This is a genomic window from Mesorhizobium sp. WSM4898 (genome assembly GCF_029625845.1).
Classification (GTDB): Bacteria; Pseudomonadota; Alphaproteobacteria; order Rhizobiales; family Rhizobiaceae; genus Mesorhizobium.
The window spans coordinates 1,071,528-1,289,540 of the sequence record NZ_JARTVQ010000001.1 but is presented as its reverse complement, the minus strand read 5'-3'; the positions used below and the strand labels follow the sequence as shown (position 1 = coordinate 1,289,540).

The 218,013-nt window shown below is 63.3% G+C and carries 246 protein-coding genes, 2 tRNA genes, 5 pseudogenes and 1 riboswitch (2 of these 254 running past the window's edge); of the genes and pseudogenes, 143 read left to right on the top strand and 110 right to left on the bottom strand.

Going from position 1 to position 218,013, the window contains the following annotated elements; all coding sequences use genetic code 11:
- Positions 1–272, bottom strand: the 5' portion of a protein-coding gene (locus P9228_RS30965) for a hemerythrin domain-containing protein (RefSeq protein WP_347404263.1). The gene continues 112 nt to the left of window position 1, outside the view; 272 of the gene's 384 nt are visible here — the first part of the coding sequence; the start codon lies at positions 270–272; the stop codon falls past the left edge of the window.
- Between P9228_RS30965 and P9228_RS06435 the strand changes: the two genes are divergently transcribed.
- The 10 genes from P9228_RS06435 (at position 201) to P9228_RS06390 (ending at position 9,352) form a co-directional block, all read left to right on the top strand.
- Complete coding sequence (locus tag P9228_RS06435) at positions 201–434, top strand: hypothetical protein (RefSeq protein ID WP_278052757.1); 234 nt, start codon at positions 201–203, stop codon at positions 432–434. The genes P9228_RS30965 and P9228_RS06435 overlap by 72 nt on opposite strands.
- A gap of 77 nt (positions 435–511) precedes the next feature.
- On the top strand, positions 512–2,122 hold the full coding sequence (gene ccoN, locus P9228_RS06430) for a cytochrome-c oxidase, cbb3-type subunit I (RefSeq protein WP_278052756.1): 1,611 nt from the start codon (positions 512–514) through the stop codon (positions 2,120–2,122).
- A gap of 10 nt (positions 2,123–2,132) precedes the next feature.
- The gene (gene ccoO / locus P9228_RS06425; RefSeq protein ID WP_127239747.1) at positions 2,133–2,864 is read left to right on the top strand and encodes a cytochrome-c oxidase, cbb3-type subunit II; all 732 of its coding nucleotides are present in this window, start codon (positions 2,133–2,135) and stop codon (positions 2,862–2,864) included.
- 12 nt (positions 2,865–2,876) lie between these two features.
- Positions 2,877–3,026 (top strand): cbb3-type cytochrome c oxidase subunit 3, encoded by a 150-nt coding sequence (locus tag P9228_RS06420; protein ID WP_278052755.1) that lies wholly within the window; start codon positions 2,877–2,879, stop codon positions 3,024–3,026.
- A gap of 2 nt (positions 3,027–3,028) precedes the next feature.
- Positions 3,029–3,892, top strand: coding sequence for a cytochrome-c oxidase, cbb3-type subunit III (gene ccoP, locus P9228_RS06415; RefSeq protein WP_127239745.1), 864 nt, complete (start codon positions 3,029–3,031; stop codon positions 3,890–3,892).
- Between the two features lie 172 nt (positions 3,893–4,064).
- Positions 4,065–5,624: a cytochrome c oxidase accessory protein CcoG gene (gene ccoG, locus P9228_RS06410; RefSeq protein WP_278052754.1), complete on the top strand. Its 1,560-nt coding sequence runs from the start codon at positions 4,065–4,067 to the stop codon at positions 5,622–5,624.
- Entirely contained in the window at positions 5,621–6,136 is a 516-nt protein-coding gene (locus P9228_RS06405) for a FixH family protein (RefSeq protein ID WP_278052753.1), read from the top strand. The genes ccoG and P9228_RS06405 overlap by 4 nt, the downstream gene beginning before the upstream one ends.
- Positions 6,133–8,421 carry a cation-translocating P-type ATPase gene (locus P9228_RS06400; protein WP_278052752.1) on the top strand — a complete coding sequence of 763 codons (2,289 nt, stop codon included), beginning with the start codon at positions 6,133–6,135 and terminating at the stop codon, positions 8,419–8,421. Before P9228_RS06405 ends, P9228_RS06400 begins: the two co-directional genes overlap by 4 nt.
- Positions 8,421–8,591, top strand: coding sequence for a cbb3-type cytochrome oxidase assembly protein CcoS (gene ccoS, locus P9228_RS06395; RefSeq protein WP_278052751.1), 171 nt, complete (start codon positions 8,421–8,423; stop codon positions 8,589–8,591). Before P9228_RS06400 ends, ccoS begins: the two co-directional genes overlap by 1 nt.
- A gap of 50 nt (positions 8,592–8,641) precedes the next feature.
- The gene (locus tag P9228_RS06390) at positions 8,642–9,352 is read left to right on the top strand and encodes a CBS domain-containing protein (protein WP_347404256.1); all 711 of its coding nucleotides are present in this window, start codon (positions 8,642–8,644) and stop codon (positions 9,350–9,352) included.
- Positions 9,353–9,397: 45 nt separating this feature from the next.
- On the opposite strand, the gene P9228_RS06385 is transcribed toward P9228_RS06390, so the two are convergent.
- Together P9228_RS06385 and P9228_RS06380 are read right to left on the bottom strand one after the other, a co-directional pair.
- Entirely contained in the window at positions 9,398–9,946 is a 549-nt protein-coding gene (locus tag P9228_RS06385) for a hypothetical protein (protein ID WP_278052750.1), read from the bottom strand.
- A gap of 137 nt (positions 9,947–10,083) precedes the next feature.
- A complete protein-coding gene (locus P9228_RS06380) occupies positions 10,084–10,893 on the bottom strand; it encodes a universal stress protein (RefSeq protein ID WP_278052749.1) in 810 nt (269 codons plus the stop codon).
- Between the two features lie 239 nt (positions 10,894–11,132).
- Between P9228_RS06380 and P9228_RS06375 the strand changes: the two genes are divergently transcribed.
- Positions 11,133–12,647: a PAS domain S-box protein gene (locus P9228_RS06375; RefSeq protein ID WP_128370965.1), complete on the top strand. Its 1,515-nt coding sequence runs from the start codon at positions 11,133–11,135 to the stop codon at positions 12,645–12,647.
- The gene (fixJ, locus tag P9228_RS06370) at positions 12,637–13,248 is read left to right on the top strand and encodes a response regulator FixJ (protein ID WP_128370959.1); all 612 of its coding nucleotides are present in this window, start codon (positions 12,637–12,639) and stop codon (positions 13,246–13,248) included. Before P9228_RS06375 ends, fixJ begins: the two co-directional genes overlap by 11 nt.
- A 76-nt stretch (positions 13,249–13,324) precedes the next feature.
- Here fixJ and P9228_RS06365 read toward each other — a convergent pair whose 3' ends face one another.
- On the bottom strand, positions 13,325–13,537 hold the full coding sequence (locus P9228_RS06365) for a hypothetical protein (protein WP_127239738.1): 213 nt from the start codon (positions 13,535–13,537) through the stop codon (positions 13,325–13,327).
- 207 nt (positions 13,538–13,744) lie between these two features.
- On the opposite strand from P9228_RS06365, the pseudogene P9228_RS06360 reads away from it, so the two are divergent.
- The 9 genes and pseudogenes from P9228_RS06360 to arcC form a co-directional block, all read left to right on the top strand.
- A pseudogene (locus P9228_RS06360) lies at positions 13,745–14,004 on the top strand (5-aminolevulinate synthase); the annotation flags it as partial.
- A gap of 150 nt (positions 14,005–14,154) precedes the next feature.
- Positions 14,155–14,583 (top strand): DUF2267 domain-containing protein, encoded by a 429-nt coding sequence (locus P9228_RS06355; protein WP_278052748.1) that lies wholly within the window; start codon positions 14,155–14,157, stop codon positions 14,581–14,583.
- Between the two features lie 3 nt (positions 14,584–14,586).
- On the top strand, positions 14,587–15,300 hold the full coding sequence (locus tag P9228_RS06350; protein WP_278052747.1) for a phosphoribosyltransferase: 714 nt from the start codon (positions 14,587–14,589) through the stop codon (positions 15,298–15,300).
- A gap of 11 nt (positions 15,301–15,311) precedes the next feature.
- On the top strand, positions 15,312–15,761 hold the full coding sequence (locus tag P9228_RS06345) for a pyridoxamine 5'-phosphate oxidase family protein (RefSeq protein ID WP_278052746.1): 450 nt from the start codon (positions 15,312–15,314) through the stop codon (positions 15,759–15,761).
- 84 nt (positions 15,762–15,845) lie between these two features.
- On the top strand, positions 15,846–17,090 hold the full coding sequence (locus P9228_RS06340) for an MgtC/SapB family protein (RefSeq protein WP_278052745.1): 1,245 nt from the start codon (positions 15,846–15,848) through the stop codon (positions 17,088–17,090).
- A gap of 101 nt (positions 17,091–17,191) precedes the next feature.
- Positions 17,192–18,658 carry an arginine-ornithine antiporter gene (gene arcD, locus P9228_RS06335; protein WP_278052744.1) on the top strand — a complete coding sequence of 489 codons (1,467 nt, stop codon included), beginning with the start codon at positions 17,192–17,194 and terminating at the stop codon, positions 18,656–18,658.
- 11 nt (positions 18,659–18,669) lie between these two features.
- Positions 18,670–19,884 carry an arginine deiminase gene (locus tag P9228_RS06330; protein ID WP_278052743.1) on the top strand — a complete coding sequence of 405 codons (1,215 nt, stop codon included), beginning with the start codon at positions 18,670–18,672 and terminating at the stop codon, positions 19,882–19,884.
- Between the two features lie 11 nt (positions 19,885–19,895).
- Complete coding sequence (argF, locus tag P9228_RS06325) at positions 19,896–20,897, top strand: ornithine carbamoyltransferase (protein ID WP_278052742.1); 1,002 nt, start codon at positions 19,896–19,898, stop codon at positions 20,895–20,897.
- 1 nt (position 20,898) lies between these two features.
- On the top strand, positions 20,899–21,801 hold the full coding sequence (arcC, locus tag P9228_RS06320; RefSeq protein ID WP_278052741.1) for a carbamate kinase: 903 nt from the start codon (positions 20,899–20,901) through the stop codon (positions 21,799–21,801).
- Positions 21,802–21,813: 12 nt separating this feature from the next.
- On the opposite strand, the gene P9228_RS06315 is transcribed toward arcC, so the two are convergent.
- Positions 21,814–22,323, bottom strand: coding sequence for a hydrolase (locus P9228_RS06315; RefSeq protein WP_278052740.1), 510 nt, complete (start codon positions 22,321–22,323; stop codon positions 21,814–21,816).
- 163 nt (positions 22,324–22,486) lie between these two features.
- On the opposite strand from P9228_RS06315, the pseudogene groEL reads away from it, so the two are divergent.
- Positions 22,487–22,665, top strand: a pseudogene (gene groEL, locus P9228_RS06310) (chaperonin GroEL); the annotation flags it as partial.
- Between the two features lie 127 nt (positions 22,666–22,792).
- Complete coding sequence (locus P9228_RS06305) at positions 22,793–23,245, top strand: pyridoxamine 5'-phosphate oxidase family protein (RefSeq protein WP_278052739.1); 453 nt, start codon at positions 22,793–22,795, stop codon at positions 23,243–23,245.
- A 102-nt stretch (positions 23,246–23,347) separates the two neighbouring features.
- Here the strand turns inward: P9228_RS06305 and P9228_RS06300 are convergent, their stop codons facing one another.
- The 19 genes from P9228_RS06300 to P9228_RS06210 form a co-directional block, all read right to left on the bottom strand.
- Positions 23,348–24,301: an alpha/beta hydrolase gene (locus tag P9228_RS06300; RefSeq protein ID WP_347404262.1), complete on the bottom strand. Its 954-nt coding sequence runs from the start codon at positions 24,299–24,301 to the stop codon at positions 23,348–23,350.
- A 63-nt stretch (positions 24,302–24,364) separates the two neighbouring features.
- Positions 24,365–25,021, bottom strand: a complete 657-nt coding sequence (locus P9228_RS06295) for a DUF6064 family protein (RefSeq protein WP_278052737.1) — start codon at positions 25,019–25,021, stop codon at positions 24,365–24,367.
- Between the two features lie 538 nt (positions 25,022–25,559).
- Positions 25,560–28,097 carry a cation-translocating P-type ATPase gene (locus P9228_RS06290; RefSeq protein ID WP_278052736.1) on the bottom strand — a complete coding sequence of 846 codons (2,538 nt, stop codon included), beginning with the start codon at positions 28,095–28,097 and terminating at the stop codon, positions 25,560–25,562.
- Between the two features lie 72 nt (positions 28,098–28,169).
- Positions 28,170–29,006, bottom strand: a complete 837-nt coding sequence (locus P9228_RS06285; protein ID WP_278052735.1) for a universal stress protein — start codon at positions 29,004–29,006, stop codon at positions 28,170–28,172.
- Between the two features lie 57 nt (positions 29,007–29,063).
- A complete protein-coding gene (locus P9228_RS06280; RefSeq protein WP_278052734.1) occupies positions 29,064–29,891 on the bottom strand; it encodes a universal stress protein in 828 nt (275 codons plus the stop codon).
- A 258-nt stretch (positions 29,892–30,149) separates the two neighbouring features.
- Entirely contained in the window at positions 30,150–31,406 is a 1,257-nt protein-coding gene (locus tag P9228_RS06275) for a Do family serine endopeptidase (RefSeq protein WP_278052733.1), read from the bottom strand.
- A 146-nt stretch (positions 31,407–31,552) separates the two neighbouring features.
- Positions 31,553–31,849: a cytochrome c gene (locus P9228_RS06270; RefSeq protein ID WP_278052892.1), complete on the bottom strand. Its 297-nt coding sequence runs from the start codon at positions 31,847–31,849 to the stop codon at positions 31,553–31,555.
- A 623-nt stretch (positions 31,850–32,472) separates the two neighbouring features.
- The gene (locus tag P9228_RS06265) at positions 32,473–32,781 is read right to left on the bottom strand and encodes a hypothetical protein (protein ID WP_278052732.1); all 309 of its coding nucleotides are present in this window, start codon (positions 32,779–32,781) and stop codon (positions 32,473–32,475) included.
- Positions 32,778–32,966: a hypothetical protein gene (locus P9228_RS06260; RefSeq protein ID WP_278052731.1), complete on the bottom strand. Its 189-nt coding sequence runs from the start codon at positions 32,964–32,966 to the stop codon at positions 32,778–32,780. The genes P9228_RS06265 and P9228_RS06260 overlap by 4 nt, the downstream gene beginning before the upstream one ends.
- 4 nt (positions 32,967–32,970) lie before the next feature.
- Positions 32,971–33,444, bottom strand: coding sequence for a hypothetical protein (locus tag P9228_RS06255; RefSeq protein ID WP_278052730.1), 474 nt, complete (start codon positions 33,442–33,444; stop codon positions 32,971–32,973).
- Entirely contained in the window at positions 33,441–34,208 is a 768-nt protein-coding gene (locus P9228_RS06250; RefSeq protein ID WP_278052729.1) for a lysozyme, read from the bottom strand. Before P9228_RS06250 ends, P9228_RS06255 begins: the two co-directional genes overlap by 4 nt.
- 81 nt (positions 34,209–34,289) lie before the next feature.
- On the bottom strand, positions 34,290–34,682 hold the full coding sequence (locus P9228_RS06245; protein WP_278052728.1) for a hypothetical protein: 393 nt from the start codon (positions 34,680–34,682) through the stop codon (positions 34,290–34,292).
- Positions 34,683–34,693: 11 nt separating this feature from the next.
- Positions 34,694–36,679 (bottom strand): hypothetical protein, encoded by a 1,986-nt coding sequence (locus tag P9228_RS06240; protein WP_278052727.1) that lies wholly within the window; start codon positions 36,677–36,679, stop codon positions 34,694–34,696.
- A 58-nt stretch (positions 36,680–36,737) separates the two neighbouring features.
- Complete coding sequence (locus tag P9228_RS06235; protein ID WP_278052726.1) at positions 36,738–38,042, bottom strand: hypothetical protein; 1,305 nt, start codon at positions 38,040–38,042, stop codon at positions 36,738–36,740.
- 181 nt (positions 38,043–38,223) lie between these two features.
- Positions 38,224–38,973, bottom strand: coding sequence for a DUF2612 domain-containing protein (locus P9228_RS06230; protein ID WP_278052725.1), 750 nt, complete (start codon positions 38,971–38,973; stop codon positions 38,224–38,226).
- Between the two features lie 6 nt (positions 38,974–38,979).
- Positions 38,980–40,416 (bottom strand): baseplate J/gp47 family protein, encoded by a 1,437-nt coding sequence (locus P9228_RS06225; protein WP_278052724.1) that lies wholly within the window; start codon positions 40,414–40,416, stop codon positions 38,980–38,982.
- Between the two features lie 3 nt (positions 40,417–40,419).
- Positions 40,420–40,770 carry a hypothetical protein gene (locus P9228_RS06220; protein ID WP_095783057.1) on the bottom strand — a complete coding sequence of 117 codons (351 nt, stop codon included), beginning with the start codon at positions 40,768–40,770 and terminating at the stop codon, positions 40,420–40,422.
- A complete protein-coding gene (locus P9228_RS06215) occupies positions 40,767–41,429 on the bottom strand; it encodes a hypothetical protein (RefSeq protein WP_278052723.1) in 663 nt (220 codons plus the stop codon). The genes P9228_RS06220 and P9228_RS06215 overlap by 4 nt, the downstream gene beginning before the upstream one ends.
- Positions 41,426–42,289: a hypothetical protein gene (locus P9228_RS06210; protein ID WP_278052722.1), complete on the bottom strand. Its 864-nt coding sequence runs from the start codon at positions 42,287–42,289 to the stop codon at positions 41,426–41,428. Before P9228_RS06210 ends, P9228_RS06215 begins: the two co-directional genes overlap by 4 nt.
- Positions 42,290–42,324: 35 nt before the next feature.
- Between P9228_RS06210 and P9228_RS06205 the strand changes: the two genes are divergently transcribed.
- Positions 42,325–42,567 carry a hypothetical protein gene (locus P9228_RS06205; RefSeq protein WP_278052721.1) on the top strand — a complete coding sequence of 81 codons (243 nt, stop codon included), beginning with the start codon at positions 42,325–42,327 and terminating at the stop codon, positions 42,565–42,567.
- On the opposite strand, the gene P9228_RS06200 is transcribed toward P9228_RS06205, so the two are convergent.
- From P9228_RS06200 to P9228_RS06180, 5 genes are all read right to left on the bottom strand, one after another.
- Positions 42,568–42,882 carry a hypothetical protein gene (locus P9228_RS06200; RefSeq protein WP_278052720.1) on the bottom strand — a complete coding sequence of 105 codons (315 nt, stop codon included), beginning with the start codon at positions 42,880–42,882 and terminating at the stop codon, positions 42,568–42,570.
- Entirely contained in the window at positions 42,882–43,457 is a 576-nt protein-coding gene (locus P9228_RS06195) for a phage baseplate protein (protein ID WP_278052719.1), read from the bottom strand. The genes P9228_RS06200 and P9228_RS06195 overlap by 1 nt, the downstream gene beginning before the upstream one ends.
- The gene (locus P9228_RS06190) at positions 43,457–45,577 is read right to left on the bottom strand and encodes a phage tail tip lysozyme (RefSeq protein WP_278052718.1); all 2,121 of its coding nucleotides are present in this window, start codon (positions 45,575–45,577) and stop codon (positions 43,457–43,459) included. Before P9228_RS06190 ends, P9228_RS06195 begins: the two co-directional genes overlap by 1 nt.
- A 93-nt stretch (positions 45,578–45,670) precedes the next feature.
- Entirely contained in the window at positions 45,671–46,180 is a 510-nt protein-coding gene (locus tag P9228_RS06185; protein WP_278052717.1) for a hypothetical protein, read from the bottom strand.
- An 8-nt stretch (positions 46,181–46,188) separates the two neighbouring features.
- On the bottom strand, positions 46,189–46,620 hold the full coding sequence (locus P9228_RS06180) for a hypothetical protein (RefSeq protein ID WP_278052716.1): 432 nt from the start codon (positions 46,618–46,620) through the stop codon (positions 46,189–46,191).
- A gap of 108 nt (positions 46,621–46,728) precedes the next feature.
- Between P9228_RS06180 and P9228_RS06175 the strand changes: the two genes are divergently transcribed.
- Positions 46,729–46,917 carry a DUF1059 domain-containing protein gene (locus P9228_RS06175; protein ID WP_278052715.1) on the top strand — a complete coding sequence of 63 codons (189 nt, stop codon included), beginning with the start codon at positions 46,729–46,731 and terminating at the stop codon, positions 46,915–46,917.
- A 67-nt stretch (positions 46,918–46,984) separates the two neighbouring features.
- Here P9228_RS06175 and P9228_RS06170 read toward each other — a convergent pair whose 3' ends face one another.
- The 11 genes from P9228_RS06170 to P9228_RS06120 form a co-directional block, all read right to left on the bottom strand.
- Positions 46,985–48,943, bottom strand: a complete 1,959-nt coding sequence (locus tag P9228_RS06170) for a DUF3383 family protein (RefSeq protein WP_278052714.1) — start codon at positions 48,941–48,943, stop codon at positions 46,985–46,987.
- 26 nt (positions 48,944–48,969) lie between these two features.
- Positions 48,970–49,701 carry a hypothetical protein gene (locus P9228_RS06165; protein WP_278052713.1) on the bottom strand — a complete coding sequence of 244 codons (732 nt, stop codon included), beginning with the start codon at positions 49,699–49,701 and terminating at the stop codon, positions 48,970–48,972.
- Positions 49,701–49,973, bottom strand: coding sequence for a hypothetical protein (locus tag P9228_RS06160; protein ID WP_278052712.1), 273 nt, complete (start codon positions 49,971–49,973; stop codon positions 49,701–49,703). Before P9228_RS06160 ends, P9228_RS06165 begins: the two co-directional genes overlap by 1 nt.
- Before the next feature lies 1 nt (position 49,974).
- Positions 49,975–50,367, bottom strand: a complete 393-nt coding sequence (locus tag P9228_RS06155) for a hypothetical protein (RefSeq protein ID WP_278052711.1) — start codon at positions 50,365–50,367, stop codon at positions 49,975–49,977.
- Between the two features lie 6 nt (positions 50,368–50,373).
- Positions 50,374–50,955, bottom strand: a complete 582-nt coding sequence (locus P9228_RS06150) for a hypothetical protein (protein ID WP_278052710.1) — start codon at positions 50,953–50,955, stop codon at positions 50,374–50,376.
- Positions 50,956–50,972: 17 nt separating this feature from the next.
- A complete protein-coding gene (locus P9228_RS06145) occupies positions 50,973–51,416 on the bottom strand; it encodes a hypothetical protein (RefSeq protein WP_278052709.1) in 444 nt (147 codons plus the stop codon).
- A gap of 4 nt (positions 51,417–51,420) precedes the next feature.
- Entirely contained in the window at positions 51,421–51,828 is a 408-nt protein-coding gene (locus tag P9228_RS06140) for a hypothetical protein (protein ID WP_278052708.1), read from the bottom strand.
- 12 nt (positions 51,829–51,840) lie between these two features.
- A complete protein-coding gene (locus P9228_RS06135) occupies positions 51,841–52,266 on the bottom strand; it encodes a DUF4054 domain-containing protein (protein WP_278052707.1) in 426 nt (141 codons plus the stop codon).
- Positions 52,267–52,292: 26 nt separating this feature from the next.
- Complete coding sequence (locus P9228_RS06130; protein ID WP_278052706.1) at positions 52,293–52,727, bottom strand: hypothetical protein; 435 nt, start codon at positions 52,725–52,727, stop codon at positions 52,293–52,295.
- 364 nt (positions 52,728–53,091) lie between these two features.
- Positions 53,092–54,813, bottom strand: coding sequence for a SulP family inorganic anion transporter (locus P9228_RS06125; RefSeq protein ID WP_278052705.1), 1,722 nt, complete (start codon positions 54,811–54,813; stop codon positions 53,092–53,094).
- 131 nt (positions 54,814–54,944) lie between these two features.
- On the bottom strand, positions 54,945–55,214 hold the full coding sequence (locus P9228_RS06120) for a helix-turn-helix transcriptional regulator (protein WP_095825883.1): 270 nt from the start codon (positions 55,212–55,214) through the stop codon (positions 54,945–54,947).
- Positions 55,215–55,473: 259 nt separating this feature from the next.
- On the opposite strand from P9228_RS06120, the gene P9228_RS06115 reads away from it, so the two are divergent.
- Positions 55,474–55,626 carry a hypothetical protein gene (locus P9228_RS06115; protein ID WP_278052704.1) on the top strand — a complete coding sequence of 51 codons (153 nt, stop codon included), beginning with the start codon at positions 55,474–55,476 and terminating at the stop codon, positions 55,624–55,626.
- Between the two features lie 273 nt (positions 55,627–55,899).
- Here the strand turns inward: P9228_RS06115 and P9228_RS06110 are convergent, their stop codons facing one another.
- The 3 genes from P9228_RS06110 to P9228_RS06100 all read right to left on the bottom strand — a co-directional run bounded on the left by P9228_RS06110 (position 55,900) and on the right by P9228_RS06100 (position 60,091).
- Positions 55,900–56,994: a hypothetical protein gene (locus P9228_RS06110; protein ID WP_278052703.1), complete on the bottom strand. Its 1,095-nt coding sequence runs from the start codon at positions 56,992–56,994 to the stop codon at positions 55,900–55,902.
- Positions 56,995–57,054: 60 nt separating this feature from the next.
- Entirely contained in the window at positions 57,055–58,005 is a 951-nt protein-coding gene (locus P9228_RS06105) for a hypothetical protein (RefSeq protein ID WP_278052702.1), read from the bottom strand.
- 73 nt (positions 58,006–58,078) lie between these two features.
- The gene (locus tag P9228_RS06100) at positions 58,079–60,091 is read right to left on the bottom strand and encodes a DUF2213 domain-containing protein (protein ID WP_278052701.1); all 2,013 of its coding nucleotides are present in this window, start codon (positions 60,089–60,091) and stop codon (positions 58,079–58,081) included.
- A gap of 77 nt (positions 60,092–60,168) precedes the next feature.
- Here P9228_RS06100 and P9228_RS06095 point away from each other — a divergent pair, with 77 nt between their 5' ends.
- Together P9228_RS06095 and P9228_RS06090 are read left to right on the top strand one after the other, a co-directional pair.
- Entirely contained in the window at positions 60,169–60,447 is a 279-nt protein-coding gene (locus P9228_RS06095; RefSeq protein WP_127239322.1) for a type II toxin-antitoxin system RelE/ParE family toxin, read from the top strand.
- Positions 60,447–60,758 (top strand): HigA family addiction module antitoxin, encoded by a 312-nt coding sequence (locus P9228_RS06090; protein WP_278052700.1) that lies wholly within the window; start codon positions 60,447–60,449, stop codon positions 60,756–60,758. Before P9228_RS06095 ends, P9228_RS06090 begins: the two co-directional genes overlap by 1 nt.
- Here P9228_RS06090 and P9228_RS06085 read toward each other — a convergent pair whose 3' ends face one another.
- From P9228_RS06085 to P9228_RS06050, 8 genes are all read right to left on the bottom strand, one after another.
- Positions 60,759–61,460 (bottom strand): phage minor head protein, encoded by a 702-nt coding sequence (locus P9228_RS06085; RefSeq protein WP_278052699.1) that lies wholly within the window; start codon positions 61,458–61,460, stop codon positions 60,759–60,761. It abuts the gene before it with no gap.
- A 198-nt stretch (positions 61,461–61,658) separates the two neighbouring features.
- Positions 61,659–61,853 (bottom strand): hypothetical protein, encoded by a 195-nt coding sequence (locus tag P9228_RS06080; protein ID WP_278052698.1) that lies wholly within the window; start codon positions 61,851–61,853, stop codon positions 61,659–61,661.
- Positions 61,850–63,298, bottom strand: a complete 1,449-nt coding sequence (locus tag P9228_RS06075) for a DUF1073 domain-containing protein (protein ID WP_278052697.1) — start codon at positions 63,296–63,298, stop codon at positions 61,850–61,852. Before P9228_RS06075 ends, P9228_RS06080 begins: the two co-directional genes overlap by 4 nt.
- Positions 63,299–63,423: 125 nt before the next feature.
- The gene (gene terL, locus P9228_RS06070) at positions 63,424–65,073 is read right to left on the bottom strand and encodes a phage terminase large subunit (protein WP_278052696.1); all 1,650 of its coding nucleotides are present in this window, start codon (positions 65,071–65,073) and stop codon (positions 63,424–63,426) included.
- A 5-nt stretch (positions 65,074–65,078) separates the two neighbouring features.
- Positions 65,079–65,714 carry a helix-turn-helix domain-containing protein gene (locus tag P9228_RS06065; RefSeq protein ID WP_278052695.1) on the bottom strand — a complete coding sequence of 212 codons (636 nt, stop codon included), beginning with the start codon at positions 65,712–65,714 and terminating at the stop codon, positions 65,079–65,081.
- A gap of 250 nt (positions 65,715–65,964) precedes the next feature.
- Positions 65,965–66,111 (bottom strand): hypothetical protein, encoded by a 147-nt coding sequence (locus P9228_RS06060; protein ID WP_278052694.1) that lies wholly within the window; start codon positions 66,109–66,111, stop codon positions 65,965–65,967.
- Positions 66,101–66,841, bottom strand: a complete 741-nt coding sequence (locus P9228_RS06055) for a ParB/RepB/Spo0J family partition protein (protein WP_278052693.1) — start codon at positions 66,839–66,841, stop codon at positions 66,101–66,103. The genes P9228_RS06060 and P9228_RS06055 overlap by 11 nt, the downstream gene beginning before the upstream one ends.
- Positions 66,819–68,084, bottom strand: coding sequence for a hypothetical protein (locus P9228_RS06050; protein ID WP_278052692.1), 1,266 nt, complete (start codon positions 68,082–68,084; stop codon positions 66,819–66,821). Before P9228_RS06050 ends, P9228_RS06055 begins: the two co-directional genes overlap by 23 nt.
- A 147-nt stretch (positions 68,085–68,231) precedes the next feature.
- On the opposite strand from P9228_RS06050, the gene P9228_RS06045 reads away from it, so the two are divergent.
- From P9228_RS06045 to P9228_RS06015, 7 genes are all read left to right on the top strand, one after another.
- On the top strand, positions 68,232–68,483 hold the full coding sequence (locus P9228_RS06045) for a hypothetical protein (protein WP_127403405.1): 252 nt from the start codon (positions 68,232–68,234) through the stop codon (positions 68,481–68,483).
- A gap of 129 nt (positions 68,484–68,612) precedes the next feature.
- Entirely contained in the window at positions 68,613–68,981 is a 369-nt protein-coding gene (locus tag P9228_RS06040) for a hypothetical protein (protein ID WP_127335453.1), read from the top strand.
- Positions 68,981–69,235 (top strand): hypothetical protein, encoded by a 255-nt coding sequence (locus P9228_RS06035; protein WP_127335454.1) that lies wholly within the window; start codon positions 68,981–68,983, stop codon positions 69,233–69,235. The genes P9228_RS06040 and P9228_RS06035 overlap by 1 nt, the downstream gene beginning before the upstream one ends.
- Positions 69,222–69,956: a DNA N-6-adenine-methyltransferase gene (locus P9228_RS06030; RefSeq protein WP_127335455.1), complete on the top strand. Its 735-nt coding sequence runs from the start codon at positions 69,222–69,224 to the stop codon at positions 69,954–69,956. Before P9228_RS06035 ends, P9228_RS06030 begins: the two co-directional genes overlap by 14 nt.
- A 491-nt stretch (positions 69,957–70,447) precedes the next feature.
- On the top strand, positions 70,448–71,311 hold the full coding sequence (locus P9228_RS06025) for a hypothetical protein (RefSeq protein WP_127403407.1): 864 nt from the start codon (positions 70,448–70,450) through the stop codon (positions 71,309–71,311).
- A 142-nt stretch (positions 71,312–71,453) separates the two neighbouring features.
- Complete coding sequence (locus P9228_RS06020; RefSeq protein WP_259979827.1) at positions 71,454–71,582, top strand: hypothetical protein; 129 nt, start codon at positions 71,454–71,456, stop codon at positions 71,580–71,582.
- A 1,071-nt stretch (positions 71,583–72,653) separates the two neighbouring features.
- Positions 72,654–72,794, top strand: coding sequence for a hypothetical protein (locus tag P9228_RS06015; protein WP_164757276.1), 141 nt, complete (start codon positions 72,654–72,656; stop codon positions 72,792–72,794).
- 84 nt (positions 72,795–72,878) lie between these two features.
- On the opposite strand, the gene P9228_RS06010 is transcribed toward P9228_RS06015, so the two are convergent.
- From P9228_RS06010 to P9228_RS06000, 3 genes are all read right to left on the bottom strand, one after another.
- Positions 72,879–74,033, bottom strand: coding sequence for an L-dopachrome tautomerase-related protein (locus tag P9228_RS06010; protein WP_164757277.1), 1,155 nt, complete (start codon positions 74,031–74,033; stop codon positions 72,879–72,881).
- A 139-nt stretch (positions 74,034–74,172) separates the two neighbouring features.
- Positions 74,173–75,210, bottom strand: coding sequence for an AraC family transcriptional regulator (locus P9228_RS06005; RefSeq protein WP_127403409.1), 1,038 nt, complete (start codon positions 75,208–75,210; stop codon positions 74,173–74,175).
- Between the two features lie 60 nt (positions 75,211–75,270).
- Positions 75,271–76,101 (bottom strand): oxidoreductase, encoded by an 831-nt coding sequence (locus P9228_RS06000; RefSeq protein WP_127403410.1) that lies wholly within the window; start codon positions 76,099–76,101, stop codon positions 75,271–75,273.
- 306 nt (positions 76,102–76,407) lie between these two features.
- Here P9228_RS06000 and P9228_RS05995 point away from each other — a divergent pair, with 306 nt between their 5' ends.
- The 14 genes from P9228_RS05995 to P9228_RS05930 all read left to right on the top strand — a co-directional run bounded on the left by P9228_RS05995 (position 76,408) and on the right by P9228_RS05930 (position 83,969).
- Entirely contained in the window at positions 76,408–76,584 is a 177-nt protein-coding gene (locus P9228_RS05995) for a hypothetical protein (RefSeq protein WP_164757278.1), read from the top strand.
- Between the two features lie 65 nt (positions 76,585–76,649).
- Complete coding sequence (locus tag P9228_RS05990) at positions 76,650–77,006, top strand: hypothetical protein (protein WP_127403411.1); 357 nt, start codon at positions 76,650–76,652, stop codon at positions 77,004–77,006.
- On the top strand, positions 76,991–77,440 hold the full coding sequence (locus P9228_RS05985) for a hypothetical protein (RefSeq protein WP_278052691.1): 450 nt from the start codon (positions 76,991–76,993) through the stop codon (positions 77,438–77,440). The genes P9228_RS05990 and P9228_RS05985 overlap by 16 nt, the downstream gene beginning before the upstream one ends.
- Positions 77,441–77,546: 106 nt before the next feature.
- Entirely contained in the window at positions 77,547–78,143 is a 597-nt protein-coding gene (locus tag P9228_RS05980) for a hypothetical protein (RefSeq protein WP_127403412.1), read from the top strand.
- Between the two features lie 293 nt (positions 78,144–78,436).
- Positions 78,437–79,039, top strand: coding sequence for a DUF6011 domain-containing protein (locus P9228_RS05975; RefSeq protein ID WP_127403413.1), 603 nt, complete (start codon positions 78,437–78,439; stop codon positions 79,037–79,039).
- A gap of 45 nt (positions 79,040–79,084) precedes the next feature.
- A complete protein-coding gene (locus P9228_RS05970) occupies positions 79,085–79,585 on the top strand; it encodes a hypothetical protein (protein WP_082980420.1) in 501 nt (166 codons plus the stop codon).
- Positions 79,585–79,797 carry a hypothetical protein gene (locus P9228_RS05965; RefSeq protein ID WP_278052690.1) on the top strand — a complete coding sequence of 71 codons (213 nt, stop codon included), beginning with the start codon at positions 79,585–79,587 and terminating at the stop codon, positions 79,795–79,797. The genes P9228_RS05970 and P9228_RS05965 overlap by 1 nt, the downstream gene beginning before the upstream one ends.
- Positions 79,798–79,871: 74 nt before the next feature.
- Positions 79,872–80,108 (top strand): hypothetical protein, encoded by a 237-nt coding sequence (locus tag P9228_RS05960; protein WP_278052689.1) that lies wholly within the window; start codon positions 79,872–79,874, stop codon positions 80,106–80,108.
- An 11-nt stretch (positions 80,109–80,119) separates the two neighbouring features.
- A complete protein-coding gene (locus P9228_RS05955) occupies positions 80,120–80,389 on the top strand; it encodes a hypothetical protein (protein ID WP_278052688.1) in 270 nt (89 codons plus the stop codon).
- A gap of 1 nt (position 80,390) precedes the next feature.
- Positions 80,391–80,783 carry a hypothetical protein gene (locus tag P9228_RS05950; RefSeq protein WP_278052687.1) on the top strand — a complete coding sequence of 131 codons (393 nt, stop codon included), beginning with the start codon at positions 80,391–80,393 and terminating at the stop codon, positions 80,781–80,783.
- On the top strand, positions 80,776–81,105 hold the full coding sequence (locus P9228_RS05945; protein WP_278052686.1) for a hypothetical protein: 330 nt from the start codon (positions 80,776–80,778) through the stop codon (positions 81,103–81,105). Before P9228_RS05950 ends, P9228_RS05945 begins: the two co-directional genes overlap by 8 nt.
- A gap of 78 nt (positions 81,106–81,183) precedes the next feature.
- Positions 81,184–82,062: a ParB/RepB/Spo0J family partition protein gene (locus P9228_RS05940; protein ID WP_278052685.1), complete on the top strand. Its 879-nt coding sequence runs from the start codon at positions 81,184–81,186 to the stop codon at positions 82,060–82,062.
- 215 nt (positions 82,063–82,277) lie between these two features.
- Positions 82,278–82,886, top strand: coding sequence for a hypothetical protein (locus tag P9228_RS05935; protein ID WP_278052684.1), 609 nt, complete (start codon positions 82,278–82,280; stop codon positions 82,884–82,886).
- A 3-nt stretch (positions 82,887–82,889) separates the two neighbouring features.
- Entirely contained in the window at positions 82,890–83,969 is a 1,080-nt protein-coding gene (locus tag P9228_RS05930; RefSeq protein ID WP_278052683.1) for an XRE family transcriptional regulator, read from the top strand.
- A 239-nt stretch (positions 83,970–84,208) separates the two neighbouring features.
- Here P9228_RS05930 and P9228_RS05925 read toward each other — a convergent pair whose 3' ends face one another.
- The 12 genes from P9228_RS05925 to P9228_RS05870 form a co-directional block, all read right to left on the bottom strand.
- Positions 84,209–84,361: a hypothetical protein gene (locus P9228_RS05925; RefSeq protein WP_278052682.1), complete on the bottom strand. Its 153-nt coding sequence runs from the start codon at positions 84,359–84,361 to the stop codon at positions 84,209–84,211.
- 124 nt (positions 84,362–84,485) lie between these two features.
- Positions 84,486–84,980, bottom strand: a complete 495-nt coding sequence (locus P9228_RS05920) for a hypothetical protein (RefSeq protein ID WP_278052681.1) — start codon at positions 84,978–84,980, stop codon at positions 84,486–84,488.
- A complete protein-coding gene (locus P9228_RS05915; RefSeq protein ID WP_278052680.1) occupies positions 84,977–86,062 on the bottom strand; it encodes an SAM-dependent methyltransferase in 1,086 nt (361 codons plus the stop codon). The genes P9228_RS05920 and P9228_RS05915 overlap by 4 nt, the downstream gene beginning before the upstream one ends.
- A gap of 3 nt (positions 86,063–86,065) precedes the next feature.
- Positions 86,066–86,416 (bottom strand): hypothetical protein, encoded by a 351-nt coding sequence (locus tag P9228_RS05910; protein ID WP_278052679.1) that lies wholly within the window; start codon positions 86,414–86,416, stop codon positions 86,066–86,068.
- Between the two features lie 90 nt (positions 86,417–86,506).
- Positions 86,507–86,815 (bottom strand): hypothetical protein, encoded by a 309-nt coding sequence (locus tag P9228_RS05905; protein WP_278052678.1) that lies wholly within the window; start codon positions 86,813–86,815, stop codon positions 86,507–86,509.
- The gene (locus tag P9228_RS05900; RefSeq protein ID WP_278052677.1) at positions 86,815–87,240 is read right to left on the bottom strand and encodes a hypothetical protein; all 426 of its coding nucleotides are present in this window, start codon (positions 87,238–87,240) and stop codon (positions 86,815–86,817) included. Before P9228_RS05900 ends, P9228_RS05905 begins: the two co-directional genes overlap by 1 nt.
- Complete coding sequence (locus tag P9228_RS05895; RefSeq protein ID WP_278052676.1) at positions 87,230–87,934, bottom strand: hypothetical protein; 705 nt, start codon at positions 87,932–87,934, stop codon at positions 87,230–87,232. The genes P9228_RS05900 and P9228_RS05895 overlap by 11 nt, the downstream gene beginning before the upstream one ends.
- Complete coding sequence (locus P9228_RS05890; RefSeq protein ID WP_278052675.1) at positions 87,931–88,833, bottom strand: helix-turn-helix domain-containing protein; 903 nt, start codon at positions 88,831–88,833, stop codon at positions 87,931–87,933. Before P9228_RS05890 ends, P9228_RS05895 begins: the two co-directional genes overlap by 4 nt.
- Positions 88,830–89,078 (bottom strand): GIY-YIG nuclease family protein, encoded by a 249-nt coding sequence (locus P9228_RS05885; protein WP_164746621.1) that lies wholly within the window; start codon positions 89,076–89,078, stop codon positions 88,830–88,832. The genes P9228_RS05890 and P9228_RS05885 overlap by 4 nt, the downstream gene beginning before the upstream one ends.
- Positions 89,079–89,209: 131 nt before the next feature.
- Positions 89,210–89,419 carry a hypothetical protein gene (locus P9228_RS05880; RefSeq protein ID WP_278052674.1) on the bottom strand — a complete coding sequence of 70 codons (210 nt, stop codon included), beginning with the start codon at positions 89,417–89,419 and terminating at the stop codon, positions 89,210–89,212.
- A gap of 95 nt (positions 89,420–89,514) precedes the next feature.
- Entirely contained in the window at positions 89,515–90,066 is a 552-nt protein-coding gene (locus tag P9228_RS05875; protein WP_127239295.1) for a hypothetical protein, read from the bottom strand.
- Positions 90,035–90,271, bottom strand: a complete 237-nt coding sequence (locus P9228_RS05870) for a helix-turn-helix transcriptional regulator (RefSeq protein WP_127214626.1) — start codon at positions 90,269–90,271, stop codon at positions 90,035–90,037. The genes P9228_RS05875 and P9228_RS05870 overlap by 32 nt, the downstream gene beginning before the upstream one ends.
- Before the next feature lie 75 nt (positions 90,272–90,346).
- Here P9228_RS05870 and P9228_RS05865 point away from each other — a divergent pair, with 75 nt between their 5' ends.
- The 31 genes from P9228_RS05865 to P9228_RS05715 all read left to right on the top strand — a co-directional run bounded on the left by P9228_RS05865 (position 90,347) and on the right by P9228_RS05715 (position 106,884).
- Positions 90,347–90,964: a helix-turn-helix domain-containing protein gene (locus P9228_RS05865; protein ID WP_278052673.1), complete on the top strand. Its 618-nt coding sequence runs from the start codon at positions 90,347–90,349 to the stop codon at positions 90,962–90,964.
- Positions 90,965–91,226: 262 nt separating this feature from the next.
- Positions 91,227–92,354 (top strand): hypothetical protein, encoded by a 1,128-nt coding sequence (locus P9228_RS05860; protein ID WP_278052672.1) that lies wholly within the window; start codon positions 91,227–91,229, stop codon positions 92,352–92,354.
- Positions 92,351–92,662, top strand: coding sequence for a hypothetical protein (locus P9228_RS05855; RefSeq protein WP_278052671.1), 312 nt, complete (start codon positions 92,351–92,353; stop codon positions 92,660–92,662). The genes P9228_RS05860 and P9228_RS05855 overlap by 4 nt, the downstream gene beginning before the upstream one ends.
- A gap of 2 nt (positions 92,663–92,664) precedes the next feature.
- The gene (locus P9228_RS05850) at positions 92,665–92,850 is read left to right on the top strand and encodes a hypothetical protein (RefSeq protein WP_278052670.1); all 186 of its coding nucleotides are present in this window, start codon (positions 92,665–92,667) and stop codon (positions 92,848–92,850) included.
- The gene (locus tag P9228_RS05845) at positions 92,847–93,953 is read left to right on the top strand and encodes a hypothetical protein (RefSeq protein ID WP_278052669.1); all 1,107 of its coding nucleotides are present in this window, start codon (positions 92,847–92,849) and stop codon (positions 93,951–93,953) included. The genes P9228_RS05850 and P9228_RS05845 overlap by 4 nt, the downstream gene beginning before the upstream one ends.
- A 2-nt stretch (positions 93,954–93,955) precedes the next feature.
- The gene (locus P9228_RS05840) at positions 93,956–94,366 is read left to right on the top strand and encodes a hypothetical protein (protein WP_278052668.1); all 411 of its coding nucleotides are present in this window, start codon (positions 93,956–93,958) and stop codon (positions 94,364–94,366) included.
- Positions 94,363–94,617, top strand: coding sequence for a hypothetical protein (locus tag P9228_RS05835; protein WP_278052667.1), 255 nt, complete (start codon positions 94,363–94,365; stop codon positions 94,615–94,617). Before P9228_RS05840 ends, P9228_RS05835 begins: the two co-directional genes overlap by 4 nt.
- Positions 94,614–94,817, top strand: coding sequence for a hypothetical protein (locus tag P9228_RS05830; RefSeq protein WP_095782998.1), 204 nt, complete (start codon positions 94,614–94,616; stop codon positions 94,815–94,817). Before P9228_RS05835 ends, P9228_RS05830 begins: the two co-directional genes overlap by 4 nt.
- On the top strand, positions 94,814–95,041 hold the full coding sequence (locus P9228_RS05825; RefSeq protein ID WP_278052666.1) for a hypothetical protein: 228 nt from the start codon (positions 94,814–94,816) through the stop codon (positions 95,039–95,041). Before P9228_RS05830 ends, P9228_RS05825 begins: the two co-directional genes overlap by 4 nt.
- Before the next feature lie 46 nt (positions 95,042–95,087).
- Positions 95,088–95,327 carry a hypothetical protein gene (locus tag P9228_RS05820; RefSeq protein ID WP_067328594.1) on the top strand — a complete coding sequence of 80 codons (240 nt, stop codon included), beginning with the start codon at positions 95,088–95,090 and terminating at the stop codon, positions 95,325–95,327.
- Positions 95,327–95,542 (top strand): hypothetical protein, encoded by a 216-nt coding sequence (locus P9228_RS05815; RefSeq protein ID WP_095782996.1) that lies wholly within the window; start codon positions 95,327–95,329, stop codon positions 95,540–95,542. Before P9228_RS05820 ends, P9228_RS05815 begins: the two co-directional genes overlap by 1 nt.
- A complete protein-coding gene (locus tag P9228_RS05810) occupies positions 95,542–95,721 on the top strand; it encodes a hypothetical protein (protein WP_278052665.1) in 180 nt (59 codons plus the stop codon). The genes P9228_RS05815 and P9228_RS05810 overlap by 1 nt, the downstream gene beginning before the upstream one ends.
- A complete protein-coding gene (locus P9228_RS05805) occupies positions 95,721–96,113 on the top strand; it encodes a hypothetical protein (RefSeq protein ID WP_095813965.1) in 393 nt (130 codons plus the stop codon). The genes P9228_RS05810 and P9228_RS05805 overlap by 1 nt, the downstream gene beginning before the upstream one ends.
- Positions 96,113–96,616 carry a hypothetical protein gene (locus tag P9228_RS05800; RefSeq protein ID WP_278052664.1) on the top strand — a complete coding sequence of 168 codons (504 nt, stop codon included), beginning with the start codon at positions 96,113–96,115 and terminating at the stop codon, positions 96,614–96,616. Before P9228_RS05805 ends, P9228_RS05800 begins: the two co-directional genes overlap by 1 nt.
- On the top strand, positions 96,613–96,828 hold the full coding sequence (locus P9228_RS05795; protein WP_278052663.1) for a helix-turn-helix domain-containing protein: 216 nt from the start codon (positions 96,613–96,615) through the stop codon (positions 96,826–96,828). The genes P9228_RS05800 and P9228_RS05795 overlap by 4 nt, the downstream gene beginning before the upstream one ends.
- A gap of 102 nt (positions 96,829–96,930) precedes the next feature.
- The gene (locus tag P9228_RS05790; protein WP_278052662.1) at positions 96,931–97,749 is read left to right on the top strand and encodes a glycosyltransferase family 25 protein; all 819 of its coding nucleotides are present in this window, start codon (positions 96,931–96,933) and stop codon (positions 97,747–97,749) included.
- Positions 97,750–97,846: 97 nt separating this feature from the next.
- Entirely contained in the window at positions 97,847–98,323 is a 477-nt protein-coding gene (locus P9228_RS05785) for a hypothetical protein (protein ID WP_278052661.1), read from the top strand.
- Positions 98,324–98,380: 57 nt separating this feature from the next.
- Complete coding sequence (locus tag P9228_RS05780; protein ID WP_278052660.1) at positions 98,381–98,827, top strand: MucR family transcriptional regulator; 447 nt, start codon at positions 98,381–98,383, stop codon at positions 98,825–98,827.
- 7 nt (positions 98,828–98,834) lie between these two features.
- Positions 98,835–99,071, top strand: a complete 237-nt coding sequence (locus P9228_RS05775) for a hypothetical protein (RefSeq protein ID WP_278052659.1) — start codon at positions 98,835–98,837, stop codon at positions 99,069–99,071.
- A gap of 4 nt (positions 99,072–99,075) precedes the next feature.
- Positions 99,076–99,333: a hypothetical protein gene (locus P9228_RS05770; protein ID WP_278052658.1), complete on the top strand. Its 258-nt coding sequence runs from the start codon at positions 99,076–99,078 to the stop codon at positions 99,331–99,333.
- Between the two features lie 195 nt (positions 99,334–99,528).
- Entirely contained in the window at positions 99,529–100,695 is a 1,167-nt protein-coding gene (locus tag P9228_RS05765; RefSeq protein ID WP_278052657.1) for a tyrosine-type recombinase/integrase, read from the top strand.
- Positions 100,696–101,008: 313 nt separating this feature from the next.
- On the top strand, positions 101,009–101,185 hold the full coding sequence (locus P9228_RS05760) for a hypothetical protein (RefSeq protein WP_095802509.1): 177 nt from the start codon (positions 101,009–101,011) through the stop codon (positions 101,183–101,185).
- A 142-nt stretch (positions 101,186–101,327) separates the two neighbouring features.
- Positions 101,328–102,620 carry a UDP-N-acetylglucosamine 1-carboxyvinyltransferase gene (gene murA, locus P9228_RS05755; protein WP_095802510.1) on the top strand — a complete coding sequence of 431 codons (1,293 nt, stop codon included), beginning with the start codon at positions 101,328–101,330 and terminating at the stop codon, positions 102,618–102,620.
- A 78-nt stretch (positions 102,621–102,698) separates the two neighbouring features.
- On the top strand, positions 102,699–103,130 hold the full coding sequence (locus P9228_RS05750) for a DUF2948 family protein (protein WP_066993786.1): 432 nt from the start codon (positions 102,699–102,701) through the stop codon (positions 103,128–103,130).
- Positions 103,131–103,139: 9 nt separating this feature from the next.
- Complete coding sequence (hisD, locus tag P9228_RS05745) at positions 103,140–104,432, top strand: histidinol dehydrogenase (RefSeq protein ID WP_127248492.1); 1,293 nt, start codon at positions 103,140–103,142, stop codon at positions 104,430–104,432.
- Between the two features lie 2 nt (positions 104,433–104,434).
- Positions 104,435–104,920, top strand: coding sequence for a UPF0262 family protein (locus P9228_RS05740; RefSeq protein ID WP_066993793.1), 486 nt, complete (start codon positions 104,435–104,437; stop codon positions 104,918–104,920).
- Complete coding sequence (locus tag P9228_RS05735; RefSeq protein ID WP_082954052.1) at positions 104,908–105,372, top strand: low molecular weight phosphatase family protein; 465 nt, start codon at positions 104,908–104,910, stop codon at positions 105,370–105,372. The genes P9228_RS05740 and P9228_RS05735 overlap by 13 nt, the downstream gene beginning before the upstream one ends.
- Positions 105,373–105,568: 196 nt before the next feature.
- Complete coding sequence (gene infA, locus P9228_RS05730) at positions 105,569–105,787, top strand: translation initiation factor IF-1 (RefSeq protein ID WP_006200926.1); 219 nt, start codon at positions 105,569–105,571, stop codon at positions 105,785–105,787.
- 19 nt (positions 105,788–105,806) lie between these two features.
- On the top strand, positions 105,807–106,433 hold the full coding sequence (locus P9228_RS05725; RefSeq protein ID WP_066993800.1) for a Maf-like protein: 627 nt from the start codon (positions 105,807–105,809) through the stop codon (positions 106,431–106,433).
- Positions 106,430–106,651: a DNA gyrase inhibitor YacG gene (gene yacG, locus P9228_RS05720; RefSeq protein WP_067328558.1), complete on the top strand. Its 222-nt coding sequence runs from the start codon at positions 106,430–106,432 to the stop codon at positions 106,649–106,651. Before P9228_RS05725 ends, yacG begins: the two co-directional genes overlap by 4 nt.
- Positions 106,652–106,808: 157 nt before the next feature.
- Positions 106,809–106,884: transfer RNA gene (locus tag P9228_RS05715), tRNA-Phe, on the top strand.
- Between the two features lie 150 nt (positions 106,885–107,034).
- On the opposite strand, the gene P9228_RS05710 is transcribed toward P9228_RS05715, so the two are convergent.
- Complete coding sequence (locus P9228_RS05710; protein WP_066993806.1) at positions 107,035–107,241, bottom strand: hypothetical protein; 207 nt, start codon at positions 107,239–107,241, stop codon at positions 107,035–107,037.
- 376 nt (positions 107,242–107,617) lie between these two features.
- Positions 107,618–108,492 (bottom strand): annotated as a pseudogene (locus P9228_RS05705) (hypothetical protein).
- Between the two features lie 153 nt (positions 108,493–108,645).
- Between P9228_RS05705 and P9228_RS05700 the strand changes: the two are divergent.
- Both P9228_RS05700 and xth read left to right on the top strand, forming a co-directional pair.
- Entirely contained in the window at positions 108,646–108,855 is a 210-nt protein-coding gene (locus P9228_RS05700; protein ID WP_066993812.1) for a hypothetical protein, read from the top strand.
- Positions 108,856–108,913: 58 nt separating this feature from the next.
- Positions 108,914–109,702: pseudogene (xth, locus tag P9228_RS05695) on the top strand (exodeoxyribonuclease III).
- Positions 109,703–109,730: 28 nt separating this feature from the next.
- On the opposite strand, the gene P9228_RS05690 reads toward xth, so the two are convergent.
- Both P9228_RS05690 and P9228_RS05685 read right to left on the bottom strand, forming a co-directional pair.
- Positions 109,731–110,018 (bottom strand): hypothetical protein, encoded by a 288-nt coding sequence (locus P9228_RS05690; protein WP_066993818.1) that lies wholly within the window; start codon positions 110,016–110,018, stop codon positions 109,731–109,733.
- Positions 109,999–110,292 carry a hypothetical protein gene (locus P9228_RS05685; protein WP_278052656.1) on the bottom strand — a complete coding sequence of 98 codons (294 nt, stop codon included), beginning with the start codon at positions 110,290–110,292 and terminating at the stop codon, positions 109,999–110,001. Before P9228_RS05685 ends, P9228_RS05690 begins: the two co-directional genes overlap by 20 nt.
- A 424-nt stretch (positions 110,293–110,716) precedes the next feature.
- Here P9228_RS05685 and P9228_RS05680 point away from each other — a divergent pair, with 424 nt between their 5' ends.
- From P9228_RS05680 to P9228_RS05625, 12 genes are all read left to right on the top strand, one after another.
- Positions 110,717–111,967, top strand: coding sequence for a phospholipase D-like domain-containing protein (locus tag P9228_RS05680; RefSeq protein ID WP_245322485.1), 1,251 nt, complete (start codon positions 110,717–110,719; stop codon positions 111,965–111,967).
- Positions 111,968–112,207: 240 nt separating this feature from the next.
- On the top strand, positions 112,208–112,612 hold the full coding sequence (locus P9228_RS05675; RefSeq protein ID WP_095782978.1) for a DUF982 domain-containing protein: 405 nt from the start codon (positions 112,208–112,210) through the stop codon (positions 112,610–112,612).
- A gap of 463 nt (positions 112,613–113,075) precedes the next feature.
- Positions 113,076–113,858, top strand: coding sequence for a heme-binding protein (locus P9228_RS05670; protein ID WP_245322486.1), 783 nt, complete (start codon positions 113,076–113,078; stop codon positions 113,856–113,858).
- Between the two features lie 125 nt (positions 113,859–113,983).
- On the top strand, positions 113,984–115,735 hold the full coding sequence (locus P9228_RS05665; RefSeq protein WP_278052655.1) for a methanol/ethanol family PQQ-dependent dehydrogenase: 1,752 nt from the start codon (positions 113,984–113,986) through the stop codon (positions 115,733–115,735).
- Positions 115,736–115,784: 49 nt separating this feature from the next.
- Complete coding sequence (locus tag P9228_RS05660) at positions 115,785–116,585, top strand: substrate-binding domain-containing protein (RefSeq protein WP_245322488.1); 801 nt, start codon at positions 115,785–115,787, stop codon at positions 116,583–116,585.
- Entirely contained in the window at positions 116,582–117,115 is a 534-nt protein-coding gene (locus tag P9228_RS05655) for a c-type cytochrome (RefSeq protein ID WP_278052654.1), read from the top strand. Before P9228_RS05660 ends, P9228_RS05655 begins: the two co-directional genes overlap by 4 nt.
- Positions 117,112–118,125: a cytochrome c oxidase subunit II gene (gene coxB / locus P9228_RS05650; protein WP_245475448.1), complete on the top strand. Its 1,014-nt coding sequence runs from the start codon at positions 117,112–117,114 to the stop codon at positions 118,123–118,125. Before P9228_RS05655 ends, coxB begins: the two co-directional genes overlap by 4 nt.
- Complete coding sequence (gene ctaD / locus P9228_RS05645; RefSeq protein ID WP_082954049.1) at positions 118,122–120,098, top strand: cytochrome c oxidase subunit I; 1,977 nt, start codon at positions 118,122–118,124, stop codon at positions 120,096–120,098. Before coxB ends, ctaD begins: the two co-directional genes overlap by 4 nt.
- Positions 120,095–120,700: a cytochrome c oxidase subunit 3 gene (locus P9228_RS05640; RefSeq protein ID WP_278052653.1), complete on the top strand. Its 606-nt coding sequence runs from the start codon at positions 120,095–120,097 to the stop codon at positions 120,698–120,700. The genes ctaD and P9228_RS05640 overlap by 4 nt, the downstream gene beginning before the upstream one ends.
- On the top strand, positions 120,700–121,041 hold the full coding sequence (locus P9228_RS05635; protein ID WP_067328538.1) for a hypothetical protein: 342 nt from the start codon (positions 120,700–120,702) through the stop codon (positions 121,039–121,041). Before P9228_RS05640 ends, P9228_RS05635 begins: the two co-directional genes overlap by 1 nt.
- Positions 121,038–121,916 carry a cytochrome c oxidase assembly protein gene (locus tag P9228_RS05630; protein ID WP_278052652.1) on the top strand — a complete coding sequence of 293 codons (879 nt, stop codon included), beginning with the start codon at positions 121,038–121,040 and terminating at the stop codon, positions 121,914–121,916. Before P9228_RS05635 ends, P9228_RS05630 begins: the two co-directional genes overlap by 4 nt.
- Positions 121,897–122,313 carry a c-type cytochrome gene (locus tag P9228_RS05625; RefSeq protein ID WP_278052651.1) on the top strand — a complete coding sequence of 139 codons (417 nt, stop codon included), beginning with the start codon at positions 121,897–121,899 and terminating at the stop codon, positions 122,311–122,313. Before P9228_RS05630 ends, P9228_RS05625 begins: the two co-directional genes overlap by 20 nt.
- 30 nt (positions 122,314–122,343) lie before the next feature.
- Here the strand turns inward: P9228_RS05625 and P9228_RS05620 are convergent, their stop codons facing one another.
- The gene (locus tag P9228_RS05620; RefSeq protein WP_278052650.1) at positions 122,344–123,261 is read right to left on the bottom strand and encodes a hypothetical protein; all 918 of its coding nucleotides are present in this window, start codon (positions 123,259–123,261) and stop codon (positions 122,344–122,346) included.
- 325 nt (positions 123,262–123,586) lie between these two features.
- Between P9228_RS05620 and P9228_RS05615 the strand changes: the two genes are divergently transcribed.
- A complete protein-coding gene (locus P9228_RS05615; RefSeq protein ID WP_278052649.1) occupies positions 123,587–124,759 on the top strand; it encodes a glycosyltransferase in 1,173 nt (390 codons plus the stop codon).
- A 2-nt stretch (positions 124,760–124,761) separates the two neighbouring features.
- Positions 124,762–125,898, top strand: coding sequence for a UDP-galactopyranose mutase (gene glf, locus P9228_RS05610; protein ID WP_066993849.1), 1,137 nt, complete (start codon positions 124,762–124,764; stop codon positions 125,896–125,898).
- 9 nt (positions 125,899–125,907) lie between these two features.
- Here glf and P9228_RS05605 read toward each other — a convergent pair whose 3' ends face one another.
- The 4 genes from P9228_RS05605 to ftsZ all read right to left on the bottom strand — a co-directional run bounded on the left by P9228_RS05605 (position 125,908) and on the right by ftsZ (position 130,950).
- Complete coding sequence (locus P9228_RS05605; protein WP_127213787.1) at positions 125,908–127,083, bottom strand: beta-glucosidase; 1,176 nt, start codon at positions 127,081–127,083, stop codon at positions 125,908–125,910.
- A 97-nt stretch (positions 127,084–127,180) separates the two neighbouring features.
- Entirely contained in the window at positions 127,181–128,011 is an 831-nt protein-coding gene (locus P9228_RS05600; RefSeq protein WP_095829150.1) for an SIR2 family protein, read from the bottom strand.
- A gap of 191 nt (positions 128,012–128,202) precedes the next feature.
- Positions 128,203–129,663 carry a hypothetical protein gene (locus P9228_RS05595; protein ID WP_278052648.1) on the bottom strand — a complete coding sequence of 487 codons (1,461 nt, stop codon included), beginning with the start codon at positions 129,661–129,663 and terminating at the stop codon, positions 128,203–128,205.
- Between the two features lie 294 nt (positions 129,664–129,957).
- Positions 129,958–130,950 carry a cell division protein FtsZ gene (gene ftsZ, locus P9228_RS05590; RefSeq protein ID WP_067328519.1) on the bottom strand — a complete coding sequence of 331 codons (993 nt, stop codon included), beginning with the start codon at positions 130,948–130,950 and terminating at the stop codon, positions 129,958–129,960.
- A 439-nt stretch (positions 130,951–131,389) separates the two neighbouring features.
- On the opposite strand from ftsZ, the gene P9228_RS05585 reads away from it, so the two are divergent.
- The 8 genes from P9228_RS05585 (at position 131,390) to pqqE (ending at position 139,057) form a co-directional block, all read left to right on the top strand.
- A complete protein-coding gene (locus tag P9228_RS05585) occupies positions 131,390–132,637 on the top strand; it encodes an ABC transporter substrate-binding protein (protein WP_278052647.1) in 1,248 nt (415 codons plus the stop codon).
- A 19-nt stretch (positions 132,638–132,656) separates the two neighbouring features.
- Entirely contained in the window at positions 132,657–133,628 is a 972-nt protein-coding gene (locus P9228_RS05580) for a YVTN family beta-propeller repeat protein (protein ID WP_278052646.1), read from the top strand.
- A 79-nt stretch (positions 133,629–133,707) separates the two neighbouring features.
- Complete coding sequence (locus P9228_RS05575) at positions 133,708–134,496, top strand: ATP-binding cassette domain-containing protein (RefSeq protein ID WP_278052645.1); 789 nt, start codon at positions 133,708–133,710, stop codon at positions 134,494–134,496.
- Positions 134,497–134,507: 11 nt separating this feature from the next.
- Positions 134,508–135,368, top strand: a complete 861-nt coding sequence (locus tag P9228_RS05570) for an ABC transporter permease (protein ID WP_164750343.1) — start codon at positions 134,508–134,510, stop codon at positions 135,366–135,368.
- Between the two features lie 584 nt (positions 135,369–135,952).
- On the top strand, positions 135,953–136,891 hold the full coding sequence (pqqB, locus tag P9228_RS05565) for a pyrroloquinoline quinone biosynthesis protein PqqB (protein ID WP_278052891.1): 939 nt from the start codon (positions 135,953–135,955) through the stop codon (positions 136,889–136,891).
- Positions 136,888–137,646 (top strand): pyrroloquinoline-quinone synthase PqqC, encoded by a 759-nt coding sequence (gene pqqC / locus P9228_RS05560; RefSeq protein WP_278052644.1) that lies wholly within the window; start codon positions 136,888–136,890, stop codon positions 137,644–137,646. The genes pqqB and pqqC overlap by 4 nt, the downstream gene beginning before the upstream one ends.
- The gene (gene pqqD / locus P9228_RS05555) at positions 137,643–137,939 is read left to right on the top strand and encodes a pyrroloquinoline quinone biosynthesis peptide chaperone PqqD (protein WP_127213794.1); all 297 of its coding nucleotides are present in this window, start codon (positions 137,643–137,645) and stop codon (positions 137,937–137,939) included. The genes pqqC and pqqD overlap by 4 nt, the downstream gene beginning before the upstream one ends.
- Entirely contained in the window at positions 137,936–139,057 is a 1,122-nt protein-coding gene (gene pqqE / locus P9228_RS05550) for a pyrroloquinoline quinone biosynthesis protein PqqE (RefSeq protein ID WP_278052643.1), read from the top strand. The genes pqqD and pqqE overlap by 4 nt, the downstream gene beginning before the upstream one ends.
- Positions 139,058–139,159: 102 nt before the next feature.
- Here the strand turns inward: pqqE and P9228_RS05545 are convergent, their stop codons facing one another.
- Entirely contained in the window at positions 139,160–139,837 is a 678-nt protein-coding gene (locus P9228_RS05545) for a GntR family transcriptional regulator (RefSeq protein ID WP_095777416.1), read from the bottom strand.
- Between the two features lie 135 nt (positions 139,838–139,972).
- Between P9228_RS05545 and P9228_RS05540 the strand changes: the two genes are divergently transcribed.
- The 8 genes from P9228_RS05540 (at position 139,973) to P9228_RS05505 (ending at position 148,745) form a co-directional block, all read left to right on the top strand.
- Positions 139,973–140,560, top strand: coding sequence for an amino acid synthesis family protein (locus P9228_RS05540; protein ID WP_067328500.1), 588 nt, complete (start codon positions 139,973–139,975; stop codon positions 140,558–140,560).
- On the top strand, positions 140,553–142,346 hold the full coding sequence (locus P9228_RS05535) for an alpha/beta fold hydrolase (RefSeq protein WP_278052642.1): 1,794 nt from the start codon (positions 140,553–140,555) through the stop codon (positions 142,344–142,346). Before P9228_RS05540 ends, P9228_RS05535 begins: the two co-directional genes overlap by 8 nt.
- Positions 142,343–143,380, top strand: coding sequence for an LLM class flavin-dependent oxidoreductase (locus P9228_RS05530; RefSeq protein ID WP_278052641.1), 1,038 nt, complete (start codon positions 142,343–142,345; stop codon positions 143,378–143,380). The genes P9228_RS05535 and P9228_RS05530 overlap by 4 nt, the downstream gene beginning before the upstream one ends.
- Before the next feature lie 22 nt (positions 143,381–143,402).
- A complete protein-coding gene (locus P9228_RS05525; protein WP_278052640.1) occupies positions 143,403–144,875 on the top strand; it encodes an aldehyde dehydrogenase in 1,473 nt (490 codons plus the stop codon).
- A gap of 65 nt (positions 144,876–144,940) precedes the next feature.
- On the top strand, positions 144,941–145,945 hold the full coding sequence (locus P9228_RS05520; protein WP_278052639.1) for an ABC transporter substrate-binding protein: 1,005 nt from the start codon (positions 144,941–144,943) through the stop codon (positions 145,943–145,945).
- Positions 145,946–146,006: 61 nt separating this feature from the next.
- Positions 146,007–146,867: an ABC transporter permease gene (locus P9228_RS05515; protein ID WP_278052638.1), complete on the top strand. Its 861-nt coding sequence runs from the start codon at positions 146,007–146,009 to the stop codon at positions 146,865–146,867.
- A gap of 1 nt (position 146,868) precedes the next feature.
- On the top strand, positions 146,869–147,669 hold the full coding sequence (locus tag P9228_RS05510; protein ID WP_278052637.1) for an ABC transporter permease: 801 nt from the start codon (positions 146,869–146,871) through the stop codon (positions 147,667–147,669).
- The gene (locus P9228_RS05505) at positions 147,666–148,745 is read left to right on the top strand and encodes an ABC transporter ATP-binding protein (protein WP_278052636.1); all 1,080 of its coding nucleotides are present in this window, start codon (positions 147,666–147,668) and stop codon (positions 148,743–148,745) included. The genes P9228_RS05510 and P9228_RS05505 overlap by 4 nt, the downstream gene beginning before the upstream one ends.
- A gap of 12 nt (positions 148,746–148,757) precedes the next feature.
- Here the strand turns inward: P9228_RS05505 and P9228_RS05500 are convergent, their stop codons facing one another.
- Both P9228_RS05500 and P9228_RS05495 read right to left on the bottom strand, forming a co-directional pair.
- A complete protein-coding gene (locus P9228_RS05500) occupies positions 148,758–148,931 on the bottom strand; it encodes a hypothetical protein (RefSeq protein WP_278052635.1) in 174 nt (57 codons plus the stop codon).
- 42 nt (positions 148,932–148,973) lie between these two features.
- On the bottom strand, positions 148,974–149,165 hold the full coding sequence (locus P9228_RS05495) for a hypothetical protein (protein WP_278052634.1): 192 nt from the start codon (positions 149,163–149,165) through the stop codon (positions 148,974–148,976).
- A 22-nt stretch (positions 149,166–149,187) separates the two neighbouring features.
- On the opposite strand from P9228_RS05495, the gene P9228_RS05490 reads away from it, so the two are divergent.
- Positions 149,188–149,499, top strand: a complete 312-nt coding sequence (locus P9228_RS05490; RefSeq protein WP_336618889.1) for a DAK2 domain-containing protein — start codon at positions 149,188–149,190, stop codon at positions 149,497–149,499.
- An 88-nt stretch (positions 149,500–149,587) separates the two neighbouring features.
- Here P9228_RS05490 and P9228_RS05485 read toward each other — a convergent pair whose 3' ends face one another.
- Positions 149,588–150,445 (bottom strand): LysR family transcriptional regulator, encoded by an 858-nt coding sequence (locus P9228_RS05485; protein WP_278052633.1) that lies wholly within the window; start codon positions 150,443–150,445, stop codon positions 149,588–149,590.
- Positions 150,446–150,573: 128 nt separating this feature from the next.
- Here P9228_RS05485 and P9228_RS05475 point away from each other — a divergent pair.
- The 3 genes and pseudogenes from P9228_RS05475 (at position 150,574) to P9228_RS05465 (ending at position 153,219) form a co-directional block, all read left to right on the top strand.
- Positions 150,574–151,655: pseudogene (locus P9228_RS05475) on the top strand (amidohydrolase family protein).
- A gap of 11 nt (positions 151,656–151,666) precedes the next feature.
- Entirely contained in the window at positions 151,667–152,020 is a 354-nt protein-coding gene (locus P9228_RS05470; protein WP_066994002.1) for a Rieske (2Fe-2S) protein, read from the top strand.
- Positions 152,021–152,319: 299 nt separating this feature from the next.
- Entirely contained in the window at positions 152,320–153,219 is a 900-nt protein-coding gene (locus tag P9228_RS05465) for a dihydrodipicolinate synthase family protein (RefSeq protein ID WP_278052888.1), read from the top strand.
- A 50-nt stretch (positions 153,220–153,269) separates the two neighbouring features.
- Here the strand turns inward: P9228_RS05465 and P9228_RS05460 are convergent, their stop codons facing one another.
- Genes P9228_RS05460 through P9228_RS05440 form a run of 5 tightly spaced genes read right to left on the bottom strand, consistent with a single transcriptional unit; the run spans position 153,270 to position 158,914 of the window.
- Positions 153,270–153,932: a TetR/AcrR family transcriptional regulator gene (locus tag P9228_RS05460; RefSeq protein WP_278052631.1), complete on the bottom strand. Its 663-nt coding sequence runs from the start codon at positions 153,930–153,932 to the stop codon at positions 153,270–153,272.
- A 52-nt stretch (positions 153,933–153,984) separates the two neighbouring features.
- Positions 153,985–154,509 carry a hypothetical protein gene (locus P9228_RS05455; protein ID WP_278052630.1) on the bottom strand — a complete coding sequence of 175 codons (525 nt, stop codon included), beginning with the start codon at positions 154,507–154,509 and terminating at the stop codon, positions 153,985–153,987.
- Positions 154,502–157,381 carry a sarcosine oxidase subunit alpha family protein gene (locus P9228_RS05450; RefSeq protein ID WP_278052629.1) on the bottom strand — a complete coding sequence of 960 codons (2,880 nt, stop codon included), beginning with the start codon at positions 157,379–157,381 and terminating at the stop codon, positions 154,502–154,504. The genes P9228_RS05455 and P9228_RS05450 overlap by 8 nt, the downstream gene beginning before the upstream one ends.
- Positions 157,378–157,647: a sarcosine oxidase subunit delta gene (locus tag P9228_RS05445; RefSeq protein ID WP_067322843.1), complete on the bottom strand. Its 270-nt coding sequence runs from the start codon at positions 157,645–157,647 to the stop codon at positions 157,378–157,380. Before P9228_RS05445 ends, P9228_RS05450 begins: the two co-directional genes overlap by 4 nt.
- 13 nt (positions 157,648–157,660) lie before the next feature.
- Positions 157,661–158,914 carry a sarcosine oxidase subunit beta family protein gene (locus P9228_RS05440; protein WP_278052628.1) on the bottom strand — a complete coding sequence of 418 codons (1,254 nt, stop codon included), beginning with the start codon at positions 158,912–158,914 and terminating at the stop codon, positions 157,661–157,663.
- Positions 158,915–159,270: 356 nt separating this feature from the next.
- On the opposite strand from P9228_RS05440, the gene P9228_RS05435 reads away from it, so the two are divergent.
- From P9228_RS05435 to P9228_RS05425, 3 genes are all read left to right on the top strand, one after another.
- Complete coding sequence (locus P9228_RS05435; protein WP_066993921.1) at positions 159,271–159,711, top strand: hypothetical protein; 441 nt, start codon at positions 159,271–159,273, stop codon at positions 159,709–159,711.
- 9 nt (positions 159,712–159,720) lie between these two features.
- Entirely contained in the window at positions 159,721–160,305 is a 585-nt protein-coding gene (locus P9228_RS05430) for a hypothetical protein (protein ID WP_245307477.1), read from the top strand.
- A 254-nt stretch (positions 160,306–160,559) separates the two neighbouring features.
- Positions 160,560–161,324: a pseudouridine synthase gene (locus tag P9228_RS05425; protein WP_278052627.1), complete on the top strand. Its 765-nt coding sequence runs from the start codon at positions 160,560–160,562 to the stop codon at positions 161,322–161,324.
- Positions 161,325–161,336: 12 nt separating this feature from the next.
- Here the strand turns inward: P9228_RS05425 and P9228_RS05420 are convergent, their stop codons facing one another.
- Together P9228_RS05420 and P9228_RS05415 are read right to left on the bottom strand one after the other, a co-directional pair.
- Positions 161,337–161,918, bottom strand: coding sequence for a histidine phosphatase family protein (locus P9228_RS05420; protein WP_278052626.1), 582 nt, complete (start codon positions 161,916–161,918; stop codon positions 161,337–161,339).
- A gap of 196 nt (positions 161,919–162,114) precedes the next feature.
- On the bottom strand, positions 162,115–163,449 hold the full coding sequence (locus tag P9228_RS05415) for a dicarboxylate/amino acid:cation symporter (protein ID WP_278052625.1): 1,335 nt from the start codon (positions 163,447–163,449) through the stop codon (positions 162,115–162,117).
- 234 nt (positions 163,450–163,683) lie between these two features.
- Here P9228_RS05415 and P9228_RS05410 point away from each other — a divergent pair, with 234 nt between their 5' ends.
- The 3 genes from P9228_RS05410 (at position 163,684) to P9228_RS05400 (ending at position 167,401) form a co-directional block, all read left to right on the top strand.
- Positions 163,684–165,549, top strand: a complete 1,866-nt coding sequence (locus P9228_RS05410) for a sensor histidine kinase (protein ID WP_127241452.1) — start codon at positions 163,684–163,686, stop codon at positions 165,547–165,549.
- Complete coding sequence (locus P9228_RS05405) at positions 165,546–166,934, top strand: sigma-54 dependent transcriptional regulator (RefSeq protein WP_127241451.1); 1,389 nt, start codon at positions 165,546–165,548, stop codon at positions 166,932–166,934. The genes P9228_RS05410 and P9228_RS05405 overlap by 4 nt, the downstream gene beginning before the upstream one ends.
- Before the next feature lie 212 nt (positions 166,935–167,146).
- Positions 167,147–167,401 carry a hypothetical protein gene (locus tag P9228_RS05400; RefSeq protein ID WP_170950361.1) on the top strand — a complete coding sequence of 85 codons (255 nt, stop codon included), beginning with the start codon at positions 167,147–167,149 and terminating at the stop codon, positions 167,399–167,401.
- Here the strand turns inward: P9228_RS05400 and ggt are convergent, their stop codons facing one another.
- The 3 genes from ggt to P9228_RS05385 all read right to left on the bottom strand — a co-directional run bounded on the left by ggt (position 167,402) and on the right by P9228_RS05385 (position 172,918).
- Positions 167,402–169,141: a gamma-glutamyltransferase gene (ggt, locus tag P9228_RS05395; protein WP_278052624.1), complete on the bottom strand. Its 1,740-nt coding sequence runs from the start codon at positions 169,139–169,141 to the stop codon at positions 167,402–167,404.
- 223 nt (positions 169,142–169,364) lie between these two features.
- Positions 169,365–170,657, bottom strand: a complete 1,293-nt coding sequence (gene rhaI, locus P9228_RS05390; protein WP_278052623.1) for an L-rhamnose catabolism isomerase — start codon at positions 170,655–170,657, stop codon at positions 169,365–169,367.
- A gap of 158 nt (positions 170,658–170,815) precedes the next feature.
- Positions 170,816–172,918, bottom strand: a complete 2,103-nt coding sequence (locus P9228_RS05385; RefSeq protein WP_278052622.1) for a bifunctional rhamnulose-1-phosphate aldolase/short-chain dehydrogenase — start codon at positions 172,916–172,918, stop codon at positions 170,816–170,818.
- 186 nt (positions 172,919–173,104) lie between these two features.
- On the opposite strand from P9228_RS05385, the gene P9228_RS05380 reads away from it, so the two are divergent.
- From P9228_RS05380 to P9228_RS05350, 7 genes are all read left to right on the top strand, one after another.
- Positions 173,105–173,914: a DeoR/GlpR family DNA-binding transcription regulator gene (locus P9228_RS05380; protein ID WP_095777439.1), complete on the top strand. Its 810-nt coding sequence runs from the start codon at positions 173,105–173,107 to the stop codon at positions 173,912–173,914.
- A gap of 56 nt (positions 173,915–173,970) precedes the next feature.
- Complete coding sequence (rhaS, locus tag P9228_RS05375; RefSeq protein ID WP_095782942.1) at positions 173,971–174,966, top strand: rhamnose ABC transporter substrate-binding protein; 996 nt, start codon at positions 173,971–173,973, stop codon at positions 174,964–174,966.
- A 119-nt stretch (positions 174,967–175,085) separates the two neighbouring features.
- Positions 175,086–176,642, top strand: coding sequence for a sugar ABC transporter ATP-binding protein (locus P9228_RS05370; RefSeq protein ID WP_278052621.1), 1,557 nt, complete (start codon positions 175,086–175,088; stop codon positions 176,640–176,642).
- A complete protein-coding gene (locus tag P9228_RS05365) occupies positions 176,639–177,616 on the top strand; it encodes an ABC transporter permease (protein ID WP_067322800.1) in 978 nt (325 codons plus the stop codon). Before P9228_RS05370 ends, P9228_RS05365 begins: the two co-directional genes overlap by 4 nt.
- Entirely contained in the window at positions 177,613–178,614 is a 1,002-nt protein-coding gene (locus P9228_RS05360; protein WP_095799395.1) for an ABC transporter permease, read from the top strand. Before P9228_RS05365 ends, P9228_RS05360 begins: the two co-directional genes overlap by 4 nt.
- Positions 178,614–178,928, top strand: coding sequence for an L-rhamnose mutarotase (gene rhaM / locus P9228_RS05355; protein ID WP_067322795.1), 315 nt, complete (start codon positions 178,614–178,616; stop codon positions 178,926–178,928). Before P9228_RS05360 ends, rhaM begins: the two co-directional genes overlap by 1 nt.
- Positions 178,925–180,289 (top strand): FGGY-family carbohydrate kinase, encoded by a 1,365-nt coding sequence (locus P9228_RS05350; protein WP_278052620.1) that lies wholly within the window; start codon positions 178,925–178,927, stop codon positions 180,287–180,289. Before rhaM ends, P9228_RS05350 begins: the two co-directional genes overlap by 4 nt.
- Positions 180,290–180,374: 85 nt before the next feature.
- Here P9228_RS05350 and P9228_RS05345 read toward each other — a convergent pair whose 3' ends face one another.
- The gene (locus P9228_RS05345) at positions 180,375–181,631 is read right to left on the bottom strand and encodes a D-amino acid dehydrogenase (protein ID WP_127241511.1); all 1,257 of its coding nucleotides are present in this window, start codon (positions 181,629–181,631) and stop codon (positions 180,375–180,377) included.
- 181 nt (positions 181,632–181,812) lie between these two features.
- Positions 181,813–182,808, bottom strand: coding sequence for a UDP-glucose 4-epimerase GalE (gene galE, locus P9228_RS05340; protein ID WP_278052619.1), 996 nt, complete (start codon positions 182,806–182,808; stop codon positions 181,813–181,815).
- 281 nt (positions 182,809–183,089) lie between these two features.
- Here galE and hemA point away from each other — a divergent pair, with 281 nt between their 5' ends.
- The gene (gene hemA, locus P9228_RS05335) at positions 183,090–184,367 is read left to right on the top strand and encodes a 5-aminolevulinate synthase (protein WP_278052618.1); all 1,278 of its coding nucleotides are present in this window, start codon (positions 183,090–183,092) and stop codon (positions 184,365–184,367) included.
- An 11-nt stretch (positions 184,368–184,378) separates the two neighbouring features.
- Here hemA and P9228_RS05330 read toward each other — a convergent pair whose 3' ends face one another.
- Both P9228_RS05330 and mscL read right to left on the bottom strand, forming a co-directional pair.
- Positions 184,379–185,545: a pyridoxal phosphate-dependent aminotransferase gene (locus P9228_RS05330; RefSeq protein WP_278052617.1), complete on the bottom strand. Its 1,167-nt coding sequence runs from the start codon at positions 185,543–185,545 to the stop codon at positions 184,379–184,381.
- Between the two features lie 104 nt (positions 185,546–185,649).
- Positions 185,650–186,072 carry a large conductance mechanosensitive channel protein MscL gene (gene mscL, locus P9228_RS05325; RefSeq protein ID WP_095777596.1) on the bottom strand — a complete coding sequence of 141 codons (423 nt, stop codon included), beginning with the start codon at positions 186,070–186,072 and terminating at the stop codon, positions 185,650–185,652.
- Between the two features lie 250 nt (positions 186,073–186,322).
- Between mscL and P9228_RS05320 the strand changes: the two genes are divergently transcribed.
- The gene (locus tag P9228_RS05320; RefSeq protein WP_278052616.1) at positions 186,323–189,808 is read left to right on the top strand and encodes a PAS-domain containing protein; all 3,486 of its coding nucleotides are present in this window, start codon (positions 186,323–186,325) and stop codon (positions 189,806–189,808) included.
- Here the strand turns inward: P9228_RS05320 and P9228_RS05315 are convergent, their stop codons facing one another.
- Together P9228_RS05315 and P9228_RS05310 are read right to left on the bottom strand one after the other, a co-directional pair.
- On the bottom strand, positions 189,809–190,468 hold the full coding sequence (locus tag P9228_RS05315) for a response regulator transcription factor (protein WP_066996819.1): 660 nt from the start codon (positions 190,466–190,468) through the stop codon (positions 189,809–189,811). It lies immediately after the preceding gene.
- A gap of 121 nt (positions 190,469–190,589) precedes the next feature.
- Complete coding sequence (locus P9228_RS05310; protein WP_066996874.1) at positions 190,590–191,027, bottom strand: hypothetical protein; 438 nt, start codon at positions 191,025–191,027, stop codon at positions 190,590–190,592.
- A 110-nt stretch (positions 191,028–191,137) separates the two neighbouring features.
- On the opposite strand from P9228_RS05310, the gene P9228_RS05305 reads away from it, so the two are divergent.
- The gene (locus P9228_RS05305) at positions 191,138–191,485 is read left to right on the top strand and encodes a DUF952 domain-containing protein (RefSeq protein ID WP_127242854.1); all 348 of its coding nucleotides are present in this window, start codon (positions 191,138–191,140) and stop codon (positions 191,483–191,485) included.
- Positions 191,482–192,561: a quinone-dependent dihydroorotate dehydrogenase gene (locus P9228_RS05300; RefSeq protein WP_278052615.1), complete on the top strand. Its 1,080-nt coding sequence runs from the start codon at positions 191,482–191,484 to the stop codon at positions 192,559–192,561. The genes P9228_RS05305 and P9228_RS05300 overlap by 4 nt, the downstream gene beginning before the upstream one ends.
- Here the strand turns inward: P9228_RS05300 and P9228_RS05295 are convergent.
- The gene (locus tag P9228_RS05295) at positions 192,554–193,894 is read right to left on the bottom strand and encodes an MATE family efflux transporter (RefSeq protein ID WP_278052614.1); all 1,341 of its coding nucleotides are present in this window, start codon (positions 193,892–193,894) and stop codon (positions 192,554–192,556) included. The two genes, P9228_RS05300 and P9228_RS05295, sit on opposite strands and share 8 nt — an antisense overlap.
- A 123-nt stretch (positions 193,895–194,017) precedes the next feature.
- Here P9228_RS05295 and P9228_RS05290 point away from each other — a divergent pair, with 123 nt between their 5' ends.
- Positions 194,018–194,920: a histone deacetylase gene (locus P9228_RS05290; protein ID WP_095777453.1), complete on the top strand. Its 903-nt coding sequence runs from the start codon at positions 194,018–194,020 to the stop codon at positions 194,918–194,920.
- A gap of 11 nt (positions 194,921–194,931) precedes the next feature.
- Here P9228_RS05290 and P9228_RS05285 read toward each other — a convergent pair whose 3' ends face one another.
- The 3 genes from P9228_RS05285 to P9228_RS05275 form a co-directional block, all read right to left on the bottom strand.
- The gene (locus P9228_RS05285) at positions 194,932–195,195 is read right to left on the bottom strand and encodes a DUF6460 domain-containing protein (RefSeq protein ID WP_095777454.1); all 264 of its coding nucleotides are present in this window, start codon (positions 195,193–195,195) and stop codon (positions 194,932–194,934) included.
- A gap of 149 nt (positions 195,196–195,344) precedes the next feature.
- Positions 195,345–196,100 carry a glycosyltransferase gene (locus P9228_RS05280; RefSeq protein ID WP_127214398.1) on the bottom strand — a complete coding sequence of 252 codons (756 nt, stop codon included), beginning with the start codon at positions 196,098–196,100 and terminating at the stop codon, positions 195,345–195,347.
- Positions 196,079–197,071 (bottom strand): hypothetical protein, encoded by a 993-nt coding sequence (locus P9228_RS05275; protein WP_127324735.1) that lies wholly within the window; start codon positions 197,069–197,071, stop codon positions 196,079–196,081. Before P9228_RS05275 ends, P9228_RS05280 begins: the two co-directional genes overlap by 22 nt.
- Before the next feature lie 135 nt (positions 197,072–197,206).
- Between P9228_RS05275 and P9228_RS05270 the strand changes: the two genes are divergently transcribed.
- Positions 197,207–197,280, top strand: a tRNA-Gly gene (locus tag P9228_RS05270).
- A gap of 88 nt (positions 197,281–197,368) precedes the next feature.
- On the opposite strand, the gene P9228_RS05265 is transcribed toward P9228_RS05270, so the two are convergent.
- A complete protein-coding gene (locus P9228_RS05265; RefSeq protein WP_095799372.1) occupies positions 197,369–197,842 on the bottom strand; it encodes a hypothetical protein in 474 nt (157 codons plus the stop codon).
- A 222-nt stretch (positions 197,843–198,064) separates the two neighbouring features.
- Here P9228_RS05265 and P9228_RS05260 point away from each other — a divergent pair, with 222 nt between their 5' ends.
- On the top strand, positions 198,065–198,727 hold the full coding sequence (locus P9228_RS05260) for a hypothetical protein (protein ID WP_278052613.1): 663 nt from the start codon (positions 198,065–198,067) through the stop codon (positions 198,725–198,727).
- Here the strand turns inward: P9228_RS05260 and P9228_RS05255 are convergent.
- Positions 198,643–199,632, bottom strand: coding sequence for a LysR substrate-binding domain-containing protein (locus P9228_RS05255; RefSeq protein WP_067322751.1), 990 nt, complete (start codon positions 199,630–199,632; stop codon positions 198,643–198,645). The two genes, P9228_RS05260 and P9228_RS05255, sit on opposite strands and share 85 nt — an antisense overlap.
- A gap of 293 nt (positions 199,633–199,925) precedes the next feature.
- Here P9228_RS05255 and chvE point away from each other — a divergent pair, with 293 nt between their 5' ends.
- The 4 genes from chvE to araD1 all read left to right on the top strand — a co-directional run bounded on the left by chvE (position 199,926) and on the right by araD1 (position 205,207).
- Positions 199,926–200,996: a multiple monosaccharide ABC transporter substrate-binding protein gene (gene chvE / locus P9228_RS05250; RefSeq protein WP_278052612.1), complete on the top strand. Its 1,071-nt coding sequence runs from the start codon at positions 199,926–199,928 to the stop codon at positions 200,994–200,996.
- A 188-nt stretch (positions 200,997–201,184) separates the two neighbouring features.
- Positions 201,185–202,720 carry a multiple monosaccharide ABC transporter ATP-binding protein gene (gene mmsA, locus P9228_RS05245; RefSeq protein ID WP_067322747.1) on the top strand — a complete coding sequence of 512 codons (1,536 nt, stop codon included), beginning with the start codon at positions 201,185–201,187 and terminating at the stop codon, positions 202,718–202,720.
- Entirely contained in the window at positions 202,717–204,009 is a 1,293-nt protein-coding gene (gene mmsB, locus P9228_RS05240) for a multiple monosaccharide ABC transporter permease (RefSeq protein ID WP_066996778.1), read from the top strand. Before mmsA ends, mmsB begins: the two co-directional genes overlap by 4 nt.
- Positions 204,010–204,217: 208 nt before the next feature.
- Entirely contained in the window at positions 204,218–205,207 is a 990-nt protein-coding gene (araD1, locus tag P9228_RS05235) for an AraD1 family protein (RefSeq protein WP_278052611.1), read from the top strand.
- Positions 205,208–205,254: 47 nt separating this feature from the next.
- On the opposite strand, the gene P9228_RS05230 is transcribed toward araD1, so the two are convergent.
- Together P9228_RS05230 and P9228_RS05225 are read right to left on the bottom strand one after the other, a co-directional pair.
- Positions 205,255–206,022, bottom strand: coding sequence for an ABC transporter substrate-binding protein (locus P9228_RS05230; protein ID WP_127239717.1), 768 nt, complete (start codon positions 206,020–206,022; stop codon positions 205,255–205,257).
- An 87-nt stretch (positions 206,023–206,109) separates the two neighbouring features.
- Positions 206,110–207,204, bottom strand: coding sequence for a 2'-deoxycytidine 5'-triphosphate deaminase (locus tag P9228_RS05225; RefSeq protein WP_278052610.1), 1,095 nt, complete (start codon positions 207,202–207,204; stop codon positions 206,110–206,112).
- A 135-nt stretch (positions 207,205–207,339) separates the two neighbouring features.
- Positions 207,340–207,417, top strand: a riboswitch (SAM riboswitch).
- Between the two features lie 56 nt (positions 207,418–207,473).
- Here P9228_RS05225 and P9228_RS05220 point away from each other — a divergent pair.
- Positions 207,474–208,664 carry an O-succinylhomoserine sulfhydrylase gene (locus P9228_RS05220; protein ID WP_278052609.1) on the top strand — a complete coding sequence of 397 codons (1,191 nt, stop codon included), beginning with the start codon at positions 207,474–207,476 and terminating at the stop codon, positions 208,662–208,664.
- Between the two features lie 41 nt (positions 208,665–208,705).
- On the opposite strand, the gene P9228_RS05215 is transcribed toward P9228_RS05220, so the two are convergent.
- Entirely contained in the window at positions 208,706–209,851 is a 1,146-nt protein-coding gene (locus P9228_RS05215; RefSeq protein ID WP_278052608.1) for a ceramide glucosyltransferase, read from the bottom strand.
- A 218-nt stretch (positions 209,852–210,069) separates the two neighbouring features.
- Between P9228_RS05215 and apaG the strand changes: the two genes are divergently transcribed.
- Positions 210,070–210,462, top strand: a complete 393-nt coding sequence (gene apaG / locus P9228_RS05210; RefSeq protein ID WP_066996767.1) for a Co2+/Mg2+ efflux protein ApaG — start codon at positions 210,070–210,072, stop codon at positions 210,460–210,462.
- Positions 210,463–210,514: 52 nt separating this feature from the next.
- Here apaG and P9228_RS05205 read toward each other — a convergent pair whose 3' ends face one another.
- The 3 genes from P9228_RS05205 to P9228_RS05195 all read right to left on the bottom strand — a co-directional run bounded on the left by P9228_RS05205 (position 210,515) and on the right by P9228_RS05195 (position 213,781).
- Positions 210,515–211,546 carry an Hsp33 family molecular chaperone gene (locus P9228_RS05205; RefSeq protein ID WP_127247677.1) on the bottom strand — a complete coding sequence of 344 codons (1,032 nt, stop codon included), beginning with the start codon at positions 211,544–211,546 and terminating at the stop codon, positions 210,515–210,517.
- Between the two features lie 108 nt (positions 211,547–211,654).
- On the bottom strand, positions 211,655–212,566 hold the full coding sequence (gene argF, locus P9228_RS05200; protein WP_278052607.1) for an ornithine carbamoyltransferase: 912 nt from the start codon (positions 212,564–212,566) through the stop codon (positions 211,655–211,657).
- A gap of 15 nt (positions 212,567–212,581) precedes the next feature.
- The gene (locus P9228_RS05195) at positions 212,582–213,781 is read right to left on the bottom strand and encodes an aspartate aminotransferase family protein (protein WP_278052606.1); all 1,200 of its coding nucleotides are present in this window, start codon (positions 213,779–213,781) and stop codon (positions 212,582–212,584) included.
- Between the two features lie 357 nt (positions 213,782–214,138).
- On the opposite strand from P9228_RS05195, the gene P9228_RS05190 reads away from it, so the two are divergent.
- Positions 214,139–214,657, top strand: a complete 519-nt coding sequence (locus P9228_RS05190) for a GcrA family cell cycle regulator (protein WP_066996757.1) — start codon at positions 214,139–214,141, stop codon at positions 214,655–214,657.
- A 151-nt stretch (positions 214,658–214,808) separates the two neighbouring features.
- Here the strand turns inward: P9228_RS05190 and P9228_RS05185 are convergent, their stop codons facing one another.
- The 3 genes from P9228_RS05185 to P9228_RS05175 form a co-directional block, all read right to left on the bottom strand.
- On the bottom strand, positions 214,809–215,819 hold the full coding sequence (locus tag P9228_RS05185; protein WP_127215491.1) for a magnesium and cobalt transport protein CorA: 1,011 nt from the start codon (positions 215,817–215,819) through the stop codon (positions 214,809–214,811).
- A 121-nt stretch (positions 215,820–215,940) separates the two neighbouring features.
- Positions 215,941–216,666: a phosphate signaling complex protein PhoU gene (gene phoU, locus P9228_RS05180; protein ID WP_127215490.1), complete on the bottom strand. Its 726-nt coding sequence runs from the start codon at positions 216,664–216,666 to the stop codon at positions 215,941–215,943.
- Between the two features lie 108 nt (positions 216,667–216,774).
- A protein-coding gene (locus P9228_RS05175) for an ATP-binding protein (RefSeq protein WP_278052605.1) crosses the window boundary here: on the bottom strand, positions 216,775–218,013 show its 3' portion. Its footprint extends 27 nt past the window's final position; 1,239 of the gene's 1,266 nt are visible here — the last part of the coding sequence; its start codon lies off the right edge, out of view — the gene reads right to left on this strand; it ends in the stop codon at positions 216,775–216,777.

Genomic DNA, 218,013 nt, shown 5'->3' with positions numbered 1-218,013 from the left:
TCTCGATCCTCGGTCAACTCCTCCGCGTAGCATTCGTCCTCGAGGTGCTCCGCCCGACCGTCTGATGGAGGCAAGATTGGACTCAGCCAGGGTGAGAGCCGCCTCATAGGCCGGAAGACGACCGTTTCCTCATAGCGGTGAATGGCGCGTAGCAGCGGAACGATGCTGTTGGCCACGCCAAGGCATTGCAGGCGATCGACATGCGGCAGGGCGTCGGCCAATTGCTCGAGCGTATCGCAGAGCCGCAGCTTTTCCCGATGTGCCCGTCTCATCATGGCGCCCGGCACTGCTTCATCGCCGAACCCAGCGGCTTGGGACAGATGGCCGCAGTCTTGCCAAGGCGCCGTGCCGGCGTGCCTTTCCTTCCCAACGACCGCCTGCTGACCGAACTGGCATCGAGGCTGCCCAAACCGAAACGACAGGCTTTGACCTAGATCAAGGCCGACAGTCCCCGATTGAGGAATTCATGCGGCCGTCGGCATCCGCCGGAATTCGAGATCGGGGACTTGCGATGAGATTTGGCACGGAGATCGTTCTTCTAAGCCTCTTTGCTTTTGCGGCGCTTGTGGCCGCCGGCTTCGGCGTGGACGAACCCTTTCGCCAGCATATGTGGGTCTTGTTCTTCGTCTTGGCTGGCTTCACCGCGATCCTGTTGCGCACGACGGACTTCAAGCCGGCGATCCCCGTTGACCCCGGCGCGTACATGGACGGGCCGATCCGCTACGGCGCCATCGCAACCATATTCTGGGGTGGTGTCGGGATGCTGGTCGGCGTGATTATCGCGCTGCAGCTCGCTTATCCCGACCTGAATGTCGCGCCATGGTTCAATTTCGGCCGTCTGCGCCCGCTGCACACCTCTGGTGTCGTCTTTGCCTTCGGCGGCAACGCGCTTCTGTGCACCTCCCTCTACGTGGTGCAACGGACCTGCCGCGCCCGCCTGTTCGGCGGCAATCTCGCCTGGTTCGTCTTCTGGGGTTACCAGCTCTTCATCGTCATGGCCGCGACCGGCTATCTGCTCGGCATCACCGAGAGCCGCGAATACGCCGAACCCGAATGGTATGTCGACATCTGGCTGACGATCGTCTGGGTCGCCTATCTGTTGCTCTTCCTCGGCACCGTCCTGAAGCGCAAGGAACCGCACATCTACGTCGCGAACTGGTTCTACCTGTCCTTCATCATCACCATCGCGATGCTGCACGTCGTCAACAATCTTTCGATGCCGGCCTCCTTCCTTGGATCGAAGAGCTATTCGGCTTTCTCCGGCGTCCAGGACGCGCTCACGCAATGGTGGTACGGCCACAACGCCGTCGGCTTCTTCCTCACCGCCGGCTTCCTCGGCATGATGTACTATTTCGTGCCGAAGCAGGTGAACCGGCCGGTCTACTCCTATCGCCTCTCGATCATCCACTTCTGGGCCCTGATCTTCCTCTACATCTGGGCGGGCCCCCATCACCTTCACTACACCGCCCTGCCCGACTGGGCTCAGACGCTCGGCATGGTGTTCTCGATCATGCTGTGGATGCCGTCCTGGGGCGGCATGATCAACGGCCTCATGACCCTGTCAGGCGCCTGGGACAAGATCCGCACCGATCCGATCGTGCGCATGATGGTCGCGGCCATCGCCTTCTATGGCATGTCGACCTTCGAAGGCCCAATGATGTCGATCAAGGCCGTCAACTCGCTGTCCCATTATACGGACTGGACAATCGGCCACGTCCATTCGGGCGCGCTTGGCTGGGTCGGGCTGATCTCGTTCGGCGCCATCTACTACATGGTGCCGAAGCTGTGGAACCGTCAGCGGCTCTATTCGCAGCGGCTCGTCACCTGGCACCTCTGGCTGGCGACGCTCGGAATCGTCGTCTACGCCGCGGTCATGTGGGTCTCCGGCATCATGCAGGGCCTGATGTGGCGCGAGTACGACGAGCAGGGTTTCCTCGTCTATTCCTTCGCTGAGACGGTCGCTGCCATGCACCCTTACTACGTCATGCGCGCCGCGGGCGGCGCTCTCTACCTCGCCGGCATGCTGATAATGGCATGGAACATCACCATGACCATTCTCGGCTACCAGCCCGAGGAGCAATCCCAGCCGGGCCCCACGCCCGCCCTCCAGCCTGCCGAATAGGGAGCCAGACATGGGCTTGATGGACAAACACGCGCTCATCGAGAGGAACGCCACGCTTCTTCTTGTCGGGTCTCTGCTGGTCGTGACCATTGGCGGCATCGTCGAGATCGCGCCGCTCTTCTACCTCGATAACACGATCGAGAAGGTCGAAGGCATGCGGCCTTACTCGCCGCTAGAGCTTGCGGGACGCGACATCTATGTCCGCGAAGGCTGCTACCTCTGCCACAGCCAGATGATCCGGCCGTTCAGGGACGAGGTCGAGCGCTACGGCCACTACAGCCTAGCCGCCGAGTCGATGTACGACCACCCGTTCCAATGGGGTTCCAAGCGCACCGGACCGGACCTTGCCCGCGTCGGCGACCGCTACTCCAACAGCTGGCACGTCCAGCACCTTGCCGACCCCCGCTCGGTGGTGCCGGAATCGATCATGCCCGGCTACGCCTTCCTGAAGGACACGCCGATCGACGTGAAGGACTTCTCCACGCATCTGGTCGCGAACCGGCGCGTCGGCGTTCCCTATACCGACGACATGATTGCCAACTCCAATGCGGACCTGATGGCGCAGGCCGATCCCAGCGCCGATACGTCGGGCCTGGAAGCGCGCTATCCCAAGGCCAAGATCGGCGACTTCGACGGCAATCCGCAGCAGGTTACCGAGATGGATGCGCTCGTCGCATATCTGCAAATGCTCGGCACGCTGGTCGACTTCAAGACCTATGACGAAGCCGCCGGCTATCGCTGAGGAGAGTGACCGATGGACTACAATTTGATGCGGGAGTTTGCCGACAGCTGGGGCCTGCTCGCCATGGCGCTGTTCTTCGTCGGCTGCGTTGCCTTCGCGCTCCGCCCCGGCGGCAAGGCGCGCGCCGACCAGGCCGCACAGATTCCACTCAAGGACGGCTGATCATGAGCAGCGAGCATATCGACGAAATCTCAGGCATCGCGACGACCGGTCACGAATGGGACGGGATCAGGGAACTCAACAATCCGCTGCCGCGCTGGTGGGTGATCACCTTCTACATTACCATCGCGTGGGCTCTCGCCTACACGATCGCCTATCCGGCGTGGCCGATGATCAGCTCTGCCACCCAAGGCGTTCTGGGCTTCTCCAGCCGCAACGACGTCAAGAACGAGATGGCCGCCGCCGAGACGGCCAAGGCTCAGTATGTCGCGGCGATCCAGGCCAAGAGCGTCTCCGAGATCGCCGCCGATAACGCGTTGCGCGAGTTCGCCGTCGCCGCGGGCGGCGCTGCGTTCAGGGTCAACTGCGTGCAATGCCACGGCTCCGGCGCGCAAGGGTCGACAGGGTTTCCGAACCTCAACGACGACGATTGGCTATGGGGTGGAAAGACCGACCAGATCCAGCAGACGATCACGCACGGCATTCGCTTCGCCACCGATGCCGATACTCGCCAGTCGGAGATGACCGCCTTCGCCGATGTGCTGAAGCCTGACCAGATCGCTGAGGTCAGCGCTTATGTCGCCAGCCTCTCGGGCCCTGTCCAGGACAAGAACCTGGTCGGCCCCGGCGCCAAGGTCTTCGCCGACAATTGCGCCGCGTGCCATGGCGAGAATGCAAAGGGCAACCGGGAGCTTGGAGCGCCCGACCTTACCGACGCCATCTGGCTTTATGGGTCCAGCGAGGCGGCGATCGCGGCGCAGGTCCGCACGCCCCATAACGGGGTGATGCCTGCCTGGGGCGGGCGCCTCGGCGAGACGACGGTCAAGGAACTGGCGGTCTATGTTCATTCACTTGGCGGCGGAGAATAGGAAGCGGGGCCTATTCTCGGCCCTCGGCCGTGCAAGCGACGAGGCCCGGCCGAGCCGGGCCTCGACCTGTTCCATCGGCGGTTTTTGACCTGGGTCAACGCGCTGCGATGAGACCTCCGGCAAGACTGCCCGATGAGAGCGGCTCCGTACTTTGCCGCCGTTGGAGATGCATGTGCTCGACCAGACGCAGGTAGAACGGCTCGAGGCCGAAGCGGTGAATTCCGCGAAGACCCGCCAGCCTCTCTACGCCGCGCGCAAGAAGATCTTTCCGAAGCGCGCCTCGGGCCGTTTCCGCCAGTTCAAGTGGCTGGTGATGGCGATCACGCTCGGCATCTATTACCTGACGCCGTGGCTGCGCTGGGATCGCGGCTCCTTCGCTCCTGATCAGGCTGTGCTTGTCGATCTGGCGAACCGCCGCTTCTACTTCTTCTTCATCGAGATCTGGCCGCAGGAATTCTACTACGTCGCCGGCCTCCTCATGATGGCGGGCGTCGGCCTGTTCCTGGTCACGTCCACGGTCGGGCGAGCCTGGTGCGGCTACGCCTGCCCGCAGACCGTCTGGGTTGACCTGTTCCTCGTCGTCGAGCGCGCGATCGAAGGCGACCGCAATGCCCGCATGAAAATGGACGCCGCTCCCTGGACGGCGCGCAAGCTGTTCCTGCGTTCCATCAAGCACGTCATCTGGCTGGCCATAGGCATGGCCACCGGCGGCGCTTGGATCTTCTACTTCGCCGATGCGCCGACATTGCTCATCGAAGTCGTGACCGGCACGGCGGCGCCCGTCGCCTATGTCACGATCGCCGTTCTGACAGGCACCACCTATGTGTTCGGCGGGCTGATGCGCGAGCAGGTTTGCACCTACATGTGCCCGTGGCCGCGCATACAGGCCGCCATGCTCGACGAGAACTCGTTGACCGTGACCTATAACGACTGGCGCGGCGAACCGCGCTCGCGTCACGCCAAGAAGGCACTGGCCGCCGGACAGCTGGTCGGTGATTGCGTCGACTGCAACTCCTGCGTCGCCGTCTGCCCGATGGGCATCGATATCCGCGACGGCCAGCAACTGGAATGCATCACCTGCGCGCTCTGCCTCGACGCTTGCGACGGTGTCATGGACAAGCTCGGCCGCGAACGCGGCTTGATCTCCTACGCGACGCTGGCGGACTACAATGCCAACATGGCGGTGGCGACCGCCGGCGGCACCAGTCCGGTCAATCCGGCGCTGGTGAGAACGCCGAGCGGCAGCTTCGCCGACGGATTGGCGCATTTCCACCTGAGCAAGATCTTCCGCCTGCGCACCTACATCTATCTGGGCGCCTGGTCGGCGATCGGGCTTGTCCTCGTCTATTCGCTGCTGACCCGCGGGCGGCTGGAGCTGAATGTCCTTCATGACCGAAATCCTCAGTTCGTGACGCTTTCGGACGGCTCGATCCGCAACGGCTACACCGTCAAGCTGCTCAACATGATCCCCGAGCCGAGAACGATCGAGGTCGCACTGCATGGGCTGGAAGGCGGCGAGATGAGCATCGTCGGCATCGACCGGCCGCCGGGCCGCTCGTTTGCCATCCCGGTCGAGCCCGACCGGCTCAAGATCCTCAAGGTCTTCGTCCGTCAGCCGGCGACCCTGGTCAAATCACCGGTGCAAAGCTTCGAATTCCGGATCGAGGACAAGTCGAGTTCCGAATCCGCCGCATACACCGCCAGTTTCAACGCATCCGAGAACCGCAAATGAGCACCGATACACGAAAGCCACGCGAGTTCACCGGCAGGCACATGCTGGTCTCCATTCTCGCTTTTTTTTCGGTCGTCATCGGCGTAAACCTCACCATGGCAACTCTCGCCCGCCGGAGTTGGACCGGTCTGGTCGTCGAGAACACCTATGTTGCCAGCCAGCAGTTCAACGAGCGGGCCAGGGAAGGACGCGCGCAAGCCGCGCTCGGCTGGAAAGGCAAGTTGACCATCGCCTCCGGCGAGGTCCGCTACAGCCTTGCCGATGCACAGGGAAATCCGGTGCCGCTTCACGGCGTCAGGGTCTTGTTCCGGCATCCGGCCTACGAGACCGAGGACGAGGCTTTGACGCTCGCCGCGGCCCCTGGTGGCGCTGCTTCCAAGACCGGGGAATTTGCCGCCCGGCACACACCGAGGGACGGCGTCTGGATCGTCGAGATCGATGCCGACGCCGGGCTGACATTGCCGTTTCGCGATGTTCGTCGCCTCATGATCTCGAAGGGAGCCCTGCAATGAGCTGCTGCGCACCGGGTGCCGAAATGGCGTTGGATATCGCCTTTGCGGCGTCTGCTTCGCCCTCGAGTGACGAGATCAGGCTTGCCAGCCGCAACCTCGGCGGCGACATTCACCAGACCGAGCTATCGGTGCCGGCGGTCCATTGCGGGGCCTGCATCCAGACGATTGAAGCCGCCCTTGCAAAGATCGAGAACGTCGACTCCGCGCGCGTCAACCTGTCGACGAAACGCGTAACGGTTCGCTGGCATGGCGGCAGGGTCCCACCTTTCTTTGCCGTGCTTGGCCGGCTCGGCTATCAGGCACATCTTTTCGACCCCGAGACGCACGAGAAGGACAAGGCCCTCTCGGAACTGATCCGAGCAGTCGCGGTCGCCGGCTTCGCCGCGGGCAACATCATGCTTTTGTCCGTCTCGGTCTGGTCCGGCGCCGAGGGCCCGACGCGGGACCTGTTCCACTGGCTGTCGGCCCTGATCGCCATCCCTGCCCTGGTCTTCGCCGGCGCTATCTACTTCCGCTCTGCGGCGAACGCCTTGCGTCACGGCCGCATGAACATGGACGTGCCGATAGCGGTGGGCGTGTCGCTTGCCTATGCGATGAGCCTCTACGAAACCGTAACCCACGGTGAGCACGCCTATTTCGATGCCTCGACATCGCTGCTCTTCTTCCTGCTGATCGGCCGCACGCTGGATCACGTCATGCGGGAACGGGCGCGGACGGCCGTCTGCGGCCTGTCGCGCCTTGCGGCACGGGGATCGGTGGTCCTGCGCGACGACGGCGCGCGCGACTACGTGCCGGTCGCCGAGCTGCAGCCGGGAATGCGCCTGCTTATCGCGGCTGGAGAGCGGATACCGGTGGACGGCGCCATAGTCAGCGGCAATTCCGACCTCGACTGCTCGCTCGTGTCGGGTGAAAGCAGGCCGAAATCCGTCAGCGCCGGAACCCGTGTCCAGGCCGGAACACTCAACCTCACCGGCCCGCTGACGATGCAGGCGACCGCCGCCGCGAAGAATTCCTTCCTGGCGGAAATGGTCCGGTTGATGGAAGCCGCGGAAGGCGGGCGCTCGCAATACCGAAGGATTGCCGACCGGGTATCGGCGCTTTACGCGCCGATGGTCCATATCGCGGCTTTCGCGACCTTCCTTGGCTGGATGGTGGCATCCGGTGATTGGCACCGAGCCATGACCATCGCCATCGCCGTGCTCATCATCACCTGCCCCTGCGCCCTCGGTCTCGCGGTGCCGATCGTGCAGGTCGTGGCGGCCCGGCGCCTTTTCGAGGCCGGGATCATGGTCAAGGACGGCTCCGCCATGGAGCGCCTGGCCGCAGTCGATGCGGCTGTCTTTGACAAGACCGGAACACTCACCCTGGGTCAGCCGCGCCTCACCAATGGATCATCGATCGATCCGACCATGCTGGCGATGGCGGCCGGCATGGCCGCGCAGTCGCGTCATCCGTTCTCAAAGGCCCTGGCGATCCACGCCGGCTTTTGCGGCCAACCCGAGCTTGTCTCGGTGCGGGAAGAACCCGGCTTCGGCATCGAGGCCGAAGCCGGCGGCGACATCTGGCGCCTTGGCCGGCGCGGCTGGGCCGGATGGAAGGCCCGGACCGGAGGTGAAGGCAAGCTCGGCGGTTATGGCGGAACTGTCCTGTCAAGAAACGGCACGATCGTCGCGTGCTTTGCCTTCGAGGACGCGCCTCGGTCCGATGCCAATGCGGCTATCGAGAGCTTGAAGCGCGCCGGCGTGTCGGTCGAAATGCTCTCCGGCGATACGGAGAGAGCCTGCGGCGAGGTTGCCAGCTCACTGGGCATCGACAGCTTTGTGCCGGCGCTGCTTCCTTCGGGCAAGGTCCATTGGATCGAGACGCTGGCCCGCGCCGGCCACAAGGTTTTGATGGTCGGTGACGGACTCAACGACACGCCCGCGCTTGGGGCGGCGCATGTGTCCATGGCGCCTGCCACCGCGGCCGACGTCGGCCGCAAGGCGGCCGACTTCGTCTTCCTGCGCGAAAGCCTACTGGCGGTGCCGCTTGCCTTGGACCTGTCGCGCAAGGCAGGCCGGCTCATCCGCGAAAACATCGCAATCGCGATCGTCTACAATGCCTTTGCCGTGCCGATCGCCATCCTGGGATATGTGACGCCGCTGATCGCAGCCATCGCAATGTCAGCGTCCTCGCTGATCGTGATCGCGAACGCGATGCGGCTGAGAGGAGCCGCGACGACGGCCGCTCCCCAGCAACGTGAGCGTCGTCAGCACCGCACCGACACCGTGGAAGCGGCCCGTTGATGACTACGCTCGCCTATCTCATTCCTGTGGCCCTCTTCCTGGGCGCGCTCGGCCTGTCGGGCTTCCTGTGGGCGCTACGCAGCGGACAGTACGAGGACCTTGATGGGGCTGCCGAGCGGATCCTGATCGACCCGGATGACATCGAGAACGAAATCGCGCACCGAAAATGAGGTAGATCAAGGCGCAGCCCGCCTGGAAGCCTCTAAACATGCGAGAAACGATGGAGGCGTACATGCAGGCCAGTGCCATAATGACAACCCCGGTGATCACGATCGACGCGGCAACCCCCGTCGCCGGCGCAGTCGAACTGATGCTGTCTAAGAAGATCAGCTGTCTGCCGGTCGTCGGCGCTGACGGAACGCTGGCCGGCATGGTCAGCAAAGGCGACTTCCTGCGTCGAGCGGAGCTTGGCACCCAGCGGGCCCGCGCACGCTGGCTGCAGTTCCTCCTGGGCCCCGGCAAGATCGCAGACGAATATGTTCGCGCCAACGGACGGCGGGTTGACGAGGTGATGACAACGGATGTCGTCTCGGCGTCGCCTCGTGCCTCGCTCGCCGAAATCGTTGAACTGATGACCCGCCACAACATCAAGAACGTTCCGATCGTCGCAGCTGGCGAGATTCTCGGCATCATCACGCGCTCGGACCTCTTGCGCGCTTTGGCTCGTGTCCTGCCGAAATCGGGCGCGACGACCACCGATGACGAGTTGATCCGCAGGAGCGTCGTCGCTGAGTTGCAGAGCCAATCCTGGTGTGGTGGCGACTTGATCGGCGTGACGGTGGACAACGGGGCTGTCGAATTGAATGGCGCGATCTTTGACGAGCGCCAGCGCAAGGCGGCGGTCGTGGCGGCCGAAAACGTCGCCGGCGTGAAGGCGGTCAAGGACAGCCTGTTCTGTGCGGAACCGTTTTCGGTGGTGCTTGTGTCCTAGAACGACGCCTGCCGGAGCCACAGCGCGGTTCCGGTTCTGCCGGGGCTAGGTGGCCGCCAACGGGACCAGTGGTCCGAGAAGCAAGACGGCGAATGCTATCAGCGCTGCGCCAGCAACCCGGTCAACCGTGGTTCGGCCCCCGCTGAACCTGCTGCCAAGCAGGATCCAAAAGGTTCCCGCGACAGCCGTGGTCGCCAGCAGCACGACCCAGTACACACCCAGCGCCTGGGGCTTGGCGTCCGCCGGCACCAATGCCAGGCAATAGATGAATCCCTTCGGATTGATGGCACTTGTCGCGAAAACTGTAATGGCGTCGGCCTTTTTGGATGTGTTGGCGCCAACGCCAGACATGAGACGCAGGCCAAGAACAACCAGCAATCCGGCTGCAACCAGCTCGATCATCGGGACGGCGCCGGGCGACACCAAAGGACGAAGCGAAAACCAGCAGGCGGATGCGACCCCATACCCGCACGCCTGGGCGATGAACAGGGCGATCGCTTTCTCTCGCTTGACCGCTCCCACCATCAAAAGTGCATTGGTCGGCCCCGGCGCGGCAAAAAGCAGAAATGCTTCAAGAAGATGGAGACTGGTCAAGCTGTTTCGTTCCGTGGATGTCGACCTATTGATCGCGGAGGTCTCGCTTGCGTTGACTCTCGTCAGACCATGATCGTCAATCCCAGTGCTCTGTGACGAGTTGGTTCCTGTCCAAGATTTTGCCCGATGGCCATCCGTCAGTTCGACAGGAGGCGGCTGATGCCGCTCTCGTCGATCAGCGAGCGCGTGACACCGCCAAAAGCCCATTCCCGCAGTCGGCTGTGACCATAGGCCCCTGAAACGATCAGGTCGGCATGGATCGAGAGCGCAAAAGTCACGAGCTTGCCGCCGTCCGTGTCGCCTATGATCACCTCGCTTCGTGCGGTGATGCCGTGCTGCTCCAAGAAAACAACGATGTCGGCGAGGCTGTTTCGAACATCCTCTCCGAAGCCGGATTCCATGGTGGCGACGACCACCTCGTTTGCTTTAGCCAGGAGGGGCAAGGCATCAGACAGGGCCCTACGTGCTTCCCGGCTGTCCTTCCAGGCGACAAGGGCAGTCTTGCTCAAAAAATGCTCGGCATTGGCCGCAGTGACCAGTACAGGCCGGCCTGCGCCGAGCACAACGCTCGCGATATCAACCTCCCGGTAGACATTCTCCCCGCCATCCGCTGTTACGATGAGATCGGCTGAACGAGCTGCCAAGCCCAGAGCGCGCGTCGGGCCGCATACGTGTTGTCTCCATTCGCTGCTGACCGAGGGCGGGACAAGCTTCTCGAATAGCTCGCGCAATTCGGCGAGACGTTTCTCGATCTCGAGGCGCTGGTTCTGCATCACCTTGCCTTCGTGGACCATGCCTTCCCCCGTTGCGACCAACGGCGGAACGTCGGCGGCAGCGAGGCCGATCAGGTGAGCATCGAAGCGCTGCGCGAGCTCTGTTGCCAGATTGAGGATCGCCGCCGGGTTTGCATCAACGGCTAGGTTGACGACCATCGTTTTGTAGGACATTCGGGCACCTCGCCTGGAAGCGGAATACATCGTCATTTGCATACTGCGAACGAACCGCGCCTTGATACCGATCAAATGCTCAAAGCAGCCTGTTTGGCGAGCAGGCGGATGAGTGCTACATCATCCATCATTGCTCTTCCCCGATCCGGAGTTCGCTTGTGAGCAAGAAGGGGCAAGCTTCGCCCGAAACTGTGGCAAAAGCGGCCCAGCTGGCAGGCAGTCGACTGCAACACGACAATATGCCGGAACATGAGCTTCTTGCGCTGATGTTCGATCAGGCTCCAGGTTTCATGACCTTGCTCAGCGAGCCTGGTCACGTTTTCCAGTTGACCAATGCGGCTTACCAGCGACTGATCGGTCAGCGGCAAGTTATCGGCAAGCCGGTGCGCGAGGCGTTGCCGGAGCTCGAGGGCCAGGGCTTCTTCGAATTGCTCGATCGTGTCAGCGAAACCGGCGAGCCTTATGTGGGCCGCAATGCCAAAATCGTCCTACGCAACGCCGAGACGGGTATGGCGGAAGAACGCATCCTGGACTTCGTCAACCAACCCATTAGAGCCAGGGATGGCCGCATCAGCGCTATCTTCGTACAGGGCACGGATGTCAGCGACCTGTCGTTTGCCAACGCTTCACTGCAATTACGCGAGGATCACCTGCGTTCGATCCTGGCGACGGTGCCCGATGCAATGATCGTCATCGACGAAAGCGCCCTGATCCAATCTTTCAGTACGGCGGCCGAGACGTTGTTCGGCTACAAGGCCAGCGAAGTCATCGGTCAAAACGTCAAGTTGCTGATGCCCCCGCCTTACCGGGAGGAGCATGACGGGTATATGCAGCGTTACCTGATGACGGGAGAGCGCCGCATCATCGGGCTGGGCCGTACGGTGACCGGGATGCGCAAGGACGGATCGACCTTTCCCATGGAGCTCTCCGTGGGCGAAATGCACCCCGGAACGGGTCGCTTCTTCACCGGTTTCTGCCGCGACCTGACGGAACGCCACAGAGCCGAAGCGAGGATTCAGGAGCAGCAGCAGGAACTGCTTCATATGGCGCGGTTCACGGCACTCGGGGAAATGGCTTCGACACTGGCGCACGAGATAAACCAGCCGCTGACGGCGATCACGAACTATCTCAAAGGCAGCCGCCGCCTGCTCGAAAAGAGCAAAGACGACAATGCCGTCATGTTGGAGGATGCTGTCGAAAAGGCCGCCGAGCAGGCCTTGCGCGCCGGGGATGTCATCCGTCGTCTCAGGGATTTTGTCGCTAGGGGCGAAAGCGAGCGTCAGGTCGAACGTCTGCCGGCGCTGATCGAGGATGCCTCGTCGCTGGCTTTGGTTGGTGCGAGAGAGGCGGACGTGCGCGTCACTTACGATCTCGATCCGGGGGCCGAGCTTGTTTTGACCGACCGTATCCAAATCCAGCAGGTGCTGCTGAATCTGATGAGAAATGCCGTGGAAGCCATGCAGGGGCAGCCGCGCCGCGAGCTGCGTATCGTCACCTTAGCGCGGCACGACGGCATGACGGAAGTTAGCGTTATCGACACTGGTCCGGGCTTGCCCCCTGAGGTCTCAGCTCAGCTCTTCCAGCCTTTCGTCACCACCAAGAAGCAGGGCATGGGCGTCGGCCTGTCCATTTGCCGTACTATCGTTGAGTCCCATGGTGGTCATATCTGGGCAGAGTCGGCAGCCGGCGGTGGGACCGCATTTCGGTTCACTTTGCGCGCCGTGGAAAGGGAAGAGGTCGCCAATGGCCAGTGATGTCGTGCATGTGGTCGATGATGACGTCGACGTCCGCAAGTCTCTGGGCTTCCTTCTTGCGACAGCCGACTTTGCGGTGCGCCTCTATGAATCGGCAACAGCATTCCTGGCAACAGACCCGAAGGAGGTCGACGGCTGCATCGTCACCGACGTGCGCATGCCGGGCATCGACGGCATAGAATTCCTGCGGCAGTTGAAGGCTCGCGGCCATGCCGTGCCGGTCATCGTCATGACCGGGCACGCGGACGTGGCGCTGGCAGTACAAGCGATGAAGGAAGGAGCGGCCGATTTCATCGAGAAGCCATTCGACGACCAGGTGCTGATCGGCGCAATTCGCTCGGCGGTCGATAACCGTAACCGCGGGGTGGCGTCACACCCGCAAGCCGCCGACATTCGGAAAAATCTGTCCACGCTCTCGGATCGGGAACGTCAGGTGCTGGACGGTCTCGTTTCGGGTTTGCCGAATAAGACGATAGCCTACGATCTTGGGATCAGTCCGCGCACGGTCGAAATCCATCGCGCGAACCTCATGAGCAAGATGGGCGCCGGCAGTCTTTCGCATCTGGTGCGTATGGCTTTGATCGCCGATCCCAAGGGCTGAAAAGGCGTTGCGCGAAGGCAAGCACTTTGGTTGCGGAAAGCCGAACTGAAAACCGTTCCATACCTTCGGAATTGCTCTACGAGGGGTTCTGACAATCCTCTTGGCCTCTTTCCAGATGCCAGGCGCGCCAATGTGTCGGCCGGATATCGACCCGGATGCCGGTAACGGCATGCCGCCATCCCTCGCGCCCTTTTTCGCACGGAAATACAAGCGCGTGTAGGCCTTCCTCGTCCAGAACGGCTAGTTCGAGGCTGCGGCCAAACGGAGCGCTTGCGATTGGATTCCACATCCGGTCAGCGTGGGCCGAAAGGTGGCCCGGCGCTTTGATTTGGATCAGTTTTGGCGCGGCCTACGCCTAGAATCTGCGCATCTCAGACGACCAGGCGCCCTGCAATTTGACACAGCTCAAAGCGGCGCCCTTTCCTCGTTCGTAGTTTGGGTCCAGCGGATCGAACCGTCGCACCCACGGCGCGCCTCCTGAACAGGAAACTTACACATGAACTACCAGCGGTTCTTCGAAGACCCGATCGACCAGCTCCACGCCGAGCGGCGCCACCGCGTTTTCGCCGACCTCGAGCGCATCGTGGGCAAGTTTCCACGCGCCATCTGGCGCTCCAACGGCCGCGCCCAGGAAATCAACGTCTGGTGCTCCAACGACTATCTCGGCATGGGCCAGAACGCCGATGTAATCGCCGCCTTCCAGACCGCGGCGGGCAAGATGGGCTCGGCGCCGGCGGCACCCGCAACATTTCCGGCACTCGAGCGGCCGCCCCGCCGTCGCCAAGAGCGACCGAATCACAACCGCTGCTGGTGAGCAACGCGTGCGGGTGAGGGCCAACTTGATCCGGCGCAATGCGTGCCGGTCCGGCCCAAGCGAAAATCGACGTGGATTGAAGGATGACAAAGATGACCCATTCAGTTTCGCACAACTCTCTTACCCATGCCGCCGAGCAGGCGCAGCAATGGGTCAAGGAACTTGCAAAGGATCTGGACTGGAATGAACAGAGCGCATTCCGGCTGCTCAAGTCGGTCCTCCACGCCCTACGCGACTGGCTGTCTCCCGAAGAGATGGCCGATCTTTCGGCCCAGTTGCCGACACTGATCAGAGGCATCTATTTCGACGGCTGGAACCCGGCCGAACCGGCTTGGGAACGCAAGAAGCGCGACTTCATCATTTGCGTGCGAAAAGGCTTTGGCTACGAGCCGGAGATCGACGTCGACAGGTCCATCGCGGCGGTATTCAGGCTCCTCGACCGACACATCTCCCATGGCGAAATCGTCCAGGTCCGCAACTCGATGAAGAAATCGCTACGCGAGCTCTGGCCGGAGGGATAAGCGATGTTTCGAGATCGTCAGGACGCCGGGCAGAAGCTGGGAGCCTCGCTGGAATTACTTCAGCTGAAAGATCCGATCGTGCTCGCCTTGCCACGCGGTGGCGTTCCCGTCGCCGCCGAAGTGGCCAAGGCCCTGCACGCACCGCTGGATCTGGTGATCGTCAGGAAGGTCGGAGCGCCAGGCAATCCGGAATTGGCCGTGGCTGCTATCGTTGACGGCGAACCTCCAGACGTTGTGCTCAACCGGGAGATTGTCGAGGCCTATTCTCTCGGCGATAGCGCGTTGCGCGTACTGATTGCGCAGGAGCGGCCCGAGTTGGAGCGGCGCCGGGCAGCATACCGTGGACGGGAGCTCCCCCTGTCAGTGGCCGGCAAGACAGTGATTGTCGTGGACGACGGGGCGGCGACCGGGACGACGATGAAGGTCGCCATCCGCGCATTGAAGCGACGCTCGCCGCGAAAGATCATCGTCGCTCTTCCCGTCGCGCCGCCGGAGACCGTGGACGAACTCGCGCAGGAAGCGGATTTGACGATCTGTCTCAACCAGCCCGCTCGTTTTCGCGCGCTCGGTTACTATTATGGCAACTTTCCGCAGCTCTCGGACGACGAGGTGATTGATATGCTGACCCTGGCTCGCGAGGACCGCCGCAGCGCTGCCCAAACCAGACGCTCCGGCGCGATGGCCATGGCCAAATCGCGGCACGATGCCCAAAGCTAGGAGTTCGAGCAATGCAGATCCGCACACTTTCCACCCTGGAGTGCACGAAGCTGTTGACAGCAAATCGCGTCGGCCGCCTGGCCTGCGCAAAAGAGGGCCAGCCCTATATCGTGCCATTCTACTATGCGCACGCCGACAACCACCTCTATGCCTTCTCTTTGCCGGGCAAAAAGATCACTTGGATGCGCGCCAATCCGCTCGTGTCTGTGCAGATCGAAGGACATGGCGACGGCCGGGGCTGGAAAAGTGTCATCGTCAATGGCCGGTATGAAGAACTGCCGGACCGGATCGGCCATAAGGTGCAGCTCGATCACGCCTGGTCCTTGCTCAGCAGGCACAACGACTGGTGGGAGCCGGGCGCGCTCAAGCCGGAAACATCGTCGGTCGCCGAGCACTTTCCGAATGTGTTCTTCAGGATATTCATCGCGGAAGTATCGGGGCGAGAGGCGCTAGCTGGTTAGTGTAACGCGGCGAAAGGGCAAAAAGCAGACCAGGCGCCCTTTGGTCGCAACCAATGGAATCGGCAACCCGGCCAAGGTATCACCATGGACACGCTCACCGTCCAGCTTGGCGTCGCCTTGGCGATAGGACTGCTTGTAGGTTTGGAACGGGGTTGGCAGGAGCGCGACGCGCCGGACCGCAGCCGCACCGCCGGCATTCGGACCTTCGGCATTGCGGGACTTCTTGGCGGCGTTGTCGCGGCACTAGCCGAAGTACTCAAAGCGATGCCGGTCCTGATCGCCGGGTTCCTCACCTTCGCCGCCATCTTCGCTTGGTATAAGGCCCGCGAGGCCGCGCATGATGAGGACTTCAGCGTCACGACCGTCGTCGCGGGACTGACGGTCTTCGCACTTGGCGCGCTCTGCGTGGCAGGCGATTTGCGAGTTGCGGCCGCGGCAGGCGCGGCGCTTGCGGCGCTTCTTGCGAGCCGAGATATGCTGCATGGGCTGCTGAAGCGCCTGACCTGGGTGGAACTTCGGTCAGCCTTGGTTCTAGCCGTCATGACTGCGGTCGTATTGCCGCTCCTGCCAGACCGCACTTTGGATCCCTGGGGCGGCTTCAACCCCTGGGAGATCTGGCTGCTGACGGTTCTGATGGCGGCGATCTCTTTCGCTGGCTACGTCGCCGTTCGCATGGTGGGGACCGCACGGGGCCTGATCGTCTCCGCGCTCGCCGGCGCGGTCGTCTCGTCTACTGCCGTCACCTTGTCGCTGGCTCGCTCGGCCAACGCGGCGCACAATCCGTTGCCTTTTGCCGGTGCGGCTTCGCTGGCGGCTATGGTTTCGATCCTGCGTGTCTGCCTCGTCATTCTTGTACTGGCACCAAGCGTGGCAGCGTTGATCGTGGCGCCGGCGCTGGTTGCTGCCCTGGCGTTCGCCGTTTGTGGAACGTTCGCGGTGGCACTCAAGCGCCAGAAGCTCGGTGAACCTGCCGCGGCGCGCAACCCGTTTGAGGTGGTGCCGTTGCTGATCTTTGCGTTGATGTTCGCGTTCGTCTCGACGGTGAGCGCCGCGTTGGCTTCACAATTCGCAGAACAGGGCCTGCTGGTCAGTTCTGCCATTTCGGCGGCGTTCGATGTCGACGCCTCGGTGCTCAGCGCATTGCGGCTGGTCGAGCATTCGATCCCGGTAGAAGCGGTAGGGGACGCGGTGCTGATGGCGCTGATCGCCAACGCGATCGGTCGCTTGTGCTTGGCCGGGTTTGCTGGCCCGACGAGATTCTGGCTGCCACTGGCCGGCATGACCTTGACCGCGGTGTTTGCTGGTTACTGCGCCACGCGTTTCGTTTAGTGCCCCACGCTCGGCACCGGAACCAGATTTGACCAACGTCAAGGCCGCAGTCCGACTTTCCTGCTGAAGTCCTCCCACTGTTCACTATTCGGGAGGGCATCATGTCCACGACAGAAATCAACATTCCAATCCGCGAGGCCGCGACCTCGGTTTCCACGAAGCTGCGGCTGGGAGCGTTGACCGCGCTTGTAATCGGCTCGATGGTCGGCTCAGGTGTCTTTAGTCTGCCCCAGAACATGGCGGCTGGCGCCGGGCCGCTGGCAATCCTGATCGGTTGGGCCATCACGGCCGTGGGAATGCTCGCGCTCGTGTTCGCATACCAGTCGCTGGCGGTTCGCCGGCCCGAGCTCGATGCCGGCCCCTACGCTTATGCCAAGGCCGGCTTCGGCCCCTTCATCGGCTTCAACAGTGCCTGGGGCTATTGGATCAGCGCATGGGTCGGCAATGTGTCCTACGCCGTAATCGTCTTCAGCGCGCTGTCGTACTTCGTTCCCGCCTTCGGTGATGGGAACACATGGCAGGCGGTGCTCGGCGCATCGATCCTGTTGTGGATCATTCATTTCCTCGTTCTTGCAGGCATTCGCCAGGCTACAATCGTCAATACCTTCGTGACCGTGGCCAAGATCGCTCCGGTGGTCCTTTTCGTCGGGGTTGTCGCGGTCGCCTTCAAGCTCAACGTCTGGTCGCTCGATTTCACCGGGCTCGGCAACGCTTCGCTCGGTTCGATCGCCGCTCAAGTGAAGAGCACGATGCTGGTGACGCTGTGGGTCTTCATCGGCATCGAAGGCGCCAGCGTCTTCTCAGCCCGTGCAGAGCGGCGCAAGGACATCGCGACCGCGACGGTGCTCGGCTTCTTCACGTGCCTGGCGCTTTACGCGCTGGTCTCGCTGCTTTCGCTCGGCATCCTCAGCCAACCCGAACTGGCCGCCCTGAAGAACCCATCCATGGCGGGCGTGCTGGAGGCGGTTGTCGGGCCTTGGGGCGCGGTGCTCATCAATCTTGCGCTCGTCGTCTCGGTCGTCGGCGCCTTCCTCAGCTGGACCCTGCTTGCCGCCGAGATCCCGCATGTCGCCGGCAAGGACGGAACGATGCCGAAGTTCTTCGGCCACGAGAGCGAGCGTGGCGTCCCCTCGACCTCGCTGCTCATCACCAATCTGCTTGTCCAAGCCTTCCTGGTGATCACCCTCTTTGCGCAAAGCACCTACCAGGCGCTTTTCTACATCGCCTCGGCGGCAATTCTCGTTCCCTACATCTTCTCGGGCGCCTTTGCCGCGAAGCTTGCACTGACCGGGGAGAGCTACGAGAGCGGCGAGCGGCGTTCGGGCCCTCTCTTCGCCGGCGTGCTGGCAACGATCTACGGGCTGTGGCTCGTCTATGCGGCGGGGCCTGCGTATCTGTTCATGTGCGCCATCCTTTATGCACCGGGCATCATCTTCTACATCTGGGCCCGCCGTGAGGCCAATCAGCGCGCCTTCCACCCGATGGAGGCCATCATCGCAGTCGCGCTCGTCGCCGTCGCAATCCTTGCCGTCTACGAGATGTGGACCGGCGCCGTCAGCGCGCTTTGAGAGGCGGTCCGATGGCAAACCTGGGGGTTTATTCGGAAGTCGGTCGCCTGCGCGAGGTGATGGTCCACAGGCCGGATCTCAGCCTGCGCAGGTTGACACCGGACAACTGCAAGTCGCTGCTGTTCGACGACGTGCTTTGGGTGAAGCGCGCGCGCCAGGAGCACGACGTTTTCGTCGATGCCTTGCGTGAGCGCGGCGTGGTGGCTCATTCGTTCGGCGATCTCCTCGCCGAGACCATGGAGATCGGCAAGGCTCGTGACTGGCTGCTCGATCGCCGGGTGCACGCCGGCGTGGTTGGCCTTGACATGGTCAACGAGATGCGAGGCTGGCTGAACGAAATGTCGGCCGGCCTGCTGGCAACGTGTCTGGTCGGCGGTATCGCTCGCGCCGAGCTGCCGTTCGAGCCCAAGGGTTTGACTGGAAGAACGCTTGCGCCTCAGGACTTCGTCCTGCCGCCATTGCCCAACCAGCTCTTCACTCGCGACAGCTCCTGCTGGATTTATCGCTCCATGTCGGTCAACCCGATGTATTGGCCCGCGAGACGACCCGAAGCCGCGAACGTCGAGGCAGTCTATCGCTTTCACCCGCACTTCCGCGACAGTGGTATTCCATTCGTATCGCCCCAGGCAGGAACAGGTATCAGCCTGGAAGGCGGCGACGTCATGCCGGTCGGCGGCGGCGTCGTTCTCGCCGGGATGGGAGAGCGCACCACGCCGCAAGCAGTCGGCGATCTCGCCCGCAGTCTGTTCGCAGCCGGCGAAGCCACACATGTCATCGCGGCGCTGATGCCCCGCGACCGCTCCTTCATGCATCTCGACACCGTCTTCACGTTCTGCGACCGGGATCTTGCCACCATGTATCCGCCCGTGGTCGACAGGCTGCGCACCTTCTCGATCCGGCCCGGAGACGGCGATGCCGCGGTCGAGGTCAGGGAAGAGAACACCGCCTTCACAAAGGTCGTGGCAGAAGCGGTCGGCCTGAAATCGCTGCGCATCATCGCCACCGGCGGCGACCGCTACGAGGCCGAGCGCGAGCAATGGGACGACGGCAACAACGTCGTCGCGGTCGAGCCGGGTGTCGTCATCGGCTACGACCGCAACGTCTACACCAACACGCTTCTGCGGCGCGCCGGTATAGAGGTGATCACCGTCGAGGGCGCCGAGCTAAGCCGCGGCCGCGGCGGCGGTCATTGCATGACCTGTCCCGTCGCACGCGACCCCATCTGAAAGGACACCCAATGTCGATCAACCTGCATGGCCGTTCGGTGCTCTCGCTGGATGACCTTTCTGCCGAGGAAATCCGCTTCCTCCTGAAGCTGGCCGCCGATCTGAAGGCTGCCAAGCAGGCGGGGCACGAGATACCGCGCCTAGTTCGCAAGAACATCGCCCTCATCTTCGAAAAGGATTCGACACGCACACGCACCGGCTTCGAGGTGGCGGCCTATGATCAGGGCGCCCACGTCACCTATTTCGGTCCTTCCGGCAGCCATATCGGGCACAAGGAGTCCATGAAGGACACCGCGCGCGTGCTCGGGCGGATGTACGACGCGATCGAGTATCGCGGCTTTGCCCAGCACCAGGCCGAAATGCTGGCGGCGCACGCCGGCGTGCCTGTGTACAACGGCCTGACGGATGAAGCGCACCCGACACAGATTCTCGCCGATTTCATGACGATGCGCGAGTTCACGCACAAGCATCTGTCTGACATGACCGTCGCATTCGTCGGCGAGGGACGCGACAATGTCGCCAAGTCGCTGGCATTGGGAGCCGCCAAGGTCGGCATCGACATGCGCATCGCATCGCCGAAGGAGCTGTGGCCAGACCAGGAGTTCTGCAACCATGTCAAGAAACTCGCTGAGCGCAGCGGGGGCCGCTTCCGGCTCGATCAAGACATGAAGGGCTGCGTCCAGGAGGCCGACTTCATCTACACCGACGTCTGGATGTCGATGGGGGAGGACAAGTCCGGCTGGCCGGAACGCATCCGTCTTTTGACGCCCTATCGGGTGACGAAGGAAGTGATGACGGCCAGCGGCAATGCGCATGTGAAATTCATGCACTGCCTGCCGGCATTCCACGATACCGACACCGAAGTCGGCGCCTATGTCGCGCGCGAATTCGGCATCGACTGCATGGAGGTGACCGACGAGGTGTTCGAGTCCGGCGCCTCGGTCGTCTTCGACCAGGCGGAGAACCGCATGCACACGATCAAGGCGCTGCTCGTCGCCACGATCGGCAACTGACATGCTGATCGTGACGGCCCTCGGCGGGAACGCGCTGTTGCGGCGCGGCGAACCCATGACCGCCGAAAACCAGCGCAACAACGTCAAGCGCGCCGCGTCCGCCCTCGCCGCGCTGATCGGCGAAGGCCATTCGCTCGTGATCACGCACGGCAACGGTCCGCAGGTCGGCCTGCTTGCGCTACAGTCGGCTGCTTCACCGGATGGGGCTTTCCCGCTCGACGTTCTGGGCGCCGAGAGTGCAGGCATGATCGGCTACATGATCGAACAGGAGCTCGCCAACCTCGCTTCCCAGAGACTATACGCCACACTGCTGACGCAGGTGAAAGTCGACCCGCACGATCCTGCATTTTCACATCCGACAAAGCCGATCGGGCCGTTCTATGATGAAGCGTCAGCAAGACGGCTTGCAGCAGAGCGCGGCTGGTCCATAGCGCCCGATGGCGAAAAGTGGCGCCGGGTCGTGCCCTCCCCCCGTCCGATCGAAATTCTGGAGGCGTCCGTCATTTCCTTCCTCGTCGAGCACGGCGTCATCGTCGTCTGCACCGGTGGCGGCGGCGTTCCCGTCATAGCGCGCGAAGATGGCGGTATGGTCGGCGTCGAAGCTGTCATCGACAAGGATCTGGCCAGTTCGCTGCTGGCGCGCCAGCTGAAAGCCGACATGTTGCTGATGCTCACGGATGTGGACGCAGTCTATGCGGGCTACGGCACGTCGGATGCCCGCGCGCTGCGCAATGTCGGAGCCACGGAGCTTTCAGGGAAGGATTTCCCTGCCGGCTCGATGGGACCCAAGATCAGTGCCGCGACCGAGTTCGTCCAGGCGACCGGCAATCCCGCGGCGATCGGCCGGCTGGAGGACGCGGTGGAGATCATAAAGCGGCGCCAGGGCAGTTGGTTCGAACCCTAACCGCTGCGTGGCTCAGGAAGTCTTGGCTACCCCGACAACGTAGTTCTTGCCGTAGGCGGCCGCACATTTTGGACAGGTCGTGTAGAAGAAATACACATCGCTTGCCTTGGTGTTGCGCTGGCGTGCGAGGTCGAGCATTTCGTCATGCCATTCTCGCGTCTGCTCGAACGCTCCCTCGAACACTTTAGTGACGAATTCGCCCCTCAGCGTGGTCATCTCTTCGTCTGGGACTGATTTCGCAACCGAGAAAAGATGCTCGCTGGTCCAGGGCGACAGATCGCGGCTGAGAACGATGTGCTGGCCATCGGCGGAGGCGCCGGCATTGTCGATGTGCTCGCTGACACGCGCGAAGACATTGCCCATGTTGACCGGAACGTGCAGCACGCTGTGCGTTGTCGCCCTCAAGAACGGCTTGTCGGCGAAGTGCAGTTGCTGATCGTCCCAGCCGCCCGGGTTGAATTTGGGGCAACAGCCCGTCGTGTTGATGCTGGCGTCATAGTGCGGTGTTTCGTTCGTCCGCATAGCTACCTCCTGAGGTGAGCAGACGGCAGCAGAGCAGCCAAAGACCTTGGCAGCATTGATCCCGGTCAACACGGCAGATGTGTCGCCACTACGCAATTGATGCGCATCAAAGCCGGTCGGCTACAGCGGAGCTATCTGAATCGGTTTGACACCTGGAAAGCCTATGGCTCACAAACAAACGCTCAGCGGCACGGCAAAACGATCCTGCGCGCGCACGACTCAGCTTGCCGACGCTTTGCGGGCCACGCTCGGTCCGCGATCGAAGTCCGTTCTGATTGAAAGGACGTGGGCGCGCTGATCGTCTGCAACGATGGGGTGACGATCGCCAAACTGTATCGATTGAACGGCTCCCGTCTTGCTCCCGACAGGGACGCTTTCTTCGCAACGGCTAAGTTGATGTGCATCAATGCCTGGGCTGGCCGGCACGCGCTATTGTTGCAGCAAATGATGGAGTCGGAGGCAAAGAAAAATGAATCAGGAGATTAGAAACAAGATCGAGACGCTGTTGGATCAGCATCGGATCATGACGATCGCAACTCTAAGGCAGGACGGTTGGCCACAGGCGACGACCGTCGGTTACGTCAACGAAGGCCTTACTCTTTACTTCCTCTGCGGTTTAGACAGTCAGAAGGCGCATAATCTGGCTGGAGATAATCGCGTATCTCTGACTATCGACCATGATACGCCGCAGGTGATGGAAATCACAGGACTTTCCATGGCGGCGCGCGCGCAGCCGGTCACAGATCGGAACGAAGCGGAAAGGGTTCTGAAGATGCTGCCGGACAAGTATCCGCCGCAAACCACCCTGCCCGGGCCGATGCCGACCCCGGAGCAGGTCCGCATTTTCCGCGTAATGCCAACGGTGATCTCCGTACTCGATTACTCAAAGGGTTTCGGCCACACCGACCTGGTCACCTGCTGAGTTCCATTGCGATAATGCCTGACGAGTGGGTAAATTGGCGTCATTGGCATCCGAAATTCCGATTGTGCAGCGGATCGGCTGGCCCGCGCGGCGGATGTTGCGTCACGGTTTCATGCGATTCGATGACGGGATCAGGCCCGCGCCGGCTAGAAACATGCGGATCGCTTTGCGAACTTGCTGCGCCTGTCCAACCAAAAGATGTCCACCGGTGTCATAGACGACCAGCCTTGCGCCCTGGATCTTAGCGGCTGCGAATTCGGCTGCAGGGAGCGTGTTGAACAGGTCGTCGCGCGCGGAGATGATTATCGTCGGTGCAGTGATGTGTTCCAACGGCAGCTCGTGCAATTCGGGGGCGCTGTCGATATTGATTCCAGGGAAGCGCAGCGACAGCGGTTCAATGTCCCTGATGAAGCTCATAACGCGGTCCTGCTCGGCCTGGGGCGCAGCCGCCACCAGCGCCGGTCGAACGCCGACAAAGCGAATGAGTATCGACGGTGCGATAGTCTCGGCTGCCCACCAGGCGAAATCGCCGCCCGCATTGACGGCCCAGAATGCGAACTTGTTGCCGCGGCCCACGTCAATCGACACTGGACTGGTCGGCGAATAAAGGGCTGGGACGACCAGAATGAGAGCGGCGACCCTGTCCGAGTGGCGGAGTGTCAGCTCGACCGCTGAACGGGCGCCTGCGGAAACGCCGACAACTACCGCTTTGGGAATGTTCAGTTCAGAAAGCAGCGCCCCGTGCGCATCGCCCTGCGCGGCTGCTGAGCGGTCTTGCGGAACGGGCGTGCGCAGATAACCGAAGCGCGAGGGCGCGACAACCCGAAAGCCCTCGCCCACAAGATCGGCAGCAAGGGCAAGGCCTTGGTCAAAGCCACCGCCGGCGCCATGGATAGAGAGCAGCGGAATGCCCGCACCGTTGTCGGCGTATTCGATCGGGCCGATGTCGAGGTTGGCCACTCGGCTGCCCCGGCCGACGGCGTCGCGCAATCGACCAAGTTCGTTCCTGTAGAGCAAGAAAGCCAAACCGGACGCTGTCGCCATAGCGATGAGCATGACCAGCAAGAAACGAACATTTCTACTCATTTGCAAAAACTTCACCAAGGATTTGGCGTGGGCCTACAGTTGGGACCACCCAATTCGGCTTTTGCGGCGGGAGGCCACGGTCAAGGAAAACGCGATGACACCGCTGACGAGAAGCAACCAGTCTTGCGGCATGCCGAGAAGGAACGCAGCACTTCCTCCTATCAAGGACCAGATCAGTGGAATTGCAAACAACCCCGGCGACACAGGCGGCTTCGCGAGGAGGAAGAATCCGAGCGTGAAGATCGTCACCGGACAGGGCGTGACACCGAACACTGGCATCTCAGGATATGCATGGCCCGTCCAAATGCCGAGAAGGGGGTAGAGGACGGCCGCATAGACGATCAAACTAATCCCCACGCTGGCGGCAGTTCCAGAATAAACCCGGAAACTCAGCTGACCCTTGCCGACGCCGGCATAGCCGAGCACTGCTGCCTGAGCGACGAACAGGGCTGCGAAGATATATGCCGCCGAGTTGATCTCGGCGAAATGAAGCCAATGATAGGCGGCGCCCGTCCATAGCCACATTACTGCCAAAATAGCGGCGATTAGGCGGTCCGCCATTCGCGGTCGCCAAATCAGCAGGACCACGGCGAGGATGCCAATCGCAAATGCTGCCAGTTGCACTGGCCAGATGGCTTCATTGTAAGCGACTAGGTTGCCAAGAAACTGACCGCGCGAGAAGGGTAACATCGGGTATGTCTCCGAGCTACCTCACCATAGCCTTGATAGCGGCCACTCCATTGATCTGGCTCAATTCAATGCCCTCGCAATTTGGTGGGCAGTTGGGGCTTGGGCAACCGCCGTCGTGTCCACACGTCATACCTGCTGATGTGAGAGCACAACGAATCAGCATGATTGCGGCAAATGCTGCTCTGGAGGGTATGAAATTAAGGCAAGCGCAGATTCGGAAGAACGCCTTCATTTGCTCCGCCCAGCGGACTCTTCCCACGCGCTATGGCAGCGCTGTTAGTTTGGCGGATCGGAGGCACGCATGGAGGCCCGCGAGCGACAGGCGGAAACCTTCACGGCGCTGCCGCGGGTCCGTCTTCGTGATGTCGGTGTCGAATTGCCAGGGCGCCTGTAGGCGCCATGGAAGCGTCTACCGCAAGGAACGCTTCGCCGACGTCTTGCCGGCATGACGCGCGCGCCGCTGGTCATAGCTGATGGTCACAGCGCGCAGGCGGTTTGATTGACGGTCCTTCACCGCGGCGCCTGCCCGGTCATCCAGTCAGGCACCCGAACGGAAGCGATATTTCAGAAGCTCGAGCGCACCGACCAGTCCGAATCCGGCTGCCAATACGAAGACAAGCTCGCGCAGACCTGGCTGCCGGAATTGGAAAAGTTCGCTGGCGGTCGGCCATAGAAGCACCAACCCAAGAACAAGCGCATCCATAGTGGCGACCGCAACTAGGGTGAGATTTGGCCGGCCAAGCGCTGCGATCAACGAGGCACCGAAAGCACGATTGACCAACACCAAACCAAGGATGCTGACCACCAAAGCACAAAAGGTCAGAGCGCGGATCTCGCTTTCTGGGATACCCGAACGAAGGCCTAGCAGAAAGATGGTGGCGACGATAGCCAATGCCAGCACACCCTGAGCCACACTCCAACCCATCAATGGACCTGTAAGCAGTGCCTCTTTCGGGTCCCGCGCTGGCCGCTTCATTATGTCTTCTTCCTCGGCCTCCGCTTCGAAGACGAGTGAGCAGACCGGGTCTACCACCATTTCCAGAAAAGCGATGTGGATTGGCCCGAACAGAATGGGCAGACCAAACAGCAAGGGCATCAAAGCGAGCCCTGCGATAGGTACGTGCACCGCGAAGATGAAGCTCATTGCCTTTCGCAAATTGTCGTAAATGCGCCGTCCGAGCCTAATTGTCTTGACGATCGAACCGAAGTCGTCGTCCAGAAGGACGATAGAGGAGGCTTCACGCGCAACGTCCGTGCCGCGCCCGCCCATGGCGATACCGATATCCGCAGCCTTCAGCGAGGGAGCATCGTTGACGCCGTCCCCAGTCATGGCGACAACTTCGCCGTTCGCTTTCAGCGCATTTACGATGGCCAGTTTCTGGTCGGGCATAATTCGCGCAAACACGGTCGTCGTCTTCACCGCTCTGCAAAGCTCTGCTGGGCTCAGCGTCCTCAGCTGTTCTCCGGTAACGACATTCGCGGCATCCAGTCCGGCCTCCTGCGCTATAGCCTTTGCGGTTGCAGGATAATCTCCGGTGATCATGAGCACACGGATACCCGCCGATCGGCAAGAGGCCACGGCGTCCCGAACCTCCGGCCGCAGCGGATCGGCGAGCCCGACCAGCCCTACAAATTCGAAATCAAAGCCAGTTTGCTCGTCGGCCAACCTGCTCTCGGCATGGCTCGCGCGCGCCACCCCCAGGACTCTTAGTCCCTCAGCCGCCATGGCATCAGCGTCATTTCGGATCGCGAAAGACCGTTCTGCGTCCAAGCGACAAAGCTTCAGGATCGCTTCCGGCGAGCCTTTGGCGGCGACGAGGCAATCCGGATCGCCGCTCCTTCGCCAGACGTTCGACATTGCCAGCAGCTCCGGTCGGAGTCCGTAGGAGCGAACCAGCTGCCGGTCGCTTACGCCGGTGCGCTTCGGCAGTCTTTCAGCCGCCAGCTCGTAAAACGCCTTTTCCATCGGATCGAACGGAACCTCGGCACTCGCAAGAACACCAAGTTCTACCAGGTCGCGGAATGCCTCGGGTACGACGTCTGAGGTCTTCAGAAGCGAGAAGACGCCGTTCGGCGTTCTCAACTCCGCAACGGCCATCTGGTTCTTGGTCAGCGTTCCAGTCTTGTCGGTGCACAGGACAGTCGCGGATCCAAGCGTTTCAATTGCCGCGGCTCGGCGGGTCAGCACTCGCACCTGGGATATGCGCCAGGCGCCCATGGCCATGAAAATCGTCAACACTATCGGAAATTCTTCCGGCAGCATCGACATGCCCAAAGCGATGCCCGCCAATATCCCGTCAAGCCATCCGCCTCGCAGCCAGCCATATAGCAGCACCGCCAAGACGCTGACGGCAGCGCCAGCCAAGGCGAACAATTTTACAAGATGCCTTGTCTGCATTTGCAGACGAGGCGCCTCACTTTCCAAGCTGCTCAGCGCCTGTCCGATTGCCCCGATTTCCGTTCGTGCTCCAGTCGCCGCCACCTCACCGACGCCCGAGCCGCGAACAACAAGCGACCCGGAAAATACGGCGGGCACGTCATCGCCGCCCGGCTGGTGTTTGGCCGTCCGGTCTAGCGGCATGGCGGCCACCTTTCTCACCGGGACGGACTCGCCGGTGAGCAAGGATTCGTCGACTTGAAGATCGCGGCTTTGGACAGGCAGGAGATCGGCCGGGACACGATCTCCCTCGGCAAGCATGACGATATCGCCTCGCACCACCTCGCGACCTGCAACGCGTAGGCGTTCACCGTCGCGCACGACCAGGGCGCGGGGGCTTGTGAGATCGCGAAGGGCCTCTAAGACGCGTTCCGTGCGCGCTTCCTGGACAATGGTTATTGCAATCGACAAAGTCGCGAAACACAGCAAGATCAATGCCTCATGCGGATCGCCAAGCAGGAGATAGACCGCGCCACCACCCAGCAGGAGCGCAAGCATCGGCTCGCGCACGATCTCGATGGCAATTCTCAACGGTGTGCGTCGTCCGGTTCTGGGTAGCTCGTTCGGCCCCTCAGCCAGTAGCCTGGTGCGCGCCTCGGCCTCGCTCAGGCCCCAAGAGGTAGCGGCGGCAGGTTTCATTTTACGTGCTCGATGCTTGGTTGCGGCCCTGGGCATTCGCTTAGGTCCAGATCTTCGAGGGTTGGGCTTCGCTTAGTGCGACATCAACACCGGCAAGCGCAGGTCCGAAAGTATTCCCTCGGTTGCTCCTCCGAGCACAAAGTCTCGGATACGAGAGTGGCCCCATCCGCCCATAACAAGGAGGCTGCCATTGATCCTTATGGCATGGTCCTCGAGCGCGGCGCCGATTTCGTTGTCGACGGCATGGATCGACTCGGCTTTGACCCGTAGGCCCCGCGCCGCCAGACCATGCGCCAGCCGATCGCCAATATCTTCGCTCGGCAGAACTTTCTCATCCGTCACAGTGATGATCGATATTGTCGATGCCCGTTCCAGAAACGGTTTGGCGTCGGCGACGGCCCTTGCGGCCACGCGGCTACCATCCCAAGCAATCACCACATGATCGAGGGCACCCACATCTTCGTCGCCCGGAAGAATCAAAGTCGGCCGACCGGAGCTGAACACGACCTCCTCCGCGGTCATGCGGCTGGACTCGGTATCCCGCGCCCATCCAACCATGCAGAGGTCAAAATAGCGCCCCTCTCCGGCGGCAGCTTCCCCGATGAAGGCCGGCTGCGCTCTCAACTCCTGACTGGTCAGTGTGATGTTGCATCGCGCTGCTTCCGCCGCGACCGTGCCAAGCAAAGCCTTGCCACGTTTCCTGCTGGCCGCGTTGACCTCGCGAATCTTTTCGGGGAGGTCGAGCAGCAAGCTGGACAAAGCGTTCGAAACGTCTGGAATGTCGACGTTGATTACGGCCGCATCCAGCTTGGCGCCGAGCTGGCTGGCCACCGCCACTGCGTTCGATACTACCTTCGGCCCAGGCGGATCTGGATACGTCGGCAAGAACAGGGATGCTAACAGCTGCATAACCTTATCCTCCTTCGATGTTACGCCCACTTCGTGGACGTAGAGTGTTGTGGCTGTTCAGTTCGACAGCAGTCTGTGGAATGATCCCGATCTGAGCAGGGATCGCGTCGCGCCTCCGAGTGCCCATTCACGGAACCGACTGTGTCCGTAGCCTCCGGCCACTATCAGGTCCGCCCCGAGGTAATCGGCAAAGACTGTAATGGCATCGCCTGCCGACAACTCTTCGCTCTCCATCACTTGGGCTCTGGCTTTCACACCGTGTTTCATCAGGAAACGCACGACGTCGGCCGCGCCGTCTCGGGCGGCGAGCGTCTCTTCCTCGGCAGTACTGAAAACGGTCACCTCCTTGGCATTGCGCAAGAAAGGCATCGCATCGACTACCGCCCGCCGCGATTCACGGCAGTCCTTCCAGGCGACCATCACCCTTTCGCCTTTGAGCGCTGCGAGGCCGTCGGCTGCAAACAGAACCGGCCGGCCCAGGGACAGCACCAACGCGCCAGGATCTACGGTCCTTTGGTAGTCGCCGGCGGCTGCCGCGGCCGGCGCCCCGGTGATCACCAGATCGGCCGCGCGTGCATGCAGGGCAACGGCGCTGGTGGGATCATCCAGTTCCGCGCGCCATGAAGCGCGCTCGTCGTTGCCGGCCACGGCGAGGAACTCGTCCCTTAGCCTTTTGATGCGCTCCTCGACTTCGTGGGATCGCTGACGCAGGACCTCTGCCACCAACGGCGAGGACTCGCTTGGCGATACCAAGGCGGAAGGCTCGGCCGCTGCCACAGCGATCAGATCCGCCTCGAACTTCTTCGCGATCTGCTGTGCAAAGAGCAGGCGTGGCGTGGCCGGAGCATCGATGTCGAGCTGAACAAGTATCGTCGTGTAGATCATGTCCGGACTCCTTCGAGGCCGGTAGCTCAGCATGAGCCAGAGCTCCATGCTTTGATGCACGTCAACTTCCTTCAGCGGAGCACGACGAGCCGGTGGCATCCAGGCCAAGATGATCCCTGAGAAGCGGATTAGGAAGAGGCCGACCAGGCGATCGGAAACGAACCGAGACGCGTTGGATCGCGCGAGTTGCCTATCCATAGAGGCTGGTGGCGCTGAAGGTGGCCGCAGCGGCTAACAATGTCCTAGCGTTACTACGGCTCACGGAATCACGACGTACTGGATACCGCCGGCATGGAAGATCCCGAGCAGCAGCAGCCTGTCGATCCTTTTGGAGGACTGCGCCACCTGCGTGGCCGAGTGCACCGCTTGCTGATCGACGCTGACGATGAAATCGCCGGCGATCAACCCGGCCTGAGCAGCGTGGCTCTCGGGGTCGACAGCGAGGATCTCCGCGCCGTCCGCCTGGCCATAAGCTGCAGAATCGGGCGAGATATCGGCCAAGGCTACCCCGGCAAGCAACCCCTCGCCCTTGACCAGCGCCGTGCTGACTGTGTTTGCTTCCTGGAGCTCCACCGGCAACTCGAGCACCTTGTTGTGCCGGTCGATGGTGAGCCTGGCTTTTGCGCCAGCGCCGAGCAGTCCAAGCGCTGTTCGAAGGTCAACGTCACTGCGTATCGGTTGACCGTCCACGGCAATGACCACATCGCCAGTAAGGATTCCGGCGCTGCTTGCCGCAGACCCTGTCATAACCCGGCTGACGAGCGCGCCAGCGGAAATCTTCAACCTGAAGGCCTGGGCCAGCAACGGCGTTAGATCCTGTATGAGCATGCCCAGTTCCCCGCGCCTGATCTTTCCGTGGGCGATCAACTCGCGCACCGCGTCCTTTGCCATATTGGATGGAATCGCAAAGCCTATCCCGACATTGCTCCCGGCCGGTCCGAAAATGGCGCTGTTGATACCCACCAGCTCGCCCTGAAGGTTCACGAGGGCACCCCCCGAATTACCGGGATTGATCGACGCATCGGTCTGGATGAAATTCTCCAGACCGTCGGAACCAAGGCCCGACCGCCCTAATGCGCTGACAATGCCCATGGTGACGGTCTGGCTGAGACCAAAAGGATTTCCGACAGCGGCAACGTAGTGGCCGACCCTGAGCTCGCTCGAGTCCCCCAGCCGCATTGAGGTGAGCCTGTCGGCCTTTATCTGCACGACAGCGACATCGGTCGGCTGATCCATGCCGATCACCTTGGCCGAAAACGATCGGTGATCCGGCAGGGTCACCGTGATCTCGTCGGCGTTTTCAAGCAGATGACTGTTGGTCAAGACATACCCGTTGTTTGCGTCGACGATCACGCCTGAACCGGCTACCTGAAACGAGCGTTCGCTTGCCGAGGGTTGCTCCGGAAGTCCGAAGAATTTTCGCAGGAAAGGATCGGACAACATCGGATCGGGTTCGGCGTTGCCCCTCCCCTGGATGGCAATGCTGACGACGCTGGGAACAACGCGTTCCAACATTGGAGCCAGCGATGGCATCTCGTTGCCAACGTGAGACGGGTCAGCCGCCCAACCGACGGAGAATGTAGGCAGGAGCCAGCTACCTGCAAGGATCAGCGCTGCGCTGAGAGCTCTGCATGCTGCGCCGGCCGAACGGTGACCTCTCTTCATCGGCTCAGACTCCTGATGTATGCGACAATCGCTCCGATCTGTTGAGGATCAGCGACAAATTCCGGCATGTCGGGATGACCTGTCGATATCCCTTCCGCCAACGCTTCTTCCAGATCCTCGATCGGATAACGCAGGTGCAACAGGCGAAAGGGCGGTGCGTCGGGATGCGTACTCTTGCCGGCCGGGCCAATTGCGTGGCAACGGGCGCAGTTTGCTTCCACGAGCTTCTTGCCATGGGCGATCTGCAGACCGTCTTGCGCCCAGGCGGATGACCCGCCAGCACAGGCGACCATAAGCGCGACAATTCTCGATACCGTCGGACGTTTCATGACTTCCTGAATAAGCGACGAATGGGCGCTCGACCTTGATTTGGCGCAAACCGGCGAAGCCGTCCCCGCTCGACCATGCGCAGCGCTGCCCAACCGTTCTCAAGTCGCCAGGTATGGCGAGACGATGGGCACATATTCAGGTCGCAAACGTTGCGGCGGCCATGTCGTCCATAGCTGCCTTCGCCTCATGGTGGACCTGGCCGGCGGTGTCCGAGGCAAGTTTGGCCCAATGTAGACGAATTTTCCCGCCTCGTTCGCTTAGTCGAATGACGCGTTCTGGATGGAGTCAACGACACGTCGAACGCATCGACGATTTCGTCACCGCCACTCAACGTCTCAAGAAGTCTCAGGTCATCGCCTCGGTGAGCGCCGAACATTTTATCGTGACGGAAGGCGATCCCCTCTAGACCTGGTCAGCGAACGCAAACAAGAACCCCACCGGCCGAAGCCGATGGGAAGACTGGAAATGATGGCAGGGGATTAGAGGGGGAGCGCCTGTGCTATCTGAAGGTAGAGCAGCACCCCGAGAGCTCCGGCCAATAGGAAAATCAGACCGGTCAGAACTTCGGAAGCGGTGCGCGGCAGCCTCACGGCTTCGGTCCTTTCAGCTGGTCCACTATCTGCATCAGTGCCAGTAACAACCCCGCAACGGTCAAAATGATCCACACCGATGTGGAGCCCAGCCAGCGCAGGCGCGTCCAGAGTTGAACGACGGCGAACCCAGCTTCGAAATGGTCCTCGTCCAGATCAAGAAATTTATCGAGCCGATCGCGCCGGACAGGATCCAGCCGGCCCGCCCAGATGAGGGCCTCGCGTTGCTTGCTGTCGAGGCGATCGAGCCAGAGGATCGTCTCCGGGTCGAGTTCGCGAAGACGCTGAGGAAACACTCCGCTCATTTCACGAGGGCCTGGATGGTATCGCCCTTGGCGTGGTTGAGCCGAACGCAGTCCCCGAGCCGGCGGCGATCTTCCGCATGCAGCCTAGTCTCCTCCTCCGTCGAGACGAAGCGATGGGGGATGTCGACCACGCCGACGCAATCCTGCATCGCGCTCGGATCGACGTGTGCGGTCGGCTTCGGCACCAGGCTATCGACCGATGGCGTCGAGGCGCTCTGACACCCCTGCAGAGATGCCATCAGGCTTGCAGCCAGAAGGATTGGTCGAAACGGGCGGTGCATTGTCTTGGTCCTTCTGCGCGCGCACCAGCTCGGCTATGCGGCCGGCGTCGCTATGCTGCTTGTCGATGTAGGCTTGTGCCGCGGCGTCGATGTCCTGCTGCCGCGTCTTGTTGTCGGCCGCCTGAGCGATGGCGGCGAGCTTGATCTTCTCCTGCCACAGCGCGTCCTCCGCCTTTTGGCCGGCGGCATATTGTCGATCGACGCGGCCGTCGACCAAGCCGGCCAGGGCCGGCCCGACATAAGGGATGTCGCGGAGCGGCCCAATCGGCACGCCTTCGTAGAAGAAGATGATGCCGCCGGCGACGATGATCGGCAGGCCAAAGCGCGACGTCGCGAAGACGAGGAACGGCCCGAGATATGGGATAGCGTAGAGCGGGTTCACTGTTGGCCCACCATGCACAGCGCCTTTTCACGCTTGCGACGTTCGAAGAGGCCGCGCAGGATTCTCCGGCCGGCCCTGTCGAACCACGTCAGGGCTTGGCAGCCGCCCGCGACATCACCAGCGTTGAGGCGGCGCGTTGCAGTGCTCTTGCCTGCCCCGGCGGGACCGACGTTGAAGGCAAGCGACGTGTAGGCCGCATCACGCGTCGCCGGCAGGCGAATGTCGATCGTCGACGGAGTGAAATAGCGGTGCAGGCCGGTGCGATGCTGGGCCACCTCGATCTTAAGAAGGTCGAGGCACTGCTGGTCGTTCAGCAGCATGTTGGCGTGGACGCCTCGCGTCGAGCCGTAGCAGATCGTCCAGATGCCGACGGCATCGCGGTAGGCGTGGTTGCTCTTGCCCTCTTCCTTAGCGATGAACGGCACCGCGATCGCAAGCGTCTGCGCCTCGGTTGCCGGACTGTCATTGAGCGAAGCGGCGCTGGATGGCCACGCGAGCAGCAGCGCCAATGCGAAGACGATCGCCGCGACGGCTACGATGCGGAGCCATTCCTTCCATGGCGACAGCCCCTGCTGGTAAACCCGCCCGACGATGCCGGCGAGCAGCAGCAGCACACCGAGCCACCAGGCGACATTCGGGTCATAGTCCTGCCCGGTCACGTGATACCAGAGCTCCGGCAGCACGAGCACTGCGAGGCCGAACACCTGCATCCAGAAACTCAGAGACAACAGCACCACGCGGCGCACGTCAGCGACGAGACGCATAACACTTCCTTTCCGCCCTAGAGGACAGCTTGATCAGATGAGAACGAGGACTCGAGTCGACGCCGGCGTGCGTGCCCGCCGTCAGAGCAGCGCGGCGGCCGTGAAGAACGCGTCGATCTGGGCCGACGTGTAGCCGAGCGCGGCGAAGCCGGTTTCCATCATCGGCTCATTGCGCACGAAGCTTCCACTGTATTCGAAGGCGTCTTGCACCTCGACAGGCTGCGTTCCGATCCAGGCGATGACCTGGGCGCGCAAACCGGCAACGCTTAGTTGGAAGTGGAATTGCCGAGCCGACACGCTTTCCGGGACAACGGCAGGCGGTGCCGGGGGAGCACTGAACACGCCATTGCTATAGGTGCCGCCGATATAGCCCGGCTCCGCGAGCGGGACGATCGCGAAGCCGTCGAGCGTGAAGGTCGGGTCGCCCTCGATGATGTTGACGACGTCGGTGCCTTGGATGACTGCCAGTTGCATGAATGCGGTCCTTATTTGAACTCGAGTATGAGAACGACGCCGGGCGCGCCAGCACCGCCAGCGCCAGCGCTGTACGAACCGCCGCCGCCGCCAGCGCCGTATGCCTGCGCGGCCGCGCCGGCATTGTGGCTGTTAGCGGTCTGGCCGCCCGCGCCGCCGCCGCCCCAAAAACTTGCGCCGCCCTCGCCGCCTTGAGAGTTGCCGGTCGCATTGGTGCCGGAGCCGCCGTCGCCGCCGCCGAGGTTGAGCGTGCCGTTGGCTGCCGTGCCGCCCCGGCCACCGAGGCTCTGAGAGGCTGCGGCAGAGCCACCGTTCGCAGTGACAGTGCCGAATGCGGATGATCCACCTGCGGCGCCGGCAGCGCCGCCCGAACCAATTGTAACGGTCTGTGCCGAGACACCGTTCATGAAGAAGATGGCCGTGGCGCCAGCGCCACCGCCGCTTTCACTGCCGCTGCCCGTGCCCGTCGTGCCGCCAGCGCCGCCGCCCGTCACGAAGACGATTGCACGGCTTGCGCCTGCGGTCGGCGTATAGGTGCCCGAGGCAGTCTTTACCTGGACGTTGACAAGCGAGCCGGCAGAAGCGGTCGCCGCAGCGGCCGCCGCAAATGCCGTGCTGGCGATCTGCGCGCTGCTCGTGCCTGCCGCTGCAGTCGGCGCGGTGGGCACGCCGGTGAGTGCAGGGCTCACCAGCGTCTTGTTGGAGAGCGACTGCGCCGACGACAGGTCAGTGACGATCGTCGTGTCGATCGCGAACTGCGTGCCCGCCAGGGTGAGGCCGTTCCCGGCGGTGTAGGAACCGACCCCCGCCGTCTGCGCGAACGTGATCGGGTCGGTGCCAATGACCGGGTTTTCCTTGGCATTCTGCGTCCAGGTCGTGGCGCCCTGCGTCGCTCCAGCCGTCACGAACGTCTGGTCGCCAAGATCGATGTCGGCGGAGAGATTGTAGTAGGTCGCACGCGTCAGGACGAATGGCGCGCCTGCGCTACCGGTCGCCGTCACCGTGTAGATGCCGTTCTGGAACGACGAGGCCTGGTTCTTGACCAGGATCACGTCGTTGAGGTTCGCGGCGACGCCATCGACCGTCAAAGCACCGTTGGCAGAGGCGGTGAGCGTGGCACCGACGCCGGATGCTCCGTTGGCATAGGTGACCGCCGGAAGCGCGGTGGTCGTGGCCAGCCTGGTCGCCGGCAGCGTCGTGGTGGCGAAGATCGCTGCCTGCACATAGGCCGTCGTCGCCAACTTGGTCGAGTTGTCGCCCGGCGTCTGCGTGACGGCGGTCGAGGCCGTTCCGAGAGCAACGGTCGGGTTCGTGGCGAAGACAAGCGGACCGCTACCGGTCTCGTCGACCATCGCCGCGGCGAGCTGCGCGCTCGTGCCGCCGGCAAGGAACGCCAGCATGTTCGCGGCAAAGCCCGAAACGTCGCCGATTGCCGGCTGAGCGAACGTCGGGTTGCCGCTGGTGTCGACTCCGGTCCCGAACTGATGGGGTGGAGCCGCCGCAGATTTTACGCCACCAAGGGCCACGGGCTGCGGCGTAGGTAGGTCAGCCCCGATCAGCGCTCGGAATGCGGGCACTCCGCTTCCGAAGGCTGGAGTAGCCAGGATGAGGTTGGGGAACTGCGATGCGAGTGAGATCCCGCTGTCCGCAAGGGCAGTGCCGCCGGTCGCCGAGAAAACGGGAATGTCGCCCACCACGGAGTTCGACGGCCCGACGATGGTGCCGTTGGCGATCGGTCCGATCGTTTGCCCGCCGATCTGGAAGAAGAGCCCAAAGATGGTCATCCAGATCTGGCCGTCGACCGGCACTCCCGGAGCAGCGCCAGGAGGGATGCTGAATCCAGCGCCGTTGGCCGTGGAAGCCTGGGTGTTGAGCGGCCCTTGCATCGTGTCGCCGCCCCGGTTCACCGGGGTATAACCGAGCGCGTCCTGCTTCTGCGAGAACAGGTAGCTCCACTGGCCAGCGGTCAGGACGTTGCCGTAGCTGAAGGGATTCATTTGCCCCAATCCGAATGTGTATGAGTGGTCGGCTTACGAGAGGGCGACGATGCGACGATCAGTCGAATTCGAAGATGACGACCACACCGTTGCCACCGGCCCCGCCTGCGCCGCCGCCGTCGCCACCACCGCCGCCGCCGCCGAGAGTGCCCGGACCGCCGGGCACCTGGACACCGGTCGAAGGAGTTGCGCCGCCGTAGCCGCCGCCACCCCAGAACGAGGTGCCACCGCAACCGCCTTCATGGCCGGAACCAGGCGATCCGCCGCCGCCGTGGATCAAGAGGGTCCCGGCGGTTCCGGTCCCCACCCCTTGGCCGCCCGCGCCAAATGAATTGGTGCCGCTGGAAGAACCGCCAATGCCGCCGGTAGCGACGGCAAGAGCGCCGAAAGAGGTTGTCCCGCCGGAACCGCCGATGAGATCGGAACCAGACGATGGATTGGGGACGCCGCCGGCGCCGATGGTGACGGTCTGCTGAGAGACGGCACCGAAATAGACCGCCGTTCCGCCCGCGCTTCCGCCGCCGCCAGTGAAGCCGTTTGCCGTGGCATTGCCGCCGCCTGCGCCACCTGCGCCGGTGGCAAAGACGAGCATGCTCTTGGCGCCAGCCGTCGGCGTGTAGGTTCCGCTCGCTGTCATGACGCGCATGGCCTTCATCGCGCCAGGGAGAATTGCGGCGAGCGCCGAGAGCGTGACCTCGCGGTCCGCACCGTCCGCCACCACATGCAGTGGAAGGCTGTCGTTCAAGGAAAGTGCGCCGGTGGGTGCCGGCAAAGTCGTGATGCTCAGCGAAAGGACCTGCTGATCGGTCGCGGCAAGGCCCGCGTTGGCCGCCACGGTCACCGCCGGGTTAAGCAGACGGAACGACGTCGTCGCGTTGTTGAACTCAAGGATTCCCATGGCGCTGGCTGGCCATTGCTTTGCCGTCAGCGCGGTCCCGTCCATGTTGACGATAGGATGGGTGCCCAGCCCGTCAATGTTGCCCGTCATGGCGCCGTTGTTGTCGAAAGCGGACTTCTGGACGACGAAGATCTGCCCGTCCACATAAGCGCTCGGCGCCGGCAGGACCGTGGCGGTGCAGACATTGGCCGAGCCCGCATCGGTACCGACCATGATGGGCGCGGATGCAGCTCCGAAGTTGACCCAATTCGCGCCGCCCGTATCGGGGTCGGACGTATTGTCGTCGGCGGTGCTCAGCCAAACGACGCCAGTCGCCGCGCCAGCCAGCAACGCGCTCTTGGGATACCCGCCGATCGCTGCCGAGAAGGCCGGATCGTAGGGGACCAGACCGCCTGCATTCTGCCACTGCGACCATTGCGTGATCTGCTGCAGAATGCCGTTCATGTCCTGGCCGAACGGCGGCACGCCGCCGGATCCGACCGGCAGGAAGTTGAGTGGCGGAAAGCCGTCGGTTAGTGAGGCCGCGCCATTCACAATCCCGATCTGCGAGCCGAGCGGGATGGAGCGGATGTAGCTCGGGCTCGCCGAAGCTCCCCAAGCTACGGGGAACTTGGCAGGCAAGGCGGAAAGCTTCATGGAGGGATCCTTAGATGATGACGACCGACGCCTTGACGCCGGTCGGCTTCGGCAAGACGCCGGAGTTCTGGACGATCGCGAGTTCGACAGGGGTCAGCTGGAAGGCGAAGGTGTAGGTCATCGTCATCGTCTCGATCGGCGAGCCCGCGTAGAACGATGCCTGGTTGAAGCCGACGGAGTTCAGCGATTCCTCGAAGCCGAACCATGTCCCGTAATTGCCGCCCTCGGTAATGTAGGCGTTGCCCCTGTTGGGGAAGAGGCTGAGCAGGATCTGGTTGATCGCCGGAATCGAGCCGTTGGTGATGTTGGCTGCAGCCTTGGCGAAGATGAGCCGGCGGTATGCCTCGTCCGACAGCGCGAAATTCGAGGTGAGCGGAGCGCCGGAATAGAACGCGCCTTGCCCGAACGGATCGGCACCCGGCTTAGCCTCATCGAAGCCGAACCAGTCCCCGGTCGTGACCTGCAAAACCCGGCTGACGCCGACGATGCGGCCCCAGACGTCGAGCCCGTAGCCCTGCGCCGTGTCGACGTTCCAGATGTAGTCGAAGAACGCATCGAAGTTGGCCGCCTGGTCGAGATACGAGAAGATGTTCCCAATCAGCTGCGTCAGCGTGGGCGCATTCGCATACTGGCTGATGACAGTGCGCCAAACGTCGAAAGGCGGGAAATCGCCGATCGGGCTGATGCCAATGGCGAATTGGCCAAAGCCGTTCGGTATCCCGGCCGGTGGCCTGGGATAGGGAGGTCCTGTGTCTTCCATGATCGATCAGGTCAGGGTGACGAAGATGTCGTTGGGGGAGATCGTCGGCACCTGGTCGATGTCGACGGCGATGTCGAAGCGATTGGGGATCGCGGCCGTCATGGTCTCGATTGACACGTTCTTGTTGTTCGAGACGACATAGGTACCGGTGCCGCCCGAGCCGGTGCCGAGCGCGGTGACGGTGGTGCCGACGGTCAGCGCGCCGGTGGTGTCGGAAATGATCTGCCCGACCGCCAGCTCCCCCGACGCAACGGCGGAGACCGTCAGTATCGTTCCGGCGATCTGGCCCGTGAAGACGGCGCTGGGGTTGTTGTTCGAGCCTACCTCGATCGAGATGATCTGCGCCCACGAGCCAAGGGCAGCCACGGGCGCGTAGAAGCGGCTCGCAAATAGCGTGGTGCCGATCTTCGCGCGCGGCCCACCATCGCCGCCAGCAAAGGCGCTGACGATGGCATTCTGGATTTGCGTCGCGGCATCGGCGGGGACGAGATGCGTGTTGACGATGTTGACCGCGAACAGGATCGCCAACGGATCGGGGATCTCGAAGCTTACCCGATAGGCAGGGTACGGCGGGACATAGCCGGGGCTCTGGTCGTAGACCGTGACCGTCGTATTGCCGTTGTATGCGCAGCCGGGCGCTTTGCGCGACCAGATCGCTTGCGCGACATCGTCAGCGTCGCCGCCGACCACCGCGACATAGAGCGAGTTCGGATAGATCGAGACGCCGCCGATGGTCTGGACGTCATTGCTGGCGTTCTCTGTTACGAACGCATCGATGACGTTCGGCACCGCCAGCACCGCGCCCAGGACCGAGGGAAGCGAGCCCTGCGAATTCAACGCGACGGAGGCAGCACGGCGCGCCTCGAAAGCCGACCGGCTCTCGACATTGTTTCCCAGCACGCCGTCATCAGGGTTCGTGATCGAATCCCAGCCGGGGATCGCTCGGTAAATCTGGTCGAGGCTTCCGGCAGGGCATGGGATCGGCCCGACCACCAGGCACTCGAACGGCAAGGTGACAGTGCCGTCGACGCCGATGACGCCATCCTCGGTGCACAGATACTGGTTGCCATCTTCGGCAAGGGCCAGCGAGCCCGTCGGGATGGCGACGCCCGGCAAGCCACTGCAGAGCGCCTGCACGACCGTCGGCTGGGCCGGGTTGCGCTCGATGAAGTAGATGCGCGCGATCGCATCCTGCATCCGGCCGGTCGCATAGGCGGGATCGACCTGGTTGGTGAAATAGAGGAACGTCGAGTTGACCTCGTCGATTACCGCCGTCTCGCTGCTGGCGAGCTGCCCCTGCGGCGTGTTCAGCGCGGGATTGAGGACGCCGCCGAACGCGCCGTTGATGTCCTCGGTCACGCCCGCCAGCACCTCCGCGCCCGACGGGATCAGGAACCCCGTGTCCGTCCATTGCGGCGGGGGAACGTTGGTGGTGTCGACCATGTGCTAGAAGCTCGCTGCGGTGGTGTTGCCGGCCGCGTCCGTCACCTGCACCTGGCCGGTGACAGTCCGATCGGTCCAGGACTGGATGAAGGTCTGCGCCGAGACCACGCCGGGCACCGTCAAGGCGGCACGATTGAAGTACGCCTTCATGAGCGAGACCGGCGGCGCCTTGCCCAGGATCTGGTCGAAGTAGGGAATGCCCTGCGTGGTGTCGTAGTAGAGCTCGCCCGCGAACAGCCTGATCGCGCTCGCCGCGTCCTGCGCCAGTGCGTAGGGCTCGTCGGCGACAGCGATGTTGCCCGACGCGTCCGCCACTAAGTCCCAGGTGTCGGTGTCGAGAAGGAGCGTCTTCATGTTCCGGGCTCCGGTGGGCCTGACGTGCCGCCGCCGGGCTGGACGTTGGTGTGAAGATGGTTGAGCACGCTGATGTTCTCGCCACCGGCGCCGGCGATGACGTCGCCCGTCACCCGCAGCTGCGCGGTGGTGATGGTGATGGAGCCGGCCGCGAACTCGATGATCTGCCCGTTCTTGTCGAAGAGCTTGATTCCGCCCTCGGTGAACTGGACGGCCTGGTCCTGGTTGGCCGGATTGGCGATGGCCCCCTGATAGATGCCGTCCGACATGTTGCCGCGCCGGAAGCTGCCCGGGTTTGACTGCGCTCCGCCGTTGGCTTTCAGCGCCGAGATGTCGCGGTCCGAGATCGTCATGTGGCCGATGTCGCCGACCTTCGGATCGTTGATGATGCCGTTGGTGCCGCCCTGGTTGCGCATCGTGGCGATGCCGTAGATGACGCCGTGGGGCGTCTGGTTGCCTTGCCCGTCCGTCTGATTGATCAGCGGCATCACATCCACCGTGGGCGGCGCGCCGACGCCGCCACCATGCACCGCGACGACCTTGACGGGGATGCCCGTGCGCGCCTGCGCCAGCTCCTGGCGAATGAGGAAGCGCAGCCGGTTGATCTCGGCGGTGTCGTCAGATGTGGTCTGCTGACCGAAATAGCCTTGGCCGCTCATGCCGGCGCCGAGGCATCAACGGCGATGCATTCGAGGAGCATGAACCACTTTCCGTGGGGCATCATTGCCTCCAACTGATACTCGAGGCGGTTGACCTTCCATGTGCCGTTGGCCGGCGTCAGGTCGCTCTGGATCTGCACCTTGCCCTGATACTTCACCGCCGGATTGTAGAGCGCGCGGACCAGCACGAAGGCCTGCTGGAAGAACGGGTAGCCGACCATGCCGGTGTCTTTCGAAATCAGCACCGTGTCACTGTTTCGCGCGTTGCCGGGCGGCGTGATGACCATCGTGCCGCGATCGATGCCGACGTCGAAGCCGCCGTCGCGCGCGATCGCCAGCATCTGCGTCCACGCCGTGCCCGGATAGTAGGGGTTGGCGAACTTGACCTTGACGCCGGCGTCTTCGAACGCCAGGCCCATCTGCCCCGCGAGAGATTTCATCATCTGCGAGGCGTCGCCGGAGCCCTCGATGCTCAGCGGCGGGATCGGCTTTGCGGCATGGAAGACGCCCGGGAGCGAGCTGATCCGGAAGCACACGTCTGGCATCGCCTGCGCGTCGACATAGGCGTAAACGATGGTGCCGGTCCACACGACGTTCTGGCCGGTCTCGTCATCTCCAGCGAGCACCGAAATGCCGTTCTTGTACATCTGAAGATACTGTGAACCGACGGTGGATAGCTGGTTCATCAGAGCCAGCGGCAGGCCCCAGATCGAAATTTCCGCTTGCCCCGAGCCTTGCCCGGCGTTGACGATGTTGCAGGCGACGCGCAGCCCGAATACCTCCGCGGTGTTGCCGCCGCCTTCAAACTGACCGTTTGCCAGCTCGAACTCGACGGAAATTCGCTTCTGGCTAAACGCCATCTCGATCACCGCCTCACATGAAGAAAGTCACGCCCATGCCGAAAGTCCTTGCCGCCGCGAGCGCCGCCCTTCTGCTTTTCACCGTCGCGCCGGCGCTGGCGAAGCCGAACAAGGCCGCGCTCGAAAAGACTTATCTCGACCTGAATGAGCAGTGCCGCGGCGGCTCGGGCGATGATCCCGACACCATCAAGGCGTGCCATCAGCGCGAGGCGGTAGCGGCGCAGCTGAAAGAACTGCACACCTGCTTTGCCGGCGACCGGTTCAAGCACTGCAAGTGATCAGCCGACGCCCGCCGGGAGCTCGCTCGCCGACACATAGGCGAGGCTGTAGCGCGTGCCGAGCCCGGTATAGTACGGGTCGGTGTCGCCCTGGTTGTCGATGAAGAGCAGATCGCCGGAGAAGCCAAGGTAAAGCGACCGGACGATCCGGTTGAGGTTCTGGCAGATCACGCCGCCGATCACGAGCACGTTGTCGACATAGAGGTCGACAAACAGGCCCGTGTTCTTCTGATAGAGGCTGATCTGCGAGACCTGCCCGTCCAGCGTCACGCCGACCGCCTGGTTCGGCACCGCCTGCAGAGGAATGATGACCATCAGAAGCCCCCGGCTGGCAGGCCAGACGATGTCTTGAATTGCTCGAGCTGCGCGCTGCTCGCCGGCGCGGTCTGCACAGTGCCGCCGTTGACCTGAGAAGCGCCGCTCGGATCCTGGGTGTTCGACATGGCGGCGCTGACGGCCTGCCGCACTTCGATCAGCCAGATATCGACCGAGAGAAGCCCCATCCCCTCATTCGAGCGCCGGCTGTAGTCGTAGTGGGTGATGTTGCAGGAGAGGTAGACAGCCTCCGGCGTCACCACGTCATAGAGGTTGGTGTCGCCGGCGACGGCCCCGATCGACGCCAGCATCGCGGCGCGGTTTGCGGCCGATCCGCCGGCGGTGAAGCGCAGCCGAGCATCATAGGGTATCTGAACCTTGTCGTAGCTCTGGAAGGCCCCCTGTTCGACCGGGAAGTCAGAGATCGACCATTGCTGGCGATACTGCACCTCCACGATGTTGTCGGCGATGATCACCGGCACTCCGCCGAAGTAGATGCCCCATGGCTGCAGGCCGAAGGCGCTCGACAGCAATCCGAAGGTGTCCTGCGTCAGAAGTTCAAGAATGCCGGCCATCACGCCAATCCACTATTTGCCTGCGCGGTGAACAGACGGCGGCTGAGCGCGTCGTTGATGTCGGCCGCAACGCCGTTGGCATCGGTGGCCTGGCTGTGAACTTCGACCTTGCCGATGTGGGCCTCCACCGAGCTGTTCGAGGTCGTGGCGGTGTGCGTGCTCGAGATGTTCGACAGCGCCGCCGAGGCAGCGCCAGTGTTGATGGCCTTCATGCCCCGATAGATTTTACCGGTGAAGGAGTCCATGCCGCTCCAGGCATTGTAGCCCTCAGCGCGCTCGAACATCGATGCACCGGTCGCGCCCTGCGCGTCGGTCTTGGCGTTGCGCAGCATGCTCCCGGCCCGGCTCTCGGAGCCGTTCAGTTCGGACAGGACGAACTGATACTGCGTCTCGGCATCGTTCCAGTCTTTGCCGCGCGCCTTGGCGAAGGCCATGAGGCGCGCCTTACGCGAACCCAGCCATTGCGCCACACCAGACGCGCCGATGCTGTTGACGGTCGAAGGGCCGCCGGCCGCCTCGACATTCATCCAGCGCGAGATAAGGCCGCGCGCGCCCGCATCCGACAGGCCGCCGGCCGTGAGGGTCTGGTAGGCCTGCGACTGCCGCTCGGGCGTCCACCAGCCTCGCGTGCCACCAGAGGCCCGCTGCGGGCCGCTAGGACCGGTGCTGCCCACAATGCCGCCGACGAGCCCGCCGAGCTTAGAGGAGGAACCGCCGCCGCCGCCGAACGCGGCGCCGATTCCGCTGAGGAGATTGCTCCAGAACCCGCCGCCCGAGTTGCTCTGCTCGGCCATCGTGACCGGTACGGGATTGCTCCTCGAGATCGGCTTGCCGTCGACGGCGATCTTGTCGTCGGCATCCTTGCCGGGATGGCTTCCCGGCGCCTTGCGCAGATGAGCCATGACCCAATTGCCTATGCTGCCATGGTCGCGGTTGTCGAGGTCGTGGCGCACATGCGCGCCGCCCCATTTGACGGCGGCCGCGCCGGCAAGAAGCATTCCAACGCCCGTTGAGATGGTGCCGAGAAAGCCCAGGCCCGCACGAGCACCGCCAGCGGCGACGCCGCCGGCACCTCCCGCAGCGAGCATGCGCATATTGGCGAGAACGCGCAGAAACTTCGCGCCGAGCCACAGGCCGAACAGGATCTCGGTGGCATGGACGATGCCGCCGACCCCGTCGACAACCTCTTTCGCGCCGTGCGCGAAATTTTGCATGCCGGTCTCGACGGCGTTCCAGTCGATCTTTTCGAGCCAGTCGATGAATTTCTTCACCGCGTCGACAATGCCGGTCCGGATCCAGTCCTGGTTCTTTTCGATCCAGGTCGTCATCCTGTCGGCCGCGTCGACCACGACCGGGCCGAGCTTGTCATAAATGGCGTTGGCGAGCGCGATGATGTGCTGGAGCAATTCGTTCCAGCTAGCCTGGAGCTTTTGCGCCGCCTCGATCGCCTGATTGCTGGGCGAAAGGCTCTTCTCCAGTTTCCCGAGATAGACGTCGATGCCTGAGCCCTTCTTGTACATGAGCTGCTCGGTCGCCGGGTCGATTCCCAGCGCCTGCGCGACATTGTGAGCCGCGCCGGCGTCGATCTGGTGCAACCTCTGCAAAGCCGCGGCGACATCGGAAAGGTAGCGATCGAGCCCATGGTTGGGGTCGATCCGCATGCCGGTCCAGGCCTGCAACTGCGAGAACTCGCGAGGCAGCGCCTCACCATTCTTGTTGAGGTTGTAGAGCTGCTTGTTGACGCGCTCCAAGGTCGACGCGGTGGCATGGGCCGAGCCGCCGAACCGCTCGGCCGCATTCTCCCAGGCCGCGATGCGCTGGGGCGATTCACCGAGACTCGAGGCGAAGCGGCCAAGCGAGGCGTCAGCATTGGTGAGCTTGCGCACAAACTCGCTGAGCGCCTGGCTGCCCGTGATGACCGCAAAGAGTTCGAGCACGCGCCGCGTGATGAGGTTGACGGTCTCGGCGGCCTTCTTCGAACTTTCCTCGACGTCCTTGCCGCCCTTGCGGAAAGCGTTGACGGTCTTGAGCCAGCTCTCCGACGTCTTTTTCTGCTGATCGGTAAAGTCCTTGGGATTGAGGCCGAGCGTGACGATCAGGCTGTCAATGACCGTTGGCATGCTCGTCCCTTTTCCTCAGCAGCATCAGGTTGTGGGCGTCGACCATCGCCACTTCGAGAAGGTCGTGGACGTCCTCGATCGACAGCCACTCGTCTAGCTCGCGGAGCGAGGTTTTGCCCTTTGAGAGAACCTGACCGATGGCTCGGGAGACATTGCCGTATTCGAGGAGGTGGACGCCGGCGACTGTGTCGAGATCGATTTCGACTGGCCGCCGGCTGTAAAAAAACCGACGTGAAGGTTGATCACCTCCTGCCGCAGTTGGATCAGCGTCGCGATCTCCTCGACGTCGCCCTCGATCAGCGGGCGCTGGATGGCGGGGTTACGGGGGTCGGGTTTGATGCCGACGCATTCCATCATCTCGTCGAGCAGCGGCTCGGCATCCTCGAAAGCGATCTTGGTGATTGCCCGGATGCCGACAATGGCGATGCCCTGCATGCCCATGCCGGCGAAGTCGTCGGGGAGTTCGACGCCGGAGCGCGCCACGGCGAGCAGCGCGCGCATCGCCCATTTCTCCGCGCGCGTCGCCGGCATCTCGCGGATGTGAAAGGTCTTGCCCTGGTCACGGCCGTCATCGGCGATCGTGACGTCGATCTCTTTACGCATGGATTACCTCAGTTCGGGACGCCTTGAACACTCTGCCAGCGGATCGCGAAACGGCGCGGCTGCAGGATCTTGGCCGCCGCCGGCATCGGCGGAAGGCTCACTAGGAAGCCCTTGGTGGAGATGTAGGAGCGCCCGAGCGACGGCAGCGTCGTCGAGCCGTTGCCCGTGTAGACGTCCTTGGCCTGGACCTGCGTCGCGGCCCAGGTTTCGAAGAAGGCGATCGACGGGGAATCGGCCTGCAACACGAACGTCTGGTTGATCGGGTTGTAGACGAAGCCGCCCGACAGGATGCCGTCGACGCCCATGGCGGTCTCCACCTGGTCGACACTGTCCATGTCGTAGATGTTGTCGGTGGCGAAGCCCTGCAGTTGAACCGGCGTCGGAAAGAGGTTCGGCACGGCAAGGGTAATGACCGCGTTCGCGGCGGTGAGGGTCGACATGGTCTGGCTCCTTGAAGGGTCGTGTCTGGTGTTTGAATTCTACGGGGCCGGTTGACAAAGCCCGCGCTCGGTCGCTCCATATTAGGTGTTCCTAAAATGGAGGCAGCGATGGCCTACACATATCGGTGCAAGGACTATCCGGGAATGGAAGCCTGTCCGGGGAGCTTTACGGCAGAAACCGCAGAAGAGGTCATGAAGCACGTCGAGCTTCATGCCAAGTCCGCGCATGGGGAAGACCCTAGGCAGTGGTCCAAAGACGATCGGCAACAGTTACAAGCGATGATGATCGCCAGCTAGACCCGCTTCGCAGCTTAGGCACAACGGCGTCCTTCTTCTCGCAAAGGTGCTCGAACCGGGTTGCCGCTTACTGGACGAGGGTCGAGGTCAGCTCGATCTGCTGCACGGACTCGCCGTCCATGTACCAGAAGTTGATCGGCGGGCTCTGGCGGGCCTGGCGCACCTGCGGGGTGGCGTCCTTGACCTGGAGATACCAGCCTTGCAGCTGGAGGGTGTCGCTGGCCTTGACGCCGGCGGCCGAGTTGATCTGCGCGATCTGAAGCGCCGACAGCGTCACGCCGGCGCGGATGGCACCGAAATTCAGGGCCTGGTTGATCGGGTCGAGGCAGGCCGCCTTGATCAGCTCATAGCCAGCCGCGTTGTAGGGCACCGAATTGATGTTCTGGAGCAGCTCCATGAGGGAAAGCTGGAGCTGGTTGTTCAGCCAAATCTGGTTGATGTAGCTGTCCAGCCATTCGAACTCGCCCGACACCGTGCCGTTCTGGAACTCCAGGAACTGCTGCGCGGCCGTCGCGTAGGCGCCGTAGAAATTATAGCCGTTGGCGATGAGGTTGCTCGCCACAGTCGCGGTGGTGACGCCTGCCACCAGGCCATCCTGCCCCCGGAATGCGAAGGTGATGCGGCCGTTGGTCTGCTGGAAGTCGATCGAGGCCGCCGCGCCGCAGATGAAGGCCGCGATCTGCGCGGGCGTCGTGATGCCGCCGGCGGGATGGTAGATGGCGCAGGTGCCGTCGAGATTGGCGCTCGAGATGATGTTGCCGAAGCTCGACGTCGCATCGTTGCCTTCGGTGGGCGTGATGTCCGTGTCCCAGGCGATGTAGGCATAGCGCTTGTTGGTGTTGTTGACCCATTCGGCAAAGGCCTGCTTCTGCGCACTGCCCGAGCCGCCATCGGGGTCGAAGATCGTCATGAACGTCGCCCAATTCTGGGTGAGCTGGGTGATCGCAGCCATGAAGGCGGCTGGCGTCGTTCCATCGGCGCCCTGAGAGAGCGTCGCGCCGGTCGCCTGCGTCAGGAAGAGGCCAGCCGCGACCGAGCCGGTGGAGAAGGCGGCGGACGACGCCGCACCGACAACGGCCGAGGTGATGACGAAGCCGCCGGAGACGGAGTCATAGGTGACGTCCAGCGCCGTGGCCGACGCCGTGATTGCGCCGCTCGCCACCGTTTGGGTCTCGTCGACGAAGTATGTACCCGTAAGGCCTTCACCGGTACCAAGCTGCACGATGCGCGTGCCGGCCGTCACCCCTGCACCGGCAATCGTCTGGCCGATCGCCAGGGTGCCGCTTGCGAGCGCAGTGACCGTGAGAGTGCCATAGGTTGCCGAAACCGCAGTGCTGGCGACCACCTGCTCGATCGACACCGCGTATTCGCCGATGCCGCCGGGCGTTCCCGACAGCTGGTCGGTGATCTGCGTGCCGGCCGAGACGCCAGCGCCGGAGAGCGCCGCGCCGGCGACAAGAACGCCCGACGTCCCGCCGGTCACATACATGACGTTGCCGGCAATGGAGGCGGTCACGGCTGCCGTCGCGGGGGCGATGGTGCCCGTCACGGCGGCCGCCTGCGGAGGAGCGGAGTTCAGGTCGGTCTGTATCAGCGCCGCGGCGGCCGAGAAGCTGTTCGCGCTCGACAGATCGATCGCGTTCGCGGTGCGCACATAGCCGTCGACGTTGACGCTGAGCGTGCCGCTCAAAGCCTGGAGTTGCGCCAGCGAGAGCTGGTCGGCCTTTCCGCCTTGCAGATAGGCCGCGACCGACGCGGACGCATACTGCGCGAACAGGATCGTGGCCGGCTTCTGGGTCGAGTTGTTGAAGCCGTTGAAATAAACCGCCGCGATCTCGGCCTCTTCCGAGGACGGGCCGAAGAAGTTCGCCACCGACACACCGTCGTTCGGAAACGAGAGCACCTGCCCGATCGGGACGCGGGTGTTTTGGGTCAGCACGAGGCCGTTCATCACGAGCGCGTTGCCGCCCGCGTTGAGAACGTTCGGAATGACGTTCACAAGCTGCGAGGCCGGGATGGTCGTCATGGACCAAGTCCTTTCTGTTGGAGGGGTCAGGCCGGGAAAGTCGCCTCGACGTTGACGACGTCGATCGCGGCTTGGTCGGCGAATTGCTGTGGCAGGCCGATTGCCTGGTTGGCCTGCAGATGCACGTCGACGACGTAGCGGGTCTCGTATTGCTGCTCGCCGTTGAAGAACGGCACCTGCTTGGGCTCGTCGGCATAGAGGGGCGCGCTATCGATGCCGGCATCGGCGAAGTACCGTGTCGCCCGCTCATCGCGGATCAGGGTGGTGATCGTCTGCGCCATGTCGGAAGCGCTGCCATCCGAGGCGCTATGCACGTCGAGCTGGATGACGACGTCGGTTGGCTGCACGATGGTCTCGGCACCGCTCGACAGGAACTGCGCCGCCACGGTCTGCGCCGGCGTGACCGTGTAGGTTCCGACGCCGCGCGGCGTGCCATCGGTCTGCGCGCTGATCAGCGTGCCGGCGGCCACCGGCGTTCCGAAGACGGTCGCCCCCACCAGGAGCGTGCCGAACGAGACCTGAGTGACGGTCATCACCGAATCGGCGATCGAGGCCTCAAAGGCGCAGTCTTGATAGGTGTCGACGTTCGTTGAGAGGCGACCGCGGCGGCTCACCGTCATGGTGACGAAATCGCCGGCCGGCTCCGGGACGCGGTTGTCTTGCGCCGAGATCACCTCGACGCCGGCAGGCAGGTATTGCAGCAGAAAGCATCGCAGGACCGTCTGGATGCCTGACTGGCTGGGGGCCGGGGCGCTCATCAGACGCCGGTGCCGATCCCGCGCACCATGGCTTCGCCGGCGCCGATCGGCTGGCACCACACCTGGTCGCCGGCCGCGAGCGGGAACGGAACGAAGCTCTGGGAGAGCAGGACCCAATTCGAGGCATCCGCCGCCGGCTGGCTGTCGGCGATCGCTGCCATCACGCCGCCTACGCTGGTCACCTGCAACAGCGCCGATGAATAGTTGGCGCCGTCGGCGACCTTAGTCCACTGGCCGGCGGGGCATGGTACCATGAAGGTTCCGTTTGCCATTTCAGGCTCCATCCATTTGTAGGGTCAAGGCGCACTTGCACCAGTCGGGCCAGGACTCGAGCACGTGTGCCACGAGCCAGGTGTTGCCTTCCGGGAAGGTACCGGCAGGGAAGACGAAAAGATCGCCGCCGGCTTGCAGCTCGCGCACCACGCCGAGCGCGGAACCGTTCAGGTACACGGCGCGGCGCACGCCCTGAATGTTGAGACCGTCGAGCAGCTGCAGGTCGTTGTAGCTCAGCGCCTGCGCCTGCAGAGGGACGCCAGGGACGTCCACAAAGCTCGGGGTGCGCGTGCCGTCAGCCGCCGTGGTGTAGCCGCTGGACCGTCTCAGCGTGGCGGTCACGAACGGGTTCACCGTGCCGATCGCCGCCGAGACGATCCCGTGCAGGTTCATGGTCGATCAGCCGACGCGGTAGACCGTGAAGGTGCCGGCGCCCGTGTTGCGGAAGCGCAGGATGCCGCTAGACGGGATCGTGGGGCTGCTATGCGCCGGGAAGTCCATCGAACCGACCAGCGTCATGCCGGCATTGGTGGTGATGGTCGCATCCTCGGCATCGACGATGGAGGTGTTGATCACCGAGACATCGAAGGAGTCGTTGACCTGGAAGTCGGCCGGCAGCGCCGCCTGGAGGTCGGCACCGGTCGGGAGCTGCTGCACGGAGGCCGCGCCGCCACCCTGGTCGATGGTGATGATGCGGGCGAGCAAATCGGCGGGCGTAAGCGTGCCGGAGACGGTGTGCGCCGCCGGATCGCCCTGCGTGCTGCCGACCTGCGCCGTGGCGGTCCAGATGGCAGCGCCAGGGGTCGCGTCGACGCAGACAAAGGCAGTGTCGGTCGCGGTGTTCACCCAGGCCGAGCCGACCTGATAACCCTCGCTCGAGTCGTCGGTGGCGGCCGGATCGGTCACGGCCGAGAAATTGTTCTTGAATGCCAGGTCGGCAGGAATGTCGCCGACGTTGCTCGAGAAAAGGATGGCCCTCATCGTAGTGGTCTCCGGGTTCAGGATTTCTTGACGGCATAGTCGACCGACGCCAGCATGTGGCCGGTGTCGACGAGCTGCTTGTCGTTGCCCTTGCGGGCGATGGTGGCGGGCTGCAGCGGCGGGCCGTCATAGGCGGTGATCGCCGCCTGCAGCTGGCCCTTGATGGCCTCGCCCGTCTGGCCCAGCGTCTTTTCGGCGTCGTAGCCGTTCGCGACCAGGAGATTGCCCACGGCGTCGGGCCATTCGGGGCTCTTGTCGTCGATCATGCCCCGGAAGAACGGGCGGGGCGGCGTGTCGCGGGTGCCAAATTCATTCAGCGCCGCAACCAGCGGGACGGAAGTGCCGTCGGGATAGGTCGCGCCCTCCAGGAAGCCGACCTCGACCGAAACGGCATTCTGGAGGTTCTTCGCGATCTCGGCCAGCTTCGCGGCGAGCTTGTCGCCGCCGGAGAGCTTCACCATCGCTTTACGCGCTGGGTGCGCTCTGGTCGCCGGGCTGATCGGCGGTTTTCGCCTTTGCCTTGCCCTTCGCGTCAACGGCGGAATCGGCGGGGCCGGTAGCTCCGGTGGCACCAGTTGCGGCGACCTCGGGCGCGGCGCCGGTCGCTCCGCTGTCGACGGCCGCGCCGGTGGCGCCGGTGGCACCAGTGGCACCAATTGTCCCAGTCGCGCCAGTCGCGCCAGTCGCGCCCGTCGCGCCGGTCGCCCCTGCCGCACCATCTGCGGCCGCCGTGGAGGTGGCGGGCGTCTCCGGCGCATCCACAAGCGGTGCCGGGGAAGCGAGGCGCAGGCTGCGCTCAAGGGTCTGGATGCGATCTTCCGCGTGCTTGCGGAAGGCGCGGAACTCGCGCTGCAATTGCTGGAGGAGGTCCATGGACGATGTCCTTTACTGATTGAGCCACGGGTTGAAGGCGCGGCGCGGCCCGGGCATGTAGCGCATGGTCCGGTAGGCGGCAGTGGCCTGCCAGAAGGCCGCGCCGAATGGGGTTTGCATGAACCAGGCGTTGTTTGGCGTCACGGGGAAGTCGGCCTGCACCGACACGCTGCCCTCGGCAGCATTCGAGACGCGTCCCACGATCCCGGCCGGCGCCTGACCGTTGGCGCCGTACATGAGCTGGCAGATGTGGGCGACCATGAGGTTGAGCAGCGTCGTCTGGGTCTCGGTATTGCTCACAGGGCCTCCGCCATCGTTACGGCAATAGAGCTGCGCGACGGGCAGCGCGCCCTGGAGGACCTGCGGCTGGCTCAGCATCGCGAACTGCGGGTAGATGGCCACGAAGTTCGCGAAGCTGAAAGCGACGATGACGCCCATGGCAGACCTCCCCGGGCGTTGTGGTTTTAAGCCGCCGCGTCCGCCTTGTAGGGCTGGATGCCGCGCGGCAGGTTGTTCGGATCGATCGGCTCGAGGCCCGACTTCTGCGCCTCATGCTCCTTGATGAAGCCCTCGACCATGTCAGTCTCGGTATGCGCCCAGACGAGGTTGTTCCTGACCGCGTCGAGGTCCTTGTTCTGCTCGAGCCACTTCTTGAAGAAATCGGCATCGACGCCATGTGTCAGGGCATAGCTGCTGTCCTGCGCCATCGGGGCGGGCTCCTTGCGTCGGTCGAAGCGGCGCAGATAGCCTTTGAGGACGACCGGCTGGCCGATCACCTGGGCGCGTTTCACCTTGCGGAAGCTGCCGCCGGCCGTCGGTTCGTTCTGCTCGACCATCTCGTGAAGGCGCAGGACGAGGCCATGCGGAAGCTTGCAGGCAACAGTGACAGTCGTGGACATTGATTTACTCCGGTTGGTGGAAAGGCGGTGGCCGTCGCCGATGGCGTCGGTGGAGCGGATGCTGGGATCGAACCCAGCTCACAGCCGTGGGGCGGCTGTTTCTCTCAGAGCATCCGCGAAGATGATGGTGCCCCTCGCCGAATCCAATCGCCGATTGCCGGAGAGTTCGTCTCGGTGATGATCGGGCGCTGTTTGCGCCTCGGGCATAGAAGAGTTGGGACGGCTCGACCGCTCGCTACCCACCTCAGTCCGGTTTAGTCAGAGTCCCGACCTCATGCGCCAAAGCCTTCCGTCGCCTGATGCCTGATCGCCGCGCGCGCCGAAGCTAGCCGAGCCGATCGAAGCACCGGTGTGAGCAGGGCGCCTACGCAGTCTCCGCTTTTTTGTCCAGCTGCGCCCGCGCGTCACGGATCGAGGCGGCATAGGTCACCAGCGGCCGCTTGACGCCATGGCTTATCAATGTGCGCCTCACCTGCGACGAGGCGCCCGCGATGATGAAGCGTCCTCCGGCCCGCCCTGCCTTGTGCACGGTGCTTTCAATCACGTTTGCCGCGGTCGAATCGAGAAAAGGCACTGCCGAGCAGTCGAGTATGAAGTTCTTGCTCTGGTCCGCGATGCGGTCGAGCACCGTGGCGACCGTTGCCGCCGCGCCGAAGAAGAAAGCACCGGATATGCGATAGATGACGGTGTCGGGATCCGTGGCTGAGCCAAGATCGTAGGCGAGGCGGCCGCCGTTCTCATCATCGGCGCGGTCGTCCGTCACCGGCGGGACATGCGCTTCTACCTCGACCGAACGTGCCATCCTACCGATGAACAGCAAGGCGCCCAGCGCAAAACCGATCACGATGCCGGTGGTGAGGTCGCGGAAGATGACAAGTCCGAAGGTTACCAGCAGCACCAGGGCATCGCCCCAGGACGATCGGATCAGCGCCAGGAAGGCGGGCTTCTCCACCATGTTCCAGGCCACGGTGGCCAGCACCCCGGCGAGCGCCGCCAGCGGGATGTAGCTGGCAAGCGGGGCAGCCGCCACCATGAACAGCAGCAGGAAGGCGGAATGGAATATCCCCGACAACGGTCCATGCGCGCCCGCGCGGATGTTGGTCGCCGTGCGCGCGATCAGTCCGGTCACGCAGATCCCGCCGAACAGCGCCGAGCCGATATTGGCGATGCCCTGCGCCACCAGTTCGCAGTTGGAGCGGTGCCGTCGGCCCGTCATGCCGTCCGCGACCACGGCCGACAGCAGCGATTCGATTGCTCCGAGCAGGGCAAAGGAAATTGCGTCGGGTACTGCAGAGACGAGCTTATGCGCGTCGAAGGCCGGCAGAGTCGGGTCGGGCAAGATCCGCGGAATGCCGCCGAACTGGGTGCCGATCGTTTCGACGGGAAGGCCGAGAAGCGTCGTGGCGAGCGAGGCCGCCGCCACCGCGACCAGGAGGCCCGGCCATGAAGGCCGCCAGCGCTTCATGCCCACGATGATCCCTATCGTCAGCGTGGCGACGGCAATGGCCGCTGGATTTACCGTTCCGGCCGCCTTGCCAAGCGCGATAAGCCTGGGCAACAGGTCGCCGGGCTCCTTCCCCGGCAGAGTCAGGCCGAACAGGTCATGCAACTGGCTGGACAGGATGATTACGGCAATGCCTGCGGTGAAACCAACGGTCACCGGATAGGGAATGAATTTCACATAGGCGCCGAGCCTCAGATAACCGGCCGCGAGCAGGAAGACGCCGGCCATGAGCATTGCCAGGATGAGTCCGTCAACGCCGTGATGATCGACAGCGGAGGCCACGACCACGATGAAGGCGCCGGCCGGTCCGCCGATCTGGAACCTGCTGCCGCCAAGCGCGCCGACGATGAAACCGCCGATGATCGCCGTAAACAGTCCGCGCTCGGGCTCCACATGCGAGGCGATCGCGATCGCCATCGACAGCGGCAGCGCCACGATGGCGACTGTCAGGCCGGCGATCACATCCGCCCTCAGCTGCTTGAGGTGGTAGCCCTCGCGCAGCACCGTCACCAGCTTTGGTGTGAACAGCTCGGCGAATGTCGGCCGTGCTTGATGGTGAATTGCAGGCCGAGCCTGATCCATGACCATATTCCGCTCCAAGGGCGGCGGGATCGTCGGCTGCATGTCGGCGGTCGCCGTCGCGATAACTGTTGCGACCCCGCATTGCGCTGCCCGAAACCGGCAAGGGTTTCCGGGGCGGATGCGGTTGCGGCTCAGCCTTGCGGGTTCTGCGCCACGGTGGCCTTGAGGCGTACGCCCCTGCCGCCGCGCTCGCTGGTCTGGTTCTCGCCGATCAATTCCACCCCAACCTCGTCAAGGGCCTGGATGACCTTCATCAACGTGTCGACAACGCCTCGCACGACACCCTCGCTCGCCTCCATGCGCTGTATCGTCGGAAGCGAAACTCCGGCGCGCTCGGCAAGAGTTCGCTGGTCGATACCGGCCAACGCCCTCGCGGCGCGCATCTGCGCAGCAGTGATCATCGGCCAGAACCTTTGTCTGAGTCTGCGGTATCAATGGATAATACAAATATCATGATGTTTCAAGCATCATTCATTTTGGATGAGACACTGGCCACTCGTTATCCGTAAACGGCCTTGCGCCACTGCAGCGTCGAGCCCCAAGCCAGCACCGCATGGCGCAGGCAAAGCCCCCGCGCCAGCCGGCAAGCAGGTAAAGGACAAGCTGCGGAGCCGGCAGCGGTCTTAATCCCAGGGAATCATCGGACCAGATGATATGGCCATGATGGAACGCGTCTTGAAAAAGGTTCTCGCGGCTAACGCACATGCTGCTGAGAGGGAATGGTTAGCTTCAATTCTGCTCGGCGCTTTCAGGCTGGAACCACCGGACGAGGCAGGATTGATCGCCCACGGTGCGGAGATCAAGCGCCGATAGGTGCTATGCCGACGGAAACACCAGTCGAGATGGCAGAGACCTTGAAGGCGAGCAAATCATTGCCCGCCAACAAGAACTGGTGAGCAGACTTGCGGCACAAGGGCGTACGTTGTTGCCGTATGACTCTGTAGTGTTCCTGCAATCCTTGAAGCCGTGCAGCGGGAGCGAGTCGCCTATCTGGAACGCCTTCGGCGCAAGCCTCCTTCGTCCCAGCCCCAAACCAATGCATGAATGCGGCTCGTATTGGGGCGCGCAATACTATCTCTACGCCATCTAAACGCCCACCATCTGCGAAATGCCCATCGGCTGGCGAATGATCGCGCCCCAGGTGCCGCTTGACATTTTCTTTTTCCACGAGGAGAGCGCGCGCACGATTGGATGAGCGCGGAGCTTTTCGTTGAACGCACAATAGCCGGTCGGCTGACCATCGATGCCGTCGGCAATGAACTGAACCACGTTGCCGGCTGAGATGCCCGTCGGGTTGATCGCTGTCTCCGCCCTATATTGCACCGCTGAAACGACGCGAAGGTTCGGGAAGTTTTTCTTGAGCAGGTCCTCGACATTGACGTTGAACGAGTTGGTCGCGGTCATGGCAAGCTGCGATTCCGGCGACATGGCCAGTGTCATCTTGGTGTTCTGGTCGACCAGGCCGGCTGTCTGGGTAACGAGCTGCAGCCACAGTGACTGGAGGTCGGAATAGATCTCATTCGCGGTGGCGACGATCTGGCCGTTGTTGATCCATTTCACGCCGCCGTAGGCCTTCGGCGCCGGGGTGATCGGAGCCGCCAGGTTCGGGTCGTTGAGAAGCCCATAGTTCTGCAAGCCCTGCACGCCCTTGAAGTAGGTCGTGTTGAGGAATCGTGCGAGCACGGTGACGCCGGCGCCATCCACCTCGCCGACCCAATTGACGCGCCCAAGGCCGGCGCGCTCGATCTCTAGCTCGCCATATTCGGAAATCGTCTGGAAAAGATAAGACTGGCGCTGCGGCCAGTTCATGTTGGCGCCGGCTCGGCCGTTGTCGTTGTAGTCGCCATAGCTCGAGACTTCGCCGGTCTGCTCAACGACGGGGAACATTGCGGTCTGGTCAATCCAGGTACCCTTGCGGATCTCGCCGAAGATTTCGGCAGCTTTGGTTGGGGCGAAAAGGATGCGGTAGACCTCAGGATCCACAAGCGTGGTGAGGAACGCCGGGATGCCGGCGTTCGGTGCTGTCGCTAGCTGAGGCTGTGCATCCATCGCGAGGTGATTGGTGCGGAACGCCTCGACGATGTAGGCGCGTGCATCGGGAAGGTAGATACCGGCCTGCTCGAACATCGAGCGATGCTGAGCCCACGCCGCAGCGGCCTGATCGAAGTGGTGAAATTTCATGGTGGTTATCCTCACAGATCGCCGACTTGCGGCGCATGGTTTCGAGATTGACGGGCGGGTTTAGCCCTGAGGCCAAGAGCTGACCTTCATCAGCTCGCCGGGCTGCGCGAAGGAACGCACGGTCCACTTGGTCTCGACATTGGTGGCCGCGGTGAGCGCCGCAGCGTTGACTATGGTGTTGACATCGACCGCATAGGTGCCAGCGCCACCGGCTGGGCCAGTGAGCTGCTGGGTGATAGTGGTGACGGCGGTGATGCCAGCGCCGGTCAGCGTGTCGCCGACGCCGAAGACGCCGACGATCGTGCCGCCCGCCGTGAACACGCCATAGGTGCCGGAAATCACTGTACCGGGGTCGACGTCCTGGTCGGGGATGTTAACTGCATACGTGCCCACACCGCCGGGGGTGCCAGTGAGTTGCTGTACGATCTTGGTGCCGGAGACGACGTCGGTGCCCGAGATCGTTGTGCCGGGGTAGATCGTGCCGGAATTGAGCGCGGTGACCGTCAGCACGTTGCCGACGATGGAGCCCAGGAAGCCGCTGGTCTCGGCTGCGATGGAGCCGGCCGAAGTGGTCGCGCCATTCGGCGAGCCGGACGGAGCAGCGGTCGCCGTGCCATCAGCATAGTTGGCGTAGACCTTCTGGCCGACCAGGGCAGGCGTCGCGCCGGCGTTCTTCACCCAGAAATCGCCTCCATCGAAGACGGTGATGGGGAAGCCGGCCGGGACCAGCATCGTCGATTCCTGCAGGTATTGCTCGATCAGGCCCTGCTGCTCGCGATGGACGAAGCCTGCGACTGGGCCGGTGCCGAAGGTGTTGACCACGGTCGGCGCATTGTCGCTGTCGGCTTCAACATAACTCAGCCAGGCGAAGCGGCCGATGACAGCACCTAGCGCGCCGCAGACCAGCGCGCCAGCGGCGGCAAGGACTGTAGAGCGGGGATTGGTGGAAGCGAAATCGCCCTCGACAGCGGGGGCGGGATTGTAGGCAACCTGCGTCTGAAACCCAGACATGGGCGATCTCCTAATATGAAAAGAGCCGGCTCGCTGGCCGGCTCGACGGGCTTGGAAAGGGAAGCCGCTCGCCTTAGAGCGACTTGACGATGTGGGTCTTGGCGGCCGGGAAAAGCTCGTAGAACGAGTTCACCCCGGCAGCGTCCATGGCGACCACCGGCTTCTGGGGTGCTCCAGCGCCGGGCAGCGGTTGCGCCTTGAGGATCGCCGGCAGCGCCGAGGGATGGACGCCATCGATGTTGACGCCAAGCGAGGTGAGCGCGGTGCGATAGACTGCATCAGCACTGTCGTGAGCCAGGGCGAGCTTTCCGATATAGGGCCGAACCGCCTCCTCGGCGGCGCGGATTTCGGCGGCCGACTTCAACATCTCAGCGCGTACCTCGGTCTTGGCCTGCGCTACAGCTGCGGCGATCGCCGCGTCCATAGCCTTCTTGTCGACTTTGTCCTCCTCGTCGTCATCTTCCGCTTTTTTCTTCTTCTCGTCCTCGTCTTCCTTTTCGGCGTCCTCGGCGGCTTTCTTGCGCTTCTCCTCCTCGGCGACGTCCTCGGCGGCCTTCTTCTTCTTGGCCTCCTCGTCGTCGTCCTCGTCCATGGCTTCCTGAGCGTCGGCCTCTTCGTCGAGTGCAAGCAGAAGCCCATCGAGGCCGTCGAGCTTGGCATCGGCGGCGAGCTTGCCCTTGGTGGCCTTCGCGACCGCCTCGACGAGCGCGGGCCGCTTGGCCTTGAAGTTCTTGGCGGTGATGCCGGCCAGCGCCGGGCGCAGGTCGATCTTCTGATCGGCTGCGAGTTTCGGCATGACGTGGGCAAGAATCGCGCCGTGGGCGACGGACGCCATGCGCGACAGCAGTGCTGTTTTCTTCATCGTGATGATCTCCATTTTGCTGTCGCCGACAACAACATCAGGCCCGGCGCGGCCTTCCTCAACCAAGGCAACGTGATTGGCGGAAATGTCCCGCATCACGCCGTCGTAGAATTCTCCAGCCAGCGTGCCGGGCGTCATGTCGGCCCGGTAGCGATAGCTGCTCGAAAGTTCTTTCTGCCGATCGGATTCGATCAGCGCGATTGCAGCGCCGTCCCAGATGCTGAGCGGCGCCATGAGATACGGGGCATGGAACTCGACGGCATCGCCGAGCGCACCGACCACGGCTTCGCGGGGGTGCTCCTTGGCGCTGATCGGAATGTGCTTGAGCAAGAGCGGCTTGCCGACGAAGGTCGGAGCTGCTTTCGCGAGCTCGTCCGCATCGCGGTAGAGGCGATAGATGCGCTCGGGATTGAGCCCTAGCGCCTCGAAGTCCGGGATTTCGCGGCCATAGTAGGGGCAGACGTTGGCCTTCGAGATCGGCGTCATCTCGACGCGCAGATGACCGTCCTGGTCGAACGAGCGCACGCTGTTGCGATCCATGGCGAGCGCGTCGTTGGCCTGCGCTACCGCTCCCGTGCCGCGGCATTCGTCGCACAGGATCCCAGGTCCGGCGACTTCGCCGGTGCCGCCGCAAATCGGGCAGGCGCCCTCGATCTCGATGTCTTCGCCCCGCGCGCACTTCACGAAGTTAGAGCGCAGCGAGTCCCATGCCTCGGGCGACATGTCGGCGGCGATGCCAAGCCGCTCGCCCAGCATGTCGCGCAGGCCCGGATGCAGCGGCTCGGGCAGCGAGCGCAGGGGAGCCCAGGCATAGCCGGAATGCTCGTCGGTCAGCACCGGCGCGAATTTCGTCTCGACGGCCTGAGCGAAGGTGTGATGCACCCAGCCATTCGGCGTGCCGCGCGTGTCGACGAGCTGGCGCGCGCCAGACGGCAGCGTGCCGATCTCCTCGGTGGTCTCGCGCGCTGCCGTCGTCTCGGCGTCTTCGCCTTCATCCGACTTGCCACCAGGCCAGCACCAATGGCCGGGCCAGTTGGTATCGGTCGACGAGCGACGGAGCACCAGGACATCGCCATCGGGCGCGACCAACATCAGCGAGGCCGCCTGCCCCGCGCTGTCCTTGCCGACGAACTCTTCGCCGACCGACTTCGGGATGCCGAGCACGCCTCGACCCTCGGCCGCTGCGTACATGGCGCGGCGCTGGGCCTCAGACTTCGCTCGCATCGAAAATCGCTCCTGAAATGTAAGGCTTGACCTCACATTTTGTTTGACATATGTAAGGTATCGCCTTACACTTAAGCATGATCAAGACGTTCCGAAACAAAGCCCTGCAACGCTTCTTTGAAACCGGCAAAGCACGCGGTCTCAGCGTTCAGGACGACAAGCGTGTCGCTCGCATCCTGCGCGCCTTGGAAGCGGCGGCGCGGCCCCAGGACATGGACCTTCCCGGCTATCACTTCCACGGCCTCTCGGGTCGCGACAAGGGCCGGTTTTCGGTCCGCGTCACAGGCAATTACCGCATCACGTTTGCATGGGACGGCGAAGATGCAACCGAAGTCGAATTAGAGGATTACCACTGATGAACACGACACCCATCAAGCGCGGCCTGCCCGCGATGCATCCCGGCGAGCTTCTGCGCGAAGACGTCATTCCGTCGCTCAATGTGTCGAAGACGGAGATCGCGAAGCTGCTCGGCATTTCGCGTCGCACGCTCTACGACATCCTGGACGAAAAGCAGCCCGTCACGGTGGCGATGGCTCTCCGCATTGGAAAGCTGGTCGGCAACGGCCCGGTGCTTTGGCTCAACCTCCAGCGCAACTATGATCTGGAGCAGGCCGAGAAGGCCCTCAGCGCCGAGATCGAGGCCATCCCGACGCTGCATGCGGCGTGATCACGAAAAGCCCTTGATGACGGGCTTGGCGACACAGCGGCATCCGGGCTCCTCGCCCGGCCGGATGAAGCGTTTGACGGCCGGGTCATACCAGCCGGTCGAAATCTTGTAGCGGACCTTTTCGCGGCCGGCCTGGACATGCGTGGGGCGAGGCTCTTTCCCGCCGCCGCTGTGGTGCCACTCAGCTTCATCGATGCCGAGTTCCAGCTGGCGCGCCGTGTTGAAGGCCGATGTCGCCTTGTTGTTCTGGTCGAGTGCGATGAAGGCCGCGCGCCGCTTCGTGATGCCGGAGTAGCGCTCCAGGTCCTGCACGAGGCCGGCGAGGTCGCGGCCGGTCTGGACCGGCCGCATCACCGCGCCTTCGACCTGGTCGAAATACTGCGACGGGATCGACTTGATCAGCGCCACATTGGCGTTGACCGTCGCGTCGATGACGTCGCGCATCGGCGCCGTCTTCTTGAACTCGACCGAGATGCCGCCATCGCGCAGGATCTTGCGCAGCGCCGCGCTGGACCGTTTCTCGACCGAGAGCGCGAAATAGTCGCCGAGCTTCACCGCGGCGACGTCAAAGCGCTTGGTCCATTGGACGGCGAGCTTGCGGATCGATCGGCGCAGCGCATCCGCCGGCGTCTCGTCCTGCGCTATGCGGGGCGTATTGGCCCGGTAGGACGCTTTCAGCCAGTAGATCACGCTGTCGCTCATGGCGTCGATCAAGCGCGTCAGGCGGCCCCTATAGGCCGTTTCGATCCCGACGTTCGGTCGGACGGGGCGAAGCACCTTTTCGTTGCGCTTGGCCGTCCGACGACTTTGCAGGCTGGACATCACGATCCCTCAGCGTCTCGGCGATCTCGCGATCGTCGGGCGTCTGTGCTTTGAGAAGTTCCCAGAGGTGGAGCGTGATCAAGCGGTGCCGGCGTTGTCCGTGACGGGAGCCGCACTATCTGCCGGCTCCTCGGGGTTGGCAACACCCGGGTCCCAAACAAACCGTTCCAACACGAGAACGGTTCGGAAGAACTTGTCAGGGTCGATCTCGCCCGGCGTGCTCATGCCCACCAACTCGACCAGCCGAAGCCGGATTTCGCGGGCCTCGTTCACGCCGCCTCGTCTCGTTCCTCGGACCCGCCCTTGACCACCAGGCCGTCCTCTTCCTCTTCGAGGAGGTCGGGCAGGTCCTCGACATCGATCGAGGAGAAGTCCGAGTCCGGATCGCCGGCAACGCGCTGGCGGGATTCCTCGGGCGAAATCACGCCGGCGTCGATCAGGATGACGTCGCGCTCCGCCTTGGTCTTTTCGACCTCGGCCGCTTCCTTCTCATTGGTCTCTTCGAGCTTTTCGAACTCGAAGTCGATGCCGGGGTCGGGCTCGCCCCAGAGCGAGGTCATCACCAGGCCGAGCAGGCGATGGATCGGCTGGCGAAATAGGTGCTCCTGGAAGGAGTGGACGTAGTCGTAGAAGACCTGGATTTCGCCCTCGGAGGAGGCGTTCAAACCGGCCGGCTGGACGCCGAGCAGCTTGACCAGCGGAATGTGACTCACCGACGCCACGTGCTCTTGCGCCTGCGCCTGGAGCACGTCGAGCCCGGAGAGCGGCGCCGCGACGTTCTTGAAGTCCTCGGTATCCTTGTCGATCATCATCAGGCCACGATTGGACCTGACCAAATTGAAAAGTTCGGCGCGCCGGAAGAGCTGATCACCATCCGCCTGCAGTGTCTCGCCAAGATTGGTGGCGAGCAGGAAAACGCTGAACATCGAGATGATGTCATTCACCGACTGGCGCGTCTCCAGCCAGTTGTCGACATAGGGCTTGCACATCTGCGACAGCGACAAGCCGCCGAACGAATAGGTCGGCTTCAACAGGTCGGGCACTTCGCGCCCGATCAGCGTGATGAGGCGCGAGGTGTGGACGATCTTGGCCTGCACATACCAGCTGTCGGGCCGATACCAGTTGTCCTTGAGCGGATCGCTCGAGTTGTAGTTGGTCGGATAGCACCAGACCGCTTCGACGGTGCGCAGCGCCTTGATCGGCTTCTTGGAGAACTTGGTGACGCTGAGCTTGTCCCAGCCGTCGCCGATCGGCTTTTGCAGCTCGTCGGCATCGTCGGTGTCGCCGGTGTCGATGTAGATGTGACCGCGGCCGAAGAAGCCATCCTGCTCGGCGGCGCGGCAGAAGATGTCGCGCACGTTGAGGCGCTTGAACTCGGCCTCCAGCTCCGCGATCTTGTCGGCCTTGTCCTCGCCGTCGTTCGAGGTGAAGCGGATCCATTTCCGCGTCATCTCGGTGGCGATCGTCTCGGAGATCACCCGGTATTCCGGTCGCTGCGCCAGCTCCGAGAGATAGGCGTATCCGAGGAAGGTGATCCCCTCCGAGAAGTAGCCGCTCAGCGCGAAGCCGTTGGCCCAGCTTTGAACCGCGCCGACGGCGCTGTCCATGGCAAGCCCGGTGTTGCCCGACGGGAGCACGCCATCCGGGTGCTTGGGCAGGGTGAAGACCGGCACCGGCTGTTTCGGTGCGGCCGCTTGCGCGCGGATCGCCGACAGCATCGCATCCGAGATGCGCGCGGGAGGACGCGCTCCAGGAGGAACTGCTGTCGGCGGCGCCGACGCAGGGACGTCGGCGACTGGCCCGCGTGCCCAACGACGACGCAATGCGCCCCAAAGTTTCTTGATCATCGCGGCCCCGGCTGGGCAGCGCGCCGAAGAACGTCGTCGCTGATCACCATGGCCCCCTTGATGTTGAGCAGCCTCGTAAAGGCTCCGGAAGATGCGTCGACCTGGTCCATCAGCTTGGACGCTGGGAACAGGCAGAGTTCGTCGAGGTAGAGCGTGTTCCACTCGCCTTCGACGATGTAGACGTTGCCATGCTCGCATTGCGCCGCGAACGGCTCGGCGCGTGTGACCTTGTCGCCGGTCTCGCCCTCGGCATGGACCTTGTAGCCGGCGAGCTGCGCGACGAAATCTTGCACCTGCGCCTTGCCGGCCTGACCAGGATCTTGCGGCAGGCTGATGTGGACCGTCTTGCCGTCGAGCGCGGCTTGAGTCTCGATGGTCTTGCGGACCGACTTGCCTTCCTCGCGAAGCGTCACGACGTGGCCGACATAGTAGCGGCCTTCGGGATCGCGGCCGAGCTTGACGCCGGCGGTGCGCGCGCCAGTGCCTCCTCGAGTCCCGGCCAAGTCCCAATGGCGGACCCAGATCGTGCCCTTGGGCGCGGCCCTGACGATGCGACCCTCGAACCATGCGCGCTGGAACATACCGCCGGCGCGCGGCGCTGGCCGCTGCTGATACTGGCCAGCGACGGCATACGAGGTCATGTCGTTATAGAGCTGTTTCAGCTCATCGGGCGGAAAGCGGATCGGATCGAGGATCTCGCCGTCTTGCGTGCGGGGATCCTGCCGCCAAACCAGCTGCAGCGGCAGAGCCTCGATTTCGGCGCGGCGCTCGTCCGGCAGATTGTCGTTCTCGCCGTACCAGTGCTGCTTGCTCCCGTCATAGCGCGCCAAGATCGGCTCGCCGACGGAGCTGGCAACCTTGATCGGCGTGTAGCAGCAGCGCTCCGGCTCGAACTGCATCGGCAGGCAGAGATGAACGTAATTCATCTTGCCGTCGAGGATGACGCCGGTCACGTCCGCCTCATGCAAGCGCTGCATGATGACGATGATGACGCTGCGCTTCTGGTCGTTCAGGCGGTTCTGCGCGCCTTCCCGAAATTTGCGCGTGGTGGCGGTGCGCTCGGCCGGCGATTCCGCCGTCTCGGTCGAGTGCGGATCGTCGATGATGAGGCGATCGCCGCGCTGCGAGGTGAGCGAGCCGAACGGCACGCCTTCACGGGTGCCGGTGCTGTCGTTGGCGAAGGACGTTTCGGCGCGGCGACTAAGCCGAACCTCGGGCCAGCGCTCCTGGTACCAGCGGGACAGGATCAGGTCGCGGCATTTGCGGGTGTCGCGGTTGACCGGCCCGTCGTTATACGCCGTCGACAGATACCGCATGCCCGGCCGGGAGGCAGGTCCCCACTCCCAGGCCTGCAACAGCACCGAGACGAGGAGTGATTTCGATGTGCCGGGCGGCACGTTGATGACGAGGCGATTGCGCAGGCCCAGCTCGAGAAACTTGCCCTCGACCAGCGCCTGGAGATGGTCGCAGACCACCTGCATGTGCCAGTTCCAGATCAGCGGCGTCTCTGGCTCGAGTTCCTGCCAGGCGATCTTGACGAACTCGGCGAACGAGCCCTTTGCCTTGCGCCGGTCTCGCTCAATGAGCAGGTCCTCAAGCTCGGGGGCAAGCAGGGGCGCGCCTGCGGCGGCGGACTTCTGCGCCATTCAAGTCACCCTTGCGCTTCGGCGGCCTTCCGTCGCTGCGCTGCCGCAATCAGGACGTCCAACTCCTCGTCGGTGAGGTCTTTCGGGTTCGCCCGCGCTTGGGTCTCGACCGGGCCGCCATTCTTGCCGGTCTGCTCGACGCGGCGCACATAGCCCCGGTCCTTGCCTTTGAGCTCCAGGTACCAGCGCACGGTCTGCAGATCGCCAGAGCGAAGCGCGATCACCACCTGCCCCTCGGCAACGTCGAGCAGCTCGTCGGCGATCTCGGAATCGGCCTCCTGGATTTCAGGATGCTCGTTCAGGAAGGCGTAGAGCGTGGTGCGGCCGACGTTCAGTTTCTCCGCCGCGACCGTCTTGATGCCGCCGCACTGGCGCAGCATCGCGATCACGCGCGGCACGTCGCGCTCGGTCAGTTTCGGCGATGCCCCGCCCCGGTTGCCTTCCGCCGGCTTCGGCTGTGGTGCCGGCTCAGGCTTGGGAGCAGGCTTCGGCGCCACAGGAGGCGATGCCTTGCTGGCCGGCTTCTTCTTGCCGCGCGCCGGCTTTTTTTTCGGCTCGGCTTTCGGCTTCGCTGTGGCCGTTTCAGCCTTGGCCTTGGCCTTCGGCTTCGATGTCGTCACGCTGGTCGTGGTCTTGATCACCGGACGACTCGCGCGTGCGAGTGTTCGGAATGTTCGGCGTGGCTCTTTTTTTTGCCACTGATCCCGTGACCCATGGTCATCATGCCGCGAGCCGAACCGAATGCCAGGATGCTGGTCAAATCCGGCAGCAAAGCCTTGCGGATCATGGGGTCAGCGAAATTGCGCAAATCCGCAAACTGACCCGAATGCTTGCATGGTGGCACCATGCTGACCACCGACACTGCGTTACACACAAGGGTATGCATCTGGATCACGGAAGCAGGACGCGTGCGAGGCACACGACGAAGGTGAACGACAGGATGGCGAGCACCACGATGAACGGGGTGCCGAATGGCGGGCCGGCGACGGGCGCTTCGGGCTTGGAAGGCGCGCCGCGCATGGGCAGATCATGCCGCATCGGATTTGTGCTCCGCTTCCGCTTCGAGTTGCTCCAGACGCTCGCCGGCAAGGCGCGCCATCACTGAGAGGGCGATGCCCGAATTGACGATGTTGAGCTGGCTCTTGGTGCGCACGATGGCGTCGAAGAAGTCGTCGAACCGCGACTGCGGCGCGGCATGGATGCGGAAGCGCTTCGCCCTTTTGGCGAGAGCCTCCATCTCGACTTCGAAACGCACGCGGTCTTCCGGCAGGAAAGAGAACAGCAGCTCGTCGTATTTGATGTTCGCCCCGCCGAGCGCGGTAGCACCTGGTCCCTTGTCGCCGGCAAGCACGCTGTCATCGAGCCCGGAGAACTTTTTCGCATCGATGTCGAGCGAGGCGTAGAGCTGGGCGAGCAGCGACTGGTCGTCTTCGCCGTTGATCGAATTGTGGCTCAGCTGGATCGCGACCTTGCGCTTTTCGGTCAGCGGCGTGGTGATGACGAGCGCGTCGACCAACGGCAGGCCGGCCTCGATCGCGGCGGCCGTGCGGTGATGGCCCGACAGGATCTCGAGGGAGCCGTCTTTGTTCTGGCACACCAGGACCGTGGTGGTCAGGCGGCCATCGATTTTGACGTTCTCGACGAGGCGCTTGAACATGGCCGGCGCCATGTAGTGCGCGTTCTTCTCGCGGCGGCGGAGCGTCTTCGGATCAACTTGGCGCGTCTCGATATCGAGGGCCTTCCAGTCAACGCTTGAACTGCTTGCCATACCACCACTCGAACGCTTGTTGCGGCGTCTCATCGATGCGGGCGCCGACGTAATGCAGGCGATACTTGCCTTCCGGCCCGTCGATCTCGTCCCGCTTGGTCTGCTCGAAGATGCCGCGATACTTCATCGAGACGGGATGGTCCGAGAACGCCGAGGTCTGCACCTTGTCGAACCGGTCGATGAAGCGCTTGCCCATGTCGCGCAGCAGCTCGCCGTTGCAGGCGAGCCTCGTGACGAGCTTCGACAGCCTGCCCTCGCGCGAGATGGCGAAGTCGGACAGCAGGTAGATCGACCGCTTCGCGAATTTGTCGAGGTTGTAGATAAGCCCGCCGACCAGCATGTCGTCGACCCGCACCAGATAGTTCACCATGCCGGGCGTGTGGGTGATGCCCTTTTTCAGGTAGACGTCCTTGAGGAACGTCATCTGGGCGGCATCGGCCCGGCCGATCGTCACCACCGAATCCGGCTTGATCTTGTCGAGGTCGATCGGCTTGTAGCGGAACGGCGCCGACCGCGGCACGAGCTGCAGGTATGACGACTTGCCGGTCGACACGTAGCAGTAGTGCGGGTGGCCGCGGCCGGAGACGAATTCCAGCTCCGGTTTCAGATCGTCGTAAATCTGGTCCGAGAGGATGCAATACGGGACGCCGGCCTGCCGCACGCGTTCGATGAGGCCGCGCAGCGCCTTGGGATCGAACAGCTCATATCGGGGCGCGTCCCATTTGATGTTCTCGGCCAGGAACTCGAACATCTTTTCGTAGCCGCCCTTGTAGAACGGCGGATAGGAGAAGATCGCAGCCTTGCGGTCGATGGCCTCCTCGAGATGCAGGATCCAGTCGCGCGGCGAATAGCTCTTGATCGGGATCATGCCCGGAAGCTTGCGGACCTTGTCCAGGGTGCGCTCGACATAGCTGCCGAAGTTCGCAACCAGGTGCTCGCGATGGCTGGTCTTGTAGGCGTTCGCCTTGCCGCCAGCGAAGCGGCCGAGATTGAAGCCGACAGCCAGCGCGGCGAGGCGCTGATCGGGCTCCCGAAAGTCGAACTCGTTCACGAAGTCGAGCGCGCCGTGAAACTCATAGTCTATCGGCTTGCCCAGCACGTAACCGGCGATGGCTGACGAGTAGAGGCTGACGTCGTTGGAGTGCATCTCAACGCCGGGGAAAGTGGCGAGCGTGATCTGCTCGAACCGGAACGTTCCGGAACAGCAATTATAGACCCGGCCCCACTTGTCGACCTCAGACACGCGAAGGATTTGCGCGATGCATTCCTTCGGCACAACGCCTTGAAACATAACGCCGAGGGCCTCGCTTTTTCACTTGCATCGGAGGTGTAACCGAATAAGTTACTTGTAACCAGAACGGTTACTTTGCCTACCACGGATCACCGACCAATGACGCTCAACGACCTCGCGGCCAGCCTTCATCAGGAGTCCGGATTCGGCGGCGCTCGCCTGGAAGCGATCACCTTCGCCGCTGCCATCGGCTTGGCCCGCTACGCCGGTGCCGAGCACCAGACCTATTTCAAGCGGCGCTTCGCCGAAACCATTGAGAAACTAAGCTCTGACGACGTGCTCGACGTCGTGGGCTTTGTGGCGAAAGAGGCTGGCATTCAGCCCTCGCCGGACGGCTTCAACACCAACTGATTTTTCAGGGACCGGCCGAATCGCGAAGCAATATCAGGCTGCGCGATTTCTGCCTCTCCCCCCGGCTTTTTGTCAAGCGGCGTTCGCAACCATTTTGGCAACAACCCCCTACCACGGAGACCAGAGACCATGGCCAACTACCTATCACCTACCGGAAGCCCGATCACCGGAACATTGGAGCGGCTGACCGGCCGCGCTCACATCAGCGACATCGACCCGGAGACGGGCGAGCCGGAATACGCCGGCGGCACCGAAATCTTCTGGAACGATATCCAGACCGCCAAGCGCAACGGCAAGATCGTCTTCCTCGACGAGGAGGGCGACGAGTGGACGTTCGACCAGCTCACCCGCGAGGACGTGGACGAAGAGGAGGAAGACGCCTGCGACGGACCTGACCCGCGCACTGCTGAATTGCAAGAGATCGCAGACGGCGCTTTCGGCGACGGACCCATGGCGCGCGGAGCGGCGCGCGACATGCTCAAGCGGGAGCAGCGCTGATGGCCCGCTATCTAGTCACATGGGAGATCGACTACGAGGGCGAAGGCGATCCCGAAGCGGCCGCACGCTGGGCGTGGGATATCCTGCGCAAGCCGCACTCCACCGCAAGCGTCTTCACGATGATCGATGAAGACGGGAACGAAACCAAGATCGATCTGGCCGAGCTCGACGAGGCCCGGCTGGAGAATTCCATCAGCAGCGTCGGCGACGTGCTGCGCAGGCTGACCGAGGAGGCGCGCCATGCCCATCGGTAGCCATCACTCCGCGGCGGCGGGCACCGACGTCTGGCTGACCCCTCCGGCCATCCTGGCCGCGCTCGGTGGCGCCGAGAGTTTTGACCTCGATCCCTGTGCTCCGCTCGATCGGCCGTGGGACATGGCGCGCCAGCACTACACCATCGCCGACAACGGTCTAGCCCGGCCCTGGCACGGTCGCGTGTGGCTCAACCCGCCATACTCGAACAACGTGATCGGCCGCTGGATGGGCCGTATGGCCGAGCACGCCCATGGAATCGCGCTGATCTTCGCCCGCACCGAAACGCAGGTGTTCCACGAGTGCGTCTGGCGCGCGGCCGATGCGCTGCTGTTCATGGAAGGGCGGCTGCATTTCCACGATGCCGCAGGGACTCGAGCAAAGGCCAATGCCGGCGCGCCGTCGGTGTTCTGCGCCTATGGCGCCGACGATGCTGACCGCCTTGCGGCCAGCGGCATTCCCGGCGCTTTCGTGCCGCTGCGCCTGCGCTCGCTGATCTTCGGCTTTGCCTCCGTCGGCTCGTGGGTCGACGAGGTGTTGAAGGTGATGCAGCGCGCCGGCGCGGCCGTGCGGCTCGACGATCTCTACCGCGCCTTGGCCGAGAATCCGAAGTCCGAACGCAATCCGAACTGGAAGGCGAAGGTCCGCCAGACCCTACAGCGCGGCCCGTTCGAACCGCTAGGCGAGGGCGTCTGGCAGGTGGCCGAGGGGAGGTTGCTCTGATGCGCCACTTCCGGACACGCCGATATGGCCCGTTCGAGGACACGAGGCGAAAGCGGCTCGCCTTGGCCCGAAAGCAGCGCCTTGAGCGAGAGAAACTGCCGCTCTTTTCCGAGATGATCGCAGAGGAGCAGCCAGACGCCGACACCGTTATGGCGCAGCGCGCCGAGCAAGCGGTGATCTGGGAGCAGAATACTCGCGACCGCCGCGCCGCGAACTGGCGTCGTGCAAGGAGCCGGCTTTTCGCCTACGGCGACAACATCCGGAAATCCTGCGGGCACTCTGGAATAGCGCTCCCTACCCGGGCACGCCGGAATATTTCGCCGACATGCTCCACAGCTACGACGTCGGCCGGCTCGACCCGGAGAACCCGCCATGGGTCTACCGAGGTCCGGGCGTCAAGGGTTTCGACCCTCTCCCCATCATCAACCGATCTCGCGAGCGCATGGGGTTGCCGCCCCTCTCGTCGCTCGCAGAACTTCCGAGGTACGGCAATGGCTAAGACCGCCAAGGCGAAAGCACCAGCCAAGAAGCACGCTTGGCAGATCGAGGCCGAGAAACGCGGTCAGGAGATCGCCGAGAATGTCGCCATGCTGCGCGACGGGTCCGACGAATATCTGGTCGGAATCGCTCGGGAAGCCCTCCACCACTACCACGCCGCGATGATGGCCTGCGACAAGCCCGGCCGCCTTCCCTACGAGCTAGTGATCGAGGCATGTGTCGAGACGCTCTACCGGATTGAGGAATACGGCGGCCAGGAGGAGCGCGGGGACGGTTCCGGCCGTTCCTGGCCGCCGCGCTGCCGCTCCCGCTTCAACTGCTGGAACTCGGCGTCGTCCTGGCTCGGCAAGCAACTGGCCGCGCCCGACGGCGAAATCCCGATGCACGGCCAGCCCGGTCGGTTCATGCTGACCATCCACGGCTGCCGGACCGACGTGCGCTACCCGGGTCTCTTCGGAGGGGTCGGGCTGGACGGCCGGGTGATCGACCTCGACCGGCCATTTTTCAGCGAGACCGGCTTTCGATCCTTCACCGGCGCCGGGCTCTCCCGCGAGCGCTGGTTTGTCGACGAGGCAATGACCGTCGACGAGATGCTGACGATCGTGATGGAGCAGAACCTGCTCATCGATCATCACGGCAAGACGGCGACGAAGGCCAGGCTACACAACCCTCCGTTCGGACTTAGCCATTGGCAGGGCAACGTGCGTCACCCCGCCGACGACAGCAGGCTCCGCGAGGAGCACCGCAACGATCCCGCCTACCAGCCGGGCGGTTTCATCCATGCGCTGCCGGGCCTCGCGCCGATCGGCATCCCCAGCCGCGTCGAAAAGACCGGCCAACTCGCCTTCGCATTTTGAGGGACAAGATAGATCCGCGCCTGATGCTAGGCCGTGAACGCGATAGAAAAGAATCCGCGACAGGCCGGCACACTGTGACAGGGTTGCCCCCAGGCAACCAATTTCGTAGCAAGTCGAGATCGAAAGAACTGGGATCGGACAAATGGAAGATTACGACAACCAGAAGGGCGCCAAGCCCGAAGACGTGCGCCACGCTTTGAAAGGATGGACATTTTTCCTCGTGATAATGACAGCCATCTTTGGCGCGGCCTACGCTCTGATAGAGATGTAAGATGAACTCCCCGGCAGACGGATTGCCGGAGAAGATTGGAACGGCGGTTGGTGCGGTCGTCATCATCGCCGGTGCTTAGGGGATTTATCTAGCCCTCGCGCTATTCCGAATGGACGAGCCCCAGCCTTGAGGGGAATCGGGGCTAGGGCTCACGCATGTATACGGTACAAGCACGTCCCGGACAGCAGGGCGCTCCTAGTTTTTATAGATTGGACACTCTGCGGGCGAGCTATCACCAGACGCATCAACCTGTTTGTTGATCAGAGCGGGAGGGAAAGCGCTCTCGACAACAAACCCAAGCTGCTTACATGCATTTACGCATCGGGCTAGATCAGAGTCGATTTTATCATTGCTTAAAGATTCAGGGGCAGTTGTTAGCCCGCATGAAGCTCGCGCGCCGTCGGCGTCTCGACGCATCTCACGATTGTACGCCATCCACTGCGCCGCATCCGACCAGAGCGAAGATCAGCAATGCAACGGACGGTTCGGCGGCGCATTTCATTGAGGTTAGTCCTTCCCCTCGTCCCGCTTGCGCCGCGCCAGTTCCTTTATCTGCTCATTGATGAGCTTGGGCGCATGGTCGATCTTATCCATCGCCGCATCAAAAGCCGAGCCCGATTGATCGATCCTTAGTTCTCGGGCGGATGGCGATCGAGGGCATTACTGGTCGTGGCTTCTATTGCGCTAAGCGCAGTACGGCGCACCTGTCGACACCTCTAACCTCCGACAACTGCACTGGGCGAACACGATCTTTTGTCCGTGGCCGCATTGTAACCAATTTGGTTACACGCTAACCTGTTGTGGTCACACTTTTCCCTACCACAGAGACGAGCCGACCATGCCCTACTGCGACGACTGCCTGACCCCTTTCCCCTTCGACGACAGCGAAAGCTGCCGCTGCCCTTCCTGCAGGGAGCAGCGGGCCGACCAGTTCGCGGCCGAGGAGGAAGAGGCCGAGTTTCATGCAACGGGACAGGAGGCGCGATGCACCAATAGAGGCAGAAAATCCCTTCGATAGGGCGGCGGGAGAGGTCCCGTCGCCCACCAATACCTACCACGGAGACCAGACCAGTGACCAAGCCAGTTGAATACGAGTTCACGCTGCCCGACGGCAGCAAGCGCTACGAGATCGTGATCGAGCGCAAGGACGTCTTCACCTTCCAGAAGATGCACGGCGCCGTGAGCGCCAAGCCGGTCGAGGCGAAGCCATGAACGCGCTGATCCTCCGCAACACGGTTGAGCAGATCGTCGCCTATCGCGACGCAGCCGTGGCCGCCTACCATGAAGCCGGAAACCTTAGTGCTTGACCCGGTAGAGGAAATACGGTTGGTGGGCCGCAAGGAGAGCCTTGTCCGGCGGTCCCGCCAGTTGCCCGATATAGGCGGAGAGCGCGCTGTCGGTGAAATACAGCGAACCGTCCGGACCCGTGGCCACGCCGTCCGCCCATATCACATCATGTAAGCGTACCAACGTAGTAACGCTCTTGCTCTGCGGGTCGAACGCCATGAGGCCGCCATGCTCAACATCGGTGAGAATAACCTCGCCTGATTTGTCGATGGTTATGCCGTCGCTCATAGGTTTCGCCCCTAAGACTTCCACCTTCTTGGCAACTTCGGAAGGACCGATGTTGGCGTCGAGCACGTCGGAAAGCGGAACCCGGCAAAGATGCGAATTGGTCATTCCGGCGAGATAGACCCATTTTTGATCCGGGCTGATCTCTATTCCGTCAAGGCCGACTGCGACGTTCACGAGGCCTCCGGCCATGCGGTACACGCCAAACGGGGTCTGCATCAACCAGTCCTCGGGCGAGGTGCACGGATGGGCTCCCAGAGCGGTGCGGAATGTTTGATCCTGTACAGAGAAAACGATGAGTTTCGGCCCGGTGAACCGCATTATGCCAGTATCGGCCAGGAGGACATATTTGCCATCGTCGGTCACACGCAGATCCTGGGCGAACTGCGCCTCCTTGCCAGGGAACTCAAAATACGCAAGGCGCTGCCGCGTCGCCAGATCGAAGGCCCACAGGCGAGTATGCTGGAAATCAAAGCTTGCCGGCTCGATCAGCCAAAGGCGGTTCTGCTTATCGACGGTCATGCCAAACGTGCCCTGAAAATCCTTCTGGGCCGCCATGGAGGGGAATGGCGTGATTTTTCCGTCGGCCAGTTCAAAGACGGTCGCGTCGGAAAACCGCCCCGCACGGGCGATCGGATGGTAGTTGAAATAAACATGCCCGTTTGGCGCGACCGCCACATTGCCGGGAGGGTATTCAAGGCTAACCAGCTTCTCGAGCTTGCCGAGACCACCCGGATTTGCCGAACCGATATCGGAGTAAAGCGTGCCCCTGCCATATTCGAACTTGACGAACGCCAGCGCAGCGATGACCCCAAACGTGAGGACCAGACCAATGCGCAATAGGAGCCGCCCTATGCCCTTGCCAGTTTGCTTGCTCATTGTCTGTTCCCTTCTTGTTGCAATAGTCCAGTGTTCATTGGGGCGACGGTCACAGCGTCGACCCATGTCATCTGCGTTCGGTGCCCGAACGGTTGTTAAGTCTCTGTTCCGGTTGCTCTCACCAGCGGCCAGATCCTCGCTAATGCAAGGAGCCTTGCCTCTCTGGCATCCCACCGCTATTGAGTTCGCGCCACTGGTTGGGTGTGACGCCTTCCCAGTCGCGGAAAGCGCGGTAGAAAGAACTGGTATCCTGGTAGCCCAACAGGCAGGCCACTTCGTCGATGTCGGCGGAGAGATCGGCGAGAAGCTGATGGCCCAGTTCTTGCCGCGCCTCCATGAGGAGTTCCCGAAACGTCGTCCCCTCCTCGGTGATACGGCGCTGCAAGGTGCGCTCGCTGAGACCCATATCGGTGGCAATTCCGGACAATTCCGGCCGTCCGCTGGCCAAGTTCCTTTTCAGGACCAGCTTCACTTGATCCCGGATTGAGGTGAGCGCCTGAAGTTCACCGAGAGCTGACGCGAGTGCCGGTGTGAGGATCTCCAACAGTTCCGGATTGTGGCCCGGAAACGGACGATCAAGATCAGGGGCCTTCAGAATGAGGATGTCACCAGGCGCGCCATAGCGGATCGGACAGCCGAAGTAGGCTGCATGTGCGTCGCTGCCCGGATTGGGCCGCCTCAGCTCGAGGCGCACGGGTGATAGGTTCTGCCCCGTCCCTCGCCGGCCGAGCTCGACCAGAAACGCGAAGGTGATGTCTACAGCAATCGCCGGTTCTGGCTTAGTCGCATAAAGCCACTCGCTGCTGATGGATACCTCACCGTTTTCCTCGGAAAAGTGGAGCTGCTCTGGTGTGCAAAGCCTTTTAAACCTGGCCACCCTCGACAATCCGTCACGGTAGTCTCGCGCGTGAAACGCCGCCAAAGTCGATGGCGGATGGACCGCGGTATCGGCGCTCTTCACCAGCTTGATCCCGAGGCCGCTATCCGATGAAAGAACTTCCAACGCCTCGAAGATCGCGAAGTACTGTTCAGTCGTGACCAGGCCTTGGGGGTTGAGGTGCAAAGTGGCAGGCAGGCGGGCCTGCCTCAGGATCGCTGCCGGCCGAAGCCCCAAAGCCTCGATCGCTCGCCAGAACGCCTGCGGGACTTTACATCTGTCGGCGGGAGTTGCACTCATCACCCGTTCTCCTTTGTTCAAATCGTGTAGGGCCTCAGTAAGCGCGGCTTGTGTCGTGTCCTATCGCATCTGGCTCATGATAATCCGATCGAACATGCGGTCGCCGAACCACTTCCGGATGAAAACCATGGGCTTGGCGTATTTGCCGACGACGTACCGCGTCTTCGGCCTATGCAACCCGATCGCCCTAGAAACGACATCGGCGACGACGCTCGGATTGGTTCCACGACCGTGCCCGTAGGTCTGCCTTGTTGTCCGGGCGACGATCTCGGAGACCTTGGCATAGGCACTCCTGGCGGAGCGCTTGACAAGGCCATCGGCGACGACATCGCCGAAGGCGGTCTCGATCAGGCCGGGCTCGACGACGACGACATTGATCCCGAAGGGCTTGAGTTCGAGCCTCAGACTGTCCGACCAGCCCTCAAGCGCGTGCTTGGTGGCGTGGTACCAGGCGCCAAGCAGCGTGTAGATCTTGCCCCCCATGGACGTGATGTTGACGATGGTGCCGGCACCCTTCTGGCGCATCGCTGGCAGCAGAAGCTGCGTGAGCCGTGCCGGCCCGAAAACGTTGACCTCGAACTGGTAGCGAGCCTCGTCGATCCCGACGTCTTCAACCGGTCCGTAGAGGCCAAAGCCTGCGTTGTTGACCAGGACATCGACGCCGCCCGACTGTGCGATGATGGTGTCGACGGCGGCCTGGATATCGCTATCGACCGAGATATCCATACGAAGCGGAATCGCGCCAAGTTTGGCAAGATCGCCCATCCTGTCGACATTACGGGCAGCGACATAGACCTTGAGCCCGTCCTTAATCAGCCGGATAGCGATTTCCTTGCCCATGCCGGAAGACGCGCCAGTAACAAGTGCGATTTTTGTTTGTGGTTTCACCATTTTACTTTGACCTTCCTTATTCGATGAAGTGAGTCCTAATCCAAAAAAGTGCCCGGCGCATTAGCGGCCGGCGCCATACCAGTAGCAAATCCCGCCACCGTCTCGCGTGGGCTGCCACCGATTGTCAGAGTTGGGCGGCATCTTCTGGCCGCAATGACGCTGTCAGCCCCAAGACATGGGTAGAACGTAAGAGGGAACAGCGGGCACCAGCTTCTCGATCAGTCAGATCGCGACTTTGAGCGCGATATCGATCACGTCGTCCATGCGCTCCACTTCCTGGAAGACGGCGGGTGCCTCGCCGCCATCATGTCGGCCGGCGCCGAGTTCCGCGAGACGCGCAAGGCCATGGCCTTCCGCGCCCTGATCGAGAAGCTGAACGGCCAGTTCTGCGATCTGCCGCAGGACCCTTTCGCCGAGGTCGGAACCTACGTGACCACCGTCACCGTCAAGGTCTGCAAGGACGGCCGCCGAAATCACTTTTAGGTTGCCCATATTGTAACCAAATTGGTTACATAGTAGAATACAAAATCCTTACCGCGGAGTCCAAAATGTTTCGCCCGTTACCAGAAGACGAGGAGGAGCGGCGGCGCCGGCTCCCCACCATCATCCAGGCCCTCGACATGTGGTCGTCCTGGCATAGCGACTGGTCGCCCCTCGGCTGCACCGGGGATTACGCCCTGGACATGCGGCTCGCAGATGCATTCCGCAATCTGCTCTACCGGCCGGAGCTTCGCGACCGGCTTGACTGGATCGAGCGACAGCTACGCGAGCCCCGCCATCGTGCGGTCGACGACCGCTACCAGGCCGAGCTGATCAAGTGGTGGCTCGAATTGTTCGCCAGCGAGACGCTCCCCACCATCAACCAACGCCTCGAGGCACGAGAACTGCAATGCGCTTCATCCTGATCGATTCCACACTCCGGCGCGCCATCGACTTCCAGACGCCGCGCCCTCTGGGGCACCAGCTCTTCTGCGAACTTCTTGAGAGCGACAGCCTCGACCGCGTGGAGTTGGCGCCGGGCCTGGACCTCTGGCTCTCAACCGGACCATGGCGAAGGACGTTCCAGTTTTTCCGCTCGGGCGCCGAGTTCGCGGGCAATGGGATCCTGGCAGGACGAACGCTGCTCGACGACGTCAAGAGCTTGCCGCGCGCCATCAGTTTCGAGACGGTGACGGCGTGGGTCAATTATCCCGAAGTGCGCTTCGAGGCGCCGCAGCCACGCCGGAAATATCAAAGGCCGACCGGGTTGCCCCTGATCGGCCCTCCTCTCCATCCCTACCACAGGACAGCGCCCGAAGGCGCTGGAGAGAACCCATACCTAATGCAGATGTACGGGTGAGGCAACGTACCAAAATGGTAACACACAGTGTCATTTTGGTTGCTTGAGAAGTTCACCGGATTTACATTTGGACCTGTCCAAAGCCCTACCGCCGAAAGAGACGAAGATGCGCATTTTCACCAGCTCCTGGTTCACCAAGCTGCCGCCCGAAATCCAGAAGATCGGGGTGTCGAGGGGCACGCCGCGAGGATATCCGGCGGGCTACCGCAAAATGCCCGAACTCGCCCCAGGCGAATGGTTCAAGACCGCCAGCGAACGGGAGTATAAGCAGCTCTACTTCGAAGGCCTCGACAGGCTCCATCCTGGCCGGATCGTCGCCAAGATGGAAGACCTCTCGGGCGGCAGGGACGTCGCCCTGCTCTGCTACGAGGCCCCGACCGACAACCAGTATTGCCATCGCGCCTACATCTCGGTCTGGCTGAAAGAAAAGCTCCGGCTCGAAGTGTTCGAACATGGCCTGGAGGCCGAGGGCTGCGGTTGGCACCATCCCAAGCTGCCGGCGCAATACCGCCTGCGTCAGCCACCGCAGCCCCTCCAGGTCGCGCCCTACCTCGGCGCCGAAGCGCCCGACCAGCAGGGCCGCGTCTGGAAGGTGATCGGCGTCAATCCGGAACACGTCGACCAGGCACTCGTGCAATGCGGCGACGACCAGCGCTCGATTTCCGGCGCCGTCCTGGAATCCCGGTTCAAGCCGGTGAACTGACCGCCACCGAAGTCATTGAAATTATTGTTCTTTTTTGCCTGCACCCACTTGTAACCGATTTGGTTACAAGCTAAGTTATTGAAGTAACTTAGAAATTCAGATCGGTGCAGCAGAAAGCCGTTTCCTTTCACCGCTGCAGCCTTCGCCGGAACTCCCCTTTCAGCAACGGGCCGGCGATTGGTGACTTCTCGTCAAACTGACCGGCCGAGTGAAATCGAACCGGGGACGGGCCAGGCCTAGCATAACCGCCGGAGCCGCACCGATCTGGGAAATCCCTACCACGGAGACCAGATATGAACCTCGAAATCGAAGCCCTGCGCCAGTCAGCTCCCAAGCTGCACGGCCGCGACGCGGAGTTCGCGGCATCCCTCCTGCACCAGTATGACAGCCGCTCGAGTCTCTCGGAAAGGCAATGGCCCTGGGTGGCGACCTTGACCCAGCGCGCACAAGCCGGCGAGCCCGCGGCGCCGAAGGCCAAGGTCGGCTCGATGGATGGCCTGATCGCGCTGTTCGACACGGCCATCGCCAACAAGCTCAAGCATCCGAAGATCCGCTTCGACGTCAACGGCGAGACCGTCGTCCTCGCTCTCGCGGGTGAGCGCTCCGCTCACGCCGGCCAGATCAACGTATCGTCGCCGGGACCCTTCGAGAGCCGCGACTGGTACGGCCGCATCGACCGCAAGGGAGAGTTCACCCGCTCGCGCCGGTCGCCCGGTCCTGACGGCCTGGTGGCCGCTCTCGCCGCTCTGGCCGAGAACCCCTCGAAGGCCGGCGCGGCGCACGGCAAGCGCACCGGCAACTGCTGTTTCTGCGCGACCGAGCTGACCGACCACCGCTCCATCGACGTCGGCTACGGGCCGGTGTGCGCCAAACGCTGGGGACTGGCGTGGGGTTGATCCCCGCGCCTTCCTCGAGATCCACCCCTACCACGGAGAAAGACAATGACCATCAACGTGACGCCGGCCGAGATGCTGGCGATCTGCAATGCTCTCGCCGCCTCGGGCAACCAGGCGCTTTCCGCCCGGCTGGCCGAGGATGCCGAGATGGGCGAGCCGAAGACCGGCTTCGACGAAGCGATCGAGAAGGCGCTGGCGCGCCGGTCGCACGACACCGCGAACCGCATCCGCGCCGAACGCCGCATCGCCCGCGCCCTGGTGAAGGCCTGCCTCGACCGGGGCTACCTGATTTCCGTCTACGACAGCGAGGACTGGGTGGTGAGGCGTTCCGACGACAAGGCGGCAATCATGCTGGCGCTGTTTTCGACCGACGAGGATGGCATCCATCTGCGAAGTCCCACCGGCGACAAGCTCGGCTGGTTCCAGCTGATCTATGGCAATTCGGGCTACGATGTCGTGTCCGACCATGCCGACAACGAAATCTGCAACGCGATCTGGGACGAGGTCATTTCGCCCTTGGCCGACAAGCTCGAAGGGGAAATGTGATGGAGACGATTTACATCAGCATCGCCGCCAAGGGCACGATGGAATCGCTGAACAGCGCCGCGCGAGGCAAGGGCGAAGTCGTGCTTTCGTTCTACGGCCCGAAGGGCGGGTCGCGGGCGTGTGAAACACTCACGCTCGAGTCCGCCGCCACGCTCCGGAGCTCGTCGAAAGGCTCCCGTTCGATCACGCCAGCGAGACCGTCGACGCTCTGACTCAGGCCGAGTCGTTCATTTCCGGCTTCGAGAGTGATCCGCTGCAGAAGGGCGTCGGTGACATCCTGGCCAGTTTGCGCGCCGCGATCCCGCGCGAACGGGCGCGGCCGGACATCCTGGCGGCGCTCAAACTCTGCGTCATCCGAGACCCAAGCCTGAATAGCAATGCGATGGTGGCCGAAGCCATCGCCAAAGCCGAGCCGTCGGCGACGGCGGCCGCCACCAGTCGTCCCGGCGATCAGGCCGCGATCTATGCCGAAGAGACCGGCATCGACTACGCGACCGCGCTCGTTCGCTGCAACATGGACTGAGGAGAGCCGCCATGACGATCGACATCACCACCACCGTCCATCTGTTCGCCGGCCATGTGAAGAACCCGCTCGACCTCGGCGAGCCGGAGTGGAGCGGCACGCTGGGGGAGTTCTGGCAAAGCAACCAGGAAGCCTATCCGACCTGGGGCGACATCCGCCCGCTGCTCGACGAGCTGGACGAGTATCACCATGCCCACATCGGCGGCGGCGCCGCCGGTGACTTCACGATCTACACCGCCTCGTTTCTCGCGGCCGCGCGCGCCAAGGCGAGGGGCCACTGACATGTTGAAAATGATTGCCCACATGGGCGTTACTCTTCGCTGCTACGGCAACGTCGAAGTCGAGGCGGAAAGCGTCGAGGCGGCGTTGCCTCTGCTGACCGCCGATTTCATCGCCGACAATTTCGATGTCAAGGAAGTCACACAGGACAGCGGCCAGGATTTGGCGGTGATCGATATCCACGATGCCAAGACCGGCAACCTGCTGGCGGACTATTGCGGCCACGCGCTGCCGAGCCCGTATGATCCGCAACCGGATGCCGAACTGCTGGCGGCGCTCAAACTGGAGCTGCCCTGCGTCATCGGAACCGAGGAGAGAACCGGCGTCGGGCCGTCCCCGGTTCGACAGGCGATAGAGGCAGCCATCTCCAAGGCGGAGGGCCGCGCCAATGGCTGACCGTCGCACCTCCGACGAACTGATAGAGGCGATCAAGTCGCTGGCGCCGGGCTATTACACCGAGCGCGACGGCGGCGATTGGTACTCCCTTACAGCATACCACGACCGAGTTGCGGAGGACTTCGCCCGGCGCGACGACGCGCGTCGGTGCATCCTCTGGCTCGCCGGTGAGCCGATGCCGGATGGATGGCGCATCACAAGGGTCGGCGGTCTCTCTTGCGATCTCGATTGCGGGCAGGGCTATCGAGCCACGATCTGGACACGCTCGGTCGCGAAGGCATTTCCGCAACGCGCTGCAGAACTGGTCGGAAACTTTTCTTAGTAACCCACTTGTAACCAGTTCGGTTACAAGCTAAGTTGTTGATGTTGCTAAGAAATTCCCTGCCACGGAGACCCGACCATGAAGAAGCGCATCCCCCTCAGCCAGGTGATCCCGAACCCCGACCAGCCGCGCAAGCATTTCGACCCGAAGGCTCTCCGCGAGCTGGCGGATTCGATCCGTGAGCACGGGTTGGCGCAGCCCATCACGGTCCGGCCGCTGCCCAACGGCACCCACATGATCGTGATGGGCGAGCGGCGCTGGCGTGCGCATCTGCTGCTCGAGGAAGAAGGCGCGCTCGGCAAGCGACCGGCGATCGAGTGCCACGTCAAGAAGATGACGCGCAATGAGATGCATCTGCAGGCGATCATCGAGAACTTGCAGCGCGCCGACATCCGGCCGCTGGAGGAAGGGCGCGCCTTCCAGGCAATGCTCGACCGCGGCTGGAGCGTCGAGCAGCTTGCGAAGGATTTGGGCATCCAGCCGCACCGGGTGAAGGCCCGCACGGCGCTGCTCAATCTGGACGAGACGATCGGCGCTTTGGTCGACGCCAACCAGTTCCCGGTCGGCCACGCGAACGATCTGGTCGACTTGCCGAAGCACGACCAGGTGCAGATCGTGAAGCTGTTCACGACTGGCAGGCTGAAAGATTGGTCGGGCATAAAGGCGGCAGCGCACGCCGTGCGCGACCGGATCGAACAGGGCGGCATGTTCGACGACGAGGATCGGCCGGAGCCGTCCAAGGACGATATCGCCGCCATAAGCAGGATGGAGAAGACGGTCGAGCGCATCATCGCGGCGATCGCCGGCGGCTTCAAGGACGGCGAGTGCATCGCCTTGAAGTCGGTCGATCCCACCAAGGCCGACAAATGGGCCGACACGCTGGCGGCGGCGTCGCGCTCTATCCGTTCGATGGAGGCGCAGCTGCGCCAGGCGCATGCGCGCTCGATGCTGGTGTGAGAACCTGGGTTGGCCCCGTTGACCAGGCCGGCTTGGTGGGGAGGCCGCCGCGACTGATCCTCGCGGAGGGCAATCTGTGAGAAGTGGCCGCCGGCTCATCCACCCGTCTCGCCCGCCTGGGGGGCCAAGGTCATCAATAACTTTGTCAATTTTTCTCTTGATTTTGGTATCGTGTAAGACGATGCTCCAAATTAGCAACGGAGAATCGCCCGCGCATGTTCCCTGCAGAGCCCTTCATTCGCCACCTCATCGGCTCCTACGAGCCGGAATTGTGTAAGATCATCCGCGGCGCATGGGACAAGCTCTCGCGCAACCCTGATCGCAGCACGTTCGACCTGAAGCGCACTGTGGCGGTCAATATGCACCAAAACATTATGAACGCAGTGCGGGCCGCCTATGCCGGCTCGTCGGAAGTCCGCTTGCTCGAGGGCCATGAAACCATCAGGCTGCTGTTGAAAAAGCAGTTGGTCGTGCGTTTGAAAAAGATGGACAAGCGCGGCTACACGCGCGCACAGCCGACCCAGGCAACCTTGGCGTTCACGAACGTGAGCTCGCTGCCATATGGCTACGACGAGTTCCCCGAAATCCATACCGTCGATTTCGGCTATGTCCTTAACGAGCTGGAAACCAAGATTGAGACTATCCTCGTCGCGGCTCGGTTCGGAGAGTCGGTGATCTGGAGCTACGTAGCCAACGATGACGCCGGAGAGGCCCCAGTTGTCGGGACGATTTCGCCGCCGCTGGCGCCGGCATCAGGCGCAGCAGCAACTATCATCAGGCTTCCGGTCACCCACAAGGACCGGAAAGACGACCAGCAGAAGTAAGTCATGCCCGGTTTTAATGGAGCAATGCTGCGCTTAGCGCGGCAGTTTCGAGGATTCCACCAGAAAGAGCTGGCGGATCGTATTGGCGTGGATGCGGCTATATTGTCGCGCGCCGAGAATGGTGCGCTTCAGCCGTCACAGGCGGTCATAGAAAGCTGCGCCGAGGCGTTGTCGGTCCGCACGACTTTCTTCGAAAAGAACTATCATCCATCCGGCCTTCCGCTGAGCTTTCACCCGATGTGGCGTAAGAGGCAGTCGGTTTCGCAGCGCGAGGTTGACCGGGTTCTGGCGGGGGCGAATATCCGCGCGATGCATCTGCGGGAGCTGATGCCGTCGATCATCTTCGAGCCCGAATTGAAGTTGCCGCAGTATGAGCCCGGTGAATACGGAAGGGACTGCCGAGAGATTGCAAAGCTCGTGCGCCGGGCCTGGGGCATTCCTGCCGGTCCACTTATCAACTTGACCGACTATGTCGAACGCGCCGGCATATTTGTCTTTCACTCTGACTTGGAAAAGATCGACGTTGACGGCCTTACGCTTCGACTAGCCGGCCTGCCGCCTATCGTCGTTTTGAATGCCAATCTGCCGGCAGATCGCATGCGTTTCACGCTGGCGCATGAACTGGCGCACCTGGTCATGCATAGTGTCCCGTCGCCGTCAGAAATGGAGAACGAGGCCAACGAGTTTGCCAGCGGTCTTTTGATTCCCGCGGATGATATTCGTCCTTACTTCAAAGGACGTCGCATTGACCTGCAATTAGTGGCGAGGCTTAAGCCAGAATGGCGCGTGTCGATGGCGGCTCTGCTGTTTGCGGCAGGTGAACTGGGCTATGTCGGTCCCGGGCAGAAACAGCTTCTGTGGAAACGATACAGCGCCATGGGGTACAAAAGTCGAGGCGAGCCCCAGGAGTTGAATTTCCCCGTCGAGCCGACGACCCTTAATCGTCGCCTGATCGACGCCCACATCAATGAACTCGGCTACTCACTGGACGATTTGGGAAACCTATTCGCGCTTTGGCCGGATGACATCTGCACCATGTACGGACTTGAAAAGCCTCGCGGTGGCCTACGACTTGTTCGATGAACTCGACCCGAGGGCATTCGCTGGCGCCTCATTTGCGATCTCGGCTGCCCTCAATTTTGCGCATCGCGCGCAGCGCTCGTTTAACCCCGCATCGAACAGATAGCCCGCCGCCGCATCCTGGCTTCCGCAGACCGAGGTCGCGAGCCCTACACCCTCACGGCGAAAGTAGTGGGCCTTGCTCCCGTCGAAGGCCTTGCGCGCCCAACCTTCCCGGAAGCGTCTAAGTGTTGGGATAATCCTCATGTTGCTCGCCGTTCCACCGGAATCATCCGGCCCTTGCGAAAGATGCGTTCGGCCGCGTCGCGGGCGCTGGTGATGGTTTCACCATCGCGCCTCAAATGCCCATTGAAGTAACGCAGCAGGCTCTCGGTGACGGCCTTCCATGCCTCCACCTCTGTCGGGAAATCTTCGGCTCGCCGCCAGGTCCAAGCACCGGCTCGGCGCGGCCATCCTCGGCAAAGCGCAGCATGGCGTGATGACCGCCGACGACCGGCGTGGTGAAGCCCGCGAAATGGTTCAAAGCATGCTCTCCTGGCGGGCGAATTGTGGGTGTGGGGCCGGGAAATTCAGATGCGCGAACTCGCCATGTAGGCTCAAAGCCTTCGCGTCATGCCATCGGGCGGCATCCTCCTCGACATTGAATCCCGGGCTCGAATAGACTTTTCCAGCCAGTGCCACCTGTGCGTAGAAGGTGCCGCGACGCTTGTCGAAAAACACGCCCTTGAACCGCTTGCCGTTCTTCGGTCGACGATTCAACCCGTTCTGAGCTTGCGTGCACGGTCGGAGGTTTGACCGCGAGTTATTCAGCCCATCTGCATCGCGATGGTCGGCCCGGCCGCCCATTATGAGATTGTGAAGATAGACGCCGCCCTTTCTCGCACCAGGCTGCCTACCGCGAACATAGAATGTTCTGCCGCGCTCTTCGGCGTACCAATTGAGGCCTTCCAGGAGGTGCACGTCGGCGTCGTCGACAGTCGTAATCCTGCCGCATGGAAGCTGGAGCGCGGTCACGGGCAGAAATCCTTCCAGTCGACGCGTTTCACGATTGTTGGTCCAGCATACTCACCGACCAGGTTTTGCTCCCACACCACCCAGCAGGTGTTCATGCGAGACGACGCTTCGTTTCCGTCCCAGCCATCGCGATGCATCATCGGCAAGCGCCTAGAGAAGACGTAGACGCGCGCCGGCGGGTTCTTATCCATGACGTAGTTGCGGTCGGGATCCTCGAAGCCGCAGAGGAAATTCAGGTTGAGCAGCAGCGCCATCTTGGGCGGCCGGTGCACGCGCAGCGCATGCGCGACGAAAGCATTGAGCACGCCGCCGTAGGGCGGGTTGGTGGCGATATCGTCGCAGTCGTCGCCTGCATCGCTGGTGAGGAAGTCGCGCACGTCCTGCAGGACGCCGTGGCGATCGGCGGTGCCATAGTCGATGAGGTCGGAAAGCAAGACGTCATAGCCGGCCGCCTCCAGCATGCGCGAGATCGCGCCGCGACCGCATGCCGGTTCCTTGACGCGAGGGCCGAATGTCTCCAGCGCCAGCAGCGTGTGCACCGCTTCCGGGCACGTCTCGTAGAGATTGTTGCCGCGCTCGGCCGCGCTGGCGGTGTCGGTGCCGATCGCCACGCGCAGATTCGCCCGGCTCGGCTCGAGTCCTTCCGCGACGCGCCCGGCGATCACCCGCTCGACAATGCCAGGATCCCGCCGTTCGGCATCGGCCAGCTTGCGAGCGTCGTGGATTTCCTTTCGGGTGAGCCCGGCTTCGGCTGCCGTGAAACCGTTTCCGTCTGGAACGGTTTTCGGCCTGCCGCCCTTCGAAGCTTCCCCTCTTTCCTGGGCGGCAGTCCATTCGGTGGCAATCGTGATCTTCGCGCGCGTTTCGATCAGCAGCGCGTCACCCTGGAGCCGGCGTGCCTTCCGGATCAGATGCTCGCCGGCATGGAAGCGGGTGGCGTAGCTGCCTGCCGCCTTCGCCTGGTCATAGGCGCCAGCGGCCAGCATGCGTGCCGATGCGACGTCGCCGTCGTCGAACAGCATCCGAGCTCGCTCGATGACATGAGCGAGTCCGGAATCGTCGAAGGGGACAACCGCCTCCATGGCTTATGCCATTTCAGACAGCTTGGCCCGGGCCGGATCGAGCACCTCGAGTGTCGTCCTGATCTGGTGGAGATCGGCGTCGGTCTCCTGGTAGCAATTGTCCCGCACCAGCTTCGCCTGGGCGATGACGCGCTCGTACTCGACCGTCGCGGCGGCCTTGGTCGCTTCAAGTTCGGTCTCCTTGGTGCGCAGCCGGTCGATGTGCCGTTTCAGCGACATACCGGTGGTGGCGATCATGTTGCGAACCGAGGGTTTCGGCTGGGAGGGATCTCGGGCCAGTTCCTGGCAGACGGCTTCCGAGAAGTCTTCGTCGACATCCAGCGGCTCGGTGCCGGCGGTTTGTAGAGTGTCCATTTCAGTTGATCCTCAGGTAGATGCCGCGACACGACACGCGCGGGATTGCGCGGCCGCGAAAACGGCGCATGAAACGGGAAAGGCGGGCGATCATTGCGCTTGCTCGCCGTATTGCTCGGCGACGATGGCGCCGACGATCTCGTCGACATGGTCGTCGCTCCACCACTTGCCTTTCTTGGCGCCGATCACCTGGCCCTGCGGCGAGCGCGGAGCGCCGTAGGCCAGACATTTGCCGAGCCCGACTCGACGGGCATCAGGAAAGCCGATCATCAACGCTTCCATGGCGACATGGCGCGCGCGCATGCCGAGTTCGCCGGCGCAGACCGCAAACGGGTCTTCTCGATGCGGCCGGCAGGCCATGACGATGGCAAGGGCGATCTGGTCGGCTGTCGGGAACATCAGACGATCCCCGCCGCAAAGCGGTCGGCCGCGCGAATGGCTTGACCTATGAGCATGTGCATCATCTCGGACTGCGACCAGATAGGAGACCGAAGGGATGCGGCCTCGGCCAGGATCACGCCGTGAAGCACGTCGAGACTTGCCCGGTACCAGTGCTGGCCGAGATGGCAGTTGGCGAATGTCCGCTCGGCACCCAGCACGATAGTGCGCGCCACGGCGAGCCCCGGCGTCCAGACGACATGCGCGAAATGCAGCCTCTCCCAACGGCCAGGCTGAAGCTGGGGGAGGTGCGCCTCGATGTTTTCGGCCGTCGCGAGCCGGAAGACGCCCGGGTCAGCCTCGAAGCCGACGGCGCAGATCGCGGCATGGCCGGCGTTCTTGCGTCGATCGACGAGGTTGCGCGGCATCGCGATGTCAACCGGCATTGTTTTCCTGCTCCTCACGCCGGCGACGTTTTTCCTCGCGCTTGCGTTCCCTTCGAAGCTGGTCGATTTCCCGGACGGTCTTGCGCCGGAAACTACGGCTGGTGCGAACCAGGCCGAACTCCTTCTCGATGCCGACCAGGATCTGGCCGAGGACCCGGCTCTTGACGTCGTGCAGCGCCTGCCTCGACATGACCTCGACGCGATGCCGGTCCCAGACGCGCGTGCAGAACTCGACGCCGTGGCCGCCGGCATGCGCCAGGAAAGTCCGCTTGTAGCGCTGCGCGTCCTGCCCTTGCCGCCCTGCCCGCACGAAGCGGAGAAGGTCCATGATGTCGACCATCCGATCGGCGGCCGACTGGTGGACCACGATGCGAACCTCGGTGGTGTCATACTGCGGCATCCCGTCGGCCATGCGGGACAGCTCGCGCACATAGGCTTGGTGCTCGGTCTCGCGCGACGACGGCATGGCCGACCCGACCTTGGAGACCATTCGGCGTTCGACGTCGGGCAGGTTTCGCGCCGTGTCGACGGCGTCGGCGAACAGCAGCCAGAGCAGGTCGCGCGGCGTGGGCAGGCCACGCTTGTTCCTGGTGAAGAAGATGTCCTCGGCATGCCGCATGTGCTCAATGAAGCGGTCGATCCGCTTCTCCAGATCGGCGGGCGTATCGAGAAAAAGGCGCTTCATCTTCATCATGCCCGAGCCGCCGAAGCAGTATCCGTTACGGTTCCAGATATTGCCATTTTGGTTACACTTTGGGCAAGCGAAAGATCGCTCGGCCACCTTGTTTTACGTAGGATGCGACGACACTTAATCGTGCTTTGCACGCCCGACTCACCATAGTGGCGGCGGATCGAGCCCAGCCATGCGCCCCACTCGGGCCGCTCGGGCGTGATCACGAAATCCCCATCCTTGTCGATGGGTGGCGCGCCATGGAACTCGAGGAATAGCTGCTTTTTCAGGAAGGGGATCATCAGGGGCTTTTCCTTCCGAAGGATCATGGTCGTTCGATAGGTCTCCGCCGTCGCAATCGCCAGCGCCTTGCCGTCAGCTTCAAGGCTTGCGAACGTCCTCGCAGCCGCTTCCCGGATGTCCGGTCGCATCTTCTCTGGCCATGAGGACCACAGCATATCGAAATCCCCTCCGCCCGGCGCGTCAGCGCGCCCTGGAGGTTCTCTTACTGGTTCCCTTACAGGGTTAGTGTCCGGATTCCGGACTCGGCTATAGGCATTTTCCGGACACGGCTCGCCCTCTTTTCCGGACTCGGCCCCGTGTCCAGATTCCGGACTCGGCTCCACCACATCTTGTGCCGTGACGAAATCGGCCTCGAACGCGAACCGATAGCGCGTGTTCTCCTGCTGTTTGGTGCGGGGGTTGATATGCTGCTCCCGGCGAATTAGGCCGGTCAGCTCCAGGATCTTGAGATGCTCATTGAGCGCAGAGCGCGACATCTCGCAGTCATAGGCGAGCTTGTCTTGGGACGGGAAGCAGCCAAGGTCGGGGTTGTGGCGGTCGCAGAGATGCCAGAGGACGATGCGCGTGGCAGGTTTGAGCCCGCGCTGGGTTATGGCCCAATTTGTGGCGGCATGGCTCATGCTGGCAGTGCCTCAACTGCCGCGACCGCGGTTTCGACCGGGCAACTATACCACTCGCCAGACAGGCGCCATTTGGCCAGGGCAATGTGAGTGAGCCGCTCAGCGTCCTGATGGTCTGCGAAATGCCGCTGGAACACCACCACCGCTTTGATGGCCTTGTTGCGATTGACGACCTTGCAGCGGCGGGTGGGATCGGTCGACATCCCGATCTTTACCCCACCGTGCTCAGCCGTCATCACATACACGAAGCCCGGATCCTCGCGGATCGGTCTCGGGCCATGCCTACGAATTATCGTCATGTCGCTCTCTCAACTGCGAGGAGCGGCAATCCTACAAGCTACAAATGGTATTGCCGTTCAATCTGGTAGTTCATTGCTTATCCTATCGAGGCCAATACCGCCGACAGGATCTGTTTAGTCATGAAAGGACCGACGGTTTCTCCCAGATATGCCGCTGCTGCCACGAGATGCACAGTTGCACTTCGCTCGGCGGCAGCCGATCCAATGCTTCTTGCTGTTTGGCAAAACCCAGCCATAACTGTCTTTACTTCACCGTTTACCGTCTGCCCGCCGTCAGTCTGCTTCATTTTTATTAAACCTCCTGGGAATGTTTCAACTTGAAACATTGCCTGCGGACCTAAGGCGGAAGTAATTGGCGGAGGAAATCACACCTCCGTCAAAGTCAGCCTCTGTTCGAAGCTTTCGCGATGACGGCTACAGGTTCGTTAACCGGCTCCACATTGGAGCCTGCCTTCTGGCACAAACGGTTGTAGCGGCCGAGGAGGTCGAAGATGGCTTTGCCGTTCCAGTTGGAAGCGGTGCCATACCAAGCATCCCTCACCCGCCAGTGGCCGCGCGGGTAGCCGAGCGCGTCACACGCAGCGTTGATCTGAGCTTTGATGCCCATGCCTGGTTTGATAGTTCCGGCGGCTTTGAACACCACCTGTTGTAGCTCTGCAGCAATGTCCTGCATCGATTCCTCACAAAAAACAGGAGAAGGAACGACGACCCATCGGGATTCTCGGATGCCTTGTCGGACACATCCAACAATTTCCCCGCCATCATCGCCACGACCGCAAGGGGAATGCCGATGGGCCACGACGATGATTGCTGGAAACCGCTTGGAGTTGCGGCTTGGGAAGTTGTTGAACGCACCGACCAACTTCGGACGGAACGAGGAACCGTGTTGATCGTATCTCGGGTCAAGCCGAAGCCGGGCGCCGTGCAACGACATCTGCCGCCTCCCTGCCCAACCAATGGTTTGCGTTCACCTCACCGTCGGTCATAACGACGATGCGGTCGAGATATGGTTGCCTGGGCATCCGGCCGGCCTCGTACCGATCGACTGTCAGCCGCGTACAGTCGATCATCCGGCCCACGTCGGCGGCGCTTAGATTGCGTTCTTCACGCCATTTCGTCAGTTGATGCAGGTTTTCCATGGACGGGTTTTGTCACCAATTTGGTTACACGTCAAGGTTTGTAACCAATCTGGCACAGTTTCGCAGGAAAGCGTTTTGAGCTACCGCACTGATATGGCGAATGGAATTAAGCACTTCCGGGAGAAAGCCGGGCTCACCAAGGCTGAGCTGGCGCGTCGCGTTGGCACCACAAGGCCGCAGATGGGCCGCCTCGAGGAAGAGGATGGCCCAAACGGCCGGAAGCTTACCTTGAAATGGGCGGAGCGAATCGCGCCGCACCTCAATGTCAGGCCGGAAGAGCTTATGTTTCCGGAGCTTGCGGCGATTGACGTCAGCAAATTCAACCAGGTGTTCGAGATCGCCGGCGGCAAAAATCAAACGCCAGGCCTCGTGCTGGATCCTGAGTTTCTGGCCCGCATGCTGCCGAACTCAACGGGCCACAACCTCCGGTTCATGATGGTTGACGCGTACCAGGCCAATGGCATTGTTGCCAAAGGGGATGCGCTTGTGATCGATCTGGACGACAACATCCCCAATCGACCCGGCCTCTTCGCCCTGGAGATCGCCGGCGCGGTGCAATGGCGCTACCTTTCGCCCACGACGACAGGCGCCGTTCAGGTCCACAGCGACAACCCCGCGGCGACCAACGAAACCGTGCAGCCGGCGGACTTGAAGGTCATTGGCCGCGCTCGGCTCAGGATTTCCACACTCTGATCTGCTTTTTTTTGCTCGCTGTGTAACCATTTCGGAAACACCTCTTGCAAAAGGTACCAAATCGGTTACGATCCTGATCACGCAGAAGGATCGCTAGACCGATGGCCCAGATGCCCCTGGTTGTTTTTTTCCATCACGCCTCGCGGTCATGTGTTGAGTATCTGCGTGCTCCCGGCCGGGCTGGTGTGACCCCCCGCACCATTCGCCCGCACCAGCTCGGCCGGGTTCTCCCGATCTAAGCAGCACTGCACCCGCGACCGCTTTGTCGCGCCCATTGTGTTGCCAAAATGGTTTCACGTGTAACACAAAAGGAAACAAACGGATGACGGCGGACCAATATGCATGGTGGCGTCAGGCCTTGAAACTGGCGGGCGGATATCGCGAGCTGACCCACGATCAGCTGCTTCTGCTCGCCCCGTCGGCCGACAGCCCGGAGTCAGGATTTTTCAGGAACCGTCCGTTCAAGGATGCGCCCCTGGTTCCCGTTGCCATCTGGCGCGACGCGGCAGGCAATGTCATCTGCCTTCAGGGTGGCAAGGAAGCGGAGGCCGACAAGGTCTGGAACTATGCTTGTCGCAACCCGATCTCGGAAGCGCTCTATCATTCGGTGACGGCCGGCGAGCCATGGCCCGATGAGCCTCCGTCGGTTGCGAAGGAACACAACCTCCCGCCCAAGACCGGCGATCTGCACAAGGACCTCACTGCTGAACTGGCGGCCGAGAAGGAAACCGTTGAGGGCTTCCTGAAAAAGCCGATAAGCACCCAGGAGCAGGCCGATCAGGCGGGCGTCTGGGCAAAGCGGCTCTCCGGAATTGCCAACAAGGCCGACGAGCAATTCAACGTCGAGAAGCGTCCTTGGCTCGATGGCGGCAACGCGGTCGACGACAAATGGCGCGATCTGCGCACCGATTCCAAGGACCTCGCCAAGAAGCTGAAAAAGCATGGTGAGGCGTGGCTGAAAGAACTCGACCGCCTGGAGCAGGATCGCCAGCGCAAGGCCCGCGAGGACGCGGCCAGGATCCAGCGTGAAGCCGCCGAGGCGGCGCGCAAGGCCGATGAGGCGAAGGCGGTGCCGAGCGTCGGGACGGGCCTCGCGACGGACTTCGCGGCCGAGGCTGCACGGGAAGCCGATCGGTTGGCACACCAATTGGCGGACGCTGAACGCGAGGCCCAAGCCCGGCCGGTCTTCGCGGGCAGGACCGGCGCCAAGATGTCCCTGCACACCTATTGGGTCGCGAACATCACCGATTACGGCGCGCTGGTCATGGCCCTGAAAGACGAGCCGGAGGTGCGGGAGGCGGTCCAGAAAATCGCCGGCCGCATCGCGCGCAACAAAGACGCCGCCCTGCCGGCGGGCATGGAGCGGGTTCCAGACAAGAGGGCAGCATGACCGACCAGAAGATCGTCGCCGTGAAATTCGGCGAGAGCGACAAGACCTATGACTATTTCGCCGGCGCATTCGATGTGGCTGTCGGCGCCCGGGTGATGGTGCCGATGCGCGGCCGCGAGACATCGGTCACGGTAGCCGAGGTCAAGGATCATTCCGACGTCGCCAAGATCGCGATCGTCGGCATCGACGCGCGCACCGACGAGCAGCGCGCGGCCAAGCATCCGAACGGCCGGCACGTATGGGCGCCAGACGGCACGCTGCTCGACGAGAACGGCAACCGGCCGGTCTTCGACGACGTGGACAAATAGCCATGAGCTTGGTCCGCGTTGCCATCGTCATTTTCTGGCTTCCCGTGATGTTCAGCGCCGCTTGCAGGCGGCTCTTCCGCGAAGTCCCCGCCGCGTTCTGGTTCGCCTGGAACGACATGCGCATCGAGCAGGAAGAAATGCGCCGGACGTGGCGCGCCAACAGCTTCAACCCCGAGGATTGGCAATGAACGAACGGGCTCAGGTACCGGCCCTTATGGTCGGCGGCGCGATCAGCGCCATCATCCCTCAGTCGATCGAGGAAACTTGGCGTCTCGCCACCATGATCGTCGAGGCCGGTCTGGCGCCACAGGCGCTTGTCGGTCGCGAGCCGGCTGAGGATGCCGGCGACGACGCCTGGAAGCGTTGGGGCAAGAAGGGCACCAGCGCCGTGGCCATCGTCATCATGTCCGGCGCGGAGCTCGGCCTGCCGCCCATGGTGGCGCTGCGCAGCTTTACCGTCATCGGCGGCAAGCCGGCGCTTTACGGCGACGGACTGATCAACGTCGTTCGAAAGTCGGGCAGAGCGAAATCGGTCGAGCTGGGCTATCTGCGCGATGCGACGAAAGAGGCGCTCCTCAATCTCGGCCTGCACAAGGATGTGGTTGCCCAGATGAACACCGTCGACGAGCGCACCATCGGCTGGTGCAAGGCGGTGCGCTCCGACACAGGGGAAATGAAGGTCGAGGCCTATTCGGTCGCGGATGCCAAGCAAGCCGGCCTTTGGGACGAACGCCCGACCCGTCGCGGCAAGGTCTGGAAAAACAACCAGCATGTGTGGGACGACGTGCCTAACGATTCCTCCTGGTTCCGCCATCCCAAGCGGATGAAGCAATGGCGCGCAGCTGGCTTCTGCCTGCGCGAGCTATTCGGCGACGTTCTTGGCGGCGTGCGAGATGAGTTCGAGGCCCGCGAGATCGCCGGCGATCTGATCGAGCACCACGACGACGAGCCGGCACCCAGGGCGAGGCTCACCCCGCCACCGGTGCCCAGCCTCGACGCTATCGACCCGATCCCCGACAACGGCTTCGACAAGGACGTCGAGGGCATGCACGACGGCGCGGAAGCCGTCGAGGAGGAGCAACAGAACGAAGGCGGGGCGTTCGACTACGGCAAGTTCTTCGAGGATTTCCAGATCGCCTTGCAAGGCGCGAAGTCCACCGCGGCCGTGGAGGATGTCTGGACCGAGTTCGATGTGGAGGCTCAATTCCACGACGACGCGAGCAGCCGCGAACTGGCCGACAAGATCAAGGCGCGGCGGCTCGCTGCGCTCACACCGCCGAGCGCGGGCTGATCATGGCCGGCCGGATCGCATTCCTTCCCGACCACGGTGTCCAGGTTCTCGGTCCGCCCGAGAACTGGCGGCCGCGCGCGCTCAGCGTCCGCGAGAAACTTGAGATCGTCGTGCGCCAAGGGGGCAAGGAGCCCGGCGGCGCGCGGCTCAACCCGCTCGAAGGGGTACAGTTCGACCACGATCCGGCGTTGCAGCGGCGGCGCTGGAACCCGGAAGCCCGAGACACCATACCGCCGTCGTGCTCGCTGGAGAACATCGTCGCGCTGAATAAGCCGACGCATGGCGTCAAGACGCCGGTCGACCAGCGCGAGATCGCGAAGACCAAGCGGCTCGAGGGGCGTACCGGCAAGAGCAAGCCGAAACGTAAGATGCAGAGCCGGCCCTTCCCGAAGCTCCAGCGGGGTTTTCGATGAAGCGCGCCAGCTACACCGAACTCGCCGTCACGTCCGGCATGGTCTTCATCGCGGACCGCTGCAGGCCAGACCTGCCTAGCGTGACCAACGATGCCGAGCGCGTCGTCGAGCAATGCCTGGCCGCCTATGGCGAGCGCCGCATCATCTACCGCGACAGCGAGGGTGAGTGGGGCGAGCTGCTGCACACCGGCATCCAGTTCCGAGGCTTCGCGCCCTACACCGACCGCACGCCCGGCGAGGTGGCAGCATGACCAGCATTCGCGACCTCTCCTACGAGCACCAGATGGTGATCGAGGCGATGAAGAGCCAGCTCATCATCGCCCTGGTCCGCCGGCTCGGCAACAAAGTCGAGATGCCGGTGGCCGAGATCGATTCCACCGGCTCCTCAAATCTCACGATGAAGGCGGTGGACGGCGTGTTCACATTCGAAGTGGTGGACAAGAAGCGATGACACCGGTCCAGCGCGATCTTGCCCGGCACGCCCTCGGTCTCGACGGCCGGCGCAAGGAATCCTACCGCAACTATTTCGTGACCGGCGAAGGCAGCACCGGCTGGCGATGGTCGAGGTTGGGTACGCGACGCGGCGCTCAGGCTCAATCCTCACCGGCGGCGATGATTTCTTCCGCCTTACGAGGGCCGGCGCCGACCTCGCGCTGGATCCTGGCGAAAGCCTGAACACCGTCGAGTTTTCTCCCGTTCAACCCCAGAAGGACACGACCGCATGACCGACCAAGTAACCGCTCCGCTTCGTCTCTCCGACCTCCAGGCCAGCATCGCTCGTGCCCAGATCGAGGCGAAGATGGATGTGCTCGAGAGGACCAACGAGCGCTTGACGCTTCACCTGCAATCAATCTTCGACGGCATCGGCCGCAACGAGCAGGTCGAGCTGATCTACCCGAACGGCGAGGTGGTGCTCATCACCAAGGCCCGTAAGCGCGACCGCGGCGAAGGCGGCGAGTGATGCCGATCATCTCCGTGTATGTTGACGAGCTGACCGCAGCTCGCATGAAGGCGATTTCGGCCGAGAAGGGCCGGACGGTCGAAGACCTGGCAGAGTGCGCGGTCGCCGAAGCCGCGCTCGACTATTACCGTCTTGCGCCGGCCGCCTCGGATCCTGGTCGCGCCGACGGCGGCGCGAACATCATCACCACTCACACCAACATCGCGGGCGCGTGATGAGCACGTTCTTTCTGGCCGTCGGTTTCATCCTCATGATCAGCGCGTGCGCACGGCTCGCCTACCTCGATATCACCGGTCGCTGGGTGCCGATCGAGGGTTATGTCTTCGGAGCGGTGGTCTCATTCATCGGCGCGCTGCTGATCCTGATCGGCATTTTGCTGACGGCGGCGCCGTGATGGAAACTGCAGTTGGACGTGTCCAAACGCAACTTTCGCCCGATGAGGCGCTGACGAAGCTCTATGCTTTGCTGACGGCGAAGAACGCGCCAAAGCCGGGAAGCTTCACCAGCCTGAACGAGGATCAAAAGCGGGAATATTTCCGCCTCTCCCGACGGCGTAGCCGGGCCAGGATGCGCGCCGCCTCCTCGGTCGCTGCCACCGCAGCCAACATCAATCAGGCGCTCGCCGACGCGGCGCTGATGATCCTCGCCACCGACGCGCCCGGCGCCGACCAGGTGCGCAAGGTGCTGCAGACGATCTTTGAGCAGAGGCCGGGTGTTCCGATCTCGGTCGAGAACAAGGCCAAGCAAGGCAAACTGAAACCCAAACTGATCGCGAGGAGTGAGTGATGGAGGACCTCCCGAAGCTGGCTCTATCGGTGCGCCAGCCATGGGCGCACTGCCTCATGATGGGCTGGAAGCCGGTTGAGAACCGATCTTGGCGCGCCGGCAATCCTGGTCTCAAGTTCCGCGGCGACTTTGCCATCCACGCTTCAACCGGCACGACGCGTGACGAGTATGTTGATTGCGCCGCGCTCTGCCAGTCGCTCGGTTTCCGATGCCCGCCGCCGGCGGAACTGGCGCGCGGCGGCATCGTCGGTATCGGCACCATCGTCGACATCGTGACCGAGTTGGACAGCCCTTGGTTCTTCGGCCCGAAGGGGCTGATCATCGCCAACGCGCGACCAGTCGAGTTCATCCCGGTCGGCGACCAGCTCGAGTTTTTCGACTGGAAGCGCCTCGTCCCGTTCGCCCGGAACGGCAAGCCCGTCGTGCCGGCGAAATGGATGTTGCCGCAGCCGCCGAAGGCCGCCGCGCTCGCACCCGCCACAACGCAAGGATCGCTCCTATGAATGACATTCGGGAAATGAAACGCGACCAGCTCCTCGCCGAGATCGGTCCTGACGTCGTTACGGCCGAGATGCTGGTTGAGCGGGTCGGCGTCTGCACCCGCACGGTCTATCGCTACGTGCACCAATTGCGGGGAGCGGGCTACAAGATCCTGTCGGAGCCTGGCTTCGGCTACCTGAGACTCGAGCGCGGTCCGAAGGCGGGCGGAGTGTGAGGTGTTCTTCATCGATCTGTGGTCAGTCGGTCTGGACGAGTCGCCTTTCTTGCGCGGTTCAAGTAAGGGAACGACCCGCAAGAGGTGTCGATAGCAACCCCAATGAAATCCTACATCATCAACTTGGACCGCAGCCCGGGCAGAATGCAGCGCATGGCTGACCGCCTCAACTCTATCGGAGCGGACTTCGAACGAGTTCCGGGGGTGGACGGACGTCTGCTCAGCGATGCCGAGATTTCCGACGTCTACAAGCCCATAGCTGGCGTGGCGCCGATGACGCCGGAAGAGGTGGGCTGCTTCCTGAGCCATCGCAAATGCTGGGAGCGGATCGCGTCAGGTCCGGACGCTTACGGCTGCGTTTTCGAAGACGACATGTTGATATCCAAGCGGGCCGGTCTGTTCCTGGTTGAGGAGGCCAGCTGGATTCCTGGCGACGCGGACCTGGTCAAGGTCGAGAGTGTCGTCGGAAGGGTGTGGCTGGACCGCACCGTACATGCGTTGCGAAACGGTTTCGAACTGGCGCGCCTTCGGAGCTTCTCTTTCGGGTCCGGCGGCTACATCCTCTCGAAACCTGCGGCCGAGCGCCTTCTGCGCGTGACCAGGGTGTTCTCAGATGCGGTTGACCATGTGAAGTTCAACCCCGCCTGTGGGATAGCCGGCAGTCTGAAATCCTATCAGATGATACCGGCTCTCAGCGTTCAAACGCAGAGCTTCTATCCCAAGGGTTCCCCTTTGATCGAATTGCCGGCGCTCGCCGTGCACAGCGATCCTCGCTTTCCCGGGAACTTGATGGAGAAGCCCTGGCTGCAGCGAAAGGTCTTGCAGGCGCTGCGTCGGCTGGGACACAGGCTGCGCCGGCATTGGCGAACCGAAATCCTGTTTGCCGACCAGCCAGGTGCTTTCGGACACAAGCAAGCTTAGACCATGCCGAACAATAAAAAGGCCCTTTTTTGGTTGACTTCATTGTAACCAAAATGGATACATCATGCACAGATTTGGCTACATAAGGCGAAGAAGAATGAGCATTGCGAGTAGCGCCGCGACGACGCGTGAGCCTTACCAGCCAGGCAGGAGCGATTGGGCCGAGTGCTATGGCATGCTCTGCCGCTGGTGCGAGAAGCACACCCAATGCGAAATAGTCGAGGCCATGATCGCGATGAAGGACGGCGGCGCTTGGCCCGATGGCGGCTGGGTCTCCGATCCCGGCGCTGGCGTCACATGCCTGTCCTACGAGCCAGCAAACAGACCTTCCATGCCCAGACAACAGCGGAGGGCGATCGCCCGCACTCGCGAGGCCGACCTTCCGCCGGTCTGCGGCGGCTGCGCGGCGCGAAAGGATAGCCAGGCCTCCGTCAGCCTCCACACTAGGCGCGACTACCAGAGCGCGGTGCGCAGCGGTGCGCCATTCGTCTGCCACGAGGATCCCGAGCACAAGCGCCTTTGCGGCGGCTGGAGCCGTGCCATCGCCCGGAAGGGCGGCAAGGTCACTGCATGAAATCGGAGCCGCCGGCTCTGGTAATTGAGACTGCAACCCCTACCACGGAGATACACAGTGGAAGACAAGAGCCTACGCTTCATCGAACTGACCGCCGGGATAGTCTCGGCCTATGTCGCCAACAACCCGGTGCCGGCCGCGCAACTGCCCGACCTGATCGCCAGTGTGAACGCCGCTGTGCGCAAGCTCGACGGCCCGGCGGTCGTCAACGCGACCGCACCGAAGGAGCCGGCCGTCCACCCCAAGAAGTCGATCCGTCCCGATTTCATCATCTGCCTGGAAGACGGGTTGAAGTTCAAATCGCTCAAGCGGCACTTGATGACCGACCACGGTCTTACGCCCGACGCTTACCGCGCGAAGTGGGGTCTGCCGGCGGATTACCCGATGGTGGCGCCGAACTATTCCGCCACGCGGTCGCGGCTGGCGAAGGCCTCTGGCCTCGGCCGCCATTCCAAGGTGCCGCCGATCCGCACCAAGACGCCCGCTCGCCGCGCCTTCCAGTAGGCGCGCCATGATAGTCGCCGCCGTCATTGAGCGACTTGCGAAGGGCGATTCCCTGCGCCTCGGCTTCTCCAGTGGCCAGAGGCGGTGGTGGTTCGAAGGACCTTACCAGGTCGTGCCAGAGCATATCGTTCACGCGGCGGTGCGCGACGGGGCTGTCGCCGTGATCGAGGCCGGCGACAGCCTGTTCGGCTTCAAGGGAAATTCGCAGACCTGGCTGGTCGAGGAGCGTTCCGATGCACGGTGACCCCTTGGCCAGCTACGACGCCTGGAAGACGACACCGCCCGATTGGGTGATGCCCTTCCACACCCGTCGCTACTCCGACGAAACCCGTTGGCGCATGCACCGCGACCTCGGGCGACATCCGTTCTTCGACGGCGACGAGTCCGAATACGAATACCTCTGCGAGGAATGGGACGAGCTGGCGCGCATCGATGCGCACGAGCGCGCGCCCGAGGAAGAAGATTTCGAGGAGATGACTGCCGCGACCGGGAAGAGCCATGAATGACCAGCCGCCCGAAGTGCTGACCATGTCGCAGACACCGGAATACTGGTCGTCGCGTTTTCGCGACAAAGGGTTGCGCATGTCCGCCAGGTCGTTGCGCGAGAAGGCGATCAAGACGGGCCTCTGCTACTGTGTCGACAGGCAGGTGCTGATCTCGCCGCGGCAGATCGATGAGTTGTTTTTGTGGAGTAAAGCGTCATGCCGCTCACGATCTACAAGCGCGGCCGGTTCTGGTGGCTCACCGGAACGGTCCCAACCCGGCAAGGCGAGCAGCGCGTACACGAGAGCACTGGCGAAACTGACGAAGCCAAAGCGAACAAGGTCCGCCTGAATCGCGAGCTGCGTGCCCAGCAGGAAATCGATCTCGACCCAAAGGACTTCTTCACGTTCGCCCAAGCCGTCGAGGCCTATCTCCAAGCCGGCAAGAGCGAGAGCTACATCCAGAAGCTGCTCGAACATTTCGCCGACACCAGGATCTCGGACATGACCGGATCGGGCGTGCGTGCCGCCGCCAAGCTGCTGTACCCCGGTGCTGCCTACACGACATGGAACCGGCAGGTGATCATCCCCACCCGGGCCGTCATCAATCTCAGTGCCGATGACGGCAAATGTCGAGAAGTGGTGATCAAGGGGTTCAAGAAATCGGACAAGGACGTCCGCCGGCCGAGCACCCCGCCCAAGCGCGCGGTCGACCGTTCCTACATCGACACATTCCGGGAGCACAGCGACGACCACCGAATCAGCGCCTTGATGCTATTCATCTACCAGACCGGCGCCCGTGTCTCGGAGGCGATCGCGCTTGAGGATGATTCGCCTGATGTCGACCTGGTGAACCGCAAGGTCATTTTCCGCGACACGAAGAATGGCGAGGACGGCGAGGCCGATCTAACGGTCGAGATGGTCTACGAGATCCAGGAACTCCGCCAGTGGAAGCGGGAACGCTTGGCCGCATGGGAGGTGCGCGTACCCTGGAAGAATAGGCGCTCAGGCCCACGCCACAACGGCCGTGCCGCTAAGAAGCCGAACACCCGCCTGTTCGGCTATATCCAGCGCGGTTCGGTCTACAAGGACATCAAGCGCATCTGCGAAAAGGCCGGCATCCCCTATCTTGGCACCCATCAACCGGGCCGTCACAGCTTCGCCACCGAGATGATCGTGCGCAACGGCGTCGACATCGCCACCACGGCAACCAAGGGCCGTTGGAAAACGAAAAAGCTCCTCCTCGAAAACTACACCCACGGCGAGAGCAAGGGCGTCATCGATAAGGTCTTCGGGAAGAAGAAGCCGCGCAAGGCGGCGAACGCTGGTGACAAAGCAACCAAAGTGGTTACGAGACCTTACACCAGCCGAAAACGGCCTGCCTGATAACGACCTGATTTCACTAGAAAAAGGCCGCGTTTCCATCTTGGTTACGCCCTTACCAAGGGAGTGCTCTACCACTGAGCTACCGCAGCCTGCGATGGCGGCGCTTCTGCCATAACGAACCGGCAAGCGCAAGGCCAAGAAAACCTTAAAACGACGCATGCCTTCGTGCGAAATCGCTGCGCGGTTTTCCCGCGGCATGTGTCGAATGCCGCGGCTGTGGAGGCCGCTTGCGAGCAGGCTTCGATGACATGGCGGCGCCACAATGTTAACTATGCCTGAACCACAGCCGGCTATCCGCCGGCGAGGACCGGCGATGAACGACAAGCCAAATCCGCCGAAAAAACGCGACGGCGAGCGCAAGGACCGGCTGGCCGAGGCGCTGCGTGCCAACCTGCAGAAGCGCAAGGCGCAGGCCCGTTCGCGGCGGGATGGCAATCCTGATGATCGGCCGGAAGGATTGCCGACTGCTGGAAAAATGCACAAGGACTAACCGAAATCAGCCACACTGGCCGATCACACTCGGTCCACAGATGGGGAAATCCTATTTCTTGAACCGCACCGGCCGATAGTCTAGAGCCGGATATACTCAACCGATTGAAACCGGCCCGTCCGGGCCGAGGGGACGTTCTTTCATGGATCGCATCAGAATTGTCGGCGGCAATAAGCTTGCCGGAAGCATTCCGATTTCGGGCGCCAAGAACGCGGCGCTGCCGCTGATGATCGCCTCGCTGCTCACCGACGACACGCTGACGCTCGAAAACGTGCCGCATCTGGCCGATGTCGAGCAACTGATCCGCATCCTCGGCAATCACGGCGTCGACTATTCCGTCAACGGCCGGCGCGAGAAGCAGCAGGAGGGCTATTCGCGCACCATCAATTTCTCCGCCCGCAACATCGTCGACACCACCGCGCCCTATGAGCTCGTGTCCAAGATGCGCGCCTCCTTCTGGGTTATCGGCCCGCTGCTTGCCCGCATGGGTGAGGCCAAGGTGTCGCTGCCGGGCGGCTGCGCCATCGGCACGCGCCCGGTCGACCTCTTCCTCGAAGGCCTGCAGGCGCTGGACGCCGAGCTCGACGTCGACAACGGCTATGTCGTCGCCAAAACCAAGAACGGTCGTCTCCACGGCAACCGCTACGTGTTCCCGAAAGTGTCGGTCGGCGCCACCCATGTGCTGATGATGGCGGCCTCGCTCGCCAAGGGCGAGACGGTACTCGAAAACGCCGCCCGCGAGCCGGAGATCGTCAATCTCGCCGAATGCCTGATCGCCATGGGCGCCAAGATCCACGGCGCCGGCACCTCCACCATCACCATCGAGGGCGTCGAGGCGCTGTCGGGGGCGCGCGTGCGCGTCATTCCCGATCGCATCGAGACCGGAACCTATGCCATGGCGGTGGCGATGACCGGCGGCGACGTGGTGCTGGAAGGCGCGCGCCCCGACCTGTTGCAGAGCGCGCTCGATGTCGTTGCCGAGACCGGCGCCGAGATCACGCCGACCAATGCCGGCATCCGCGTCAAGCGCAACGGCGCCGGCATCGCGCCGGTGGACGTTACGACCGCGCCCTTCCCCGCCTTCCCGACCGACCTGCAGGCGCAGTTCATGGGCCTGATGACGATGGCGAAGGGCAAGTCGCGCATCACCGAGACGATCTTCGAGAACCGCTTCATGCATGTGCAGGAGCTTGCCCGCCTCGGCGCCCACATCACGCTGTCGGGCCAGACGGCGATCGTCGACGGCGTCGCCAAGCTGAAAGGCGCGCCGGTCATGGCGACCGACCTGCGCGCCTCGGTGTCGCTGGTCATCGCAGGGCTTGCCGCCGAAGGCGAAACCACCGTCAACCGGGTCTACCACCTCGACCGCGGTTTCGAGCGCCTGGAGGAGAAGCTTTCCGGCTGCGGCGCGGTGATCGAGCGGATTTCGGGCTGACAAAGCGCCTCGGTTGCGCAGAGCGGAAAGACCGCATAACAGAAGATTGACTAATCAACCTTCAGGTGCGCATTCCGCATGGCCCTCAAGCTCATCGCGCTCGACGACCAGGATCTGAGCATCATCTCGGCCCACGTCCAGGACGCCGTGATGAAGGTCTCCGACCTCGAATACCTGCCGGCGGCCAAACGTTTCGTGCTGACCATGAACCGCTTCGTCTGGGAGGCGAGGTCCGGCTTCTTCCGCCAGCACAATGAACGGCGCCAGTGCGTGCTGCATTTCGACCGCGTGCTCGGCGCCAAGACCAGCGGCATCGCCCGCGACAAGCCGGCGGAGATACTGTCGCTCTTGGCGGTCAGCTTCGTCGCATTCAGCAAGCCGGCCGGCATCATCGAGCTGGTTTTTTCCGGAGGCGGCACGATCATGCTCGACGTCGAGTGCATCGAGGCGCGGCTCGCCGATGTCGGCGGCTCCTGGGAAGCCACCTCGCGCCCGGTTCACAGGACCTGAGCACCGACGATGGCCATCACGCTTAGCCAAACCGACGCCGATTTCGAGCTGCGTTTTTCGGCATTCCTCACCACCAAGCGCGAAGTGTCGGCCGACGTCGAAGCGGTGGTGCGCGACATCGTCGCGCGCGTGCGCGCCGCAGGCGACAAGGCGCTCATCGACTACACGCTGAAATTCGACAAGGCCGATCTCAACAGGCTCGGCATCGCCGTCTCCAGGGCCGACATCGAAAAGGCATACGCCGCGGCCGACCCAGCCACAGTCGAGGCGCTCGAATTCGCACGCGACCGCATCCGCTCCCATCACGAGCGGCAGAAGCCGAAGGACGACCGCTACACGGACGCCGCCGGCGTCGAGCTCGGCTCGCGCTGGACCGCGATCGATGCCGTGGGGCTCTATGTGCCCGGCGGCACAGCGAGCTATCCGAGCTCGGTGCTGATGAACGCCGTGCCGGCCAAGGTCGCCGGTGTCGAGCGCATCGTGATCGTGGTGCCGGCCTCCGGCGGCGTCATCAATCCGCTGGTTCTGGTCGCGGCCGACCTTGCCGGCGTCTCCGAGATCTATCGCGTCGGCGGCGCGCAAGCCGTCGCCGCGCTCGCCTATGGCACCGAGACGATCCGGCCGGTCGCCAAGATCGTCGGGCCGGGCAATGCCTATGTCGCGGCAGCCAAGCGCCAGGTGTTCGGCAGCGTCGGCATCGACATGATCGCCGGGCCGTCGGAAGTGCTGGTCGTGGCAGATGCGGACAACGATCCGGACTGGATCGCCGCCGATCTGCTGGCGCAAGCCGAGCACGACGCGTCGGCGCAGTCGATCCTGATCACCGACAATGCCGCATTCGGCACGGCGGTGGAGCAGGCGGTCGAGCGCCAGTTGAAGAGCCTGCCGCGCGCCGCGACGGCGGCGGCGAGCTGGCGCGATTTCGGCGCCGTGATCCTGGTGCCGACGATCGAGGCTTCGCTGCCGCTGGTTGACCGCATCGCGGCCGAGCATGTCGAGCTCGCCTTCGACGACGCCGAAAGCTTCCTCGCCGGGATGCGCAATGCCGGCGCCGTCTTCCTCGGCCGCCACACGCCGGAAGTCATCGGCGATTATGTCGGCGGCTCCAACCACGTGCTGCCGACCGCGCGCTCGGCGCGCTTCTCGTCTGGTTTGTCCGTGCTCGATTTCGTCAAGCGCACCTCGATCCTGAAGCTCGGCCCGGAGCAGCTCAAGGCGCTGGCGCCGGCGGCGATCGCGCTCGCCAAGGCGGAAGGGCTCGACGCCCACGCACGATCGGTGGCGATCAGGCTGAACATGTAGCGATGTCCGGCCACCACCAAAACCGCGACAGGCTGATCGACGTCGAGCTCGACGAATCGATCGGACGTTCGACGCCCGATGTCGAGCATGAGCGGGCAGTGGCGATCTTCGACCTGATCGAGGAAAACAGTTTCCGGCCGGTCAACGACGATGGCGCCGGCCCATACAGGCTGAAGCTGTCGCTGGCCGAGTCGCGCCTGGTGTTCGCCGTCAGCCGCCAGAATGGCGCCGATGTGGTTACCCACATCCTGTCGCTGACGCCGCTTAGGCGCATCGTCAAGGATTACTATCTGATCTGCGAAAGCTATTATGAGGCGATCCGCTCCTCCACGCCCAGCCATATCGAGGCAATCGACATGGGCCGCCGCGGCCTGCACAATGAGGGCTCGCAAACACTGATGGACCGGCTCGCCGGCAAGATCGAGATCGACTTCGACACGGCGCGCCGGTTGTTCACGCTCGTCTGCGTGCTGCACTGGCGGGGGTAGTCCTGGCCGCGCTGCCGCATTCGATTCTTTTTGTGTGCGGCATGAATGCCGTGCGCTCGCCGATGGCCGAGCAACTGGCGCGGCGGATGCTGCCCGCCACCACTTTCGTCGCCTCGGCCGGCGTGCGCAGCGGCGAGCGCGACCCCTTCGTCGATGCCGTGCTTGCCGAAGAGGGTCTCACGCTCGGCGAGCGGCAGCCGAGGACGCTGGACGAGCTGGAAGACGATTATTTCGACCTGATCGTTACGCTGGCGCCCGAAGCGCATCACGCCGCGCTCGAGCTTACCCGCTCGCTCGCCGTCGAGGTCGAGTACTGGCCGATGCCGGACCCGACCGACACCGGCGGCACGCGCGAGCATATCATGGCCGCCTATCGCGATGTGCGAGAGCGGCTGAAGACGCGCATAAGCCGGCGTTTCTTGCTTCCGGAAGCAAAAAACGCGACGGATTAAGCATGTTCACAAGCGGGCGATTATCATATAGGTTCCGCCGCAAATTCCGGCTGGAGTCGGACGAGTTCAGGTCTGTTCGACCTGAAATCGTCCGGCTCCAGATCAAGAGTAGAGCATGATGTCGTCCGAAAACCGCTTCACACTTTTCGGCATCATGCTCTAAGCCCCGGAACCGCCATCCAAGCAAAGGTATCGAATGCCGAAGGAAGAAGTCCTCGAATTTCCGGGCGTGGTCACGGAACTGCTGCCCAATGCGATGTTCCGGGTGAAGCTCGAAAACGAGCACGAAATCATCGCCCACACGGCCGGCCGCATGCGCAAGAACCGCATCCGTGTGCTGACCGGCGACAAGGTCCTGGTCGAAATGACGCCTTACGACCTGACCAAGGGCCGCATCACCTACCGCTTCAAGTAACAATTCGGCGCGAACCGCGATGAGCATCCTGCAGAAGCTCGTGCTTGCCTCGGGTTCGCCGCGTCGCATCGAGCTGTTGCAGCAGGCCGGCATCGAACCGGACCGCGTGCTGCCCGCCGATGTCGACGAGACGCCGCTGCGCGCCGAGCATCCGCGCTCGCTGGCGAAGCGCCTTTCCAAGGACAAGGCCGAGAAGGCGTTCGCCTCGCTGAAAAGCGAGGAAGACTATGCGCCGGCCTTCATCCTGGCCGCCGACACGGTGGTGGCAGTGGGGCGGCGCATCCTGCCCAAGGCCGAGACGATCGACGACGCGGTGAACTGCCTCGGCCTGCTTTCCGGCCGCTCGCACCGGGTCTATTCCGGCATCTGCCTGATCACGCCGGGCGGCAAGCTCAGGCAGCGGCTGGTGGAGACCAGGGTGCGCTTCAAGCGACTGCCACGCGAGGAGATCGACGCCTATGTCGCGTCGGGCGAATGGCGCGGCAAGGCCGGCGGTTATGCCGTGCAGGGCCTCGCCGGCTCCTTCGTCGTCAAGCTGGTCGGCTCCTACACCAATGTGGTCGGCCTGCCGCTCTACGAGAGTATCGCGCTGCTGTCCGGCGAGGGCTTCAAGCCGCACAAGAACTGGCACGTCGCGCGGCCATGAGCCCGGACGAAAAGGTCACGCCGCTGAGGCCGAAGCGCCCCTGCCCCGAATGCGGCAAGCCTTCGGTGCGGGAGCACTATCCGTTCTGCTCGACACGCTGCAAGGACATCGACCTCAATCGCTGGCTGAAAGGCGCCTACGTCATTCCCGGCCGCGACGACGAAGAGGAAGAAGACGGAGGCCCCAAGCAAGGCCCTTCGTCCACAGACGAGCAGTGAAGGCCCGTAGCAATACGCCGTTTCCCGGCGATTTTTCTTTATCAACACCTAAGCGCTGGACAGGGCGAATTCCCGTGCTATAACCCACGCGCTTTCGAGGGGGGCGCCACCCGGCGCTTCCGTGAAACCCGGCGGACGAGCCCGTTAGCCGGCGCAGGCCCAGATAGCTCAGTTGGTAGAGCAGCGGACTGAAAATCCGCGTGTCGGTGGTTCGAATCCGCCTCTGGGCACCATCACCCTCTTCTCCCCGCATTCGCTTTCGCCGAAGCTTCTACGCTGTAGCAAGCAGCTGGTGTTGGCGATCTTTTTGCTAGCGATGGCGCAATTTGGCGGGATTAGGAGCGCTGCGCTGGAGCTGTTACGGCTGCACGCTTGCCAGCCGTTTAGCCGTGCCCAGGTTCTTCGAGCTTTTCCAGTCTCGCGGACAGCCGGTCAAGGTCAGTTGTGCCCTGGCCGAAAAGGCTCATGGCCCTCATGGCGACCAACTGGCGGTCTTCCTCGCTCTCAAGTCCATGCCTTGAACAATAGCGATGGACAGCTTTTGAGAGGATTTCAAGTTGGGTGGAATCCAAAACACCATGCAGGGACATGCGTGCCTCCTAGCCAGGGGCGAAAGCACGATACCGCTTTCAAGCGTCCGCTTGCCTCACTACTCGGTACGAACGACAAAGGGGTGATACGCCTCTCCGGCAAGTCGCGCGCTAACAAATGAGGCCGTGATGAAAATCGCGCCTGAGCGGTTACGTCTTCTTGAGAAGGCGCGCCTGCCGAAGAAGCGAAGCTGCGTCGATGCTGATCAAGTCGATGAGCTCGCGTGCTTGGCTGGGGGGATGCCGGTCCCGCGGGGCTGAAATCGCACCCGAAATTCCTTTTCGGCCTGTGACATTCCACCTGAACGTCGGGTACGCGAGCCTTGGCGGCCCCCGTCTCGCTTGTCATGTGACAGCCATCAAAGACCCAAGAATATCAATCGGCACTTCGCGAACGTTTTCTCCGCTCCAGGCTTTTCGCCTTTCGGCGAGCGATTCTGAGTTCGCCAAGCGTCGGCCGCCACCACCCTCTCGATCGTTCCGCTGATCCGGCAGCGCCGGCCATGTCTTGATCAGTTCAGCCAAGGTCGGCGGCCGCCACCTCGCCCAAACGGCGCCGAAGCCGGTCTCCATCGACTGTGGGTAGAACGGCGCCAGCTCAGAGGGGTCGGCCAGCTCGCCTGAAATCCCGGTGAAGACAACAACGTCATATTGCACCGTCGCCACGGCGCGACCGAGCGGAGGCAGGTCTTCGGCTGGAACCGGATAGCGCCGGCGCCTGCGTTCGGCATGGCGCAGCCTGGCGGCCTTGTGCTCATCGGAGTGTTTACCAGCCTCCCGCCGGCGTTTCCTCTCCTCCGGCTCGGCGCGCTGGGCGGCTCTTTCGATGCTTGGCCAACGGCGCCGCAGCTCCTCATAAGCGCGAAAAGGCACCCGCCAGACCCGCAATTCGTCGTCCCAACTCTCCCATGGAACCGCTCGCAGTTCCTCCAGCACGGTCTTCGAATAAGGCGTGCGAGTGCGCAGGTCGTCCGCGACTTCCAGATAGTGGCTCGACAGTGGATCGAAGGCGAAGGCATCCCGCCCCTTACTGTCGTCATGGGCTGCGCAAGCCGCTGTCTCCTGTGCCAGCCAGCGCTCGATCCGCCGCGCCGCCGTTTTTCCGGGCACGAACCAGCTCCTGAGCTCGTCGCTCCACCTCGCGCGCGGAAACGCAAGCTGGAACCGCTCAACTGCCGCTCGATCGTACGGGAAGCGCGCTTCGGCACCACGAGGCTTCTGCGGTTCAAAATGGGCTTCGGATTTTTCCATCGGATTGCGCTTGCTAGCTCTGCTCGCAAGGAACGCCGCGCAAGTTCCTTGGGTTCAAGCCACACAGCCGAGACAAGCCGAACTGCTCGAGGAACCGCGAGCGGAAACCTTCCCGGCATTCGACGGTTAATCCGGATCAGGAGAGGTCAGCCCATGGCGAGACGACGTGATGCAGATGAAACAGCGGCGAGCCGGCCCAGAAGGCCACGTTCGCGCCCGCTGAAAGGCGAAGAAACGGAAGTGAACCATATCGTGGAAACGCAAAACATCTCGCCGGCCCAGGCGCGGGAGCTGGTGCGGCGTCACGGAAACGATTGGCGCAAGATCGATGAGGCCGCCAAATCCTACAAGAAAGACAGCTAGTATTCCAAACCAAGTATCGGGGTGACTGCCCGGAGAGATCATCGGCCAAGATAACCGGATGACCAGGATCGCTACTTTCAACGTAAATGGCGTCAATGGGCGATTGCCGGTCCTCCTGAAATGGCTTGGCGAAACCGGCTAGGACATCGTCTGCCTGCAGGAGCTCAAGACATCCGATGAGAAGTTCCCTGCCGAGGCGATCCGACAGGCTGGTTACTGCGCCGTCTGGCATGGGCAGAAATCTTACAACGGCGTAGCGATTCTGGCCCATGGGAAACAGCCGCAGGAGCGCAGGCGCGGACTGCCAGGCGACCCGGACGATACGCACAGCCGCTACATCGAGGCCGAGGTGGATGGGCTGGTGATCGGCTGCATCTATCTGCCGAACGGCAATCCCGCGCCTGGACCTAAATTCGATTACAAGCTGGCGTGGTTCCAGCGTTTGATCAGCTATTCCCAGACCTTGCTTAAAGAGGAAACGGTCCTGTGCGGCGATTACAACGTGGTGCCAACCCCGATTGATGCGGTGGTGCCGGCGCGCTGGTTGGGCGATGCAGTGTTTTTCCCGCAGAGTCGTGACGCTTACGCCGATTTGCTGAAGATGGGATGGATGGATGCGGTTCGGCAGATCCATCCCGAGAAGGGGGTCTACACCTACTGGAACTTCTCCTACCGGGGCGGTTATGACCGGAGCTCCGGCCTGCGAATGGACCATCTCCTGATCAGTCCGGCACTTTCAAACCGGCTGCGAGGGGCGGGCGTCGATGCTGCGGTAAGAGCTTTGGAAAGGCCAAGCGATCATGCCCCGGCGTGGATCGAGCTGACCTGGCCTGGAAAGCTCGACTGAGGTTTCGATGGCCTGCCCAGGAGCGGCATCAGCCCGAGCGTATCACGCCGGGCTCATCGGTCTGTTCGTGGGCTTGTCCGACAGCTTGGGGCGCGGCCACAAGGTCCTGGAATCCGATCGTGGCGACCAGATACCCCGCTTCGTCGTAGATTCTCGTAACCCACGATGTCGGGTCGACGCCTTCGACAATCCCATCGAGCATCGCCTCCTTAGCCGCGCGTTTCGCCTCGGCCTTGGCGGCATCCAAATTTTCCATGTCGACCTGGATGGCCGGCTGCGCCGTACTTTCGATGAACTCAAAACGGAACTTCGGCATTGGTTTCTCCATTCGGCGCCGCCGGGAGCGGATCGGGCGGGCTCTCAATCTTGCCGTTGCTGGAAGTTTCGTCTCCGAGCACTGCTTCCGCGATGTATTGCTTGAGATCGCCGACTTCGTCGCCGATATCCTCAGCCAGTATTCCCAGGCCTTCGGCATCGGCGATGCATTGTTCGGCGAGCTTCTCGGCGGCGATTTCGGCCGGGATTGCAGCTGCGGCTTCCGCCTTGTGCTCGTCGATCCATTCCCCGACGAAATGTGCGGTCTTGTTCACGATGATATCCGGTTCCTGAGCGGAAACCGTGTCAGCGTCAGTTGGCTTCGTGTCCATGTCTAAACCCGCCCTCTAGGATCCTTCTTCAACGCCGATTGCCTGCGAAGGATGCAGGCGTTGGTCGAAAGTTGTTATAGCTTCAGGCTTGCACTTCAGACTCCCGGGTCAAGGCTGGAACCTGCGTCAGGATCAACAGTTCTTGAGCATGGCAAATCACCCGATAACGAGTTTCCTCACCTCAATCGGGACTTTAGCGTCCCGTCCCGCCGCATTCCTGGTGCTGCTGGCCTACGCAGCACTGTGTGTCGTTTTCGATCGGCAAAGTCTGAATTGGTATGGGGCGGCCACCCTGGCGCCTCCAGCGGGCGCGTGAAAGGTGAGATTTGGTCGGAACCGGCGGAGGCTGCTCAGCAGCCTCAAGTATTTGGCCGTCGCGCTTGTCGCCAGTCTGGTCACGCTGCTCGCGATCAACTTGATCCCCGAGACCCGTGTCATCCGCACCATCGTGCCGCACCGTTTCGATGCGGCAGATCCGCAATTCGCAAGGAGCATGAGCAGCTATTCGCAGGGGCAGATGTTCGAGGCGAACGCCGTGCAGACCCTCGTCAACGGCGACGAGATTTTTCCCGCCATGCTGCAAGCGATCCGTTCGGCCCGAAAGACCATCAACATGGAAACCTACATCTATTGGTCGGGCTCGGTCGGCTACGAGTTCGCCACGTCTTTGGCTGCGAAAGCCCGAGAGGGTGTCGAAGTGCGCGTGCTCGTCGATTGGCTTGGCAGTCTTCCCTTCGATGAGAAGCTGATCCAAATCATGACGAGTGCTGGCGTTCGGTTCGAGCGCTATCGGCCGATCCACTGGTACACGCTCGACCGCGTCAACAACCGGACGCATCGCAAGCTGCTCATTGTGGACGGGCGGGTCGCCTTCACAGGCGGGGTCGGCATCGCGGACAACTGGCTGGGAGATGCGCGCAACCCCAATGAGTGGCGCGACACGCACTACCAGATCGAAGGGCCTGCTGTGCCCGGGTTCCAGGCGGCCTTCGCCGAGAACTGGCTGGAAACAGTGGGCGAGACGTTGCAGGGCGAGAACTTCTACCTGCCGCCCGAAGCCGCGGGTGCGCTCCGTGCCCAGCTGATCCTTTCTTCGCAGCCGAACGGCTCCGAAAACATGGAGCTGATGATGCTGGCCGCCATAGCCGCGGCCAAAGACCACCTGCGCATCGGCATGGCCTATTTCGTCCCGGACGACATCGCCCTGCAGCAGATATTGGACGCCAGAAAAAGAGGCGTCGCCGTCGATGTGATCGTTCCCAATTCCCTGACGGATGTTCCGATCGTCCGCAAAGCTTCGCGCTATTTCTGGGGCAAATTGCTCGAGGCCGGGGTGCGGATCTACGAGTTTCAGCCCACGATGTATCACCCCAAACTGCTGATCGTGGACGACGTCTGGGCGAGCTTCGGTTCCACCAACCTGGACCAGCGGTCTTTGCGTTTGAACGATGAGGCCACGCTCAACGTCTATGGCAAGGAATTCGCACGAACGCAGATCGACTTGTTCAACGAAGATCTGAAGCGCTCGAGGCAGATCAGCCTTGCCGAATGGAGATCGCGTCCCATGCGCGAAAAGTTCACCGATTGGCTGGCCAGCACGCTCCACGCGCAGCTCTAGTCAGCCCATGGAGCCGAACGCAAACACCAGCCGCTGCTTGTCTCTTCGGCCGCCCGTCACCCAGATCGGCGGAGTTGCCAACCCACCCCAGGTGAGCCAGGGTCGGCCGCCACGGGGCGGCTCTTGACGCCGAAAATCGCGCTTCCAATATTTCACCTCAGCGCCGCCGGCACATGCCCAACACCTTGCTGAGCATCTGTTTGGCCTGCCGGCGATCGGCGCATCAAGCGGAGGAAGGTCATGGGCCCAAATGTCTTCGGGGAGCCCGTTGGGCGTGCTTTGATTTCTCGGCAAAGCGACAACTATGGTCACGACCACGGCGCGGCAGAACCAGGCGCAATGAGCACTGATGTGTTCGCTGAACCTGTCCTTGTTGATGACGTGCCATTTGGCGTGAGGAAAATCCGTTGCGCGATGGACGCCATCGAATTCCTGGAGGAGTGGCCGTTCGAGAAGCGGTGCCGCCTGCACGGTTTGGCCAGCGACGCTTGCTGCGCGGCATATGATGGCCGCGGGCCGGTCGCCGCGGCCAGGAAAGTGTTCGTCAGCTGGGCGATCCAGACCGGGATTTGCGCGAGCGCGCCTTGCCTCGAGCTCGACGCCGCCGAGGCAGCGGATCAAGTCACAGGCAGTGGCACGTCCTGATGAGGAAGAACACGCCGACCCCATAGGGAAGCAACAAAAGCAGCAGGGCCAGCCAGTAACCGGGCTGTGCGATCGGCGCGAAATCTGAACGAAGCTGCTCCATTGCCCGTCCAACGCAGGGCGGCACAGCTGGTTCCTCTACTGCACATGTCGCAAGACCAAGCAGCCGCGTACCTCCTGCTGTTGACGGCTGCAGCGATCGAGGAACGCTGGCCGCCTCCCAGGAGCGGTGATGGCACCGCCAGGTCCTTGGTGCTGTTGGGCCGGACTTCGATATGGATGCACCTGCCACACGCAATTCTTGCAGTCCCTTTCTGGGCAGCAGGAACAAAGGGGCTCGTTGTCCGTTCGGTTTCGCGCAGCAAGAGCAGGATCAGCTTGCAGAACGGCGAGACCGGAGTTTCTGCCGCCAGATTTCTGTTTTCCCTTGTTGTCCGCGTTGAACAAGGTGTTCCGAAGCGCCATGCATTTCCGCCAGTGTCCGTCGGCCGCTCTTGGCCTCCTGCTCTTGGCCATCGCGGTGCTGCCACACAATCCCGCTTGGGCGCAAGCGCCCTGCCCGACCGATCACGACAAACTGCTGTCGGCCTTGAAGGCCAATGTCAAGGCGAGTGGCGGGCCGGCAAATGGCGGCTTCGAGAGCAATGAATGGGCCGCGATCGTTGCCCGTGACGGTACGGTCTGCGCCGTCGCCTTCAGCGGCCCTACCGTGGACGCGCAATGGCCCGGCAGCCGGCTGGTCGCGGCCGAGAAGGCCAACACGGCCAACGGGCTCAGCCTGGCGAATATGGCCCTGTCGACCGCCAATCTTTATGCCGGGGTGCAACCAGGCGGGCCGCTGTTCGGCCTGCAGGCCACCAACCCCGTCAATCAGGCGGCGGCTTACGCCGGCGACGCCAAGACATTCGGCAGCCCCAATGATCCGCTGATCGGCAAACCGATCGGAGGCGTGGTGGTGTTCGGCGGAGGCCTGGCCCTGTACGACGGCAAGGCGATCGTCGGCGGCCTCGGGGTCAGCGGCGATTCCTCCTGCGCCGACCACAACGTCGCCTGGCGCGTCCGCGCAGCGCTCGGCCTCGACAAGGTTCCGGCAGGCGTCAATCCCAACCGCAAGGACGCCATCATCTATGACCTCGACCCAGGCGGCAAAAGCGCATCCGGCTGGGGTCATCCGCTTTGCGCCGGGCGCGAGGCCGACATCGCCGCCGAACTGGGCGCCAGCGTCGGAGGCTCGGTCCCGAAATGAAGGCAGCGCGACAGCTGACGGCGAGGTGTGCGCAGTCCGGACGCGCTCGCCTCACCCGGGCTGCGCGGCAATATGCGGGATTAAGCATTGTTGGGGCGATGATGCTGGCCTGTCTCCCAGATCTGATGGCCGCCTCGGAGTCGCCCTCGACGCCTGCGATCTCGCCGCCGGCCTCCGCCGCCCCGCCCGACGACGGCCAATGGACGATGCCAGCCAAGAACTACGCCTCGACCCGCTATAGCGAGCTCGCGGAAATCAATGCAGGCAACGTCAAGAACCTGCAGGTCGCCTTCACCTTCTCGACCGGCGTGAACAAGGGCCAGGAAGCGGCACCGCTGGTGGTCGGCAGCACGATGTATATCGTGACGCCCTTTCCCAACATCGTCTACGCGCTCGACCTCTCCAAACCTGGCGCACCGATCAAGTGGAAATACGAACCCAATCCCGAGCCCGCGGCACAAGGGGTGGCGTGCTGCGACGTCGTCAATCGCGGCGCCGCCTTCACCGACGGGCGCATCTTCTTCAACACGCTGGACGGCCACACGATCGCGCTCGATGCGAACTCCGGCCAGCCGATCTGGAACACCCATATCGGCAACATCAATGTCGGCGAGACCCTCACCATGGCGCCGCTGGTGGTGAAGGGCAAAGTGCTCGTCGGCAATTCGGGCGGCGAGATGGGCGTACGCGGCTGGGTCAAGGCGCTCGACGCCGGCGATGGCCATGTCGTCTGGACGGCTTACAGCACGGGTCCCGACAAGGAGGTGCTGATCGGCCCGGATTTCAAGCCGCATTACGACATGGACAAGGGCAGGGACCTCGGTGTGACGACCTGGCCGCCGGAGGCCTGGAAGATCGGCGGCGGCAATATGTGGGGCTGGATCTCCTATGATCCCGATCTCAATCTGATCTTCCACGGCACCGGCAATCCAGGCCCCTGGAACCCTGACCTGCGCCCCGGCGACAACAAATGGACATCGGGCATTTTTGCCCGCGATCCCGATACCGGAGCGGCCAAATGGTTCTATCAGTGGACGCCGCACGATCTGCACGACTATGACGGCATCAATGAGCAGATCCTGCTCGACATGAACTGGCAGGGCAAGCCGCGCAAGGTGCTGGTCCGGCCGGAGCGCAACGGCTATCTCTACGTCCTTGATCGCACCACCGGCGAGGTCCTGTCCGCAAAACCCTATGGCCCCGTCAACTCCAGCAAGGGTGTGGATCTCAAGACGGGCAGGCTGATGGCAAACCCCGACAAGAAGACCGGGACCGGCAAGGTCGTCCGCGACATCTGCCCGACCGCCTCGGGGCTCAAGGACTGGCAGCCTTCCGCCTTCTCGCCGAAAACGGGCCTGCTCTACATCCCGCACAACAATCTGTGCATGGACGAACAAGGCGTCGAGGTGAACTACATCGCCGGCACGCCCTATGTCGGAATGAACGTGCGCATGATCCCGGGGCCCGGCGGCAATCGCGGCGCCTTCACCGCCTGGGATATCGCCGCGGAGAGACCCGCCTGGAGTCTCAAGGAAAACTTCCCGGTATGGAGCGGCGCGGTCGTAACCGCCGGCGATATCGTCTTCTACGGAACCATGGAAGGCTGGTTCAAGGCCGTCAGCGCGAAGACCGGCGAACTGCTTTGGCAGTTCAAGACCTCCTCCGGCATCATCGGCCAGCCGGTGACTTATCGCGGCCCCGACGGACACCAATATGTCGCGATCCTGTCCGGCGTCGGCGGCTGGGCCGGCGCCATCGTCTCGGGCGATCTCGACCCGCGCGATGCCACTGCTGCGCTCGGTTTCGTCAACGCGATGAAGGACTTGAAAAACACGACAACGGCGGGAGGCACGCTCTATGTGTTCCGACTGCCTTGATGCATTCAAACCGACGGCACTGGCGAAAAGATCCGCCCCGCGGGCCCTCGTGGCCGGTCTCGTCGCGTTGGTCTGGCTGGTTCTGGCCGGCGCGGCGGATGCGCGGGAACTGCGCGCCTGCGCCGATCCCAACAACATGCCGTTCTCCGACGCCAGCGGCGAAGGCTTCGAGAACAAGATCGCCGAGATCGTTGCGGCCGACCTTGGCGCGAAGCTTACCTACACCTGGTGGGCGCAGCGCCGCGGCTTCGTTCGCAACACGCTGAAAGCGGGGCTTTGCGATCTGGTGCTCGGAACGCCGGCAAATGTCGAAATGCTGCGCACCACCTCGCCCTACTACAGATCCTCCTACGTCTTTGTCGCACGACAGGATGGACCGGACGTAACGTCCTTTAACGATCCACGGCTGCGCGACATGCGCATCGGCGTTCAGCTCATCGGCGATGACGGCGCCAATTCGCCGCCGGTCCAGGCGCTCGGCCGTCGCGGCATTGTCGGACATCTCGTCGGCTACCCGGTCTACGGCGACTATTCCGCTCCCAACCCCGCGGCGCGCATTGTGGAAGCTGTGGCGAGCGGCGAGGTCGACGTCGCCGTGGTCTGGGGCCCGCTCGCCGGTTACTTCGCTACGAAGCAAAAGGTGCCGCTCCGGATCACGCCGGTCACACCTCGCATCGATGGACCGCAACTGCCACTGATGTACGACATCTCGATGGGCGTTCGGCGCGAGGACGAGCGACTGCGCGGCGATGTGAATAGCGCGCTCGCCAGGCACAAGGCCGAGATCGACGCGGTTCTGACGCAATATGGCGTTCCGCTTCTCGACATCGCCGGGAGCCCGGTGCGATGAGGCTGGGTCTCGCGACGCTGCTGTCCGTGACGCTCGCCTTGGCGGCATGCCAGCGCGAGGAGCGGGACACGCGCCCGCAATCTTCGCTCGGCTCCGGCGGGCAGCCGACGCCCGTGACTACGCTGGAACCTGGCGGCCAAAGGCCCTCCCCCAGCAACAACAAGGCGTCGAGCTTCGAGGCGAACGCCTTTCATCTCAGCGAGGGCAAGCGCCTGTTCGGCTGGTTCAACTGTTCGGGATGCCACGCCAATGGCGGCGGCGGCATGGGCCCGGCGCTGATGGACCAGAAGTGGATCTATGGCAGCTCCATGGAAAGCATTCACGCCACCATCCGCGACGGACGTCCGAACGGCATGCCGAGCTTCCGCAACAAGATCCCCGACGATCAGATCTGGGAACTGGCGGCCTTCGTGCGTTCGCTAAGCGGCAACGCGCCCTCTTCCGCTGCGCCACAGCGAAATGACGACATGATGCCCCATCCGTCGGAAAACCGCATGCCGGATGCCGCCACGCTGGGGAAGTCGCCGTGAAAGGCCTCGCCTCGATGGCGTTTGCCGCGGCAAGCGTCCTTTCTCTCCAGGGATGCGCGGGCTGGCAATCGGCGCTCGACCCGAAAGGCCCCGCGGCGAGCGAGTTGGCATGGCTGATCTGGTTCTTCATAGGGCTTTGCTCGGTAGTGTGGGTGCTGGTGATGATCGCTCTCGCCGCACCGCTGTTGATGCGGCCACCCAGGCGCACCGAGCCGCTGATGCTCGACGCCAGCGCCGACCATCGCAAATTGCGCGTTGTGGTCATCGCTGTCGGGCTGACCGCAGCGACGCTGGTCGGGCTGACCCTGCTCAGCTTCTTGGCCAACAGGACGCTTGCGGCAATCGGCTCGAACGCTGCGCTCACCATTCGGGTGACCGGGCACCAGTGGTGGTGGGAGGTGCGCTATGAGGATGCCACGCCGAGCCGCATCCTGACGACGGCGAACGAAATCCACATCCCCGCCGGCGAGCCGGTGCGGCTTCTTCTGACCTCGACCGATGTGATCCATTCCTTCTGGATCCCAAGTCTGGCCGGCAAGCTCGACCTCATCCCCGGTCACATGAACGTGCTGGATGTCAAGGCGGACAAGCCCGGAACCTATCGCGGCCAGTGCGCCGAGTTCTGCGGCGCGCAGCATGCGAACATGGGCACCTTTATCATCGCCGAGCCGCGGGCAAAGTTCGACGCCTGGTGGAACGACCAGCTGCAGCCGGCCGCGGCCCCGACGGGCGACGAGGCGAAGGCGGGCGCGGACTTGTTTCTCAAGCGTCCCTGCGTGATGTGCCACAAGATCGGCGGCACGCCCGCGGGCGGAACGGTCGCTCCGGATCTCACCCATATTGCCAGCCGGCAAACACTTGCCGCGGGAACCTTGACGATGAGCCGCGGCAATCTCGCCGCCTGGATAGCCGACCCGCAAGGCATCAAGCCCGGCTCCCACATGCCGGTGGTTGAGCTCAATGGCGACGAGCTCAACGCGATCGTCGCCTATCTCGAGGGCCTGAAATGAGCAGCGCGGACCTGGCCAGCGAACGCGACCTGCCGCCGGAACGTGAGGCGACTGCCAAGGGCGACGTTGCCCCCGAACGTGATGGGCCGCGCGACACCGGCATGGACGATGCCAGCCTTCACCGCTGGCTCGCGCGCACATGGCGGACGCCGCCCGGCATCATCGGCGCGTTGTCCAGCGTTGATCACAAGGTCGTCGCAAGGCGCTATCTGATCACGGCATTCGGGTTTCTGTGCCTGGGCGGGCTGAGCGCCGTCGCCATGCGCATCCAGCTTTCGGGACCGCAACGCGGCCTGATCGGGCCGGACCTCTACAACCAGCTGTTCACCATGCATGGCGTCACCATGATGTTCCTGTTTGCCGTGCCCATCGTGCAGGCGACCGGCATCTATCTGGTGCCGCTGATGGTCGGCAGCCGCAACATCGCCTTTCCGCGCCTGAACGCGTTCAGTTATTGGATTTATGTCTCGGGAGGTCTCTTCGCCTGGGTGTCCTTCGCCCTTGCAATGGCGCCGGATGTCGGCTGGTTCGCCTATGTGCCGCTGTCAGGTCCCGAATTCAGTCCCGGCAAGCGCGCCGACGTGTGGGCGCAGATGATCACCTATACCGAGGTCTCATCGCTGGCGGTCGCCGTCGCGACCATTGTCACCGTATTGAAGCAGCGTGCGGCAGGCATGTCGCTGGACAAGATCCCGCTCTATGTCTGGGCGTTGCTGGTGACCTCATTCGTCGTCGTCTTCGCCATGCCGGCGGTCATGATCACCTCGACCTTCCTGATCCTCGACCGGCTGGTCGGAACGCATATTTTCAATCCAGCGGAGGGCGGCGACGCCCTGCTGTTCCAGCACCTGTTCTGGTTCTTCGGTCACCCCGAGGTCTACATCATCTTCCTGCCGGCGACAGGCATCGTCTCCGCGATCATTCCCGCTTTCGCTCGAAGGCCGGCGTTCGGCTATCTCGGGCTGGTCCTGTCGTTGATCGCGGTCGGCTTTCTGTCGTTCGGTCTCTGGGTCCACCACATGTTCGCGACGGGATTGCCGAAGCTCGGTGCAAGCTTCTTCACGGCATCCAGCATGTTGATCGCCATTCCCAACGGCGTGCAGATCTTTTGCTGGCTGGCGACCTTGTGGGACGGCAGACCGGTGATCCGCACGCCGTTGCTCTTCGTCTTCGGTTTCTTCTTCATCTTCGTCATTGGCGGTCTCACCGGTGTCATGCTGGCCTCGGTGCCGCTCGACCTGCAGGTGCACGACACCTATTTCGTCGTCGCGCATTTCCACTATGTGCTGATCGGCGGCTCGGTTTTCCCACTGCTGGGTGCCGCCTATTTCTGGTTCCCCAAGATCACCGGCCGCATGATGAGCGAGCGCCTCGGACGCTGGCATTTCTGGCTGGCCTTCATCGGCTTCAACGCGGCCTTCTTCCCGATGCACCTTGTCGGCCTGTGGGGCATGCCGCGCAGGGTCTATACCTATCCGGCCGAGCTTGGCTGGGGGAACATCAACCTGTTCATCACCGGCGGCGCGGTGCTCTTCTTCCTGAGCTTCGTGCTGTTCACCTTCAACCTCGTGCATGGCGCCTTGAAAGGCGCGCCGGCCGGCGACAATCCCTGGGATGCCGGCACGCTGGAATGGGCCACGTCTTCGCCGCCTCCAAGCTATAATTTCGCGCGCATTCCAATCGTCACGAATGTCGAGCCGCTCTGGGCCGAACGCGAGGCCCTTCCCGTCGCCACCGGCCTTCGCGTCGATGTGCGCGAGCTCCTCATCTCGACGGTGGCGGAAGCGCATCCCGATATCCGCGAGAAATCGGCGACGCCGTCGATCTGGCCCTTGTTCGCTGCGATCGCTGTCGGCGGCACCTTTCTGTATTCGATCTTCACGCCCTGGGCGATCGTCTGGGGCGCCGCGCCGATCGCGATCACCCTGATCGGCTGGTTCTGGCCGAAAGATACGCCGGAGGACGAGGAATGAAGCAGCGTCCCGCCGCCGATCTGTCGGGCCTGCCAAGCTTCGGGCTTGGTCCGCGCAGACCGACCTGGTGGGGTACGCTCGGTTTCATGGCATTGGAAGGAATGGGCTTTGCGCTGGCGGCCGGCGCTTATCTGTATCTGGCGACCTTGTGGCCCAACTGGCGTCTGAGCGCCCCGGAGCCCAACCATTGGCCGGGAACGATCGTGACGCTGCTTCTCATCGTCAGCCTGGTGCCGAACCACCTCCTCAACCGCTACGCCAAGCAATGCGCCATCGGGCCGGTGCGGATCGGCATGGTGGTGATGTCGCTGCTCGGCAGCGCGCCGCTCATCGTGCGCTGGTTCGAGTTTCCGGCCCTGAACATCTATTGGGACACCAACGCTTATGGCTCGATGCTCTGGGTGCTGCTCGGCCTGCACACCATCCATCTGATCACCGATGTCGGCGACACGATCGTTCTGACAGTGCTGATGTTCACGCGCCACGCCTATAGCGGCCGGCGTTTCGGCGACGTCGGCGACAACGTCTTCTACTGGGATTTCGTGGTCTTGACCTGGATCCCGATCTATCTGTTCATCTACTGGGCCCCGAGGCTAGGCTGATGCGCGCGCTGCGTTTGGGAACGTCCTGGGGTGGTCTTGTGTCGGGGCCTCTGGCCTGGGCCATCTCTACGCAGCTGAATTACGCGCTGGTGCCCTGGCAATGTAATCGCCAGGTCCCGGTGGTGCTTTCCGTCGCACTGGTGCTCATGGTGTTTTCGCTCCTCGGCGGCGTCCTGTCGTGGCAGGCGAAGCGGCAAGGCGGCGCCGCCTTCAAACCGGAGCGTACACGCAGCACCGAGCGATTCATCGCCGATCTCGGCATGCTTTCGGCTTTGCTGTTTGCCCTCGTCATCGTCATGCAGGCCAGCGCCGCGCTCATCCTCGACGAGTGCCTGCGATGAGTTTCGAGGCGTTCTTCTCGACCTCGATCTGCTACGGCGCCGGCGCGCCCGAGACCGGGTGGACGCTTGCCCTTCCCATCACGCTTCCGCTGGCCGCGCTCGCGCTGGTCTATGCGACCGGCGCCAACCGGCTGTGGCGCCGCAGCAGCCGAGGCCGACCAGAGCGGATACGACAAACCTTGCTGTTCGCCGCAGGGTGGTGCGTGCTGACGGGAGCGCTGGTCAGCCCGATCCATGCGCTCGGCGAGCGGGTCTTTGCCGCTCACATGATCGAGCACGAGCTGCTGATGGCGCTGGCGGCTCCGCTGCTGGTTGCAGCCCGCCCCGGCGCGGCACTGGTATGGGCATTACCGGTCGCGTTTCGGCAGAGAACGGGAAGGCTCACGCATGGCAAGATGCTGCAGGCGGTCTGGGCCTTCGCCAGCCGCCCTCTCAACGCAACAATCATCCACGCGATCGCCATCTGGATCTGGCACATCCCGTTCCTGTTCGAGGCAGCCCTGCAGCGGGGCGTGCTGCACTATACCCAGCATGCGAGCTTCCTCGGCACTGCCTTGCTGTTCTGGTGGGCGCTTCTGCCCCGTTCCGGTCGGCAGCAGGCCTATGGCAGCGCTGTCATGCATCTCTTCTTCACCTCGATGCACACCGGCCTGCTCGGCGTGCTGCTGCTGCTGTCGCCCAAACTATGGTATCCGGAAAATGCCGGTGGCGCAGCGCTGTGGGGTTTAAGCCCGATCGAGGACCAGCAGCTTGCGGGTCTGGTGATGTGGGTTCCGGCTGGCCTGATCTATGGCGGAGCCGCTTTGCTGCTCGCCGGCCTCTGGATAAGCAAGAGCGGAACCAGGGAGGCGACGCATGCGCGCCGATCTGGCTAGACTGATCGCCGGCGCCCTCGCCGCCATGATCGTAGTTGCCGTAGCCGTCGCCGCCGTGGCCTTATGGGCCGACCGGCGTGATCGTGTCCGGCACGAGTCGGACGCGGCAACCGGCGGCGTGGGCGCGCGCGCCATTCCGATCATGACCGCGAACGGCTGCTCCGGCTGCCATACGATCCCTGGCGTGCCGGGCGCGCAAGGTCAGGTCGGCCCGCGCCTCGACGCCAGCCTCGCCGGCCGGGTCATTATCGGCGGCGTGCTGGCGAACAATCCGGAGAACCTGATCCGCTGGATACGTGGCGCCAGAGAGATTAATCCGCACACCGCCATGCCATCGACGAGGGTCACCGAGCAGCAGGCGCGTGATATCGCGGCCTATCTCTATGCTTTGAAATAATTGAACCCCGCCGCGTCGGAACCCGGGCTGTCACGCAACCTTCGACAGGACGCTGAGATCGCATCTGGCGAGGCCATATCGCCAGCGATGGTTCGTCGCCGCGACACGGCTCTGGTAAAAAAGCGTGAGCTGTTCGCCCTCGATCATGACGGTGGAGTGACCGTTTTCTCCTGGCCCGCCTGGATCAAGAACCGGACCTATCGAGACGTAGGGTCCGGTAACCTCGGCGGCGATGGCGAAAAACACGCGTTGTCGGCTTCCTCGCGCTCCCCGCGGAAGGAAGCACGTGGCGTTCAGAAGCACGCGGCCATCGGGGAGCTCGACCAGTTGGGCGCCTTCGATCCCCCACTCGTAGTCGGGATCATCGCGCGTATTGTGGTGTGGGATCTCACTATGGTCGAGGATCCTGCCCAGCCGCTTCCAAGGTCCGAACCACGAGTCCGACTGGCTGCGCGCCAGGTAGACATCGGGTTGCGGCACACGACTGAATTTCGGCATGCCGGAATAGACGATGTAGCGCTTGCCGCCGATGATCGCCGGATGCGGATCATAGATCCCATCTTCGTCCGTGCCAGGGATCGACAGGATTGCCGGGTTGAGCACCACCCAGTTGAAGCCATCATTCGACACCGCGTGCTCACAGCGGCCGCCGGACTTCATGAACTCGGTCTGGATGAACATGTGGAAGACGCCGAGCTCGTAAACAACACCGGGCGCGGCAACGCCCGATCCTGTGACAGGAAGCTCGATGGGTTCGTGCTCCGTCCAGGGACCATGCAGCTCCGGCGCGGTTGCGTGAAGTATCTTCCAACTCTCGGTTGTTACCGTGCCGCTCGAGCCGAAGACGTGCCAAAGCCTGCCGTCAAAGACGGGGCATGGATCCTTGAGATCATCCACCGCCTGCGGATGGAAGAGCGGGAACACATTCGTCTCGAACTCGATCTTCATCACTTGCCCCAGCAATTGCCGGCCGTTTGAGGCTCGTTTGGCTCCGGTCCAGGCGAATCGTTGGAGCCGTCGAACAGCTTAGCTGCCCATGCTACCGAAATACGGCCACCGAGTGACCGTCCCCAAGAACCTGCGTGCGAAGCTTGGCTCCACCTCCCAAAGGGGCAGCAGCACCGCGGCATGATCCTTCGCCGCTTTAACGGTTCGCGGCTGGAACAAGTTATTCGACGGAAAGTTAGACGGAAAGGTGGATCTCGCCTCCGCTGCCTGCGATTAACAAATGTTAATCGCAATATACATCGTTCTGCCACTAGGGAAAATTTGTATGGACGCGGCAATAAGAATACCAACTCGCAGAAAAACCACGAAGACGCAAGACTTACTGGTATGCTTCTCTCATTTACGATGGAATTTTGTCTATCAGCGTCCACAACATATTCTTACCTTAGCCGCGAAGGAACATGAGATTATCTATTTCGAGGAACCTGTTTTCGAGGAGCGCTCGCATCCTTCGATGCGTTTCTCAGAGGTGGCGCCGGCAATTCGGGTCGCGACTCCTCTGCTTCCAATTGGCACAAGCCCGGCCAGAGCTGATGCCGTGCAGCGCAAATATCTCGACCGGATCATCGCTTCGACGCCGCACACTAACCTGACCGCCTGGTACTACACGCCCATGGCCCTACGCTTCAGCGCGCACATCAATTGCGATGTCTGCGTCTATGACTGCATGGACGAACTTTCGGCGTTCAAGAATGCGCCAACCGAGCTGGCCATGATGGAGCGAGCGCTCTTCGGGCGCGCCGACGTGGTCTTCACCGGCGGCTTGAGCCTCTTTGAAGCGAAGCGCTGCCAGCACCGTGCCATCTATCCGTTTCCGAGCAGCATCGACGTCAGCCACTTCCACAAGGCAAGGACACCCGGCAAGGACCCGGCCGATCAATTCGGCATTCCTCATCCACGGGTGGGCTTCTTCGGCGTCATCGACGAGCGCCTCGACATCGATCTCGTGGCCCAGGCCTCCAAGGCGATGCCAGACGTGCATTTCGTCATGCTCGGTCCGGTGGTCAAGATCGACCCGAGCAGCCTGCCGACAGCGGGCAATCTGCATTGGCTCGGCGGGAAAGCCTATGCCGACCTTCCAGATTATCTGCGCCACTGGGACGCCGGCTGGATGCCGTTCGCGCTCAACGAGGCCACACGCTTCATCAGCCCGACAAAAACGCCGGAGTTCCTCGCCGCTGGCCTGCCAGTGGTCTCAACAGCAATCGTCGATGTTGTGCGAACCTACGGCGCAGCCGGGCTCGTCGACATAGTGGACGCCGAGGACGTCGACACCAAGCTGCGATCCGTCCTTACCCAATCGCGCGAGGCGCGGCTTCAGCAGGTCGATGCCTATCTCGCGGACATGTCCTGGAAGCGCACATGGAATGGCATGGCCGCTCATATCAGGAACGCCAGTGCTCGGAAAAAGGTCGTCCCGTTCCGCAGGAGCGCCTGACCATGTTCGACTGGCTGATCGTCGGCGCCGGCTTCGCCGGCAGCGTTCTCGCCGAACGCATTGCCTCGCAGCGGGGAGAAAGCGTTCTCCTCATCGATCGCCGCAATCACATCGGTGGCAACGCCTATGACTGCTACGACGAAGCAGGCATCCTCATCCACCGCTACGGGCCGCACATATTCCATACAAATGCGCGGTCCATCGTGGATTATCTGTCACACTTCACGACATGGCGGCCGTATGAACATCGTGTGCTGGCGGCGGTCGACGGAATGCTTCTCCCGATCCCCATCAATCTCGATACGATCAACCGCCTCTATGGTCTCGATTTGGATCCGGTGGAACTGGAAGACTTCTTCGCGTCTCGCCGCGAGACCATCGAGGAAGTCCACACGGCCGAGGACGTCGTGGTCAGCACTGTCGGGCGGGAACTCTATGAGAAATTCTTCCGCGGCTACACCAGGAAGCAATGGGGCGTAGACCCCTCCCAGCTCAGCAAATCGGTAACCGCCCGGGTTCCGACCAGGACCAACCGCGACGACCGCTACTTCGGCGACAGCTTCCAGCACATGCCCGCGAACGGGTACACGCGCATGTTCGAGCGCATGCTCAACCATCCCAATATCAAGATCATGCTGCAGACGGATTATCGTGAGGTCCGGGACCGGATTCCGTTCCGCAAGCTGATCTACACCGGCCCTGTCGACGAATTCTTCGACTGGAGACTTGGCCGCCTGCCGTATCGCTCACTGCGTTTCGAGCACGTGACCGTCGAATGCGAACAGTTCCAGCCGGTCGCTGTGGTCAACTATCCGCAAACGGAGGACTTCACCCGGATCACCGAGTACAAGCATCTGACCGGCCAGAAGAACGCCCGGACAAGCCTCACCTATGAATACCCGACCGACATTGGCGATCCGTATTACCCGGTGCCCAGGCCGGAAAACGAAGCGCTCTACAAGCAATATGAAGCCTTGTCCGCCAGTCGCCCGGATGTCTGGTTTGTCGGCCGCCTTGCGACATACCGCTATTACAATATGGACCAGGTCGTGGGTCAGGCTCTGGCTACTTTCGCCCGCATTCAGAAGACGGTCCCAATTGGAGGCGCCTTGCAGCCGGCAATGGCTGTGCCGGGCTAAAGCCGCTTGCTACTCCGGCAAAGGCTGCGTGGGTCGAGAACGCTGGCCAAACAGCCTCTGCTGCCTCGCCAGTTCATCGGCCATGGGCTGACGGGTGCGGCGCGATCCATCCGCATGGATGACGGAGAAAAGGCCAACTTCGGCGTGGCGTGAATTGTCCCATCCCGGGTAAGCCGTAATCGGATAAAGGCAGATTCCCCCGACCGGCGCGCCTTGGCTCACGGCGTCCCGCACCTCGTCGCACACATAGTGAAGCCATGCCGGGCCTCCCGATCCTTCCGCACCGGTCTCTGCAATGTACATCGGCTGTCGGTAGCGTTGGGCGACCTCGACGAGCATTTCCGACAGAGCCCGGTATTCGTGATGCCCCATCGGGATTGTTGGCCCGTGCAGGTACCACTGATTGTGCGGGTAGAAATTCAGACCGATGACATCGATGAGATCTTCGCTGCCGCCAAGCTGCGGCTCGACGCGCCCCATCAGCATGTCGTACGCTTCGAACTGTCCTTGACGGACTTTTTCAGCCGCCCGCATTTCCGCGCGGCTTCGATCGCGCGGCGCGATGTGAATAAGCGGCTCGGCCCAGATGAACCGGCATTCTGGATCCGCTTGGCGCATGGCTCGTATGCCTTGCACGGCAGCCTTGACGAGGTGGCGTTTGAACCAACCCCTTCGCCTTGGGCCGGCCGGTGGAAAATAGCCCACTTCGACTGCCCAGGCGAAGAACGATATCTCGTTGATCGGGCAGACGAGCGCAGGCTTCCCGCTGACGGCCCGATGCAACCGGACAGCTTCCGCTGCGAAATCGGCATAGCGCTCGATCAGCTCCTTCCCGCCCTGGTCAAGATAATCGGGGGTTCCGTAGTGAAAGACATCCCAGATGACCTGAACGCCGGCGAGATTTGCCGCTTCGATCATCGGCGCCCAACTCGACCAATCGTACACGCCCGGCGCCTTCTCGATCAGGTGCCAGCGTAGCCCGTCACGAACAGTTCTGAGCCCAAGGTTCGCGCAGCCGCGATAGTCGCGTTCTGCGTGAGAATCATGGCCAGTCGCCCGCACGAGATCGAGACGCACGCCATCCTTTCGCCGGTGCGAGGAGCATTCGAAACCGCCCATGAAAAAACTGTCGAATGTGACCGCGCTGGCAGCCGGATTCACGTTTGGGCTAACGGCTTGCGGCACATTCCTACTCCTTGCATTGGCCGGCACGGTCGACCAACGGCCGAAACCCTCTTTGGGTTGGGCAAATTCTTCGTTCTTGCCGCGTGCTGAACGGCGTTCAGCCCAGCGTGATCTCCTGATCGTTCACAACCTCGGCCAGCCGACTGAGGAAACTCACGAGACCGACTTCCGGATCGTCGTTGTCGCCTGTGAGCACGGAGATACCCCAACGCCCCAGCACGGCTTCTTCGACGGGGTCTCGGCTCGCCATGAAAATGTATGACGGCGGCCGATCCGCCTCGTAGCCCGAACGGTTCCATGTCTGCCAAAGCCGATGCAACAGCAGCCGGATGTTCAGGTCCGAGAGACTATAGCCGACGAACAGAACCGTGCTGCCCAGCGCATCGGAACGAAACCGCACATCGAGCGGCGAATCGAAGGATAACCGATCGAGATAGTCGGTTTCCGTAAGGACCAGCGAGGAATCGTCATCGAAGTCGCCGTGGAATTTCACGATGCAAGCGACGTCCCGGCGAGCCTTCGAGACATCCCTAGCATTTGCCACCTTCACATATGCGCGGCCGTGTATCTCAAAGGCGACTTCGAGGTTCCGGTCATAGTTGGTGGTGTAGATCACCGGAAAATCCAGCGCGACGATCAGACGATGCAGTTCGGACTCCCGAATCTTCTCCCTCGTCACGGTCCAGTGCCTGTCCATCCAACTGCGCAACGGCCCGATGCTGCCATGCTTGATCCGGTAATACTCGGCCAGGGTTTGGAAGCGATCACGCGGTCTCGCGCCATCCAGGCCGAGTTCGCTCGCCATGCGTTCAATCAGCTTCTCCCAGGAAGGCAGCCCCACGCTCATCGAAACACCAGCTCCGACAAAGAGCACCGCATTGCGCTCTCGGATCGCTTTAGCGAGTGGAAGAATCGGGTCCTCGTTCATTGCCGAAGCTGAGTGGGCTGCCGGGGGTGGGGCATGACGCATACTTCCGAACCTGGAGGTGGATGAAGTGTTCCCCGCTCAGCCGCGAAAATTGTAGAAGACCGCCGATACTCCCGGTCGGTCTCGGCAAGGTCTCGGAGCTGCCATCGAGCAAGGCAAAGCAGAGACGGACGGGCTGGCTTCGGTCCCTCTCAGCATCGGCGAATCGCCAGCGCGACATCGGTCGCGAACGGTGGCACCTCCAGCTTCAACCTACCGTCCGCTTGCGCCCGCCATTCCGCCGCTTGCGTGCCGGCCGCAGTATCCCAGCCGACTATGCGGTAGCTACCCGGAGCCAGCCCAGGCAGGTCGATCATGACGGGCTCGGTTTGCGCGACGGCCCGCAGCATGCCGTTGGGCCCGATCGTCTCGCGGTGAACCAGCCAGGCCACCGCCTGGGCATCGTCGCCGCAGGCTACCGCCGCGACATCGGGGCGGGAAACCCGCACCCGGCCGCCGAGATGGACACGTCGGAACCGACGCCAGTCGATCAGCGGCAGGAAACCCGCCAGCGAGCGCTGCGCCCGCCGCATGCCGGGTGTGAGCACATGCGGCGTGCGGTTCGGCCAGCGCATACCGCCACCGGCACCGCCGGCAGCCAGGTGCGCCCATTGCACATGGCGGAAATATTCGTCATCGAACGGCTCCGGCAGCGTGATCTTCTTGTCCTTGAAGGTATGGATCGGGCCATGTTCGCTGTCGAGGAACGGGCGGCCATCGCGAGTTTCGGCCAGGGCCTCGCCGACGATCCGCCCCAGGCCGAGCGCCGGGGCCACTGTGTCGCTGGGATGATCGATCGTGCCTTCCTCGTAGATGTGGAGGGAGGCGAAGTCGAGATCCGGATGCCGGAAGATAGGTTCGCGGAGCGGCATGTGCGCCCGCCAGCGAAGCTCCGGTCCGAAGAGCGAAACCGTTTGCGGGTGGGAGCGGCCGTAGAGCGAAATCTCCAGCCGGCGAACGAAAGCACCGAGATCGTGGATGAAGTCGCCGAAATCGTCGGCGCTGCCTTCGGCCTGCTCGGGATGGATCTCGTTCCAGAGGTCCCAAGCGAAGAGCGCGCCGCTGCCGCCCCATCTGCGCACCGCGAATTCCAGCCTTGCCTTGATGGCGCGGCGCGTGGCCGTGCAGACCAGAAAGCGCGAGGGCTGATCCAGCACGCCGCCGTTCCTCTGATTATAGGGGTGATGACGCCAGTGCCGCCACTGCCAAAATGTATCGAACGGGGTGAGCAGTATTCTCAAACCGTGCTTTTCACAGAGACGAAAAAGATCGTCCCACAGCCGCACGATAGCAGGAACGAAGCGACCGAGCGGCCGCTCGAAGTAGCGGTGGCGGACCTGAGCATATTCCAGCATCAGCCTGAGGCAGGTGACGCCGCTTTGCTTAAGCCAGCGGAGGTGAGCCTCCACGCCGGCTATGTCCTTGCGCCGGAACAGTCCATTTAGCTCGGGCCAGCTTATCGCGTCATTCTGCCCGATCGGCATCCACGGCTCGCCGTCCTCAGTGGCGAAATACGAGCCGCTCACCGTGATCCACTGCAGACCCGCGGACCGGACAGCGAGTACGCCCTCCGCGTCACTGGTCGTGCTTCCCGTTAATCCCGTATTGTCCAAGTGGCTTTCCGGTATTCCCCAAGGCACTCCAAACTGTCTCAGGGGAAAAATGTTCACCGGCGCCGGAGCAAAAATCGCAGCCCGCCCGGGCCTCATCGCCGAGAGAATGGCCCGTTATTAAAGAATGGCCAGCTGATCTGCTCCAGCTTCGCTCGACTGAAAACCCTAGCTAGGATCCGCTCGCCACCATCCCGGCCGTAGGGGCCTGGGCAGGCCACCGAAAGCCAACCAAGTCAAGTCATAGCGACGAGTAGAGATTCGCCGGCGGGATCTCGCCAACCAGGAAGGCCGGCTTCAGGCGATCCTCTGCTGAAGCTGCGGCATGTCTTCGCTCTTCCGCAGACCCGTCGCGACGACCGACACCCGAAACTTTCCGGCCAACGCCTGGTCGAAGATGGCGCCGACGATAATGTCGGCGTCGGCGTCGACCTCTTCCCGTATCCGTGTCGCGGCTTCGTCGACCTCGAAGAGCGTCATGTCCGTGCCGCCGCAGATCGATACGAGCAGGCCTCTGGCGCCCGTCATGGAAGCCTCATCGAGCAGCGGGTTGGCGATTGCTGCCTCGGCCGCCGTCCTTGCGCGGCCCTCCCCCGAGGCCTCACCGGTTCCCATCATCGCCCGGCCCATGTCCCGCATCACCGACTTCACGTCGGCAAAATCGAGATTGATCAGGCCTTCCTTCACGATGAGATCCGTGATGCAGCCGACACCGGCGTAGAGAACACGGTCCGCCATAGCGAAGGCATCGGCAAACGTCGTCCTGGCGTCGGCGACCCTGAAAAGGTTCTGGTTGGGGATGACGATCACGGTGTCGGCGCTTTCGCGAAGGCGTTCTATGCCCTCTTCGGCGGCCTGAGACCTGCGCTTGCCCTCGAACGTGAAAGGCTTGGTAACGACGGCCACCGTCAAAATGCCGGCATCGCGCGCCGCACGCGCAATGACGGGCGCGGCGCCAGTCCCGGTGCCGCCTCCCATGCCCGCCGTGATAAAACACATGTGCGTTCCCGCCAGATGATCCATGATCTCGTCGATGGATTCCTCAGCGGCCGCGCTGCCGACGTGGGGGAGAGATCCGGCGCCCAAGCCCTCGGTCACATGCGCGCCCAACTGGATCAGCCGCGGCGACTTTGACATGGTGAGCGCCTGGGCGTCGGTATTGGCGACGACGAACTCGACCCCCTGCAGGCCTTCAGCGATCATGTTGTTGACGGCGTTTCCGCCAGCGCCACCGACCCCGACAACGGTGATCTTAGGTCTCATCTCCAGGATTTCCGGCTTGGCGGTCATTGTGATCTCTCTACGGGACGCAGTGGCTGCGCCAGAGCAACTAGCAAACGAATCAGATGGTCCCGCCAAGATCAGGGAATCAGAGGACAGGCCTCGCCGCAAGGTCAAGCTGAGGGCGTCAAATCGCAAGTTTGCTTCAGGAGCGCCATGGTTCCCGAGCGCAACCCTGCGTGAACCGGTGCCGGTGCGGGGGGCGACGAAAGACAAATGGTTCAGTCGAAGCAGCCCGCGTCCTCTTCCCTGAGATACGTCCGGGCCGCTTCGGACCTTCGCGCGGCCAGCTGCCCTGAGGACCGCGATCCGTCGCAAGCAGAGCCGGAGACGTCCTGCTCACGAGGTTGATAAATCCCGCCGGCTCTCTAAGTTCGCCTTGGGGCACCTTGACTTCGCGCTGGTCCGGCAAACGATCGGACTTAGGCGCAAGAACGGTAATTCGTCGATGACAAGCGCGGTGTCGGGCACCTTGGCGGCCCTTTTGTGCTTTCTGGCCCTGACCGCTGCTGCTCCACGTGCGTTCGCCCAGCAACCGACCGTGCAGCCGGCCGGAGCGATCAAGCCGGACGAGAAGATAACCGAAATCAAGATAGGCTATTTACGGGCCTACGCGCCGCGCCTGACGCTTTCCCTGCTGGACGCCCCGCCGCGTGACGAAGGTGTCGCCGGCGCCAACGTCGCCATTGGCGACAACAACACCACGGGCAAGTTCATCAAGCAGAAATTCAGCCTCGATGTCACCGAGATAAAACCGGAAGCCGACGCGGTTCAGGCATTCAACGCGTTGATTGCCAAAGGCGAACGCTATGTCCTCGCGGACCTCTCGGCCAAGCAGCTGCTGTCGATCGCCGACATCGCCCGCGACAAGGGCGTGCTGATCTTCAACGTGGGCGCCACCGACGACAGACTGCGCGAGGAGGACTGCCGAATAAACGTCTTCCACATCGCGCCGACGCGAAGCATGCTCGCCGACGCTCTGGCGCAGTATCTGATGGTGAAGAAATGGCCGAACTGGGTGCTGCTCTACGGCTCGCATGACGAGGACCGCCTCTATGCCGACGCGTTGCGCCGCGCGGCAGCCCGCTTCGGCGGGCAGATCGTCGCGGAGAAAGAATTCAAGGATACCGGGACGGCGCGCCGCACTGACACCGGGGCGACGCAGACACAGCAACAGATTTCGGTATTCACGCAGGACCTGCCGGAGCATGACGTGCTGCTTGTGGCCGATGAAAGCGAGGTGTTCGGGACCTACGTGCCCTACCGCAGCTGGACGCCGCGGCTCGTCGCAGGCACGGCCGGTCTTGTGGCATCGTCATGGCATCCCGCGAGTGAACAGTGGGGCGGCATTCAAATGCAAAATCGCTTCCTGAAGACGGCAGGCCGGCGAATGATGTCCAAGGACATGTCGGCCTGGACGGCCGTGCGGGCCGTCGGCGAAGCCACTACGCGCACCAATGGCGACGATCCGAAAAAGATCAGCGATTACATCCGCTCGGACGACTTCTCGGTCGCCGCCTTCAAGGGACAGAAGCTGACCTTCCGCAAATGGAACCTCCAGCTTCGCCAGCCGATCCTGCTTGGCGATACCAGATCGGTCGTCTCGACATCTCCCCAGGAGGGCTATCTCCACCAAGTCTCCGAACTCGACACCCTCGGCATCGATCAGCCGGAAACGAAATGCGTTCTCAGGTAGCGCCGATCGGGAGGAATTCGTGCAGAGCCGAGCTTGCGTACTCGCCATTCTCGCAACCGGCGTCATGGCCGGCCCGGCATCGGCCTACACGGCCTACGTCTCAAACGAGAAGGACAATACGATCACCGTCGTCGATACGGCGACGATGCAGGTGGTCAAGACCGTCGACGTCGGCCAGAGGCCGCGCGGCATCACAATCTCGCACGACGGCAAGTTCATCTATTTGTGCGCCAGCGACGACAATACGATCCAAATCATCGATACCACGACGCTGCAGGTCGTCGGCACGCTGCCCTCCGGCGACGATCCCGAATTGTTCGTGCTTTCGCCCGACGGCAAGGCGCTCTACGTCGCCAACGAAAACGACAATCTGGTCACCGCGATCGACCTCGACAGCAAGCAAGTCACGTCCGAGATCCCGGTCGGCGTGGAACCCGAAGGCATGGCCGTCAGCCCCGACGGCAAGACCCTGGTCAACACCTCGGAGACCACCAGCATGGCGCATTTCATCGACACCGAGAGCCATGAGGTAACCGACAACGTGCTGGTCGACACGCGCCCGCGCTTCGCCGCGTTCAAGCCCGACGGCTCGCAGGCCTGGGTCAGTGCCGAGATCGGCGGCACCGTCAGCGTCATCGACAACGCCAAGCGCCAGGTCGTGAAGAGGATCAAGTTCGCGATTCCCGGACTGCGAGCCGAAACCATCCAGCCGGTCGGCATCGCCATCAGCGCCAACGGGAAGAAGGCCTATATCGCGCTCGGCCCGGCGAACCATGTCGCAGTGATCAACACCGAAACCTACGAGGTGGAAAACTACATCCTCGTCGGACAGCGCGCCTGGCATCTGGACTTCACCCCCGATCAGAAGACACTGATCACAACGAACGGCAATTCCAACGACATCACTTTCATCGATACGGCGACCGAGGAGCCGGTTCAGTCGGTCACCGTGGGGCAGCAGCCGTGGGGGGTGGTCATATCGCCCAAATAGAAAAGCAGCCGAAAGATTAAGGCCTGAAGCCGGGGCCAAAGACGTCGAGCGCGCTAGATAGCATCCTGAAGGAGCATCCATGCAGCATGCGAGGACGGCGAAAACGGGGATCGGAGCGGCGGCACTCGATGTCGCCGGCGTCAGCCATTCCTATGGCCCGAAGCGGGCGCTCAACGACGTCTCGTTCTCGATCGCGCCGGCTACTTTCACCGCCCTTCTCGGTCTCAACGGCGCCGGAAAGACGACCCTGTACTCGCTGATCAGCCACCTCTACGACACGCGCCAGGGATCGATCCGCATCTTCGGCCATGACGTCAGCCGTGCGTCCGGCGAGGCGCTCAGGCGGGTCGGCATCGTGTTCCAGGCGCGCACGCTCGACCTCGACCTGAGCGTATACCAGAACCTCTCCTATCACGCCTCGCTGCACGGCATCGGACGGCACGAAGCCCGACAGCGCATTGCAGCGATGATCCAGACAGTCGACATGCAAGGCCGTCAGCATGACAAGGCTCGCAGCCTTTCCGGCGGCCAGATGCGGCGCATCGAGATCGCCCGGGCGCTGCTCCATCGCCCGTCCCTGCTGCTGCTCGACGAGGCGACGGTGGGTCTCGACATCCAGTCGCGCGCGGGCATTCTCGCCACCATCCGCAAGCTGGTCGAAACCGAGGGCATCGGCGTGCTTTGGGCCACCCACCTGATCGACGAGGTTGAAGATGGCGACCATGTCGTCGTGCTGCGGCAAGGTGACCTGGTCGCCAAAGGCAAAGTGGCCGACGTGGTCAAAGCGAGTGGTGCCGCGTCGATCCGCGACGCCTTTTCCAGACTCAGCCGCGGCGAAGCAGCCGGCCAGGCGGAGATCTCGCCATGAGCACTCCCGCAATGCCGGAAAAGGTCGCCGCCGTCACCCCGGTGAAGTCCGACGCGTTCGGCTTTCGTCACTACCTCATCTGCCTCAAAGGCGTCGTCGTGCGGGAAGGGCTGCGCTTCCTGCACCAGCGCGAGCGCTTCATCTCGTCGCTGGTGCGACCGCTCGTCTGGCTGTTCATTTTTGCCGCCGGGTTCCGGCAGGTGCTCGGTGTCTCGATCATCCCGCCCTACAAGACCTACGTGCTCTACGAGGTCTACATCACGCCGGGCTTGTGCGGCATGATCCTGCTGTTCTCGGGCATGCAGTCTTCGCTGTCGATGGTCTACGACCGTGAGATGGGCAATATGCGCATCCTGCTGGTCAGCCCATTTCCCCGCTGGTATCTGCTGGTGTCGAAGATGCTCGCCGGCGTCTCCGTGTCGATCGCGCAGGTTTATGCCTTTCTGATCGTTGCATGGTTCTGGGGCGTCAAGGCGCCGCCGCTCGGTTACCTATTCGTGCTGCCGGCCCTGTTCCTGTCGGGGATGATGCTTTGCGCGCTCGGCATGCTCCTGTCCTCGATGATCAAGCAGCTCGAGAATTTTGCCGGGATCATGAACTTCGTGATCTTTCCCGGCTATTTCGCGTCGCCGGCGCTCTATCCTTTGTGGCGCATCCAGGAAGCGAGCCCGCTGCTTTACAAGCTCTGCCTCGCCAACCCCTTTACCTATGCCGTCGAGTTGATCCGCTTCGCCTTCTACGGGCAGATCGATTGGGTGTCGCTGGGCGTCGTCGCCGGCTGCACGCTGCTGTTTCTCGGGGGGGCCATCATCGCTTATGACCCTTCGCGCGGACTGATAACCCGCAAACAAGGCGCGGGAGGAAACGGTTGATGGAACGGATGCGCCTGGTTCGCAGCCTGGTGCGGCTGTCATGCTCATGCCCCACGCCGGCGCCACGGCCGCGAACACCGATCCGGACTGGGCCCTGCATGCAGCGCAAGGTGCCGCAACTGGTCGCCGGGGTGAGCTTGATCGAACGGGAGAGACACGAAGCTAAGGAACTCATCCCTGAGCTAGGCAGTTGTGTTTTGTTCCTGGGTTTTGGCTGTTTGAGAACCCAGCGTTTCATTTGTCCGTTTGTGAGGTGATGGATGAGCCATTGCATTGCCCGCAATGGCGCCAATGAGGGCCGGTCCCTTCGGGCTGGCTAAAGAGGAGAATGCAATGAAGAAGAAGAGCTGGAAGAAACCGACGATGTGCCAGGTTGCCGCGGGCTTCGAGATTTCGCGGTATCTGCCTGCTGAAACGCCTCCCAGGAAGTAGGCCGCAGAGCTGCGTGTCCCTGGCTGCGGGGGCATGCATCCCCTTGCCGCTTGAGGTCGTCGAGACGGGGGTTGCGCGGGAAGCGCGGGCGCGAAGCCGTTTGGCACCGAGAATTTGGCGTCGGTCAAATGGGCCGCAGAGCAGGCATCGCCATGCGCGTGAAGATCATAGGATCGGCGGCGGGAGGCGGCTTTCCGCAATGGAACTGCAACTATCGCCTGAGCCGCTCGGCTCGGAGCGGCATGGCTGGCGTGCATTCGCGGACCCAGTCGTCCATTGCCGTATCGGCGGACGGGACAGGCTGGGTTCTGTTCAACGCGTCGCCCGACATTGGCCGGCAGATCGGGCAAACGCCTGAACTGCAGCCCGCGGCCGATGCGCCGCTGCGCTCGACGCCCATCCGCGCGGTCGTGCTGACGAATGGCGACGTCGACCATGTCGCCGGCCTGCTCAGCCTGCGGGAGCGGCAGCCCTTCGCAATCTATGCAACGGCACAGGTGCTGGCGACGCTGGCGGCGAATTCGATCTTCAACGTTCTCGATCCGGCGATCGTGCCGCGCCGCCTTCTGGCGCCAACGGAGGAACTGGCGATCTGCAACGCGGACGGCCAGCAGACCGGCGTGGTCGTCGACGCCTTTCCCGTGCCCGGCAAGATCGCGCTCTATCTCGAGCAAAGAGGCGATCCAAGTGCCGATTTCAGCTCCGACACGGGCGACACGATCGGCGTGCGTGTCAACGGGGCTGGAAGTCGCGCCGCTGTCTTCTACATTCCCGGCTGCGCGGGCATCGATGCCGCCCTGCGCACGCGTCTGGCGGACGCCGCCTGCCTTCTATTCGACGGCACTGTCTATACAGACGACGAGATGATCCTCGCCGGCGTCGGCCAGAAGACCGGTGCGCGCATGGGGCACATCGCAATGTCCGGAGAAGAGGGTTCGATCGCCGCCTTGGCCGATGTGAGGATCGGCCGCCGCGTCTTCATCCACATCAACAATACCAATCCTGTTCTCGACGAGAGTTCCGCCGAACACGCGACGGTCAGAGCGGCTGGCTGGGAAATCGGGAGCGACGGAATGGAGATCGAACTTTGAGCGACTTCCACGACGCGGCGCGACATGGTCTGTCCAAGAGCGAGCTCGAGGCGGTGCTGCGGCAGGTCGGCGCCGAGCGTTATCACAACCGCCATCGCTTTCATCACAGGATGACCAGTGGCGGGCTGACGAAGGCCGAAATGCAGGCCTGGGCATTGAACCGCTACTGCTACCAGGCCGTCATTCCGCGCAAGGACGCCATGATCCTGGCACATGCCGAAGACCCGGCGTTTCGCGCCGCCTGGCGCAAACGCATCGAGGATCACGACGGCGAGGACGGCTGGAGCGGCGGCATCGCGCGCTGGCTGCATCTGGCGACCTCGCTCGGGCTCGATGCCGAAGCCGTCAAGAGCGAAAGGCTGGCGCTGCCGGCGACCCGCTTCGCCGTCGGCGCCTATCTTTCCTTCTGCACGAACCGCACGCTGCTCGAGGCGGTGGCATCGTCGCTGACCGAGATGTTCTCGCCGATCATCATCGGCGAGCGAGTGCCGGCGATGCTGGCCAAATACGACTACATCACCGACGACACGCTGGCCTATTTCAGCCGGCGGCCCGAACAGGCATCGCGCGACGCCGACTTCGCCCTCGCCTATGTGCTGAGCCACGCCGATACGGCCGAGCGCCAGCAGCAGGCGATCGATGCGCTGGTGTTCAAATGCGATATATTGTGGGCCATGCTCGATGCACTTCAACATGCCTATGGCGCGCCGGGAAACGTCCCTCCGGGCGCCTTCCAGCCGGAGGCAACCCGATGATGGCGCTGCGCGAGAGAGCCATCGTCTCCTTGCAATCAATGCCATCGCTGCCGAGGCACGTGCGTATTCAGTACGACCCCGTGCGACAGGCCTTCGCCGTGCTTTCGCCGGAAAAGGTATTCTGGCCGAACGATATCAGTCTCGACATATTGCGCCGCTGCGACGGGCGGTCCGCGGTCGGCTACATCATCGCTGGTCTTGCGGCCGATTACGATGCTGAACAGGAGGCCGTAGCGGCCGATGTCATCGCCTTCCTGCAGGAATGGTCGGACAAGCTGTTGGTGAAGCTATGAGCGAGCCGCTTCTGCCTCCGATCGGCATGCTGGCGGAACTGACGCATCGCTGCCCGCTGCAGTGCCCTTATTGCTCCAATCCGCTCGAATTGCTCAAGGCCGATCGTGAGCTCGACACCCAGACCTGGCTCGATCTTTTCTCGCAGGCCGCCGATCTCGGCGTTCTGCAGGTGCATCTGTCGGGCGGCGAGCCGACGCTGCGCCGCGATCTCGAGCAATTGATCGCCGGGCTTTCGACGCGCGGCGTCTACAGCAATCTCATCACCGCCGGCATCAACATTGCCGAGGGCCGCATCGAGGTCTTTGCCGAAGCCGGGCTCGACCACCTGCAGCTGAGCTTCCAGGGCGCCCGCCCGGCGACGACCGACCGTATCGGCAACCACAGCGGCAGCCACGAAAAGAAGCTGGAGACGGCACGCCGCGCCCGCGCGGCCGGGCTGCCGCTCACCATCAATGCGCCGATCCATCGCCACAACATCGAGGAAGTGCCGGAATTCATCGACCTGGCTCTTTCGCTGGACGCCGAGCGGCTCGAGATCGCCAATGTGCAGTATGCCGGCTGGGCGCTGGCCAATCGCAATACCCTGATGCCCGAACGCGCCGCCGTCGAACGGCAGGTGGAGATCGTCGCGGCGGCGCAAGAACGGCTTGCCGGCGTCATCAACATCGATTTCGTCCCGCCGGATTATTTCGCCGTCTATCCCAAGCCGTGCATGGGCGGCTGGGCGCGCGACGCCTTCATGGTGACGCCCGACGGCACGGTGCTGCCATGCCATGCCGCGCAGACCATTCCTGCGCTCCGCTTCGAGCGTTTCGGAGAGCGCTCGCTAGCCGAGATCTGGACCGATTCACCGACATTCAATGCCTTTCGCGGTACCGAATGGATGCAGGAGCCGTGCCGAAGCTGCGAGCGGCGCGAGATCGATTGGGGCGGCTGCAGATGTCAAGCGATGGCGATTGCCGGCGATGCCGCCGCAACGGATCCGGTCTGCATCAAATCGCCGATCCATGCCCGGGTGGGCATGCTCACCGACGAAACGCGGCGCGCCGCGGCAGACAATGCGGCGGGCGAACCCTTCATTTACCGTCGGATAAGAGCTGTGGCGGAGCTCGCCTGACCGTCTTCTCGTAGGTAGGTCCCCAATAGGATAAACCGGAATTCGGCATGGCGGGATTTGGGCGAAAGCGCGTCGCCTGAATCCGTTCCGGCACGACGCGCTTTAGAGAGGGTCAAGGCGCAGTTTGTCCCGGGCGATCTTCCAGGCGGATTCGACGTGGCGCCGTGCCGCGGCTTCCGCCTCCTGCGGCTTACGCGCCCGGATCGCATCCATAATCGCGTTCATCTCGGCGATCGCCGGCTCGCGACGGTTTGCCGAGGCGATCGTCATCGAACGCAGCTGGTTGATGCGCACATTCAACCCGCTGACGATCTCCCAGGCGACACGCTTGTCCGCAGCCTCGAAAAGCGCTTCGTAGAACTTCGTCGTCGCGCGCATCACTGCCGGCGGCTTGCCCGAGGCCCAGGCCTCGAAGAGCTCGCCGAGGGCGTGCTCCAGTACGGCCAGTTGGCCATTGGTGGCCGATTGCGCGCAGGCGCGCGCCGCGATGCCCTCGAGCAAAGCCCTGAGCTCATAGATCTCGTCGGTGCGGCCGATATCCGGTTTGGCCACAGCCGGACCATGCCCGGGGATCATCTGCACAAGGCCTTCAGCCTCCAGCTGCCGCAGGACCTCGCGCACAACCGATCGGCTGACGCCGAGCTGGTCGCAAAGCGGCCGCTCGACCAGCCTTTCGCCGGGCTGGAAATGAAAATCCATTATGGCCTCGCGCATGCGCTCAAGGGCCAATGTTCTCAAGGTTTTGGCGCTGCGATCGATGCGAAGCGTGTCGTCCTGCATGTCTCTGCTCCCTTGGCCGCCACGAAAACAGATTCCATGGCCGGTTGACAAGGTATTTGGTGCTCCATACTATGGTATACCATAAGACGACAGAAAAGTTGGCGTTTTCTCGAGCGCCACCTGACAGAGGTTTCCATGCAGCCGGCCATTCGCAAGATCGTCACTTACAGCGAGAACACGCTGATCGAAGGCGGCAAGGCAGCATCCAAGCCGCTGCGCCTGATCGGCGTCGCCGCCGTGCTGACGAACCCCTGGGCGGGTCGCGGCTTCATCGAGGATCTTTCGCCCGAGATCCGCGCCTTTGCGCCGGTGCTTGGAGAAACCCTGACCCGCGAGATCGTTGCCGCCGCCGGCTCGGCCGAGGCGATCGAGGGCTACGGCAAGGCCGCGATCTGCGGCACGTCGGGCGAGATCGAGCATGCCTCGGCGCTGATCCACACACTGCATTTCGGCAATCATTATCGCCGCGCCGTCGCCGCCAAGACCTATCTCGCCTTCACCAATCTGCGTGGTGGGCCGAACACACCGATCATGATTCCGCTGATGGACAAGAATGACGAGGGCCGCCGCTCGCACTATCTGACCGTGCATTTCCAGATCGGCGACGCACCGGCGCCGGACGAGTTGGTCGTGGCGCTCGGTGCTTCGATCGGCGGCCGTCCTCACCATCGCATCGGCGACCGCTATCAGGACCTCAAGGAAGTGGGCGACCTGCATGGATGACGCCGTCGCACCTGGATGGACCCGGGCAGCCGCGCCCGACGGAACCGGCTTTATCCGCGCCGGATCGGGCGCGCCGGTGCTGTTCATCCACGGCGTCGGCATGAACGCGACGATCTGGCAGCCGCAGATCCAGCGGATGGCTGACCGCTTCGACCTGATCGCCATCGACATGCTTGGCCACGGTCGCTCGCCGCTGCCGCCGCAGGAGCCGGAACTCGCCGACTATGCCGCGCAGGCGATCCGGCTGCTCGATCATCTCGGCCTCGACAAGGCGTCCGTCGTCGGTCACTCGATGGGGGCTTTGGTCGCGCAGGAACTCGCGCTGCTAGCGCCGAAGCGCATCCGCCGTGTCGTGTCGCTCAACGCCGTGTTCCGTCGTCCGCCTGATCTGGCCCAAGCCGTGCTCGAGCGCGCGGCGGCGCTCACCGGCCACGGCGATGCGGCGGGGGTCGCCCAGACCATCGCCCGCTGGTTCGGCGATCCGGTTCCGGCCGAGCTCACGGCGGCGGCCGAGAAGGCGGCGGCAGCGTTGAGCGAGGTCGATCCCGAAGGCTACGCCCGCACTTATCGCCTGTTCGCCCGTGCCGACCGCGACCACGCCGAGCGCCTGCAGACCCTGGCCATGCCGGCCCTGTTCATCACCGGCTCCGAGGACAAGAACTCCTCGCCGGCAATGTCGGCCGCCATGGCCAGGCTCGCGCCGCATGGCCGCTGCACCGTTCTCGCCGGCCAAAGGCACATGATGGCGGTGGCGGCACCGGATCTCACCTCACGATGCATCGCCAAGTTCCTGAACGAAGGTGAAAGCCTGGAGCAAGGAGCAGCAGCGGACGCCAGCTTCGACAGCGGCGAGTTCCGGCGTGCGCTCGGCTCCTTCCTAACAGGCGTCACCATCGTCACCACGATCGGCGCGGAAGGCGAGCCGCGCGGGTTCACCGCCAACTCGTTCACATCGGTGTCGCTTGATCCGCCGCTGGTGCTGGTCTGCATCGCCCACAAGGCGCTCGGTCATCCGGTGTTCGCGACATCGAAGAGCTTCGCCATCAACATTTTGAACGAGACCCAGAAAGCGGCCTCCGGCATCTTCGCCTCGAAGGCAGCGGATAAATTCGCGTCGGTCGACTGGCGCCCGGGGAAGACCGGCAGTCCGGTTCTCGACGGCTCGGTCGCAACCTTCGACTGCGATATGGAGCGGTTGGTCGAGGCGGGCGACCATTCGATCCTGATCGGCCGCGTCCGCGACTTCCAGCACAATACCTCGCAGCCTCTCGGCTATTGCCGCGGCGCCTACATCACGCCCGGGCTGAGTCAGGAGGCGCTGGCCGCCGCCCAGCCCGGCACCGATGTCGGCGCCATCCTCGAAAACGGCGGCCGTATCCTGTTCCTCGAAACGCCAGACGGCTTCCTCGAACTGCCGCGCGGCCGGGGGCTGGGCTCGGCAAGCGACGGCAAGAGCCTCAACGGGCTTCTGGCCGCAAAGGCCATCGAGGCCCAGCTCGGCTTCCTCTTCGCCGTATGGGACGACGCGGGCAATCCCTCGCGCACCCATGTTTACTATCGCGGTACCTTCGACGTGCCGGCTTCCAGCGATCGAGGCATCCGGCTGATCGACATCGACGCGATCGACGGCTTGAAGATCGCCGATCCGGCCATCCGCTCGATGCTCACCCGCTATGTGCGCGAATGCACTGAAGACGCATTCGGCGTCTATGTCGGCAACGAGGTCGAAGGCGAGGTAAGGCCGCTCGCCAGGACCGCCGCCCTCAATACAGGTGACCAGGGATGAAGTTCTCGCTCTTCGTGCATATGGAACGCTCGGATCTCGCCAAGCCGCATTCGGAGTTGTTGCGCGAGTTGGGTGAGCTGGTCCTGCTGGCGGAACAGGCGGGCTTCGAGACCGCCTGGATCGGCGAGCATCACGGGATGGAGTTCACCATCTCGCCCAATCCATTCATCAACATCGCCTATCTTGCGGCCAAGACCAGCCGCATCCGCCTAGGCACCGGAACCATCATCGCGCCCTTCTGGCACCCGATCAAGCTTGCCGGCGAGGCGGCGATGACCGACGTGATTGCCGGCGGCCGGCTCGACATCGGCATCGCCCGGGGCGCCTACAGCTACGAATATCAGCGCGTCTTCCCCGGGCTCGATGCCTGGGGCGCCGGGCAGCGCATGCGCGAGATCATTCCGGCGATCCGAGGTCTCTGGGACGGCGACTACGAGCACTGCGGCGAATTCTGGCAGTTCCCGCCAACCACCTCCTCTCCCAAACCCCTGCAAAAGCCCTACCCGCCGATCTGGGTGGCGGCGCGCGATCCGAACTCGCACGACTTCGCTGTCGCCAACGGATGCAAGGTCCAAGTGACGCCACTGGCGTCCGGCGACGATGAGGTTGCAAGCCTCATGCAGCGGTTTAACGACGCCTGCGCCGCGCATCCTGAAATCCCGCGTCCGCAAATCATGCTCTTGATGCACACGTTCGTCGCCGAGGACGCCGCCGATGCCGATCGGCTGAGCCAGGATCTGTCGAACTTCTACTGCCAGTTCGGCGCCTGGTTCCAGAACAAGAAGCCGGTGCACCAGGGCATTTTGGAACCGCTGAGCGCCGAAGAGATCGCGGCCATGCCGCAATACACGCCGGACAAGATGCGCCAGAACCTGGTGATCGGCGAGGCGCACGAGGTGGTCGCGCGGCTGGAAGCCTATGAGACGCTAGGCTTCGACCAGTACTCGATCTGGATCGACAGCGGCCTTTCGCACGAGCGCAAGAAGAAATCGCTGCAATTGTTCATCGACCGGGTGATGCCGGCCTTCATCTGATCGCGAACGAACGGGCAAGGCCATGACCGACGCCGCATTCAGGAACTTCATCGACGGCCGCTTCGACGAGCCGTCGGCCAGCTTCGACAGCGTCGATCCGTCGACCGGTGCGCCATGGGCGAAGATGCCGGCTGCAAGCGAAGCCGATGTCGACCGCGCCGTCGAGGCCGCGCATCGTGCGCTGCGCACCGGCCCTTGGGCATCGATGACAGCAACCGCGCGAGGCAAGCTGCTGGTCAGGCTCGGCGATCTCGTGGCCGCCAATGCGGGCCGCCTGGCCGAGCTGGAGACGCGCGACACCGGCAAGATCATCCGCGAGACGCGCGCCCAGATCGCCTATGTCGGCGACTATTACCGCTACTATGGCGGACTCGCCGACAAGCACGAAGGCGCGCATGTGCCGATCGACAAGGCCGATCTCGACGTCACCATCCGCCGCGAGCCGATCGGCGTGGTCGCCGCGGTGGTGCCGTGGAACTCGCAGCTTTTCCTCTCGGCGGTCAAGCTCGGCCCGGCGCTTGCCGCGGGCTGCACGGTGGTGCTCAAGGCCTCAGAGGACGGCCCGGCACCGTTGCTCGCCTTCGCCGAGTTGGTCAGCGAAGCAGGCTTTCCGGCCGGCACCGTCAATATCCTCACGGGCTTCGGCCAGGAGTGCGGACGGCGCCTGACCAGTCATCCGCTGGTCTCGCGCGTCGCTTTCACCGGCGGCCCGGCCACGGCGCGCGCCATCGTCAGGAACACGGCGGAAAACCTCGCGCACACGACGCTCGAGCTCGGCGGCAAGAGCCCGGTCGTCGTCTTCGCCGACGCCGACCTCGACAGCGCCGCCAATGCGGTCGTCGCCGGCATCTTTGCGGCGACCGGACAGAGCTGCGTCGCCGGTTCGCGCCTGCTGATCGAGCGTACCGTAAGACAAGAATTCCTTGGTCGGTTGAAGCGCAAGGCCGAAGCGATCCGCATCGGCGATCCTCAGGATCCGGCCACCGAGATGGGGCCGCTCGCGACCCTGCGCCAGCGCGACCGGATCGAGACCATCGTGGCCGAAAGCCTCGCCGCCGGGGGCACGCTGGTCACCGGCGGCAGGCGCCCCGACGCCGGCGCCGGCTTCTACTATGCGCCGACGATCATCGATGCCGGTGATAGCAACCTGCCCTGCGTACGCGAGGAATTGTTCGGGCCGGTGTTGAGCGTGCTCGCCTTCGACACCGAGGCCGAGGCATTGGCTCTAGCCAACGACACGCCCTTCGGTCTCGCCTCCGGCGTCTTCACCTCGAATCTCGGCAAGGCGCACCGCATGGCGCGCGACATCCGTGCCGGCGTCGTCTGGGTCAACACCTATCGCGCCGTGTCGCCGCTCGTTCCCTTCGGCGGCTACGGGTTGTCGGGTCTTGGCCGCGAAGGCGGGCTCGACGCCATCCGCGACTACACGCGCTCGAAATCGGTCTGGATCAAGACCTCGGACGAGCCGATTCCCGATCCCTTCGTCATGCGCTGAGAACGCATGCCGAGGGTGCAGCGACAAGAACAAGAAACGGAACAGAGAAATCAGAGGAGAATGACATGAGACTGATCTTAGCCGGCGTGCTCGCCGGGCTGCTATCGGCAACCGCCGCCAAGGCCGACGAAATGGTATTCACCAGCTGGGGCGGCACCACGCAGGAAGCGCAGACCAAGTCCTGGGCCGAGCCGTTCGCGGCGAGCTCCGGCATCAAGGTGCTGCAGGACGGCCCGACCGACTACGGCAAGCTGAAGGCCATGGTCGACGCCAAGAACGTGACCTGGGACGTGGTCGACGTGGAAATGGATTTCGCCATCAAGGCCGCCAAGGACGGGCTGCTCGAGCCGATCGACTTCGCCGCCGTGCCGAAGGCCGATCTCGACCCGCGCTTCAGCAACGAGCATGCCGTCGGCAGCTTCTACTATTCCTTCGTGCTGGCCTGGAACAAGGGCGCCGTTTCGGGTGAGCCGACAAGCTGGGCCGACATGTTCGACACCAAGAAGTTTCCCGGCAAACGGACCTTCTACAAATGGTCGGCGCCGGGCGTGATCGAGATCGCGCTGCTCGCCGACGGCGTGCCGGCGGACAAGCTCTATCCGCTCGATCTCGAGCGCGCTTTCAAGAAGCTCGACACGATCAAGTCGGATATCGTCTGGTGGGGCGGCGGCGCGGAGTCGCAGCAGCTCATCGCTTCGGGCGAGGCTGCCTTCGGGCAGCTCTGGAACGGCCGTGTCTTCGCGCTCGAGAAGGACGGCGCCGATGTCGGCGTCTCCTGGAACCAGAACCTCACCGCCGCTGACGTTCTCGTCGTGCCGAAGGGCGCCAAGAACAAGGACAGCGCGATGAAATTCCTCGCCGCCGCGACCAGCCCGACCGGCCAGGCGAAATTCGCCGAGGCAAGCGGCTACGCGCCGATCAACACCAAGGCCAAGGCGGAAATGCCCGCCGACGTGGTGAAAGGGCTGCCCGACGCGCACGTCGAGGGTCAGATCAATCTCGACGTGAACTACTGGGCCGAGCACCGCGACGAGATCGCCACGCGCTGGTACGCCTGGCAGACCAAGTAGCGCCACAGCAAGCCGGAGGCGCGGCAAGCCGCGCCCCCTTCGGGACGACGGGAACCGCTCGATGCAAGCACACTCCCTCAGCCGCGGCTCGGTTGCCGGCCTGCCGGCCGGCAGCGGCGGCGCCCTGCCGGCCTTGGTGCTGGTCGGCCTGTTCTTTGTCGTGCCGGTGGTCGCGCTCTTGCTGCGCAGCGTCACCGATCCCGAGCTCGGCCTGCAGAACTATGCCGCGCTGTTCGGCAGCGGCACTTATGTGCGGGTGTTTCTCAACACCTTCCTGGTCGCGGCCGTCGTCACCGTCGTGACCATCCTCGTCGCGTTTCCGGTCGCCTGGATGCTGGCGATCATGCCGCCGGCGCTCGGTTCGGTCGTCTTCGGCATCATCATCCTGTCGATGTGGACGAATCTCCTCACCCGCACCTATGCCTGGATGGTGCTTTTGCAGCGCACCGGTGTGATCAACCGGGCGCTGATGGGGCTCGGCGTCATCCAGGAGCCGCTGCCGCTCATCAATAATTTGACCGGCGTCACCATCGGCATGGTCTACATCATGCTGCCCTTCATGATCCTGCCGCTGGTCGGCACGCTGCGCGCCATCGATCCGATGACGCTGCGCGCCGCCGCCCTTTGCGGCGCAAGCCCGTCGCAGGCATTCCGCCGCATCCTGCTACCGCTGTCGCTGCCCGGCATCGCCGCCGGCGGGCTGATGGTCTTCGTCATGTCGCTCGGCTATTTCGTGACGCCCGCGCTGCTCGGCGGCACATCGAACATGATGCTCGCCGAAATGATCGCCCAGACGGTGCAGTCGCTGCTCAACTGGGGGCTCGGAGGTGCTGCGGCCTTCGTGCTGCTCGCCGTCACCATGGTGCTCTACGCGATCCAATTGCGCATGGTCGGCGCCAGGCGCCTCGCCGGAGGGCTCTAAGATGCTGCTCGACTACGACCGGCTCGGATGGCTGCGTGCGGCGCTCGCCGGCTTCACTGCGCTCATCGCGGCTTTCCTTCTGTTACCGGTGGTCCTCATCGTCCTGTTGTCGTTCGGCTCGTCGCGCTGGCTGGCCTTTCCGCCACCCGGCTGGACGCTGAAATGGTATCAGGAACTGCTCGCCGACCCGGCCTGGGTCGACGCCGCTTTGACCAGCGCGAAGATCGCCGCGATGGCCGCCATCCTCGCGGTTCTGATCGGCCTGCTCGCCTCCTTTAGCCTGGTCAGGGGCGAGTTTCGCGGCCGGCAGCTCCTGCGCGGCCTGCTGCTGACGCCGATGGTGCTGCCGGTGGTGGTTTTCGCCATCGCCATCTACGCCTTTTTCCTGCGCATCGGGCTCGCCGGCACGACGATCGGTTTCGTCATCGCCCACACGATCCTGGCGCTGCCCTTCGCCATCATTCCGATCGCCACCGCGCTCGAAGGTTTCGACAAATCCATCGAGGACGCGGCGATCGTGTGCGGCGCCAGTCCGCTGCAGGCAAGGCTCAGGATCACCCTGCCCTCGATCCGCATCGGCATCTTCTCGGCGGCGATCTTTTCCTTCCTCGCCTCATGGGACGAGGTGGTGGTGGCGATCTTCATGGCGAGCCCGACCCTGCAGACCTTGCCGGTGAAGATCTGGGGCAGCCTGCGTGCCGATCTGAGCCCGGTCGTCGCCGCCGCCTCCAGCCTGCTCGTCGGCCTCACTCTCGCCCTGATGATCGTCACCGCACTCCTTCGCAGAAGACTGTCCAGATGACCCAGCCATTCCTGTCCATCCGCGCGGTGAGAAAGGCGTTCGGCGCCTTCGTCGCCGTCCACGACGTCACCATCGATGTGCCGAAGGGCGAATTCCTGACCTTTCTCGGGCCGTCAGGCTCCGGCAAGTCGACGACGCTCTATGCGATCGCCGGTTTCCAGGATCCGACGTCGGGCGACGTGCTTTTGGAAGACAAGTCGCTGCTTTCGGTGCCGTCGCACAAGCGCAACATCGGCATGGTGTTCCAGCGCTACACGCTGTTCCCGCATCTGAGCGTCGCCGAGAACGTAGCCTTTCCGCTGCGGGTGCGCCGCCGGCCGGATGCCGAAGTGAAGCGCAAGGTCGCCGATATGCTGGCGCTGGTGCGCCTGGAAAAATTCGCTGAGCGCTATCCCGGCGCGCTGTCCGGCGGCCAGCAGCAGCGCGTGGCGCTTGCCCGCGCGCTCGCCTACGATCCCCCGATCCTGTTGATGGACGAGCCGCTCTCGGCCCTCGACAAGAAACTGCGCCAGGAAATCCAGGCCGAGATCCGCCGCATCCACCGCGAGACCGGCGTCACCATCCTCTATGTCACGCACGACCAGGAAGAGGCGCTGCACCTTTCCGACCGCATCGCCTTGTTCAAGGAAGGCCGCATCGAGCAGATCGGCACCGGCGAGGACCTTTATCTCAGACCAGCGAGCGAGTTCGTCGCTGGCTTCATCGGCAATTCCAACTTCCTGCCGGCGGAGCACCTCGAAACAGAGAACGGCGTTGCCTTGGTGCGGTTGGCCGATGGCTCGATCGTCAAGGGCGTGAAAGCCACACAGGCGCTCGGCCGCGGCCAAAAGGCCAGACTGATGGTGCGGCCGGAAGCGTTCCGCCTGACCCCCATGGAGGGGAATGCATCGCTTGCCGTCGAGATCGTCGACACCGCCTTCTTCGGCGATCGCCGACGCGTCGTGGCGCGCACCGGGTCGGGCGACGAGATCGACGTCAGGCCAACTTCGGATACAGCCGAACCGGGCGGCACCGATGCCGCTTCGGGACGGCAGATTTTCTTCGATCCCGCTACGGCCTTCCTGTTTCCGGTCTGAAGCCGGGCTGGGTCATCCCCGCGACTGGCTCGCCGCCATCCAGTGCCACGTCGTCACAACCGCGACATGGCCGGCGTCCCCGATCACTCCGTCGAGCGCGCAGAGCCTGTCGCGTTCCGTCGCCATCCGCTCGGAGAAAGTGCCGAAAAGGATCTCGATGACGAATTGCAACGCATGATCGACCATCCGTGCGACTGCGCCATGTTCCGGAGCTGAGCGAGATGGACTTCACGTCCGGGGATTTGAAAGCCCGCCGACCACGGCGTCGCCATGGAACAAGGCATGAAAGCCGCGGCCGAAGCGGCGCAAGCCGCCGAAGGCACGCTGCGGGATATATTCAATACCGCGGCCAAAGGCTTTCTCAACGCAGTCGGCGCCTCCTCCGGACCGCTCTACGCAACCGCGCTTTTGCGCGGTCAAGGCCGCGGGTCCGCGCGCATCGATGCCGACCGGCGAGTTGCGTACCATCATTGCGGCGATGCGCGACGGCATCGCCCAGCGTGGCAAGGCGGAACCCGGCCAGAGGACAATGCTCGACGCCTGGGGGCCGACCGCCGACGCGGCAGTCAATGGCCGCAACGCCGATGCCATAGCCGCCGCTGCCCGCCGGGGCGCGGAAGCGACGCGCGACATGATCGCAACCGTCGGTCGCGCCGCGCGTCTCGGCGAGCGCTCGCTCGGCAATGCGGACCCCGGCTCGGTCTCGGCCGCAATGCTGGTCGAAGAAATCTGCAGGGCGATAAAGATCGCTTAGGCGGTGTGCCGCCATGCGATCAGCACTTGCCAGCAGGCCTGCATTCGATACAGGAGGCGCTTCAGCCGTTTACGATCGATTGTATCGATCAACTCTCCAGCGACATGACGGCAAGGTGAAGCGCGCGGACGCCCTTCTTAATGATCGGCTCATGTCGGCGTCGGGCGAGGACCGCCGTGTAGACGGGCTGATGCAGAGTTGGAGCTTCTTCCACGATGTGGGAGGGGCGCTCGGCGGCGAAGCGTCGCGCATCGTCGGCGCGCATGTAGCATGTGCCGCCGGCCCGCCGCAGCATATTGTCCGCAAGCGTCTCGGAGCCCATCGAAAGCCGGCACGCAGTCAGGTTTGGCAGCGCCTCGGCATGAGCCTTCTCGAGCACCACCGTGTAACCCGGCCGGATGTAACTGTCGGGGCTTACATCGCAAAGCCTGCGCGCCGTGGTCGAGACCATCACATATTCCTCGACCATGAGCTGGTCATATGTGATCTCGGGCAGGTAGCGCGGAGCATAAACAACGGCAATATCGAGGTTTCCCAGGCTTAGATCCGATATCATCTGCGGCGAATAATCGGATTCGACGTGGATCGAGGACCGGGGCAAGACTTGCAGCAGCATTTCCAGCCAACCAGGCAGGATCGAGCGGGTCATCCCGACCTGGGCAGCGACCCGTAGGCTGCCCTCGAACCTGTTGAAGGCGCGCACATCGTGACGCGCCTGGGACCAGGTCGACAGCATCGACCGCGCATAGGCCTCAAACCGCCGCCCTGCCGCCGTCGGCTCGGCACCGGCGCGGCCGCGGTGGAAGAGCTCGGATCCAACGGCGGTTTCTAGATTTTTGATACGGGTGCTGACCGTCGATTGCGTCAGTCCGAGGCGCTCCGCCGACCGGTTGAAGTTCCGCGATTCGATGATGTCCAGAAAGGTCTCGACCTGTTCCAGCTGCATGGGCCAGCCAATCGATTTTTACGATCGTATCGGCCCGATCATACGCTTGATCCAAACACTGACAAGGCGGAAGTTCGATGCAGGAATCCAGAGGCGTTCAGCGGCGCCCGCATCATCAAGAGGGACAAGTGTTCATAGTCGATTGCGATTGCCACAATTACTGGTCCAGCGCGACGGTGCTGGAGCCCTACCTGTCCGGCGTCTGGAAAGACATGTTCATCGAAGGCGAGAAGACCGGCCCCGTCGGCGCCTTTCCGCACGGCCATCGCCCCTGGTTTCATCCGCAGGATTTCTCCCGGAAGGACGTGCGGCCGAAGGTCGAGGCGGACAATTACCTGATCATGAAGGAGAAGCACCTCGATAAATACAATATCGGAGGGCAATCCTGACTGGCGACGAGCCGATCGAGGCTTCGACGCTGGCAAATCCCTATTACGCCAGCGCGCTGGTAAGCGCCTATAACGACTATCAGATCAATGAATGGCTGCCGAAAGACAGCCGCTTGATGGGCTCCATCGTCATCGCGCCGCAGGACCCACGCCTTGCGGCGGCGGAGATCCGGCGGCTCGGCGCGCATCCCCGGATGGCGCAAGTTCTGGCCTCCCAAGGCTCGGTGCGGCCGTATGGCGATCCGTTCTATCACCCGATCTTCGAGGCCTGTGCCGAGGTCGGCTTGCCGTTCGCCATACATCTTGGCGGGCATGGCGGCATCAACTGGAATGCCGTCGCGCCCGCGCCCACGACTTTCTTCTGGGAGACCCATGCGATCCTGCACATGTCGGCCATGTCGCATGTCGCGAGCATGATCGCGCATGGTGTGTTCGAAAAATGGCCGGATCTTTACTTTGTCGTCATCGAGTGCGGCATCGCCTGGGTGCCGTCGGTGCTCTGGCGACTTGACGCCGACTACAAAGCCCTGCGCAAGGAGACGCCATGGCTGAAGATGCTGCCGTCGGAATATTGTCGACGCAACATACGCTTCTCCACGCAACCATTGGAGCAACCGTCGAACGCCAAACACCTCTGGGCGATCCTGGAGGCGATGGACGGGGAGAACACGCTGCTGTTTGCGTCCGACTACCCGCATTGGGATTACGATGACGTCAACACGCTGCACATCCCGCCGGAATGGCGCGGCAAGGTGCTCGGCCAGAATGCGCTGGACGTCTACAAGCGGATCCCCCGCCCGCAAGCCGCCGCGGCAGCGTGACGAGGACCCAAATGGCCGAGAAGACGTATATTTGTCGCGCCGACGAGATCCAGGTCGGGACGCCATTCATCGCCAAGGTGCGCAGCCTGTCGATCGGCGTGTTCCGGATCGGCGATAGTTTCCATGCGCTGCTGAATGTTTGTCCTCACCGAGGCGCTCCGCTTTGCGAAGGGCCGCAATGCGGAACGACCGCTCCCGTCGAGGGACCCGAATTCATCTACCACCGCGAGAACGAAATCGTTCGCTGCGCCTGGCATGGGTGGGAGTTCGACATCCAGACGGGTGCGGCCCTGGTCAACCCGTCCGTTCGCGCGCGGACGTTCCCAGTCACCGTCGAGGCCGGGAGCATTTACGTGACGGCCTGACCAGAGCGGCGCGCGCCTTGGCGACCGGTTAGGCGCCGTTACCCGAAGCAGCCGTCTTATGCGCCCGGCTCTTGGCATGCTGCTGCTGGCGCCGATCGCATCGGCATCCGCTGCAATAGGCCGCTGACGGTCGGCGGCGGTTTTTTCGCGACAAACCGCTGGGCTATGGCGAAGACGCATTTGCGGCTTGGCAGGTCAACATGTGGCGTTAGAAATGGGAAGCTGGTGCCGACCGGCGATACGGCATGCGTCCCTTCTATGACGCCTCCGCCGGCCACACCCCAACCAAGGAGCATTCCATGACCTGGAGCGGCGTGTTTCCAGCAGTGACGACCAAGATGCAGGCTTCCGGCGCAGTCGACCTGAAAGCCACGCAAGCCAGCATCGAGCGGCTTGTTCAGAACGGCGTGTCGGGCGAAATCGTCCTGCCCATGCTTGGCGAGAATGCCACGCTGACACAGGCCGAGCGCGATGCCGTGGTTGCAGCAGCCAGGGAAGTCGTGGCGGGACGGGTGCCGCTGCTCTCCGGTCTTGCGGAATTGTCCACCGACGACGCGGCCGCGGCGGCTCGCAACTACCAGAAGCTCGGAGCCGAGGGGCTGATGACCTTCCCCAGTCTCGCCTATCGCACCGACCGCCATGAGACGGTGGCATGGTACAAGACCGTGGCCGAGGCCAGCGACCTGCCGGTGATGATCTACAACAATCCGCTCGCCTACAAGGTCGACGTCGACGTCGAGACGCTGAAGGCGCTGGTCGATGTTCCTGGCATCGTCGCCATCAAGGAAGAGACCGGCGATATCCGCAGGGTAACCGACCTGTTCAACGCCTTCGGCGACCGTTTCGACATCTTTTGCGGCGTCGACGATCTTATCCTTGAAAGCCTGACGCTCGGTGTCGCCGGCTGGGTTTCGGGCATGACCAATGCATGGCCGGCCGAGTGCGTATCGCTGTTCAACGCCGCCCACAACGGCGATTATGCGGTAGCGCTTCCGCTCTATCGGCTGATGACGCCGGCATTTCATCTCGATACGGACGTCAAGCTGGTGCAGTACATCAAATTCGCCGAGCATCTGGTGTACGGCGCTCCGGAACACGTTCGAAAGCCGCGCCTGCCGATCGGCGGCGAGGAACGGTCGAAGGTGGAAGCGGTCATCAGGAAGACGATTTCCGATCTCGCAGCGCTGAAACGTGTTTGAGAAACGTTTGCAGGTGACGGCGCTGCGGACCGCCGAGCAGTCGGCCATGGTCAACTGCCGGTTCGCACCCGCACCTTTTCGGCGAAGGCCTCCACCTCGCCCTGGCGAGGTTGCTTGCCGGTGTGCGTGAGCAGGTAGGCCGGCGTCAGAGACAGACGGTTGCTCACCGGCTCGACGATCTCGAGCGAGTAATAGCCGATCTGCGTGAAGTACAGCACGCGCGCCCGCACGAAGGCTTCGGTGTCTGCGTAACCGTGCCGCAAAAACATCGCCCGGATGGCACCGACCCGCGCATCGTCTTCCTCGTTCACGATACGATGGACCTTGGCGGACTGGCGCGACCAGGCACGCACGGCGAAGTCCAAGCGCGGATTGAACAGCCTCTCATCCAGCCAGCACTCGAAGACATTGAGCACGGCCTCAGTTATCGACGCGGCGGGCCGGCCGGCCTGCTCGAGGATGAAACGGGTGTTGTTGTTGCGCCAATAGTCGAGAAGCTGATCGAGCAGGTCCTGACGGCTCTTGAAGTACCAGTAGAAACTGGAACGGGAGACGTTCAGCTTCTGCCCGAGCGCGAGGACGCGCACCGCCTCCACGCCTTCGGAGATCAACGTCTCCAGCGCGAGCTTCATCCAGTCCTCGCGCGTCACCTTGGTGTTGCCGATCAGACCGGACCGTCGCACGACTGCATCTGCACTGGAATCGGAAGGCATGTCGGGCCGGCCAGGTTTGAATGCCGGCTAGATAGACCTGAAACCGCCCCCGCTACAATACTTGCACCTGTTCGAGCCACTCCCAAAGATACGGGGCAATGCTCCGGTCGACGTGCACACGCGCCCGATCGGGGTTGCCGAACCGGTAGAAGAGAACGCCGGCGCCGGCAAAAAGGATCGAAGCCGAGGGACTTGCCTGCCTCGGATCGAGCGCCGTTCCCCTGGCGACCAGACCGGCCAATCCCGGCCCTTTGATCTCGAAGACATGCAGCCCGGCATCCATGACCGTGACCGCGAAACCGGCCGCGTGCCAGCCGGCCGCGACGGGTAATGGCCGTCCGCTCACGGCGAGAATGCGATCGCGCGCGATGCGCACCATGTATTTGTCGCTGTTGGCAACCGTGCCGGCTTCGACCCCTTCCCCCGCGAGACCCGAAGCCTGCGCCCAAGCCGTCAGGTCGCCGCTGACCAGAAGCTGGTTCAGCCCGTCCAATGTGCGCACGCTAATCCCGTCCGTGTTCAGGACCGCGGTGGTCCAGTCGGGCGCTGGGGGCCATTTTTCGGCAAGGTTACGCATGCAGGCGGCTCCCTTCCGGATCGAAGGCGCAGGGCGCGACGATGGTGGCCCGGCGCAGGACGCCGAGATGCTGAACGTCGATCGTTTGGCCATGCCGCGCGGCACCCCGTTCGATGAGCGCCAGGGCGACCGGACGCCCGAGGGTCGGGCTTTGATAGCTGGAGGTGACGAAGCCGATGCTCCGGAGCCGGTCGCCGCTTTTCTCCACACCATGCGCGCCGGTCGCCAGCGGCGCCTCGCCTTCGCCGACAGCCAGGCCGACAAGCTGATTGCGATCGGTTCGGCTCGCCGCTTCGGTGAAAAGCGAGCGCCGGCCGACGAACTCACCTGTACGCTTGGTCCGCGGTCCCGCGACGCCGAGGTCGTGCGGCATGACGTTGCCGTCGGTGTCCTTGCCGATGACGATGAAGCCCTTCTCGGCGCGCAGGATCATCAGGGATTCAAGCCCGAGCAGCACGGCGTCGAACGCGCGGCCTTCCTGCTGCATTCTTGCCCAGAGCACCTCGGCCCGGTCGGCGCGGATGGAGATCTCGTAGCTTCGGTCGCCGGTGAAGGAGACCCGGGCAATGCGCACCTCGTCGCCGGCAAAGCGGCCGGCGGTAACCGCCATGTGCGGCAGGCTGGCATCGTCCAGCGCGGCACCCAGATCGAGCGCCTCTATCAGCCCGCACGCGTTCGGGCCCGAGACGGTCAGGGTGGCGTATTGGGCGGTGGCGTTGTGGATATAGACCGCATCGCGGCCGAAACGATCCTGCCGCCATTCTTCGAGACGCGCGTGGACAGCGGCGACATGCGACGACGAGCAGGAGACGATGAAGCGGTGCTCGTCGAGACGAACCAGCACACCGTCATCGAAGACGACGCCATTTTCCGACAGCATGAAACCGTAGCGGCAATGGCCGGGTTTGAGGGTCGACATGGTGTTGTAATAGATGAAGTCGACGAATTCGGCCGCGCGTGGACCGATCACCTCGATCTTGCCGAGCGTCGAGCCGTCGAAGAGCGCAACGGACTGCCGGGCGCGCCGCGCATCCTCCTGGATCGTGGCTCCGGCTTCGCCGCTTCCGTAATAGGCCGGCCTCAGCCAGCCGCCATATTCCTGGAACACTCCGCCTGCTGCGCGATGGTTTGCCTCCAGCGGTAGGCGACGGACCGGGGCGTGCATGCTGCCCCGACGCGCTCCCGCCAGGCTGGCGAACGGCACAGGCGTGAAAGGCGGCCGGTAGGTGGTGATGCCGACATCCGAGATGGCGCGGCCGGTAGCCGCGGCCAGCAGCGCCAGACCGTTCAGGTTCGACGTCTTGCCCTGGTCGGTCGCCATGCCAAGGGTCGTATAGCGCTTCAGGTGCTCGACGGAGACAAAATTCTCCCGCGCCGCCAGTTCGACGTCCTTGGCGGTGACGTCGCTCTGGTAGTCGATCCAGACGCGGCCCTTGGCTTTGGGCTTCGGCCACAGGCTGACGACGCCAAGCGTTCTTTCCTCGCCAGTGCTGCGAGGTGCCGGCGGCGCCGAGCCGAACCCGCCGAGGGCCGCCAGGCCGCTGGCCAAGGTCTCGGAAAGCGAGACCGTGCCGGCGACGGCGCCGGCTACGCCGATCCCCTCGATCGCTTCTGCGGGAATGAAAGCCGACAGTTGATCGCTCCAGGCGAGCTTGCCTTTTGCCTGCGAGAACAGATGCACGGTGGGTGTCCAGCCGCCCGAGACGAGCAGGCAATCGGCCGCAAGGGCGGTACCGTCGTCGAGCAGAACACTCTGAACGGCGTTGCGGCCGCGCGCCGCTGCAATGGCGCGTCCGGCGAGGGCCCGAATACCGCTCTTCGCCTGTACGCCACCCTCACGCCGGCAATCAACCACCGTCACCGAAGCGCCGGCCGCAGCCAGCGCCGAGGCCGGCTCGTAGGCGCTGTCATTGTTGGTTGCGACCACGATCTGCCGGCCGACAAGGACGCCATGCCTGCGCAGGTAGCTCAACGCCGCGTCAGCGGAGAGTATGCCCGGAAGGTCGTTGTTGGCGAACGGGACCGGCCGCTCGATCGCGCCCGTCGCCAGCACGATGCGGCGCGGGCGCACGCGCCACAGCGTGTCGGGTCGGCCGTCGCGGTGAAGCTGGTTGAGCGCGACCAGATTGTGATCATATAGGCCGAAGGCGGTCGTATCGCTGAGCACGAGATGCCCACTGCTCTTCAGCCGGGCCACCGTGGCATCGACCCATGCCGCACCCTTGGCACCGTCGACTTCGCCTACACGGTGGCGCAGCGACCCGCCGGGATGCGTCCGGTCGTCGACCAGGACGACCGAGTGCCCGGCTGCCGCCGCGCCGGCAGCCGCGGCGAGGCCGGCCGGTCCGGCGCCGACCACCAGGACGTCGCAATGGTGGTTGATCTGGTCCGAGACGTGACGCGGCTTCCAATTGCGGTCGACGACGCCGAGCCCGGCCATGGCGCGGATGCGCGGCTCGAACAGGTGCCAGTCCGGCCACATGAAGGTCTTGTAGTAGAATGCGGCGGGCAGGAAACGGGCAAGGCGGTCCAGCACCGCGTTGCGGTCGGCCAGCGCCGTCGGCGACGCGTTGACGCTCTTGACCGTGAGGCCGTCCCGCGCCGGCACGGTCGTTGCCCGCGCATTCGGCGCGCGGCCGCCGGCGCTTTCGACATCGACCAGCGCGTTGGGCTCCTCCACGCCGGATCCCCAGATGCCACGCGGCCGATGATATTTGAAGCTGCGGCCGACGATCGCCCGGCCGCTCGCCAGCAAGGCAGACGCGATCGTGTCGCCGGCAAAGCCGTCGACGCGCGTGCCGTCGAAAGTGAAGCTCAGCGGGCGGGCCCGATCGATGTCGCAGCCGCCATTGGCAAGACGCGAAGCGCTCATGCGCCATGCTCCGCGTCGCCGAGCACGGAGGAACCCGACACCTTGTGATTGACGCTGTCGCGGCTCATCGCAAAGCACTCGCCGCAGGTCAGGTGCATCCAGATCTCGCGAGTCGGCCCCTTCGGGTTGTTGCGCATATGGAGATAGCCGGCCCAGCGCTCGGCCGTCACGTCCCCGCCGTCGGGCCGCAAATTGCCGGCCTCGCCGCCATAGTGAAACTCGCTTTCTTCGCGCGGCCCGCAGAACGGACAGGGAAAGAGCTGCATCTTTTCTACACCTTCAATGGGCAATGCCGGAGCCGGCAGCCTCGTCGATCAGCCGGCCGCGGGCGAAGCGGTCGAGATCGAAAGGCCGGCTGATGTCGTGGTGCCTGCCGGTGGCAAGCAAATGGGCAAGCAGCGTGCCGCCGGCGGGAATCGCCTTGAAGCCGCCCGTGCCCCAGCCGCAATTGAGGAAAAGCCCGGGCAGTGGCGATTCGCCGATGATGGGCGAGGAATCGGGGACGACGTCGACGATGCCTGCCCATTGCCGCATCATCTTCAGCTGGCCGAAGATCGGGAACATTTCGAGCATGCCTGCGATCACGCCTTCCAGCACCGGCAAGTTGCCGCGCTGGCCATAGGACGGGATGCGGTCGAGCGCGCCGCCGATCACCAGTTCGCCCTTGTCCGATTGGCTGACATAGACGCCCGTATCCGGCGAGATCACCACCGTGTCGATGATCGGCTTGACCGGCTCGGACACGCAGGCCTGCAGTGCATAGGAATTGACCGGCAGCCGGAATCCCGCCTTCGCCGCCAGCACCGAGGAGTGGCCGGCCACCGCCATCCCCGTACGCTCGGCCCGGATTGCGCCGCGCGACGTGACGACCCCACGGCAGCGCCCGTTCTCAATGATAAAGTCGCTGATCTCGCAGTTCTGAATGATGTCGACGCCGAGACGGCTGGCGGCGCGCGCATAGCCCCAGGCGACAGCGTCATGACGGGCCGTGCCGCCGCTCGGCTGCCAGGTGCCGCCATAGACGGGGTAGCGGGCATCCGGGCCGAAATTGTAGATCGGCACCACCCGGCGGACGTCCTCGACCGAGAACAATTCGCAATCGATGCCGTTGACCTGGATGGCGTTGACGGACCGGGCAGCGGTTTCCATTCCCGCTTCGCTATGCGCGAGGGTGAGAATGCCGCGCGCGGAAAACATCACATTGTAGTTCAGATCCTTCGATAGCCTCTTGTAGAGACTATGCGCCAATCCGTAGATCGCCGCGCTTTCAGGGTAGAAGTAATTTGAGCGGACGACGGTTGTGTTGCGGCCGGTGTTGCCGCCGCCGATCCAGCCTTTCTCGAGCACCGCCACATTGGTGAGGCCGTGGTTCTTTGCGAGATAGTAAGCCGTGGCGAGGCCGTGGCCGCCACCGCCGACGATGACGGCGTCGTAACGCGGTTTGGGCTCCGGCGAGCGCCAGGCCTTCTCCCAGCCCGTCTGGCCGGCGACGCCTTCCTTGAATAGCGAAAGCGCTGAATAGTGCCTTGTCATGCGCTCAGGCCCGCATCACGTGAGCGATAGTGCAACGGGCCAAGAAACCTTGAGACGCCATATCGGCGGCGGAGTACCGAACCGGCGCAATCAACTCGCCCCGTCCTCGAAAGTCCATAACCCATCCCGTTCTGCCGCGGTTCGACAAAGTCGTCCACCTTCGCGCGGGGCGAACTTAGCTTGAATGGACACCTGTGTCCATTGAGGAATCGAGGCTGCGCCTCGCAGGGAGCGCGGCAACCGGCCATCTAAGCCAAGTGAAATGCATTTGCGCGTGTCAGGCGCATGGCGGATTTCATTTGCTTGGTGATCCTCCTCCCATGGGGCAAACTCCCGCCGGGCTGTCAGGAGGAGAAATGAGAGCACGCGCAGCGACGGTCGGAGATCTCGAGGATGTTTTCCGCGGCCTGTCCAAGCGAATGTCGGACGAGTACCTGGCGGCCGGCAAGGACAGCAAGGCCGCCTACGACAATCTGATGATGAACCTGAAGGAAGGCCGGGCCCATGCGCTGGTCGAGGGCGCGCAGGCCGTCGCCTTTATCGCCTGGCATGAGCATGGCGACGCGGCCGACACGCTGTTTGCCGCGCAGGAGGACTTCTTCAGAGCGGCAACCGTTCGCTTCTGCAGGCGTCACATCCGCCACATCCAGGCGCTCGCCGGCAACCTGCCCGTGCACTCGCGCAGCTGGCTCGATGGACCGGACGTCGCAAAATGGTTTCGGCTCATCGGCTATGTCGAGCGGGGACAGGAGAATGGCGCCACCCTGTTCGAACTGCCGCCGGCGCCCAATGGGTGACACGGGTTATTGGCGCAGCGGCTTGCACCGCGCAGCAATTGGCGGGATGGTGTGGAAGGCAGCCGGGGGCGCTGGCAGGCCGGAGATGCATGGCTGCTGGAAATCAAAATGGTGCGAGCTTGTTTGGCCCTTGTCGCCCTTGTTGCCCTTGCGAGGCCAACAGAAGCAGGCGAGCGAGCGGCTCCTCTCTTCGACCGCTCCGATCTGGCGTCCGCGTATTCGGGTGAGTCCGACCTCGTAACCGCATATACGACCGGGATGGCCCGGTACCGTCTTCAGCTCATGGCGCGTACCGGCACCGCCAATCTCGCCGCCCCTCTCGAACCTTTGGCCCTGCGGCCGGAATTTCGCCAGCGGACATGGCGCTCGGCCGATGGCAGCCTGCTGCAGGGCTTCGCCGGCAAAGGCGGCTTCCGGCTGACTGTCGGCAACTGCCTTGCCCGCCTCTGCGCGGCCAGCGAATGCAGCGAGGCCGGCTGGCCGGTCTATGCCTGCAGCGACGGCCATAAGCGCAAGATGTCGGTGAAGAGCTTCGTGACGGCAACCTTCGACGGCGTCCCTTACCGGCGGTTGAGCGCTCCGCCGGAACCGTGATTTGATTGCGGTCGACGACGCTGCCGGTTCAGCAAAGTCAGGTACTCGTCACCACCCGAAACGCTGGCTGCACCGCTTCTCGTCACCGGAGCAGCCACATCAGCACGGGACCGCCAGCGAGCGTGGCGACCAGGCCGGCCGGGATCTGGCGCGGGATCAAGGTGCGGCCGATCTGCGAGCGAAGGGCAATGCGAGAAGTGCAAGCACGGCGGCCAGGTTGCGCCGGCGTCGCCCGGCATGGCATCTGTCGGCCGATGACACGCAAGCCCCTACGACAGCTTCCCGAATTCCCGCGACGACCGATCGCTGGAAAAGTCAGCCTCAACCGAGCGCTGTCGAAGCTAGGATTCTGCTCGCGCAAGCAGGCCGAACTGATGATCGCCGAAGGACGCGTTCGCGTTGCCGGCAAGGTGGCGCGCGATCCCTCGCTGCGCGTCGATCCGGATCGCGACCGCATCGCAGTCGATGGCGCACAGGTCGCCGCGGAACGAAAAGTGTATCTGATGCTCAACAAGCCACGCGGGCTGGTCACAACGCGCGACGACCCCGACGGGCGCGGCACCGTCTATGACTGCCTTGCTGATCTTGACCTGCCCTTCGTGTCGCCGGTCGGCCGTCTCGACAAAGCGAGCGAAGGTCTGCTGTTGATGACCAACGACACGCGCTGGGCGAACGGCTTGCTCGATCCTGCCTCGCATGTCGCCAAGACCTATCATGTGCAGATTGCTTCCGTGCCCGACGAGAAGATGCTCGAGCGGTTCCGCCAAGGCGCTGTCGTCGACGGGGAATTGCTGACGGCGAGCTCGATCGCGCTCTTGCGCAGCGGCGGGCGCACGGCCTGGCTGGAGATAGTCCTCGACGAAGGCCGCAACCGCCAGATCCGCCGCATGCTCGGCGCCTTCGACATCGGCGTGCTCAGGCTGGTGCGGGTGGCGATCGGGAGGCTGCAGTTGGGTGATCTCGCGAAGGGCAAGGCGCGGCATTTAACGGCCGTGGAGCTGGCGATGCTTGCCGCTTAACAGGGGCCGGAACTACTTTTGGTTCCAGCGGCGGATGACCGGTTCGGTCAGGTCGTGCTCGTAGCCGAGGATGCTGAGGCTCGCGGTATCGAGGACGAAATGTTCGCCGCCTTCCGGCGGCAGGCTGATCCAGCGCGCCGCAAGCACGCGCAGGAAATGCGAGCTCGAGAAGATGAGCACATTGCCGGCCGCCGTCCGGATTTCGGCCACGATCGCATCGGCCCTTGCGCCGACATCGGCTGCCGTCTCGCCGCCCGGACAGCCGTCGCGAAACAACTGCCAGCCGGGACGTCCGGCAAGGATTTCCTTCGTCGTCACGCCTTCATAGGCGCCATAATCCCATTCCTGCAGGTCGGCCTTCTTGAGCGCGCGCTCGCCGAAGCCGGCCAGCCGGCAGGTGTCGAAGGCGCGCTGCGATGGGCTCGACCAGACCGCCTGGAAGGTCTGCTCCTTGAAGCGGTCGGCGACGCCGCGTGCGGCCTGTTCGCCTTTCGCGGTCAACGGAATGTCGGTGCGGCCGGTATGCTTTCCCGATGCGCTCCATTCCGTCTCGCCATGGCGGACAAGGTAGATTTCGGGAAACGCGCTGCTCATCCGCCGGCCCTCACGCTTAGATGCACCGGCAAGAATGCCGGCCCGCGCCACCCTATGCGGCGTCCGACAAAAAGAACAGGCCGCGGCAGAGCCACGGCCTGTTTCGGCTTGGGTGGACGCTCGTTGTCTGTGCAACTCCGGATCGAAGGCTACGGTGAAGTCACCGAGGCAATTTTCCGGGAATTGTTTCGATCGCTCAGGCCGGCTGCAGGCCGCCTGAGAGCGCGAGGTCTGCCTCCTCCGGCATCTGGCCGGCCATGGCGGCGGCGAACTGCTGCTGGTCGAGCTCGCCTTCCCAGCGCGCCACGACGATGGTCGCGACGGCATTGCCGACGAAGTTGGTGAGCGCGCGACACTCCGACATGAAGCGGTCCACGCCGAGGATCAGCGCCATGCCGGCAACCGGCACCGAAGGCACGACCGAAAGCGTGGCCGCCAAGGTGATGAAGCCCGCGCCGGTGATGCCGGCGGCCCCCTTGGAGCTCAGCATGGCAACGAGCAGCAGCAGGATCTGGTCGCCGAAGGTGAGCGGCGTGTCGGTCGCCTGGGCGATGAACAGCGCTGCCAGCGTCATGTAGATGTTGGTGCCGTCGAGGTTGAAAGAATAGCCGGTCGGGATGACAAGACCGACCACCGAGCGATTGCAGCCGGCGCGCTCCATCTTGGCCATCAGGCCGGGAAGTGCTGCCTCCGACGATGAGGTGCCGAGCACCAGGAGCAGCTCTTCCTTGATGTAGCGGATCAGCGCGAGGATGGAGAAGCCGTTGTACCATGCCACCGCGCCCAGCACGATCAGCACGAAGAGCAGCGACGTCAGGTAAAAGGTGCCGATCAGGAAGGCGAGATTGGCGATCGCACCGATGCCGTATTTGCCGACGGTGAAGGCCATGGCGCCGAAGGCGCCGATGGGCGCAGCCTTCATCAGGATGGCGACGAGGCGGAAGATCGGCGCCGTCAGCGCCTGCAGGAAGTCGACCACCGGACGAGCGCGCTCGCCGACCAAAGCGAGAGCGACGCCGAACAGCACCGAGAAGAACAGCACCTGCAGGATGTCGCCCTGGGCGAAGGCGCCGGTTATGGTGTCGGGGATGATGTTCAGCAGGAAGCCGACGATCGTCGTATCATGCGCCTTCTCGGTGAAGGTCGAGACCTTCGAGACGTCGAGCGTCGCCGGATTGATGTGCATGCCGGCGCCGGGCTGGACGACGTTTGACACGATCAGGCCAACGATGAGCGCCAGCGTCGAGAAGACGAGGAAGTAGATCATCGCCTTGCCGGCGACCCGGCCGACCTTGTGCAGGTCGGAGACGCCGGCGATGCCGGTCGCGACGGTGAGGAAGATTACTGGCGCGATCACCATCTTGACCAGCTTGATGAAGGCATCACCGAGCGGCTTCAACGAGGCGCCGATGTCGGGATAGAAATGGCCAAGCAGGATGCCGGCGGCGATCGCCGCCAGGACCTGCACGTAAAGATGCCGATAAAAGGGAACTTTGCCGCGCGGTTCCGCGGCAGCGATTGCCGTCTGCATGATGTCCTCCGTTCGGCCCCGATCGAGAAGCTCGACCTCCCGGGGCAGTTGACCTTCACAGCCTCGCGGCTGCTGCGGATGCATTTGCAACGGCCGTGCCAGATTGCGCCTTGAGGCGTCGAGCATTGATTTTGTTTGGTTTTCTGACGCAACGCGCTTTGCCATTCGACAGCGCAGTGCGGCGATCCGCATAGCTCGAATTGTGCTTTGTGCGAAATCATGCACAAATGGGCGATGCTGCAACGCCCCGCCGCTGCCCTCGCTTCGACGCCCGAACTGCTCGCCGGGCGGGCGCGGCGCGCCTGGCTGCTGTTTGCGGCGGTGGCGCTTCTCATCGTCTTTGCAGCGCTCTATGGCGCCGGCCTCTACGGACGCTCGACCGAGATCGAGGCGCTGTCGGCGCAAGGGCGGACCGACGCCAATCTCAAGGTGGCGCTGCTGCGTGCGGTGCTCGAAAACCCGCGCGCGCTGCCGCTGCTTCTGTCCGAAGACCAGCAGGTGCATGACGCGCTCGCTGAGCGCAGCCCCGCCTCGATCGACGTGCTGAACCGCAAGCTCGAAGGGCTGGTTTCGGGCACCAAGGCCTCGGTGCTTTACGTCACCGGCCCGGACGGGCTGGCCATCGCTTCCAGCAACTGGCGCGAGCCGGTTAGCTTTGTCGGCAATGACTACGGTTTTCGCGCCTATTTCTCGGGCGCCATGCAATCCGGCACGGCCGAGTATTTCGCGCTCGGCAATGTCAGCAAGCGCCCGGGCCTCTACATTTCGCGCCGTGTCGGGAGTGCGGCGGCCCCGCTCGGCGTCGTCGTGGTCAAGATGGAGTTCGACCAGCTCGAAGCCGACTGGCACGAGGCGAACCGCCCGGCCTATGTCAGCGACGAGCATGGGGTGGTGCTGATCACCAGCGTGCCCTCCTGGCGCTTCATGACGACGGCGCCGCTGGCCGCTCCAGTCGCGGCCGACATCCGCGCCAGCCAGCAGTTCGGCGAGGCTCCGCTGGTGCCGTTGCCCGTCACGAGGCCGCAACCGCTCAGCCCCGATGTCGCGTTGGTGCACGCCATCACGCCCGGCGGCAGCGACGCAGAGTATCTGCGGCTATCCACCGCCGTGCCGTCGACGCCATGGCGCCTCGACTATCTCGTGCCGGCGGAAGCGCCGATCGCGGCGGCGCAGCGCGAAATGCGTTTGTTGGCCCTCGGCGTCCTTGTCCCGCTGCTCGCTTTGGCCGCCTATCTGTTGTGGCGCCGGCAGTCCGCGCAGATGCGGATCGCTGCCGAGCAGGCGGCGCGCGCCGAACTCGAACGGCGCGTCGTCGAGCGCACGCAGGACCTCAGCCTCGCACGCGACCGGCTGCAGGCCGAGATCGCCGACCACCGCAGCACCGAAGCCAAGCTGCAGGTCATGCAGCAGGAGCTGGTGCAGGCCAACCGCCTGGCGACGCTCGGCCAGGTTGCCGCGGGCGTCGCGCATGAGATCAACCAGCCGGTGGCGACCATCCGCGCCTATGCCGACAATGCGCGCGTTTTCCTGGAACGCAAGCAGCCGGCGTCGGCGGAGGAAAATCTCGGCGCCATCGCTGCGCTGACAGAACGCATCGGCTCCATCACCGAGGAGCTGAAAGCTTTCGCCCGCAAGGGTCGCACCGCCGCCGAGCCGGTCGAGTTGCGCAGCGTCATCGAAGGCGCCGTGGTGCTGCTAAGGAGCCGCTTTGCCGGCCGGCTGGACGCGCTGGCGATCACGCTGCCACCGGCGACGATGAAAGTGATGGGCAACCGGCTGCGGTTGGAGCAGGTGCTGATCAACCTGTTCCAGAACGCGCTGGAAGCGCTCGACGGTCGTGACGGTGCTCGGGTCGAAGTGTCCGCCGCGGAAACCGCCGACGGCGTCGCGCTGATCGTATCCGATAACGGACCGGGGATTCCGCCGGCGATCCTGAAATCGCTGTTCACGCCTTTCAATACCTCGAAGGAAAAGGGCTTGGGGCTCGGGCTCGTCATCTCGAAGGACATCGTCGCCGACTATGGCGGGCGCATCGAGGTGACGAGCAACGGGAGCGGCACCCGCTTCACCATCCATCTCTCGAAGGCTGACCCGACATGACAGACGGCAATCCGGTCATCCTGATCGATGACGATAGCGACCTGCTCAAGGCGACGAAGCAGACGCTCGAACTTGCCGGTTTTGCCGTGTCTGCCTTTTCCTCGGCAAGCGAGGCACTCGTCGGCCTCGATGCCGGCTTTGCCGGCGTCTTGGTGTCAGACATCCGCATGCCCGAAATGGACGGCCTGCAGCTTTTCGACCTCGTGGTCGACCTTGACCCGGATATCCCCGTCATCCTCGTCACCGGGCACGGCGATATCGCCATGGCGGTAAAGGCGATGAAGGACGGCGCCTATGACTTCATCACCAAGCCCTTCGCGGCCGACCGGCTGGCGCAAAGTGTATGGCGCGCCGCGGAAAAGCGCCGTCTTGTGATGGAGAACCGCGCCTTGCGCGAAGCGGCCGAGCAGGCGCAGGAAGGCCTTCCGCTGATCGGCCAGACACCGGCTATGGAGCGGCTGCGCCGCACGCTGAGACAGATCGCCGACACCGATGTCGATGTGCTGGTGACCGGCGAGACAGGCTCGGGCAAGGAGGTGGTGGCGAGCCTGCTGCATCGCTGGAGCCGCCGCGCCAAGGGCAATTTCGTCGCGCTCAATTGCGGCACGTTGCCGGAGACAGTGATCGAAAGCGAATTGTTTGGCCATGAGGCCGGCGCCTTCACCGGCGCGCAGAAGAAGCGCGTCGGCCGCATCGAGCATTCGAGCGGCGGCACGCTGTTCCTCGACGAGATCGAAAGCATGCCGCCCTCCACTCAGGTGCAGATGCTGCGCGTGCTCGAAATGCGCGAGGTGACGCCACTCGGCACCAACGAAATCCGGCCGGTCGACCTGCGCGTCGTTGCCGCCGCCAAGATCGATCTCGGCGATCCCGGCCAGCGCGGCAATTTCCGCGAAGACCTCTATTATCGGCTCAATGTGGTGACGCTTTCGATCCCGCCGCTGCGCGAGCGCCGGGACGATGTGCCGTTGCTGTTCGGGTATTTCGCCGAGCGCGCCGCTGCCCGCTTTCATCGCCAGGTGCCCGCGGCGCCGGCCGCCGTCCAGCGCCATCTGCGCGAACACGACTGGCCGGGCAATGTCCGCGAGCTCGCCCATTTTGCCGAGCGCTTCGTGCTCGGACTGGAAGAGATCGGCAGCAGCCCCGCCGCTCAGCCGACAGATTTGGACGTCTCGATGCCCTTGCCGGAACGGCTGGAGCGCTACGAGGCCGAGATCATCCGCGAGACACTTGGCCGCAATGGCGGCGATGTCCGGCGTACGATCGAGGCGCTTGGCATTCCGCGCAAGACCTTCTACGACAAGCTGCAGCGGCACGGCATCGTGCGCAGCGATTTTTCCAGAGAGATCAAGCTTGTGGAACCCGATCGAAGCCCTCGGCGTTGAGGCTATCCAGGAAACCGTGGCACGTTGGCACCAGCCGGGTGGCGAACGCGTGATGGCGGTGGCGTTGCCGGTTGCACTTGGCTAGCGTTGATGGTTTGTTGCCGCTCAGCGGAGAACGAATGATGCGCGAATCCCTCGGTCAAGACGAATACGGCTCGGCCAGCCCCTTTGATCCGGACGATCTGCCGAATCTCAACGCCATGGGACCGGCGATGGGCAGCGGCAATGATTTCGAGAAATATGCCGTTGCCGTCATCATCGTGTTCGGCGCGCTGATCATCGGCGGCCTGATGGCCGCCTCGATGACCTTCGGCCACCGCAACGGCTTCCTGTTTGCGTTGGGCGGCGCCACTTCGGCCTGGATTTCGGGCAACGCGCTGCTGATTGACCGGCCGCGCATTTATGCGCTGTTCGTCGGCATTGCCGCGGTGCTGCTGATTGCCTCAACCATCACCCTTGTCGTGTAGTCAGTAGCCCAGCGCCTCGCCGGAAGCGGCGCGGCTGTCGATGGCTCCGTTGTAGCGGGCGCCGCCACCTTTCTCGATCTCCGCCAGGCTCTTGCCGCCGACAAGGATGCCGGCCGCCTGGCCCCAGGTCTGGTCGCTGAGATCGAGATGATAGCCCATGCCGGCAAGCAGCCTTTCGGTGTCGGGAGAAAGCCCGAAAGGCTCGACATAGACGGTGTCGGGCAGCCATTGATGGTGGATGCGCGGGGCGTCGATCGCCTCCTGAATGTTCATGCCGTGGTCGATGACGTTGACGATCGCCTCCAGCGTGATGGTGATGATGCGCGAGCCACCCGGGCTGCCGATGACCATGAACGGCTTGCCGTCCTTCACAACGACGGTCGGGCTCATCGAGGACAGCGGCGTCTTCTTCGGCTGGATCGCGTTGGCCTCGCCTTGGACCAGTCCGTAGAGGTTGGGCACGCCGGGCTTCTGGGTGAAATCGTCCATTTCGTTGTTGAGCAGGATCCCGGTGCCGTCGGCGACGACGCCGGCGCCAAAGGAACCATTGAGCGTATAGGTGACGGCTACCGCGTTGCCGTCCTTGTCGATGATAGAATAATGGGTGGTTTCCTTCGACTCGCCGAAGCCCTTGGGCATCAAGTCCTTCGAGACGCCGGCGCGGAACGGATCGATCTTGTCGCGGATGTCCTTGGCATAGCCCTTGTCGAGCAGTTTCGAGACCGGATTGTCGACGAAATCCGGATCGCCGAGCGCCGAATTGCGGTCGACATAGGCATGACGCATGGCCTCGACCATGACGTGGACGGTCTCGGCCGAGCCGGCTCCGAGATAGGACAGCGGATAGCCTTCGAGCACATTGAGGATTTCGCAGATGATGACGCCGCCCGAACTCGGCGGCGGCGAGGAGATGATCTCGTGGCCGCGATAGGAACAGGTCACCGGCTTCAGCTCGCGCACCGCGTATTGCTCGAAATCGCCTTTGGCGAGGATGCCGCCCTTGGCGCCGCTCGCCTTGACGATCGCGTCGGCAATCGGCCCCTTGTAGAAGGCATCGGGGCCTTTCTCGGAGATCGCCGAGAGCGAGGCCGCAAGGTCCGACTGAACTAGCTTCTCGCCGATGCCATAGGGCTTCCCGTCTTTTTTCAGAAAAATAGCGGCCGCTGCCGGATCCTTGGCCAGCCGGTCGGCGCCGCCGGCGAAGGAGGCCGCGTCGCCCTGGTTGAGGACGAAGCCGTCCTTGGCATAGGCGATCGCCGGGGCCATGAGATCCTGTCTGGACAAGGTCCCGTATCTCTCGCGCGCCATCTCGAAGCCGGCCACCGAACCAGGCACGCCGACGGCGAGATAACCGTCGAGGCTGGCACCTTTGATCGGCTTGCCCTCCTTATCGAGATACATCGTCTTGGTCGCCGCAAGGGGCGCGCGCTCGCGGAAATCGATGAAGGTCGAACGGCCGTCCTTCAAGCGGATGGTCATGAAACCGCCGCCGCCGATATTGCCGGCATTCGGATAGACGACGGCCAGCGCATAGCCGACGGCGACCGCCGCATCGACGGCGTTGCCGCCCTTCTTCAGCACGTCGACGCCGACTTCGGTGGCGAGATGCTGGGCGGTCACCACCATGCCGTGCTCGCCCTTGGCGGGAGCCGGCGAAGCCGCAAAAACGGCGGCCGATGGTGTGAAGGCAACAGTGAGCGCAAAGCTGACGGCGATCAGCGTCCGGCGGGTGAGATGCATGGTGGGTCTCCAAGGCGGGGGGACACCCAGGAAAGACCGTTGGAGCGCGTTAGTCCAATAACAATTGGAGTAGCATTGGGCAGAGCCCCTCACCTGCCCCGAATTGCGAAGGGCAATTCGGGGCAGTCCGACCTCTTCCCGCGGGGGAAGGAGCTCGTCAGCGCCGACGCCAACCTCTTCTGCCTTGGGAGAAAGGCGGCCGCGAAGCGGCCGGATGAGGGTGTCAGACGATCCCGCCGCCACCGCCGGCGACGCCCGGCCGCTCCGCCGCGACCTTCGCCCGGTAGCCGGCCTCGCGATAGGCGGCGACTGGATCAATGGCGCCGCCGGTTCTCAGCCGCGCCATGGCGAGGATCGGCTCGACATCGGTGCGGTAGGCGGTCTTCAGCGTCTGCGTCGCCATCAGCGCGTCGTTCGCTTCCTGAAAACCGTCCAGCGCCTTGCGGTCGACCAGCAGCGCCTGCGCATAGGCGCGCTGCACCTCGACCGCGGACAGCATCAGGCTTTCGATCGGATCGGTGACGTTATGGCTCTGGTCGAGCATATGCGCGGGATGGAATCCCTTGGCACCCGAAAGCTCTGCATCGACCAGCTCGTTGAAGACCAAAAACAGCCGGTAAGGATCGATCGAACCGGCGTCGAGATCGTCGTCGCCATATTTGGAATCGTTGAAGTGGAAGCCGCCGAGCTTGCCGAATTGAATCAGCCGCGACACGATCATCTCGATGTTGACGTTGGGCGCGTGGTGGCCGAGGTCGACGAGGCAGAAGGCCTTGTCGCCGAGCTCCTTGGCGATGATGTAGTTCGTGCCCCAGTCCTGCACGACGGTCGAATAGAAGGCCGGCTCGTACATCTTGTGCTCGGTAAACAGCCGCCAGTCGTCCGGCAGGCCGACGTAGATTTGCCGCATGGCGTCGAGATAGCGCTCGAAGGCCTTGGCGAAACTGACCTGGCCGGGGAAGTTCGAGCCGTCGCCGATCCATACCGTCAGCGCCTTCGAGCCAAGCGTCCTGCCGATCTCGATGCATTCGAGATTGTGCTCGACCGCCTGGCGGCGCGTGCCGGCATCGGCGTGCGACAGCGAGCCGAATTTGTAGGAGAGCTTCTGGTCCTTCGCGTCGGAAAAGGTGTTGGAGTTCATCGCATCGAACCCGAGCCCGAAACGCGCCGCCGCCTGCTTCAGCCGGTTCGGATCGGCCTTGTCCCACGGGATATGCAGCGAGACGGTAGGCGTCGCTTGCGTCAGCTGGCCGATGACGGCGCAATCCTCGATCTTGTCGAAGATGTCGCGCGGCTCGCCGGCGCCGGGAAAACGGGCAAAACGCGTGCCGCCGGTGCCGACGCCCCAGGACGGGATCGCGACGCCGAATTTTTCGACCGTGTCACGGATCGCATCGATAGCGATGCCGCGCCGGTCGAGGCGCTCGCCGAGGGAGGCGTAGTCACGCTCGAGGGCGGGTTGGCGAGCTGAGTTGTGGTTGGCGACGAGGTCGGCTGAGATGATCTGTTCGGGCATTTTTTCCTCCCAATTCGTCGGCGCTGCCCCTCATCCGCCTACCGGCACCTTCTCCCCTTATAGTGACGGGGAGAAGGGACGCGCTCCAGCGCTGGCGCCCCCTCTCCCCGTTCTTACGGGAGAGGGTAAGGGTGAGGGGCAGCGCTGGCTCTGACAATTTACCGCGTAAAGCTCTGCGCGTTGCCGGCGTCGACATTGACGATGTTGCCGGTCGACTTGGCCGACATGTCGGAAGCGAAGAAGTAGATCGCTTCGGCGATATCTTCCGGAAATACCGAGCGTTTCAGCATCGAACGCGACCGGTAATGCTCCTCGAGATCGTCGGTCGACATCTTGTAGGCGGCGGCGCGCTGTTCCTTCCATTCGCCGGTCCAGATCTTGGAGCCGCGCAGCACGGCGTCCGGATTGACGACGTTGACCCTGATCTGCGCCTCCGCACCCTCAAGCGCGAGACAGCGCGCGAGATGGATCTCGGCCGCCTTGGCCGTGCAGTAAGCGGTGGCGTTGGGCGAAGCGGCAAGGCCGTTCTTGGAGGCGACGAAGACGACATTGCCGCCGATCTTCTGCGCGCGGAACAGCCGGAAAGCCTCGCGCGAAACGAGGAAATAGCCGGTCGACAGGATGTCCATATTCTTGTTCCACAACGCCAGCGTCGTCTCCTCGATCGGCGCCGAGGAGGCCAGGCCGGCATTGGAAACCAGAATGTCGATGCCGCCGAACTCGACCGAAGTTTCGGCAAAGCCCGAAGTGACCTGATCTTCCGAGGTCACGTCGATCCGCACCGGACGGACGAAGTCTTTGCCGTAAGCCTTCGACAGCTCTTCGTGAGCGCCGGCAAGCGCGGCCTCATCGATATCGGCCAGCACGACGCAGGCGCCTTCGCGCAGCAGCCGGTTGGCCGTGGCGCGGCCAATGCCGCCGGCGCCGCCGGTGACCAGCGCGATCTGTCCCGCCAGCGCCTTCGGCTTCGGCAGGCGCTGGAGCTTGGCTTCTTCCAACTGCCAGTATTCGATGTCGAAGGCCTCCTGAGCCGGCAGGCCGACATAGGACGAGACCATCGAGGCGCCGCGCATGACGTTGATGGCGTTGACGTAGAACTCGCCGGAGATGCGCGCCGTCGCCTTGTCGCCGGCGAAAGTGAACATGCCGACGCCCGGCATCAGATAGACGACCGCGTTCGGATCGCGGATGGCGGGCGAGTCCGGATGTTTGCAACTGTCGTAGTAGGCCTGGTAGCCGACGCTATAGGCTGCAATGTCGTCGGCGAGGCGCGCGATGACGGCATCGACATCCGGCCTTGCCGGATCGAACTCGATTACCAATGGCCGGATCTTGGTGCGCAGGAAATGGTCCGGACAGGACGTGCCCAGCGCCGCCAGCGGGCGCAGGTCTTTCGAATTGACGAATTCGAGCACTACCGGCTGGTCGTCGAAATGGCCGAGCTTATGGCTCTTTTCCGAGATCAGGCCGCGGATTCTCGGCATGAGTTTCGCGGCAATGGCACGCCGTGCCGGCGCGTCGAGCGCCTTCACCACCTCGCCGCCGAAGATCGCCTTGCCGTCGGATTTGCGCTCGAACCAGTCGATCGCCTGATTGATCACCGAAATCGTCGTTTCGTAGCATTCCTTCGGCGTGTCGCCCCAGGTGAACAGGCCGTGGCTTTCGAGAACCACGCCCTTGGCGTCGGGGTTCTCGCGGCAGAATTTCTCCAGCCAAAGCCCAAGCTCGAAGCCCGGGCGCTTCCAGGGCAGCCAGCCGATGGCCTCGCCAAATACCTCTTTCGTGATCGCTCTGGAGTCCTTCGCCGCGGCAATCGCGATAACGGCATCGGGATGCATGTGGTCGACGCAAGCCTTCGGCACAAAGGCATGCAGCGGCGTGTCGATGGAGGCCGCGCGCGGATTGAGGTTGAAGGTGCAGTGGGGCAGATAGCCCACCATCTCATCCTCGTGGTCGACGCCGCGATAGAGGCTCTTTAGCGCGCGCAGCTTGTCCATGTAGAGGGTCGCAAACCCGTCGACCTTGATCGAAGCGCTGTCGCCGCCCGAGCCCTTGACCCACAGCACCTCGACGTCCTCACCGGTCAGCGGGTCTTTCTGCCAGACCTTGGACGAGGTGTTGCCGCCGCCATAATTGGTGACGCGCTTGTCTGAACCCAGCGTGTTCGAGCGATAGACCAGAAGCTCGGGACCGCTCATCCCTTCGGCCCTTGCATCGTCCCACAGATTGGCGAGGCGCGAGCCGGAGCGCTTGTCGAGCATAGGTATCCTCCCTTGGGACGCTAAAACCGAGCAGTCCAATTTGGCTGGAATGTCTACCCAACAGGGCCTCTTGTCAATCATAAACGATCAAGATCGATCATATTGCACTGCACAATGAAAATATGTGATCGGAAATGATTGACATTGCGCGTTTTCTGGTGCCTGATAGCCAGGCAGGGAGGAACCATGCACGAAAAAGAGCGCCACAGGATCATTCTGTCCGCCGTCCAGGAAAAGCCTGTGGTGACGGTGCAGGAAATGGTCGACCTGACGGACTCCTCCGAAGCGACGATTCGGCGCGATATCGCGGCGCTGCATGTGCAAAAGCGGCTGCGCCGGGTGCGCGGCGGCGCCGAGGCGATCTCACCGCCGCAAGTCATCGGCCTTGCCGGCCGGCCCTTCTCGGTCAACGAAACGCTGAACGCCGCGCAGAAGCGGGCGATCGCCCGCGAAGCGGTGAACCTTTGCAAGGACGGCGAGCCGATCATCATCAATGGCGGCACCACGACCTTCCAGATGGTGCATTTCCTGACCGGCCGCCGCATGCCGATCTTCACCAACTCGTTCCCGATCGCCGAGCACCTGCTCAAGCACTCGAAGAACACGGTGATGCTGTCGGGCGGCACGATCTATCGCGAGCAGAACATCATCCTGTCGCCCTTCGACAACGACGTGACGCGCAATTTCTATGCGCGGCGCATGTTCATGGGCGCTCAAGGGTTGGGACCGCTCGGCTTGATGGAAGGCGACCCGCTGCTGATCCAGGCGGAGCAAAAACTGATCGACCAGGCCGACGAGCTGGTGGTGCTGGTCGATTCCTCGAAATTCCGCATGCGATCCAGCCTGATCCTGTGCGGGCTGTCGCGCATCACGACCGTGATCACAGACGACGGTATCGACGACCGCGAAGCCAAGATGCTGGAAACCGCGGGTGTGGCGCTGATCGTCGCCCGCAAACAGTCAAGCGACAAGGAGGAATCTTCACTGCAGGCCTGAGGACAACTCGCGCCCGCAGCGGCGATGGAATGCAACGCTCAAGGGAGGATATTCGAATGAGCTTTTTGAAGAAACTGCTGGTCACGGCGGCCTTTTCCGCCGCCATGTTCGTGAATGGCGCCTATGCCGAGAACGTCAAGATCGCGCTGGTCGTGAAGTCGCTCGGCAACGGCTTCTTCGACGCCGCCAACAAGGGCGCCGAGGAAGCGGCCAAGGAACTGGGCGACGTCGACGTGATCTATACCGGTCCGACCAAAGCGACGGCGGAGGCGCAGATCGAGGTGATCAACTCGCTGATCGCGCAGAAGGTCAATGCCATCGCCGTCTCGGCCAATGACGCCGATGCGCTGGTGCCGGTGCTGAAGAAGGCGATGGATCGCGGCATCACCGTGATCTCGTGGGACTCCGGCGTCGCCAAGGAAGGCCGCCAGCTCCACCTCAACCCGTCCGACACCAATTTGATCGGCGAGACCATCATCAAGCTCGCCGCCGACTACCTGCCGGAAGGCGGCGATGTCGCCATCCTCTCGGCATCCTCGACCGCGACCAACCAGAATGCCTGGATCGAAGCGGCCAAGAAGGTGCTGCCGGAGAAGTTCCCGAAGATCAAGCTGGTCGCCACCGTCTATGGCGACGACGACTCCGCCAAGAGCACCGACGAAGCCAAGGGCCTGTTGAAATCCTATCCGAACCTCAAGGCGATCATCGCGCCGACCACCGTCGGCGTCGTTGCCGCCGCGCAGGTCGTCACCGACGAGAACCTGATCGGCAAGGTCAACGTCACCGGCCTCGCGCTGCCGTCGGAGTTCAAGAAGTTCATCGACAACGGCGCCAGCCAGGCGGTCGCGCTGTGGAACCCGATCGACCTCGGCTACTCGGCGATCTATCTCGCGCATGACCTGGCGGTGAAGAAAGAAGAGGCCAAGCCCGGCGCCACGCTGTCGATCGGCCGCGTCGGCAAGGTGACGCTCGACGACACCAACTCGGCTGCGATGGCTCCGCCCTTCCAGTTCGACAAGACCAACATCGAGAAGTTCTCAAAGATCTATTGATCTGAGGAGCTTGCACCCTCCCCCTTGTGGGGAGGGTCGGCGAGGCGGTGTCGCGAAGCAAAACTGGCGAGACGGGGCGGGGGTGACGACGCTTCCATGCACCAGGACCTTAACTTGATATGCTAGACAACCCCCATCCCGCTCACGTTGTTCGCGACCCTCCCCGCGAGGGCGAGGACAAATTGGCCCCGCGCCTGACGCTCTCAGGCATCTCCAAGAGTTTTCCGGGCGTTCGGGCGCTGCACAATGTCAGCCTGTCGCTCTATCCCGGACAGGTGACGGCGCTGATCGGCGAGAACGGCGCCGGCAAGTCGACGCTGGTCAAGATCATGACCGGCATCTACCAGCCCGACGCCGGCGAAATCAGCATCGACGGCCAGGCCGCGACGCTGCCCAGCGCGCATGCCGCCTTCGGCCACGGCATCACCGCCATCCATCAGGAGACGGTGCTGTTCGACGACCTTTCGGTCGCCGAAAACATCTTCCTCGGCCATGCGCCGCGCACCCGCTTCGGCACCATCGACTGGCGCACCATGCGCAAAAATGCGCGCGAGGTGCTGGAGACGATGCGCGCCGGCCACATCGACGCCGACACCCGCCTGAAGGACCTCGGCATCGCCAACAAGCATCTGGTGGCGGTGGCGCGCGCCATGTCCATCGACGCGCGCATCGTCATCATGGACGAGCCGACCGCCGCACTTTCGATGAAGGAGATCGACGAACTTTTCCTCTTGATCGAATTCCTGAAGAGCGAAGGCAAGGCGGTGCTCTTCATCAGCCACAAGTTCGACGAGATCTACCGCATCGCCGACCGCTACACCGTCTTCCGCGACGGCGAGATGGTGGGCGAAGGCCTGCTCAAGGACACCGGCCAGAACGAGATCGTGCGTATGATGGTCGGCCGCAACGTCGACCACATCTTTCCGCAGCGCGAGCCGAAGATCGGCGCGCCGGTGCTGTCGGTCTCCGGCCTGTCGCACCCGACCGAGTTCGACGATATCGGCTTCGAATTGCGCAAGGGCGAAATCCTCGGCTTCTATGGCCTCGTCGGTGCCGGCCGCAGCGAGGTGATGCAGGCGATCGCCGGCATTACGCGCACCAGCCGCGGCACGATTTCGCTGGACGGCAACTCAATGGCGCCGAAATCGGCGGCGGATTCGATCGAGGCCGGCATCGTCTATGTGCCGGAAGAGCGCGGCAAGCAGGGTGTCGTCATCGGCCTGCCGATCTTTCAGAACGTATCGCTGCCTTCGCTTGCGCGCACCTCGAAATCCGGTGTGCTCAAGCTGGCGGAAGAATTCTCACTTGCCCGCTCCTACACCGAGCGGCTGGACCTGCGCGCCTCGTCGCTCAGCCAGGATGTCGGCACCCTTTCCGGCGGCAACCAGCAGAAGGTGGTCATCGCCAAATGGCTGGCGACGACGCCGAAGGTCATCATCCTCGACGAGCCGACCAAGGGCATCGACATCGGCTCCAAAGCCGCTGTGCACGGCTTCATGGCCGAGCTCGTGGCGCAGGGGCTATCGGTGATCATGGTCTCCTCGGAACTGCCGGAAATCCTCGGCATGTCCGACCGGGTCGTGGTCATGCGTGAAGGCCGTATCGCGGCCACCTACGACAACAAAGGCCTGGACGCCGAGACGCTGGTCAGGACCGCAGCGGGGATCGCGGCATGAAGAATTTTCTCAAATATCGCGAGATCTGGCTGCTCGCCGGCATCGTCCTGTTGATCGGGCTGATCTCGACCCGCTTCCCCGGTTTTGCCGATCCGGCCAATCTGCGCCAGGTGTTCAACGACACCTCGATCCTGATGATCCTGGCGCTCGGCCAGATGGTGGTGATCCTGACGCGCTCGATCGATCTGTCGATGGCGTCCAACCTCTGCTTCACCGGCATGGTGGTGGCGATGCTCAACGCTGCCCATCCGGCGATCCCGATCCCGGTGCTGATCGTCATCGCACTGCTTGTCGGCCTCCTACTCGGCGCCATCAACGGCTTCCTGGTGTGGCGGCTGAATATCCCGTCCATCGTGGTCACGCTCGGCACGCTCACCATCTATCGCGGCGCCACCTTCGTCGTCTCCGGCGGCGCCTGGGTCAATGCCGACCAGATGAGCCCCGACTTCATCAACTTCCAGCGCGCCGCCTTCCTCGGCCTGCCGGTCCTGTCGTGGATCGCGCTTCTCGTCATTGCGCTGTTCTTTCTGGCGATGACGCGCACGCAGATCGGCCGCTCGATCTATGCCATCGGCGTCAACCCGACCGCCTCGGTCTATGCCGGCATCGATGTCGGCCGCACCAAGTTCATCGTCTTTTGCATTTCCGGCATGATCGGCGGGCTAGCCGGGTACTTATGGATCTCGCGCTACGTGATCGCCTCGGTCGAAGTCGCCAACGGCTACGAGCTCAACATCATCGCCGCCTGCGTCATCGGCGGCATCTCGATCGCCGGCGGCATTGGCTCGGTCGGCGGCGCGGTGCTCGGCGCGCTCTTCCTCGGCATCATCTCCAACGCGCTGCCGGTCATCAACATCTCGCCCTTCTGGCAGATGGCGATCTCGGGCAGCGCCATCATCCTGGCCGTGGTGCTCAACGCGCGCGGCGAGCGCCGGCAGGGTCGCATCATCCTCAGAAAGGCGGAAGCGGCATGACCGACACCCCTGCCCCGCGCCATATCCCCGACCGGCTCGACAAGCCGCTTTCTTCGGCGATCTTTTCCTGGGAGGCACTGCTCGTAGTCATCGCGATCCTCATCTTCGCGGTGAACAGCTTCGCCTCGCCCTATTTCCTCGACCCGTGGTCGCTCTCGGATCTGACCTTCAACTTCACCGAAAAGGGCCTGATTGCGCTTGCAATGGCGCTGCTGATCATCTCGGGCGAGATCGACCTGTCGGTTGCCGCGATTGTCGCGCTCGCTTCGACGATGATGGGCATGGCGGCGCAGGCGGGCGCCGGCACGCCGGTGCTGGTCGCGATCGGCATCGCCGTGGGGCTCGGCTGCGGCGCCTTCAACGGATTGCTCGTCACCAGGCTCGGCCTGCCTTCCATCGTCGTCACCATCGGCACGATGAGCCTGTTTCGCGGCATCGCCTTCATCATCCTCGGCGACCAGGCCTATAAGGGATATCCGGAGAGTTTCGCCTTCTTCGGCCAGGGTTATGTCTGGTGGGTCTTCTCGTTCGAGCTGGCGTTGTTCCTTTTCGCGGCGCTGGTCTACTGGTTCGTGCTGCATCGCACGAGCTTCGGCCGCCGCGTCTTTGCCATTGGCAACAATCCGGTCGCCTGCCAGTTCTCCGGTGTGCGCGTCGACCGCATCAAATTCATCCTGTTTTGCCTCACCGGGCTGATGTCGGGCATCGCCTCGGTGCTGATCACGTCACGGCTCGGCTCGACAAGGCCGTCGATTGCGCAGGGCTATGAGCTGGAGGCCATCACCATGGTGGTGCTGGGAGGTGTGTCGATCCTCGGCGGCGCCGGCAGCATCCTCGGCGTGGTTCTTGCCGCCTTCATCATGGGGCTGGTGACCTTCGGCCTCGGCCTGCTCAACGTGCCCGGCATCGTCATGTCGATCTTCATCGGCCTGCTGCTGATCATCGTCATTGCGCTGCCGATCGTCTGGCGGCGGCTGCGCGAAGGACGTTTCGCCTGATGGAGAAACACGCCTTCAAGATGAAGCTCAATCCCGGCATGAAGGCCGAGTACAAGCGCCGCCATGACGAGATCTGGCCTGAGCTGGCGGAGCTGCTGAGAGATGCCGGCGTCTCCGACTATTCGATCTATCTCGACGAGGAGACCAGCATCCTCTTCGGCGTGCTGTGGCGACGCGACGATCACGGCATGGCCGACCTGCCGAAACATCCTGTGATGCAGCGCTGGTGGGCGCATATGGCCGACCTCATGGAAACCAAACCCGACAATGAGCCGGTGGCGGTGCCGCTGGAAACCATGTTCCATATGGCATGATCCGCCACGTCGCCGTCATCGATATCGGCAAGACCAACGCCAAGGTGGCGCTGGTCGAGCTCACGACGCCGAGCGAGATCGCGCTGCGCCGCACCGCGAACGCGCCCGTTTGGCAGGCGCCCTACCCCCATCACGATGTCGAGGCGCTGTGGACGTTCATCCTGAACAGCCTCGCCGATATCAACCGCGAGCGGCGGATCGATGCGATCTCGATCACCACGCATGGCGCGACCGGGGCGCTGGTCGACGCCGCCGGCGAACTGGTGCTGCCGGTGCTCGACTATGAGTTCGACGGCCCCGACCAGCTTGCGGCCGACTACGACGCCGTACGCGCTCCCTTCGCCGAAACAGGCACGCCGCGGTTGCCCATCGGCCTTAATCTCGGCGCGCAATTCTTCTGGCAGCAAAAGCGCTTTCCAGTGGAATTCGCCAAGTCCGCCGCGATCCTCATGTATCCGCAATATTGGGCGCTGCGGCTGACTGGCGTCGCCGCCAACGAAGTGACATCGCTGGGCTGCCACACCGATCTGTGGAACCCCTGGACGTCCGACTATTCCTCGCTGGTCGACAGGATGGGCTGGCGTCCGCTGATGGCGCCCGTGCGTCGGGCGAAGGACAGGCTCGGATCGATCCTGCCGGCGATTGCCCGACTGACAGGGCTCGACCCCGCGACTCCCGTGTTCTGCGGCCTGCACGACTCCAACGCCTCGCTTCTGCCGCATCTGTTGTCCGATCGGCCGCCCTTCTCCGTCGTCTCGACCGGCACATGGGTGGTCTCGATGGCGGTCGGCGGCAAGAAGGTCGAGCTCGATGCGGCGCGCGACACGCTGGGCAATGTCAATGCGCAGGGCCATCCCGTGCCGTCGGCGCGCTTCATGGGTGGACGCGAGTTTTCGCTGCTGACCGAGGGCCAGGCGCAGGACTGGACCGAGGCCGATGTTGCCGCCGTGCTGGCACGCCAGGCCTTGCTGCTGCCTTCAACCCAACAGGGGTCTGGGCCATTCCCGCACCATGCCGCGCAATGGGTCAACGCCGAGGGCTTGCCCCCCGGCCAGCGCTTCGCCGCCATCTCGTTCTATCTGGCGCTGATGACCGCGACCTGCCTGGAGTTGATTGGCGGCGACGGGCGGACGACGGTCGAAGGGCCCTTTGCGCGGAACCCGCTTTTCATCCGCATGCTGGCGGCGGCAACGGGACGGGCTGTCATTGCGTCGGAGACGTCGACAGGAACGAGCATCGGCGCGGCACTGCTGGCGTCAGACGGCGCTACGGTCATCAGCAAAGGCGAGCGGACCGAGCTACCCGCAGATCCGGCTTGGCATGATTACGCGCGAGCGTGGCAGCGGGTCGTCGGGACGTGATCCCCGCCATGGTATTTGCCACAACTTGACAGGTCACGCCGACCAGCGCCGACATAGGCCGGTGGCAACTTGCGGACCGAACGTCTCAGCCCGCTGTCGCGTAAAGCAACCCTTGCGGATCGATCTCCGGCTTGCGGCCGGCGACGAGGTCGGACAGGAATTTTCCCGAGCCGCAAGCCATGGTCCAGCCGAGATGGCCGTGGCCGGTGTCGAGATAGAGGTTGCGGTATTTCGCCTGACCGAAGATGGGCACGGAACTCGGCATCATCGGCCTCAGGCCTGCCCAAAGCAGCGCCTTCTTCTCGTCGAAGGCGCCCGGGAACAGGTCCTTGCCGGTTTCCAGGATGGTTCTGAAATCACGCGGCTTGAAGCTGCGATCGAAGCCTATGAATTCCGCCGTCGAGGACATCCGCAGCCGGTTGCCCAGCCTCGAATAGCCGATCAGCCGGTCCTCGTCGGCGCCGCCCATGGTCGGGCCCTTGCTCTCGTCCTCGAGCGGGACTGTCACGGTGTAGCCCTTCACCGGGTAGACCGGCAGGTCGATGCCGTAGCGGCGGCCGAACAGGCCGCTTTCGGCTCCCATCGAGATGACGACGGCGTCACCCGCAACCGGTCCGGCCGAGGTCATCACGGCTCGCACCCGGTCGCCCTCGATGTCGAGGCCCTCGATTGTCGTGCCGAACAGGAACCTGACGCCGAGCTTCTCGGCCGCATAGGCGGCGAGCTTGTCGACGAATTGCTTGGAATCGCCGGTCTGGTCGATTGGAGAATAGATGCCGCCGGCGATCTTGTCCTTCACGCTGGCAAGCCCCGGCTCCAGCTCGGCTAGGCGGTCGCGGCCGACGATCTCGATCGGTAGGCCGTGCTCGCCGAGATAGCGGTAATTGTCGGTGCCGGTGTCGAAGCTTTTCTGCGAGCGGAAGAAGTAGAGGATGCCTTTCTTGCGTTCGTCGTAGTGGATGCCGGTCGCCTCCGAGAGCGCATTGATGCAGTCGCGCGAATAGAGCGCGAGCTTCAGCTTGACGTCGGTGTTGGCGCGCAGGCGCGCTACGGTGCACTCGCGCAGGAAGCGCAGGCTCCAGGCATAGAAATACGGATCGAGGCGCAGCCGGACCTTGATGCCGAGGTCATGGTTCCAGAGCGCGCGCAGAAAGGTCTTGAGCGCCGCCGGCGAGGCCCAGGCGGTGGCGTCGCCCGGCGAGACCAGGCCGGCGTTCGACTGGCTGGTGCCGCGCGCCGCTGCCTCATGGCGCTCGATCACCGTCACCTCATGACCGTCTTTAGCCAGATAGTAGGCGGCCGCCGTGCCAATCACGCCGGCGCCGAGCACCAAGACCTTCATGCCGTCCCTCAAGGCTCATTCCAACAGTGCGCCTTCGGCGCACCGCCGCATGAGCCTCAATACCGCGTCTAAACTCGCCGGACGAGCCCTTGGCCCAACAGGTCGGTCTCAATACGCAATTCCGGGACGAAGGCTACGGCGAAGTCGCCGAACCCAACCGCTACACACTTTCCTGAACTGCTTAGTTTCGAACGGAGTTCTTGGTCGTCAGGATGCGTTCCCAGGCCAGCGCATCCTTGACGATCTGGTCGAGATCGTCGCGCTGCGGCGTCCAGCCGAACTCCTTGCGGGCAAGGTCGGAATTGGCGACCACGGCGGCGGCGTCGCCCGGCCGTCGCGCACCCATGCGAACGTCGAAATCATGGCCGAAGGCGCGGCGAACGCTGTCGATCACTTCCAGCACCGAATAGCCATGGCTGTAGCCGCAATTGGCGACGAGGCTCTCCCCGCCATCGCGCAGCCGCTGCAGTGCTAACCGGTGCGCCGCCGCCAGATCGCTGACATGGATGTAGTCGCGGATGCAGGTGCCGTCCGGCGTCGGATAGTCCTTGCCGAAGACCTGCATGAATGGTCGCTTGCCGAGGGCCGTCTCGCAGGCGACCTTGATCAGATGCGTGGCGCCGGGCGTCGACTGTCCGGTGCGGCCCTTGGGGTCGGCGCCGGCGACATTGAAATAGCGCAGCGCCGTATAGCGGATGTCGTGCGCAATCGCGGCATCGCGCAGCATCCACTCGCTCATCAGCTTGGAGAGGCCGTAAGGGGATTCCGGCGCCAGCCGCGCGTCCTCACGCACCGGCTCCAGCCCGGCGCCGCCATAGACGGCTGCGGTGGACGAGAAGATGAAATGCGACACGCCCTCGCGCACGGCGGTTTCGATCAGCGCGCGTGTCTTGCAGGTGTTGTTCTCGTAATAGCCGAGCGGATCGGCGACCGATTCCGGCACCACGATCGAGCCGGCGAAATGGATGATGGCGTCGACCTTGTTTTCCCGGATGATCCGGCCGACCAGATCGCGATCGGCGACGTCGCCGACGACGAGCTTCGCCTCCGGCGCCACCGCCCATTCGAAGCCGGTGGAAAGCCTGTCGAGCACGACGACGCTTTCGCCGGCGTCCAAAAGCTCCCAGACCATGTGGCTGCCGATATAGCCGGCACCGCCCGTCACCAAAACCGTCATCGCTTACCTCGCTGATCAAGATTTATCGGAAACTGTCTCAACAGCCGCCGTGCTGGAAACCCCGCCGTAAGCCCATTAGCCTCCCATTTTAGTGTTAAGTCTGTAACAGTTCCGCCTGCCCGAGGCATCGTACCGAAACAAAGCTGGTTCACATCCCCGGGAATAGGCCATGATCCGGCATCGTTAGGAACAGGCGCGGGGCGTGGCATTTTGACCGGTGCGGCGCGGTGGACGTAACATAGGCCCGTGACTATGATCCGGCGCAAAATTGGGAAGCCGACATGAACTACCAGCGGTTCTTCGAAGACGCGATCGACCAGCTCCATGCCGAGCGGCGCTACCGCGTTTTCGCCGACCTCGAGCGCATCGTGGGCAAGTTTCCACGCGCCATCTGGCGCTCCAACGGTCGCGGCCAGGAAATCACCGTCTGGTGCTCCAACGACTATCTCGGCATGGGCCAGAATCCGGACGTCATCGCCGCCTTCCAGAACGCGGCAGGCCGGATGGGCTCGGGCGCCGGCGGCACCCGCAACATTTCCGGCACGTCCAACCCGCTGGTCGAGCTGGAGCATGAGCTCGCCGACCTGCACGACAAAGAGGCGGCGCTGGTCTTCACCTCCGGTTTCGTTTCCAACGAAGCCTCGATCTCGACCATCGCCAGGCTCTTGCCCAACTGCCTGCTCATCTCGGACGAGTTGAACCATGCCTCGATGATCGAAGGCGTGCGGCGTTCCGGGGCCGAGAAGAAGATCTTCCGCCACAACGACGTTGCGCATCTGGAAAGCCTGCTGCAGGCGGCAGGACGCGAGCGCGCCAAGCTGATCGTCTTCGAAAGCGTCTATTCGATGGACGGCGACATCGCGCCGATCAAGCAGATCGTCGAGCTCGCCGAGCGCTACAACGCCCTGACCTATATCGACGAGGTTCATGCTGTCGGCATGTATGGTGCGCGCGGCGGCGGCATCACCGAGCGCGAGGGTCTTGCCGACCGCATCGACATCATCGAGGGGACGCTGGCCAAGGCCTTCGGCACGCTGGGCGGCTACATCACCGGCACGAGCGCTGTGATCGACGCGGTGCGCTCCTATGCGCCGGGCTTCATTTTCACCACCGCGCTGCCGCCCGCGATCGCGGCGGCCGCCACCACCTCGATCAGGCATTTGAAGCGCTCGCAGGCCGAGCGCGACGCCCAGCAGCGCCAGGCAGCGCGGGCCAAGCAGGTGCTTGCCGCGGCCGGGCTGCCGGTGATGGAATCGGCCACCCATATCGTGCCGGTGCTGGTCGGCGATCCGGAGCTTTGCAAGATGGCGAGCGACCGCCTGCTTGGCGTCCACGGCATCTACATCCAGCCGATCAATTATCCGACGGTGCCGCGCGGCACCGAACGGCTGCGCATCACGCCCACCCCGTTCCATTCGGACGCGCTGATCGCCGAACTGCAGGACGCGCTGGTCGAGACCTGGGATGCGCTCGGCATCCCCTATGCCGCCTCCGGCCGTCCGGCCGTCGCCAAGAGCGACCGGGTTATTCCACTCCTGGTGCCGAAGTCAGGCGGCTGAAGCCGCCCGTCTCACACCGTCTTCATCCATTTCGCCAGGCGATTTGCCGCTTCCTCGAGCTGATCGAGGCGGCGGTGGAAGCATAGCCTGAGGAAGGCCTCCCCGCCGGGGCCGAAGGCCGTGCCGGGCGCCAGCCCGACATTGGCGTTGTCGACGATGTCGAAGGCGGCGGCGCGGGAATCGGTGATGCCGTCGACAGTGAAGAACAGGTAGAACGCACCTTGCGGCACGGTGAAGCGCGCCTTGCCGGTGGCACCCAGGATGTCGCAGACCAGATCGCGCGCCGCACGTGCCCGCTCCACCTGCTCGACGATAAAGCCGTCACCCTTGTCGAGGGCCGCAACCGCGCCGCGCTGCATGAACTGGGCGACGCCCGAGGTCGAATACTGGATCAGGTTCTCGAACACCTGCTGCAGCGCCGGATGCGTCTTGATCCAGCCGACTCGCCAGCCGGTCATCGCCCAGTTCTTGGAGAAGCTGTTGACGAACAGGATGCGGTCTTCCGCCGTTGCGATATCGAGGAAAGACGGCGCGCGGCCGTGGCCATAGTGGAACAGCGCATAGATCTCGTCGGCGATGATCCAAAGCTTCTTCGTGCGGGCCAGATCGAGGATCGCTTGAAGCGTTTCCTTGTCGGCTGTCCAGCCGGTCGGGTTCGAGGGGGTATTGATGAACAGCGCCTTGGTACGCGGCGTGATGGCGGCTGCGATCTTGTCGACATCGCAGGACCAGCCATTCCCGGACTGGTCGAGCGTGACCGGCACGGGAACAGCGCCGGCGACACCGGCGGCGGCAGCGAAATTCGGCCACGCCGGCGAGAGATAGACGACCTCGTCGCCGCTGCCGGCGATCGCGTCGATGGCCAGTTGAATGGCATGCATGCCCGAGCCGGTGACGATGAATTCTTCCTCGGCGAAGCGCTGGCCGAAATGCCTGGCATAGTAGCGGGCGAGCGCCTGCCTAAGCTCGGGAATGCCCTTCTGCCAGGTGTAGAAGGTCTCGCCATTGGCGAGGCCGCCTGCGGCGGCATCGCTGATGAAGGAAGGCGTCGGCAGGTCGCCCTCTCCGGCCCAGAGCGGAATCAGGCCTTCGCGCAAGCGGCCGTGATTGACGACGGCGACAATGCCGCTTTCGGGGGCAGCACGGGCTTCGGCGCGCAAGGTCTCAATCAGGGTCATGGACAAATCCGTGCTCGTTTTGCTGCGCTCTTACCAGATCACCGAACAGAAAACCCCAGCCGCAAGCGGCCGGGGTTTTGGTCCAGCAAAGAACGTTGGACGCGTTATTTCCTGGCGAGCAGGTCGCGGATTTCGGTCAGAAGCTGGACATCCGCCGGCGGCGGCGCCGCGGCAGGCGCGGGCTTCTCTCGCTCCAGCCGCCTGCGCAGATTGTTCACCGCCTTGACCATCAGGAAAATGATGAAGGCGAGGATCAGAAAATTCAGCACGACGGTGATGAAGCTGCCATAGGCGAAAACGGCTCCCTCTTTCTTGGCTTCGGCCAGCGTGGCCGAGTGCACATTGGAGGACAGCCCAAAGAAGTAATTGTTGAAGTCAAGCCCGCCGAAAATCGCGCCGATGATCGGCATGATGATGTCATTGACCAGCGAATCGACGATCTTGCCGAAGGCGGCGCCGATGATGACGGCGACGGCCAAGTCCATCACATTGCCCTTGGAGATGAATTCCTGGAATTCTTTCAGCATCCGACCCTCCTTGCCATAACGGGCCGCGCTGCCGCCCCGGCTCTCCGGCGCCGGCCCCGAAGCCACAATAACAAAAACCCCCAGTTGCAAAACCGGAAAAAGGTCGGAGCCGCCGGTTTGTGCCTAACCGGTTCGCGCTTCTGGGCGTCACCAAGCACCTATGCGCCGAAAGCCGCGGTGGACTTGGCGTCAAAGCTGTGGTTGCGTTTGATAACCGGACGAGCAGCCGGTCAGGAAGGAAGTTCGAACCGTGCAAGGCTGGTTCGTCGTCATCATCGCGATCGCCTATGTGACGCTGCTTTTTGCCATCGCCAGCGTCGGCGACCGGCGCTCCGTGGCAGCCGGACTCGGCCGCGCACGGCCCTCCATCTATGCGCTCAGCCTCGCCATCTACTGCACCTCCTGGACCTTCTTCGGCTCGGTCGGGCTATCCTCCGAGCGGGGTCTCGAATTCCTCGGCATCTACACCGGCCCGGTGCTGGTCTTCGTGTTCGGCTTCCCGCTGCTCAACCGCATCGTCCGGCTGGCAAAGAGCGAAAAGATCACCTCGATTGCGGACTTTCTCGGCGCCCGCTACGGCAAGAGTTTTGCCGTCGCGGCGATCGCGACCCTGATCGCCACGGTCGGCGCCGTGCCCTATATCGCGCTGCAGCTCAAGGCGATCTCCGGCTCGGTCAGCCTGATGATCGAGCACTATACGGGATCGCCGCCTTCCTTTGATCCTTTTGTAAGCGACATCTCGCTGGTGGTGGCGATGCTGCTGGCGCTGTTTGCGGTCCTGTTCGGCACCCGCCACGCCGACGCCACCGAGCACCAGGACGGGCTGGTGCTGGCGGTCGCGGTCGAGACGGTGGTCAAGCTCGCCGCCTTCCTCGCCATAGGCCTTATGGTCACGTTTCTCATCTTCGGCGGCCCCGGCGACATGCTGGCGACGCTCGGGGCGAATGCCGAGGTGCGCCAGGCGATGGGCTACAACACGTCCTTGGTCACCTGGCTGGTGCTGACGACCTTGAGCGGCTTCGCCATCCTGATGCTGCCGCGCCAGTTCTACGTCACCATCGTCGAGAATCGCAGCGAGGCCGAGCTGCGCACCGCGACCTGGGTGTTTCCGCTCTATCTCGTGGCGATCAACCTCTTCGTCCTGCCGATCGCCTTTGCCGGGCTGTCGCTGGTCGGCGCAAGGACCAGCAGCGACCTCTACGTCCTGTCGCTGCCGCTATTCAGCGGCCACGACGTGCTGGCGATGATCGCCTTCATCGGCGGCCTGTCGGCGGCCACCGCCATGGTCATCGTCGAGAGCGTGGCGCTGTCGATCATGATTTCCAACGACCTCGTCATCCCGCTGTTCGTGCGTCGATTGCTCAAGACCACTTCTTCGGAGAACGAAGACTGGTCGACGCTGATCCTGAACGTTCGGCGAGCGTCGATTTTCATCATGCTGTTCATCGCCTTCCTCTATTACCGCGAGAGCACCAACAGCGCGCGGCTGTCCTCGATCGGGCTGATGTCCTTTGCAGCGATCGCGCAATTCGCGCCCGCCCTGGTCGGCGGGCTGATCTGGCGCCGCGCCAATGGCCGGGGCGCCGCGCTCGGCATGGTCGCCGGCATCGCGGTCTGGGGTTACACGCTGCTGCTCCCTTCCCTCGTCGGTCCCGGCTCCGACTTTGTCGTCCATGGACTGTTCGGCTTCGAGGCGCTGAGACCCCAGGCGCTGTTCGGCACCGTCGGCGAGCCGCTGAACCACGGCGTGCTGTGGAGCCTGTCAGTCAACACGCTGTTCTTCGTGATGGGTTCGCTGTCCCGCGCATCGGTGCCGCTGGAGCGCATCCAGGCGGCGATCTTCGTGCCGCGCGAGGCGGGGCCGATGCCAAGCCTGCGCCGCTTCCGCACCGCGGTCACGGTCAACGACCTCAAGGACACGATTTCCCGCTATCTCGGCGTCGAGCGCACCGAGCGCTCCTTCCAGTCCTTCGAGAAGAACGCGAACGTCTCCCTGCACGGCAAGGAACAGGCCAGCATGGACGTCATCCGTTTCTCGGAGCAGTTGCTGGCGAGCGCCGTCGGGTCGTCGTCGGCGCGGCTGATCCTGTCGCTGCTGTTCCGCCGCAACGACCGCGACTCCAAGGATGCCTTCCGGCTGCTCGACGACGCCACCGAGGCGCTGCAGCACAACCGCGACCTGCTGCAGATCGCGCTCGACCAGATGGAGCAGGGCATCACCGTCTTCGACCGGGATTTGCGGCTGATCTGCTGGAACCGGCAATACCGGGCGCTGTTCGATCTGCCTGACGAGATGGGCCAAGTGGGCGTGTCGCTCGACCAGATCCTGCGGCATCTGGCCGAGCGCGGCGATATCGCCGCCGACCAGCGGGTGACGATGCTCAACCGGCTGACCAGCTTCGTCGGTCCTTGGCAGATGGAGCTCAGGACCAGCGGCCGCATCCTGGAGCTGCGTTCCAACCCGATGCCCGACGGCGGCATCGTCGCCACCTATGCCGACATTTCCGGCCGCGTCGAGCAGGACCTGGCGCTGAAGCGGGCCAATGAATCGCTGGAGCAGCGGGTCAGGAGCCGCACCGCCGAGCTCACCCGCGTCAACGAGGAGCTGGCGCAGGCGCAGATGCTTGCCGAGGAGGCCAATCTCAGCAAGACGCGCTTCCTCGCCTCCGCGGGCCACGACATCCTGCAGCCGCTCAACGCCGCCAGGCTCTATTGCTCCTCGCTGATCGAAAAGGCCGGCAAGGGGCCCGCCGGCAGGGCCGCGACCAACATTGAATCCTCACTGGAATCGGTCGAGACCATCCTCGGCGCGGTGCTCGACATATCGCGGCTCGACGCCGGCGCGTTGAAGCCCGAGGACACCGCCTTCAGCCTCGGCGGGCTGCTTGGCCAGATCGGCAACGATTTTCGCCCGCTCGCCGCCGAAAAGAAGCTCGGCCTGAAAATCATGCCGTCGTCGCTCGGCGTGATGACCGACCGCAATTTGCTTCGCCGGCTGATCCAGAACCTCGTTTCCAATGCGATCAAATACACGCGCGAAGGCCGCATATTGGTCGGCGTGAGAAGGCGCGGCGAGCTGGCCGAGATCCAGGTGATCGACACCGGCATCGGCATTGCCGCCGACAAGCTGAACACCGTCTTCCACGAATTCACCCGGTTGGACGAGGGCGCGCGCGAGGCCGAGGGCCTTGGCCTTGGCCTTTCCATCGTCGACCGCATCGCCAGGGTTCTCAGGCTCGAAATCCGCATCTTCTCCAACCCCGGCAAGGGCACGCGTTTTTCCGTCATCCTGCCGGTCGCCGAGATCGCGGCGCCGCCGCGCGAGACGGGAAAGGCGCCCGCGCGCGCGCCATCCTCACTTGCCGGACTCAATGTGCTGTGCATCGACAATGACGCGCGAATCCTCGACGGCATGCGACTGCTGCTCGAAGGCTGGGGCTGCGGCGTCGAGACCGCTTCGGGATCGCAGGACCTGATGCGCCCGGGTGCGGCAAGGCCGGATGTGGTGCTCGCCGACTATCATCTCGACGGCGGTACCGGGCTCGACGCCATCGCCAGGCTGCGCGCCACCTACGGCAAGGATCTGCCCTGCGTGCTGGTCACCGCAGACCGCTCCAGCGAGGTGCGCACTGCTGCTGGTCTGCTTGATGTGCCGGTGATCAACAAGCCGCTGAAGCCTGCCGTGCTGCGCTCGATGATGGCAAGGGTCAGGGCACTGGCGCCCGCGGCGGAATGATCAGCTCACCGGCTGCAGCGGGTCGCCGCCGATCTTGGAAAGCTGGATGACCGCCTGGGTGCGGCTGTCGACGCCGAGCTTCTGCAATATAGCCGAAACATGCGCCTTGATGGTGGCTTCGGAGACGCCGAGCTCATAGGCGATCTGCTTGTTGAGCAGGCCTTCGGCCAACATGCCGAGCACCCTCGTCTGCTGCGGCGTCAGCGCCTGCAGGCGCTTGATCAGATCGGAAATCTCCGGGTCGCGCTCGACGCCGAGCTCGATGCCGGCGGGTGCTGCGATATCGCCGGCAAGCACAGTCAGGACGGCGCTGCGTATCTCCTCCATGCTTGCCGATTTGGAGATGAAGCCGGACGCGCCGAGATCGAGCGCGCGGCGGATGGTGGCTGGATCGTCATGAGCCGACACCACCACCAGCGGCACCGAGGCATGGATGCCGCGCAGCGAGATCAGTCCGGACAGGCCGCTGGCGCCCGGCATCGACAGATCGAGCAGCACCATGTCGATGTCTTCATTGGCGACGACCAGCGCCTTGGCGCTTTCGAAATCGCCGGCCTCATGGATGGCGGCGACATCGCCTATGCCGGCGAGCGCTTCCTTTAGTGCGCCGCGAAACAGCGGATGGTCGTCGGCAATGACGAAAGTGTGGCCCGACGGCAAATACTCCTCCCCGGATCCCATTGCTGATTGTGTGCTTTCTTAGGGGATCGGAACGATTATGCGGCGGCGCGGCGCGTTTTCAAGCAGCAAAGGCCGCGCGCGCAGGCTTTTTCCCGGGAGCTCAGGTCTTTTGCGGGCTGGGCTTCGTGCCACCGTCGCCTTCCTGCCTGTCGATGTCCTTGACGATATCCATGAAGCTGCGGAAGAAGCGCTCCATGTAGCTCATCGTCTTGTTGAAATCCTCCTCGCTCGGCAGTTGGGACTCCAGCCGGGCCGAGAGCGAGTTCTCGAGCTTCGCGACGCGCTCGTCGAGTGCCTTCACCGTGCTCTGCAGCCGGTCGATCTCGTCCTGGAAGGCGGAGCGCTCGTCGGCGGCCAACTTGCAGACGAGCTGGCCGGAGCGCTCCTCGCAGATCGACATGGCGCCGGTCTGGGTGTCCATGCGGACATAGCCGTTGGCGGACTTTTCGAGCCGATAGCGGTCCGTCTCCTCGGAATAGGCCGATGCGGCGACCAGCGAGCAAAGCGCCGCCGGGATTAGAATGTGCTGCAGACGCATGTTATCCTCCATGAGCCGTTGTGCGAACAATATCACAGGTTTGCGCCTGAAATGGGGAAGAGTTCGCAAGCACCCTTTCCCCCATGTATCGTTCGGACTATAGCGCGCCAATGTCTCAGTTTATCTACAAGATCGCGCCTGAAGCCATGTGGAGCGAAGCGGAACGGAACGGCCGCTTCACCGGGGCGCCGATCGACATCGCCGACGGCTTCATCCACTTTTCCACCGCAACTCAAGTGCGCGAGACGGCGGCCAAGCATTTCGCCGGCCAGGCGGACCTGCTTCTCATCGCTGTCGACGCGGCAAAGCTGGGCGACGCGCTGAAATACGAGGTGTCGCGCGGCGGCGCCCTGTTCCCGCATCTCTACGCCGCGCTCGCCCTCGACGCCGTGCTCTGGGTGAAGCCGTTGCCGCTCGGCGCCGACGGCCACGAATTCCCGCCGCTGGAGGACGAATGAGCGTGCTCGACCGGATCGGCCAAAAGCTGCTTTTCTCGTTCGACCCGGAAACGGCGCATGGCCTGTCGATCGCGGCTTTGCGCTGCGGCCTGCCGGCCGCCTCGCCTCCCCCGCGCGACGCGCGGCTCGAGGTCAGCGTCTGCGGGCTCGATTTTCCGAACCCTCTCGGCATGGCGGCCGGCTATGACAAGAACGCCGAAGTGCCGGACGCGCTGCTCAAACTCGGCTTCGGCTTCGCCGAGGTCGGCACCATCACGCCGCTGCCGCAACCCGGCAATCCGAGGCCGCGCATCTTCCGGCTGACCGCCGACGAAGCGGTGATCAATCGGCTGGGCTTCAACAATGAAGGGCATGCGGCCGCCGAAAGACGGCTTGCCGCGCGCAAAGGGCGGCCGGGTATTGTCGGCGTCAACATCGGCGCCAACAAGGACAGCGCCGACCGCATTGCCGACTATGAGCGCGGCGTCGCCCGCTTCGCGGCTCATGCCAGTTATCTGACGGTCAACATCTCCTCGCCCAACACGCCGGGCCTGCGCAACATGCAGGCGCGCGAGCAACTGGGCGAACTCCTGTCGCGCGTGGTGGCGGCGCGCGCGGCTGCGTCGGTTCAGCCGCCCATCTTCCTCAAGATCGCGCCGGACCTCGTTGAAGCGGAACTGGAAGACATCGCCGCCGAAGTCATCGAGAAAAAGATCGACGGGGTTGTCGTCTCCAACACGACGCTTGCCCGGGTCGGGTTGCGCAGCGCGAGTCTGGCCGGCGAAGCCGGCGGGCTGTCAGGCAAGCCGCTTTTCGAGCGCTCGACGGCGGTACTCGCCCGGATGCGCAAGCTGCTCGGCCCACAAGTGACGATCGTCGGGGTCGGCGGCGTCGACTCGGCGGAAACCGCGCTGGAGAAGATCCGCGCCGGCGCCGATCTCGTCCAGCTCTATACCGGCATGATCTATGCCGGCCCGGCGCTGCCCGGCCGCATCGTTGCCGGCATGGCGCGGTTTGTGGAGCGCGAGCGGCTTGGCTCGATCCAGGATTTGCGCGACTCGGCTTGCGAGCGCTGGGCTTCAAAGCCGATCAGCTGAATGCCGTGCGCATCCTGAGCCTCAGCACCGCAAGCAGGCTGAAACCCCGCACCAGCAAAAAGACGTGCAGCGCGGCCCATAGGCCGTTGTTGCCGAAGGCGGGTGCCAGCGTGATCAGTGCCGCGGCGAAGGCCAGGAAAGACAGGAGCATCATGTTGCGCATGTCGCGCGACCAGGTGGCGCCGATGAAGACGCCGTCCATCTGAAAGGCGAGCACGCCGCTCAGCGCGGTGAAGGCCGCCCAGGGCAGATAAGTGTCGGCGACCGCGCGGACCTCCGGAGCGGTTGTCACCATCGCCACCAGCTGTGCGCCGGCCGTCAGCAGAATAAGACTGGCGACCGCCGCCAGGCCGAAGCCCCAGATCAGCGTCAGCCGGACAGCTTGCCGGAACGGGGTGGCCGCATGCGCGCCGATGGCGCGGCCGGCCAATTGCTCGGCTGCGGTGGCAAAGCCGTCCAGGAAATAGCCGGCGACGAGGAAGAAGTTCATCAGCACGGCATTGGCGGCGAGCGTCACCGTGCCGAATTGGGCGCCCTGCCTGGTGAACAGCGCGAAGGCGGCAAGCAGCGAGAAGGAGCGGATCATGATATCGCGGTTGAGCGACAGCATGCGCCGGTAGGCCGGCAGGTCGAGGATGCGCCGGCGCGACGGCCGCTCCAGCTTGCGGAACCGCCTCAGCACGATGGCAAGGCCGAGCAGCATGGCCAGGAACTCGCCGGTGACGGTCGCCCAGGCAACGCCCGCCACGCCCCAGCCGAGCTCGAGGCCGAGCAGGAAGCAGAGCAGGATGTTGATGCCGTTGAGCACGGCCTGCAGCATCAGCCCTATCCCGCCCTCGCCACGCCCCAGCACGTAGCCCAAGATGGCATAGTTGATGAACGAGAAGGGCGCGGCAATGAGCCTGATGCGGATATAGACCGACATCGCCGCGCTGACACGCGGCTCGGCGCCCATGAACCACTGGCCGCCTACCGCAAACAGCGGCGCAAGTGCTGCAAGCACCACGCCGGCGACGACCGCGATCAGCACGGCCCGCCAGAGCACCGCCTGCTCCTCCAGCGGATCGCCGCGTCCGAAAGCCTGAGCGACGAGGCCGGTGGTGCCGGAGCGCAGGAAGTTGAAGGTGGTGAAGACGACGTCGAAGACCAGCGCGCCTGCCGCCAGTCCGCCGAGAAGAGCCGCATCGCCGAACTGCCCGATCACCGCGGTGTCGACGATGCCGAGCAGCGGCGTCGTCAGATAGGCAAGCGTCATCGGCACCGCGATCGCCAGCACCGACCGGTTGGTGACGATGAAGGTCCCGGCGTTGAGGTGGGTCGCACCCTTGTCCAAGGATTGCTGCCTTGCTCATTGCGGCTTGCTAGAACGGCCGATGTGCCCCAGTTTGCCGCTGCCGCGCAATCGCCATCGGGTGACGGCCAACCGAATTCCAGCTCTGGCGCAGGCCGCCCCATCATGCCTTTGCAGATCGTCCACCATCCCGACTACGACGCCGGCTTTGCCGTCAATCACCGCTTTCCGATGAGCAAATATCCGTTGCTGATGGAGGCTTTGCACAGCCGCGGGCTGGCAGCAGCGGGAGCGCTTTCGATGCCGGAACGGGCGCCGGCGGCGTGGCTCAAGCTCGCGCACGAGGCCGGCTATGTCGACCAGGTGCTCACTTGCGAGGTGCCTGAAAAGATCGAGCGCGAGATCGGCTTCCCGGTCAGCCAGCGCGTGTCATTGAGAGCGCAGCTAGCAACGGCAGGCACGGTGCTGGCGGCGCGGCTGGCGCTGAAACACGGCATAGCCTGCAACGCCGCCGGCGGTAGCCACCATGCCAGGCGTGCCCAAGGCGCGGGCTTCTGCACCTTCAACGACGTGGCCGTGGCTTCCCTGGTCCTGCTTGCGGAGGGCGCCGTCGAAAACATCCTGGTCGTCGATCTCGACGTGCATCAGGGCGACGGCACGGCGGACATTTTGAAGGATGAGCCGCGCGCCTTCACCTTTTCCATGCATGGCGAACGCAATTATCCGGCGCGCAAGATCGCCTCCGATGTCGATATCGCGCTGCCGGACGGCACCGGCGACGCTGCCTATCTCGACCGGCTCGGCGCCATTCTTCCAGAGCTTTGCGCAAGGCGGCGCTGGGACATCGTGTTCTACAATGCCGGCGTGGATGTCCATGCCGAGGACCGGCTTGGCCGGCTGACATTGACCGACAACGGCCTGCGCAGCCGCGAGGAGCTGGTCATCAGCTATTTCCGCAAGGCCGGCATCCCGCTATGCGGCGTCATCGGCGGCGGCTATTCGAGCGACGTGCCGGCGCTTGCCGCGCGCCACGCCATTCTGTTCGAGGTCGCGGCCGCGTATGCCTGACGCTCGGCAGGCTACTTCCTGTAGCTCGCAATCCTGAGCAGGATAAAGGCGGGCACGACGATCGCGGCGCCGAGCAGGATATAGCCCAGGAAGCGGTCGATAGTATGGAAGCCGAGATTCCACAGATCGATGAAGAACTGGCGGATGCCGTAGAGCACGTCCATCGGCGACCAGCCGAAAGCGTGCATGACGAGGCCGACGAGGAAGGAAACCACCAGCAGCTTCACAAGCACCCTGAGTGGCGTATCGCCGAGAAAGCGTGTCAGTGCGGACAAGGCCGTTCTCCGGTTCGAGCTGCCCGATTCGGGGCGCGACCTCAGAAATACGCACTCGGATACCCGGCATCAAGCCGAAGGCCGCGCGCGAAGCCATCGTGCTGGCAGCCCTGATAGCCCGATCCGGCCGGCACACGCGGCTCGCACGGTCAGATCCGCCATCGGAAGATGCGGGCCCAAAGCGGCCGGTCGCGGTAGACTTCCCTGGAGCGCCACAGCCTGTTGTAGCGGTTGCCGCCGCCGATACCGAGGTGCGATATCGGCTTGCCGCCCCGCTTACGCTTGATCGCGACCGGCTCGCCATCATGGCTGAGGCAATGGCCGAAATCCGCGGACGGCTGAAGAGGCGCGGCAGACGGCACCGACCTGAGGGCTTCGCCGACGATAAGGTCTTCCGGTTCGCAGGTCAGCGCGACGGCCTTGCCGAACAAGGTCGGGCCTGTGGGGCAGAGCGCAGTCGGCCCGTAATATTCCCGTTTCACATTGGCGCAGACAAGCTCGATCGCCTTGGCGAGCGCCTTGTGGCGAGGCGGCGCGGCAACAACGCCGATGCTGGTGTCCCAAGGGGTCGAGCTGAGGAAATCGCGAAAGATCGACAATTTTCCATCGGCGCGCGGCACTCCGCGCAGGAAGAAATAGGAGAGATCGGCATAAAGGCCGCCTTGCTCATGGAGCAGGCAATATTTGGCGAGGTCCGCCTTGTAGGAATAAGGTCGCAGCGTCCTGAAAGCCGAAAGCACCTCTGCTCCGAAATGCGTCGAAATGAACTCCGCCAACGCCGCTTCCCGGAACAGGCGGTGCTCTTCGCCCGGATGAGCAGCCGTGAGCGAGTGGATGTTTTCGGCAACGAGCCCGGAAACGTGCTCGCTGCCGTCGTCGGTGATCAGAATGCTGAAGAGAGGCATCCGGCTTCCGTCTCGATCAACGTGCCTTGGTGAGCCTTCAACTTGCCCCAGTCGCGCCACTGGTGGGGACTGGCCTTCAGATAGGCCAGGTGCCGATCGGCGAAGTCTTGCGCGGCGCTCTGGATCAGTTCGGCCTTGTCCTGGCTGCGATCAAGATCGATCGGATTTTCCACAGTCACCCGTATCTTGCCTGTGCTGTCGTCACGAACGACGAAGACCGGCAGCAGGGGAGCGCCGGCGATCCTGGCCAACCGGGGCGCGCCGCCCGCAAATTCAATGGCCGACTGGCCGATTCGCGCACGCACGAGCAACTCACCCTCCCAGGCGCCAGCGGTGATGGACGCAAACTTGCCCTGGCGAAGCAACCGCCTCGCCTCGTTCATGCTGGCGGCGGGATTGGCGCGGTCGATCACGATACGGCCCGCGGCATGTCTGAGCTCGACGCCGGTTCTGATCGGGTTGAGGAACCGGATGCCGAAGCGCGATTTCGAGAAACCATGCTCGGGCCTGCTGACATGGAAGACATCGAAGCCGGCTTTGGCGAAAACCATCTTCGCCGCAAGCGCATTGAAGGCGAAATGCGCAATCCACAGGACGGCGCCACGGCCCTGTTCGCGCGCCGCATCGAGATGCTCGGCGCCGAGGAGTTCGATCTCGGGTCGCCAGCCGACGAGCCACTCGCGGACGATCTGGATGTTGTGTTCGCTGCGCATCGCGTCGACCCGGAGCCGGTCCTCGCGGCCGGCTATGCCAAAGGCGGCAAGATCCGGTTGGTCACCAACGTCGCGCCGAGACTCAGGCGCCCGTTTCAGCCGCTCCAGCCAAAGGCAGACACTGCGCCATCTCTTCTCAGGCACGAAAAGAGAGACGAATACAAAAACAGGAAGCCTCAGCAGGAATCCGAGATCTTCCACAGCAAAGGCTTTTCCGGAGCGAGAGGCTCGCTTCCTCTTCCGAACATTGATTTCCAAGCTGGGTCCCCACCCTTAACCCCTGAGCCATTACCATGTTGTGGCGCGGCGTCAAAGCGCCGGTGGATGGCTCTCGGCTTTTCAATGTATCGCCGATTGCTAGATGCGGGGCCATCATGGTAACGAGGCTGTTGCGCGGGTATGATGTAATGGTAGCCTGTCAGCTTCCCAAGCTGAACGCGCGGGTTCGATTCCCGCTACCCGCTCCATCCCTCGCTACAGTGCCGCGCGGTCGCAGCGATCTGGCAGAGCGTCCTCAGGCGGCCGATGGCGAATGCGATCGTTGCCGCTTGCCGGTCAGGCCAGCACGCCGCAGAGGGGAAGATGCTTTGCGGCCTCGGCGGCTTCCATCCGCACGATGGTGCGCGACAGGCCGCCGCGTTCCTCGATCCACAGGCGAACCCAGTCGGGATATTGCGAGATCAGGTACCCGGCGGCGATTGCGTTCTCATGGGCGCCGACGCCGTAAGGCAGATGGAAGCCGAAGGATGCACGCGGCGTGATGCAAAGCTGCTCGGCGGGCAAAGACAGATAGAGCGTGCAGGCGCTGTCGCAGGCACCGTCGAATTCCACAGGCTCGTTCGCGGCGCGCAGCTCGGCGACGTGCAAAGCGAAGATCACGATCTGACCGCCGGGATTTTCCTGCACCGTTTCGGCATCTGCGGGCAGCGTTGTCAGGGCGGCGGCGAGGAATGCTAGCGCCTTGGCTATCAGCCTCCGCTTAACCCGCGCGCGCGGCAGATCGGCGTGCATATTGGTGACCTCGCTCATCCGGCGAGACCAAGGCTAACATTGCGATGGTTAACAACAGGCAGCTTTGAAAACATCGAACATCCAGATCGCCCAACTGCCCGCATCCTCTCGACTGGAAAATCAACGTGCTTTTTGACCGCACTCCGAAGGGAGCCACCTCGTTCGGCGAAAGCGCGCAAACGAAAGAGCCGCTCGAAAGGCGAGGGGCTTGGGCCCTAGAAGAGGATCGCCGCGCGATCTATGGCGGAAAAGAAGCCAGCCACCTTGCGGCGGCCGGCTCTGGACCGGTTGAGCAATCCAGGACCACGTCTCGGTCCGGAATTCCGTAAAAACAGTTCTTTACTGCGGGTGAGCGGCTCTTATCCAAAGCTGAACCGCTATGGACCCCTAAAGCCAAAAGCCAATCCAAACACGTTCGCGCCAGCAGCGGCGACGCCAGCGGCCACGACGCCAGTAGCGGCGGCAAACACGTCTCCAAACGCGGCGCCGACTGCGGCGGCGACGGCCGTGATGCCAATGACGATGGTAAACCTGCTCCACTTCAGCACGTTCGTCTCCATCCTCGAAGACGGCGGTATCGGGCTTATCGAGTTGATCGAGAATTCCGTTGCCGCTTGGAATTCCGGCAACCGCCCTACTGGGGCCAGCGAGGGTTGCAATTGCCGCTGCCCCCGCAACGCCAAGCATTCCAGTCAGAAACAAGCGACGTTCCATCAAAGACCTCCCGATAGTTCAGCATCGGCAGGTGGTTCCCTCACCCAAACGGGCTCCAGCGAACTGCCGATCTGTTTGAACGCACAGGTAGCATTCTCGTTCCATTACCCCACTTCGCGCAGGATGAAGTCGTGCAGCATCTTGGCGGCGGGCGAGAGCGCCCGGTTCCTGACCGTGATCAGGCTGTAGGGCCGGACCTCGATGTCGAACTCGGTCTGAACGACATCGATCGCTCCGGACAGCCCGTCGCCGCTCTGGATGAACTTGGCCACCTGCACCGAAACGGGGGCGATGGCGTCAGATTGCGCCACCATTACCAGCGTCAAGAGCAGCGACGAGGTGTTGAGGATGCGGTCGGGAAGCGGGATGTTGCGGTTCAAGAAATTGCTTTCCATCGCCTGGCGCAGGGGCGAGCCGCCGGACTGGAAGACCCAATCATAGGCAGCCGTCTCCTCCAGGCCGACCATCCCGCCGCCGGCAAGCGGATGGCCGCGGCGCACGATCAGGCAGGCCTTCTCGATGCCGATGACGCGCGATTCGAACAGCCGCGGATTGAGGTCATCGGGGATGCGGGCGATGATGAAGTCGTGGCGGGAGGCGATCAGCTCGCGAGCGAGCACGTTCGAGGTCTCGACCTGCATGGTGATCTCGATGCGCGGATAGATGCGGCGGATCTCGCGAATCGCCGGCACCGCCAGTTCGATCGCCGGCGCAGTCACGGCGCCGAGAAACACCGAGCCGCCCTTGCCTGCCTTGAGTTCCGAAATCTCGCGGTCGGCTTCGCGCATTTCGAGCAGGATCGAGCGGGCGCGCCTGGCGAGCGCCTGACCGTAAGGGGTCAGCGTCACGCCGCGCGGCAGCCGCTCGCACAATTTCACGTCGAGCACCGCCTCCATCTCGGCGATCATGCGCGAGGCCGCCGGCTGGGAAATATTCATCACCTGGGCGGCGGCGCTCACCCGTCCGTGATCGTCGAGCGCGGCGATCATTCGCATATGGCGCAGGCTCAGGCCGCTGCGCAGGAGCGTTTCGCCGTCCCCCGGAAGCTTCTCGTAACTCCCTGAAATCGCATCAGGATCGCGCAGCGCCGCCATGATTTCCCAGCCTCTCCGGCAGTTCTCTGCTCTACGCTAAATCATACCAGTTTCGGTATAGCAACCAGCAAAGATCGCATTTGACAGTTATGTCAAAGGGACACACCCTTCGCGCGTTCCGAGACGCAGCGATCGGCAACGAGCAAAATCGTATCGATTGAAACTGCGTCGCGGGGCCGATTGGGAGGATACCGGAGATCGATAAAGCCGACAGAGGCGCGACTGCGCTCCTGTTCGACTGCGCGGCCCGCGAAGCCCCGAGGTGTCGCGTCCATCAACCAGGGAGAGTAAATGTGAAGATCATCAAGACGCTGGCCGCCGTCGCGGCCCTTGGCATTGCCGCCACGACCAATTCGGCGCACGCCGCCGACAAGGGTCTCGTCGGCGTGCTGATGCCGACCAAGACCTCGCAGCGCTGGATCAACGACGGCGACGCCGTCAAGTCCCAGCTCGAAGCGCTGGGCTACACGGTCGACCTGCAATACGCGCAGGACGACATCCCGAACCAGCTCAGCCAGCTGGAAAACGAGATCACGAAAGGCCCGAAAGCGCTGATCATCGCTTCGATCGACGGCACCACCATGGCCGATGCGCTGCAGAAGGCCAATGACGCAGGCGTCGTCACCATCGCCTATGACCGGCTGATCAAGAAGACCCCGAATGTTGACTACTACACCACCTTCGACAATTTCGGCGTCGGCGTGATCCAGGCGAATTCCCTGGTCAAGGGCCTCAAGGAGCGCTTCCCGAACACCAAGCCGTGGAACGTCGAGCTGTTCGGCGGCTCGCCCGACGACAACAACGCCTTCTTCTTCTACAACGGCGCGATGTCGGTCCTGCAGCCGCTGATCGACGACGGCTCGATCAAGATCAAGTCCGGCCAGATGGGCATGGACAAGGTCGGCACGCTGCGCTGGCTCGCCGCCACCGCCCAGGCCCGCATGGACAACCTGCTCTCGGCCAACTACTCGGACGGCAGCCGCGTCGATGGCGTTCTGTCGCCCTATGACGGCCTGTCGCGCGGCATCACCGCCTCGCTGCGCGCTGTCGGCTACGGCACGGATGCTCAGCCCTGGCCGATCGTGACCGGTCAGGACGCCGAGACCGCCTCGGTCAAGCTGATCATTTCGGGCGAGCAGTATTCGACCGTGTTCAAGGACACCCGCGAGCTGGCCAAGGCCACCGTGCAGCTGGTCGACAAGGTGCTCTCCGGCGGCAAGCCCGACGGCCTCGACACCAAGACCTACAACAATGACGTCAAGGTCGTTCCCTCGATCCTCTTGACGCCGCACGAGGTCGACAAGTCGAACTACAAGGCGCTGGTCGTCGACTCCGGCTACATCAAGGCCGAAGAGCTGAAGTAATCCAGCCTTTAAGGGAGGGGTCCTGCGCGACGCAGGGCCCCTTTTCGTTCAGAAGCGACCCCGGTATTGTTTTTGCCGGCTTCTGCAGCGCCATGCGCCATCGCGACGCGAGCCAGACTGCAGTATGTTGATTTCGCGCATAACGCCTTCCGGAAACGGCAGGCATGCGCCAGGGAGCGGAATTCCTGATGAGCTCGACGATTTTGGAGATGCGCGACATCACCAAGACGTTCCCCGGCGTGAAGGCGCTGTCGAACGTCAACCTCAGCGTCGAGGAAGGAGAAATCCACGCCATCGTCGGCGAGAACGGCGCCGGCAAATCGACGCTGATGAAGGTGCTGTCGGGCGTCTACCCGACCGGTACCTATGAAGGCGAGATCGTCTTTCGCGGCCAGGAATGCCACTTCAAGGGTATCCATGACAGCGAGCATATCGGCATCGTCATCATCCACCAGGAACTTGCCCTGGTGCCGATGCTGTCGATCGCGGAAAACATCTTCCTGGGGAACGAGCACGCCAGCTACGGCGTCATCGACTGGAACGCCAACGAGAAGCGCACCAAGGCCCTGCTCGACAAAGTCGGCTTGAAGGAAGATCCCAAGACGCTGATCACCAATATCGGCGTCGGCAAGCAGCAACTGGTCGAGATCGCCAAGGCGCTCAGCAAGGAAGTGAAGCTGCTGATCCTTGACGAGCCGACCGCCTCGCTCAGCGAAAAGGACAGCCAGGCGCTGCTCGATCTTCTGCTCGAGTTCAAGCGCCAGGGCATGACCTCGATCCTGATCTCGCACAAGCTCAACGAGGTGAACCGCGTCGCCGACAAGGTGACGGTGATCCGCGACGGGCGCACCATCGAGACCCTGCCCAGGAAGGACATCAGCGAGGACCGGATCATCACTTCGATGGTCGGCCGCTCGCTCGACGACCGCTACCCGCCGCGCGAGCCCCAGATCGGCGAGGTTATTTTCGAAGTGAAGAACTGGTCGGTGTACCATCCGATCCACGCCGAGCGGCAGGTCATCAAGAACGTCAACCTCAATGTGCGCAAGGGCGAGGTGGTCGGCATTGCCGGGCTGATGGGCGCCGGCCGCACCGAATTCGCGATGAGCCTGTTCGGCCGTTCCTACGGCCGGCATATCAGCGGCGAGGTCCTGCTCAGGGGTAAGCCTCTCGATCTTTCGACGGTGAGCAAGGCGGTGGAGAACCGGATCGCCTATGTCACCGAGGACCGCAAGACCTTTGGCCTCAACCTTATCGACCACATCAAGCACAACGTGACGCTGGCCAATTTGGGAGGCGTCTCCAGCCGCGGCGTCATCGACGACATGCGCGAGATGAGCGTCGCCAACGACTATCGCAAGAAGACCAACATCCGCGCATCCAGCGTCTATCAGTTGACCGGCAATCTTTCGGGCGGCAACCAGCAGAAGGTGGTGCTGTCGAAATGGCTGTTCGCCGACCCGGAAGTGCTGATCCTCGACGAACCGACACGCGGCATTGACGTCGGCGCCAAGTACGAAATCTACACGATCATCGCCCGCCTCGCCGCAGAGGGAAAGGCAATCGTCGTCATCTCGTCGGAAATGCCGGAATTGCTCGGCATCACCGACCGCATCTATGTCATGAACGAAGGGCGTATCGTCGGCGAAATGGCGGCAAGCGACGCCAGCCAGGAAAAGATCATGCGCGCCATCGTTCGGGGAGAAGGAAAAAAAGCCTCATGAGCACAGAAAGCGCTCCCGCGCCGCAGAGCGGCGTCGCCGAAGACGTCAAGCATGGTCCGCGTGTCGCCGTTTCGGCGCTGACGACGAACCTGCGCGAATACGGACTGATCATCGCGCTGATCGTCATCATGCTGTTCTTCCAGTACACGACGTCCGGCACGCTGTTCAAACCGGTCAACCTCAGCAACCTGGTGCAGCAGAACTCGTTCATCATCGTGATGGCGCTTGGCATGCTGCTGGTGATCGTCGCCGGCTATATCGACCTCAGCGTGGGATCGGTCGCCGGCTTCATCGGCGCGCTTGCCGCAATGATGATGGTCATCTGGCCGCTCGGTATATTCAGCAATCCTCTGGTGGTCTCTATCGTTTGCCTGATCGTCGGTGCGCTTATCGGCGCGGCGCAAGGCTATTGGATCGCCTATCACCGAATACCGAGCTTCATCGTGACGCTGGCGGGCATGCTGATCTTCCGCGGCATCTGCCAGGCACTGCTTGGCGGCGGCTCCTCGGTCGGCCCGCTTCCCGACAGCTTCAAGGCGTTGAGCTCCGGCTTCATCCCCGACGTCATCGGCCCGCTGACGCTCATTCCGCCGACGGTGAATGCGGCCGGCAAGACCATCGTCGGCAGCGGCCTTACGCTGCACATGACGACGATCGTGCTCGGTCTGGTCGCGGTGCTCGCCTATGCCTATTTCGGCTTCAGAACACGGCGTAAGCGCGAACGGCATGGCTATGAGGCCGAGCCCTTCCCGCTGTTCGTCGTCAAGACGCTGGTCGGCAGCGCGCTGGCGCTGTTCCTGGTCTTCCAGTTCGCCAGCTACAGGGGCCTGCCGGTGGTGCTTCTGGTGATGGGCGTGCTGATCTCGCTGTTCGTCTTCGTCACCAAGCGCATGACCATTGGCCGCCGCATCTATGCGATGGGCGGCAACGCCAAGGCGGCGCAGCTGTCGGGCATCAACACCGAAAGGCTGACGCTGCTCGTCTTCATCAACATGGGCGTGCTGTCGGCGCTGGGCGGCCTGATCATCGCCGCTCGCCTCGGCCAGGCCGTCCCGGCCGCCGGCCTGGGCAGCGAGCTCGACGTGATCGCCGCCGTCTTCATCGGCGGCGCCTCGGCAATGGGCGGCGTCGGACAGGTCATCGGCGCCGTGGTCGGCGGCTTCATCATGGGCGTGATGAACAACGGCATGTCGATCATGGGCGTCAATGTCGACTGGCAGCAGGTGGTCAAAGGCCTGGTGCTGCTCGGTGCCGTCATCTTCGACGTCTACAACAAGAACAAGGCGTAGAGGCCGGAGGCAAGGACTAAGGAGGCATACGGGTTCTAGATCGCGAAGCTGCCGGCAACCCGTCGGCGCGAAGAAGTCCTGGAAGGACCAGGCTCGCGAGTGCAATCCGGACGAAGAGTTTCAACCGTGGCGCGGATCGGTTCCGGGCTGCGCCGGTCAGGGCTTGCCAATCGGCAGCCGGGCCAAGGCAAAAGAGAGAGGGTTCATCATGCTGATTTCCCAGATCCTCGATGACGCCGAGACGATCCGCGTCGTTGCCCGCAGCGGCGGCAAGACCCGGATCATCAACGGCGCGCGCAGCGTCTATTCGCTGGCGATGGAGGCAGCCCGCACCGGCACCGGGATCGAGGCGCTCATCGAGCGCAAGGGCTATGGCGAGGCGGTCGACCTCGACGCCGTCTACAAGAAGGGACGCCTGGTGTCGCCTATCAACCATCCCGACCCCGCGCATCTCCACCTTACCGGCACCGGGCTTACACATCTCGGCTCCGCCGCGACACGCGATTCCATGCACAAGAAGCTCAGCGACGGCGAGGAGCAGCTCACCGATTCCATGAAGATGTTCCGCATGGGGCTGGAGGGCGGCAAGCCGGCCAAGGGCGAGATCGGCGTGCAGCCGGAATGGTTCTACAAGGGCAACGGCACCATGGCGGTGGCGCCCGGTGCCGCGCTGATGTCGCCGGCCTTCGCGCAAGACGCCGGCGAGGAGCCGGAGATCGCCGGCATCTATGTCATCGGCGACGACGGCGCGCCGTTCCGCGTCGGCTTCACGCTGTCCAACGAGTTTTCCGACCATGTGACCGAGCGCGTGAACTACCTGTTCCTCGCCCATTCCAAGCTGCGCAACGCCTCGTTCGGACCGGAAATCCTGATCGGCGAGCTGCCCGCCGACATAAGGGGCTCTTCACGAATCTGGCGCGACGGCAAAGTGCTTTGGGAAAAGCCGTTCCTGTCCGGCGAGGCGAACATGTCGCACACCATCGCCAATCTCGAGCATCACCATTTCAAATATTCGGCCTTCCGCCAGCCGGGCGACGTGCATGTGCACATGTTCGGCACCGCCACACTCTCGTTCGCAGACGGCGTCAGGACCGAGGAAGGCGACACGTTCGAGATCGAGGCCAAGGATTTCGGCCTGCCGCTGCGCAACCCGCTCGAGATCGAGAAGCCAGTGAAGGTGGCGGTGAAGGCGCTGTGAGGTTAGCGTGATCTCCCCCACGAGGGGGGAGATTGGCAGCTTCAACCTCAATAAATATCGAAATCGAAATACTTCGATTGGATCTTCTTGTAGGTGCCGTCGGCAACGATGGCGTCGATGGCCGCGTTGAGGCGGTCGCGCAGGGCGGTGTCCTCCAGGCGCACGGCGATGCCGGCCTCGGTCTCGGTGCCCTTGACGTCGCCCACCAGCTTGCAGCAGCCGTCGCTCGCCTTCTTCATCCAGTCGACCAGCACGAACTTGTCCGAGATGACGGCGTCGAGCCGGCCGTTGAGCAGATCGGTGACCGCCTCTTCCTGGGTCGGGTAGAGCTTCGCCTCGGCGCCGGCCTTGGCGTAGACGTCCTGGACGTAGTTGGCCTGGGTGGTCGAGGCCTGGGCACCTACCGTCTTGCCGGCAAGCGAGGCCGGCTCGGTCGAGGCGATGTCGGCGTCCTTCAGGGCGACCAGCGCAAGCGGCGTGGTGTAGTATTTGTGGGTGAAGGCGACCTGCTTCTTGCGTTCCTCGGTGATGCTCATCGAGGCGATGATGGCGTCGAATTTCTTGGCCTGCAGGGCCGGAATGATGCCATCCCAATCCTGGGTGACGATCTCGCATTCGACCTTCATCTGCGCGCAGAGCGCATTGGCGATGTCGATGTCGAAGCCTTCGACCTTGCCGTCCGGCGTGATGGTGTTGAAGGGCGGATAGGCGCCCTCGGTGCCGATCTTGATCTTTTCGGCCGCGTCTACCGAACCGACGCCGAGCGCCAGCATGGCGGCGGCCGCGGCCGACAGGATCCATCTGGATATCTGCATTTTCATCCCCTTGGGTTCAGTTGCTACATGGTCAGACGCAGCCAAGCACGGCGCGCCAGGCCGGGCAAGCACAGCCTGGTTGGGCGATCAGCGCGCGGCGCGAAAATGCTTGGAGAGCTTCAGCCCCTGCGCCTGATAGTTGGAGCCCAGCTCGCTGCCATAGAGCGCCTGCGGGCGCTTCAGCATATGCTCGTAGACGAGGCGACCGACGATCTGGCCGTGGTCGAGGATGAACGGCACCTCGTGGCTGCGCACTTCAAGCACCGCGCGACTGCCGCTGCCGCCGGCGGCGGAATGGCCGAAGCCCGGGTCGAAAAAGCCGGCATAGTGGACGCGGAACTCGCCGACCAGCGGATCGAAAGGCGTCATCTCGGCGGCATAGAGCGGCGGCACGTGCACGGCTTCGCGAGAGACCAGGATGTAGAACTCGTCCGGGTCGAGCACGAGCTCGCCGGCCCCGCTCTTGTAGAGCGGTTCCCAGAAGTCGACCACATCCTGAGCGGCGCGCTTGTCGACGTCGACGAGGCCGGTGTGGTGCTTGCCGCGATAGCCGACCAGGCCGTCCTTGTCGCCGTCGAGATCGATAGAGAGCGCAATGCCGCCGCCGGAGATGTTGGGCGGCTCGGTCGCAACCAGCATCTCTGCGTGATGGAGGTCACGCAACTCATTCTCCGACAGCACGGCGTTGCCGGTGCGGAAGCGGATCTGCGACAGGCGCGAGCCGGCGCGCACGACGATCGGGAAGGTGCGCGGGCTGACCTCGAGATAGAGCGGGCCATGATAGCCGGCGGCGATCTTATCGAACTCATGGCCGCGGTCGGCCATGACACGCGTGAAAATGTCGAGTCGTCCGGTCGAGCTCTTCGGGTTGGCCGAAGCCGAGACTTCCGCTGGCAGCGCGAGGCTTTCCTGCAGCGGCACGATGTAGACGCAGCCCGTCTCCAGCACCGCGCCCTCGGCGAGATTGATCTCATGCAGCTTCAGCCGGTCCAGCTTGTCGGCCACCAGATGATCGGGACCGGGCAGAAAGGAAGCGCGCACGCGAAAGGCCTTGTCGCCCAGTCTCAGATCGAGGCTAGCCGGCTGGATCTGGTTGGTGTCGAGCGCGCGCGGCGACTTCAGCGCGCCCGACTGGAAGAGCGCCGCGATGTCCTGATCGGGAAGAATGCCTGTCTGCCGCAATGTCTGGCTCCGGGCGAAGTCATTGTCGTCGCAGTTTCCTGTCGCAAAACCGCGGGACACTTTTGCGGAAGCTGCGTGGTACAAACCTCTTAATCAAGCCGGCAATTGACGCAAGCGCGGTGCGGGTCTAAAGGGTCGTTATCCCGTGGTGATTTGGCCGGTCGGCTTGCAGCCACGTTAAACAAGTCGCTAAAGGACCGTCGGGCCGCAAGGCCGTATGGACCGGTTGCGACGTCGCGGCCGGTTTTTTTGTGTTTGGAAGCAGGGCGATGACCAAGACGCGTAACTGGAAACCTCAGACGGCACTCGTGCATGGCGGGACGCTGCGTTCCGGCTTCGGCGAGACCGCCGAGGCGATGTATCTCACCCAAGGCTATGTCTACGAGACGGCCCAGGCAGCGGAAGCCCGCTTCAAGGGCGAGGAACCCGGCTTCATCTATTCGCGCTACGCCAACCCGACCGTCGATATGTTCGAGAAGCGCATGTGCGCGCTGGAAGGCGCGGAAGACGCACGTGCCACCGCTTCCGGCATGGCCGCCGTGTCCGCCGCCCTGCTCTGCAGCGTCAAGGCCGGCGATCACATCGTTGCGGCGCGAGCCCTGTTCGGCTCCTGCCGCTGGGTGGTCGAGACGCTGGCGCCGCGCTATGGCATCGAGGCAACGCTGATCGACGGCACCGACATTGCCAATTGGGAAAAAGCGGTCAGGCCGAACACCAAGCTGTTCTTCCTGGAAAGTCCGACCAACCCGACGTTGGAAGTGGTCGATATCGCCGCTGTCGCCGCTTTGGCAAATTCGATCGGCGCACGCGTGATCGTCGACAACGTCTTTGCCACGCCGCTGCAGCAGAAGCCGCTGCAGCTCGGCGCCCATATCGTGATCTACTCGGCGACCAAGCACATCGACGGACAAGGCCGCTGCCTCGGCGGCGTCATCCTGTCGGACAAGAAGTGGATCGACGAGAACCTGCACGACTATTTCCGGCACACCGGCCCGAGCCTGTCGCCATTCAACGCATGGACGCTGCTGAAGGGCCTCGAGACGCTGCCGCTGCGCGTGCGCCAGCAGACCGAAAGCGCCGGTAAGATCGCGGACTTCCTGGCCGGCCGGCCGGAGATCGCCCGCGTCATCTATCCGGGCCGGGCCGACCATCCCCAGGCGGATATCGTCAGGAAGCAGATGTCGGGCGGCTCGACGCTGATCTGCCTCGACGTCAAGGGCGGCAAGCAGGCGGCCTTCGCCTTGCAGAACGCGCTCGACATCGTGCTGATCTCGAACAACCTCGGCGACGCAAAGAGCCTGATCACGCATCCGGCGACGACGACGCACAAAAACCTCACTGACGAGGCCCGCGCCGAGCTTGGCATCGGACCAGGCACGCTCAGGCTCTCCGTCGGGCTGGAGGATACCGACGACCTGCTCGCCGACATCGAACAGGCGCTGAAGGCGGCGAAGGAATGAACCGCCACGGCTGCAAAGAGCGCGCTTGAGCCGCAGCCGGCTCAAGCAATCTCTTCGAGTTCAGTCATCCCGCTGTTGCGGATGGTCATTGCGTTGCCACGCCATTCGACGGCTCCGCCAAGCCAGCCGCGCGCCCAGATGGCGGGAAGCATCGCGTCGCGCACGATCATCGCGGTGACGCTGCGCGGCGACAGATACCAGCCCTTGGACCAGGCGAGCATGCATTCGGGCACATAGGCGATCGCCAGCACGCAGAGCGCGGTCGCGGGCAGGCTGACACCGGCGCTTGCCGCCGCGATCAGCGCCAGAAGCAGCGGCGCGACCACACCGGTCAGGATTTCGGGCGCGAAGAACAATGGGAAGGTGACGCGGCGCAGCCGCGCCCAGCGCGCCTGGCGCGACCAGATTTCGGCGAGCGTGCGCTGGCCGAGCGGCTGCTCGAAGGGCGCGGCCACGAGATTGACCCGAAGGCCAAGGCTGTTGACCAGCTTGGTCGCCGCCGCGTCCTCGGCGATTTCGGCGGCCAAAGCCTGGATGCCGCCATTTGCATCCAGCATCGGCTTGTTCCACAGCATGCTCTTGCCCTGGGCGAAGCCAAGGCCGAGCGCTTCGCCGGCATATTGCCAGCGCGCCTGCAGCGTGTTGAGGAAGACGCATTCGACTTCGGCCCAGAAACCGTCCGGCCGCGAGCCGATCGGCGTCGAGCAGACGAGGCCGGTGTCCGGTCCCCAGGCCGCCATCAGATGCTGGACATAGTCCTTGGGCATCAGCACGTTGGAATCGGCGAGGATCACCCAGTCGTGCCGCGCCGCCTGCCAGCCCTTGATGCAGTTGTTGAGCTTGGGATTGGCGCTGATCCTGTCATCGCCGACGAGGAGCCGCGCCGGAACATTCGGAAATCGCGCGATGGCGGCGTTGATCAGCTTGACCACGGGATCTTCGGCGTGCGCGACGCAGAAGATCATTTCGTAGCGCGGCCAATCGAGCGAGAAGGCGCGGTCGAGCGTCTCCTGCGTGAACGGCTCCACGCCGCGCGACGGCACGACGATCGAGACAGGCGGCTGTTTGCTGGAAGGCGGAGGAATGACCCGCCTGGGCTTCAGCCGCGACGATGCGAGCAGGATGCTGGCAAGGTTGGAAAAAAGAAGGGCCGAGGAAGCAAAGGCGGCTGCGAGGGTCAGTTCCATCGAGATCTGGTCACTCCGGAAAGGCCGCCCGCGGCCGTTTCATCACTCGACAAAGCGCCCGAGTCGCCCGCACGGTTTGTGCACACCAACATTGTCATGTGTCACTTAAATGACATTGTTTGTCGGCACTTGCGGTGGAAAAGCCGGCAGGCTGGCGACGCTGCGGAGGTAGAACCGCGAAGCGCGCTAAAATGTTCCCTGCGGCACCGGAGTGGCTCATGTATCGCGCCGTGACGCGCAACATCGAAGTGCAGGTCAGGCCGTTCTATCTGGAGGACCGTTCCGATCCGTCCGAGAACCGTTATGTATGGGGCTACCAGGTGACGATCGACAACCGGTCGGACGAGTTCGTGCAGCTTCTGTCGCGCTACTGGCACATCACCGACGGGCGTGGCCGAGTCGAAGAAGTGCGCGGCGAGGGCGTGGTCGGCGACCAGCCGGAGCTCAACCCCGGCGACAGCTATCAGTACACGTCGGGATGCCCGCTCTCGACGCCATCCGGCATCATGGTCGGCCACTACACGATGCGCAACGGCCGCGGCGAAACGTTCGACGTCGCCATTCCGGCTTTCTCGCTCGATATGCCGGGGACGAAGAGGACGGTGAATTAAAGAACTCGAGTTCCCCGCCTCCGCAAAGCGGGGGCGAGGAACCGGAGCTTTCTCACTCCGCCGCAAACTCCGCCGGATCGAAGTCGTACTGCGTCGAGCAGAACTCGCAGGCGACATGGATGCCGCCGTCCTCGGTCGAGTCCTTGATCTCCTCGGCCGAAAAGCCTTCGAGAATGCCTCGGATTTTGTCGCGCGAGCAGGAGCACTGGTCGGCAACCGGCACACCGCGGAAGACGCGCACGCCGTGCTCGTGGAACAGCCGGTAGAGCAGCCGCTCGGCGCCCACCGTCGGATCGATGAGCTCGGTCGGCTCGATGGTGCCGAGCAGCGCCAAGAGTTCCCGCCAGGAATTGTCGGCCGGTTCGTGCGCCACGTCTCGCGGATCGCCATCCCCGCCCGAAATGTCGGGCACGCGCATGCGTTCGGGCGCCTGCGGCAGGAACTGCGCCAGGATACCGCCGGCGCGCCATTGCTCGCGGGCCCCGCCCGGGCCCGGGGTCACCAGCTTCGCAACCGACATCCTCAGATCGGTCGGGATCTGCTCCGACTGGCGGAAATAGGTGCGCGCGGCTTCTTCCAGCGATGTGCCGTCGAGTTGGACGATGCCCTGATAGCGCTGCGTGTGCGCGCCCTGATCGATGGTCAGGGCCAGGACGCCGGTGCCGAGCAGCTTCTCCTGCGAGATCTCGCCCGAGGCAATCAGTGCCTGCAGCCGGTCGGCGTCGAAGCGCGCATAGGCGCGCAACGAATGCGGCGTGGTGAAGTCCGCCACCAGCATGTCGACCGGTCCGTCGGTGCGCGTCTGCAGGATGAACTTGCCCTCGAATTTCAGCGACGTGCCGAGCAGCACGGTGAGCACGCAGGCCTCCGCCAGCAGGCGCGCGACCGGCTCGGGATAATCGTGACGGCTGAGAATGGCGTCGAGCATCGGCCCGAGCTGCACGGTGCGGCCGCGCACATCCAGGGGCGCTACTTCGTAAGGCACGACATGGTCGTCGCCGGCGAAGCCGAATTCGCCGAGTTTGGGTTGATGCTCAGCCAAGGAAAGCGTTTCCAGCATGACAAAACTCCGGGGCGCGTCCATCCCGCTTTCCAGGCGGCATGGGTCGAAGCGCGTTCGATTTCAGTGATGGCCCGCAAATAGGCATCACACATCCCCGGATCAAGTTGGCGCGGATCAAGTCAACCCCGGTCAAGCGCCCAGGCACCAGGCCAGCACCGCCTTCTGGGCGTGCAGCCGGTTCTCGGCCTCGTCGAAGACCACCGAATGCGGTCCGTCGATCACCTCGTCGGTGACCTCCTCGCCGCGATGCGCAGGCAGGCAGTGCATGAAAAGCGCGTCGGACTTCGCCCTGGCCATCAGCGCGGCGTTGACCTGGTAGGGCAGGAAGACGTTATGGCCGCGGGCGCGATGCTCCTGGCCCATCGATACCCAGCTGTCGGTGACGACGCAATCGGCCTGGTCGACGGCCTCTTCGGCCGAGCCGGCAAACCGCACCTTGCCGCCATTGGCCTTCGCCCAGTCGACATATTTCTCGAACGGCTCGCTGCCCTCCGGCACGGCGACATTGAGGTTGAAGCGGAACCGCGCCGAGGCTTCTAGAAGCGAGTGCAGCACATTGTTGCCGTCACCTGTCCAGGCGAAGGTCTTGCCGGCCACCGGACCGCGATGCTCCTCATAGGTCATGATGTCGGCCATCAGCTGGCAGGGATGGGTATCGTCGGTCAGCCCATTGATCACCGGCACGGTCGCGTTTTCGGTGAGTTCCAGCAACCGGTCATGCGAGGTGGTGCGGATCATGATGGCATCGACATAGCGCGACAGCACCTTGGCGGTGTCGGTGATGGTTTCAGAACGGCCGAGCTGCATCTCGGTGCCGGTCAGCATGATGGTCTCGCCGCCGAGTTGGCGCATGCCGACGTCGAAGGAAACGCGCGTGCGCGTCGAAGGCTTGTCGAAGATCATCGCCAGCACCTTGCCCTCGAGCGGCTTCGAACGCTCGCCGGCCTTGAGCCTGGTCTTTCGCGCCATCGCATCGTCCAGCATGATGCGCAGATCGCCTGCGGAAACGGCGGACAGATCGGTGAAGTGACGAACGCTCATCGGCAGATTCCAGAACTACTTCGCGGCTTCGGCCGCGATCGCGTCGGTCAGGCCCTTGGCGCCCGACCGAATGCGCTTCAGCGCCTCGCCGATCTCCTCGTCGGTGACGGTGAGCGGCGGCAAAAGCCGAATGACGTTGTCGCCCGCCGGCACCGCAAGCAAGTGCTGGTCGCGCAGCGCCATGTTAACCTTGGCGTTGGGCATGGCACATTTCAGCCCAAGCATCAGGCCGGTGCCCCGGATGCCTTCGATGACCTCGGGAAATTCGTCGCCGACCGCCGCCAGTCCCTGCTTCAGCAGCAACGCCTTGCGCTGAACGTCCTCGAGGAAGCCGTCGGCCAGCACGACGTCGAGCACGGCATTGCCCACCGCCATCGCCAGCGGATTGCCGCCAAAAGTGGTGCCGTGCACGCCGGCCGTCATGCCGGCCGCCGCTTCGTCGGTCGCGAGGCAGGCACCCATCGGAAACCCGCCGCCGATGCCCTTGGCGATCGCCATCAGGTCAGGCGTGACGCCCGCCCACTCATGCGCGAACAGCTTGCCGGTGCGCCCGATGCCGCACTGGACCTCGTCGAAGATCAGAAGCAGGCCGTGCCGGTCACAGAGCTGCCGAAGCCGCTTCAACGACTGCGTCGGCACCGGGCGGATGCCGCCCTCGCCCTGCACCGGTTCGATCAGGATAGCCGCGGTTTCCGGTGTGATCGCCTTCTCGGCGGCATCGATATCGTCGAACGCGACCTGGTCGAAGCCCTCGACCTTCGGACCGAAACCCTCGAGATATTTGTACTGACCGCCGGCGGCGATCGTCGCCAGCGTGCGGCCGTGGAAGGCGCCATCGAAAGTGATGATGCGGAAACGCTCCGGATGGCCTTTGACGAACTGATAGCGCCTGGCCGACTTGATGGCGCATTCCAGAGCCTCGGCGCCCGAATTGGTGAAGAACACCTTGTCGGCGAAGGTTGCATCGACCAGCCTTTCGCCCAGCCGGCGCTGCTCCGGGATCTCGTAGAGATTGGAGACGTGCCACAGCTTGGCCGCCTGCCCGGTGAGCGCCGCGACCAGATGCGGATGGCTGTGGCCCAGCGAGTTCACGGCGATGCCGCCGGCGAAGTCGAGATATCGCTCGCCCTTGTCGGTGACCAGCCAGGTCCCCTCCCCGCGGTCGAAGGCCAGGGGTGCGCGAGCAAAAGTCTCGTAAAGCGCCGAACCGCTCATTATATGCGTCTCCGGAACCGGAAATCAAAAAAGCCGCCAATGCGGCGGCCTTTGCGGCTTATCATGTTTTTCGGCCATGAAGTCAACGAAAAGGTCGCGCAGAAGCGCGCGGCAAGGCTCCAGCGCCACGCCGGCCCATCAGCGGTTGGGCAAGTTGGGGAAAACCGTAAAAACCGAATCGGTGTTGCCCTGGGGACTCTTGTCACCGAGTCAGCGCATAAGGTAATTGTAGTCGAGAAATAACTAGATTTCGTGCGGCGGATCTAATCACCCGGTACATGTGGTGTCGTTTGCCCGGCGAGAGCCGGCTCGGGAAAGGATTCTGACCGCCGCACGCCTCAGCAGGAGCGCGGTCTCATGAACTGGACTGACGAGCGAGTCGAACTTCTCAGGAAATTGTGGTCGGAGGGTCTCAGCGCCAGCCAGATCGCCGCGCAGCTCGGCGGTGTGAGCCGCAATGCCGTCATCGGCAAGGTGCATCGCCTGAAACTGTCGGGCCGCGGCCGCGCGACCGCGGCGCCGGCACGGCAGAAGAAGGCCACGCAGGGCGCCTCGATGCAGAAGTCCGTGGCTCGTGCCGCCAGCGCAGCCCGTCATGTGACGGCCTCCATCGGCGCGACCGCTCTGCAGGTGCAGTTCGAGGCGGAGCCGGTGGCGCGGCACTATATCCGCCCGGTCGAGAACGTTGTCGTGCCAATCTCGCGCAACCTGCAGCTCGTCGAGCTGACCGAGCGCACCTGCAAATGGCCCAACGGCGATCCGCTGTCGGAAGACTTCAGCTTCTGCGGCAACGACGCTGGCGAAACCGGGCCGTACTGCAAATACCATGCAAGGGTGGCGTTCCAGCCGGCGGCGGAAAGGCGCAGAAGCCGCTAAGCGAATAGCGAATAGCGAATAGCGAATAGCGAATAGCGAATAGCGAATAGCGAATAGCGAATAGCGAATAGCGAACGAAATAGGAATAACATCGGTATTCGAGTCCGGTACAAGCTTCTTTATCGCTATTGGCTACTCCCTATTCGCTATTTCACAGCCATCCATTCTTCCTGAACCGCCAATACAGGAACGCGCAGATCAGCGCGATGGCGGCCAGGACTGTCGGGTAGCCGTATTCCATCTTCAGTTCAGGCATGTCGTCGAAATTCATGCCGTAAATGCCGGCGAAGGCCGTGGGCACCGCCAGGATGGCCGCCCATGAGGCCAGCTTCTTGGAGATCGCCGTTTCCTGGCTCTGTCCGACCAGAAGGCTTGCCTCGAAGGCGAAGGCGAGCACCTCGCGCAGGCTGTCGATCTTTTCCTGCACGGTGCGGATGTGGTCCGTCACGTCGCGGAACAGCGGATGCATGGCGGCATGGATCTGCGGCAGCTCGGCGCTGGTCAGCCGCCGGCAGACCTCGACCAGCGGCAGCGCCGCGTTGCGCAGCCTGAGCAGATCGCGGCGCAGCATGTAGAGCCGCTCGATGTCGCCACCGCTCATCGGCTTCAGCAGCACCTTGTCCTCGATCTGCTCGACCTCGTCCTCGATCTGCTCGAGCACAGGCATGTAGTTGTCGACGATGAAGTCGAGAATTGCATAGAGGACGAAATCCTCGCCCTTGGCGAGCGAGGACGGGCAGCTTTCCCAGTGCTGGCGCACCGCGGCGTAAGAGGTCGACGGGCCGTGCCTGACGCTGACGATATAGCCGGTGCCGACGAAGAGATGCGTCTCGCCGAAGGTGACGCGGCCATCGATCAGTTGCGCTGTGCGGGCGACGATGAACAAGGCATCGCCATACTGTTCGATTTTCGGCCGCTGATGCGGGTGTTCTGCGTCTTCGATCGCCAGATCATGCAGGTGGAACTGCGCCTGCACCCTAAGCAGCAGGTTGCGGTCCGGCTCGAGCAGGCCGATCCAGACGACATGGCCGGGCTTTGCCGCCCATATTCCGGCCTCTTCGATCGTAATGTCGGCGACGCGCTTGCCGGCGGAATAGACGCTGGACGCAACAATGCCGGATGTCGGCTGCGGGGCCGCGGTCAGGTTTCGAACTTGCTCCATCGCAAAACCTCCCGAGACGGCGACTGACAAAACTGCTGCACCTGGAGGAGCTTAGCCTAAATTAGAAAGCCGTTCGAGTGGCCGCCCTTCACTTGGCCGATCTTGGGTCGCCGATACCGCGTCACCCGGCCGATAGTGGGCCAGGCAACACCACCTGGTCGGTCTTGTCGCCCTTCGGCCGCTCGGCCGGCATCTGGTCGCCGGTGACGATGTAATAGATGGTTTCGGCGATGTTGGTGGCGTGGTCGCCGATCCGCTCGATGTTCTTGGCGCAGAACAGCAAGTGGGTGCAGGGGGTGATGTTGCGCGGATCTTCCATCATATAGGTCAGAAGTTCACGGAACAGCGAAGTGTACATGGCGTCGATCTGGTCGTCGCGGTCGCGCACGAAGCCGATCTTCTCGACCGAGCGCGAGGCATAGACGTCGAGCACTTCCTTAAGCTGCGTCAACGCCAGATCGGCTAGCGCCTTGAGGCCGCGGAAGAGGCTGCTCGGCTGGCGGCCGTCAATGACCGCCGCGACGCGCTTGGCGACGTTCTTGCCGAGATCGCCGACGCGCTCGATGTCGGCCGAGATGCGGATGGCGCCGACGATCTCGCGCAGGTCCGTCGCCATCGGCTGGCGCCTGGCGATGATGACGATCGCCTTGTCGTCGATCTCGCGCTGTCCCTCGTCGAGAACGAGATCGTCCTGGATGACTTTCTGTGCCAAACCCGGATCGGCGTTCACGAGGGCCGCGATAGCCTGCTCGACCATGCGCTCGGCATGCCCGCCCATGGCGGCGATGCGCTTCGACAGGAATTTCAGTTCTTCGTCATAGGCACTGACAATGTGGACGGACTGCATCGATATGCCTTCTCGGTTCCTGCCGGCTGGTGCGTTCCCTCAATCTGCCGCTGATACGCGAGCCGGATGACAGAAAAAAGAAAATGCCGGTTGCCAACCAATATAGGATCATTGAGCCGGCAAATGAACCGTGAACGCCGCGCCCTTGCCGACTTCCGACTTGATCGACAGCCTTGCGTTATGACGTGTCAATATATGCTTGACGATCGAAAGGCCAAGGCCGGTGCCTTTCTGAGTCCGGCTGTTTTCCACGTCGACGCGGTAGAAGCGCTCCGTGATGCGGGGGATGTGTTCCTCGGCAATGCCTGGACCATAGTCCCTTATGGTCACGTCGATGCCTGGGTCGTGGCCGTCCTCGGCGTGTGCTATCGACACGGTGACGCGTCCGCCCGACTGGCCGTATTTGCAGGCATTCTCCAGCAGGTTCTCGAAAACCTGGAAGAGCTCGTCGCGGTCGCCCGGCACGGAAATCGGCCCATCGATGAAGTCCCGCTCGATGGCGATGCCGTTCTCGTTGGCCAGCGGCGCGAGCGAGTCGATGACGCTGTCGATGGTCTGTCGAAGGTCGACTTCGGTTCCCGGCCGCAGATAGGGCTTCATCTCCAGCCGCGACAGCGACAACAGGTCGTCGATCAGGCGCGCCATGCGGCCCGTCTGGTTCTGCATGATCTGCAGGAACTGGTCGCGCGCTGCCGCATCGTTGCGGGCAGGCCCGCGCAACGTCTCGATGAAGCCGGCGATCGAGGCGAGCGGGGTGCGCAGCTCATGGCTGGCATTGGCGATGAAGTCGGCGCGCATGCGGTCGATGCGGCGCGCCTCACTCTGATCCTTGAACACCAGCACGTAGAGATCGGTGCCATGGCCGATCGAGGACGCGCTCACCCGGTATGTGCGCTCGACCGGCAGCTTTTCCGTGTAGTCGACGACATCGGACGCCATAGTTCCCGGGACGATCCCGTCAAGCAAAGCCTGCATTTCCGGAGCGCGGAATTTGAGCGATAGCGACATGCCGGGCGCCAGCCCACCGAAGGCGGCGAAGGCGGCGGCGTTGGCGTGGACGATAGTGGCGGTCCGGTCGAAGATGATCAGCGGATCGGCAACGGCGGCGGCCAGATATTCGCCGGACAGCCGCTGCAGCCCGCCGACTTCGACGGCGGCAGTCCCGCCGGCTGACTGGCGCTCGGCGGCGATCGGCAGCATTGCGGCCGCGACCAGCAACGCCACGGCCAGCAGAGGCACAAAGATCGAAAGGCCGCCGAAACCATAGACGCCGAGGACCGCGACCAAGGCCGCGGCCAGCAACCAGCGGCTGCGCCGCAGCCGGGCTATGGCTGCCCGCGTTGCGCC

Excerpts from the sequence above, each read along its gene's own strand:
- P9228_RS06435 (WP_278052757.1), top strand. The coding sequence starts at position 201 with ATGCGGCAGGGCGTCGGCCAATTGCTCGAGCGTATCGCAGAGCCGCAG.
- ccoN (WP_278052756.1), top strand. The coding sequence starts at position 512 with ATGAGATTTGGCACGGAGATCGTTCTTCTAAGCCTCTTTGCTTTTGCG.
- ccoO (WP_127239747.1), top strand. The coding sequence starts at position 2,133 with ATGGGCTTGATGGACAAACACGCGCTCATCGAGAGGAACGCCACGCTT.
- P9228_RS06420 (WP_278052755.1), top strand. The coding sequence starts at position 2,877 with ATGGACTACAATTTGATGCGGGAGTTTGCCGACAGCTGGGGCCTGCTC.
- ccoP (WP_127239745.1), top strand. The coding sequence starts at position 3,029 with ATGAGCAGCGAGCATATCGACGAAATCTCAGGCATCGCGACGACCGGT.
- P9228_RS06405 (WP_278052753.1), top strand. The coding sequence starts at position 5,621 with ATGAGCACCGATACACGAAAGCCACGCGAGTTCACCGGCAGGCACATG.
- P9228_RS06400 (WP_278052752.1), top strand. The coding sequence starts at position 6,133 with ATGAGCTGCTGCGCACCGGGTGCCGAAATGGCGTTGGATATCGCCTTT.
- ccoS (WP_278052751.1), top strand. The coding sequence starts at position 8,421 with ATGACTACGCTCGCCTATCTCATTCCTGTGGCCCTCTTCCTGGGCGCG.
- P9228_RS06390 (WP_347404256.1), top strand. The coding sequence starts at position 8,642 with ATGGAGGCGTACATGCAGGCCAGTGCCATAATGACAACCCCGGTGATC.
- P9228_RS06380 (WP_278052749.1), bottom strand. The coding sequence starts at position 10,893 with ATGTCCTACAAAACGATGGTCGTCAACCTAGCCGTTGATGCAAACCCG.
- P9228_RS06375 (WP_128370965.1), top strand. The coding sequence starts at position 11,133 with ATGCCGGAACATGAGCTTCTTGCGCTGATGTTCGATCAGGCTCCAGGT.
- fixJ (WP_128370959.1), top strand. The coding sequence starts at position 12,637 with ATGGCCAGTGATGTCGTGCATGTGGTCGATGATGACGTCGACGTCCGC.
- P9228_RS06365 (WP_127239738.1), bottom strand. The coding sequence starts at position 13,537 with ATGTGGAATCCAATCGCAAGCGCTCCGTTTGGCCGCAGCCTCGAACTA.
- P9228_RS06355 (WP_278052748.1), top strand. The coding sequence starts at position 14,155 with ATGACCCATTCAGTTTCGCACAACTCTCTTACCCATGCCGCCGAGCAG.
- P9228_RS06350 (WP_278052747.1), top strand. The coding sequence starts at position 14,587 with ATGTTTCGAGATCGTCAGGACGCCGGGCAGAAGCTGGGAGCCTCGCTG.
- P9228_RS06345 (WP_278052746.1), top strand. The coding sequence starts at position 15,312 with ATGCAGATCCGCACACTTTCCACCCTGGAGTGCACGAAGCTGTTGACA.
- P9228_RS06340 (WP_278052745.1), top strand. The coding sequence starts at position 15,846 with ATGGACACGCTCACCGTCCAGCTTGGCGTCGCCTTGGCGATAGGACTG.
- arcD (WP_278052744.1), top strand. The coding sequence starts at position 17,192 with ATGTCCACGACAGAAATCAACATTCCAATCCGCGAGGCCGCGACCTCG.
- P9228_RS06330 (WP_278052743.1), top strand. The coding sequence starts at position 18,670 with ATGGCAAACCTGGGGGTTTATTCGGAAGTCGGTCGCCTGCGCGAGGTG.
- argF (WP_278052742.1), top strand. The coding sequence starts at position 19,896 with ATGTCGATCAACCTGCATGGCCGTTCGGTGCTCTCGCTGGATGACCTT.
- arcC (WP_278052741.1), top strand. The coding sequence starts at position 20,899 with ATGCTGATCGTGACGGCCCTCGGCGGGAACGCGCTGTTGCGGCGCGGC.
- P9228_RS06315 (WP_278052740.1), bottom strand. The coding sequence starts at position 22,323 with ATGCGGACGAACGAAACACCGCACTATGACGCCAGCATCAACACGACG.
- P9228_RS06305 (WP_278052739.1), top strand. The coding sequence starts at position 22,793 with ATGAATCAGGAGATTAGAAACAAGATCGAGACGCTGTTGGATCAGCAT.
- P9228_RS06300 (WP_347404262.1), bottom strand. The coding sequence starts at position 24,301 with ATGCTCATCGCTATGGCGACAGCGTCCGGTTTGGCTTTCTTGCTCTAC.
- P9228_RS06295 (WP_278052737.1), bottom strand. The coding sequence starts at position 25,021 with ATGTTACCCTTCTCGCGCGGTCAGTTTCTTGGCAACCTAGTCGCTTAC.
- P9228_RS06290 (WP_278052736.1), bottom strand. The coding sequence starts at position 28,097 with ATGAAACCTGCCGCCGCTACCTCTTGGGGCCTGAGCGAGGCCGAGGCG.
- P9228_RS06285 (WP_278052735.1), bottom strand. The coding sequence starts at position 29,006 with ATGCAGCTGTTAGCATCCCTGTTCTTGCCGACGTATCCAGATCCGCCT.
- P9228_RS06280 (WP_278052734.1), bottom strand. The coding sequence starts at position 29,891 with ATGATCTACACGACGATACTTGTTCAGCTCGACATCGATGCTCCGGCC.
- P9228_RS06275 (WP_278052733.1), bottom strand. The coding sequence starts at position 31,406 with ATGTTGGAACGCGTTGTTCCCAGCGTCGTCAGCATTGCCATCCAGGGG.
- P9228_RS06270 (WP_278052892.1), bottom strand. The coding sequence starts at position 31,849 with ATGGTCGCCTGTGCTGGCGGGTCATCCGCCTGGGCGCAAGACGGTCTG.
- P9228_RS06265 (WP_278052732.1), bottom strand. The coding sequence starts at position 32,781 with ATGAGCGGAGTGTTTCCTCAGCGTCTTCGCGAACTCGACCCGGAGACG.
- P9228_RS06250 (WP_278052729.1), bottom strand. The coding sequence starts at position 34,208 with ATGCGTCTCGTCGCTGACGTGCGCCGCGTGGTGCTGTTGTCTCTGAGT.
- P9228_RS06245 (WP_278052728.1), bottom strand. The coding sequence starts at position 34,682 with ATGCAACTGGCAGTCATCCAAGGCACCGACGTCGTCAACATCATCGAG.
- P9228_RS06240 (WP_278052727.1), bottom strand. The coding sequence starts at position 36,679 with ATGAATCCCTTCAGCTACGGCAACGTCCTGACCGCTGGCCAGTGGAGC.
- P9228_RS06230 (WP_278052725.1), bottom strand. The coding sequence starts at position 38,973 with ATGGAAGACACAGGACCTCCCTATCCCAGGCCACCGGCCGGGATACCG.
- P9228_RS06225 (WP_278052724.1), bottom strand. The coding sequence starts at position 40,416 with ATGGTCGACACCACCAACGTTCCCCCGCCGCAATGGACGGACACGGGG.
- P9228_RS06220 (WP_095783057.1), bottom strand. The coding sequence starts at position 40,770 with ATGAAGACGCTCCTTCTCGACACCGACACCTGGGACTTAGTGGCGGAC.
- P9228_RS06215 (WP_278052723.1), bottom strand. The coding sequence starts at position 41,429 with ATGAGCGGCCAAGGCTATTTCGGTCAGCAGACCACATCTGACGACACC.
- P9228_RS06210 (WP_278052722.1), bottom strand. The coding sequence starts at position 42,289 with ATGGCGTTTAGCCAGAAGCGAATTTCCGTCGAGTTCGAGCTGGCAAAC.
- P9228_RS06205 (WP_278052721.1), top strand. The coding sequence starts at position 42,325 with ATGCCGAAAGTCCTTGCCGCCGCGAGCGCCGCCCTTCTGCTTTTCACC.
- P9228_RS06200 (WP_278052720.1), bottom strand. The coding sequence starts at position 42,882 with ATGGTCATCATTCCTCTGCAGGCGGTGCCGAACCAGGCGGTCGGCGTG.
- P9228_RS06195 (WP_278052719.1), bottom strand. The coding sequence starts at position 43,457 with ATGGCCGGCATTCTTGAACTTCTGACGCAGGACACCTTCGGATTGCTG.
- P9228_RS06190 (WP_278052718.1), bottom strand. The coding sequence starts at position 45,577 with ATGCCAACGGTCATTGACAGCCTGATCGTCACGCTCGGCCTCAATCCC.
- P9228_RS06185 (WP_278052717.1), bottom strand. The coding sequence starts at position 46,180 with ATGCGTAAAGAGATCGACGTCACGATCGCCGATGACGGCCGTGACCAG.
- P9228_RS06180 (WP_278052716.1), bottom strand. The coding sequence starts at position 46,620 with ATGTCGACCCTCACCGCCGCGAACGCGGTCATTACCCTTGCCGTGCCG.
- P9228_RS06175 (WP_278052715.1), top strand. The coding sequence starts at position 46,729 with ATGGCCTACACATATCGGTGCAAGGACTATCCGGGAATGGAAGCCTGT.
- P9228_RS06170 (WP_278052714.1), bottom strand. The coding sequence starts at position 48,943 with ATGACGACCATCCCGGCCTCGCAGCTTGTGAACGTCATTCCGAACGTT.
- P9228_RS06165 (WP_278052713.1), bottom strand. The coding sequence starts at position 49,701 with ATGAGCGCCCCGGCCCCCAGCCAGTCAGGCATCCAGACGGTCCTGCGA.
- P9228_RS06160 (WP_278052712.1), bottom strand. The coding sequence starts at position 49,973 with ATGGCAAACGGAACCTTCATGGTACCATGCCCCGCCGGCCAGTGGACT.
- P9228_RS06155 (WP_278052711.1), bottom strand. The coding sequence starts at position 50,367 with ATGAACCTGCACGGGATCGTCTCGGCGGCGATCGGCACGGTGAACCCG.
- P9228_RS06150 (WP_278052710.1), bottom strand. The coding sequence starts at position 50,955 with ATGAGGGCCATCCTTTTCTCGAGCAACGTCGGCGACATTCCTGCCGAC.
- P9228_RS06145 (WP_278052709.1), bottom strand. The coding sequence starts at position 51,416 with ATGGTGAAGCTCTCCGGCGGCGACAAGCTCGCCGCGAAGCTGGCCGAG.
- P9228_RS06140 (WP_278052708.1), bottom strand. The coding sequence starts at position 51,828 with ATGGACCTCCTCCAGCAATTGCAGCGCGAGTTCCGCGCCTTCCGCAAG.
- P9228_RS06135 (WP_278052707.1), bottom strand. The coding sequence starts at position 52,266 with ATGGGCGTCATCGTCGCTTTCAGCTTCGCGAACTTCGTGGCCATCTAC.
- P9228_RS06130 (WP_278052706.1), bottom strand. The coding sequence starts at position 52,727 with ATGTCCACGACTGTCACTGTTGCCTGCAAGCTTCCGCATGGCCTCGTC.
- P9228_RS06125 (WP_278052705.1), bottom strand. The coding sequence starts at position 54,813 with ATGGATCAGGCTCGGCCTGCAATTCACCATCAAGCACGGCCGACATTC.
- P9228_RS06120 (WP_095825883.1), bottom strand. The coding sequence starts at position 55,214 with ATGATCACTGCTGCGCAGATGCGCGCCGCGAGGGCGTTGGCCGGTATC.
- P9228_RS06115 (WP_278052704.1), top strand. The coding sequence starts at position 55,474 with ATGATGGAACGCGTCTTGAAAAAGGTTCTCGCGGCTAACGCACATGCT.
- P9228_RS06110 (WP_278052703.1), bottom strand. The coding sequence starts at position 56,994 with ATGAAATTTCACCACTTCGATCAGGCCGCTGCGGCGTGGGCTCAGCAT.
- P9228_RS06105 (WP_278052702.1), bottom strand. The coding sequence starts at position 58,005 with ATGTCTGGGTTTCAGACGCAGGTTGCCTACAATCCCGCCCCCGCTGTC.
- P9228_RS06100 (WP_278052701.1), bottom strand. The coding sequence starts at position 60,091 with ATGCGAGCGAAGTCTGAGGCCCAGCGCCGCGCCATGTACGCAGCGGCC.
- P9228_RS06095 (WP_127239322.1), top strand. The coding sequence starts at position 60,169 with ATGATCAAGACGTTCCGAAACAAAGCCCTGCAACGCTTCTTTGAAACC.
- P9228_RS06090 (WP_278052700.1), top strand. The coding sequence starts at position 60,447 with ATGAACACGACACCCATCAAGCGCGGCCTGCCCGCGATGCATCCCGGC.
- P9228_RS06085 (WP_278052699.1), bottom strand. The coding sequence starts at position 61,460 with ATGAGCGACAGCGTGATCTACTGGCTGAAAGCGTCCTACCGGGCCAAT.
- P9228_RS06075 (WP_278052697.1), bottom strand. The coding sequence starts at position 63,298 with ATGCTGTCGGCGATCCGCGCGCAAGCGGCCGCACCGAAACAGCCGGTG.
- terL (WP_278052696.1), bottom strand. The coding sequence starts at position 65,073 with ATGGCGCAGAAGTCCGCCGCCGCAGGCGCGCCCCTGCTTGCCCCCGAG.
- P9228_RS06060 (WP_278052694.1), bottom strand. The coding sequence starts at position 66,111 with ATGCGGCATGATCTGCCCATGCGCGGCGCGCCTTCCAAGCCCGAAGCG.
- P9228_RS06055 (WP_278052693.1), bottom strand. The coding sequence starts at position 66,841 with ATGGCAAGCAGTTCAAGCGTTGACTGGAAGGCCCTCGATATCGAGACG.
- P9228_RS06045 (WP_127403405.1), top strand. The coding sequence starts at position 68,232 with ATGACGCTCAACGACCTCGCGGCCAGCCTTCATCAGGAGTCCGGATTC.
- P9228_RS06040 (WP_127335453.1), top strand. The coding sequence starts at position 68,613 with ATGGCCAACTACCTATCACCTACCGGAAGCCCGATCACCGGAACATTG.
- P9228_RS06035 (WP_127335454.1), top strand. The coding sequence starts at position 68,981 with ATGGCCCGCTATCTAGTCACATGGGAGATCGACTACGAGGGCGAAGGC.
- P9228_RS06030 (WP_127335455.1), top strand. The coding sequence starts at position 69,222 with ATGCCCATCGGTAGCCATCACTCCGCGGCGGCGGGCACCGACGTCTGG.
- P9228_RS06025 (WP_127403407.1), top strand. The coding sequence starts at position 70,448 with ATGGCTAAGACCGCCAAGGCGAAAGCACCAGCCAAGAAGCACGCTTGG.
- P9228_RS06020 (WP_259979827.1), top strand. The coding sequence starts at position 71,454 with ATGGAAGATTACGACAACCAGAAGGGCGCCAAGCCCGAAGACGTGCGC.
- P9228_RS06010 (WP_164757277.1), bottom strand. The coding sequence starts at position 74,033 with ATGAGCAAGCAAACTGGCAAGGGCATAGGGCGGCTCCTATTGCGCATT.
- P9228_RS06005 (WP_127403409.1), bottom strand. The coding sequence starts at position 75,210 with ATGAGTGCAACTCCCGCCGACAGATGTAAAGTCCCGCAGGCGTTCTGG.
- P9228_RS06000 (WP_127403410.1), bottom strand. The coding sequence starts at position 76,101 with ATGGTGAAACCACAAACAAAAATCGCACTTGTTACTGGCGCGTCTTCC.
- P9228_RS05995 (WP_164757278.1), top strand. The coding sequence starts at position 76,408 with ATGTCGGCCGGCGCCGAGTTCCGCGAGACGCGCAAGGCCATGGCCTTC.
- P9228_RS05990 (WP_127403411.1), top strand. The coding sequence starts at position 76,650 with ATGTTTCGCCCGTTACCAGAAGACGAGGAGGAGCGGCGGCGCCGGCTC.
- P9228_RS05985 (WP_278052691.1), top strand. The coding sequence starts at position 76,991 with ATGCGCTTCATCCTGATCGATTCCACACTCCGGCGCGCCATCGACTTC.
- P9228_RS05980 (WP_127403412.1), top strand. The coding sequence starts at position 77,547 with ATGCGCATTTTCACCAGCTCCTGGTTCACCAAGCTGCCGCCCGAAATC.
- P9228_RS05975 (WP_127403413.1), top strand. The coding sequence starts at position 78,437 with ATGAACCTCGAAATCGAAGCCCTGCGCCAGTCAGCTCCCAAGCTGCAC.
- P9228_RS05970 (WP_082980420.1), top strand. The coding sequence starts at position 79,085 with ATGACCATCAACGTGACGCCGGCCGAGATGCTGGCGATCTGCAATGCT.
- P9228_RS05965 (WP_278052690.1), top strand. The coding sequence starts at position 79,585 with ATGGAGACGATTTACATCAGCATCGCCGCCAAGGGCACGATGGAATCG.
- P9228_RS05955 (WP_278052688.1), top strand. The coding sequence starts at position 80,120 with ATGACGATCGACATCACCACCACCGTCCATCTGTTCGCCGGCCATGTG.
- P9228_RS05950 (WP_278052687.1), top strand. The coding sequence starts at position 80,391 with ATGTTGAAAATGATTGCCCACATGGGCGTTACTCTTCGCTGCTACGGC.
- P9228_RS05945 (WP_278052686.1), top strand. The coding sequence starts at position 80,776 with ATGGCTGACCGTCGCACCTCCGACGAACTGATAGAGGCGATCAAGTCG.
- P9228_RS05940 (WP_278052685.1), top strand. The coding sequence starts at position 81,184 with ATGAAGAAGCGCATCCCCCTCAGCCAGGTGATCCCGAACCCCGACCAG.
- P9228_RS05935 (WP_278052684.1), top strand. The coding sequence starts at position 82,278 with ATGTTCCCTGCAGAGCCCTTCATTCGCCACCTCATCGGCTCCTACGAG.
- P9228_RS05930 (WP_278052683.1), top strand. The coding sequence starts at position 82,890 with ATGCCCGGTTTTAATGGAGCAATGCTGCGCTTAGCGCGGCAGTTTCGA.
- P9228_RS05915 (WP_278052680.1), bottom strand. The coding sequence starts at position 86,062 with ATGGAGGCGGTTGTCCCCTTCGACGATTCCGGACTCGCTCATGTCATC.
- P9228_RS05910 (WP_278052679.1), bottom strand. The coding sequence starts at position 86,416 with ATGGACACTCTACAAACCGCCGGCACCGAGCCGCTGGATGTCGACGAA.
- P9228_RS05905 (WP_278052678.1), bottom strand. The coding sequence starts at position 86,815 with ATGTTCCCGACAGCCGACCAGATCGCCCTTGCCATCGTCATGGCCTGC.
- P9228_RS05900 (WP_278052677.1), bottom strand. The coding sequence starts at position 87,240 with ATGCCGGTTGACATCGCGATGCCGCGCAACCTCGTCGATCGACGCAAG.
- P9228_RS05895 (WP_278052676.1), bottom strand. The coding sequence starts at position 87,934 with ATGATGAAGATGAAGCGCCTTTTTCTCGATACGCCCGCCGATCTGGAG.
- P9228_RS05890 (WP_278052675.1), bottom strand. The coding sequence starts at position 88,833 with ATGAGCCATGCCGCCACAAATTGGGCCATAACCCAGCGCGGGCTCAAA.
- P9228_RS05880 (WP_278052674.1), bottom strand. The coding sequence starts at position 89,419 with ATGAAGCAGACTGACGGCGGGCAGACGGTAAACGGTGAAGTAAAGACA.
- P9228_RS05875 (WP_127239295.1), bottom strand. The coding sequence starts at position 90,066 with ATGTCGTTGCACGGCGCCCGGCTTCGGCTTGACCCGAGATACGATCAA.
- P9228_RS05870 (WP_127214626.1), bottom strand. The coding sequence starts at position 90,271 with ATGGAAAACCTGCATCAACTGACGAAATGGCGTGAAGAACGCAATCTA.
- P9228_RS05855 (WP_278052671.1), top strand. The coding sequence starts at position 92,351 with ATGACCGACCAGAAGATCGTCGCCGTGAAATTCGGCGAGAGCGACAAG.
- P9228_RS05850 (WP_278052670.1), top strand. The coding sequence starts at position 92,665 with ATGAGCTTGGTCCGCGTTGCCATCGTCATTTTCTGGCTTCCCGTGATG.
- P9228_RS05845 (WP_278052669.1), top strand. The coding sequence starts at position 92,847 with ATGAACGAACGGGCTCAGGTACCGGCCCTTATGGTCGGCGGCGCGATC.
- P9228_RS05840 (WP_278052668.1), top strand. The coding sequence starts at position 93,956 with ATGGCCGGCCGGATCGCATTCCTTCCCGACCACGGTGTCCAGGTTCTC.
- P9228_RS05835 (WP_278052667.1), top strand. The coding sequence starts at position 94,363 with ATGAAGCGCGCCAGCTACACCGAACTCGCCGTCACGTCCGGCATGGTC.
- P9228_RS05830 (WP_095782998.1), top strand. The coding sequence starts at position 94,614 with ATGACCAGCATTCGCGACCTCTCCTACGAGCACCAGATGGTGATCGAG.
- P9228_RS05825 (WP_278052666.1), top strand. The coding sequence starts at position 94,814 with ATGACACCGGTCCAGCGCGATCTTGCCCGGCACGCCCTCGGTCTCGAC.
- P9228_RS05820 (WP_067328594.1), top strand. The coding sequence starts at position 95,088 with ATGACCGACCAAGTAACCGCTCCGCTTCGTCTCTCCGACCTCCAGGCC.
- P9228_RS05815 (WP_095782996.1), top strand. The coding sequence starts at position 95,327 with ATGCCGATCATCTCCGTGTATGTTGACGAGCTGACCGCAGCTCGCATG.
- P9228_RS05810 (WP_278052665.1), top strand. The coding sequence starts at position 95,542 with ATGAGCACGTTCTTTCTGGCCGTCGGTTTCATCCTCATGATCAGCGCG.
- P9228_RS05805 (WP_095813965.1), top strand. The coding sequence starts at position 95,721 with ATGGAAACTGCAGTTGGACGTGTCCAAACGCAACTTTCGCCCGATGAG.
- P9228_RS05800 (WP_278052664.1), top strand. The coding sequence starts at position 96,113 with ATGGAGGACCTCCCGAAGCTGGCTCTATCGGTGCGCCAGCCATGGGCG.
- P9228_RS05795 (WP_278052663.1), top strand. The coding sequence starts at position 96,613 with ATGAATGACATTCGGGAAATGAAACGCGACCAGCTCCTCGCCGAGATC.
- P9228_RS05790 (WP_278052662.1), top strand. The coding sequence starts at position 96,931 with ATGAAATCCTACATCATCAACTTGGACCGCAGCCCGGGCAGAATGCAG.
- P9228_RS05785 (WP_278052661.1), top strand. The coding sequence starts at position 97,847 with ATGAGCATTGCGAGTAGCGCCGCGACGACGCGTGAGCCTTACCAGCCA.
- P9228_RS05775 (WP_278052659.1), top strand. The coding sequence starts at position 98,835 with ATGATAGTCGCCGCCGTCATTGAGCGACTTGCGAAGGGCGATTCCCTG.
- P9228_RS05765 (WP_278052657.1), top strand. The coding sequence starts at position 99,529 with ATGCCGCTCACGATCTACAAGCGCGGCCGGTTCTGGTGGCTCACCGGA.
- P9228_RS05760 (WP_095802509.1), top strand. The coding sequence starts at position 101,009 with ATGAACGACAAGCCAAATCCGCCGAAAAAACGCGACGGCGAGCGCAAG.
- murA (WP_095802510.1), top strand. The coding sequence starts at position 101,328 with ATGGATCGCATCAGAATTGTCGGCGGCAATAAGCTTGCCGGAAGCATT.
- P9228_RS05750 (WP_066993786.1), top strand. The coding sequence starts at position 102,699 with ATGGCCCTCAAGCTCATCGCGCTCGACGACCAGGATCTGAGCATCATC.
- hisD (WP_127248492.1), top strand. The coding sequence starts at position 103,140 with ATGGCCATCACGCTTAGCCAAACCGACGCCGATTTCGAGCTGCGTTTT.
- P9228_RS05740 (WP_066993793.1), top strand. The coding sequence starts at position 104,435 with ATGTCCGGCCACCACCAAAACCGCGACAGGCTGATCGACGTCGAGCTC.
- infA (WP_006200926.1), top strand. The coding sequence starts at position 105,569 with ATGCCGAAGGAAGAAGTCCTCGAATTTCCGGGCGTGGTCACGGAACTG.
- P9228_RS05725 (WP_066993800.1), top strand. The coding sequence starts at position 105,807 with ATGAGCATCCTGCAGAAGCTCGTGCTTGCCTCGGGTTCGCCGCGTCGC.
- yacG (WP_067328558.1), top strand. The coding sequence starts at position 106,430 with ATGAGCCCGGACGAAAAGGTCACGCCGCTGAGGCCGAAGCGCCCCTGC.
- P9228_RS05710 (WP_066993806.1), bottom strand. The coding sequence starts at position 107,241 with ATGTCCCTGCATGGTGTTTTGGATTCCACCCAACTTGAAATCCTCTCA.
- P9228_RS05700 (WP_066993812.1), top strand. The coding sequence starts at position 108,646 with ATGGCGAGACGACGTGATGCAGATGAAACAGCGGCGAGCCGGCCCAGA.
- P9228_RS05690 (WP_066993818.1), bottom strand. The coding sequence starts at position 110,018 with ATGCCGAAGTTCCGTTTTGAGTTCATCGAAAGTACGGCGCAGCCGGCC.
- P9228_RS05675 (WP_095782978.1), top strand. The coding sequence starts at position 112,208 with ATGGGCCCAAATGTCTTCGGGGAGCCCGTTGGGCGTGCTTTGATTTCT.
- P9228_RS05670 (WP_245322486.1), top strand. The coding sequence starts at position 113,076 with ATGCATTTCCGCCAGTGTCCGTCGGCCGCTCTTGGCCTCCTGCTCTTG.
- P9228_RS05665 (WP_278052655.1), top strand. The coding sequence starts at position 113,984 with ATGGCCGCCTCGGAGTCGCCCTCGACGCCTGCGATCTCGCCGCCGGCC.
- P9228_RS05655 (WP_278052654.1), top strand. The coding sequence starts at position 116,582 with ATGAGGCTGGGTCTCGCGACGCTGCTGTCCGTGACGCTCGCCTTGGCG.
- ctaD (WP_082954049.1), top strand. The coding sequence starts at position 118,122 with ATGAGCAGCGCGGACCTGGCCAGCGAACGCGACCTGCCGCCGGAACGT.
- P9228_RS05640 (WP_278052653.1), top strand. The coding sequence starts at position 120,095 with ATGAAGCAGCGTCCCGCCGCCGATCTGTCGGGCCTGCCAAGCTTCGGG.
- P9228_RS05635 (WP_067328538.1), top strand. The coding sequence starts at position 120,700 with ATGCGCGCGCTGCGTTTGGGAACGTCCTGGGGTGGTCTTGTGTCGGGG.
- P9228_RS05630 (WP_278052652.1), top strand. The coding sequence starts at position 121,038 with ATGAGTTTCGAGGCGTTCTTCTCGACCTCGATCTGCTACGGCGCCGGC.
- P9228_RS05625 (WP_278052651.1), top strand. The coding sequence starts at position 121,897 with ATGCGCGCCGATCTGGCTAGACTGATCGCCGGCGCCCTCGCCGCCATG.
- P9228_RS05620 (WP_278052650.1), bottom strand. The coding sequence starts at position 123,261 with ATGAAGATCGAGTTCGAGACGAATGTGTTCCCGCTCTTCCATCCGCAG.
- P9228_RS05615 (WP_278052649.1), top strand. The coding sequence starts at position 123,587 with ATGGACGCGGCAATAAGAATACCAACTCGCAGAAAAACCACGAAGACG.
- glf (WP_066993849.1), top strand. The coding sequence starts at position 124,762 with ATGTTCGACTGGCTGATCGTCGGCGCCGGCTTCGCCGGCAGCGTTCTC.
- P9228_RS05600 (WP_095829150.1), bottom strand. The coding sequence starts at position 128,011 with ATGAACGAGGACCCGATTCTTCCACTCGCTAAAGCGATCCGAGAGCGC.
- ftsZ (WP_067328519.1), bottom strand. The coding sequence starts at position 130,950 with ATGACCGCCAAGCCGGAAATCCTGGAGATGAGACCTAAGATCACCGTT.
- P9228_RS05585 (WP_278052647.1), top strand. The coding sequence starts at position 131,390 with ATGACAAGCGCGGTGTCGGGCACCTTGGCGGCCCTTTTGTGCTTTCTG.
- P9228_RS05575 (WP_278052645.1), top strand. The coding sequence starts at position 133,708 with ATGCAGCATGCGAGGACGGCGAAAACGGGGATCGGAGCGGCGGCACTC.
- P9228_RS05570 (WP_164750343.1), top strand. The coding sequence starts at position 134,508 with ATGCCGGAAAAGGTCGCCGCCGTCACCCCGGTGAAGTCCGACGCGTTC.
- pqqB (WP_278052891.1), top strand. The coding sequence starts at position 135,953 with ATGCGCGTGAAGATCATAGGATCGGCGGCGGGAGGCGGCTTTCCGCAA.
- pqqD (WP_127213794.1), top strand. The coding sequence starts at position 137,643 with ATGATGGCGCTGCGCGAGAGAGCCATCGTCTCCTTGCAATCAATGCCA.
- pqqE (WP_278052643.1), top strand. The coding sequence starts at position 137,936 with ATGAGCGAGCCGCTTCTGCCTCCGATCGGCATGCTGGCGGAACTGACG.
- P9228_RS05545 (WP_095777416.1), bottom strand. The coding sequence starts at position 139,837 with ATGCAGGACGACACGCTTCGCATCGATCGCAGCGCCAAAACCTTGAGA.
- P9228_RS05540 (WP_067328500.1), top strand. The coding sequence starts at position 139,973 with ATGCAGCCGGCCATTCGCAAGATCGTCACTTACAGCGAGAACACGCTG.
- P9228_RS05535 (WP_278052642.1), top strand. The coding sequence starts at position 140,553 with ATGGATGACGCCGTCGCACCTGGATGGACCCGGGCAGCCGCGCCCGAC.
- P9228_RS05530 (WP_278052641.1), top strand. The coding sequence starts at position 142,343 with ATGAAGTTCTCGCTCTTCGTGCATATGGAACGCTCGGATCTCGCCAAG.
- P9228_RS05525 (WP_278052640.1), top strand. The coding sequence starts at position 143,403 with ATGACCGACGCCGCATTCAGGAACTTCATCGACGGCCGCTTCGACGAG.
- P9228_RS05520 (WP_278052639.1), top strand. The coding sequence starts at position 144,941 with ATGAGACTGATCTTAGCCGGCGTGCTCGCCGGGCTGCTATCGGCAACC.
- P9228_RS05515 (WP_278052638.1), top strand. The coding sequence starts at position 146,007 with ATGCAAGCACACTCCCTCAGCCGCGGCTCGGTTGCCGGCCTGCCGGCC.
- P9228_RS05510 (WP_278052637.1), top strand. The coding sequence starts at position 146,869 with ATGCTGCTCGACTACGACCGGCTCGGATGGCTGCGTGCGGCGCTCGCC.
- P9228_RS05505 (WP_278052636.1), top strand. The coding sequence starts at position 147,666 with ATGACCCAGCCATTCCTGTCCATCCGCGCGGTGAGAAAGGCGTTCGGC.
- P9228_RS05500 (WP_278052635.1), bottom strand. The coding sequence starts at position 148,931 with ATGGTCGATCATGCGTTGCAATTCGTCATCGAGATCCTTTTCGGCACT.
- P9228_RS05490 (WP_336618889.1), top strand. The coding sequence starts at position 149,188 with ATGCCGACCGGCGAGTTGCGTACCATCATTGCGGCGATGCGCGACGGC.
- P9228_RS05485 (WP_278052633.1), bottom strand. The coding sequence starts at position 150,445 with ATGCAGCTGGAACAGGTCGAGACCTTTCTGGACATCATCGAATCGCGG.
- P9228_RS05470 (WP_066994002.1), top strand. The coding sequence starts at position 151,667 with ATGGCCGAGAAGACGTATATTTGTCGCGCCGACGAGATCCAGGTCGGG.
- P9228_RS05465 (WP_278052888.1), top strand. The coding sequence starts at position 152,320 with ATGACCTGGAGCGGCGTGTTTCCAGCAGTGACGACCAAGATGCAGGCT.
- P9228_RS05460 (WP_278052631.1), bottom strand. The coding sequence starts at position 153,932 with ATGCCTTCCGATTCCAGTGCAGATGCAGTCGTGCGACGGTCCGGTCTG.
- P9228_RS05455 (WP_278052630.1), bottom strand. The coding sequence starts at position 154,509 with ATGCGTAACCTTGCCGAAAAATGGCCCCCAGCGCCCGACTGGACCACC.
- P9228_RS05450 (WP_278052629.1), bottom strand. The coding sequence starts at position 157,381 with ATGAGCGCTTCGCGTCTTGCCAATGGCGGCTGCGACATCGATCGGGCC.
- P9228_RS05445 (WP_067322843.1), bottom strand. The coding sequence starts at position 157,647 with ATGCAGCTCTTTCCCTGTCCGTTCTGCGGGCCGCGCGAAGAAAGCGAG.
- P9228_RS05440 (WP_278052628.1), bottom strand. The coding sequence starts at position 158,914 with ATGACAAGGCACTATTCAGCGCTTTCGCTATTCAAGGAAGGCGTCGCC.
- P9228_RS05435 (WP_066993921.1), top strand. The coding sequence starts at position 159,271 with ATGAGAGCACGCGCAGCGACGGTCGGAGATCTCGAGGATGTTTTCCGC.
- P9228_RS05425 (WP_278052627.1), top strand. The coding sequence starts at position 160,560 with ATGACACGCAAGCCCCTACGACAGCTTCCCGAATTCCCGCGACGACCG.
- P9228_RS05420 (WP_278052626.1), bottom strand. The coding sequence starts at position 161,918 with ATGAGCAGCGCGTTTCCCGAAATCTACCTTGTCCGCCATGGCGAGACG.
- P9228_RS05415 (WP_278052625.1), bottom strand. The coding sequence starts at position 163,449 with ATGCAGACGGCAATCGCTGCCGCGGAACCGCGCGGCAAAGTTCCCTTT.
- P9228_RS05410 (WP_127241452.1), top strand. The coding sequence starts at position 163,684 with ATGCTGCAACGCCCCGCCGCTGCCCTCGCTTCGACGCCCGAACTGCTC.
- P9228_RS05405 (WP_127241451.1), top strand. The coding sequence starts at position 165,546 with ATGACAGACGGCAATCCGGTCATCCTGATCGATGACGATAGCGACCTG.
- P9228_RS05400 (WP_170950361.1), top strand. The coding sequence starts at position 167,147 with ATGGGCAGCGGCAATGATTTCGAGAAATATGCCGTTGCCGTCATCATC.
- ggt (WP_278052624.1), bottom strand. The coding sequence starts at position 169,141 with ATGCATCTCACCCGCCGGACGCTGATCGCCGTCAGCTTTGCGCTCACT.
- rhaI (WP_278052623.1), bottom strand. The coding sequence starts at position 170,657 with ATGCCCGAACAGATCATCTCAGCCGACCTCGTCGCCAACCACAACTCA.
- P9228_RS05385 (WP_278052622.1), bottom strand. The coding sequence starts at position 172,918 with ATGCTCGACAAGCGCTCCGGCTCGCGCCTCGCCAATCTGTGGGACGAT.
- P9228_RS05380 (WP_095777439.1), top strand. The coding sequence starts at position 173,105 with ATGCACGAAAAAGAGCGCCACAGGATCATTCTGTCCGCCGTCCAGGAA.
- rhaS (WP_095782942.1), top strand. The coding sequence starts at position 173,971 with ATGAGCTTTTTGAAGAAACTGCTGGTCACGGCGGCCTTTTCCGCCGCC.
- P9228_RS05370 (WP_278052621.1), top strand. The coding sequence starts at position 175,086 with ATGCTAGACAACCCCCATCCCGCTCACGTTGTTCGCGACCCTCCCCGC.
- P9228_RS05365 (WP_067322800.1), top strand. The coding sequence starts at position 176,639 with ATGAAGAATTTTCTCAAATATCGCGAGATCTGGCTGCTCGCCGGCATC.
- P9228_RS05360 (WP_095799395.1), top strand. The coding sequence starts at position 177,613 with ATGACCGACACCCCTGCCCCGCGCCATATCCCCGACCGGCTCGACAAG.
- rhaM (WP_067322795.1), top strand. The coding sequence starts at position 178,614 with ATGGAGAAACACGCCTTCAAGATGAAGCTCAATCCCGGCATGAAGGCC.
- P9228_RS05350 (WP_278052620.1), top strand. The coding sequence starts at position 178,925 with ATGATCCGCCACGTCGCCGTCATCGATATCGGCAAGACCAACGCCAAG.
- P9228_RS05345 (WP_127241511.1), bottom strand. The coding sequence starts at position 181,631 with ATGAAGGTCTTGGTGCTCGGCGCCGGCGTGATTGGCACGGCGGCCGCC.
- galE (WP_278052619.1), bottom strand. The coding sequence starts at position 182,808 with ATGACGGTTTTGGTGACGGGCGGTGCCGGCTATATCGGCAGCCACATG.
- hemA (WP_278052618.1), top strand. The coding sequence starts at position 183,090 with ATGAACTACCAGCGGTTCTTCGAAGACGCGATCGACCAGCTCCATGCC.
- P9228_RS05330 (WP_278052617.1), bottom strand. The coding sequence starts at position 185,545 with ATGACCCTGATTGAGACCTTGCGCGCCGAAGCCCGTGCTGCCCCCGAA.
- mscL (WP_095777596.1), bottom strand. The coding sequence starts at position 186,072 with ATGCTGAAAGAATTCCAGGAATTCATCTCCAAGGGCAATGTGATGGAC.
- P9228_RS05310 (WP_066996874.1), bottom strand. The coding sequence starts at position 191,027 with ATGCGTCTGCAGCACATTCTAATCCCGGCGGCGCTTTGCTCGCTGGTC.
- P9228_RS05305 (WP_127242854.1), top strand. The coding sequence starts at position 191,138 with ATGTCTCAGTTTATCTACAAGATCGCGCCTGAAGCCATGTGGAGCGAA.
- P9228_RS05300 (WP_278052615.1), top strand. The coding sequence starts at position 191,482 with ATGAGCGTGCTCGACCGGATCGGCCAAAAGCTGCTTTTCTCGTTCGAC.
- P9228_RS05290 (WP_095777453.1), top strand. The coding sequence starts at position 194,018 with ATGCCTTTGCAGATCGTCCACCATCCCGACTACGACGCCGGCTTTGCC.
- P9228_RS05280 (WP_127214398.1), bottom strand. The coding sequence starts at position 196,100 with ATGCCTCTCTTCAGCATTCTGATCACCGACGACGGCAGCGAGCACGTT.
- P9228_RS05265 (WP_095799372.1), bottom strand. The coding sequence starts at position 197,842 with ATGAGCGAGGTCACCAATATGCACGCCGATCTGCCGCGCGCGCGGGTT.
- P9228_RS05260 (WP_278052613.1), top strand. The coding sequence starts at position 198,065 with ATGGCGGAAAAGAAGCCAGCCACCTTGCGGCGGCCGGCTCTGGACCGG.
- P9228_RS05255 (WP_067322751.1), bottom strand. The coding sequence starts at position 199,632 with ATGGCGGCGCTGCGCGATCCTGATGCGATTTCAGGGAGTTACGAGAAG.
- mmsA (WP_067322747.1), top strand. The coding sequence starts at position 201,185 with ATGAGCTCGACGATTTTGGAGATGCGCGACATCACCAAGACGTTCCCC.
- mmsB (WP_066996778.1), top strand. The coding sequence starts at position 202,717 with ATGAGCACAGAAAGCGCTCCCGCGCCGCAGAGCGGCGTCGCCGAAGAC.
- araD1 (WP_278052611.1), top strand. The coding sequence starts at position 204,218 with ATGCTGATTTCCCAGATCCTCGATGACGCCGAGACGATCCGCGTCGTT.
- P9228_RS05230 (WP_127239717.1), bottom strand. The coding sequence starts at position 206,022 with ATGCAGATATCCAGATGGATCCTGTCGGCCGCGGCCGCCGCCATGCTG.
- P9228_RS05220 (WP_278052609.1), top strand. The coding sequence starts at position 207,474 with ATGACCAAGACGCGTAACTGGAAACCTCAGACGGCACTCGTGCATGGC.
- P9228_RS05215 (WP_278052608.1), bottom strand. The coding sequence starts at position 209,851 with ATGGAACTGACCCTCGCAGCCGCCTTTGCTTCCTCGGCCCTTCTTTTT.
- apaG (WP_066996767.1), top strand. The coding sequence starts at position 210,070 with ATGTATCGCGCCGTGACGCGCAACATCGAAGTGCAGGTCAGGCCGTTC.
- P9228_RS05205 (WP_127247677.1), bottom strand. The coding sequence starts at position 211,546 with ATGGACGCGCCCCGGAGTTTTGTCATGCTGGAAACGCTTTCCTTGGCT.
- argF (WP_278052607.1), bottom strand. The coding sequence starts at position 212,566 with ATGAGCGTTCGTCACTTCACCGATCTGTCCGCCGTTTCCGCAGGCGAT.
- P9228_RS05195 (WP_278052606.1), bottom strand. The coding sequence starts at position 213,781 with ATGAGCGGTTCGGCGCTTTACGAGACTTTTGCTCGCGCACCCCTGGCC.
- P9228_RS05190 (WP_066996757.1), top strand. The coding sequence starts at position 214,139 with ATGAACTGGACTGACGAGCGAGTCGAACTTCTCAGGAAATTGTGGTCG.
- P9228_RS05185 (WP_127215491.1), bottom strand. The coding sequence starts at position 215,819 with ATGGAGCAAGTTCGAAACCTGACCGCGGCCCCGCAGCCGACATCCGGC.
- phoU (WP_127215490.1), bottom strand. The coding sequence starts at position 216,666 with ATGCAGTCCGTCCACATTGTCAGTGCCTATGACGAAGAACTGAAATTC.